The 221409-nt window shown below is 68.0% G+C and carries 228 protein-coding genes, 4 tRNA genes and 5 pseudogenes (1 of these 237 only partly in view); 93 read left to right on the forward strand and 144 right to left on the reverse strand.

The features are described 5' to 3' along the window. Nucleotides 1-305: 305 nt before the first annotated feature. Nucleotides 306-491 (reverse strand): tautomerase family protein, encoded by a 186-nt coding sequence (locus ACXC9Q_RS31275; protein WP_131497191.1) that lies wholly within the window; start codon nucleotides 489-491, stop codon nucleotides 306-308. A 145-nt stretch (nucleotides 492-636) separates the two neighbouring features. Between ACXC9Q_RS31275 and kduI the strand changes: the two genes are divergently transcribed. The 3 genes from kduI to ACXC9Q_RS31290 are packed head-to-tail and all read left to right on the forward strand — an operon-like array spanning nucleotide 637 to nucleotide 3006. Then, complete coding sequence (gene kduI / locus ACXC9Q_RS31280) at nucleotides 637-1473, forward strand: 5-dehydro-4-deoxy-D-glucuronate isomerase (protein WP_457060223.1); 837 nt, start codon at nucleotides 637-639, stop codon at nucleotides 1471-1473. Further along, on the forward strand, nucleotides 1470-2231 hold the full coding sequence (locus ACXC9Q_RS31285) for an SDR family oxidoreductase (protein WP_457060224.1): 762 nt from the start codon (nucleotides 1470-1472) through the stop codon (nucleotides 2229-2231). Before kduI ends, ACXC9Q_RS31285 begins: the two co-directional genes overlap by 4 nt. A gap of 10 nt (nucleotides 2232-2241) precedes the next feature. Beyond that, a complete protein-coding gene (locus ACXC9Q_RS31290; protein ID WP_457060225.1) occupies nucleotides 2242-3006 on the forward strand; it encodes an IclR family transcriptional regulator in 765 nt (254 codons plus the stop codon). On the opposite strand, the gene ACXC9Q_RS31295 is transcribed toward ACXC9Q_RS31290, so the two are convergent. The 6 genes from ACXC9Q_RS31295 to lepA all read right to left on the reverse strand — a co-directional run bounded on the left by ACXC9Q_RS31295 (nucleotide 2985) and on the right by lepA (nucleotide 9752). Then, nucleotides 2985-4154, reverse strand: a complete 1170-nt coding sequence (locus ACXC9Q_RS31295; RefSeq protein WP_457060226.1) for an MFS transporter — start codon at nucleotides 4152-4154, stop codon at nucleotides 2985-2987. The two genes, ACXC9Q_RS31290 and ACXC9Q_RS31295, sit on opposite strands and share 22 nt — an antisense overlap. A gap of 68 nt (nucleotides 4155-4222) precedes the next feature. Then, complete coding sequence (locus tag ACXC9Q_RS31300) at nucleotides 4223-4849, reverse strand: MOSC domain-containing protein (protein ID WP_457060227.1); 627 nt, start codon at nucleotides 4847-4849, stop codon at nucleotides 4223-4225. A 42-nt stretch (nucleotides 4850-4891) separates the two neighbouring features. Beyond that, nucleotides 4892-6226, reverse strand: a complete 1335-nt coding sequence (locus ACXC9Q_RS31305) for an MFS transporter (protein WP_457060228.1) — start codon at nucleotides 6224-6226, stop codon at nucleotides 4892-4894. A gap of 74 nt (nucleotides 6227-6300) precedes the next feature. Next, nucleotides 6301-6882: a TetR/AcrR family transcriptional regulator gene (locus ACXC9Q_RS31310; protein ID WP_329475273.1), complete on the reverse strand. Its 582-nt coding sequence runs from the start codon at nucleotides 6880-6882 to the stop codon at nucleotides 6301-6303. Nucleotides 6883-6953: 71 nt separating this feature from the next. Then, the gene (locus ACXC9Q_RS31315; protein ID WP_457060229.1) at nucleotides 6954-7865 is read right to left on the reverse strand and encodes an aminoglycoside phosphotransferase family protein; all 912 of its coding nucleotides are present in this window, start codon (nucleotides 7863-7865) and stop codon (nucleotides 6954-6956) included. Then, nucleotides 7866-9752, reverse strand: a complete 1887-nt coding sequence (gene lepA, locus ACXC9Q_RS31320) for a translation elongation factor 4 (RefSeq protein WP_457060230.1) — start codon at nucleotides 9750-9752, stop codon at nucleotides 7866-7868. A 117-nt stretch (nucleotides 9753-9869) separates the two neighbouring features. Here lepA and ACXC9Q_RS31325 point away from each other — a divergent pair, with 117 nt between their 5' ends. The 3 genes from ACXC9Q_RS31325 to ACXC9Q_RS31335 all read left to right on the forward strand — a co-directional run bounded on the left by ACXC9Q_RS31325 (nucleotide 9870) and on the right by ACXC9Q_RS31335 (nucleotide 12504). Further along, complete coding sequence (locus ACXC9Q_RS31325) at nucleotides 9870-10769, forward strand: hypothetical protein (RefSeq protein ID WP_457060231.1); 900 nt, start codon at nucleotides 9870-9872, stop codon at nucleotides 10767-10769. A gap of 104 nt (nucleotides 10770-10873) precedes the next feature. After that, nucleotides 10874-11344 (forward strand): SigE family RNA polymerase sigma factor, encoded by a 471-nt coding sequence (locus ACXC9Q_RS31330; protein WP_457060232.1) that lies wholly within the window; start codon nucleotides 10874-10876, stop codon nucleotides 11342-11344. Next, nucleotides 11341-12504: a hypothetical protein gene (locus ACXC9Q_RS31335; RefSeq protein WP_457060233.1), complete on the forward strand. Its 1164-nt coding sequence runs from the start codon at nucleotides 11341-11343 to the stop codon at nucleotides 12502-12504. The genes ACXC9Q_RS31330 and ACXC9Q_RS31335 overlap by 4 nt, the downstream gene beginning before the upstream one ends. Before the next feature lie 333 nt (nucleotides 12505-12837). On the opposite strand, the gene ACXC9Q_RS31340 is transcribed toward ACXC9Q_RS31335, so the two are convergent. Then, nucleotides 12838-13257: a hypothetical protein gene (locus tag ACXC9Q_RS31340; RefSeq protein ID WP_457060234.1), complete on the reverse strand. Its 420-nt coding sequence runs from the start codon at nucleotides 13255-13257 to the stop codon at nucleotides 12838-12840. 176 nt (nucleotides 13258-13433) lie between these two features. On the opposite strand from ACXC9Q_RS31340, the gene ACXC9Q_RS31345 reads away from it, so the two are divergent. Beyond that, nucleotides 13434-13976 carry an SRPBCC family protein gene (locus ACXC9Q_RS31345; protein WP_457060235.1) on the forward strand — a complete coding sequence of 181 codons (543 nt, stop codon included), beginning with the start codon at nucleotides 13434-13436 and terminating at the stop codon, nucleotides 13974-13976. 178 nt (nucleotides 13977-14154) lie between these two features. Next, nucleotides 14155-14415: a 30S ribosomal protein S20 gene (gene rpsT / locus ACXC9Q_RS31350; RefSeq protein ID WP_328522369.1), complete on the forward strand. Its 261-nt coding sequence runs from the start codon at nucleotides 14155-14157 to the stop codon at nucleotides 14413-14415. Nucleotides 14416-14520: 105 nt separating this feature from the next. Here rpsT and holA read toward each other — a convergent pair whose 3' ends face one another. Next, nucleotides 14521-15519 carry a DNA polymerase III subunit delta gene (holA, locus tag ACXC9Q_RS31355; RefSeq protein ID WP_457060236.1) on the reverse strand — a complete coding sequence of 333 codons (999 nt, stop codon included), beginning with the start codon at nucleotides 15517-15519 and terminating at the stop codon, nucleotides 14521-14523. Nucleotides 15520-15653: 134 nt separating this feature from the next. Here holA and ACXC9Q_RS31360 point away from each other — a divergent pair. Next, nucleotides 15654-15893 (forward strand): annotated as a pseudogene (locus ACXC9Q_RS31360) (isochorismatase family protein); the annotation flags it as partial. 2 nt (nucleotides 15894-15895) lie between these two features. Here the strand turns inward: ACXC9Q_RS31360 and ACXC9Q_RS31365 are convergent. The 3 genes from ACXC9Q_RS31365 to ACXC9Q_RS31375 form a co-directional block, all read right to left on the reverse strand. Then, complete coding sequence (locus ACXC9Q_RS31365) at nucleotides 15896-18697, reverse strand: ComEC/Rec2 family competence protein (protein WP_457060237.1); 2802 nt, start codon at nucleotides 18695-18697, stop codon at nucleotides 15896-15898. Then, the gene (locus ACXC9Q_RS31370) at nucleotides 18684-19589 is read right to left on the reverse strand and encodes a helix-hairpin-helix domain-containing protein (RefSeq protein ID WP_457060238.1); all 906 of its coding nucleotides are present in this window, start codon (nucleotides 19587-19589) and stop codon (nucleotides 18684-18686) included. The genes ACXC9Q_RS31365 and ACXC9Q_RS31370 overlap by 14 nt, the downstream gene beginning before the upstream one ends. A 166-nt stretch (nucleotides 19590-19755) precedes the next feature. Continuing rightward, nucleotides 19756-20598, reverse strand: coding sequence for a DegV family protein (locus ACXC9Q_RS31375; protein ID WP_457060239.1), 843 nt, complete (start codon nucleotides 20596-20598; stop codon nucleotides 19756-19758). Between the two features lie 53 nt (nucleotides 20599-20651). Between ACXC9Q_RS31375 and ACXC9Q_RS31380 the strand changes: the two genes are divergently transcribed. Further along, a complete protein-coding gene (locus ACXC9Q_RS31380; protein WP_457060240.1) occupies nucleotides 20652-21173 on the forward strand; it encodes a pyridoxamine 5'-phosphate oxidase family protein in 522 nt (173 codons plus the stop codon). A gap of 723 nt (nucleotides 21174-21896) precedes the next feature. On the opposite strand, the gene ACXC9Q_RS31385 is transcribed toward ACXC9Q_RS31380, so the two are convergent. The 11 genes from ACXC9Q_RS31385 to ACXC9Q_RS31435 all read right to left on the reverse strand — a co-directional run bounded on the left by ACXC9Q_RS31385 (nucleotide 21897) and on the right by ACXC9Q_RS31435 (nucleotide 35448). After that, nucleotides 21897-24461, reverse strand: a complete 2565-nt coding sequence (locus ACXC9Q_RS31385) for an ATP-binding protein (protein WP_457060241.1) — start codon at nucleotides 24459-24461, stop codon at nucleotides 21897-21899. Between the two features lie 171 nt (nucleotides 24462-24632). After that, a complete protein-coding gene (locus ACXC9Q_RS31390) occupies nucleotides 24633-24839 on the reverse strand; it encodes a hypothetical protein (RefSeq protein WP_457060242.1) in 207 nt (68 codons plus the stop codon). Nucleotides 24840-24939: 100 nt separating this feature from the next. Then, nucleotides 24940-25359, reverse strand: coding sequence for a secondary thiamine-phosphate synthase enzyme YjbQ (locus ACXC9Q_RS31395; RefSeq protein ID WP_457060243.1), 420 nt, complete (start codon nucleotides 25357-25359; stop codon nucleotides 24940-24942). A gap of 48 nt (nucleotides 25360-25407) precedes the next feature. Continuing rightward, a complete protein-coding gene (locus ACXC9Q_RS31400) occupies nucleotides 25408-26187 on the reverse strand; it encodes a class I SAM-dependent methyltransferase (protein WP_457060244.1) in 780 nt (259 codons plus the stop codon). Between the two features lie 28 nt (nucleotides 26188-26215). Beyond that, nucleotides 26216-28696: a leucine--tRNA ligase gene (gene leuS, locus ACXC9Q_RS31405; protein ID WP_457060245.1), complete on the reverse strand. Its 2481-nt coding sequence runs from the start codon at nucleotides 28694-28696 to the stop codon at nucleotides 26216-26218. A gap of 386 nt (nucleotides 28697-29082) precedes the next feature. Continuing rightward, the gene (locus ACXC9Q_RS31410; RefSeq protein ID WP_457060247.1) at nucleotides 29083-29973 is read right to left on the reverse strand and encodes an LLM class flavin-dependent oxidoreductase; all 891 of its coding nucleotides are present in this window, start codon (nucleotides 29971-29973) and stop codon (nucleotides 29083-29085) included. Between the two features lie 44 nt (nucleotides 29974-30017). Further along, nucleotides 30018-30908, reverse strand: coding sequence for a helix-turn-helix domain-containing protein (locus ACXC9Q_RS31415; RefSeq protein ID WP_457060248.1), 891 nt, complete (start codon nucleotides 30906-30908; stop codon nucleotides 30018-30020). Beyond that, entirely contained in the window at nucleotides 30905-31672 is a 768-nt protein-coding gene (locus ACXC9Q_RS31420) for a phytanoyl-CoA dioxygenase family protein (RefSeq protein ID WP_457060249.1), read from the reverse strand. The genes ACXC9Q_RS31415 and ACXC9Q_RS31420 overlap by 4 nt, the downstream gene beginning before the upstream one ends. A gap of 133 nt (nucleotides 31673-31805) precedes the next feature. Then, entirely contained in the window at nucleotides 31806-33575 is a 1770-nt protein-coding gene (locus tag ACXC9Q_RS31425; RefSeq protein ID WP_457060250.1) for a GMC oxidoreductase, read from the reverse strand. Further along, nucleotides 33575-34255 (reverse strand): hypothetical protein, encoded by a 681-nt coding sequence (locus ACXC9Q_RS31430; protein WP_457060252.1) that lies wholly within the window; start codon nucleotides 34253-34255, stop codon nucleotides 33575-33577. The genes ACXC9Q_RS31425 and ACXC9Q_RS31430 overlap by 1 nt, the downstream gene beginning before the upstream one ends. A 191-nt stretch (nucleotides 34256-34446) precedes the next feature. Beyond that, nucleotides 34447-35448 carry an endonuclease/exonuclease/phosphatase family protein gene (locus ACXC9Q_RS31435; protein ID WP_457060254.1) on the reverse strand — a complete coding sequence of 334 codons (1002 nt, stop codon included), beginning with the start codon at nucleotides 35446-35448 and terminating at the stop codon, nucleotides 34447-34449. Between the two features lie 151 nt (nucleotides 35449-35599). Here ACXC9Q_RS31435 and ACXC9Q_RS31440 point away from each other — a divergent pair, with 151 nt between their 5' ends. Together ACXC9Q_RS31440 and ACXC9Q_RS31445 are read left to right on the forward strand one after the other, a co-directional pair. Next, nucleotides 35600-36214, forward strand: a complete 615-nt coding sequence (locus ACXC9Q_RS31440) for a hypothetical protein (RefSeq protein WP_457060256.1) — start codon at nucleotides 35600-35602, stop codon at nucleotides 36212-36214. A gap of 65 nt (nucleotides 36215-36279) precedes the next feature. Continuing rightward, nucleotides 36280-36828 carry a dihydrofolate reductase family protein gene (locus tag ACXC9Q_RS31445; RefSeq protein WP_457060258.1) on the forward strand — a complete coding sequence of 183 codons (549 nt, stop codon included), beginning with the start codon at nucleotides 36280-36282 and terminating at the stop codon, nucleotides 36826-36828. Here ACXC9Q_RS31445 and ACXC9Q_RS31450 read toward each other — a convergent pair. From ACXC9Q_RS31450 to ACXC9Q_RS31475, 6 genes are all read right to left on the reverse strand, one after another. Continuing rightward, complete coding sequence (locus ACXC9Q_RS31450; protein WP_457060260.1) at nucleotides 36825-37838, reverse strand: ABC transporter substrate-binding protein; 1014 nt, start codon at nucleotides 37836-37838, stop codon at nucleotides 36825-36827. The genes ACXC9Q_RS31445 and ACXC9Q_RS31450 overlap by 4 nt on opposite strands. A 100-nt stretch (nucleotides 37839-37938) precedes the next feature. Continuing rightward, nucleotides 37939-40230, reverse strand: coding sequence for a glycoside hydrolase family 95 protein (locus ACXC9Q_RS31455; RefSeq protein WP_457060262.1), 2292 nt, complete (start codon nucleotides 40228-40230; stop codon nucleotides 37939-37941). A gap of 5 nt (nucleotides 40231-40235) precedes the next feature. Further along, nucleotides 40236-41897, reverse strand: a complete 1662-nt coding sequence (locus tag ACXC9Q_RS31460; RefSeq protein WP_329475249.1) for a type 2 periplasmic-binding domain-containing protein — start codon at nucleotides 41895-41897, stop codon at nucleotides 40236-40238. Nucleotides 41898-41924: 27 nt separating this feature from the next. Then, on the reverse strand, nucleotides 41925-42869 hold the full coding sequence (locus tag ACXC9Q_RS31465; RefSeq protein ID WP_457060265.1) for a carbohydrate ABC transporter permease: 945 nt from the start codon (nucleotides 42867-42869) through the stop codon (nucleotides 41925-41927). Beyond that, nucleotides 42866-43867, reverse strand: coding sequence for an ABC transporter permease (locus ACXC9Q_RS31470; protein ID WP_457060266.1), 1002 nt, complete (start codon nucleotides 43865-43867; stop codon nucleotides 42866-42868). The genes ACXC9Q_RS31465 and ACXC9Q_RS31470 overlap by 4 nt, the downstream gene beginning before the upstream one ends. A gap of 484 nt (nucleotides 43868-44351) precedes the next feature. Further along, complete coding sequence (locus ACXC9Q_RS31475; RefSeq protein ID WP_457060268.1) at nucleotides 44352-44666, reverse strand: ArsR/SmtB family transcription factor; 315 nt, start codon at nucleotides 44664-44666, stop codon at nucleotides 44352-44354. Nucleotides 44667-44996: 330 nt separating this feature from the next. Between ACXC9Q_RS31475 and ACXC9Q_RS31480 the strand changes: the two genes are divergently transcribed. After that, complete coding sequence (locus tag ACXC9Q_RS31480; RefSeq protein WP_457060270.1) at nucleotides 44997-46253, forward strand: MFS transporter; 1257 nt, start codon at nucleotides 44997-44999, stop codon at nucleotides 46251-46253. Between the two features lie 13 nt (nucleotides 46254-46266). On the opposite strand, the gene ACXC9Q_RS31485 is transcribed toward ACXC9Q_RS31480, so the two are convergent. Then, the gene (locus ACXC9Q_RS31485) at nucleotides 46267-47247 is read right to left on the reverse strand and encodes a TerC/Alx family metal homeostasis membrane protein (protein WP_457060272.1); all 981 of its coding nucleotides are present in this window, start codon (nucleotides 47245-47247) and stop codon (nucleotides 46267-46269) included. Nucleotides 47248-47861: 614 nt separating this feature from the next. Between ACXC9Q_RS31485 and ACXC9Q_RS31490 the strand changes: the two genes are divergently transcribed. After that, nucleotides 47862-48464, forward strand: coding sequence for a cell wall protein (locus ACXC9Q_RS31490; RefSeq protein WP_457060274.1), 603 nt, complete (start codon nucleotides 47862-47864; stop codon nucleotides 48462-48464). Nucleotides 48465-48477: 13 nt separating this feature from the next. Further along, complete coding sequence (locus tag ACXC9Q_RS31495; RefSeq protein ID WP_457060276.1) at nucleotides 48478-49299, forward strand: MauE/DoxX family redox-associated membrane protein; 822 nt, start codon at nucleotides 48478-48480, stop codon at nucleotides 49297-49299. 220 nt (nucleotides 49300-49519) lie between these two features. On the opposite strand, the gene ACXC9Q_RS31500 is transcribed toward ACXC9Q_RS31495, so the two are convergent. From ACXC9Q_RS31500 to ACXC9Q_RS31510, 3 genes are all read right to left on the reverse strand, one after another. Further along, on the reverse strand, nucleotides 49520-50377 hold the full coding sequence (locus ACXC9Q_RS31500) for a haloalkane dehalogenase (RefSeq protein ID WP_457060278.1): 858 nt from the start codon (nucleotides 50375-50377) through the stop codon (nucleotides 49520-49522). 11 nt (nucleotides 50378-50388) lie between these two features. Further along, nucleotides 50389-50835, reverse strand: coding sequence for a MarR family winged helix-turn-helix transcriptional regulator (locus ACXC9Q_RS31505; RefSeq protein ID WP_457060280.1), 447 nt, complete (start codon nucleotides 50833-50835; stop codon nucleotides 50389-50391). Between the two features lie 69 nt (nucleotides 50836-50904). Beyond that, nucleotides 50905-51414 carry an NUDIX domain-containing protein gene (locus ACXC9Q_RS31510; protein ID WP_457060281.1) on the reverse strand — a complete coding sequence of 170 codons (510 nt, stop codon included), beginning with the start codon at nucleotides 51412-51414 and terminating at the stop codon, nucleotides 50905-50907. Nucleotides 51415-51451: 37 nt separating this feature from the next. Here ACXC9Q_RS31510 and ACXC9Q_RS31515 point away from each other — a divergent pair, with 37 nt between their 5' ends. After that, entirely contained in the window at nucleotides 51452-51847 is a 396-nt protein-coding gene (locus tag ACXC9Q_RS31515; protein ID WP_457060283.1) for a VOC family protein, read from the forward strand. Between the two features lie 10 nt (nucleotides 51848-51857). On the opposite strand, the gene ACXC9Q_RS31520 is transcribed toward ACXC9Q_RS31515, so the two are convergent. Then, complete coding sequence (locus tag ACXC9Q_RS31520; protein ID WP_457060285.1) at nucleotides 51858-52130, reverse strand: hypothetical protein; 273 nt, start codon at nucleotides 52128-52130, stop codon at nucleotides 51858-51860. A 132-nt stretch (nucleotides 52131-52262) separates the two neighbouring features. Between ACXC9Q_RS31520 and ACXC9Q_RS31525 the strand changes: the two genes are divergently transcribed. Then, nucleotides 52263-52712, forward strand: coding sequence for an iron chaperone (locus tag ACXC9Q_RS31525; protein ID WP_457060287.1), 450 nt, complete (start codon nucleotides 52263-52265; stop codon nucleotides 52710-52712). A 180-nt stretch (nucleotides 52713-52892) separates the two neighbouring features. Here the strand turns inward: ACXC9Q_RS31525 and ACXC9Q_RS31530 are convergent, their stop codons facing one another. The 8 genes from ACXC9Q_RS31530 to ACXC9Q_RS31565 form a co-directional block, all read right to left on the reverse strand. Further along, nucleotides 52893-53234 carry a GNAT family N-acetyltransferase gene (locus ACXC9Q_RS31530; RefSeq protein WP_457060288.1) on the reverse strand — a complete coding sequence of 114 codons (342 nt, stop codon included), beginning with the start codon at nucleotides 53232-53234 and terminating at the stop codon, nucleotides 52893-52895. A 66-nt stretch (nucleotides 53235-53300) separates the two neighbouring features. Then, a complete protein-coding gene (locus tag ACXC9Q_RS31535) occupies nucleotides 53301-53864 on the reverse strand; it encodes a DUF1269 domain-containing protein (protein WP_457060289.1) in 564 nt (187 codons plus the stop codon). 120 nt (nucleotides 53865-53984) lie between these two features. Next, nucleotides 53985-54533 carry an SRPBCC domain-containing protein gene (locus tag ACXC9Q_RS31540; protein WP_457060290.1) on the reverse strand — a complete coding sequence of 183 codons (549 nt, stop codon included), beginning with the start codon at nucleotides 54531-54533 and terminating at the stop codon, nucleotides 53985-53987. A 3-nt stretch (nucleotides 54534-54536) separates the two neighbouring features. Then, on the reverse strand, nucleotides 54537-54851 hold the full coding sequence (locus ACXC9Q_RS31545) for an ArsR/SmtB family transcription factor (RefSeq protein WP_329475232.1): 315 nt from the start codon (nucleotides 54849-54851) through the stop codon (nucleotides 54537-54539). A 178-nt stretch (nucleotides 54852-55029) separates the two neighbouring features. After that, nucleotides 55030-55764, reverse strand: a complete 735-nt coding sequence (locus ACXC9Q_RS31550) for a Type 1 glutamine amidotransferase-like domain-containing protein (RefSeq protein WP_457060291.1) — start codon at nucleotides 55762-55764, stop codon at nucleotides 55030-55032. A gap of 81 nt (nucleotides 55765-55845) precedes the next feature. Continuing rightward, nucleotides 55846-56193 (reverse strand): YciI family protein, encoded by a 348-nt coding sequence (locus tag ACXC9Q_RS31555; RefSeq protein WP_457060292.1) that lies wholly within the window; start codon nucleotides 56191-56193, stop codon nucleotides 55846-55848. A gap of 165 nt (nucleotides 56194-56358) precedes the next feature. Then, nucleotides 56359-56514: a hypothetical protein gene (locus tag ACXC9Q_RS31560; protein WP_457060294.1), complete on the reverse strand. Its 156-nt coding sequence runs from the start codon at nucleotides 56512-56514 to the stop codon at nucleotides 56359-56361. A gap of 127 nt (nucleotides 56515-56641) precedes the next feature. Further along, nucleotides 56642-57163, reverse strand: coding sequence for a nucleotidyltransferase domain-containing protein (locus tag ACXC9Q_RS31565; RefSeq protein ID WP_457060295.1), 522 nt, complete (start codon nucleotides 57161-57163; stop codon nucleotides 56642-56644). Nucleotides 57164-57393: 230 nt separating this feature from the next. Between ACXC9Q_RS31565 and ACXC9Q_RS31570 the strand changes: the two genes are divergently transcribed. Further along, nucleotides 57394-57723, forward strand: a complete 330-nt coding sequence (locus tag ACXC9Q_RS31570; RefSeq protein ID WP_457060297.1) for a hypothetical protein — start codon at nucleotides 57394-57396, stop codon at nucleotides 57721-57723. Nucleotides 57724-57753: 30 nt separating this feature from the next. Here the strand turns inward: ACXC9Q_RS31570 and ACXC9Q_RS31575 are convergent, their stop codons facing one another. Beyond that, nucleotides 57754-58233: a VOC family protein gene (locus tag ACXC9Q_RS31575; protein WP_457060298.1), complete on the reverse strand. Its 480-nt coding sequence runs from the start codon at nucleotides 58231-58233 to the stop codon at nucleotides 57754-57756. Nucleotides 58234-58695: 462 nt separating this feature from the next. Between ACXC9Q_RS31575 and ACXC9Q_RS31580 the strand changes: the two genes are divergently transcribed. Continuing rightward, nucleotides 58696-59610 carry a patatin-like phospholipase family protein gene (locus ACXC9Q_RS31580; protein ID WP_457060300.1) on the forward strand — a complete coding sequence of 305 codons (915 nt, stop codon included), beginning with the start codon at nucleotides 58696-58698 and terminating at the stop codon, nucleotides 59608-59610. Between the two features lie 32 nt (nucleotides 59611-59642). Here the strand turns inward: ACXC9Q_RS31580 and ACXC9Q_RS31585 are convergent, their stop codons facing one another. The 3 genes from ACXC9Q_RS31585 to ACXC9Q_RS31595 form a co-directional block, all read right to left on the reverse strand. Then, on the reverse strand, nucleotides 59643-60599 hold the full coding sequence (locus tag ACXC9Q_RS31585) for a cyclase family protein (protein ID WP_457060302.1): 957 nt from the start codon (nucleotides 60597-60599) through the stop codon (nucleotides 59643-59645). A 151-nt stretch (nucleotides 60600-60750) separates the two neighbouring features. Continuing rightward, nucleotides 60751-61422, reverse strand: a complete 672-nt coding sequence (locus ACXC9Q_RS31590; RefSeq protein WP_457060304.1) for a DUF998 domain-containing protein — start codon at nucleotides 61420-61422, stop codon at nucleotides 60751-60753. Nucleotides 61423-61574: 152 nt separating this feature from the next. After that, nucleotides 61575-61958: a VOC family protein gene (locus tag ACXC9Q_RS31595; RefSeq protein WP_457060306.1), complete on the reverse strand. Its 384-nt coding sequence runs from the start codon at nucleotides 61956-61958 to the stop codon at nucleotides 61575-61577. A gap of 273 nt (nucleotides 61959-62231) precedes the next feature. Here ACXC9Q_RS31595 and ACXC9Q_RS31600 point away from each other — a divergent pair, with 273 nt between their 5' ends. The 3 genes from ACXC9Q_RS31600 to ACXC9Q_RS31610 all read left to right on the forward strand — a co-directional run bounded on the left by ACXC9Q_RS31600 (nucleotide 62232) and on the right by ACXC9Q_RS31610 (nucleotide 64436). Next, nucleotides 62232-63206, forward strand: a complete 975-nt coding sequence (locus tag ACXC9Q_RS31600) for an NAD(P)-dependent alcohol dehydrogenase (protein ID WP_457060307.1) — start codon at nucleotides 62232-62234, stop codon at nucleotides 63204-63206. A 223-nt stretch (nucleotides 63207-63429) separates the two neighbouring features. Further along, nucleotides 63430-63918 (forward strand): GNAT family N-acetyltransferase, encoded by a 489-nt coding sequence (locus ACXC9Q_RS31605; protein ID WP_457060309.1) that lies wholly within the window; start codon nucleotides 63430-63432, stop codon nucleotides 63916-63918. A 113-nt stretch (nucleotides 63919-64031) separates the two neighbouring features. Beyond that, the gene (locus ACXC9Q_RS31610) at nucleotides 64032-64436 is read left to right on the forward strand and encodes an NUDIX domain-containing protein (protein ID WP_457060311.1); all 405 of its coding nucleotides are present in this window, start codon (nucleotides 64032-64034) and stop codon (nucleotides 64434-64436) included. 275 nt (nucleotides 64437-64711) lie between these two features. Here ACXC9Q_RS31610 and ACXC9Q_RS31615 read toward each other — a convergent pair whose 3' ends face one another. Together ACXC9Q_RS31615 and ACXC9Q_RS31620 are read right to left on the reverse strand one after the other, a co-directional pair. After that, on the reverse strand, nucleotides 64712-65830 hold the full coding sequence (locus ACXC9Q_RS31615) for a phosphotransferase enzyme family protein (RefSeq protein WP_457060313.1): 1119 nt from the start codon (nucleotides 65828-65830) through the stop codon (nucleotides 64712-64714). Nucleotides 65831-66144: 314 nt separating this feature from the next. Next, nucleotides 66145-66786, reverse strand: a complete 642-nt coding sequence (locus ACXC9Q_RS31620) for a hypothetical protein (protein WP_457060315.1) — start codon at nucleotides 66784-66786, stop codon at nucleotides 66145-66147. Between the two features lie 168 nt (nucleotides 66787-66954). On the opposite strand from ACXC9Q_RS31620, the gene ACXC9Q_RS31625 reads away from it, so the two are divergent. The 4 genes from ACXC9Q_RS31625 (at nucleotide 66955) to ACXC9Q_RS31640 (ending at nucleotide 69068) form a co-directional block, all read left to right on the forward strand. Further along, nucleotides 66955-67566, forward strand: a complete 612-nt coding sequence (locus ACXC9Q_RS31625; protein WP_457060317.1) for a nucleotidyltransferase domain-containing protein — start codon at nucleotides 66955-66957, stop codon at nucleotides 67564-67566. 286 nt (nucleotides 67567-67852) lie between these two features. Beyond that, complete coding sequence (locus ACXC9Q_RS31630) at nucleotides 67853-68113, forward strand: hypothetical protein (protein WP_457060318.1); 261 nt, start codon at nucleotides 67853-67855, stop codon at nucleotides 68111-68113. A gap of 94 nt (nucleotides 68114-68207) precedes the next feature. Next, nucleotides 68208-68423, forward strand: coding sequence for a hypothetical protein (locus tag ACXC9Q_RS31635; protein WP_457060319.1), 216 nt, complete (start codon nucleotides 68208-68210; stop codon nucleotides 68421-68423). Nucleotides 68424-68699: 276 nt separating this feature from the next. Continuing rightward, nucleotides 68700-69068: a hypothetical protein gene (locus ACXC9Q_RS31640; protein WP_457060320.1), complete on the forward strand. Its 369-nt coding sequence runs from the start codon at nucleotides 68700-68702 to the stop codon at nucleotides 69066-69068. Here the strand turns inward: ACXC9Q_RS31640 and ACXC9Q_RS31645 are convergent. Next, nucleotides 69063-69659, reverse strand: a complete 597-nt coding sequence (locus ACXC9Q_RS31645; RefSeq protein WP_360364286.1) for a hypothetical protein — start codon at nucleotides 69657-69659, stop codon at nucleotides 69063-69065. The two genes, ACXC9Q_RS31640 and ACXC9Q_RS31645, sit on opposite strands and share 6 nt — an antisense overlap. Nucleotides 69660-69890: 231 nt before the next feature. Further along, nucleotides 69891-70508, reverse strand: coding sequence for a hypothetical protein (locus ACXC9Q_RS31650; RefSeq protein WP_457060322.1), 618 nt, complete (start codon nucleotides 70506-70508; stop codon nucleotides 69891-69893). A 298-nt stretch (nucleotides 70509-70806) separates the two neighbouring features. Here ACXC9Q_RS31650 and ACXC9Q_RS31655 point away from each other — a divergent pair, with 298 nt between their 5' ends. Next, complete coding sequence (locus tag ACXC9Q_RS31655) at nucleotides 70807-71931, forward strand: squalene cyclase (RefSeq protein ID WP_457060323.1); 1125 nt, start codon at nucleotides 70807-70809, stop codon at nucleotides 71929-71931. Between the two features lie 266 nt (nucleotides 71932-72197). On the opposite strand, the gene ACXC9Q_RS31660 is transcribed toward ACXC9Q_RS31655, so the two are convergent. Continuing rightward, nucleotides 72198-72698: an SRPBCC domain-containing protein gene (locus ACXC9Q_RS31660; RefSeq protein WP_457060324.1), complete on the reverse strand. Its 501-nt coding sequence runs from the start codon at nucleotides 72696-72698 to the stop codon at nucleotides 72198-72200. Then, nucleotides 72688-73035 (reverse strand): ArsR/SmtB family transcription factor, encoded by a 348-nt coding sequence (locus ACXC9Q_RS31665; protein ID WP_457060325.1) that lies wholly within the window; start codon nucleotides 73033-73035, stop codon nucleotides 72688-72690. The genes ACXC9Q_RS31660 and ACXC9Q_RS31665 overlap by 11 nt, the downstream gene beginning before the upstream one ends. A 1270-nt stretch (nucleotides 73036-74305) precedes the next feature. On the opposite strand from ACXC9Q_RS31665, the gene ACXC9Q_RS31670 reads away from it, so the two are divergent. The 5 genes from ACXC9Q_RS31670 to ACXC9Q_RS31690 all read left to right on the forward strand — a co-directional run bounded on the left by ACXC9Q_RS31670 (nucleotide 74306) and on the right by ACXC9Q_RS31690 (nucleotide 78398). Next, nucleotides 74306-74785 (forward strand): potassium channel family protein, encoded by a 480-nt coding sequence (locus ACXC9Q_RS31670; protein WP_457060326.1) that lies wholly within the window; start codon nucleotides 74306-74308, stop codon nucleotides 74783-74785. Nucleotides 74786-75389: 604 nt separating this feature from the next. After that, entirely contained in the window at nucleotides 75390-76856 is a 1467-nt protein-coding gene (locus ACXC9Q_RS31675; RefSeq protein ID WP_457060327.1) for a DUF2252 domain-containing protein, read from the forward strand. 256 nt (nucleotides 76857-77112) lie between these two features. Continuing rightward, nucleotides 77113-77538 carry a hypothetical protein gene (locus ACXC9Q_RS31680; RefSeq protein WP_457060328.1) on the forward strand — a complete coding sequence of 142 codons (426 nt, stop codon included), beginning with the start codon at nucleotides 77113-77115 and terminating at the stop codon, nucleotides 77536-77538. 51 nt (nucleotides 77539-77589) lie between these two features. After that, complete coding sequence (locus tag ACXC9Q_RS31685) at nucleotides 77590-78150, forward strand: carbonic anhydrase family protein (protein WP_457060329.1); 561 nt, start codon at nucleotides 77590-77592, stop codon at nucleotides 78148-78150. Beyond that, nucleotides 78099-78398, forward strand: a complete 300-nt coding sequence (locus tag ACXC9Q_RS31690; RefSeq protein ID WP_457060484.1) for a carbonic anhydrase family protein — start codon at nucleotides 78099-78101, stop codon at nucleotides 78396-78398. The genes ACXC9Q_RS31685 and ACXC9Q_RS31690 overlap by 52 nt, the downstream gene beginning before the upstream one ends. Nucleotides 78399-78616: 218 nt before the next feature. Here ACXC9Q_RS31690 and ACXC9Q_RS31695 read toward each other — a convergent pair. The 6 genes from ACXC9Q_RS31695 to ACXC9Q_RS31720 form a co-directional block, all read right to left on the reverse strand. Further along, nucleotides 78617-78689 (reverse strand) — tRNA-Ala (locus tag ACXC9Q_RS31695). Nucleotides 78690-79063: 374 nt separating this feature from the next. Next, a complete protein-coding gene (locus tag ACXC9Q_RS31700) occupies nucleotides 79064-79708 on the reverse strand; it encodes a histidine phosphatase family protein (protein WP_457060330.1) in 645 nt (214 codons plus the stop codon). Further along, nucleotides 79705-80088 carry a ribosome silencing factor gene (gene rsfS, locus ACXC9Q_RS31705; protein WP_328522431.1) on the reverse strand — a complete coding sequence of 128 codons (384 nt, stop codon included), beginning with the start codon at nucleotides 80086-80088 and terminating at the stop codon, nucleotides 79705-79707. The genes ACXC9Q_RS31700 and rsfS overlap by 4 nt, the downstream gene beginning before the upstream one ends. 7 nt (nucleotides 80089-80095) lie before the next feature. Further along, a complete protein-coding gene (nadD, locus tag ACXC9Q_RS31710; RefSeq protein ID WP_405065322.1) occupies nucleotides 80096-80707 on the reverse strand; it encodes a nicotinate-nucleotide adenylyltransferase in 612 nt (203 codons plus the stop codon). Nucleotides 80708-80727: 20 nt separating this feature from the next. Further along, nucleotides 80728-80883 carry a hypothetical protein gene (locus tag ACXC9Q_RS31715; RefSeq protein WP_457060331.1) on the reverse strand — a complete coding sequence of 52 codons (156 nt, stop codon included), beginning with the start codon at nucleotides 80881-80883 and terminating at the stop codon, nucleotides 80728-80730. Nucleotides 80884-80972: 89 nt separating this feature from the next. Continuing rightward, nucleotides 80973-81101, reverse strand: a complete 129-nt coding sequence (locus tag ACXC9Q_RS31720) for a hypothetical protein (protein WP_457060332.1) — start codon at nucleotides 81099-81101, stop codon at nucleotides 80973-80975. Nucleotides 81102-81245: 144 nt separating this feature from the next. Between ACXC9Q_RS31720 and ACXC9Q_RS31725 the strand changes: the two genes are divergently transcribed. Beyond that, nucleotides 81246-81695 (forward strand): Lrp/AsnC family transcriptional regulator, encoded by a 450-nt coding sequence (locus ACXC9Q_RS31725; protein ID WP_457060333.1) that lies wholly within the window; start codon nucleotides 81246-81248, stop codon nucleotides 81693-81695. Here ACXC9Q_RS31725 and ACXC9Q_RS31730 read toward each other — a convergent pair. Continuing rightward, nucleotides 81628-82827 carry an MFS transporter gene (locus ACXC9Q_RS31730; protein ID WP_457060334.1) on the reverse strand — a complete coding sequence of 400 codons (1200 nt, stop codon included), beginning with the start codon at nucleotides 82825-82827 and terminating at the stop codon, nucleotides 81628-81630. The genes ACXC9Q_RS31725 and ACXC9Q_RS31730 overlap by 68 nt on opposite strands. A gap of 79 nt (nucleotides 82828-82906) precedes the next feature. Between ACXC9Q_RS31730 and ACXC9Q_RS31735 the strand changes: the two genes are divergently transcribed. Then, nucleotides 82907-83770 (forward strand): winged helix-turn-helix transcriptional regulator, encoded by an 864-nt coding sequence (locus ACXC9Q_RS31735; protein WP_457060335.1) that lies wholly within the window; start codon nucleotides 82907-82909, stop codon nucleotides 83768-83770. Here ACXC9Q_RS31735 and ACXC9Q_RS31740 read toward each other — a convergent pair. Beyond that, on the reverse strand, nucleotides 83757-84644 hold the full coding sequence (locus ACXC9Q_RS31740; RefSeq protein ID WP_457060336.1) for an alpha/beta fold hydrolase: 888 nt from the start codon (nucleotides 84642-84644) through the stop codon (nucleotides 83757-83759). The two genes, ACXC9Q_RS31735 and ACXC9Q_RS31740, sit on opposite strands and share 14 nt — an antisense overlap. 67 nt (nucleotides 84645-84711) lie before the next feature. Between ACXC9Q_RS31740 and ACXC9Q_RS31745 the strand changes: the two genes are divergently transcribed. Together ACXC9Q_RS31745 and ACXC9Q_RS31750 are read left to right on the forward strand one after the other, a co-directional pair. Continuing rightward, entirely contained in the window at nucleotides 84712-85284 is a 573-nt protein-coding gene (locus tag ACXC9Q_RS31745; protein WP_457060337.1) for a PadR family transcriptional regulator, read from the forward strand. Next, a complete protein-coding gene (locus ACXC9Q_RS31750; protein ID WP_457060338.1) occupies nucleotides 85281-85955 on the forward strand; it encodes a 4'-phosphopantetheinyl transferase family protein in 675 nt (224 codons plus the stop codon). The genes ACXC9Q_RS31745 and ACXC9Q_RS31750 overlap by 4 nt, the downstream gene beginning before the upstream one ends. Here ACXC9Q_RS31750 and ACXC9Q_RS31755 read toward each other — a convergent pair. From ACXC9Q_RS31755 to ACXC9Q_RS31805, 11 genes and pseudogenes are all read right to left on the reverse strand, one after another. Next, nucleotides 85940-87199, reverse strand: a pseudogene (locus tag ACXC9Q_RS31755) (glutamate-5-semialdehyde dehydrogenase); the annotation flags it as partial. The gene ACXC9Q_RS31750 and the pseudogene ACXC9Q_RS31755 overlap by 16 nt on opposite strands. Nucleotides 87200-87286: 87 nt before the next feature. Beyond that, nucleotides 87287-87472, reverse strand: coding sequence for a hypothetical protein (locus ACXC9Q_RS31760; RefSeq protein WP_457060340.1), 186 nt, complete (start codon nucleotides 87470-87472; stop codon nucleotides 87287-87289). Nucleotides 87473-87543: 71 nt separating this feature from the next. Beyond that, a complete protein-coding gene (proB, locus tag ACXC9Q_RS31765; protein ID WP_457060342.1) occupies nucleotides 87544-88656 on the reverse strand; it encodes a glutamate 5-kinase in 1113 nt (370 codons plus the stop codon). After that, nucleotides 88656-90227 (reverse strand): GTPase ObgE, encoded by a 1572-nt coding sequence (gene obgE, locus ACXC9Q_RS31770; RefSeq protein WP_457060343.1) that lies wholly within the window; start codon nucleotides 90225-90227, stop codon nucleotides 88656-88658. Before obgE ends, proB begins: the two co-directional genes overlap by 1 nt. A gap of 124 nt (nucleotides 90228-90351) precedes the next feature. Continuing rightward, nucleotides 90352-90612: a 50S ribosomal protein L27 gene (gene rpmA / locus ACXC9Q_RS31775; RefSeq protein ID WP_328522445.1), complete on the reverse strand. Its 261-nt coding sequence runs from the start codon at nucleotides 90610-90612 to the stop codon at nucleotides 90352-90354. A gap of 11 nt (nucleotides 90613-90623) precedes the next feature. Then, nucleotides 90624-90941 carry a 50S ribosomal protein L21 gene (gene rplU, locus ACXC9Q_RS31780; protein WP_457060485.1) on the reverse strand — a complete coding sequence of 106 codons (318 nt, stop codon included), beginning with the start codon at nucleotides 90939-90941 and terminating at the stop codon, nucleotides 90624-90626. Nucleotides 90942-91115: 174 nt separating this feature from the next. Further along, nucleotides 91116-94517 carry an Rne/Rng family ribonuclease gene (locus tag ACXC9Q_RS31785; RefSeq protein WP_457060344.1) on the reverse strand — a complete coding sequence of 1134 codons (3402 nt, stop codon included), beginning with the start codon at nucleotides 94515-94517 and terminating at the stop codon, nucleotides 91116-91118. A 148-nt stretch (nucleotides 94518-94665) separates the two neighbouring features. Continuing rightward, the gene (locus tag ACXC9Q_RS31790) at nucleotides 94666-95493 is read right to left on the reverse strand and encodes a TIGR03936 family radical SAM-associated protein (protein ID WP_457060345.1); all 828 of its coding nucleotides are present in this window, start codon (nucleotides 95491-95493) and stop codon (nucleotides 94666-94668) included. Between the two features lie 12 nt (nucleotides 95494-95505). After that, complete coding sequence (locus tag ACXC9Q_RS31795; protein ID WP_457060347.1) at nucleotides 95506-96000, reverse strand: anthrone oxygenase family protein; 495 nt, start codon at nucleotides 95998-96000, stop codon at nucleotides 95506-95508. Nucleotides 96001-96101: 101 nt separating this feature from the next. Beyond that, nucleotides 96102-96899: a hypothetical protein gene (locus ACXC9Q_RS31800; RefSeq protein WP_457060349.1), complete on the reverse strand. Its 798-nt coding sequence runs from the start codon at nucleotides 96897-96899 to the stop codon at nucleotides 96102-96104. 92 nt (nucleotides 96900-96991) lie between these two features. Further along, a complete protein-coding gene (locus tag ACXC9Q_RS31805) occupies nucleotides 96992-97945 on the reverse strand; it encodes a M64 family metallopeptidase (RefSeq protein WP_457060351.1) in 954 nt (317 codons plus the stop codon). 148 nt (nucleotides 97946-98093) lie between these two features. Here ACXC9Q_RS31805 and ACXC9Q_RS31810 point away from each other — a divergent pair, with 148 nt between their 5' ends. The 9 genes and pseudogenes from ACXC9Q_RS31810 to ACXC9Q_RS31850 all read left to right on the forward strand — a co-directional run bounded on the left by ACXC9Q_RS31810 (nucleotide 98094) and on the right by ACXC9Q_RS31850 (nucleotide 107306). Beyond that, nucleotides 98094-98891, forward strand: a complete 798-nt coding sequence (locus ACXC9Q_RS31810) for a lysophospholipid acyltransferase family protein (RefSeq protein WP_457060353.1) — start codon at nucleotides 98094-98096, stop codon at nucleotides 98889-98891. A 39-nt stretch (nucleotides 98892-98930) separates the two neighbouring features. After that, nucleotides 98931-99809 (forward strand): prephenate dehydratase, encoded by an 879-nt coding sequence (locus tag ACXC9Q_RS31815; RefSeq protein WP_405065309.1) that lies wholly within the window; start codon nucleotides 98931-98933, stop codon nucleotides 99807-99809. Between the two features lie 58 nt (nucleotides 99810-99867). After that, nucleotides 99868-100860 (forward strand): GNAT family N-acetyltransferase, encoded by a 993-nt coding sequence (locus tag ACXC9Q_RS31820; protein WP_457060355.1) that lies wholly within the window; start codon nucleotides 99868-99870, stop codon nucleotides 100858-100860. A 755-nt stretch (nucleotides 100861-101615) separates the two neighbouring features. Further along, nucleotides 101616-103937: a M43 family zinc metalloprotease gene (locus ACXC9Q_RS31825; protein WP_457060357.1), complete on the forward strand. Its 2322-nt coding sequence runs from the start codon at nucleotides 101616-101618 to the stop codon at nucleotides 103935-103937. Nucleotides 103938-104047: 110 nt separating this feature from the next. Beyond that, nucleotides 104048-104224, forward strand: a complete 177-nt coding sequence (locus tag ACXC9Q_RS31830) for a hypothetical protein (RefSeq protein ID WP_457060359.1) — start codon at nucleotides 104048-104050, stop codon at nucleotides 104222-104224. A 1-nt stretch (nucleotide 104225) separates the two neighbouring features. Further along, nucleotides 104226-105548, forward strand: coding sequence for a M20/M25/M40 family metallo-hydrolase (locus tag ACXC9Q_RS31835; RefSeq protein WP_457060360.1), 1323 nt, complete (start codon nucleotides 104226-104228; stop codon nucleotides 105546-105548). Between the two features lie 5 nt (nucleotides 105549-105553). Continuing rightward, nucleotides 105554-105616: pseudogene (locus ACXC9Q_RS31840) on the forward strand (hypothetical protein); the annotation flags it as partial. A 2-nt stretch (nucleotides 105617-105618) separates the two neighbouring features. Next, entirely contained in the window at nucleotides 105619-106881 is a 1263-nt protein-coding gene (locus ACXC9Q_RS31845; RefSeq protein ID WP_457060361.1) for an HAD-IA family hydrolase, read from the forward strand. A gap of 47 nt (nucleotides 106882-106928) precedes the next feature. Beyond that, the gene (locus ACXC9Q_RS31850) at nucleotides 106929-107306 is read left to right on the forward strand and encodes a hypothetical protein (protein ID WP_457060362.1); all 378 of its coding nucleotides are present in this window, start codon (nucleotides 106929-106931) and stop codon (nucleotides 107304-107306) included. 114 nt (nucleotides 107307-107420) lie between these two features. Here the strand turns inward: ACXC9Q_RS31850 and ACXC9Q_RS31855 are convergent, their stop codons facing one another. Both ACXC9Q_RS31855 and ACXC9Q_RS31860 read right to left on the reverse strand, forming a co-directional pair. Beyond that, nucleotides 107421-109352 carry a TIGR03960 family B12-binding radical SAM protein gene (locus ACXC9Q_RS31855; RefSeq protein WP_457060363.1) on the reverse strand — a complete coding sequence of 644 codons (1932 nt, stop codon included), beginning with the start codon at nucleotides 109350-109352 and terminating at the stop codon, nucleotides 107421-107423. A gap of 73 nt (nucleotides 109353-109425) precedes the next feature. Further along, nucleotides 109426-110169 (reverse strand): alpha/beta fold hydrolase, encoded by a 744-nt coding sequence (locus tag ACXC9Q_RS31860; RefSeq protein ID WP_457060364.1) that lies wholly within the window; start codon nucleotides 110167-110169, stop codon nucleotides 109426-109428. A gap of 83 nt (nucleotides 110170-110252) precedes the next feature. Here ACXC9Q_RS31860 and ACXC9Q_RS31865 point away from each other — a divergent pair, with 83 nt between their 5' ends. Further along, entirely contained in the window at nucleotides 110253-111191 is a 939-nt protein-coding gene (locus ACXC9Q_RS31865; RefSeq protein ID WP_457060366.1) for an LLM class F420-dependent oxidoreductase, read from the forward strand. Nucleotides 111192-111205: 14 nt separating this feature from the next. Here ACXC9Q_RS31865 and ACXC9Q_RS31870 read toward each other — a convergent pair whose 3' ends face one another. Further along, entirely contained in the window at nucleotides 111206-111616 is a 411-nt protein-coding gene (locus ACXC9Q_RS31870) for a DUF2000 domain-containing protein (protein WP_457060367.1), read from the reverse strand. A gap of 79 nt (nucleotides 111617-111695) precedes the next feature. On the opposite strand from ACXC9Q_RS31870, the gene ACXC9Q_RS31875 reads away from it, so the two are divergent. Further along, nucleotides 111696-112154, forward strand: coding sequence for an Lrp/AsnC family transcriptional regulator (locus tag ACXC9Q_RS31875; RefSeq protein WP_328522462.1), 459 nt, complete (start codon nucleotides 111696-111698; stop codon nucleotides 112152-112154). Nucleotides 112155-112188: 34 nt separating this feature from the next. On the opposite strand, the gene ACXC9Q_RS31880 is transcribed toward ACXC9Q_RS31875, so the two are convergent. The 9 genes from ACXC9Q_RS31880 to ACXC9Q_RS31920 form a co-directional block, all read right to left on the reverse strand. After that, a complete protein-coding gene (locus ACXC9Q_RS31880) occupies nucleotides 112189-112929 on the reverse strand; it encodes a hypothetical protein (protein ID WP_457060369.1) in 741 nt (246 codons plus the stop codon). A 169-nt stretch (nucleotides 112930-113098) separates the two neighbouring features. Then, entirely contained in the window at nucleotides 113099-114265 is a 1167-nt protein-coding gene (rodA, locus tag ACXC9Q_RS31885; protein ID WP_457060371.1) for a rod shape-determining protein RodA, read from the reverse strand. A 9-nt stretch (nucleotides 114266-114274) separates the two neighbouring features. Beyond that, on the reverse strand, nucleotides 114275-116329 hold the full coding sequence (gene mrdA, locus ACXC9Q_RS31890) for a penicillin-binding protein 2 (RefSeq protein WP_457060373.1): 2055 nt from the start codon (nucleotides 116327-116329) through the stop codon (nucleotides 114275-114277). Next, on the reverse strand, nucleotides 116326-116862 hold the full coding sequence (gene mreD / locus ACXC9Q_RS31895) for a rod shape-determining protein MreD (protein WP_457060374.1): 537 nt from the start codon (nucleotides 116860-116862) through the stop codon (nucleotides 116326-116328). Before mreD ends, mrdA begins: the two co-directional genes overlap by 4 nt. A 1-nt stretch (nucleotide 116863) precedes the next feature. Further along, on the reverse strand, nucleotides 116864-117811 hold the full coding sequence (gene mreC, locus ACXC9Q_RS31900) for a rod shape-determining protein MreC (protein ID WP_457060376.1): 948 nt from the start codon (nucleotides 117809-117811) through the stop codon (nucleotides 116864-116866). 10 nt (nucleotides 117812-117821) lie between these two features. Then, the gene (mreB, locus tag ACXC9Q_RS31905) at nucleotides 117822-118850 is read right to left on the reverse strand and encodes a rod shape-determining protein MreB (RefSeq protein ID WP_442914065.1); all 1029 of its coding nucleotides are present in this window, start codon (nucleotides 118848-118850) and stop codon (nucleotides 117822-117824) included. A 140-nt stretch (nucleotides 118851-118990) separates the two neighbouring features. Then, complete coding sequence (gene ndk / locus ACXC9Q_RS31910) at nucleotides 118991-119401, reverse strand: nucleoside-diphosphate kinase (RefSeq protein WP_457060378.1); 411 nt, start codon at nucleotides 119399-119401, stop codon at nucleotides 118991-118993. Between the two features lie 38 nt (nucleotides 119402-119439). Then, nucleotides 119440-119775, reverse strand: coding sequence for a DUF4233 domain-containing protein (locus ACXC9Q_RS31915; RefSeq protein ID WP_329475160.1), 336 nt, complete (start codon nucleotides 119773-119775; stop codon nucleotides 119440-119442). After that, on the reverse strand, nucleotides 119772-121133 hold the full coding sequence (locus tag ACXC9Q_RS31920; protein ID WP_457060380.1) for a bifunctional folylpolyglutamate synthase/dihydrofolate synthase: 1362 nt from the start codon (nucleotides 121131-121133) through the stop codon (nucleotides 119772-119774). Before ACXC9Q_RS31920 ends, ACXC9Q_RS31915 begins: the two co-directional genes overlap by 4 nt. A 74-nt stretch (nucleotides 121134-121207) precedes the next feature. Between ACXC9Q_RS31920 and valS the strand changes: the two genes are divergently transcribed. Beyond that, entirely contained in the window at nucleotides 121208-123763 is a 2556-nt protein-coding gene (valS, locus tag ACXC9Q_RS31925; RefSeq protein ID WP_457060381.1) for a valine--tRNA ligase, read from the forward strand. Nucleotides 123764-123971: 208 nt separating this feature from the next. Continuing rightward, nucleotides 123972-124862, forward strand: coding sequence for a hypothetical protein (locus ACXC9Q_RS31930; RefSeq protein ID WP_457060382.1), 891 nt, complete (start codon nucleotides 123972-123974; stop codon nucleotides 124860-124862). Nucleotide 124863: 1 nt separating this feature from the next. Here the strand turns inward: ACXC9Q_RS31930 and ACXC9Q_RS31935 are convergent, their stop codons facing one another. Both ACXC9Q_RS31935 and ACXC9Q_RS31940 read right to left on the reverse strand, forming a co-directional pair. Then, entirely contained in the window at nucleotides 124864-125790 is a 927-nt protein-coding gene (locus tag ACXC9Q_RS31935) for an AEC family transporter (RefSeq protein ID WP_457060383.1), read from the reverse strand. Nucleotides 125791-125875: 85 nt separating this feature from the next. Beyond that, the gene (locus tag ACXC9Q_RS31940) at nucleotides 125876-126403 is read right to left on the reverse strand and encodes a MarR family winged helix-turn-helix transcriptional regulator (RefSeq protein WP_457060384.1); all 528 of its coding nucleotides are present in this window, start codon (nucleotides 126401-126403) and stop codon (nucleotides 125876-125878) included. 72 nt (nucleotides 126404-126475) lie between these two features. Here ACXC9Q_RS31940 and ACXC9Q_RS31945 point away from each other — a divergent pair, with 72 nt between their 5' ends. Genes ACXC9Q_RS31945 through ACXC9Q_RS31955 form a run of 3 tightly spaced genes read left to right on the forward strand, consistent with a single transcriptional unit; the run spans nucleotide 126476 to nucleotide 127557 of the window. Continuing rightward, entirely contained in the window at nucleotides 126476-126904 is a 429-nt protein-coding gene (locus tag ACXC9Q_RS31945; protein ID WP_457060385.1) for a PPOX class F420-dependent oxidoreductase, read from the forward strand. A 53-nt stretch (nucleotides 126905-126957) separates the two neighbouring features. Next, nucleotides 126958-127359 carry a nitroreductase/quinone reductase family protein gene (locus ACXC9Q_RS31950; RefSeq protein WP_457060386.1) on the forward strand — a complete coding sequence of 134 codons (402 nt, stop codon included), beginning with the start codon at nucleotides 126958-126960 and terminating at the stop codon, nucleotides 127357-127359. A 15-nt stretch (nucleotides 127360-127374) separates the two neighbouring features. Further along, nucleotides 127375-127557, forward strand: coding sequence for a phosphodiester glycosidase family protein (locus ACXC9Q_RS31955; protein ID WP_457060387.1), 183 nt, complete (start codon nucleotides 127375-127377; stop codon nucleotides 127555-127557). 134 nt (nucleotides 127558-127691) lie between these two features. Here the strand turns inward: ACXC9Q_RS31955 and ACXC9Q_RS31960 are convergent, their stop codons facing one another. Then, nucleotides 127692-128198 carry a hypothetical protein gene (locus ACXC9Q_RS31960; RefSeq protein WP_457060388.1) on the reverse strand — a complete coding sequence of 169 codons (507 nt, stop codon included), beginning with the start codon at nucleotides 128196-128198 and terminating at the stop codon, nucleotides 127692-127694. Between the two features lie 90 nt (nucleotides 128199-128288). Here ACXC9Q_RS31960 and ACXC9Q_RS31965 point away from each other — a divergent pair, with 90 nt between their 5' ends. Both ACXC9Q_RS31965 and ACXC9Q_RS31970 read left to right on the forward strand, forming a co-directional pair. Next, the gene (locus tag ACXC9Q_RS31965) at nucleotides 128289-128792 is read left to right on the forward strand and encodes a sigma-70 family RNA polymerase sigma factor (protein WP_329475147.1); all 504 of its coding nucleotides are present in this window, start codon (nucleotides 128289-128291) and stop codon (nucleotides 128790-128792) included. Then, nucleotides 128789-129394: an anti-sigma factor family protein gene (locus tag ACXC9Q_RS31970; protein WP_457060389.1), complete on the forward strand. Its 606-nt coding sequence runs from the start codon at nucleotides 128789-128791 to the stop codon at nucleotides 129392-129394. Before ACXC9Q_RS31965 ends, ACXC9Q_RS31970 begins: the two co-directional genes overlap by 4 nt. Before the next feature lies 1 nt (nucleotide 129395). On the opposite strand, the gene ACXC9Q_RS31975 is transcribed toward ACXC9Q_RS31970, so the two are convergent. The 3 genes from ACXC9Q_RS31975 to ACXC9Q_RS31985 form a co-directional block, all read right to left on the reverse strand. Next, nucleotides 129396-130652, reverse strand: coding sequence for a hypothetical protein (locus ACXC9Q_RS31975; RefSeq protein ID WP_457060390.1), 1257 nt, complete (start codon nucleotides 130650-130652; stop codon nucleotides 129396-129398). 4 nt (nucleotides 130653-130656) lie between these two features. Continuing rightward, nucleotides 130657-132192: an alkaline phosphatase D family protein gene (locus ACXC9Q_RS31980; protein WP_457060391.1), complete on the reverse strand. Its 1536-nt coding sequence runs from the start codon at nucleotides 132190-132192 to the stop codon at nucleotides 130657-130659. A 220-nt stretch (nucleotides 132193-132412) separates the two neighbouring features. Continuing rightward, the gene (locus ACXC9Q_RS31985) at nucleotides 132413-133312 is read right to left on the reverse strand and encodes an AraC family transcriptional regulator (protein WP_457060392.1); all 900 of its coding nucleotides are present in this window, start codon (nucleotides 133310-133312) and stop codon (nucleotides 132413-132415) included. Nucleotides 133313-133432: 120 nt separating this feature from the next. Here ACXC9Q_RS31985 and ACXC9Q_RS31990 point away from each other — a divergent pair, with 120 nt between their 5' ends. Further along, nucleotides 133433-134284 carry an SDR family oxidoreductase gene (locus ACXC9Q_RS31990; RefSeq protein ID WP_457060393.1) on the forward strand — a complete coding sequence of 284 codons (852 nt, stop codon included), beginning with the start codon at nucleotides 133433-133435 and terminating at the stop codon, nucleotides 134282-134284. A 51-nt stretch (nucleotides 134285-134335) separates the two neighbouring features. Here ACXC9Q_RS31990 and ACXC9Q_RS31995 read toward each other — a convergent pair whose 3' ends face one another. The 8 genes from ACXC9Q_RS31995 to ACXC9Q_RS32030 all read right to left on the reverse strand — a co-directional run bounded on the left by ACXC9Q_RS31995 (nucleotide 134336) and on the right by ACXC9Q_RS32030 (nucleotide 141784). After that, on the reverse strand, nucleotides 134336-135535 hold the full coding sequence (locus tag ACXC9Q_RS31995; RefSeq protein WP_457060394.1) for an N-acetylglucosamine-6-phosphate deacetylase: 1200 nt from the start codon (nucleotides 135533-135535) through the stop codon (nucleotides 134336-134338). Further along, nucleotides 135536-136276 (reverse strand): 6-phosphogluconolactonase, encoded by a 741-nt coding sequence (locus ACXC9Q_RS32000; RefSeq protein WP_457060395.1) that lies wholly within the window; start codon nucleotides 136274-136276, stop codon nucleotides 135536-135538. After that, nucleotides 136276-137097 carry a fumarylacetoacetate hydrolase family protein gene (locus ACXC9Q_RS32005; RefSeq protein WP_457060396.1) on the reverse strand — a complete coding sequence of 274 codons (822 nt, stop codon included), beginning with the start codon at nucleotides 137095-137097 and terminating at the stop codon, nucleotides 136276-136278. The genes ACXC9Q_RS32000 and ACXC9Q_RS32005 overlap by 1 nt, the downstream gene beginning before the upstream one ends. 125 nt (nucleotides 137098-137222) lie before the next feature. Then, complete coding sequence (clpX, locus tag ACXC9Q_RS32010; RefSeq protein WP_329475127.1) at nucleotides 137223-138518, reverse strand: ATP-dependent Clp protease ATP-binding subunit ClpX; 1296 nt, start codon at nucleotides 138516-138518, stop codon at nucleotides 137223-137225. A gap of 225 nt (nucleotides 138519-138743) precedes the next feature. Further along, the gene (locus ACXC9Q_RS32015) at nucleotides 138744-139355 is read right to left on the reverse strand and encodes an ATP-dependent Clp protease proteolytic subunit (protein WP_457060397.1); all 612 of its coding nucleotides are present in this window, start codon (nucleotides 139353-139355) and stop codon (nucleotides 138744-138746) included. Nucleotides 139356-139386: 31 nt separating this feature from the next. Then, nucleotides 139387-140010: a ClpP family protease gene (locus ACXC9Q_RS32020; protein ID WP_131349683.1), complete on the reverse strand. Its 624-nt coding sequence runs from the start codon at nucleotides 140008-140010 to the stop codon at nucleotides 139387-139389. A gap of 235 nt (nucleotides 140011-140245) precedes the next feature. After that, nucleotides 140246-141634, reverse strand: a complete 1389-nt coding sequence (tig, locus tag ACXC9Q_RS32025) for a trigger factor (RefSeq protein ID WP_457060398.1) — start codon at nucleotides 141632-141634, stop codon at nucleotides 140246-140248. Nucleotides 141635-141711: 77 nt separating this feature from the next. Next, nucleotides 141712-141784 (reverse strand) — tRNA-Pro (locus ACXC9Q_RS32030). A gap of 107 nt (nucleotides 141785-141891) precedes the next feature. On the opposite strand from ACXC9Q_RS32030, the gene ACXC9Q_RS32035 reads away from it, so the two are divergent. Continuing rightward, nucleotides 141892-141962: transfer RNA gene (locus ACXC9Q_RS32035), tRNA-Gly, on the forward strand. A gap of 192 nt (nucleotides 141963-142154) precedes the next feature. On the opposite strand, the gene ACXC9Q_RS32040 is transcribed toward ACXC9Q_RS32035, so the two are convergent. The 5 genes from ACXC9Q_RS32040 to ACXC9Q_RS32060 all read right to left on the reverse strand — a co-directional run bounded on the left by ACXC9Q_RS32040 (nucleotide 142155) and on the right by ACXC9Q_RS32060 (nucleotide 146476). Beyond that, complete coding sequence (locus tag ACXC9Q_RS32040) at nucleotides 142155-142529, reverse strand: YciI family protein (RefSeq protein WP_457060399.1); 375 nt, start codon at nucleotides 142527-142529, stop codon at nucleotides 142155-142157. A gap of 142 nt (nucleotides 142530-142671) precedes the next feature. Next, entirely contained in the window at nucleotides 142672-143046 is a 375-nt protein-coding gene (locus ACXC9Q_RS32045) for a YciI family protein (RefSeq protein WP_457060400.1), read from the reverse strand. 471 nt (nucleotides 143047-143517) lie between these two features. Continuing rightward, nucleotides 143518-144117: a nucleotidyltransferase domain-containing protein gene (locus tag ACXC9Q_RS32050; RefSeq protein ID WP_457060401.1), complete on the reverse strand. Its 600-nt coding sequence runs from the start codon at nucleotides 144115-144117 to the stop codon at nucleotides 143518-143520. A 187-nt stretch (nucleotides 144118-144304) separates the two neighbouring features. Next, nucleotides 144305-144586 carry a hypothetical protein gene (locus ACXC9Q_RS32055; RefSeq protein ID WP_457060402.1) on the reverse strand — a complete coding sequence of 94 codons (282 nt, stop codon included), beginning with the start codon at nucleotides 144584-144586 and terminating at the stop codon, nucleotides 144305-144307. 12 nt (nucleotides 144587-144598) lie between these two features. Next, nucleotides 144599-146476 (reverse strand): hypothetical protein, encoded by a 1878-nt coding sequence (locus tag ACXC9Q_RS32060; protein WP_457060403.1) that lies wholly within the window; start codon nucleotides 146474-146476, stop codon nucleotides 144599-144601. A 325-nt stretch (nucleotides 146477-146801) separates the two neighbouring features. Here ACXC9Q_RS32060 and ACXC9Q_RS32065 point away from each other — a divergent pair, with 325 nt between their 5' ends. The 4 genes from ACXC9Q_RS32065 to ACXC9Q_RS32080 all read left to right on the forward strand — a co-directional run bounded on the left by ACXC9Q_RS32065 (nucleotide 146802) and on the right by ACXC9Q_RS32080 (nucleotide 152989). After that, complete coding sequence (locus tag ACXC9Q_RS32065; protein ID WP_457060404.1) at nucleotides 146802-147884, forward strand: MFS transporter; 1083 nt, start codon at nucleotides 146802-146804, stop codon at nucleotides 147882-147884. A gap of 157 nt (nucleotides 147885-148041) precedes the next feature. Next, nucleotides 148042-149706, forward strand: a complete 1665-nt coding sequence (locus ACXC9Q_RS32070) for an ABC transporter ATP-binding protein (protein WP_457060405.1) — start codon at nucleotides 148042-148044, stop codon at nucleotides 149704-149706. A gap of 115 nt (nucleotides 149707-149821) precedes the next feature. Further along, nucleotides 149822-151699: an ABC transporter ATP-binding protein gene (locus ACXC9Q_RS32075; RefSeq protein ID WP_457060406.1), complete on the forward strand. Its 1878-nt coding sequence runs from the start codon at nucleotides 149822-149824 to the stop codon at nucleotides 151697-151699. Between the two features lie 120 nt (nucleotides 151700-151819). Beyond that, the gene (locus tag ACXC9Q_RS32080; RefSeq protein WP_457060407.1) at nucleotides 151820-152989 is read left to right on the forward strand and encodes an AAA family ATPase; all 1170 of its coding nucleotides are present in this window, start codon (nucleotides 151820-151822) and stop codon (nucleotides 152987-152989) included. A 10-nt stretch (nucleotides 152990-152999) separates the two neighbouring features. On the opposite strand, the gene ACXC9Q_RS32085 is transcribed toward ACXC9Q_RS32080, so the two are convergent. From ACXC9Q_RS32085 to ACXC9Q_RS32120, 8 genes are all read right to left on the reverse strand, one after another. Continuing rightward, entirely contained in the window at nucleotides 153000-153848 is an 849-nt protein-coding gene (locus ACXC9Q_RS32085; RefSeq protein WP_457060408.1) for a hypothetical protein, read from the reverse strand. After that, nucleotides 153849-154577: a CDP-alcohol phosphatidyltransferase family protein gene (locus ACXC9Q_RS32090; protein WP_457060409.1), complete on the reverse strand. Its 729-nt coding sequence runs from the start codon at nucleotides 154575-154577 to the stop codon at nucleotides 153849-153851. A 181-nt stretch (nucleotides 154578-154758) separates the two neighbouring features. Beyond that, complete coding sequence (locus tag ACXC9Q_RS32095) at nucleotides 154759-155199, reverse strand: nitroreductase family deazaflavin-dependent oxidoreductase (RefSeq protein WP_457060410.1); 441 nt, start codon at nucleotides 155197-155199, stop codon at nucleotides 154759-154761. A 38-nt stretch (nucleotides 155200-155237) separates the two neighbouring features. Further along, nucleotides 155238-155606, reverse strand: coding sequence for an ArsR/SmtB family transcription factor (locus ACXC9Q_RS32100; RefSeq protein WP_457060411.1), 369 nt, complete (start codon nucleotides 155604-155606; stop codon nucleotides 155238-155240). Further along, complete coding sequence (locus ACXC9Q_RS32105) at nucleotides 155603-156037, reverse strand: SRPBCC domain-containing protein (protein WP_457060412.1); 435 nt, start codon at nucleotides 156035-156037, stop codon at nucleotides 155603-155605. The genes ACXC9Q_RS32100 and ACXC9Q_RS32105 overlap by 4 nt, the downstream gene beginning before the upstream one ends. Before the next feature lie 51 nt (nucleotides 156038-156088). After that, entirely contained in the window at nucleotides 156089-156568 is a 480-nt protein-coding gene (locus tag ACXC9Q_RS32110; RefSeq protein ID WP_457060413.1) for a hypothetical protein, read from the reverse strand. Between the two features lie 37 nt (nucleotides 156569-156605). Then, nucleotides 156606-157700, reverse strand: coding sequence for a PP2C family protein-serine/threonine phosphatase (locus ACXC9Q_RS32115; RefSeq protein WP_457060414.1), 1095 nt, complete (start codon nucleotides 157698-157700; stop codon nucleotides 156606-156608). A 63-nt stretch (nucleotides 157701-157763) separates the two neighbouring features. After that, the gene (locus ACXC9Q_RS32120; protein WP_405065242.1) at nucleotides 157764-158591 is read right to left on the reverse strand and encodes an Fpg/Nei family DNA glycosylase; all 828 of its coding nucleotides are present in this window, start codon (nucleotides 158589-158591) and stop codon (nucleotides 157764-157766) included. A gap of 10 nt (nucleotides 158592-158601) precedes the next feature. Between ACXC9Q_RS32120 and ACXC9Q_RS32125 the strand changes: the two genes are divergently transcribed. Beyond that, nucleotides 158602-158802, forward strand: coding sequence for a hypothetical protein (locus tag ACXC9Q_RS32125; RefSeq protein ID WP_329475102.1), 201 nt, complete (start codon nucleotides 158602-158604; stop codon nucleotides 158800-158802). Here the strand turns inward: ACXC9Q_RS32125 and ACXC9Q_RS32130 are convergent. From ACXC9Q_RS32130 to ACXC9Q_RS32140, 3 genes are all read right to left on the reverse strand, one after another. Continuing rightward, on the reverse strand, nucleotides 158766-159233 hold the full coding sequence (locus ACXC9Q_RS32130) for a ribose-5-phosphate isomerase (protein WP_457060415.1): 468 nt from the start codon (nucleotides 159231-159233) through the stop codon (nucleotides 158766-158768). The genes ACXC9Q_RS32125 and ACXC9Q_RS32130 overlap by 37 nt on opposite strands. A gap of 20 nt (nucleotides 159234-159253) precedes the next feature. Continuing rightward, nucleotides 159254-160054, reverse strand: coding sequence for a hypothetical protein (locus ACXC9Q_RS32135; protein WP_457060416.1), 801 nt, complete (start codon nucleotides 160052-160054; stop codon nucleotides 159254-159256). Between the two features lie 90 nt (nucleotides 160055-160144). Then, nucleotides 160145-160759 (reverse strand): mycothiol-dependent nitroreductase Rv2466c family protein, encoded by a 615-nt coding sequence (locus ACXC9Q_RS32140; protein WP_457060417.1) that lies wholly within the window; start codon nucleotides 160757-160759, stop codon nucleotides 160145-160147. 111 nt (nucleotides 160760-160870) lie between these two features. On the opposite strand from ACXC9Q_RS32140, the gene pepN reads away from it, so the two are divergent. After that, nucleotides 160871-163444: an aminopeptidase N gene (pepN, locus tag ACXC9Q_RS32145; RefSeq protein ID WP_457060418.1), complete on the forward strand. Its 2574-nt coding sequence runs from the start codon at nucleotides 160871-160873 to the stop codon at nucleotides 163442-163444. An 83-nt stretch (nucleotides 163445-163527) separates the two neighbouring features. Beyond that, on the forward strand, nucleotides 163528-164058 hold the full coding sequence (locus ACXC9Q_RS32150; protein WP_457060419.1) for a hypothetical protein: 531 nt from the start codon (nucleotides 163528-163530) through the stop codon (nucleotides 164056-164058). Here the strand turns inward: ACXC9Q_RS32150 and ACXC9Q_RS32155 are convergent. Continuing rightward, nucleotides 164055-165050, reverse strand: coding sequence for an aldo/keto reductase (locus tag ACXC9Q_RS32155; RefSeq protein ID WP_457060420.1), 996 nt, complete (start codon nucleotides 165048-165050; stop codon nucleotides 164055-164057). The two genes, ACXC9Q_RS32150 and ACXC9Q_RS32155, sit on opposite strands and share 4 nt — an antisense overlap. Nucleotides 165051-165303: 253 nt before the next feature. On the opposite strand from ACXC9Q_RS32155, the gene ACXC9Q_RS32160 reads away from it, so the two are divergent. Then, the gene (locus tag ACXC9Q_RS32160) at nucleotides 165304-165993 is read left to right on the forward strand and encodes a hypothetical protein (RefSeq protein ID WP_457060421.1); all 690 of its coding nucleotides are present in this window, start codon (nucleotides 165304-165306) and stop codon (nucleotides 165991-165993) included. On the opposite strand, the gene ACXC9Q_RS32165 is transcribed toward ACXC9Q_RS32160, so the two are convergent. The 7 genes from ACXC9Q_RS32165 to ACXC9Q_RS32195 all read right to left on the reverse strand — a co-directional run bounded on the left by ACXC9Q_RS32165 (nucleotide 165966) and on the right by ACXC9Q_RS32195 (nucleotide 171435). Continuing rightward, nucleotides 165966-166559: a GNAT family N-acetyltransferase gene (locus ACXC9Q_RS32165; RefSeq protein WP_457060422.1), complete on the reverse strand. Its 594-nt coding sequence runs from the start codon at nucleotides 166557-166559 to the stop codon at nucleotides 165966-165968. The two genes, ACXC9Q_RS32160 and ACXC9Q_RS32165, sit on opposite strands and share 28 nt — an antisense overlap. Then, nucleotides 166556-166954 carry a DUF5130 family protein gene (locus ACXC9Q_RS32170; RefSeq protein WP_457060423.1) on the reverse strand — a complete coding sequence of 133 codons (399 nt, stop codon included), beginning with the start codon at nucleotides 166952-166954 and terminating at the stop codon, nucleotides 166556-166558. Before ACXC9Q_RS32170 ends, ACXC9Q_RS32165 begins: the two co-directional genes overlap by 4 nt. Further along, on the reverse strand, nucleotides 166941-167222 hold the full coding sequence (gene ctaJ, locus ACXC9Q_RS32175) for an aa3-type cytochrome oxidase subunit CtaJ (protein WP_328522525.1): 282 nt from the start codon (nucleotides 167220-167222) through the stop codon (nucleotides 166941-166943). The genes ACXC9Q_RS32170 and ctaJ overlap by 14 nt, the downstream gene beginning before the upstream one ends. A gap of 245 nt (nucleotides 167223-167467) precedes the next feature. Continuing rightward, on the reverse strand, nucleotides 167468-167971 hold the full coding sequence (locus ACXC9Q_RS32180; RefSeq protein ID WP_457060424.1) for a hypothetical protein: 504 nt from the start codon (nucleotides 167969-167971) through the stop codon (nucleotides 167468-167470). An 80-nt stretch (nucleotides 167972-168051) separates the two neighbouring features. After that, entirely contained in the window at nucleotides 168052-168366 is a 315-nt protein-coding gene (locus tag ACXC9Q_RS32185; RefSeq protein ID WP_457060486.1) for a lytic polysaccharide monooxygenase, read from the reverse strand. Then, nucleotides 168264-170381: a 4-alpha-glucanotransferase gene (malQ, locus tag ACXC9Q_RS32190; protein ID WP_457060425.1), complete on the reverse strand. Its 2118-nt coding sequence runs from the start codon at nucleotides 170379-170381 to the stop codon at nucleotides 168264-168266. Before malQ ends, ACXC9Q_RS32185 begins: the two co-directional genes overlap by 103 nt. A 52-nt stretch (nucleotides 170382-170433) precedes the next feature. Next, nucleotides 170434-171435, reverse strand: coding sequence for a hypothetical protein (locus ACXC9Q_RS32195; protein WP_457060426.1), 1002 nt, complete (start codon nucleotides 171433-171435; stop codon nucleotides 170434-170436). A gap of 128 nt (nucleotides 171436-171563) precedes the next feature. Here ACXC9Q_RS32195 and ACXC9Q_RS32200 point away from each other — a divergent pair, with 128 nt between their 5' ends. Next, nucleotides 171564-172256 (forward strand): mechanosensitive ion channel family protein, encoded by a 693-nt coding sequence (locus tag ACXC9Q_RS32200; protein WP_457060427.1) that lies wholly within the window; start codon nucleotides 171564-171566, stop codon nucleotides 172254-172256. Here the strand turns inward: ACXC9Q_RS32200 and ACXC9Q_RS32205 are convergent. The 5 genes from ACXC9Q_RS32205 to ACXC9Q_RS32225 all read right to left on the reverse strand — a co-directional run bounded on the left by ACXC9Q_RS32205 (nucleotide 172204) and on the right by ACXC9Q_RS32225 (nucleotide 174758). Further along, complete coding sequence (locus tag ACXC9Q_RS32205) at nucleotides 172204-172941, reverse strand: GNAT family N-acetyltransferase (protein ID WP_457060428.1); 738 nt, start codon at nucleotides 172939-172941, stop codon at nucleotides 172204-172206. The two genes, ACXC9Q_RS32200 and ACXC9Q_RS32205, sit on opposite strands and share 53 nt — an antisense overlap. An 87-nt stretch (nucleotides 172942-173028) precedes the next feature. Next, the gene (locus ACXC9Q_RS32210) at nucleotides 173029-173457 is read right to left on the reverse strand and encodes an OsmC family protein (protein ID WP_328522531.1); all 429 of its coding nucleotides are present in this window, start codon (nucleotides 173455-173457) and stop codon (nucleotides 173029-173031) included. 27 nt (nucleotides 173458-173484) lie between these two features. Continuing rightward, nucleotides 173485-173904 (reverse strand): globin, encoded by a 420-nt coding sequence (locus ACXC9Q_RS32215; protein ID WP_457060429.1) that lies wholly within the window; start codon nucleotides 173902-173904, stop codon nucleotides 173485-173487. A 15-nt stretch (nucleotides 173905-173919) separates the two neighbouring features. Continuing rightward, on the reverse strand, nucleotides 173920-174333 hold the full coding sequence (locus ACXC9Q_RS32220) for an acyl-CoA thioesterase (RefSeq protein WP_457060430.1): 414 nt from the start codon (nucleotides 174331-174333) through the stop codon (nucleotides 173920-173922). Further along, complete coding sequence (locus tag ACXC9Q_RS32225) at nucleotides 174333-174758, reverse strand: acyl-CoA thioesterase (RefSeq protein ID WP_457060431.1); 426 nt, start codon at nucleotides 174756-174758, stop codon at nucleotides 174333-174335. The genes ACXC9Q_RS32220 and ACXC9Q_RS32225 overlap by 1 nt, the downstream gene beginning before the upstream one ends. Nucleotides 174759-174846: 88 nt before the next feature. On the opposite strand from ACXC9Q_RS32225, the gene fabG reads away from it, so the two are divergent. Continuing rightward, a complete protein-coding gene (gene fabG / locus ACXC9Q_RS32230) occupies nucleotides 174847-175602 on the forward strand; it encodes a 3-oxoacyl-ACP reductase FabG (RefSeq protein ID WP_329475082.1) in 756 nt (251 codons plus the stop codon). A 10-nt stretch (nucleotides 175603-175612) separates the two neighbouring features. Continuing rightward, complete coding sequence (locus ACXC9Q_RS32235) at nucleotides 175613-176068, forward strand: MaoC family dehydratase (protein WP_457060432.1); 456 nt, start codon at nucleotides 175613-175615, stop codon at nucleotides 176066-176068. Here the strand turns inward: ACXC9Q_RS32235 and ACXC9Q_RS32240 are convergent. From ACXC9Q_RS32240 to ACXC9Q_RS32250, 3 genes are all read right to left on the reverse strand, one after another. Continuing rightward, nucleotides 176065-176949, reverse strand: a complete 885-nt coding sequence (locus ACXC9Q_RS32240) for a GNAT family N-acetyltransferase (protein WP_457060433.1) — start codon at nucleotides 176947-176949, stop codon at nucleotides 176065-176067. The two genes, ACXC9Q_RS32235 and ACXC9Q_RS32240, sit on opposite strands and share 4 nt — an antisense overlap. A gap of 79 nt (nucleotides 176950-177028) precedes the next feature. Next, on the reverse strand, nucleotides 177029-177835 hold the full coding sequence (locus ACXC9Q_RS32245; protein WP_457060434.1) for a retropepsin-like aspartic protease: 807 nt from the start codon (nucleotides 177833-177835) through the stop codon (nucleotides 177029-177031). Nucleotides 177836-177838: 3 nt separating this feature from the next. After that, nucleotides 177839-178747 (reverse strand): GNAT family N-acetyltransferase, encoded by a 909-nt coding sequence (locus tag ACXC9Q_RS32250; protein WP_457060435.1) that lies wholly within the window; start codon nucleotides 178745-178747, stop codon nucleotides 177839-177841. 244 nt (nucleotides 178748-178991) lie between these two features. Here ACXC9Q_RS32250 and ACXC9Q_RS32255 point away from each other — a divergent pair, with 244 nt between their 5' ends. Further along, nucleotides 178992-179522: a hypothetical protein gene (locus ACXC9Q_RS32255; RefSeq protein ID WP_457060436.1), complete on the forward strand. Its 531-nt coding sequence runs from the start codon at nucleotides 178992-178994 to the stop codon at nucleotides 179520-179522. Here the strand turns inward: ACXC9Q_RS32255 and ACXC9Q_RS32260 are convergent. After that, nucleotides 179513-180484 (reverse strand): helix-turn-helix transcriptional regulator, encoded by a 972-nt coding sequence (locus ACXC9Q_RS32260; RefSeq protein ID WP_457060437.1) that lies wholly within the window; start codon nucleotides 180482-180484, stop codon nucleotides 179513-179515. The two genes, ACXC9Q_RS32255 and ACXC9Q_RS32260, sit on opposite strands and share 10 nt — an antisense overlap. Before the next feature lie 54 nt (nucleotides 180485-180538). Here ACXC9Q_RS32260 and ACXC9Q_RS32265 point away from each other — a divergent pair, with 54 nt between their 5' ends. After that, a complete protein-coding gene (locus tag ACXC9Q_RS32265; RefSeq protein ID WP_457060438.1) occupies nucleotides 180539-181114 on the forward strand; it encodes a TIGR03086 family metal-binding protein in 576 nt (191 codons plus the stop codon). On the opposite strand, the gene ACXC9Q_RS32270 is transcribed toward ACXC9Q_RS32265, so the two are convergent. Genes ACXC9Q_RS32270 through ACXC9Q_RS32280 form a run of 3 tightly spaced genes read right to left on the reverse strand, consistent with a single transcriptional unit; the run spans nucleotide 181111 to nucleotide 184242 of the window. Next, nucleotides 181111-181863, reverse strand: coding sequence for an SDR family oxidoreductase (locus ACXC9Q_RS32270; protein WP_457060439.1), 753 nt, complete (start codon nucleotides 181861-181863; stop codon nucleotides 181111-181113). The genes ACXC9Q_RS32265 and ACXC9Q_RS32270 overlap by 4 nt on opposite strands. Further along, entirely contained in the window at nucleotides 181863-183083 is a 1221-nt protein-coding gene (locus ACXC9Q_RS32275) for an acetyl-CoA C-acetyltransferase (RefSeq protein WP_457060440.1), read from the reverse strand. Before ACXC9Q_RS32275 ends, ACXC9Q_RS32270 begins: the two co-directional genes overlap by 1 nt. Nucleotides 183084-183096: 13 nt before the next feature. Beyond that, nucleotides 183097-184242, reverse strand: a complete 1146-nt coding sequence (locus ACXC9Q_RS32280) for an acyl-CoA dehydrogenase family protein (RefSeq protein WP_457060441.1) — start codon at nucleotides 184240-184242, stop codon at nucleotides 183097-183099. A gap of 97 nt (nucleotides 184243-184339) precedes the next feature. Here ACXC9Q_RS32280 and ACXC9Q_RS32285 point away from each other — a divergent pair, with 97 nt between their 5' ends. After that, on the forward strand, nucleotides 184340-184939 hold the full coding sequence (locus tag ACXC9Q_RS32285) for a TetR/AcrR family transcriptional regulator (RefSeq protein ID WP_457060442.1): 600 nt from the start codon (nucleotides 184340-184342) through the stop codon (nucleotides 184937-184939). A gap of 45 nt (nucleotides 184940-184984) precedes the next feature. Here the strand turns inward: ACXC9Q_RS32285 and ACXC9Q_RS32290 are convergent, their stop codons facing one another. Beyond that, on the reverse strand, nucleotides 184985-185560 hold the full coding sequence (locus ACXC9Q_RS32290; protein ID WP_457060443.1) for a YceI family protein: 576 nt from the start codon (nucleotides 185558-185560) through the stop codon (nucleotides 184985-184987). Nucleotides 185561-185702: 142 nt separating this feature from the next. On the opposite strand from ACXC9Q_RS32290, the gene ACXC9Q_RS32295 reads away from it, so the two are divergent. Next, a complete protein-coding gene (locus ACXC9Q_RS32295) occupies nucleotides 185703-186161 on the forward strand; it encodes a MarR family winged helix-turn-helix transcriptional regulator (protein WP_457060487.1) in 459 nt (152 codons plus the stop codon). An 11-nt stretch (nucleotides 186162-186172) separates the two neighbouring features. Here ACXC9Q_RS32295 and ACXC9Q_RS32300 read toward each other — a convergent pair whose 3' ends face one another. Next, on the reverse strand, nucleotides 186173-187540 hold the full coding sequence (locus ACXC9Q_RS32300; RefSeq protein ID WP_457060444.1) for an FAD-dependent oxidoreductase: 1368 nt from the start codon (nucleotides 187538-187540) through the stop codon (nucleotides 186173-186175). A 94-nt stretch (nucleotides 187541-187634) separates the two neighbouring features. On the opposite strand from ACXC9Q_RS32300, the gene ACXC9Q_RS32305 reads away from it, so the two are divergent. The 3 genes from ACXC9Q_RS32305 (at nucleotide 187635) to ACXC9Q_RS32315 (ending at nucleotide 189624) form a co-directional block, all read left to right on the forward strand. Beyond that, nucleotides 187635-188081: a MarR family winged helix-turn-helix transcriptional regulator gene (locus ACXC9Q_RS32305; RefSeq protein ID WP_457060445.1), complete on the forward strand. Its 447-nt coding sequence runs from the start codon at nucleotides 187635-187637 to the stop codon at nucleotides 188079-188081. 41 nt (nucleotides 188082-188122) lie between these two features. Beyond that, nucleotides 188123-188992 (forward strand): aminoglycoside phosphotransferase family protein, encoded by an 870-nt coding sequence (locus tag ACXC9Q_RS32310; RefSeq protein WP_457060446.1) that lies wholly within the window; start codon nucleotides 188123-188125, stop codon nucleotides 188990-188992. Between the two features lie 170 nt (nucleotides 188993-189162). After that, nucleotides 189163-189624: a DUF7144 family membrane protein gene (locus ACXC9Q_RS32315; protein WP_457060447.1), complete on the forward strand. Its 462-nt coding sequence runs from the start codon at nucleotides 189163-189165 to the stop codon at nucleotides 189622-189624. 356 nt (nucleotides 189625-189980) lie between these two features. Here the strand turns inward: ACXC9Q_RS32315 and ettA are convergent, their stop codons facing one another. Continuing rightward, the gene (ettA, locus tag ACXC9Q_RS32320) at nucleotides 189981-191663 is read right to left on the reverse strand and encodes an energy-dependent translational throttle protein EttA (protein ID WP_457060448.1); all 1683 of its coding nucleotides are present in this window, start codon (nucleotides 191661-191663) and stop codon (nucleotides 189981-189983) included. A 146-nt stretch (nucleotides 191664-191809) separates the two neighbouring features. On the opposite strand from ettA, the gene ACXC9Q_RS32325 reads away from it, so the two are divergent. Beyond that, nucleotides 191810-192328 (forward strand): single-stranded DNA-binding protein, encoded by a 519-nt coding sequence (locus tag ACXC9Q_RS32325; RefSeq protein ID WP_457060449.1) that lies wholly within the window; start codon nucleotides 191810-191812, stop codon nucleotides 192326-192328. A gap of 81 nt (nucleotides 192329-192409) precedes the next feature. Beyond that, nucleotides 192410-193027 (forward strand): SRPBCC family protein, encoded by a 618-nt coding sequence (locus ACXC9Q_RS32330; protein WP_457060450.1) that lies wholly within the window; start codon nucleotides 192410-192412, stop codon nucleotides 193025-193027. A gap of 68 nt (nucleotides 193028-193095) precedes the next feature. On the opposite strand, the gene ACXC9Q_RS32335 is transcribed toward ACXC9Q_RS32330, so the two are convergent. The 3 genes from ACXC9Q_RS32335 to ACXC9Q_RS32345 form a co-directional block, all read right to left on the reverse strand. Beyond that, complete coding sequence (locus ACXC9Q_RS32335; protein WP_457060451.1) at nucleotides 193096-194775, reverse strand: GTPase; 1680 nt, start codon at nucleotides 194773-194775, stop codon at nucleotides 193096-193098. Next, nucleotides 194772-198347, reverse strand: coding sequence for a dynamin family protein (locus ACXC9Q_RS32340; protein WP_457060452.1), 3576 nt, complete (start codon nucleotides 198345-198347; stop codon nucleotides 194772-194774). The genes ACXC9Q_RS32335 and ACXC9Q_RS32340 overlap by 4 nt, the downstream gene beginning before the upstream one ends. Before the next feature lie 89 nt (nucleotides 198348-198436). Then, on the reverse strand, nucleotides 198437-199924 hold the full coding sequence (locus ACXC9Q_RS32345; RefSeq protein ID WP_457060453.1) for a PrsW family glutamic-type intramembrane protease: 1488 nt from the start codon (nucleotides 199922-199924) through the stop codon (nucleotides 198437-198439). A 172-nt stretch (nucleotides 199925-200096) separates the two neighbouring features. On the opposite strand from ACXC9Q_RS32345, the gene ACXC9Q_RS32350 reads away from it, so the two are divergent. The 3 genes and pseudogenes from ACXC9Q_RS32350 (at nucleotide 200097) to ACXC9Q_RS32360 (ending at nucleotide 201718) form a co-directional block, all read left to right on the forward strand. Further along, nucleotides 200097-200173, forward strand: a tRNA-Arg gene (locus ACXC9Q_RS32350). A gap of 92 nt (nucleotides 200174-200265) precedes the next feature. Further along, nucleotides 200266-200580, forward strand: a pseudogene (locus ACXC9Q_RS32355) (tyrosine-type recombinase/integrase); the annotation flags it as partial. Nucleotides 200581-200635: 55 nt separating this feature from the next. Further along, nucleotides 200636-201718 carry a tyrosine-type recombinase/integrase gene (locus ACXC9Q_RS32360; protein ID WP_457060454.1) on the forward strand — a complete coding sequence of 361 codons (1083 nt, stop codon included), beginning with the start codon at nucleotides 200636-200638 and terminating at the stop codon, nucleotides 201716-201718. A gap of 186 nt (nucleotides 201719-201904) precedes the next feature. On the opposite strand, the gene ACXC9Q_RS32365 is transcribed toward ACXC9Q_RS32360, so the two are convergent. Together ACXC9Q_RS32365 and ACXC9Q_RS32370 are read right to left on the reverse strand one after the other, a co-directional pair. Then, entirely contained in the window at nucleotides 201905-204745 is a 2841-nt protein-coding gene (locus ACXC9Q_RS32365) for a M36 family metallopeptidase (RefSeq protein WP_457060455.1), read from the reverse strand. Nucleotides 204746-205232: 487 nt separating this feature from the next. Next, a complete protein-coding gene (locus tag ACXC9Q_RS32370; RefSeq protein WP_457060456.1) occupies nucleotides 205233-205502 on the reverse strand; it encodes a helix-turn-helix domain-containing protein in 270 nt (89 codons plus the stop codon). Between the two features lie 153 nt (nucleotides 205503-205655). Between ACXC9Q_RS32370 and ACXC9Q_RS32375 the strand changes: the two genes are divergently transcribed. From ACXC9Q_RS32375 to ACXC9Q_RS32395, 5 genes are all read left to right on the forward strand, one after another. Then, nucleotides 205656-206108 (forward strand): hypothetical protein, encoded by a 453-nt coding sequence (locus tag ACXC9Q_RS32375; protein ID WP_457060457.1) that lies wholly within the window; start codon nucleotides 205656-205658, stop codon nucleotides 206106-206108. Continuing rightward, nucleotides 206098-206490 (forward strand): DUF6262 family protein, encoded by a 393-nt coding sequence (locus ACXC9Q_RS32380; RefSeq protein ID WP_457060458.1) that lies wholly within the window; start codon nucleotides 206098-206100, stop codon nucleotides 206488-206490. The genes ACXC9Q_RS32375 and ACXC9Q_RS32380 overlap by 11 nt, the downstream gene beginning before the upstream one ends. 119 nt (nucleotides 206491-206609) lie before the next feature. Continuing rightward, on the forward strand, nucleotides 206610-207047 hold the full coding sequence (locus ACXC9Q_RS32385) for a VOC family protein (RefSeq protein WP_457060459.1): 438 nt from the start codon (nucleotides 206610-206612) through the stop codon (nucleotides 207045-207047). 324 nt (nucleotides 207048-207371) lie between these two features. After that, nucleotides 207372-207974, forward strand: coding sequence for a DUF3592 domain-containing protein (locus ACXC9Q_RS32390; RefSeq protein ID WP_457060460.1), 603 nt, complete (start codon nucleotides 207372-207374; stop codon nucleotides 207972-207974). A gap of 862 nt (nucleotides 207975-208836) precedes the next feature. Further along, nucleotides 208837-209391 carry a hypothetical protein gene (locus ACXC9Q_RS32395; RefSeq protein WP_457060461.1) on the forward strand — a complete coding sequence of 185 codons (555 nt, stop codon included), beginning with the start codon at nucleotides 208837-208839 and terminating at the stop codon, nucleotides 209389-209391. Between the two features lie 748 nt (nucleotides 209392-210139). On the opposite strand, the gene ACXC9Q_RS32400 is transcribed toward ACXC9Q_RS32395, so the two are convergent. Then, nucleotides 210140-210547, reverse strand: coding sequence for a hypothetical protein (locus tag ACXC9Q_RS32400; protein WP_457060462.1), 408 nt, complete (start codon nucleotides 210545-210547; stop codon nucleotides 210140-210142). A 404-nt stretch (nucleotides 210548-210951) separates the two neighbouring features. On the opposite strand from ACXC9Q_RS32400, the gene ACXC9Q_RS32405 reads away from it, so the two are divergent. Together ACXC9Q_RS32405 and ACXC9Q_RS32410 are read left to right on the forward strand one after the other, a co-directional pair. Further along, nucleotides 210952-211422, forward strand: coding sequence for a M48 family metalloprotease (locus ACXC9Q_RS32405; protein WP_457060463.1), 471 nt, complete (start codon nucleotides 210952-210954; stop codon nucleotides 211420-211422). After that, complete coding sequence (locus ACXC9Q_RS32410; RefSeq protein ID WP_457060464.1) at nucleotides 211419-211970, forward strand: restriction endonuclease; 552 nt, start codon at nucleotides 211419-211421, stop codon at nucleotides 211968-211970. The genes ACXC9Q_RS32405 and ACXC9Q_RS32410 overlap by 4 nt, the downstream gene beginning before the upstream one ends. Before the next feature lie 506 nt (nucleotides 211971-212476). On the opposite strand, the gene ACXC9Q_RS32415 is transcribed toward ACXC9Q_RS32410, so the two are convergent. Beyond that, nucleotides 212477-212656, reverse strand: a complete 180-nt coding sequence (locus ACXC9Q_RS32415) for a hypothetical protein (RefSeq protein WP_457060465.1) — start codon at nucleotides 212654-212656, stop codon at nucleotides 212477-212479. 705 nt (nucleotides 212657-213361) lie between these two features. Here ACXC9Q_RS32415 and ACXC9Q_RS32420 point away from each other — a divergent pair. After that, nucleotides 213362-214801 (forward strand): M28 family metallopeptidase, encoded by a 1440-nt coding sequence (locus ACXC9Q_RS32420; RefSeq protein ID WP_457060466.1) that lies wholly within the window; start codon nucleotides 213362-213364, stop codon nucleotides 214799-214801. 145 nt (nucleotides 214802-214946) lie between these two features. On the opposite strand, the gene ACXC9Q_RS32425 is transcribed toward ACXC9Q_RS32420, so the two are convergent. Next, the gene (locus ACXC9Q_RS32425) at nucleotides 214947-215396 is read right to left on the reverse strand and encodes a MarR family winged helix-turn-helix transcriptional regulator (protein WP_457060467.1); all 450 of its coding nucleotides are present in this window, start codon (nucleotides 215394-215396) and stop codon (nucleotides 214947-214949) included. Between the two features lie 68 nt (nucleotides 215397-215464). Between ACXC9Q_RS32425 and ACXC9Q_RS32430 the strand changes: the two genes are divergently transcribed. The 6 genes and pseudogenes from ACXC9Q_RS32430 to ACXC9Q_RS32455 all read left to right on the forward strand — a co-directional run. Further along, a complete protein-coding gene (locus ACXC9Q_RS32430; RefSeq protein WP_457060468.1) occupies nucleotides 215465-215902 on the forward strand; it encodes a MarR family winged helix-turn-helix transcriptional regulator in 438 nt (145 codons plus the stop codon). A 341-nt stretch (nucleotides 215903-216243) separates the two neighbouring features. Then, nucleotides 216244-217776: an FAD-binding oxidoreductase gene (locus ACXC9Q_RS32435; protein ID WP_457060469.1), complete on the forward strand. Its 1533-nt coding sequence runs from the start codon at nucleotides 216244-216246 to the stop codon at nucleotides 217774-217776. Between the two features lie 438 nt (nucleotides 217777-218214). Further along, the gene (locus ACXC9Q_RS32440) at nucleotides 218215-219114 is read left to right on the forward strand and encodes an ATP-binding cassette domain-containing protein (protein ID WP_457060470.1); all 900 of its coding nucleotides are present in this window, start codon (nucleotides 218215-218217) and stop codon (nucleotides 219112-219114) included. Beyond that, nucleotides 219111-219866, forward strand: a complete 756-nt coding sequence (locus ACXC9Q_RS32445) for a hypothetical protein (protein WP_457060471.1) — start codon at nucleotides 219111-219113, stop codon at nucleotides 219864-219866. Before ACXC9Q_RS32440 ends, ACXC9Q_RS32445 begins: the two co-directional genes overlap by 4 nt. A 335-nt stretch (nucleotides 219867-220201) precedes the next feature. Further along, entirely contained in the window at nucleotides 220202-221020 is an 819-nt protein-coding gene (locus ACXC9Q_RS32450; protein ID WP_457060472.1) for an LLM class flavin-dependent oxidoreductase, read from the forward strand. Between the two features lie 96 nt (nucleotides 221021-221116). After that, nucleotides 221117-221409: pseudogene (locus tag ACXC9Q_RS32455) on the forward strand (TolB family protein); its annotated part runs 67 nt beyond the window's last position; the annotation flags it as partial.

Genomic DNA, 221409 nt, shown 5'->3' on the forward strand with positions numbered 1-221409 from the left:
CCTCTCCAAGAAAGACACCATCCGCTGCCTCAAACGACTCATCGCCCGCGAGATCTACTACACCCTCCGCCAAACCCAACCCACCCCAAACCAGCAACCAGCCACCGCTTGACATCTATAGGAGCATCCAACCCCCGACATCCACCCGAGCTCAGGCGTGCGCGGAGCGTGCCGGCATCTACAGGCGGGTGTTGGTGAGTGCCGGAGGTCCGCCCGCCAGTCAGGGCCGGCGCGGCAACTGCCGTGCCGGGAAGCGGCGGCCCAACACCTTGGGGCGGAAGGGAAGGTGCCGGGCCGCGGCGGAACTAGGCGTCGGCGACGAGGGTGCCGCCGTTGGCTACGTCGGTCTTCTCGATCTCGGTGAAGACGATGCGGACGGACTCGCGCTTGGCGCCGAGGATGGCGATGGCGGAGTCGGTGACGGCGGCAACGAACTCGCGGCGCTGGTCGAGCGTCCGGCCGGAGAGCAGTTCGACGGTGATGTTCGGCATACGGGATCTCCTGGGGGTCGGGATGGAGGACAGGTTCCATCAGCCAGAACTGAGTGTCAAGACACGGAACCTGGAACATCCTCGCCATCCGTTCCGACGGCGCCAGATGTTTGACAGGAGGTTCTGTGGAATAGAACCTTGTTCCGTGAACGCCCAGCCGCCCCTGCAGGTCAGACATGCCACCCACCCCGCTCAGGTGCCCGGCTTCGACACCGCCGCACTGCGCTCGCACTACCTGGTCGACGACCTCTTCACGCCGGACACGATCACCGCGGTGCTCACCCACCACGACCGGATCGTGCTCGCCGGCGCCCGCCCCGCAAGCGGCCCACTGACGCTCGGCACCTGGCCCGAGCTGCGCAGCGAGTACTTCCTCGAACGCCGCGAAGCCGGCATCGTCAACGTCGGCGGCCCGGGCACGGTCACTGCCGACGGCACCAAGTACGAGCTGACCACCGGAGCCTGCCTGTACGTCGGCCGCGGCGTCCGTGAGGTGATCTTCGACGGACCGGACGCGGCGTACTACGTCTTCTCGGCACCGGCGCACACCGACTTCCCCACCACGCAGGTGAATCCCGGTGAGGGCAACCGCCTCGAGCTCGGCGACCAGCACACCGCGAACCGCCGTACGATCGACCAGTACATCCACGCGGACGGCGTACGCAGCTGCCAGATCGTCCTCGGCGTGACCACGCTGCACCCCGGCAGCACCTGGAACACCATGCCCGCCCACACGCACGACCGCCGGACCGAGTGCTACCTGTACTTCGGCCTCCCCGAGACCGAGCGGATCGTCCACCTGCTCGGCGAACCCGACGAGACCAGGCACCTGCTGATCGCCGACCGCCAGGCCGTGATCTCGCCGAGCTGGTCGATCCACGCCGGCTCCGGCACCTCGGCGTACAGCTTCGTCTGGGCGATGGCGGGCGAGAACCAGGCGTTCGGCGACATGGACGGCGTCGACGTACGGGACCTGCTGTGACGGCTGAGCCGTTCAGCCTGCGCGGGCGTACGGCGCTCGTCACCGGAGCCCGGCGGGGTATCGGAGCGGCGATCGCGGCCGGGTACGCCGCGGCCGGCGCCGAGCTGATCCTGATGGCGCGGGACGCCGCGCTCGAGGACACGCTCGAAGCCATCAGGCAGAACGGCGGCGGAGAAGCGGCCGTGGTGATCGCCGACTTCACCGATCCCGCCGCCGTCGAGAAAGCCGCGACCGACCTGGCAAAGACCCGGCGCGTCGACATCCTGGTCAACAACGCCGGCACGATCCGGCGCGCGCCGGCGGCCGAGACCACGACCGCGGACTGGCAGCAGGTGATCGACGTGAATCTGAACTCCACCTGGGCGGTCACCCGGCCGATCGGCGCCGCGATGGCCGAGCGCCGGACCGGGAAGATCGTCACGATCGCGTCGCTGCTGAGTTTCCAGGGCGGGGTCACCGTTCCGGCCTACACTGCCAGCAAGCATGCGGTCGCGGGACTGACCCGGGCGCTGGCCAACGAGTGGGGGCCGGCCGGGGTGCAGGTGAACGCGATCGCGCCCGGGTATATCAGTACCGACAACACCACCGACCTCCGCGCGGACCCCGTCCGCGAAGCGGCGATCCGGGACCGCATCCCGGCCGGCCGCTGGGGGCGGCCGGAGGACGTGGTCGGCGCCGCGGTCTTCCTTGCCTCGGCGGCGGCGGACTACGTCAACGGTCACGTGCTCGCGGTCGACGGTGGCTGGCTGGCCAGATAGGGATGGCAGGATGACGGACATGAACTCGCCCTCGGCGATCGACAAGACGCTGATGGTGCTGGACGCCGTACTGGAGCACTCGCGGTTCACCGACGTGGTCAACGCGACCGGCCTGGCCAAGTCGACGGTGCACCGGATCATGGCGTCCCTGGTGGAGCACGAGTTCGTCGCGCAGGCCGAGGACGGTTCGTACCATCCGGGGCCGAAGGCGCTCCGGCTAGCCGGTCACGCCCTCACCAACGTCGACCTCGCGACCGTCGCCCGCCCGGTCCTCGCCGACCTGGTCGCGCAGACTCGTTGCACGGTGCATGTCGGTTTGCTCAACGGTGACGAGGCGATCTATGTCGCGCGGCTCGACGGGCCGAAGCCGTACCGGATGCCGTCCCGGGTGGGCAAGGCGTTCTGGCTGCACTGCACCGGCATCGGCAAGGCACTCCTCGCGGAGAAGGACGATGACGCGCTCGACGCGCACATCACGCGGACCGGCCTAGCTGCCCGCACTCCGCTGACGCACACCACCGCCGCCGCTCTCAAGGCCGACCTCACGCAGGTCCGCGCCCGCGGCTACGCCCTCGACGACGAGGAGAACGAACCCGGCATCCGTTGCGTGGCCTCGGTCATCCACGATCACACCGGCACCGCGATCGCCGCGGTCAGCATCTCCACGCTGTCGCTCGAGCAGTCGATCGCTCAGGTCGCCCTGATGGCGCCGGCCGCGATCGAGGCCGCCCGCAAGATCTCCGCCGCACTTGGCTACCGCGAACCCACCAACTGACGCGCTGCGGCCCAGCGGACGACCGGGACGAACAGGACGCCGATCAGGGCGAACCAGGCGCCCAGGATGATCCAGCCCGGAACGCCGAGACCGAGCGGGAGCAGAGCCAGGACGGTCGGGGCGAGCATCGTGCTGATGGACATGCTGGTGTTCCAGACGCCCTGGTACTGACCCTGCGCGTGCTCGGCGGCGAGGTCGAAGCTGAGCAGGAACGAGCCGGACGACTGCAGGAGCTCGCCGATCACCTGGACCAGAGCGCCGAGGGCGAGCAGGCCGACCGCGATCGCGGCATTGCCCCAGGAGGCGCCGGCGAAGAGCACCATCGATGCCAGGAGCAACAATCCGGCCGTACGAGTGGCCCGCGCGGCCGCGGGCGGGTCGGAGATCCCGCGCGAGGACCGCACCTGGAAGAGCGCGACCACGACTGTGTTGATGATCAGCGTCAGCGCGACCGTCCAGCGCGGCGCGTCGGTGTGGTCGACCACCCAGAGTGGGATCGCGACGTCGAACACCGCGTAGTGGATCGACATCCCGGCGTTGAGTGCCGCCACTGCGAGGTATCCGCGGTCGCGCAGGGCGACCCAGACCGGTCCGTCGTCGCCGCGTGGCTGCGGCGCCACCCGTGGCACCGCCAGGATCACGAACGCCGCGACGGCACTGAGCGCTGCATCGAGCACGAACATCAGGCGGTACGCCGTACCCGTGTCGAAGTGCAGCGCGAAGGCACCGATTCCGGCGCCGGCCATGATGCCGATGTTGGTCACGGCACGCAGATAGGCCCGGGCCGCGACCCGGTCGGCTCCCTGCGTGACGGCAGCGATCAGCGCGGCGCGGACGGCGCCGGCTCCCCGGTCGATCACGGTGAGCACCACGGAGACGAGCAGGAACTGCCAGAAGGTGTGCACCAGCAGGTAGAGCAGCGATACCGCGCAGAGAATCAGGCTAAGTAGGACGAACAGCGTGCGAGGACCACGGCGATCGGCCAGATGCCCCAGCGGCACCGCCGACAACAGCCCGAACAACCCCGCAACGGTCAGCCCGAGTCCAACCTGAGCAATCGAGAGCCCGACGATCCGGTTGAAATACAACACGCTGACCGTCATCAACAGCCCACTGCCCACCCGGCTGAGCAACGTCGCCAACGCCATCGGCCGCAATGGCCCAGGTGCGGGCAACAGTCCTCTGGCGGCCGTCTGTTGCCCGTCTGCCGGCGCGCTCACGCGCGCGCGGCGGCGCGATGGGCGGTGGCTCGGAGTTCGTCCATCAGGTCGACGCCGGAGTCGAGCATACGTTGCATCTTCGCTGGGTCCTGGGCGCCGAACATCTCGCCGATCGTCACCTCGTGATCCGGTCGGCTCAGCACCTCGACCGGATCGCGGGCGCCGATAGTCCCCGTCCGGAGCACCTTCAGATAGGCACCCGGGCGACCGGCCTGATGAAAGCGTTTCACCCAGTGCGGCACCTGCATCCGGTGCTGGAACGTGATGCACGGGATCCGCGGCGCCCGGACCATCACCTCGACCTCGTCGCCGATCCGCCACACCTCACCGAGCAGCGCGCCGGTGATGTCGAGTCCCTCGGTGCGCAGGTTCTCCCCGAACAGGCCGGTCGGGATCTCCCGGCCCAGTTGCGCGGCCCACCAGTTCGCGTCCTCCTCGGCGTACGCGTAGATCGCGAGGTCGGGACCTCCGTGGTTCTTGGTGTCGCACACCCGGTCGCCGGCCAGCCCGAGTTCACCGACCGGCACGCGCCCCGGCTGCGGCCGCTTGTCGATGGCGGTGAGGCCGGTCTCCTTCGGACCCGGAATCAGCTTCTCCACCACATTGACCGTCAGCACCCGCATACCCCGCATCCTCCCTCCCGGTGTGGCACCGGTTCCACCGATTTACCGGCGCTGCGCCGGTAGAGCCGCGATGACGAGCAGGGTGGCGGCGGTGGTGGCCGCGCCGGCCAACGCTGCGGTGGTGTAGCCGGCCTCGTGCGGGAAGACGTCGGTGGTATACGCCGCGAGGATGAACCCACCGAGCGCGCTGCCGATCGAGAACCCGACGCTGCGCACGACCTGGTTGACGCTCATCGCACTCGCTGTCTCGGCCGCCGGGGTCGCGGCCAGGATGACGGACGGCATCGCGGCGGAGAACGCGCCGACGCCGACCCCGAGGATGCTGATCGCGATCACCGGCTCGGCCAGGCGGTCACGGGCGACCGCGAAGAGAACGAAGGCGATCAGTACGACGGTCGTGCTTGCCGCAAGCAACGTCCGCGCACCGAACCTGCTCTTCAAACCGGGCATCAGCCGCCCGGCGACGAACCCCAGCAGCGAGAACGGCACGAGCACGAGACCGGCCTCGAACGTGTTCAGTCCGAACCCGTACCCGGCCACGGCAGGCGTTTGGACGTAGCGCGTGATCAAGCTGAGCAGGAGATACATGCCGACACCGCCGGTGAGCATGACGAGGTTGGCGGCGGCAACGGCCGGGTGGCGCAGGAGCCGGATGTCGACGAGCGGCTTGTCGGTGCGGGCTTCGACGATCGTCCAGGCGGCGAGGACCAGCAATGAGAAGACAAGGATGAGCACGGCGAGGACGATGTGCTGTTGCCAGAGGCCGACCTGGCTGATCACGAGGAGCAGAGCGAGCAGACCGACGGTGAGCAGCAGCGCCCCGCGCAGGTCGACGCGGTTGGCGGGTCGCGCCGGCGCCTGCGGAATCACGGCGACGGCGGCGACCAGGGCAGCGGCAGTCGCGACCAGTCCCAGGCCGTACGCCGCGCGGACGCCCGCGAGATCCGTGAGCCACCCAGCCAGCGGATATCCGATCCCGATGCCGGCGGTGGAGGCGACGGACAGAAACGCGATCGTACTGACCGAGCGCCGCTCGTCGAGGTGGTCCCGGGCGATCGCCATCATCAGCGAGACCAACCCGAGCCCCGCACCCTGAGCAGCACGCCCGACCAGCAGCACGGCGAACGGCAGCGGGAGCACCGTCAGCAGGCTGCCCGCCACGACGATGCCCAGCGTCACCAGTACGACGCTCCGCCGCCGGGGTCCGGAGCCGAGCCGTCCCAGCACCGGCGTTGTCACCGCACCCGACAGCAACGCGATCGTCAGCGTCCACTGGGCGGCGGCCAGCGACACCTTGTAGTGCTGCGCGACCGCCGTGATCAACGGCGCACCAAGACTGCCCACCACAGCGACGAGCAGCCCCAGAGACACGATCACGCCAACGAGAGCCCGGTCCGAGCGGGGTCTGCCAGTGGTCGTGGACATGGGGTGATCGCGGGAGGGCCGGTCGTTCACCGGTTGGTCTCGCTGGTGATGTGGGTGAACAGGCCGGGCCGGATGCGGGTCCGCGCCTGCTCGGCCCAGGGCTCGTCGACCGCGGGCAGATCGAGGGCGGCGTTGGTGTTGAGGAGCATGCCGAACGCCAGGAAAGCCTTCACCGTAACCGGATCCAGGCCGGCGGTGTCGGCGACGGCCTGCCACAGGCGGCCGAAGCTGGCGCGGACCGCGTCGCGAACTTCACCGTCACCGGCTGCCGCGGCGGCGGTGCCCTGCAACTGGAGCAGCAAAGTGGTGCGGTCGGCGAGCATCTCGTTGTACTCGCGGCCCATCGCGGTCAGCGCGTCGATCCCGGTCGCACCACCGGCCGCGGCCAGCATCGCCAGCGTCATCCGCCCGAACGCGGCGTCCACACACTCCAGGAACAACTGCTTCTTCGTGCCGAACAAGCGGAACACATAGGCCTGGGTGATGCCCGCGCGACGGGCGATCGTTTCGGTCGAGGCGCCGTACAGACCGGCGCCGGCGAACTCGTCCTCGGCCAGGGCGAGGATCTGCTCGCGGCGCTCCTGCCCACTCATCCGTGTCGGCGACATGGCCCGAAGTTAGTAGGTAGTAACTACTTACTTCAAGCGACTGTCTGCTACGTCACGTGGCGCGGGCGCGCTCAGTCCTGGATGGCCTTGACGATCGCGATGTTGCGGGTGAGCCAGTCCTGCGGGAGGGATTCGTCGCCGCCGGCGTCCTCGAGCGTCCACAGCACGTTGAGCATCTGGCGGACGATCACCCAGTCGCGGGCCCGGTCCTCGTCCAGACCGGCCGCGTCGATCGCGGTGTAGAACCGCTGCCGGACCGCGAACCGAAGGTCGCCGGAGGCAACGACCTCGTCCCACCGGTTCCAGATCAGCGGCGCGACCTCGAAGTGCGGGTCGCCGGAGAGCGGCTTGGGGTCGATCACCAGCCAGGGTTCACGCTCGGCGGCCAGCATGTTCTCGTAGTGCAGGTCGGTGTGGATCAGCAGACCGTCGGTGGCCGGGTCCGCGACGAAGTCCTCGGCCAGCGAGATCGCCTGCTCGACGTACCGATGCGGGACCGGCGCCGACGCGGGCAACTGCCGGAGGCGTTCCAGCCACCGCGTCAGTTCACCCGACAACGTCCGGTACTGCGGCCCTGCCGGGACATGCAGCCGCTTGTAGGTGCCGCCAACGATCTCGCACGCGTCGAGAGCGTCGACCGTGGTGAGGTCGCGCGGCTCCAACCGCTCGAGAAGCAAGGCGAACCGACGCGGGTCCGCCCGCAGCAACAGCACCGCGCCGTTCCCACCCCAGGCCCGGAGCGCGAGATGCTCGGTCTCCGCCTCCCAGTGCGGGAACTGCACCTTGAGTACGGCGCTCTGCCCGTCGGCCGTCGTCACCGGCACGACCAGCGCGCAGTTGCCGTAGAACGCCGTACCGTCGCCCCGGAGATCCCACTCGTCGAGCAGTTCCCGGGTCAGCTTCGGCAACCGGTCGAGCCAAGCGGCCCAGTCCGGGCCGCGTGAGCCGACGACCAGCAGGCCTTCCGGAATGTCGACGGGCACCTACTTCTTGGCCTTCTCCCCGGTGTCCGTGGTCCGGAGCGCGGCGATGAAGGCCTCCTGCGGGACCTCGACGCGGCCGACCATCTTCATCCGCTTCTTGCCTTCCTTCTGCTTCTCCAGCAGCTTGCGCTTCCGCGTGATGTCACCGCCGTAGCACTTGGCCAGCACGTCCTTGCGCATGGCGCGGATCGATTCGCGGGCGATGATCCGGGACCCGATCGCGGCCTGGATCGGCACCTCGAACTGCTGCCTGGGGATCAGTTCCTTGAGCTTGCCGGCCAGCGCGACGCCGTACGAGTACGCGTTGTCGCGGTGCACGATCGCCGAGAACGCGTCCACCGTCTCGCCCTGCAACAGGATGTCGACCTTGACCAGCGCGGCGGCCTGCTCGCCGGTCGGCTCGTAGTCCAGCGACGCGTAGCCCTTGGTCTTGGACTTCAGTTGGTCGAAGAAGTCGAAGACGATCTCGGCCAGCGGCAGCGTGTAGCGGAGCTCGACCCGGTCCTCGGACAGGTAGTCCATCCCCTGCAGGTTGCCCCGCTTGGTCTGGCACAGCTCCATGATGACGCCGATGTAGTCCTTCGGGCTGAGGATCGTCGCCTTCACCACCGGCTCGTAGATGTCGGCGATCTTGCCTTCCGGGAACTCGCTCGGGTTGGTGACGACGAACTCCCGGCCGTCCTCCATCTCGACCCGGTAGACGACGTTCGGCGCGGTCGAGATCAGGTCCAGGTCGAACTCGCGCTCGAGCCGCTCCCGGACGATCTCCATGTGCAGCAGCCCGAGGAACCCGCAGCGGAACCCGAACCCGAGCGCGCCCGAGGTCTCCGGCTCGTACTGCAGGGCCGCGTCGTTCAGCTGCAGCCGCTCCAGTGCGTCGCGCAGCGTCGGGTAGTCGTCACCGTCGATCGGGAACAGGCCGGAGTACACCATCGGCTGGGGGTGCTTGTAGCCGCCGAGCGCCTCGGTCGCACCGTGGACGGCCGCCGTGACGGTGTCACCGACCCGGGACTGGCGGACGTCCTTCACGCCGGTGATCAGGTAGCCGACCTCGCCGACGCCGATACTCGGGGACTTCATCGGCTCGGGCGAGATGACGCCGACCTCGAGCATCTCGTGGACCGCGCCGGTCGACATCATCTTGATCCGGTCGCGGTGGGTCAGCTCGCCGTCGACCACCCGGACGTAGGTCACCACACCGCGGTAGGTGTCGTAGACGGAGTCGAAGATCAGCGCCCGCGGCGGTGCGTCCTTGACGCCCCTCGGCGGGTCGACCTGGGCGACGATCTCGCTCAGCAGCTCCTCGACGCCCTCGCCGGTCTTGGCCGACACCCGCAGTACGTCGGAGGGGTCGCAGCCGATGATGTGAGCCAGCTCGGCGGCGTACTTCTCCGGCTGCGCGCTGGGCAGGTCGATCTTGTTCAGCACCGGGATGATGTGCAGGTCGGCGTTCAGCGCGAGGTAGAGGTTCGCCAGCGTCTGCGCCTCGATGCCCTGCGCCGCGTCGACCAGCAGCACCGCGCCCTCACACGCCTCGAGCGACCGCGACACCTCGTAGGTGAAGTCGACGTGCCCGGGGGTGTCGATCATGTTCAGGATGTACGTAGTACCGTCCGGGGCGAGCAGGCCGCCCGGGGAGTCCGGGCCGGGCGCGAACGGGAGCCGGACCGCCTGCGACTTGATCGTGATGCCGCGTTCCCGCTCGATGTCCATCCGGTCCAGGTACTGCGCCCGCATCTGACGGCCGTCGACGACCCCGGTGATCTGCAGCATCCGGTCGGCCAGCGTCGATTTGCCGTGGTCGATATGGGCGATGATGCAGAAGTTCCGGATCCGCGACGGGTCGGTGCGACCCGGCTGCGGCACGGTCGTAGGGCCTACGGGCACGGAGGGGATCCAGTTCGTCTCGGGTATTGCAGGTCAACTGGTCAATCATCCCATGCGGGACCAGCGGATTTGAAAATGCCGAGCAGCTGAGGCGCTCCGGCCCTACCGTTTGGGGGCATGGCGCACGCTGCTGGGGTCCGGTTGCCCTTCGAGGAGATGCCCGCCGCAGTGCGGGCCTGGGTGGAGCGTGCGCTCGGGTCCGTGGTGGTCTCCGCCGCGACCCAGCAGGGCGGCTTCTCCCCCGGCGTCGCCGCCCGCCTTGTGACCGCCTCCGGCCGCCGCGCCTTCGTCAAGGCCGTCGGTACGTCGCTCAACCCGAAGACCCCGTCGTTGTTCCGCCAGGAGATCACCGCCGTCCAGGCCATCGGCCCGTTGCCGAGTGCCCCCGCGCTGTACGACGTGTACGACGACGGCGACTGGGTCGGCCCGCTCTTCGAGGACATCGGGGGCCGGCTGCCCGCTCACCCGTGGGATCAGCGTGATGCCGACCGGGTCCTGGATGCGGTTGCCGAGTTGACGGGCGTGCTGGACCCGTCGCCGTGGCCGGATGCCCCAGTGGCCGCCGTACGGAGTCATGAGTTCCTGAGCCGGTGGGACAACGTGATCGCTGACGGTCTCGACGTGCCGGAGTGGGCGCGTGGGCGGGAGGAGGAGCTGGCCGAGCTTGCCCGCGTCGGCGTACGGGCTCTGGCGGAGGGGAAGGCGCTGGCGCATTGGGATCTGCGGGCGGACAACATCATCCTCACCGAGGACCGCGTGGTGTTCATTGACTGGGCACATCCGGCCCTCGCGCCACACTGGGCCGACACCGTCATCCTGCAGGCAGACATGCGTGAATCGGTCAGTCTGCCCGCGCTGCCGGACGATGTCGCCATCACTGGGTTTCTGGCGGCCATCGCGGCCGGACTGTGGTGGGGAGCGTTCCAGCCGCCCCCGCCTGGGTTGCCGACGATCCGTGCCTGGCAGCGTCGGCACGCACTCATCCACCTCGACTGGGTCCGCGAGCGGCTGGCTTAACGCAGCGTTTCGGGGAGCTATGCGTCTTTAGGGGTGTGACGAATCCAATGGTGAGCATCAGAGATCCGCTCCGATCTCTGGCGCATGACGGGGCGCGAGACGCGGTGTCGGAACTCTACCGCCGGCACTGGGTCGGGCTGGTCCGCCTGGCCGTGCTGGTGGTGGACGACCGGCAGGCAGCGGAGGACGCCGTACAGGAGACCTTTGCCGACCTGTACCGGCATTGGCCGCTGCGGGACAACGACAAGGCGTTGGGGTGGCTGCGCACGACGCTGGTGAACCGCTGCCGCTCTGTACTGCGGCGTCGCCGGACGGCACGCCTGTACACGCCACCGCACGAGGAACCGAACGCATCAGCCGAGAGCAGCGCCATGCTCGGGGAAGACCGGCTGCAGGTAAGGCAGGCGCTCCAAGCCCTGCCCAGGCGCATGCGGGAGGTCTTGGTCCTGCGCTACTACCTCGACCTCCCCTTCGCCGAGATCGCAGAGACGCTCGGAATCAGCCAATCGACCGCCCGCTCCACCTCCTCGCGCGGAATCGCGATCCTCACCGAGAAGCTCAAGGAGTTCCGATGAACGACACCGAAACCCGCCTCCGCGACTACCTGCACGCCAAGGCCGGCACTGTGCCGGCCTCGACCCAAGGCCCCGGCCTGGAGCTGGACACGACCGGCACCTCCACCCGCCGTGGTTGGGTCCCGATAGCCCTCGCGGCAGCCGGCATCGCCGCCGTCCTGACCCTGGCCGTACCTTTCCTGCACGGCCTGGCCAAGCCGGACCAGCCGTCCGTAGCCGCCCACCCAACCCCGGGCCCGCTCCCGACCGGGGCACCCCGGATCCCGTACACGATCACCGACCCGAACAGCAACCCGGACAACCCGCTCGACACCTGGTGGTCCGTCCTCCACGACGGCGGCAAGACCGTCAAGAACCCGGGTCTGAAGGGCAACGTCGTCGCGCGGACCGATGGCGGCTGGCTCGCCGACACCGGCTACCCAGATCCGGACAAGTCTCAGATCGTCGTTGTCTCGCCGGGCGGCCAGGTCCGGCCGATCGGACCGCTCGGGGCCGACGGCCCACGGGTCTCACCCGACGGCCGGCAGATCGCCGTCGCCGACTCGAAGTACGGCAGGACGGACAATCGAGTGGTCGTCGTCGACATCAGGACCGGCAAGGAGGTGACGAGCCTGACCGTCAAGACTCCCAACCTCGAGCTCCTCGGCTGGAACAAGGACGGCATCTGGATGCACGAGCACGCTCCGAACGCTGTGCCGGTGAAGGTATGGCAGCCCGGATCGAAGGACCTCCGGACAGTCGGGACATTCAACGACCAGATCGAGGTGACGCGCACCAGCGGCACAGTCCTGAAGACGAGCTACAAGAGCGACGGGACGTCCTGCGTCACAGCCGCCACGCTGGGAGACAAGGGGCTCGATGTGAAGCGCGAGTACTGCTTCAAAGCCCCGGTGGCCGCGCCGTACTTGTCGCTGTCACCGGACGGAGCGACGATGACCATCAGCAACATCGGGGTCGCCGTCGACATCGCTACCGGGAAGGTCACCAAGCTGCGGCTGCCGGCCACATCGAAGTGGTGGGATCGCGCGTTTTTCGAGGACCCGGCCAACGTCATCGTGCCCGGCCTGGACACGCTCTCCCGGTGCGCCGTCGCGACCGGCGAGTGCAAGCAGGTCGCGGTCGCCAAGCCCGGCGGGACGATCCAGCTGGTACGGCCCTGATCCACGAACGTCGGCTCAGCACGCTGGTTGCGTGCTGAGCCGATGTTGCGTCAGGTGTCGACCCGCACGATGGTGGAGCCGGAGCCGTCGGCACCGTCGAGAAGTGGAGCTGGCCCAGGTAGCGGGTGGCCGTGGTGAGGCCAGTCCAGTTAGCGGTCACGCTGGTCTGGCCCGCTACCTGCACTGGCTGGCTTGCCGGTGTGGCGGTCAGGTTGCCCGCTTCTTCTGCAGCTCCCAGTGGGTGAGTTTTACGGTCTGTTCTTGGCTCCGGCGTACAGGTCGAGATACACATCCACTCGACCACCTGCGGGTCGTGGCAGGTTCACCTCTTCCTCAGCCGAGCCACCTGTGCTGCTGCCGAGCAGAGTGGTCGTTCCGGCCTGGTAGACGAAGACGTCCAGGTCGGTACCCGCCGGATAGTCCCGTCGAACGTGGAGAACCTGGCGTACGTCGTACCCGCCGGGACATCGCGGTGAACTTCGCGACGTGGTCGTTGGCCTGCGGCGCGGTCGTCGGGAACGACACACCATCCGGGTTCTTCAACGTGAACGCGCCGACCGTCGCAGCCTTCAGCCCCAGCGCTGTGGTGTTCAGCGTCCCGGAGTACCCGGCTGTGATCGGCACCTGCAGCGACCCCGCAGTCCCCGTCCCGTTGACCTGCGCGGGCGCCTTCACCGTGAGTTTGGCGAGGCCCTCGATCTTCGGGACGTAGATCTCGGGCAGCATGCCGACGTTCGTGACGGTCCGGGTCACGGTCTGCTTGCCGGCCAGGTCGCCGATCGCGATCGTCGGGCAGTTCAGGTCGCTCGGGTCGATCGATCCGCCCGCGCACAGCTCGTGATCTGCGTCACGCGAGCCCGAGTATGCCGGTCGGTGTCGACGGTGTCACGCTCGGTACGCACGCGTCAGCCGACAGCAAGGGAAACCCCATGGCCGACCTGACTGAGTCCGTTCCGGTCGAGGCATCACCTGCGGTGCTCTACGCCCTGGTCAGCGACCTGCCGCGGATGGGCGAATGGAGCCCCGAATGCACCCGAGTCACCTGGTCCTCCGCTACACCGGCACCGTCGACCGGTGCGCCGGGAGCTGACGCCGGGGCGTCCCGTACGCCCGGAGCCGACGTCGGGTCGTCCGCGGCGCCGTGGCCCACCGTGGGTGCACGTTTCATCGGGCACAACCGGGCCGGCGCGATCCGCTGGTTCACGTTCGGCCGGGTGGTCGACGCCGACCCCGGCCGCCGGTTCGCCTTCTCGATCCACTTCGGCCCGATCCCGATCTCCCTCTGGGCCTACGACTTCACCCCGACCGCCGCCGGCTGCGAGGTCACCGAATCCTGGACCGACCACCGCCCGGCCGCCCTCCGCCTCCTCTTCCGTCCCGTCTTCGGCAATCGCACCCCCCGCAACGCCCACGGCATCCACACCACCCTCACCCGCCTGAAATCCACCGCCGAAGCCGCCGCGACCGCCTGAGCCGCGCCTGAGCGCCGCCTGAGCCCCGCGAGAGCTCGCGAGAGCTCGCGAGAGTGAGTTTGGAGGTGGCGGGGGCTTGTTGGTAATCTGGCTCTTCGCGCACCCACGGGTGGTGTACAGCCGTGCGCGCGACACTTTCCTGTAATGACCGCAAACTCCTGATCGAGGCTCTGCTCACGTGGCGAACATCAAGTCCCAGATCAAGCGCAACCGCCAGAACGAGGCTGCGCGGCTTCGCAACAAGTCGGTGAAGTCGACCCTGAAGACGGCTGTTCGCCGCTTCCACGAGGCCGTCGACGCCGGCGAGGCCGACAAGGCGCAGGACACCGCTCGCAAGGCCGGCCGCTTGCTCGACAAGGCCGTCAGCAAGGGCGTCATCCACGCGAACCAGGCCGCCAACCGCAAGTCGGCCATCTTCAAGAAGGCTGCTTCTCTCTGAAGCAGCCCGCCAACGATCGGCCCGTCCCCGCGACCGGCCGATCGTTTTTGCGTACCTGAACACAACCCCACGCGGCCACGCAGGCGGCCCGGTCCCGCCTAGGTGTCAGCGGCGGCCGTGGGCTCGGCTTACGGTGAGGACCATCCGCTCGAGGGCGTAGCCGGCATCGCCCGAGGCGCCCTTTACGTCAGCGTCGGCCTGGGCCACCGCCTTGATCGCGGTCGCCAAACCTCCCGGGGTCCAGCCGCGGGACTGTTGCTTGAGTTGCTTGAGCTTCCACGGCGGTACGCCGACCTCCCGCGCCAGATCCGCCTCCCGCAAACCGCCCGGCGCACTCGCGAACTTCGCCAGCCCGCGCAACCCGCCCGCCATCGCACTCGTCACCAGTACCGGCGCGACTCCGCAGTCCAGCGCCCACCGCAACTGCTCCAGCGCCGGCTCGGTCCGCCCCGCGATCGCCGCATCCGCGACCGCGAAACTCGTCACCTCCGCACGACCACCGAAGTACTGCCCGATCAGCTCAGCGGTGACTGCCTGTCCACCTGCGTCCGACACCAACTGCGAACACGCCCCGGCCAACGCCCGCAGATCGTGCCCGACTGCGTCAACCAGCGCCGTCGCCGCCCGCTCGTCCAAAGTCCCGCCGTGCAACCGGATTTCACCCGCCACGAACTGCGGCAACTCCCACGCCTTCGGCGCAGTCGCCACGACCTCGTTGACCGATGCCTTCCGCAACTTGTCGAGGACGGCCTTGCCCTTCTGCCCGCCCGAGTGCACCAGCACGACGAGTACGTCGTCCGACGTGGCGCCGGCGTACTCGATCAGATGCGGCACCATCTCGCTCGGCAGATTCTCCAGCGCGCGCAGCACCATGACCCGCTCGGTGGCGAACAGCGACGGCCCGGTGAGCTCCGCGAACACCCCGACATCCAGCGTGGACGCGTCGACGTCGGTCACCTCGATCTCGGCATCGCCGTTCGACGCCGAGCCTTTGGAGACTGCCGCGATCGCGGAACGCACCGCGCGATCCGCCAGGAATGCCTCGGCACCGGTCACCAGCAACACATCGCCCAGCTTCGGCGCAGAACCCCTACGAGCAGCCACCCCGTCAGCATCCCATGCCCCACCGACAACCCCCGCTCAGGGGAAACTCTGTGGAGGCGTCGTCCCTCGACCAGTGAGGATGGCGGCATGAGTCGCGCCGAGCGGGACAGCCTGCAGTCGCCGGCGGCGTCCGCTCGGTTGCCATCTGCGGCGTCATGTCCGAGATGTGCGTCCACGCGACCGCCCGCACCGCGCTCGCCCACGGCTGCCGCGTCGTCCTGCCGTACGACGCGCACGGCACCTACAACATCCCGGCTGTCCCGGGCGTGAGTGAGCAGATCCCCGACCACGTAGTCTCCCGAGTCGCCGCCTGGTTCCTCGGCGACCAACCCGAGAACACCATCCCCACCACCGCCGTCACCTTCACCCCCTAGGTCTACGGGTCGTGGCCGGTGGTGGTGAGGGCCAGGTGGTTGTCGGGATTGCTGACCGTCAGGGTTCCGGTGGTGTTGGTGGTGGCGGTTCGGGTGGATTGGTGGGACAGGAGGGTCAGGGTCCGGGGCGCGGGGTGGCCGTAGTCGTTGTTGCGGCCGGCGGAGATGAGGGCCAGGCGTGCGTTGGTTGCCGCGATGAAGGTGGGGTCTTGCTGGGCCGAGCCGTGGTGCGGGACTTTGAGGACGTCGGCATGCAGGTCCTCGCCGGTGGCGAGGATGGCTCGTTGGGATTCGGGTTCCAGGTCGCCGGTGAGGAGGATTCGGAGGCCGGACAGCTCGACCATCATGGCGATGCTGGCGTTGTTCTCCGGGGAACCTTCGTCGGTCGACGTCGCGGAGGACGTGCCGGGCGGAGGCAGCGCCGGGACGCGAGCGGGCCAGAGGGTCGTCCAGCTGAGCTGACCGACGACGCGTTTCTCGTGGTACGTCACCGTGCGCAGGCTGATGCCGTGATGCGACGCGAGGTCGACGACACGCTCGTACTCCGCGCGCGGCGAGAAGTACGGCGTCACCTCGATCTCGTCGACGCGCCGATCCTTCAGTACTCCGGCCAGCCCGCCGACGTGATCCGCGTGGAAGTGACTCAGCACGAGAACCGGGATGTGCTCGACCCCGAGATCACGCAGGCACCGATCCATTGCGGCCGGATCCGGGCCTGTGTCGACGACAACCGCCGTACGCGCGCCTGCTCGCAATACCAAGCCATCGCCCTGACCGACGTCGCACATCACGAAGAGCCAGTCGTCCGGCGGCCAACCCAGTGAACCGACTGGACGCAGTACAACGACTGCGAGGACGACCACCGCGAGGACCATGGCGATCGGGCGGGCCAGGATGCGGTGCAGTCCGAGTACGAGCGCGAAGCAGAGCAGGGTCAGTACGGCGACGCCGATCGCAGTGGCTGGCCAGGCGTTCGCGGCGCCGGGGAAACCGGCGCCTTCGCGGGCAACGAGGATGATCCAGCGGGCCGGCCAACCCGCTGCCCAGCCAACGAGTCGAGCTGCCTCCGTGCTCACGAGCGCGACGCCGGCCGCGGCGAACCCGAGGATGGTCGCCGGTCCGACGGCGGGACCGGCCAGCAGATTGGCGGCGACCGCGACCATCGACACCTGACCCGACAGCCACGCGACGACCGGCGTACACGCGATTTGCGCGGCGAGCGGGCATGAGATCGCCTCGGCCAACCACCTCGGCAACCACTTGGCCAACGCGTCGCGCCAGCCAGGACCGAGCAGCACGATCCCCGCGGTCGCGAGCACCGACAGCGCGAACCCTGCGGATCGCGCGAGCGACGTGTCGAGAAGAAGCAGGACGATGACTGCGACCGACAGACTGCGTACGGCGCGCCGCCGTGCTCCACCGCTCGTCATCGCGGCCAACGCGATCAGCCCCATCGCGGCCGCCCGGAGCACGCTGGGCTGCGGTCTGGCGAGGATCACGAACACGACGACCGTCATCACACCGATCACGGTCAGTCCGCGAGCACGTACTCCGATCAGTCGCGAGCACGGGAGAATGAACGCCAGCAGCAAGGTCAGATTGGTGCCCGACACCGCCGACAGGTGCGTGAGTCCGGTCGTCTGGAAGTCCTCGGTCAGGTCGGCGGGCAGGCCGGACACGTCGCCCATCACGAGCGCCGGCACGAGTCCTCGTACGTCGTCCGGTTGGCCGGCGACGGCTTCACGGAGGCCGGCGCGGACCTTCTCTGCCGCGCGTAACCACCAGGGCGGCTCGTCGACGATCCGCGGTGGTGAACGGACCGAGAGCATGGCAGCGACATCCGAGCCGGCCTCGACCGCCTCAAGGCGACCATTGGCGTCGACATGTTGGCCATACCTGACCTGCTGCCACTGCGTCGTACCGATCACGAACACCGGCGTACGCACCCGGGTCACCCTCCCCCGCGCCCGCACCTCGACGATCGTTGCCTTCAGCACCACATACGGCGGCCGCCGGCCACCCGGACTCTGCCGAACCGACGGATCCCCCTCCACCTTCAGCCGCACCCCTACGGTCGCGTTGTCAGCCGCCAACCCCTGCACCGGGCCAGCCCGAAGACTCGCCACCTGCAACCCGGCCGCAACCCCCATCCCCGCAACAACAACCAGCACCCCCACAACCGCCCACCCAACCCGTGTCCCCGTCGCCCCGCTAACCCGCGCTGGTCTGCCAGCCCGCGCATGCCAGAGCCGAACCAGGTGGGGCCGCGATGGTCGGCGCGAGGTGACGCGGTTGGTGGGAGCCGACCTGTGGAGGATCAGTCCGAGTGCGCAGCCGACAGTCAGCGCGACGGCGGCCGTGATCAGGCCGGCAAGCGGGGGGTGTCCGACGAGCAGAACCGCGGCGAACCAGCCCGCGCCAGTCGGCACCAACAACCGCGCGTCAAGCGGCTCACCACCCTGCGCCGAAGTAGACGGCTCACCGCTGTCCTGCGGCGCAGGCGGCACACCGCTGTCCTGCGGCGCAGGCGGCACACCGGGCTGCGGCGAGGCAGGCGACTCACTGGCTTGCTCGGTGGCGGCGCGCTCAGCGTCGAGTGGATCGGCGGGATGGTCGTCGGCGGCGAGCCCGCCGGGGAGGGGGTCGGCGGCGAGCCCGTCCGCAAAGGAGCCGGCGGCGTGCTCGTCGGCGAGCGGGTCGACGGCGTGCCCGTCGGCGACGGGGTCGGAGGGGCGCCCGTTGGCGAGAGGGTCGGCGGTGGATGGCTTGGCGTGGGCGGTTGGTGGGGGGTCAGATGCGGACATGGGGTTTTAGGGAGTCGAATTTCTTGGGGCCTACGCCGGGGACCTCTTGGAGTTGGTCGATGGTGGTGAAGGGGCCGTTCTGGGTGCGGTAGTCGAGGATTCGCTGGGCTAGGACGGGGCCTACGCCAGGGAGGGCATCCAGTTGGTCGAGGGTTGCGGTGTTGAGGTTGACGGGCGAGTTGGGTGGTGCGGTGGGGGCGGATGAGGTGGTCGCGCCTGGTGCGGTGGTAGGTGGGGGCGGAGCGGGTTGGCCGACGATGATTTGCTCGCCGTCGGTGACTTGGCGGGCGAGGTTGAGCGTTGTGAGGTCGACGCCGGGGAGTGGGCCGCCGGCGAGAGTCAGTACGTCGGCGACGCGGGAGCCGGTCGGAGCATGGACCAGGCCGGGGCGGCGCACTTTGCCGGCGACGTCTACGACCACCACGCCTGCCGACTGGCCGGGGATGCCGGGTGAGCCTTGGGAAGGCTGAGCAGCACCTGTCGAAGGTTGGCCGGTTGGCTGGCCGGAGCCGGGTGTTGGTTGCGCTGCGCCGGGCGAGGGGACGCTGATTGAGGCGCCTGGTTGAGTGACGGGTGAGCCTGTGGTCGCGGTGGATGGGCGGGTGTCGGGGAGGGTCTCCGGGCGGGCGCGGAAGACGGACCAGGCGGCCCAGGACAGCCCGATGGCCAGAACGGCGGCCAGGACCATGACGTGCCGTGCGGACAGGGTCCAGCGGGCGTCTCGTAGTCGCTCGGGTCGGACTGATTCGGGGATCCATCCACCTCGCACCTCCTCATCACGCTCCTCCAGGTGTTCGTCGGGTGCGTGCTCCGGTGGGCGGGCGCCGAGACGTGCCAGCGCACGCTCGCGCGCGCCCGGGGCGGGCGCTGGAGCACGACGGAAGACCTTCACGCCAGAGAAAGTACGAGTCCGCGAACCTGCTGGAACGACGATTTCGAAGGTGTGGATAACGCACAGAGGTCGTGCGGGAGGTGTAACTGGCGGCGCCGGGTGCGAGCCGGGGCGCGAGGAGGTGGGCCGGCCGCGGTGGGGCCGGCCGCGGTGGGATGTTGGGGTATTAGCGGGGGGCTATTACTACGGCTAGGAGGCCGGGGCCTACGTGGGCTCCTATGACGGCGCCTACTTCTCGGAGGACTATTTCTTCGGCTTGGGGGAGGCGGTCGGCCAGTCCGTCGGCGAGAGTTTGGGCTTTTTCGAGGTTGGCCAGGTGGTGGACGGCTACCTGGACGGGGGTGTCGCCGGCGCGTTGGACGGCTATGTCGGCGAGGCGGGCGATGGCTCGAGTGGAGGTGCGGACCTTCTCGAGGGGGACGATGCGGCCGCCGCTGATGGTGAGCAGGGGCTTGACGGCGAGCGCTGTGCCCAGCAACGCCTGGGCGGCGCCGATCCGGCCGCCACGGCGCAGGTACTCCAAGGTGTCGACGTAGAAGTAGGCCGAGATCGACTTCATCCGGGCGCGGGCCGCGGCCTCGACGCCGGCCTGGTCCTTCCCTGCGGCGGCTGCGGCGCCCGCTGCGAGCACCGGGAACCCGAGGCCCATTCCGAGCGAGCGGGAGTCGACCACGCGGACCGGGATCGGCGACTCCTTGGCACCGATCATCGCGGCCTCGAACGTCCCGGACATGTCGCCGGACAGGTGGATCGACACCACCGCCTCCGCCCCGTCCTTCGCGCACCTCGCGTATGCCTCGGCGAACGTGTGCGGCGCCGGGCGGCTGGTCGACACGGGCGTGAAGGTCTTGAGCGCCTCCGCGACCGCGTCGGCCGAGGTGGCGCCGTCGTCGTACGACGTCCCGCCGATGACGACCTGGAGTGGTACGACGGTCAGCGGGTGGCGAAGCACCTCGTGCGTGGACAAGCCAGCCGTGGAGTCGGTGACGACGTGCACGCGGGCTGACATGCAGCGAGGTTACCGGACAGTTTAGGTCGGTGCGCGGTGCCAGACTGCGGAAGATGAAGGAGACAGCGGCCGAAGTCAGCGCGTTGCAGGAGCTTCTGGATCAGGCGTACGAGCGTTCGACAGAGCATCTGCGCAATATCATCACGGACCCGCGCCGGCTGGACGCCGACGACCTGGTGCGGGTTCTGACCGGCATGTGCACGCTCAATCTGGCCACGGTCACCGCGCGGGGCGAGCCGCGGATCAGTGCGGTCGACGGGCACCTCCTGCATGCGCGGTGGGTGTTCACGACGTCGGGCTCGGCGGCGAAAGCGCGGCACCTCAAGGCGAGACCGGCGGCCAGCCTCTCGTACGTCGACGGCGAGCGGATCGGCGTGTTCAGTCACGGCGACGTGGAGTTCCTGACACCGGAGCACCCGGACTTCGCGGAGATCGAGGCACATCTCACCAACCACTACGGCAGCTCCCCGTCGAGCTGGGGTGACGACATCGTCTACTGCCGCCTCCAACCGAGCTGGATGGTCGGCTACGCCTTCGACAAGGCGGCAGTTCTGCGCGACGCGGAGAAGAACTAGAACCGGCGAGGTGAAGGCCAACCCCGCCAGGGCCTTCACCTCGCTCTCGCAGTGCTGACTCCCCCTCGGCGTCAGCCCACTGTCGTCCCCACGTACGTCAGCGGACCGCCCCCCGCCCGTCAGCGTGCGACTTCCTCATGGCGCCGGAGTGCTGGCTCCCCCTTCTTGCCAGCTCGGCCGGCGTGGCTGTCTCAGGTTCCCGGCGAGCTACTCCCCGTACCGCTCCTGTGTGGACCGGCCTGACCGCGAGCTCGTCGAGGTCCCGGGAGGCCCCAGCGTCCGACCCGCCGGCGGGTGACCAAACCCGCCGGTTTTCCCGTGTCAGCCGGGCTCTGGCACTCGTCCCCTGTGTCGTGTGCCTGGCCCGTTGCTGGGACCTCGCCCCGGGTGTGGTGCCCTGACGGCGCACGGCACCCGGTTCAGGCAGGACAGATACGCACTCGGCAGCACCCCGGAGCTCTCGACAGCCGATCGGCGCCCCCACCGCCCGGCCGCCGGATGCCCTCCGCGTCGCCTTCCCCAAGCTTGACGGGAGTCCGGCGCTGCACCATGGCCTCTTCATGGTTCACCGCCCTTTCCCTGCCCGTACTGCCCGGCGTCGGTCTCCGCTTCGTGGAACCTGTCCTACGGCTGTAATTCTTGGTCCGGCAGCCATGTCAGGACGAGGCAGAAGAACCGGCAGTTACCCGGCAGCTTCAGCGGATGCGCGTCATGAAAGAGCAGTCAGGACGAAAGCGCGGCGAGTACGTCGTTCGCCAGCCGCTGGACCGCGGCCGCGGGATCAGGCTCCGGCCACCCATCGGCGACGGACGCACTGTCGCCGGACTCCTGCAGGACCGCCCACGCGGTCGGCAGCATCGGCGGGTCCATCGACCGCTGCCACGCCAGTAGCTGGCCGCACAACGAGTCACCCGCGTCCGCATGCCCGAGCGCGTGCAGGACGGCGACAGCCTCAGGCAGTACTTCGAGCAGGTAGACGACCCGGCCTTCGACCAGCAGCCGGTTCACCGCGTCCCGGATGCACACCCGGGCCTGCTCCACCTCACCGGCGTCACGGGCGAGACGTGACCGATAGAGCATCACCAGGTAGTCGAAGTACCCGCGGTGTCCGCGGATGTCGGCGTCCGCTTCGTCGAGCAGCGTCCGCGCCTCGTCGTACCGGCCGGCCTGGTATTCGACCATGGCCAGACAGCCGGCCACCTTGGTGCGCTCCGGATCGTCTGAGGCCTGACTGTCCCGGGCAAGCAAGGCGAAGCGCCGTGCCTCGGCCAGGTTGCCCAGCTCGAGCTCTACGCGGCTGAGCGCTATGTACGCGATCTCGTCCGGATAGACGCCCGGGTTGACCAGTGCGGCCTCCCAAGACAGCAAAAGCTCCTTGGCCTCTGTCAAACGGCCCCAACGCAGTAGAGCGAGCCCACAGGTGGCCTGCACCGTCGCAGCCCGCTGCACATCGCCATGCTTACGAGCGTCCTCCACCAGCGCCGGGATCTCGGCCAGGATCTGGGCGTCCAGCAGATGCGAGCCGGACGACACCCAACCGCTCCGCGCGAGCAGCCCCATCTCGGTCTCGCCAGGGATCAGACCGCGTGCCTCGCCGTAGTTCCGGCGAGCGCCTCGGATGTCACCGGTGAGGCTGGACAGCCGCCCGGCGATCGCGCGCAGTCTTCCGCTGACTTCCTTGTCCGCCACGTTGTCGGCGCACAGAGTCGCCCAGCGGATCCCGCTTTCTGCCACGCTCGCCTGGTACTGCCACGCGATCCGGAAGCCCAGCACGATCCGCGCGGCCACATCCCACTGCCCGAGCTCGGCCGCCCGCTCCAGCGCCACCTCGAACACAGCGGAGTTGGCATGCGCCGCCCGATACCGCCGGTCCCGGTCCGGCGACGACCAGGCGCCCTCCAGCCCGGACACGTACGTCGAACACCACGCGACCGCCCGGTCCCGGAAGTCGATCAGGTCATCGCCTTGCGACGACAGACCGGCGTACGCGTGCTCCCGGATCGTCTCCAGCAGCTTGTGGCGAGCGCCGTACAGCTGCTCGAACTCGTTCACCGGCTGCAGCAGCGACTTCTCCACCAGCTCGGCCAGCAGCATCGGTACGTCGGCGGCGTCGATCGGATCGCCCGTGCACACCCCGGCGACGGCGTCGAGCGTGAACGGCGAACCGAGCACCGACGCCCGATACAGCAGCTGCCGCGCCGCATCGGACAGCGCGTCGACACTCCACGCGATCGTGTCGGCCAGCGTCCGCTGGTGCGGCGCACCGAACCGCCGCGGCCCGGACAGCAAGCGGAACCTGTCGTCCAGCGCGATCAGTATCGTCTCCACCGACAGCGACCCGGCCCGCGCGGCCGCCAGCTCGAGCGCCAGCGGCAGTCCGTCCAGCCGCTGGCACAGGCGAGCCACCGTGGACGCGTTCTCCGGGGTCAGGACGAACCCGGGCCGCACCCGCGCCACCCGCCGGCAGAACATCTCCACCGCCGGACTGGCCACGATCTCGTCGAAGTCCTTGTCGTTCCCCGGTACGCCGAGCACCTGCACCCGGCGGACCACTTCGTCCGGCAGGCCGAGCGGGATGCGTGACGTGACCAGTACGCCGATGCCCGGGAAGCTGCGGACCATCCGGTTCGCGACCGTCGCGACCCCGTCGAGCACATGCTCGGCGTTGTCCTCCACGATCACCAGGTCCCCCGGCCTGCGCCCGGACAGTACGTCGTCGAGGTCCGACGTACCCGGCGCGGTGCCGAAGGCGTCCAGGATGGCCGACGGTACGGCGGCATCGCGCTGGACCGTCGTGAGGTCGACGACGACCACCGTCGTGTCGACGCCCGAGAACCGGTCGGCCGCGGCCAACGCGAGCTCGGTCTTGCCGACACCGCCCGGACCGACGAGCGTGACGAGACGGTTCTGGCGCAGCAGCGTCTCCAGCTCTAGGAGCTCCTGCTCACGGCCGACGAGACCATCAGGGATCGGCCTGGTGCCGCGCCAGCGCAAACCCGTCGGCGCGGGATCGGCGACCGAGACGACCGGTCGCGCGACACCGTGCCCGGCCGCGGCGAGGAAGCGATCGGTATCAGCGCTCTGCAGTCCGAGCGCGGACGCGAGCAGCCGGACCGAGTCCTTCCGGGGACGTGCCACCCGGCCGGCCTCGATCTCGCGGATGGACCGCACGCTCAACCCGGCGCGGTCGGCCAGCTCCTCCTGGGACAGACCCGTCTGGACCCTCAGGTCGAGCAGGAGATCGGCGAAGCTCCGCCGACCGCCAGCCCGGCCACCCGCGTCCGACACAGCCCGTCACCCCTCTTGAGGCCTCACGTTCCTGTCACAACATAGCGTGACAGCGGCCCGCGCGCGGGGCGGAACCGAGGCGCGGGATGCGGCCTGGATCACACCAATTCGTTGATGAGGGCAACAAGTTGATTCAGCATCAAATAACTGAGGGCGCGGAAGAAAGTGTTTTCAAGCAGTCGCCTGAACCGAGACGGATTCATTTTCACCGGTGTAGAGAGAAAGCACCCCGGTCCAGTCGTCGATCCGGGCGCGGGTGTCCGCGCGACCGGAATCGGCATTCAGCACGCTGCCGTCACAAATGCCGCGGGTGGCGCGGATCAGGAGTTCGGTGCCGAGTCCCGCCCACTGGGCCCGAAGGGTGTCAAGCGCTGCCATACAGGCAATTCAAGCGGAGTCGTGTTTCGCAAACGTAACGCGATCCGCAACATCACGATAAGTCACCGAGGTCCGCACGAATGAGTTACCCGGTAGTCCGTTAACCGGGGAGCCAGGAAAGGCGGACCTGCCGGCGCGGATTGTCCACATTGATGTCGACCAGGCAGATCGACTGCCAGGTGCCGAGCATCATCCGCCCGTCGAGCACCGGAACCGACGCGTACGGCGGGATCAGCGCGGGCAGCACGTGGTCACGCCCGTGCCCCGGCGTACCGTGCCGGTGCCGCCAGCCGAAGTCGCGCGGCAGCAACTGCTCGAGCACCGCGAGCAGGTCGGTGTCGCTGCCGTCCCCGGTCTCGAGGATCGCGATCCCGGCCGTCGCGTGCGGGACGAACAGGTGCAGCAGTCCGTCGCCCTGGGCCTGATGGGCCTCGGAGGCAACGAACTGCTCGCACATGCTCGTCAGGTCGAAGACGACCTCGGTACCGCCGGTGGTGACATCGATGAGCTCAGAGCGCATCTGAGCAGCGTAGTCCGTGGGTGGTACTCCAGCTGTCGACGAGATGCCTCACAGCCGCCGGACGCGCAGCACCCCGGTAGACATCGGGAGGGTGAAGTCGCCGCGGGCGGTCTCCGGTCTACTCGCGAGGAAGGCACGAATCCGGCTCAGCGTGGCCTCTTGTTCCTGTTCTGGCATGACCAGCACCCCCGCGCGCGTCGCGATGGTCGCAACGAGAGAGTCGGCGGTGCGGAGCTGCCCGTGCGGGAACTCGGCCTGCTCCGGCGAGCCGAATCGGGCGGCCGCACCGGTCTTCGGAAGGTGCGCGCCGGCCGTCTCGGCGCGCCAACTGGCGGGCGTGTCGCGCGGGCCGACGGCCGCGCTCCCGCTGACCCGCGCGAGCCCGGCGACCCACTCGACCCGGTCGTCCATGACGTTCCACAGGCCGGCCAGGATGCCGCTGGGTGCGAGGACCCTGGCGATCTCGGGTCCCGCGACGGCCATGTCGAACCAATGCATGGCGTTGCCGGCCAGCACGGCATCGACGGACGCGTCCGGCAGCGGTATCGCCTCAGCGCTACCCGGCAAGGCACGGACAGCCGGCAGCGAGCGGTGCAGCTCGGTCAGCATCGCTGGGTCGGGCTCGACTGCAACGACTTCGGCGCCCAACGCGACCAGCGTGGCAGTCAGCTTGCCGGTTCCAGCGCCGAGGTCGAGCACGCGCGGGCCGGGTGCGGGCTCGAGCGCCCAGCGCACCGCGGCCTGAGCGTAGTCCGGACGGTGCTCGGCGTACGCGACCGCCGCTGCGCCGAACGATGACGCGTGAAGCAGCCGTTCATTCTGGTTCACGCGTCACCGTATCGGTAAAGCTCGAGTTCTAGGCCGGGACGATGTTGACCAGCTTCGGCGCGCGGACGATGACCTTGCGGGTGCCGCGGCCGTCCAGGGCCTTCTGGACCGCGTCGGACGCCAGCGCCAGCTGCTCCAGGTCGGCGTCGGAGATGTCCGGCGAGACCTCCAGCCGGTCCTTCACCTTGCCGGCGATCTGGACCACGCAGGTGACCGTGTCCTGGACCAGCAGGGCCGGGTCGACCTTCGGCCAGCCGGCCTTGGCGACCGTCGGCTCGTGGCCCAGCTCCTCCCACATCTCCTCGGCCGTGTACGGCGCGACCAGGCTCAGCAGGACGGCCACTGTCTCGACCGCCTCGCGGACCGCCGGGTCGGCCGCGCCCGGGCCGGCGTCGATCGCCTTCCGGGTCGCGTTCACCAGCTCCATGATCCGGGCCACCATCACATTGAACCGCATCGAGTCGATCAGCTCGGCCGCGTCCGCGACCGTCCGGTGGGTGATCTTGCGCAGCGCGACGTCACCGGTCGACGGATCCGAGCCCACCGGCGCCTCGACCGATCCCGCCAGCCGCCAGGCCCGCTGCAGGAACTTCAGCGAGCCGCCCGGCGACATGTCGGCCCAGTCGATGTCGTCCGACGGCGGACCGGCGAACACCATGGTCAGCCGGACCGCGTCCACGCCGTACTCGTCGATCTGGTCGCCCAGGTTCACACCGTTGCCCAGCGACTTACTCATCGCCTTGCCCTGGTTGATCACCTGGCCCTGGTTCAGCAGCCGGGTGAACGGCTCGACCACGGTCAGCAGGCCCATGTCGTGCAGCGCCTTGACGAAGAACCGCGCGTACAGGAGATGCAGTACGGCGTGTTCCTTGCCGCCGACGTACTGGTACACCGACATCCAGCGCTCGGCCGCGGCCGGGTCGAACGGGCCCTCGACGAACTCCGGCGACAGATAGCGCAGGAAGTACCAGGACGAGTCGACGAAGGTGTCCATCGTGTCCGTGTCGCGCTCGGCCTTGCCACCGCACTTCGGGCAGTCGACCTCGACCCACTCGCGGTCGGCCGCCAGGGGCGAGACACCCTTCGGCTGCAGGTCCGCGCCGCGCAGGTCGGGCAGCTCCATCGGCAGCTGGTCGTCCGGGACCGGCACCTCGCCACAGGACGGGCAGTGGATGATCGGGATCGGGCAGCCCCAGTACCGCTGCCGGCTCAGCAGCCAGTCGCGCAGCCGGTAATTGATCGTCCGCTCGCCCAGCCCCTTGCCCTCCAGCCAGTCGATGATCCGCGACTTGGCGTCGGCGACGTCCAGCCCGTCCAGGCTGATCTCGGCGTTGGCGCTGTTGATGGCCGGGCCTTCCCCCGTGTAGGCCTTACCGTCGAAGTCCGCCGAAGGCTCGACGGTCCGCACGATCGGCAGCCCGAACTTCTCCGCGAACTCCCAGTCCCGGGTGTCCTGGCCGGGGACCGCCATGATCGCGCCGGTGCCGTAGTCGGCCAGCACGTAGTCGGCCGCCCAGATCGGGATCCGCTGCCCGGTCACCGGGTTGATCGCGTACGAGCCCAGGAAGACGCCGGTCTTGTCCCGCTCGGTGCTCAGCCGCTCGATCTCGGTGGTCGCCTTCACGGCGGCCAGGTACTCGTCGAAGGCGGCCTGCTGATCCGGCGTGACCAGTTCAGCGGCCAGCTTGGCGTCCGGCGCGACCACCATGAAGGTGGCGCCGAACAGCGTGTCCGGACGGGTGGTGAAGACCTTGATCGGCTCGTCGCGGCCCTCGACCTTGAAGTTCGCGAACGCGCCCTCGGACCGGCCGATCCAGTTGCGCTGCATCAGCAGGATCTCTTCCGGCCACTGCAGCAGCTCCATGTCGTCCAGCAGCCGCTGGGCGTACTCCGTGGTCTTGAAGTACCACTGGGTCAGCTCGCGCTTGGTGACCTCGTGCCCGCACCGCTCGCACCGGCCCTGGATGACCTGCTCGTTGGCCAGCACGGTCTGGTCGTGCGGGCACCAGTTCACGTACGACGCCTTGCGGTAAGCCAGCCCGCGCTCGTAGAACCGCAGGAACAGCCACTGCGTCCATCGGTAGTACTCCGGGTCGGACGTGTGCAGCCGGCGGGACCAGTCGAAGCTGATCGCGTACCGGCGGATCGACTCGGCCTGGGTCTCGATGTTGGCGTAGGTGAACGTGGCCGGGTGCTCGTTGCGCTTGATCGCCGCGTTCTCGGCGGGCAGCCCGAAGGAGTCCCAGCCGATCGGGTTCAGGACGTCGTACCCCTGCTGGAACCAGTAGCGCGACAGCACGTCGTGCAGCGCGAACACCTCGGCGTGGCCCATGTGCAGGTCGCCGGAGGGGTAGGAGAACATCGTGAGCGCGTAGCGCCGCTCGGCCGTGCCGTCGTCACGCGCCTTGAACGGGTCCAGCTTCTCCCAGACCGGGCGCCACTTGGCCTGCATGGCGTTGAAGTCGTATCCACCCCGGTCGATCGGGGTGTCATCCACCTGCTCGCTCACGGTACTACTCCCGCATTCGTGTGTTGTTGAGCCTAAATGTGCCAGAAGGCGTCCCAGGACATGAAAAAGCCCCTCGCGCAGGAGGGGCTGCCGCACTGACCGGCGCATCGACGCCTCGATGCCAGTACGGCTAACTAAGGAGCAGGCTCACTCGCATAGCACCACAATAGCGCATCGGACCGCCCCGGCCTTGAGCACCGGTCAACCATCGCAGCGGCCGTTCAGTGGTTGATGGGTGCTCAAGGTGAGGACACGCTCGCCGTACGGCGACGTCCGCACGCAGAGCGCCGCACTGGGCATCGACTCGTGGATCGCGGTCCGCACAGACCGCCGACCCGCACCCGACTCCACGACTCGACGACCACCAACCGCCCATCGGGCTCGAATCAGGACTCGTGGAGCAGCGTGCGGACGGCGGCCAGGCGATCGACTTGGGTCCGCCAGTCCGTGCCACCGAGTCCTAGTACGGCGTGAGTGGCCCCGGCGTCGGCGTACTGCCCCAAGCGGTCCGCGGCCTGCTCGACGCTGCCGCCGAGTGGCAACGACAGAGCGCGATCGAACGCCATGCCGTATCCGGCGGCGATCCCGCTCGCCAGTTCTCTCACCTGACTGGTCGCGGCACCGACGGCTGCCACTCCACCAATGGCGATGGTCGGCAGCGGGCGCCCAAGGTCGTCGGCAAGCCGGACCAGGTGCTCCCGCCCCGCTGCCACGTCCTCGACGGGCACGAGCGAAGGGAACCAGCCATCGCCGAGCCGCGCCGCTCTCCTCCGGGCGACGGCCGAATCGTTGCCCACCCAGAATCGCGGCCGCGCGACGGCCGGCGCCAACTGCAGCAGCGGTCCGTCGTCGAGCTCGATCGCCTCGCCGGCCAGCAAGGCCGGGAGGGCTTCGAGCGCTCGATCGGTTCGTCGGCCGCGGTCGGCGTACGGCACCTCCGCCGCCTGCCACTGGGCCTCGCCACCGCCTGATCCGAGACCGAGGATCAGCCGTTCGCCTGAGACGTACTGCAGCGACGCGATCTGCTTGGCCGCCCAGGCGAGCGGCCGGATCGCGGGGACGAAGACACTGGCACCGATCGCGATCCGGTCGGTGACGGCCGCCGCGGTCGCGAGCCCGACGGTCATTTCCAGGGTGGCGGCGCCGATCGCCAGATGGTCCCCCATCCAGACGCTGTCGAGGCCCGCTTGCTCGGCGTACCGAGCGGCCTCTCGAAGGTCGACCTTTTCGCTCTGCTGGACGGGCACGGACGGGAGGATGACGCCGATCTCGATCATGGCCGCAATCCTGGAACATCAACCATAGTTGAGGTCAAACATGATCAGATGAACTCGGTGCCGCCGGTACGACGGTGCTCCCCCGGGGTGCGGCCGTAGTGGCGCCGGAAGGCGGTGGAGAACGGGCGTACGTCGGAGTACCCGCAGGCTCGGGCCACCTCGGTCACGGTCATCGTCGGGTCCAGGAGCAGTTGCGCGGCCAGTTCGAGGCGGAGGCGGCGCAGGGTGGACATGATCGATGCGCCGGTCTGCTGGTGGAACAGCCGTTCGGCATGGCGCTCCGACAGGTGCGCGGCGGCGGCGACATCCCGCACGGTGATCGGGCGGGACAGGTTGTCGCGAAGGTGACGCTGCATCGCCTCGACCACCAGCGGACCGCGATCGCGTCTGACGGGTTCGACGGCGAGGTCCTCGTCCAGTGCGAAGGCACGGGCCGTCTCCACGACGAGAGTGCCGCCCAAGGCTGCGAGAGTGGTGCTGTAGCCAGACACGGGCGCTGCCGCCTCGGCCGCCAGTGCTGTGATCAATGCGGGCAGCGAGCCGGTGCGCTCGGACAGGACTGGTCCGTCGGCCCGGGTGAGGCCCGACCACCAACCAGGTTCGTCGGTCCCCGGGCGGAACGTGAAGCCCCAGAAGGCGATGCCGAGCGGGGCACTCCGGCTGGACTCGATCTCGTGGACGTCGCCGGGGCGCGCGATGAACACCGAGCCCGGCTGGACGTCGTACCGCACGTCGCCGGAGTTGAAGCGCCCCTCGCCGGAGTACGCGAGGCAGACCTCGTGGAACGAGTGGCTGTGCCAGTAGTTGCGCCAGTACTCCGGCCGGTAGTGGCCCCAGCTGAGGAAGTCCGCGCGGAACCCGTCGACCTCGCAGGACTCCAGCAGTCCGGCGAGGTCGACGAAGCGGTCCGCAGCAGCGACGTCCGCGAGGGTCAAACAGCGCTCCTACCGGTCGGGTCGACTCCTCGCAGCATCATGCCCTGCCCGAGCGACCAGTCGTGCGTCTTCACCATCGGCGGGTCCGCCGGGTCGCGGTACTGGATCAGCCAGGTCGTCCGGGCCTCGTCGCTCACGTTCACCCCGGACCCGTGCACGGTCAGATAGGTGAAGAAGAGTACGTCGCCCGCCTCGGCCGGCTGCGGTGTCGCGGTGTCGAACGGTACGTCAGTCAGGTGGTACGAGCCCTCCGGGTCGTGCTCCCGCGGACCGTCCTTGTGGCTGCCCGGGATCACCCGGACGCAGCCCTTCTCGACCGGCGCGTCGTCGAAGTGGAAGATCGCCGCACCGACCCGGTGGTACGTGTGCGGGAAGAACGGGTGGTCCTGGTGCAGCGGGAACGGCGAACCGCTCTCCGGCGGCTTCACGAACAGCTTGGTGTGGTGCAGCTGCACGTTGTCCACACCCATCACCGCGGCGGCCACGTCGGTGAAGCGCGGGTCCACCAGCAGCTTGGCGAACTCGGCGTCGTAGAACTGCGCGTCGTGCAGATGCTGCAGCCGGGTCGCGCCGTCGGCCAGCCCCATCGCCGACTTCCAGGTGGGGTCGTCGTGGCGGTTCAGCTGCGCCAGCAGGTCGTGGCTGCGCTGCCGGTAGTACGCCGCTTCTTCCTTGCTGAGCAGGCCTTTCACCAGCACGAAACCCTCGTCGGCGTACTGCCGGGCCAGGGACGACAGCTCGGGCTTGTCAGAGGTGATCGTCATCTCGAAGTTCCTCCTGATCGGGTACTTCGAGCGTAGGAAGATCGGCGCCCGGACGGCAGGACCGCGCCGGACGCCGAGGTTCGTCAAACGGACAGTGTTTGATCCTTTCCCCACCCCACCGCCCCGGTCAGGGTTACAGCCCGAGCTGCCCCAGCCGCACGCTGATCCGTGGGTCGGTGGACACCACCGGTGCACTCAAGTGCACCCATGGATCGCCGTCGAAGTACGTCGCGAAGATGTTCTCGGCCGTCCGCGTCGCCAGCGCCTGGGAGGTCAGCGTCGGGTTCGGACCGCCGAGACCGTTGGACAACGCGGAGTTGTCGGCGATGAACAGCCCCTTCACCGCCCGCGTCTCGCCGCGCGGGTCGACGACGGAGTTGCGCTCCGACGAGCCCATCCGCATCGACGACTGGACGTGCAGGATCAGCGGCGCCCAGTCGATCCGGTAGACCTTCTTCGCGCCGGCGCCCCGGAGCAACTCGGCCGCCTTCCGCGCCATGAACTCGCGGTTCCGCAGCGTCCGCGCGGACCGTTGGCGCTGCTTGAAGGTGACCTTCGGTATCGGCCCGTTCTCGTCCGCCGGCAGCGCCGACAGGGTGACCCGGTTCTGCGCCTCGACGTCGTCGTCGGTGATCACCAGCACGCTCAGCAGCCGGTCCAGCCCGTGCGACAGGACCTCCTTCAGCTCCGGCCCCATCACGCGCCCGGCCGGCCCGTCCCACGGCCCGGTCCGGCCGCGACCGTTCTTGTACTGTCCACGGATCCCGCTGTCGGACAGTGTCCCTGCGAAGGCGGCCAGCGCCGGTGGCAGGCCGACGTTCTCCAGACCGCCGTACGGCGGGTAGTCCAGCCGGGCGCTCGAGCCGACACCCTTCGGGTTGCCGGTGTAGTCGTCGAAGACCCCGAACACCCAGTCGAAGAAGTGGTCGGTGTACCCACGCCCGACCCACCCGTTCGGATTCGGCAGCCCGCTGTTCAGCCACAGCCGCGGGTTCTCCGTACAGCCACCCGACATCACCACGACCCGGGCGTCTTCACGGTGCTCCACACCCGCCGAGCGCCAGGTGACACCGGTGGCGGTCAGCACACCGTGCCGCTTCTCGGCATGCACCTGGGTGACGAACGCGTCCGCGATCAGCTCGACCGGCTTGCCGCCGCGCGACCACACGTCCGCGGTCAGTGCCATCGGCACGTAACTGTTGTCCGTCGAGCGCTTGGCGAATTGGTTGCGTGGGGCACCATTCGGCCGCATGCAGCCTTGGAAGCAGTACCCGCAGAACGTGCACCCGGTCGCCTTCGGGTAGACGAGCAGGTCCTTGTCAGCTGTCTTCCCCGCCGTCCCACCCGGCTGCAGGATCGCGTTCTCCTGCGGCCGGTACGCCGGCCGGTGCGTGGTCTTCGTGGTCTGCACCGGCAACCCGAGCGTCTCGGCGCCGCGGAAGAAGGTCTGCTCCTTGTGACCCATCGCCGCGGTCATCACCGGCATGGTCGCCTCGACCCATTCGAAGTACGGCACCATTTCCCGATAAGAGAAGGGGAAGCGGTGATCGACGTCGTACGCGGACTTGTCGGCGCCGTCGTACCCCTCGAAGACGCCCGGGTACGCGCGCGGGTAGTTGCCGTAGAAGTGCTGTGTGGTGCCGCCGACGCCGGACAGCTGCCAGACGAACGAGTTCTGCGGCCACTCGCGGTACCAGGCCGGCTTGGACCGGTCGGACGGCCCCCAGCGCAGGTAGCCGGTGAGCGGGTTGTTCGCGTCGTCCTCGAACGTCGTCCAATTGTCCCGCGGATGCGCATTCCGCGGCCCGGCCTCGAGCAGCAGTACGTCGAGACCCTGCGCGGCGAGCTCCTTCGCCACCACCGGCCCGCCGCCGCCCGCTCCGATCACGATGACGTCGCGCATCAGTCGTGCACCTCCTGGCGCCCCTGGTAGTAGCCGATGAAGTCGTCCCAGCCCTCGACCGGGCCGTGCGGTTGGTAGCCGGTGTGGTTCCAGCCGACCGGCCGCTTCCGCAGCGTGCGGCTCACCTTGTCGTAGACGGCCGATTCGCCGTACGCCCCGAAGGTGGCGAACTCGATCAGCGCGCCACCGACGAACTTCAGCAGCCCGGACACCGAGGCCTTCAACGGCTCCGGGAACTGCACGTCGAGCAATGCGACCAGATCCGCGTCGGTCCGCTCGATCAATTCGAACGCCTGCGCCTTCTCGGCGTACGAGAGCCGCGCGAACGGCGACAGGTGCGGCCCGTTCACCGCGAGCGGATTGACCTGGGTGGCCATCAGGTTCAGCAGGCCGGCGATCGGGAACGACAGCGGCAGCGCCTCGTCACTCTCCAGGTACGCCGCCAGCGCCTGGTCGAGCGTGTGCAGCTTCACCGGGAGTACGTCGAGACCCGGCAACGCGATCCCCGGGTCCGCGAGACCGGTCACCAGGGCGGCCGCGACGGGCTGCGCGATCTCGTCCGGGAACGGGACGAAGTTGTCCAGCGAGTTGATGATGAAGTCGGTCGCGCCGGCCTCGATCGCGCCCGGTGTCGGGCTCGGGGTGCCCTGGGTCCGCGAGTACGGATCCGGGCCGGGCATCGCGAACACGGTCAGCCCGTTGAGCGTGTCCCGCGCCAGCTCGGCTGTGGGACCACTTCGCTTACTGGTCCCACAACGAGGCCACCCGCGGCCGGGTTACTCCTCGGTCGACTTCTCTTCCCCCGGTACGGCGATCGGCCGCAGCCAGGCCCAGAGCACGAACGAGGCGGCGAACACGAGCCAGGATCGGGTCAGATCCGTAGCTCGGCGACGACCGGTCGATGGTCACTGCCGGTGGGCTTCATCACCCACGCCTTGGTCGGGGTGACGCCGCGCACCATGATGTGGTCGATCCGCGCCATCGGGAACTTGGCCGGCCAGGTGAACCCGAACCCTTGCCCGGCGGCCCCTTGAGCCGAGCGCAGTCCGGCGGTCAACGGGGCCAGGCTGCGGTCGTTCGCCGTACCGTTGAAGTCGCCCATCACGATCACGCCGGCCAGCTTCTCGTCGGCGATCTGCCGGCCCAGCGCCTTGATGGTGTCGTTGCGCTGGTTCGAGGTGAAGCCGCTGGTGCCGACCCGCACCGACGCGAGGTGGGCGACGTACACCGCGACCTTGCCCTCCGGCGTGCTGACCTCGGCCCGCAGCGCGCGGGTCCACTTGAAGCCGACGTCGACGGACTCACTCTGCGCCACCGGGTACTTCGACCACAGGGCGACCGTGTCCCGGGAGACCTCGTACGGATACTTCTTGGCGAACTCGGCCTTGTAGACCTTCATGTCCGCCGTGGTGATCTCCTCCAGCGCCATCACGTCCGCGTCGGCGGCGATCAGGTCCTGGGCGGTCGTCTTCGGGTCCGGGTTGGCCGCGTCGACGTTGTGGGACAGGACCCGCAGGTCGTACGCGCCGCCGGCACCCTTGCCGGGGATCAGCAGATCGCCGAACATCAGCCCCCACACCACCACGGGGACCAGCAGCGCGACTCCCGCGATGGCGGAACGTCGCACCACCGCGGCCACCGCGAGGATCGGTACGGCGACGCCGACCCAGGGCAGGAAGGTGTCGAGCAGGCTGCCCAGGTTGCCGACGGAGTTCGGGACGTAGCGGTGGAAGAGCAACGGGAGCGCGGTCAGGATCGCGAGGACGGCGATCAGCCAGCCGCGACGCCACATACTGCCCTTCCGACGGCGTCGGGAGGCGCCGCGCCGAGGCGACGGCGTGCGAGTGGCGACTGCGGTCTGGCGGTCCGGCATGCAGCGATTGTTGCGGACACTTGGCCCGGACCAAAGTCCATGCCGGGTCGAACGGGCCGATTTCATCCGTCCGAAGGACCGATCGGACCGTAATGATGAGGATTCCGTGAGAGAGCTGGTGCCTTCGTGGGACAGCGCCGACAATGCCGGTATGCCGCCTGTGCAGACCGCTGAGCCGTTCGTCGTGAAGCGACATGGGCTCGGCACCACGAAGACCCTGCTGTACCTCGGCACGCTGGTGTTCGGCCTGATGGTGCTGCTCACGCTGGGCATCGTTGTGATCCAGGCCATCCGCGGCGCATCGGTCCGCGCGCCGCTCGAGGCGGTCTGGCTGTCCTGGGGCGGCATGCCGCTGATCTTCGCGGTCGGACTGCCGATCCTGCTGCTGGTCGGCGCGGTCACCGCCCTCGAGGAGCGCCGGGAGGCCGACGACGAGGACGTCCTGCTGACGGTCGACGACACCGGGATCTACCTCGGCGGGGAGCAGCCGCAGGCCATCCCGTGGTCCGAGGTGCACGGTATCTGCCGGGTCGAGCGGCACTTCGACAACGGCGACGGCGGCGAGTCCTGGCATCCGTATCTGATCGTTCTCCGGTACGACGACGACGCGTTGCCCCGCAGCTCGAAGGCGTGGGGCCCGTGCCGTCCCTGGCCGGGCACCTTCGAGATCCTCGGCCGCCCGCTCCACTTCGACGAGCTGGCCGCGGCCGTCAGCCGGTGCGCTCCGGCCGTCACGGTCACCGACCGCGGTCGCGTCCTCGACTGATCCCGCTGCCAAGAAGGTCTTCGCCGACCGCGGACTGCTCCCGGTCACCACGGAAGGACAGTGAGATGGCCAACCTGATCTATTCGGCTATCACGTCCCTCGATGGGTACGTCGAGGATGCCGACGGAGGGTTCGAGTGGGCGGCACCGGACGAGGAGGTGCACTCGTTCGTCAACGAGCTGGAGCGTCCGATCGCGACGTACCTGTACGGCCGGCGGATGTACGACACGATGGTCTACTGGGAGACCGCCACCGACCACTCGGGAGCGTCGCGGGAGTACGCCGAGATCTGGCGATCGGCGGAGAAGGTCGTGTACTCACGAACACTGCAGGCTGTGACGAGTGCCAGGACGCGCATCTGGCGCACCTTCGAACCCGATGCGATCCAGCGCCTCAAGGAATCCTCCGCGGCCGACCTCAGCATCGGCGGCGCCGACCTCGCCGGCCAGGCCCTGAACGGCGGCCTCGTCGACGAGTGCCACCTGTTCATCGCTCCGATCATGGTCGGCGGCGGCAAACATGCCCTGCCGAACGACCTCCGGCTGCGCCTGGAACTTCTCGACGAACGCCGCTTCACCAGCGGCTTCGTCCACCTCCACTACCGCATCCTCTAACCCTTCGGGCCCAGCAACCTCTCCAGGTCGGTCAGGACGTCCGTCGCGCCGAGCGGGCCGAGGCCGAGGAACCAGACCTCGTCGTCGACACGCGCCACCTGGCCGTTCTTGACCGCCGGCAAGGCTTTCCAGAGGTTGCCGTTGACAACGGTGTTCTCGGCGGTGGTGTCCGGCTTGCCGTAGCTGGAGTAGAAGATCCAGTCGCCGACGGCCTGCCCGATGTTCTCCTGCGACACCTCGACGGCGAGATCCTGCACGTCCTGGATCTTAGGCCGCGGCAGCCCGATGTCCTTCAGGATCACGCCGATGAACGACAGGTTGCCGTACAGCCAGATCTCGCCCGGCCGGAACCGCACCAGCGAGATCGTCGGCGATCCCTGCACCTTGGACTTCACGTCGTCGGCGCGCTTCTGGTAGTCGTTCAGGATCCCGGTGGCCTTGTCCTCCTCGCCGACCGAGTCCGCGACCAGCAGGAAGTTCTCCTTCCACGGGAACCCGGGCCGGATGCTGAAGACCGTCGGCGCGATCGCGCTGAGCTTGTCGTACAGATCGTTCGCCCGCAGCTTGCTGCCCAGGATCAGGTCCGGCTTCAACGCGGCGATCGCCTCGAGGTTCAGCTCACTGATCCCGCCGACGGTCTTGATCCCCTGCGCCTTGTCGGCCAGGTACGACGGAACGCCGGCCTGACCGGCGGTCGTCGCCATCCCGACCGGCGTGATGCCGAGCGCGAGTACGTCGTCGAGCTCGCCGCTGTCCAGGACGACGACGCGCTCGGGCTTCTTCTCCAGCTTGGTCCCGCCCAGCGCGTGCGTCACCGTCCGCGGGAACTGCCCCGGCTGCGCGTCCGACCCGAGCTTGGCGGTCTCCTCGTCGGCAGTCTTGAACAACCGCCCGCCAGTCGCCACGTCCTTGTCACCGACCCCCGTGTCGGCACTCCCGGTGTCCTTGCCACCACACCCAGCCAGCACCAGCAGCGCGGCCACCACGCCAATTCCGATCAGCTTCTTCACAGCCGTTGACCTTACAACAACTTTGGTTAGGCATCCCTAACCAGGCGCACCTTGTGCACGGCTCAACCATCAGAGCGCCGCGAAAATGGTCGAGCCGTGCTCAAAGTGGGGTTGAGGGGATGAGGGGGCGTTGGTCGCCGGGGGCCAGGGTGACGGTGCGGATGTCGTCGGGGGTGAGGGCGATGCGGTGAGTGCCGGCGTGGGTCGCGTGGACCGTCGCCGCCGTCAGTACGCCGTCCTGCCAGGTCACGTCGAAAGTCAGGCCGCCGCGGGCACGCAGACCGTGGAACGAGCCGTCCGGCCAGCCGGCCGGCAAGGCCGGCAGCACGCGGATGACGTCGGTGTGGCTCTGCAACAGCAGTTCCGGAATGCAGCCGGTCATGCCGAAGTTCGCGTCGATCTGGAAGATGTCGCCGTCGCGGTGCAACAGGTTGTCGGAGACCAGTCGGCTCAGATAGTCCTGGATGACCGCCGACGCCTTCTCGGGCTCGAACAGCCGCGCCCAGAGCGCCACCAGCCAGGCCGCCGTCCAGCCGCCGTTCGTCGCGCCCGCGGTCCGCAGCTCGAGCGAGGCACGCGCGGCCGCTGCCCAGTCCGGCGTACGCGTGGGATCGATCTCGGCGCCCGGGTAGAGACCGTAGAGATGCGATTGGTGCCGGTGCTGCGGCTCGGACGGCTGCCAGTCCGTCGGCCATTCGAGCAGCCGGCCGTCGGGCGTCGTACCGATCTTCGGCAACCGCTCCCGGGCGGCGGCCGTCCGGGCGGCGAGGTCGGAGGACAGACCCAGGACGCCTTCCGCTTCGGCCAGGTTGGCGAACAGCTCGCGGATCAGCCAGATGTCGTACGTCGAGGTCAGGTCGACCGATGCCTTCTCACCGGTCGGCAGGATGAAGTGGTGCTCGGGCGCGGTCGACGGGATGAACTGCAGCGTGCCGTCAGCGTCTTCGACGAGCATCGACAGCACGAACTCCGCGGCGCCCGTGATCAGCGGGTACGCACGGTCCCGCAGGAAATCCACGTCCAGGCCGAAGCGGTAGTGCTCCATCAGATGTGCGGTGAGCCAGACACCACAGGTCGCACACATCGACCAGACGGGATCGTCGCCACCTTCACCCACCGGCCAGGTCGCGCGCCAGATGTCCGCGTTGTGATGCGACACCCAGCCGGGAGCGTCGTACAGGATCCGCGCGGTCTCCGCACCCGACTCCGCCAAACCCTCGAGGAGATCGGTGAGCGGGTCGAAGCACTCCCCCAGCCCGGTCAGGTCGGCGGGCCAGTAGTTCATCTGGGTGTTGATGTTGTTCGTCCAGTCGCTGGCCCACATCGGCCGGCGGTCCTGGTTCCAGAGGCCTTGCAGGTTGGCGGCCTGGGTCCCCGGCCGCGAGGACGCCATCAGCAGATAGCGACCGAAGTGGAACGTCAGGGCGACCAGGTCCGGATCGTTGCCGCCGGCAGCGACCGCCTTGATCCGCTCGTCGGTCGGCAGCTCCACCGCGTCGCCCAGGTGCAGCTCGGCGCGTTCGTAGAGCCCGAGGTGATCTTCGAGGTGGCGGTCCCGAAGTTTGTCCAGGGCAACCGCGTCCAGCAGAGCGGTTGCCTCGCGCAACGCCACGAGCGGATCGCGACCGGGCGGCACCGACCATCCCTCGAACGTGCTGGCCGCCGACACCAGAACGGTCAGACCGTCGGCGCCACGGACGGCGACGCCCGCTTCCGTCACTGACACACTGCCGCCGTCGTTCACCGCGCGGAGCGCGACACCGAACCCGATGCCGCGCCCTTCCTCGTATCGGATCGGGTCCGGACTCTGCCGGTACTCGATGGTGAGATCCGACGGCGCGTGCCCGACAACACCATAGGTGCCGTCAGCCACGTCCACACGGACCGGATGCGCCCCGGCCAACCGCAGGTCGAGGTCGATCGCACCCGGCTGATCCGCGGTGATCGTCCACACCATCACCTGGTCCGGCGCGGACACGTAGGTCTCGCGCCGGAACCGTACGCCGTCGAGGGTGTACTCGACGGCGACGATTCCGGTGCGGAGATCCAGACTCCTGCGGTACTCCTGTGGTTCCCCGGCCGAGCTGATCAAGAGGTCGGCGAGCGGCTGGTACGACTCGACCAGCGGACCCTGCAGGGCTCGGGTCCGCTCGGTCGCCGCCGCCCGATCACCCTCGGCCAGCAACAGCCGCCGTACGTCGGCCAGCACGGCCGGACCGTCCGTCACCTCGAGCTCGCGAGGACCGTCGCCCGACCAGACATCGTCGAGGTTGAGGGCGATCCGTTCCTCGCCGACCCGGCCGAACACCTTGGCACCGAGGTGACCGTTGCCCACCGGCAACGCCTCGAACCAGTCCGGCGCAGGCTTACGGAACCACAGTTCGTGCGACATCAGGCTTATTTGCTCCCGGACTTGTACTTGTCGTAGGCCTGCTGGTTGATCTCCAGGTACCGCGGCATGCCGGTGCTGTCGAGACCCTTCACGAAGGCGTCCCAGTCGGTGTCGATGTTCTTCGAGCCGGTGATGAAGGCCAACTGGTTCTGGTTCACGTAGCTGTTCAGGTTGGTCTGCAGCGTGGCCAGCTCACCACTGAGGCTCGGGTCCGGCCACACGAAGGACTGCGGGAACCACTGCGACTTGTCCTCGTGACCCTCGTACTGCTTGGTCGCCTCGAACAGCCGGCGCTCGAGACCCGCACCGGTGTAGATGTCCTTCGGCACGACCTGCGCGTTCCGGTAGGCCAGCGTGTTGTTGTACTGCGCCAGCGCGCCCCAGTTGATGTTCTTCGGCGCGTTCTGGACCGGGTTGTACATCGGCTTGGTGCTCGCGTCGAGTGCGATCTCACCGGCCTTGGGCTTGTTCCAGCCGACACCCTCCGGACCCATGGTGGCGGTCATCTGGCCCTCGTCGGTGAAGATGTAGTCCAGCATCTTGATCGCCGCGACCTGGGCCTCCTTGCTGGCCTTGTTGGTCAGCATGAACGTGTAGCCGGTGGAGGTCGGGTGGTTGTACCCGGTGTAGCTCTTACCCTCCGGACCGGTCAGCGGCGGCACCGAGTCGTATTGCTTGTCCCGGCCGTCCTTCGAGTCCAGCTGGACGAAGATGCCCGGCCAGAGCACCGGCACGGAGCCGAGCACGACCGCCTTCGGGTTGTTGCCCTGGGCCTGCAGCGCCTGCGCGTTCTGGGTGAACGCGGCCTGGTCGATCAGGCCTTCCTTGTAGAGGGAGGCGATGTACTTCAGGCCTTCCTTCCACTGCGGCGAGGTCACCGGGGTGACCACCTTGTCGCCGTTCAGCGTGAGCAGCGAGCGGACACCGTTGTTCGCGCCGACCGGGTCGTACGCGAACGCGTTCATCAGGTAGGCGATCAGGCTGCTGTCCTGCGGGTCGGTCGTCATCGGGATCTCGTCGGCCTTGCCGTTGCCGTTCGGGTCCTTGGTCTTGAACGCCTCGAGCACCTTGCGCAGGTCCTCGGTCGTCTTCGGCACCTGCAGGCCGAGCTTCTTCAGCCAGGCGCTGTTGATCCACAGCTTGTCCGGGTAGGTGCAGTGGTAGCAGTCGGCCCACTCGGGGAGCGCGTAGATGTGACCGTCCGGTGCGGTCGCCATCTCCTTGTACTCCTTGTTGGAGTCCAGCACCTTCTGGATGTTCGGCGCGTTCTCCTTGATCAGGTCTTCCAGCGGTACGGCGACGCCCTGCTGGCCGAGCTTCAGCACCTCGGCCTGGGTGAAGGCGTCGATCCACGGGATCAGGAAGAACAGGTCCGGGTAGTCGCCACTGGCCAGCGCGATCTGCCGCTTCTCCTTGGCCGGCCCGCCGTCGTACGTCGTGGTCTGCCAGCGGAACTGGATCTTGAACTTGTCGCTGATGATCTTGGTCACCGCGTTGGTGTCCAGGTTGGTGTTCTGGTCGGCCGGGGTGAAGGTGTCGATGATCACCTTGCCGTCGGACGAGGTCTCGTTCGCCGCCCCCTTGGCCGACTTGTCCGAACTGCACGCCGCCAGGGCGAGCGCACCGGCCGCGGCCAGCGCAACGACCTTGCTCACGGATGAGCGCATTGCTGTGTTCCTCTCTGAAGTGGGCTTTCAGCCCTTGACCGCGCCGACCATCACGCCCTTGGTGAAGTGGCGGGCGACGAACGGGTAGATGATCAGTACGGGCAGACTCGAGATGACGATGAGCGCGTACTTGAGGACGTTGGCCAGCTGTTGCTGGTCGAGCTGCTGGGCCAGGTTCTGGGTGGTCGAGCCACCCGCAACGGTGTTCAGGATCAGCACGTTGCGCAGCACGATCTGCAACGGATAGAGGCTGGGGTCCTTGAGGTAGACGAGTGCGTCGAAGTAGCTGTTCCACTGGAAGATCACGTACATCAGCGCGATCACCGCGATCACCGGCTTGGACAGCGGCAGCACGATCGACCAGAGGAAGCGCAGGTCGCTGGCCCCGTCGATGGTGGCCGCCTCGTACAGCTCGTCCGGGATGGTCGAGCGGAAGAACGTCCGCGCGATGATCACCTGCCAGACCCCGATCGCGCTCGGGATCACCATCGCCCACCGGGTGTTCAGCATGCCCAGGTCCTGCACCACCAGGTACGTCGGAATCAGGCCGCCCGAGAACAGCATGGTGAAGATCAGCACGCTCATGATCACGTTGCGGCCGAAGAAGGTCCGGCGGGACAACGGGTAGGCGATCGCGATCGTCAGCGTGACGCTGATCAGCGTGCCGCCGATCGCGTAGATGAACGAGTTCAGGTAGCCCTGCATGATCTGCGGGTCGCCGAAGGCCACCTTGTACGCCTTCAGGCTCGGCTCGATCGGCCAGAGCAGCACTCGGCCGCCACTCACCGCCGACGCGCTGCTGAACGAGTTGGCGATGATGTAGATCAGCGGGATGGTGACGACGAGCAGCGCGATCCAGAGCATGATCTTGACGCCGATCAGGAAGATCCGGTCGGTCGTCGTCTCCTCGATCGTGGTGCGCTCCGACCGCTTGTCCGCCGTACGCCGGAAGCCCTGCAACGTAACGCTCATGACCACAGTCCGTTCCCTGTGATGCGCTTGGCCGCGAAGTTCACGCCAAGCAGGAGGAAGAGGTTGATCACCGAGTTGAACAGCCCGATCGCCGTCGCCATGCTGAAGTCGGCGTTCAGCAGGCCGGTCTTGTAGACGTAGGTCGCGATGATCTCCGACTGGGCCAGGTTCAGCGGGTTCTGCAGCAGGAAGGCCTTCTCGAACCCGATCGACATGATGTTTCCGACGCCGAGCACCAGGATGATCACCGCGGTCGGCATGATCCCGGGCAGGTCGACGTGCCGGATCCGCTGCAGCCGGCTGGCCCCGTCGATCCGGGCCGACTCGTGCAGCGCCGGGTCGATGCCGGACAACGCGGCCAGGTAGATCACCGCCGAGTACCCGGTGGTCTGCCACACGTCCGACCAGACGTAGATGTGGCGGAAGTAGTTCGGGTTGCCGAGGAAGTCGACCGCGGGTACGCCGAACAGGCCGATCGCGTCGTTGACGAACCCCAACCGCGGCGACAGCACCAGGATCGTCATCGAGACGACCACCACGGTAGAGATGAAGTACGGCGCGTAGGTGACCAGCTGGGTGACCTTCTTGAACCGGCCGTTGCGGATCTCGTTCAGCGCGATGGCCAGCACGATCGGGATCGGGAAGCTGGCCAGCACGGTATAGGCGGCCAAGAAGAACGTGTTCTTCACCAGGGTCCAGAACACCGGGTTCTGGAAGAACAGTTCGAAGTTGCGGAACCCGACCCAGTCACTGCCCCACGGGCCCTTGATGGGGCTGTAGTCCTTGAACGCGATCACCGCGTTGGTGATCGGGATGTACTTGAAGATGACGAAGTACGCGAGCGGTACGACGATCAGCAGGTAGAGCTGCCAGTGCCGGCGCAGGCTGCGGCCGGCCGCGGTCCGGCGGCTGGTCCTGGGGATGTTCCGGGCGGTTTTCACCGCCTCCCGGGGTGCCGGTGCCGGCGGCGCCGGTTTGACCTCGAAGGTTGCGCTCACTCCGCATCCTTTCCCTCACGCGCTGGAGTGGAACCGATATCCGATAGGATCTCGGGTTTCGCTACCCCGGAGGATGGCACAGAACCCCCGGCAGCGGAAGACTCTCCGGCCCCGTCGATACTGGACGGTGACCGATCGGCTCAGATCCCTTCAGTACAAGGGATTTCCCGCTTTGCCCTGGGCAACCAAGCTTCGGAAAACGCCGAATGATCCGATGGCACGCCACCGGATCCAGGCACATACCGACTCTGCCCGGGGTCGCTCTGAGCCACCGACACCGGACCGAACCAGAATTTATTTCCTCTGTGAACTATATTGCAGTCAACCCGGCGGAACCAGTCCATGTCAAGACCTGACATGCCCGAGCCGGCTGTCGATGGTAGCCGGACAGCAACCCGGCGCCCGATGCACCCGGGCGATCACGAACCCGCACCACATCAAGACCGAACAGGGCAGCGACGCTCGACGTAGCTGACAGGCTGGCTCATCGTCCTTCTCCAGGGGCATGGCGCAGTGACGGCGCCTTCTCGTGACGGGCGGCCACGTCGATGGCCCAGTGCGCCAGCGCGTGGAGTGCGTCGGGATTGAGTTCGTGCCAGCGATGCCGGCCGACCAGGGTGGTCCGCACGACCTCGGCGGTCTGCAGGATCTTCAGGTGCTGCGAGACGGCGGGCCGGCTGATCGGGAACAGTTCGGCCAGTTGCCCGGTCGTCGCCGGCCCCTGCGCCAGCCGCGCCACGATCCGCCGCCGCGACCCATCGGCCACCGCGGTCAGTACGGCGCCCACCACGATCGTCATGCCGTCCTCGTCAGACCCGTAAGCCAGACCTTACGCGTAAGAATCTACTTACGCAATCAGGCGAAAACCTGACCCGACCATCACGGGGGAACGGCCGGGCCAGGCACTATCGATGGTACTCCTGATCACCAGCAGTGGTCGGGTAATTCGGAGGCGGACGCGCCGGGTCTTCGCCTACGCTGAGCGCCATGCAAACCCGCTCCTGAAAGCGCACCTCCGCAGCTCGACCGCAGCATCGCCGGTGAGTCGCCGTCGTGCGTAACGTCAAGCGTTTGACCCACCCCGGGTCGCGCTTCGCCAGGCCACGCACGCTTTCGGGAGCAACCCACGATGTCTCTGCCTGCCTACCGGTCCGCCGACCCGGCGCGGACCTATTTCGCCTACAACGGCGCCTGGGCGTTTCTCTCCGCGCTGACCTTCACGCTCAGCATGGTGTACTACGTCCGCGACGCCGGTCTGGACCCACTCCAGATGGTCCTGGTCGGGACCACCCTCGAGCTCGCCTGCTTCCTGTTCGAGATCCCGACCGGCCTCGTCGCCGACCTGTACAGCCGCCGGCTGTCCGTCATCATCGGCGTCGCGCTGATCGGCGCCGGCTTCCTGCTGCAGGGACTGGTGCCGGCGTTCCTCGCGATCCTCGCCGCCCAGGTGCTCTGGGGCCTCGGCTACACCTTCACCTCCGGCGCCGACCAGGCCTGGATCACCGACGAGATCGGGACCGAACGCGCCGCGACGGTGTTCGTCCGCAGCCAGCAGATCAGCCTGGCCGCGAAGATCGCCGGCACCGTCGCGGCCGGAGCGCTCGGCCTGATCAACCTGCCGCTCCCGATGACGCTGTCCGGCGCCGGGATGATCCTGCTCGCCCTGACCCTGGCTGTCTTCATGCGGGAGCAGAACTTCCACCGGACCCCGCCCGAGGAACGCGAGACCTTCCGGCAGATGGCCGAGACCTTCAAGCACGGACTCGCGGTCGCCCGGCGGCGTCCCGTCGTACGGACGCTAGTGGTGATCAGCCTGATCTCCGGACTGTCCAGCGAGGCGTTCGACCGGCTGTGGTCGGTCAAGATCCTGAATTTCGACTTCCCGACCGTGTTCGGCACGTCGGATCCGGCGTTCTGGTTCACAGTCCTGGCCCTGATCGGCACGCTGCTGTCCCTGGTCAGCTCGGTCGCGCTGAACCGGCTGTCGCCTGACCGCATGAGCGCCACGCATCCGAACGGCGTACTCGCGCTGCTCTCCGGCTTGCAGGTGGTCGGAGTGATCGCGTTCGCGCTGCTCGGTCACCTCTGGCTGGCCCTGGGTGCGATGTGGCTCAACACGATCGCCGGCACCCTCGCCTACCCGATCGAGTCCGCCTGGCTCAACCGGCACGTCGACTCCCGGTCCCGCGCGACCGTGATCTCGATGGTGTCCCAGGCGAACGCCATCGGCCAGGTCGTCGGCGGTCCGCCGCTGGGTGCTCTGGCCGGCCGTACGTCGCTCCGCACCGCACTGCTGGCGTCGGGTCTGATCCTCACGCCGATCCCGCTGCTCTACCTCCGGCTCCGCCCTGCCCGCGCCGATCAAAAGCAGCCGGATCCGGTGTGAGGCGGACCGCCGGTCAGTCGTCGATGCGGACCTCGACCTGGCGGCGGTCGTACGACGATTTGATCAGGCTGGCGATCGTGGTGACGAAGAGGGTGCCGACGATGAAGCCGAGCGACGTCAGGATGCCGATGTGCGGCAGGTGGATCGCGCCGACGTCGTCGATGTGCGAGCCGTGCAGCGCCTCGATGATCAGCTTCACGCCGATGAACGCGAGGATCACCGACAGGCCGACGTTCAGGTAGATGATCCGCTCCAGCAGGCCGCCGATCAGGAAGTACAGCTGGCGCAGACCCATCAGCGCGAAGGCGTTCGCGGTCAGCACGATGTAGGCGTCCTGGGTGAGCCCGAAGATCGCCGGGATCGAGTCGAGCGCGAAGATCACGTTCGCCATCCCGATCGCCGCGATCACGATCACCAGCGGCGTCACCAGCCGACGGCCGTCGATCCGGGTGGTCAGCTTGGGGCCGTCGTAATCGTGCGACAGCGGCAGGATCCGGCGCAGCCCGCGCAGGCCGGCGTTCTCCTGGAAGTCGGCCTCGTCGTTCTCGCCCTCGAACGCCAGCCGGACCGCGGTGTAGACCAGGAACGCGCCGAAGATGTAGAAGACCCAACTGGCCGCCGAGATCGCCGCCGCGCCGGCCAGGATGAAGATCGCCCGCAGGATCATCGACACCACGATGCCGATGTAGAGCACCTTGTCCTTCGCCAGGCTCGGTACGGCGAATCGCGCCATGATGATCACGAACACGAACAGGTTGTCGACACTCAGGCTGTACTCGGTGATGTACCCGGCGACGAACTCACCGCCGCTCTGCCCCGGACTGAACACGAACAGCCCGACGGCGAACAGCCCGGCCAGGCCGACGTAGAACAGCACCCAGCGGGTCGCGTCCTTGATCGTCACCGCGCGGTTGCGCCGGGCGATCACGACCAGGTCGAAGGCGACGATCGCGAGCAGCCCGATGATCGTGAGAATCCACACGGCAGGGGACATGGCTGAAACCACGATAAACCTCCGGACGACGGCGTACAGCTCGGTCCGGAGGTCTCTTCCACCCGGAATCTCCGGGCCGGCAGCACCGGTTCGGCCGCCCAGGCCTCCCGTGATGACGACACTGCCGTAGTCGGGCCGGCGGTAGCCGTGGCCCGAGAGGAATACTCCCCTCCACAAACGCACCGAGTGTATCCGGATCCGATGACTCCCACCGTGCACCAGATCACAATCGGCGTGCTCCTAGATCGTATACCGCATACAGACCCCGCGCCAGATGAACTGCTGGTGAAAAAGTTTCCGGATTGACTGAGGGCTGGGAGACGCGTGCTTCGCCATCACTCACCCCGACACCTGCGGGGTCACCGGGATGTCCCGGCGTACCTGCGGCTTCCGGCACTCCACGACCAACCTGTGCAACGGTTCACGGGTGGTCACGTCGATCGCGGACTGTGGTCCGCAGACCGACCTGTTCTGAGGCGAACGCGCCTGCTGCGGCGGGACGTGCGCCTCCAACCGGATCCTCGACCTGACGCCGGCCGCGTTCTCCGCGATCGCGAGCCTCAGCGCGGGTCTGATCCCCGGTGCGATCGACGTCGGCTGAGAGGAGAGCTGAGATGACTTCCACGATGGACCGCCGCTCCCTGCTCACCCGCGCCGCATTCGGTGCCACGGGCCTGGTCGCCGCGACGGCGATGGGCTCACTCGCCCCGGAGACCGCGTTCGCCGCGGCCTCGCAGTTCCCCGAACCCGGACAACCGGACCCGAACTTCGCCGAAGGCCTGATCACCGGCCGGAACTCCGATCTCCTGCAGGTCAAGGGATCCGACGGCCGGCTGCACCGGATCCAGCTGACCGGCGTGACCAGCGTCTGGAAGCTCCGGCCGACCACGATCGATCAGGCCCGGATCGGCGACGGCCTGTACGCGCGCGGCGTACTGATGCCGGACGGCACCCTGGCCGCCGAGTCGGTCTGGATCAACATCGTCAACCTCACCGTGAGCATCACCTCGATCGGGCGCTCGGCACTGCAACTCGACCACCACGGCGAGAAGGTCGTCGGGTACGTGCAGCCCGGGTTCACCGCGGCCGCCTACAACGGAACTCCCGCGGTGTCGGACCTGTCGATGCTCGAGGTCGGCCGGCACGCCCAGGTGATCGGCGCCTGGCGACCGGGGACCAACGCGATCGACATCGCGACGATCTACACGTCGAACTGAGCGGGAGGCCGCGATGTTCGCACAGCAGGTGGCGGCCGCCCAGCCGCTGCTGATCGGATTACTCCTGCTCTGGTCGTCGTACGGCAAGTTCACCGGTGCGGAGCAGGCACGTCGTACGGCGTTGCCGCGCTTGGCCGGCGAGTCACGCGCGGTCCCGGCGTACCGCTTGGTCGGTGTCGCCGAGGCCGTGATCGGTACGGCGCTGTTGGTGCCGCCGGCGTGGATCGTCGAGGCGGTCGCGGCGGTTGCGCTGGCTGTCGGCTTCACCGGGTACCTGGTCTACGCCAAGATCGTCGTCCCCGAGGCGTCCTGCGGCTGCATCGGCACGTCGGCCAAACCGGTTGGCCGGCGGGCGATCGCTCGCGCTTTGTTGCTACTAGCAACGGCCTTGGTCGCGACTACTGCCAGTGCCGGGTGGTGGTCGGCCGGGCCCGCGACGGCCGTGCTGGTGCTGGAGGCTGCCGTGTTCGTCATGCTGTCCGCCGAGCTGGATCGGTATTGGCTACTGCCGTTGCGTCGGCTACGGGTGCGGGTCTCGCATCCACTAGCCGGTACGGCGACTGACGGCGTACCGCTGGCGGCCACGCAACGGCGGCTGCTGCTCAGCCCGGCGTATCGCGCGGTCGACGGGCTGCTGCGGTCCGATATCCGCGACTACTGGGACGACGAGGACTGGCGGTTCGTCAGCTACACCGCCAGGTACGACGGCCGCTCGGCGACCGCTGTGTTCGCCGTACCGCATCACGACCCCACGCCGGAATCCGTCCGGGTCGCCGTCGTCGACGAGACGTCAGGTCAGACCCTCTACCGTCCCTCGGTGCTCGCCACCGCCTAGAACGGCGATGCCCTCGCGGAGCGGCTGCTCCGCGAGGGCTTGGTGCTGCTCGAGTGTTGACACCGGGCGGTGTCGATGGTGTGATGCGGCCTATGGTTAGGAAGCTTTCCTAATGGTTAGTGGATTCCCTGCAGCTCCTCCCCCGAAATTCCACTAGCCCCGGCCGCCGGGTCGCCCTACCACCTGGGGGTGACCCGGTGCCGGCTTGCCGCGGGGTTGTTCAGCGCAAGGCGTGTCTGTCGGCCCAGGCGGAGATCTCGGTGCCGATCTCCTTGGGACGGTCCTCCGGCGCATGGTGACCGGCCTCGCCGCCATGGACGATCTCGAGCGCGGCGACGTTGGCGGCGCACCACTCGGCCAGCTTCGTGCCGATCAGCAACGTCGGTGAACCCTCGAAGGTGATCAGCAGCTTGGGTACGTCGGCGCTGCGGCCGAGCCAGTCGTCGTACCGGTTGATGCGCGTGACGAGTTCGGCCGGTTCGCCGCCGAGTGGGAGTTGACGGGCCCAGGCGAGGATCGGCCGGCGGGACTCGGGCGTCGGGTACGGCGCCAGGTAGGTCTGCAGATCCACGTCGCCGACCGGGGTGAGGACGCCGCCGGTGAACGCTTGGCGGACGAAGAGGTTCTGCTCGAGGACGAGATCCTCACCGGCTCCCGGCGTACGGATCAGCTGGGATCGCTCCCGGGCCTGCGGCGTCACGTCCTCCCAGGCCATCGGCTTGACGATGCTTTCCAGGAAGGCGATTCCCAGGACGCGTTCCGGATGCCGCGACGCCCAGTCGAAGGCGAGCGCGCCGCCCCAGTCGTGGCCGACCAGGATGACCCGATCGAGACCGAGCGCGTCGAACCACGCGTCCAGGTAGCGCGCGTGGTCGGCGAAGGTGTAGTCGAGCTCGGGCTTGCCGGAGCGGCCCATGCCGATGAGGTCGGGGGTGAGCAGTCGGCCGCTGCCGACGTACGGCAGAACGTTGCGCCAGATGTGGGACGAGGCGGGATTGCCGTGCAGGAAGACGATCGGCGTGCCGCTGCCGGTGTCGCCGTAGTGGATGGTGGAGTCGAGTACTTCGCTATCGGGCATGGTTGTCCCTTTCAGAGTTCGGTGTCGAGCAGCTCGGTGAGATCCGCGACGAAGCTCTTCGTGCGCGCGCCGCGGCGACCACCGAGCGGCGCCAGGAGCTTGTCGAGCAACGCGGCGACTTCCGCGATGGCGGGCTGGATGGTCTCGCGCCCCTTCGCGGTCAGCTCGAGGCGCATCGTGCGGGTGTCGGTGGTATCGCGGGTGCGCTGGATCAGGCCGTCGCCGTCGAGGCTGCGAGCCAGCTTGGAGACATACAGCGCCTCGAGCCCGGTGTGGTCGGCCAACTCTCGCTGACTCGGCACCTGCCCGGCCCGCTCCATCCCGTACAGGGACGCCAGCATCACGTACTGCGCGTGCGTCAACCCATCCGGCGCCAACGCCCGATCAACCGCCACCCGCCACTTCATGGACAACCGCCACACCAAATGCCCCGGCGTCGGCTCACTCGTCGTGCTCACATCAAATACTGTACATGGCTACTAAGTACATGGCTACTATCTGGCCGGCCGGCTCGGGGACGCGTGAGATCACGAGTCGCGGCCGAAGTCGGCGTACGCCGGGTGGCCGCTGGTCAGGGCTTGTTGGGCCAGGGCCAGGCGGCGGGTCATCGAGGGGCGGAGGTGCGGGGTGGCCTCGGTGAGGGTCAGGAACTGGGCGGTACGGACCTCGATGGGGTCGAGGGTGAGCTCGTCGCCGTCGAGGATGCCGCCGTCGAAGATGAACGCGAGGGCGTCGGTCCAGGGACCCAGGACGGGAACCCAGTCGACGACGAGGAGGGCGCCGATCTCGCGGTCGAGGCCGATCTCCTCCTTCACCTCGCGGCGACAGGCGTCGTACGGCGATTCGTCGTACTCGGCGATCCCGCCGGGGATGTCGAGGGTCGGCTTGTAGGTGGGTTCGAGGAAGAGGATGCGGCCTGCGGGGTCGCGGATCAGGGCGCCTCCGGCGACGGTCTTGTGCGGGAGGCGGGCCGCGATCCCGGGATTGAACTCCTTCTCGGGCTCACCTTCGGCGACGAGATCATCCTGTCGGTTCACGCGCCTAGTCTCGTACAACCACTGCGAGGAGGCTGGAATGCTACGAGGACGTTCGGCGAAGGGCCACTGGTTCGGCACGGTGATCGATGCGCCGGATCCGCAGGCGCTCGGGCTGTTCTACCACGAGGTGCTCGGCTGGAAGATCCACAAGAACGAGCCCGACGAGTTCACCCTGGTGGTGCCCGGCAACTCCGAGACCTATTTGGCCTTCCAGGCGCAGACATCCGCTCCCTGGGCCCGCCCGGTGTGGCCGGCGGCAGAGGGTCAGCAGCAGATGATGATGCACCTCGACATCGAGGTCGGCGACCTGGAGGCCGCCGTCGACCATGCGCTGGAGCTGGGCGCGACCCTCGCCGACTTCCAGCCCCAACAGGACGTCCGGGTCCTCCTCGACCCAGCCGGCCACCCCTTCTGCCTCTACGCCAACGGCTGAGCCAGTCGCTCTATACCTGACCGAGGTCGCGGGTCATCCAGATCGTGTCGCCGCGCTCGGGATCCGCGGTGACGCGATCGCTGCGGTAGAAGCCGAGCTTCTCCAGCACGCGGAACGCCGCCGCGTTCCAGTCCCGCACCGTCGCCCAGAGCCTTTCGCGTCGCATGTTCGCCGCCGCCTCGACGACGAGCCCGCGATACTCCTCCGCGTCCGCTGGGCGCCACCTGCGCAGCCGCAGCCGTTCGGTCTCCAGTTCCGCCGGGAACGCTCCGAAGCTCGACACCAGCTCAACCTAGCCCAGCCGGCCCTCACCAACTGACGCGCATCCAATCGATCAGTTTTCAAGAAGCGGGTGCAGTGGGCGGGTCGTAGCGTGAGGATTGTTCACACCGGAGCTCACAGATAGGACCCTCCAATGGCTGCCACGCGGAAGACCACGACGTCGAAGCAGAAGTCGTACGACGGCTTCACCGCCGAGGAGCGGGATGCGATGAAGGAGCGCGCCAAGGAACTCAAGGCCGCCCGCGGCAAGGCGGAGGACGAGACCGCCGTACTGGAGAAGATCGCCGAGATGAGCGACGCGGACCGCGCGATCGCCGAACGGGTCCACGCCATCGTCAAGGCCAACGCCCCCGAGCTCAGCCCGAAGCTCTGGTACGGCCAGCCCGCCTACGCCAAAGCCGGCAAGGTCGTCTGCTTCTTCCAGCCCGCCGACAAGTTCGGCACCCGCTACTCCACCTTCGGCTTCAACGACTCCGCCCACCTCGACGACGGCACCATGTGGCCCACCGCGTACGCCCTCACCGAGCTCACCCCCACCACCGAGAAGCAGCTCGCCACCCTGATCAAGAAGGCCGTCAGCTGAGCCAGTTGACCCGGTGCGCCTGGTAACCATGGGACGCTACGAAGCCGTTCTGCCAGCTTGGGTCAGCATGACTTATGGCCCGCCGCCCGAATCGAACGCGTACTCCGGACCGACACCGCCGTACCCTCAGCAGCAGCCCTGGACCGACCCGCATGGTCGCGGCTGGCCCGGTGGACCGACTCAGGTGGCGCCGGTCTTCGTCCAGACGCCGAACCACTGCTCTGCGTCGAACTCCTTGAAGCGCTCCACTTCAGCAAAGCCCAGGCGCTCGGCCAGCCGAACCGAGGGTTCGTTGGCGGACTGGGTACAGAGCACGACGGGCTCGCCGGGCAGAACCTCCGTCACCCACTCCAGCGCAGCGCCCACGGCCTCAGTCGCATAGCCGCGACCCCAAGCGCGTACGTCGTCAGACGCGAACAGGTCGATGAAGCCGGGGCGGTCGCGGGCCTCGGTCTCGCGCAGCAGCAACCGCGCTGTCCGGATTGGCGTCGGCGGCCACGGAACGTCTACCAGCTCGGTCACGCCGCAAACCTTAGACGCCGACCTCCCGCCGCAACCTCCTGAGACAGCTCGGTCTGGTACCCGGTGTCACTTGCCGCCGAATGTCTCCAAGAGCTCCTGACGCTCGGCGTCGGTGAGGTTCGTGTCGATGAGCTTGCTGTGCATGCCGTGGAATCGTTCGCCGACCCGGTCGAGATCGCCGTGCTCGGTGACCACGAAGAGGGCCGAGGTTCCTGGTGTCACCTCGGTGCGGATCTTCTGGAGCTGCTCCTTGGTGATGCCGCTGTCCTGGGTCATTTTGCTGATCGCGCCGATCGCGGCCCCGGCAACGCCACCGATCACGGGCACAAAGAACAGGGCACCGACGAGGACCCCCCAGAAAGCTCCCCACCCGGTCCCGCGCCACGTTTCTTCGTGCGATTGCTTGGTGGTCGGGTGCGAATCCTCTTTCGGCCACGAGACGACCGCGTGGTCGAGGATCTTCACCAGCCCGTCCCGCTCGGCGCCCTTGAGGACATCGGCGGCGTGCCCGGCTCCATCCGGCCCATCGAACTTCCACACCGTAAAGGCGGTCATGGTGCACTCCTTGCCTTGATCAACCTGGCGCCCCTCGACTCGGGCAACCCCAGTTCCTGCCTTGTTCTCGTCCAACCCGGCCGCTCACCCGCAGCCGAAGTGCGCACCCACGGCACCGCTCCCATGGTGTCCGCCAGAACCCACGGCAACGTCACCCCACCAGGATGAATCTGACAACCACCCGCCCTCGTCAGTTCAGCGGATGGTAGAGGCCAACTGTCGGTAGGTAGTGACGAGTTCGGACCAGCGGGACTCGGTCTCGGTGGACTCCTGGTGGGCGATGTAGGCGGCGAGATTCTCGGCGTGCATCTGCCAGCCGGCGCCGAAGTACTCGATCTTGTCGAGGGGCAGGCCGCGGATCTCGATGGTCAGGACGGTCTGTGGGCCGGCGGCGGTGAGTGTGGCTTCGACGGTTTGCTCGAAGGGTGGTGGGCCGTTGCCTCGTCGCGCGGACTCGTCCGACTCCCTGGTGGTGATCCGGAGTCGCCGCGGTGGTTCGCACGTGTCGACGCGCCCGATGCTGTTCAGGTCGGCGGACTCGAGGTACAGGGTGAAGGCCCCACCGAGGCGCAGGTCACCTTCGACCTTGCCGTACCACCGGGCCAGTCGCTCCGGGTCGGTGATCGACGACCACAGGTCGTCGATGTCGGTGTCGTACCGGTCCTCGACGCGTACGACGCCCGCACCGTCGGCCACTCCCAGGCGGCCCAGGACGCGACTACCGGGACCTGCATTGCTCGTCATCTGTTACTCCCTTCGCTTACCCCTGGCGATCTCGGTGTGGAGGGCGTCCAGCCGCTGCTCCCAGAGACTGCGATAACGCCCCAGCCATTCGTCGAGCTCGGCCAACGGCTCGGACCGCAAGCTGTAGACCCGCCGCTGCGCCTCCTGCCGGCTGTCCACCAGCCCGGCCTCCCGCAACACCCGCAGATGCCGCGAAACCCCGGGCCGCGCAATCGGCAGGAGCGCCGCCAACTCCCCCGCGGTAGCCGGCCCCGAAGCCAAGGCCTCCACCAAGGTCCGTCGCCCGTCATCAGCCAACGCCCGCAAAACAGCTTCCACCCCTTGAATGTAACCACTGGCGTACGTAACCGTCAAGGTACATAAGTTCGCGGTTGTGTCCTCTGACAGCTCCGGCTACTCGACGAACCTCCGGCTCAGGTCACGCAAGAGGCCGGTCCCCCGATGGGAGACCGGCCTCTGACTGTGCCAGCACCTTGGTGCCGCTCGTTCGGTCCCCTTAGGGCTGGAACAGTTTCCATTGCCCCTCGGAGACGACCTCGACGGCGCCGTCGACCACCTTGATGGCGGTCTGGTCGTCGATCGCGTACGTCGGCGCCGGAATCCGGGCCGCCCACTTCTCTGCGTTGGCCAAGGAAGCGTCGAGGTGGTGCTCGTGCTCCAGGTGTGGGATCACCGCGAAGTCGACGAGTCCCGCTCCCTGTCCCGTGACCAGGATTCTGTCGACGTCCCCCTGGGGCGTGGCGAAGACGACGTCCTCCGACTTCAGCGGTCCATCGCTCTCGCGGGGCGGTTCGGTGAAGGTCTCGACGAAGGTGGAGGCAGTAGCGATGCTCCCGGCGCTCACCCCCACGTAGACCGCCTCGGAGCGCAGCGTGGGCAGGAGATCGGTCAGACCGGAGCGCCGCATCCAGTTGGCGAGAAACAAGGGGTCGCCGCCCCATACCAGCAGGGCGTCGGCGTCCCGGACCGTTGGCACCCAGGCAGCCTCCTCGATGCTCGGCAGCACCGACAACTCGAGGAGCCCCAACGACTTCCAACCCAATCCAGCCAACGGCGATGGCGCCTTGCCGGAGATCGCCCGCCACGCCATGCCGGGCCCGCCGGGGAAAGGGTAGATGGCGGTGGGGATGAAGAGGGCGTTGGACTCGGCGATCGGTTTGCCCAGCAGGTCAACCAGTGCGTCGTGGATGCTGCTGTTCGTGATCCCGCCCGATGTGAGGAGAGCTCGCATGTTCCTACCTTCCTGAGTTGCCATCTCGTGATGCCTGAAGTTGGCGGGGCCGTGCGTACTGCGTCAACGCGTCTCCATGGATCAGATCTCCGGGTCGTACATCAACTCGCGAACATCCTGCGCACAGCGGCAGGCGACCGCGAACTTCGCGGCCCACTCCAGCGCCGCCTCCCGGGCCGGTACGTCGACGATCACAAGGCCGCCGATGAGCTCCTTGCTCTCCGGGTACGGGCCGTCGGTGACCACCCCGTCCGTGCCGACCACGGCGGGCTTCATGTTGCCGTAGTCCAGCCCGCCGGCGAAGATGAACACCCCGGCGTCCTTCGCCTCCTGGACCACCGCGTGAGCGGCCTTGCCCACCTCGGGGACGTCCTCCTCGCGGATGTGGTCCATCGAACCGTTCTCGAACGTGATCAGGTACCGCGCCATGTGGCCACTCCTTGTCCCGGCGGCCACCTCCGGCCGCCTCTCACCCCTGCAACGAACGACTCGCCCCGAATCCGACAGGCTGCCGGCAGAAACTTCTCAGGCCCCGTCGATCTCTCGGCCCACCGACCAGTGAACCCGTGGATCCCCGGCGGAGTCGAGCACGAGTCAACCGGCTGGCGCAACCGAGGACCACACGCCGAGCCACTGCTCAGCGCCGTACTTCTCGAACCGCTCCACCTCGGTGAACCCCAGCTTCGCCGCGAGGCGCATTGAACCGGGACGCTCTCCGTCGCACCGATCGAGCGTGACCATGCCGATCATCGCTCCTCCGAGATCGACCACGAAAAGGCCAGGGCGCCGCCTGGGCACCTCAGGCACCCCGCGCTCGAACTCATCACGCGCTGGAGCAACCCCGCTCATGCCGGTGAGCGCGCACCGGCCAGGCTCCCTAGCGGAAGTTCTCGGGCGGCTGGAGTCCGAAGCGTTCGCACAGCACAGCGACATCGTGTCGGTCGACCTCGCGCGGCTCGTATCCGGTGTGGTTCTGCAGGGCGAACTCGGGACTTTCGCAGTGAAGTGAGATACCTGCGATCTCACCCTCACCGGAAAGATCATCGCGGGTGAACATGAACGGCGCTTTGAGACTGCCATAGTGGAGTCGGCCGTCGCTCAGAGTCTCGTACAGGTGAAGATCTACGCGACGACTGTGGCCGTCATGCAAGACGAAGTTCCAGGGACGGTCGCCGGGCCAGGGGTAGATCCGATCGACTCCTTGATCGGCGAAGGCTGCGACGAGACCTTCGAAGTCATCCGCGTCTACCCAGACGTCGAGATCCAGATGTTCCCGAGTCTGTTTCCCCACCAGGGCGTCGACAGCCCAACCCCCGCCGACGCATGCTGCGACGCCGTACCCTTGCAAGGCAGTAATCAACGTGCGCACCGTTTCCGGCGACATAGCGTATTCGGTCACGCCCCAGAGTCTCAGGCGAGGCAACTCCAGTACCGCCGTCGCGCCCATCTGGTCGTGCCGCTTTCGGGAATAACCGCTTGCCTGGTCGCTGGTGCTCTCCCACACTTCGGTCGCGTGGATGATGCCGAACTTGAGGCTTCGCCAAGGACTTCTTCGACGCGCTCATCAGCATCGGCGCGTACCACTACTTCGGTACCGACGACCTCTATCTCGGCTACTACTCACGCTTCGTGAAACGCGGCGGCCAGATCGGCATCGTTCAGCCCGGCCTCGCCGACGAGCACGAGACGCTTCCCCCACCACACCTTGAGCCCTACTGGAAATGGGACTTCTGCGCCTGGCACAGCCCCGCCTGGTGGCGGCGGCACTGGGAGAAGACCGGCCTGGTCACCGTCGAGGTCGCTGATCGACTGCCCGACGGGTGGCGAGACTGGTTGCAGTGGAATGACGCATGCGACCGCGACAATCGTACGCCGGGAAGGGAAGAAGCTCAGATGCTTCGCATCGACGGTGGCCGAACGCTCGGCCTCTCCCGAGTCGTTGCCCGCCGCAACATCTAGCCCTGCATGCTGCCTGAGGACTGCACGGGGTCAGCCCGGGAGGTCCTCCGGGCGCTTCGCGGCGAGCTCGCCGTGCAGCAGTCCGGTGGACTGGCCGACCTCGATGAGGTATCCGTCCGGGTCCCGTATGTAGCAGCGGATCTCTGCTCCGCGGTCGATCGGTGGCGTGACGAACTCTGCGCCCTTGGCCTTCCACTCCTCGTAGCGGGCCTGGATATCAGCGACCCGCAGGTGGAGGAAGATCGAGGTCGTGTCGCCGGGCTGGTAGTCGACCACCGAGATCCCCGGCTTGTCGGGGGTGGGCGGGCCGCCGGGGTTCATGATGATCCACGAGTTGGCCAGCTTGACCATGCACGGATTCTCCTCCAGAACGACGGTCCCGCCGAGGACACGCGAGTAGAAGTCCCGGGACCGCGCGACCTTGCGGACGGTGATGAACAACGTCATCACGATGCCCTCGTCAGGCGCGGGGAGATTGGCGAAGTCGATCCGGTCCACGGGGTCCGTCATGATTCCTCCCTTCCGGCGCCGGTGACTTGCCGAACGCCGGTCCTGATCACAACCCTCTCCTAGATGATCGCTGAGGCGGACGGGTTTCGGTATCTCACCGTCCTTCCCAGGTTCTAGCCGACGTGCTGCCTAGGCCGCGTCACGCAAGCGGTGTAGCGTTCGACAGAGACGTGGCAACCGGCTTGATGTCGATTGCCCGCCGCGCCGCGGGTGTCCGACCATCCCCGGTGATCGTGCTCCAACGTCAGGAGGTGAGACCCATGTACGCGGTATCCGTAATGGGTGCGCCCCTGCGCGGCACGATCGCGCGACTGCGGTAGTCGCAGTTGGGAGCGCCCGCCAGGCAATCGGCGAAAGGCGACTCCCATGAACACAACACCTTCTTCGACTCCGCGCAGCACGACGACCACGTCCGATGGCATCGCGGTCACGCGGACGACGCCACAGCACGGGAATTGGCCCATGCCCGACGCCACAGGGCAGGCGGGCAACTCGAACAAGCGAGCCTTGGTTCTCGCCGGCGGCGGAGCGGCAGGCAATGCGTGGGAGCTCGGTCTCATCGCCGGCCTGTCCGACGCCGGGGTCGATGTCACCGAGGCCGATCTCATCATCGGTACGTCGGCAGGATCGACCGTGGCTGCCCAGATCACCAGCGGGACACGGCCGGCCGAACTCTATGCCGCCATCCTCGCCGAGGTACCTCAGCCACACGCCGGATCGGACCGGGGACGAGCTCCGAATCCCTCGGCGCTGAACTATCTGGAGTGGTCGAACGGAATCATCGGTTCTGCTGAGGACGCGTCCGACATGCGCCGCAGGATGGGCGCCGCGGCGCTCGAAATGGACGCTTCCGACGGCTCCAGCCAGACGCGCTGGCGCGACATCGTCGCGGCTCGGCTTCCCAGCCGGCACTGGCCGCAACAGCCTTTGCTGATCACGGCTGTCGATGCGCATACCGGGGAACCGGTCGTGTTCGACCGGTACAGCGGAATCGATCTCGTCGACGCTGTCGCCGCCAGCACCAGCAACGGCTTCGGTGCAGTCCCTCCCTACCGCATCGGCGAGAACCGATACATCAACGGCGGCTATCGACGCAGTGAGAACGCCGACCTGGCGGCCGGATACGGGCGGGTGCTGGTGCTGTCACCATTCGGCGGCAGGTCGCGGATGCCGCTGGACTGGGGCATGGATCTCGCAACCCAGGTCGACGAGCTGCGCGCAGGGGGCAGCAGGGTCGAGACCGTCTTTCCGGATGGCAGCGCGGGTGACGTATTCGACGCCAAGGCAACGGATCCGTCAACGCGCCCACAAGCCGCACGAGGAGGCCACGCCCAAGGCCAAGCCCTCGCCGAGCGGCTCGCCGAAACCTGGCGGTGACCCCGGAACCAGCTCGGGCGCGAGTCCCGGGGTCAGAAGGTGGCGATCGGGTTGACTGGGCTGCCGGACGTACCGGCGAGGCGGACCGGCGCGACTGTGAGGTGGAAGTCCCACTGGCCGAGCTCCGCAGCTGTTGTCGCGCACGCCTCCAGGTCGCAGTTGTCCAGCAGCCACAGACCCATCGCGACGAGGCTCACCGCGTGAACCGGCATCAAGACGTCGTCGTACCCCGACGGCTGAACGTCCTGAGGAGTGTCAGCGCCGATCAGCGCGACCTCCCGTTCCTGCAGCCACGGCAGGCAGGACGCGTGCCAGCCGGCCTGCGTGAAACCGCCGGCCACACCGGCCTCGTGCCGAGCGCGGCCATAGCCGGTCCGCAGGAGTACCGCATCGCCGGATCGCACCCGCACGCCCTGGCGACGCTCGGCCTCGTCGAGATCCTCGGGAAACACACCGTCACCCGGTTCCAGCCACGGCACGTCGCGGACCCTCGCAATGTCCAGCAGGACACCCCGCGTGATGATCCCGTTCGCCGCCGCCGTGACGGCCGCCCACGCTGATCCCGTTGCGGCGTCGACCAACGAGTGCGACCGCCCGTTGTACATCTCGCCGTCCCAGAAGAGGTGGCACGGCGAGTCGACGTGGGTGATCGTGTTGCCGTGGAAGAAGATGCCGAGCCGCTCGTTCGAAAAGCCCCAGCGCCGGTCGTTGTGGAATGCGGCCACCGGCATGTTCTCGGCACCCGGCATGTCGGCGGCGCACGGGCACGTCGTCGTCGACCGCTCCATTTCTTCCGGTACGGCGACCTCCCATCCGCACGACACGCTCCTGCCGTGGCGCACGGCCCGCGCCGCCGCCAGCCGGACGCCGTCGGTGATGTGGTTCAGAGTGCCGAGCTCGTCGTCGTCGCCCCACCGTCCCCAGTTCGACAGCGTGTCGAAGTACCCGAGCACGTCGTCCTGCGTGGGCATCGGTCGCCCTGCCGTCATCCCAGCATCGACTCCTCCGGTCACGCGGTGAGGCACCGCAGACAGGGCATCCCGCCCTCCCCTTTGACATGCCAAGGCCCGCTGAACGGGCATGACACTACATCGGTAGGCCAGCAGCGGACCGGGCCGAGATCGCGCTTGTTCGGGGGGATCAGGTTGCGGGCTCGGCTGTCTGGGACCGGGAGAGTCGGATCAGGCGGGCGCCGAGAACTGCGATCCAGAGGAACAGCACCGTCACGAACACCCGCTGCAGCAGTCCGTTCCACGAACCGGCGACACCGGTGATGAACAGAACCAGCAACACGAGACCCAGTACCGCGGTGACGAGGGAGTAGGTACGCAGGTCGCGCCACGACTGGTCGCCGCGGAAGGCACGGGCGAACACCAGTGCTGCGGCCACAAGGGCGAGGAACACCACGAGGCTGACCAGGTCATGGGTGACGTGATGCCAAGACGCTTCGCCGGCGTCGACGCGGTCGGCGCACGCCTGTAGCTCGCTGCTGCAGTCGTTGCGGGCCAGGCCGGCGACGATGATGCCGACGCCGGCGACTGCAACGAGGATCGAGCCGACCGTCGCGGGCCTGCCGTTCAACGCACCTGCAAGTCCGGCCCCCAACGCGACGATCCCGACGCCGAGCAGCAGAAAACCCGTGACCATGATCCATGCGTTCTGGGCGTCCAAAGCCGCTAGCGCGCTGATGTCCTCCCGCCGGAGGCTGTATTCGTCCTGCACTACAGCGCCAACAATCCACGCGATGGTGAAAGCGATCGGGCCCATCACGGCAAGCCGCCCCAACAGCAGACGGGTACCCACACTCCTCATGCACCGAACGCTACGCGCCTCGCATCCCCACGGCGCCCTATTGTCCGTGGCAGGTCCGGTTAACCGAGGCCGACAATCCAGGGCGGGCGCGGATGGGGCGGAATGATGCGGATCATCCAGGCCGGCCGGAGGGGTATGCGGCGGCCCGGGGATCAGCCGCCGCTGCCGTACGGACGGGTGATGATCTCCAGCCAGTGCCCGTCAGGACCCTGCCAGTAGAGGCCGCGGCCACCGTCCGCGTGATTGATCTCTTGCGGTTGTCGCTTGAAGGGGTCGGCCCACCACTGGCGGCCGTCGTCCCGCAAGCGACCGAGGATGAGGTCGAACTCCTCTTCACTGACAAGGAAGGCGTAGTGCTGGCCGTGGATCTCGCCCTCGGTGTCCATGAAGTCCAGGCTCGCCGCGTTGTCCAACTTCAGCTCGGCGAACGGGCCGTACGCTCTCGCCTCCGGCAGACCGAGTACCCCGCCGACATCGCGAGCAGCAGCCCATCGGTCCTTCACGTGCACGATCGTGTGGTTCAGCTCGACGCTCATCGGGCTCTCCTGGGGTGCCGGTCCTCAGCTGGCGCGTGCTCACCACTGTGCACCCCGAACCAGTTCTCGTGAAGACCCCCACGTTCCACGCCTCGGCAGGAGCCATGGCCCTGCCACATCGAGCGAAACTTCCCAGGACGTGTCGGGGCGACAATGGTCTGCGGAGAACGGTAGGTGATCCGGGGCTCCGTCACTCGCCGGAATCCGAGATCCGCGTTCGACAGGTCCGTGTCGGTCGAGCGTCCGGGCTTGCTACGTTGCCGCCATGACCAGGTGGGCCGCGGGGCCGGCGTGAAGGCGGTCGTCTACGACCGGTATGGGTCTCCCGATGTGTTGCGGGTCGAGGACGTCCCGGTACCCTCGCCCGCCGCCGGCCAGGTGCGGGTGAAGATCGCCGCGACCTCGGTCAACCTCAGCGACTGGGAGTGCCTGCGCGGCTCGCCCGCGTACGCGCGGATCGGCGGGCTGCGTGTCCCGGCTCGTCGTACGCTCGGATCGGACATCGCCGGCCTGGTCGACGACGTCGGCGAAGGAGCGACCCGGTTCCGACCCGGAGACGAGGTGTACGGCGACAACCTCAGGCTGATGGGTGGCTTCGCGGAGTACGCGCTCGCGCCGGAGTCCGCGCTCGCCCACAAGCCGGCCCAGCTCACGTTCGCTGAGGCGTCGACGATCCCGCAGGCGGGCGCTATCGCCCTGCAGGGCACGGATAGAGCCGCGCCGGGTCGCCGGGTGCTGATCAACGGCGCCGGCGGAGGGTCGGGATCGTTCGCGATCCAGCTCGCCAAGCGTCTCGGTGCCCACGTCACCGCGGTCGACAACGCCGCCAAGCTGGACTTCATGCGGGCAGTCGGCGCGGACGACGTGATCGACTACCACCGCGACGACTTCACCCGGGCCACCCCGCCGTACGACCTGATCCTCGACCTGGTCGCGCACCGCTCGGTGTTCGCCTACCGGCGTGCGCTGGCACCCGGCGGCATCTATCGGTGCGTGGGCGGGTCGGTGCCGACGCTGCTGCGCGTGCTCACCGCCGGCTGGCTGGTTGGGCGGCTCTCCAGTCGGGCAATCGGTATCCTCGCCGTCAAGGAGGGGCCGGCCCATTTCGAGCCACTGGCCGCCCTCTGCGCCACCGGGGACATAAGGATCCACATCCACCGCACCTTCGCACTCGAAGAGGTTCCCGCAGCGCTTGCTCACGTCGGCGAGGGACGCGCCCTCGGCAAAGTGGTTGTCAACCTCTCCTGACGCAATGCGAACGCGTCCGTACCCCGGCGCCTGCCCGCACGCCCGCTCACCGGCATGCTCGCGATCACCGTCAGCGGCAGATCAGGACGTTTGCGGGAACCATGTTGTCGGTGGTCGGTGAAATAGTCGGGCCGTCGAGGTGGTGGTTGCGTGGCGGTCGTCGGCCTCGCGCACCCACGGTCGACGCAAATGACCGAGGCTTATCGCGAAGGAGTGACTGGATATGACCGGGGTCCACGACGTGACACCCGCGGTGCGTCTCAGGAGTGTCGAAGACCGGGACCTCGACGTGTTCTTTGAGCACCAGGCGGATCCGCAGGCGGTCGAGATGGCGGCGTTTCCGGCTCGCGACAAGGATCAGTTCGCGGCGCACTGGGCGAAACTCCGCGCCGACGACACCTTGGTTGTGCGCGCCATCGTTGCCGATGGCATCGTGGCGGGAAACATCGGCTGCTGGCCAGAGGATGGGCAGCGTCTGCTCGGCTACTGGGTCGGACGCGAATTTTGGGGCCGCGGCGTCGCGACGCAGGCGCTCGCCCGGTTGGTGGACGAGGTGTCGATCCGGCCGCTCTACGCCCATGTCGCGGTGCAGAACGTCGGCTCGGTCCGCGTTCTGGAGAAGTGTGGCTTTCGGCGCGATCGCGTACAGGAGGCGAAGGCGCCAGCATCCGACGACGGCATCGAGGAGTTAATCTTCGTGCTGAACGCGTAGATCTACGCAGTACGGCGCCCGGCGAGCCTCGGTCGACGCCAACGCGCTGTCACCGGCATGACCGCGCTTCCCTCTCGGCGGCATGAGAGTGCGTTCGCGGCTAGTGTGCCGCCATGGTCGCCCAGATTCCGATCGCAGTCGCTGCACTTGTGCGCGATGGTCTCGTGCTCATGGTGCATCGCCATCCACTGCGTCGGTGGTATCCCGACTGCTGGGACCTCGTCGGCGGACATGTCGACTCAGGCGAGTCGCCTCACCAGGCCGTCAGTCGGGAATGCCTCGAAGAACTCGGTGTCCACATCCACGACCCCCTACCCATCCCGATGACGATCAGTGACCCCACCCTCGACATGCTCGCGTTCCTCGTCACGCGCTGGGAAGGCGAACCTGTCAACGCCGCGCCCGAGGAGCACGACGATCTTCGCTGGTTCCGGCCCCCCGATCTCGCCGACTTGAAGCTTGCCCACCCGGCGAGCCTGTCGAGCATCGTTAGCGCCGTCGAGGGCACAACCAACTAGCCCCCGCGAGCCGTCCTCACATCGGCCTGACCGCGCGCTGATAGCGGCATGAGCGGACACGCTATGCCGCCCGAGCTGACAGCGGCATGACCGAGTGGCCACAGTGGCTCGCCGGGACGGTCTCGTCACATCGGTCGTACGACCCGGTTGGCCAGGGCAACGATCCCGAGGGACGGCATAGGAGCTCGCCACGACCGCTCTGGTCCGCCATCGACCGAGCTCGCGGCAGTGTTGCCCCTACCTGCCTGTGACGCAGAGCGCGAGCAGCGCGCGACTCAGCCTCGCAACGACGCGATCGCCCGGGCAGCTAGTCGTTCGGCGTGCTCGGGGCGCGCGAGCCAGCCGATCCACCCCTCGTCCATCGTCGGGGTGGACCCGCTGCGCGCCGACTGCCGGTAGTCGAGGCACGCCAGCCACAGCGGTCGCATGGCCAGTACGCCGGGCAGCCGCTCGAACTCCTCGCCGGTGAGCTGGATGTGCTCGCGATACCCGCGCGCGACCGCGTCGATGCCCTCCCCGTCGCCCTCCCCCGCGGTCGTCAGCAGCCAGGCGAGGGCGGGCAGGCGGGGTCCGCGCCCGGACCCTGCCCAGCCGACGATGGCGAGGTTGCCCGGCCTGCCGACGGCCGCCCATGCGTGGTAGTTCCCGTGGGTGAACGCCTCGGGCAGGCCCTCCGCGTCGTCGGCGTGCTCGACCTTGTCGCGCAGCCACTCGAACATCTCGCGACCCTCGGGAGCGACGGCGTCCTCGACGCTCACCAGGAAGCTCATCGCCGCCGCGAGATCCTGCTTCGGTCGTCCCGCGAAGAAGGCGCCGTCGTGCTCCTCCGCCCCTCCGTCCCGCGCGACCGCACCACCGGCCGCAGGCAGTTTGTGCAGGCGGCCGAGCAGGCTCGCCAGTTCGTGGAGCACCGCCGGCGACTGGACCGGGCGTCCGCCCTCGACGTACTCGGTCACGATCACGCCGCTCCCCTCGAGCACCGACACGGGATCGTCATGCGCGGGCCGCTCGGCGGGGAAGTCGTGTAAAGCCAGGTACCGCAGGATCTCCGCATCGCCCTGGACGCGGCCGACCGTGTCCGCTGCCGACGAGAAGACTCGAGCGATCCAGGGCGCGCCGTCCGCTCGCTTGACGACCAGCGTCCAGGGGTAGTGGCCGACCCAGGAGCCGCTTGGTCGCGTCGCGGGGTCGTCGTCGATGGGCGCGATCGAGGTGATGCTCATGCCGTATCGCGTCTCGAGGTGCGCTCTCAGTTCCGCGAACTCGACGGGGCGAGTCCGAGCAAACGGCGACGTGCGGCCCTTCTCCAGTGCGGCGCGGGCCTCGGTGTACCGCAATCCGGTCGCTTGTGCCCGCTGACGTACTGCGCGCTTGAAACTGCCCTCTTTGGTCATGACAAGCCTCCTCGATGTGCCCCATTCCCCCAGCGAAGCGGCACTCGAAACAGGCCTGGATGGCAGCAGCCTTGAGGGCAGAATCCCCTTCGCCTTCTCGAGGGCCCGGCTGGGGCAGGTCCTCAGGAGGCTGGGCGTCGGCCACGCCGTGCACCGATCGTGCCGGGGCTGGGCGGCCGTGTCAACGGCAACGGAGGCGCAACGGCGACCGACTGCACCCCAGCACGCGGCGCCTGGCTCCCGTCGCAAGCACGGGCTGCCCCAGGCCCAGGCAGGAGCCGTTGGGGTCAGCGTGGGTCCGCGCCGCGTGCTGTTTACGGCGTGATGGTGATGTCCAGCGGCGTCGACACCAGGTTGCCGCTGTCGGTCTGTAGCGCGATGACCAGCCGCCATTGTCCTGGCGGGACGGCGTACCCCAGGTCGGGAACCATCGAGGCTGTTCCGATCAAGACCGGCACAGGGCGACTCTGGTGAGGTTCGATCGCAAAGCCCACGCGGGGCGCGTTGCGCGGGCCGACGTACAGACCGGCGATGTTGCCGGAACTGTTGGTCACCGCTGAGGTCAGGGCACCGTTGGTGAGGAGCACTTGCTCGTGCGCGGTTCGATTGGCTACCAGCACGTCCTCGTGCGTGGACCGGCCGGTCCGGACCGACAACGGTGACAGGGGTTCGACGTCGAGGCCGGCGGATTCGGCAGGTGCTCCGCGTAGCTGGGGTAGATCCTCGCTCAGCCACAGCTGTCTGGCCGGAAACTTCATTACCCCGACCTCTAGATCCAGGAGGCTCCCGTACTTGGCGTTCAGCGTGGCCGCGATGTCGGTTGCCCAGGCGGCCAACTGGATGCGGATCGGCGGATCACGCCGCTCGCTGTCGGGGTTGGGCCAGACCACGAGCGCACCCGGTGACTCCTCACGTAACCGGCGCAGATCCACACGCAAACTCTGCCAACCAGTCATAGCCTGACGGTATCGGAACCGCGCGCTCGCCGGGCCGCAGGCGGAGAACGATCAAGCCCCCGGAGGATCCGAAACTCGCCATGTTGGTCCGCGCTGTCAGCGGCGCACGGATCGCGGCATGAGAGTGCGTTCCCTTCGACAGCACGGCTCTCGCCTATTGTGCACCGCGTGCTGAACCACAACGAGTTAGTTCGCCTGTACGGGCCATGGCGAGCCCGGACTCCGCAAGACGTTGCGGAGCTGTTCAAGGGGTACGGCGGCCGCTGGTGGATCGCCGGCGGCTGGGCCATCGAGGCGTTCACCAACGTTCCGCGTCCGCATGACGATGTAGACCCCAGCATCCCGCGTTCCGACGTCGCAGCGTTGCACCAGCACCTGTCTGGGCGGCTCGACGTCTGGCAGGCAGACGACGGCTCCCTCCGCCCCATGGTCACTCAGGCAGACCCGCTGTCGGACACCTGCGAAAACCTCTGGTTGCGGTCGAGCGGCGCAGACCCTTGGGAGTACGACGTCATCCTCATGGGCGCCACGTCGACGACCTGGGCGTACAAGCGCGATGCCCGCATCAGCCTGCCGCTAGAGGAGATCCTTTGGGCACGTGAAGGCATCCCCTACCTCCGTCCCGAAGTTCAACTACTTCACAAGGCTCCGGGACTCAGGCAGAAGGATCAGGCTGACTTCGATGCCTGCGTGCGCCTCCTGGAACCCAAACGCCAGGCTTGGCTCCGGACCGCTCTAAGCGTCGCTCACCCGGGCCACCCGTGGCTCTCTCATCTCTAGGCAGCCGCGAATGCCATTAGATGATTGAGCACACAGCGGCAGAAGAGGATGAGTCTTCCGACGTGCTGCATGTTGAGGATGGGTGCCGCTTGTGGAAGCAGCACGGCGACCAGATTGCGTCCCCTTCCGCGGTCGTGTTCCTGCTGCCAACAGCAGCAGTGCCCCGTCCGAGCCGGCGCACGCAGATCCTTGGAGGAGAAGTGTTGTCGATTGCGGCTGACCCGCGCTGCGATGCGCGATCCCGGAGCTGACAGCCCGTCTGGCATCCGAGAAGTACCGTTGGCCGGTGTTCTCGCCTCAAGGCCCGTCTCTGCGTGAACTGGCGATCCAGGCGCTGTCCTCGGTCGAGCGCGGCTACGACCTGCTCGCTCCGAAGTTCGACCACACGCCTTTTCGCACCCCTGAGAGCATCCTTGACGCGGCCGCCGACGCGCTGCGTCCGCTCGGGCCGTTCGGCCGGGGAATGGACGTGTGCTGCGGCACCGGTGCGGGCATGCGGGTCCTGCAACCGCTGTGCCAAGGGTGCACTCCGGGTCGTCATCGTTGATCATGTCGCCAGGATCGACGAGCACGTCAGTGCAGCGCTGATCGTCTACCTCGGCGTCCCAGGCAGACTCGACCAATCACCAGAGGCCCGCTTGGTGGAAGCCGCAGGAGACTCTGCTCCCGATTTGATGCCGCGGATCACCGCCATCCTCGACCAATGCTACGAGGAGGAGAAGTCGTCCTTCTGGCAAGCAGGGACGGTGGCCGAGATGGGTCGTGCCGTCGATGAGTGGCTCAGAGCGAACCACGCCGAACTGTCCGATGACGCGATCTGCGCCGTTGCCAACAGGTTTACTTTCGACAACAAGTGAAGGCACTCATGTCGGCAATTGAGCGCACCGTCAGCGGCAGATGCGTGCGTCGTCCGGGTCCTAGGATCACGGGCATGACGGTTGACTGGCTTCGCGCGTTCCCTCGGGACTTAGCGCCCGTGGTCACCGAAGCAGCCCAGAAGCTACCACCCGCGGAGTTCGAACAGTCCGGCCGGATCACCGCGAGCAACTCGCGCGCGTGGCCGACTCTTGTGGCATCGGGCCAACCGATCCTGGCTGCTCGACTCCGCTGAACCGTTCGTCGCTCCGTTCGTTGTGCAGCTGCTCGGCGAGTACGTCCTGGAGATCGTCGTTGACATAGCCGAACGGATCGAACGCGACCGCGTCAACGGCTCGTGCCTCCTGGAGGCGCTCTCCCAATTCGCACATGAAAACCCCGCCTTCGTGACGCTCACCGAAGCACGCGCACGAAGCTATTGGGCCGAGTACTACCGCCGTGAGTTCGTCTGGTCACGGGGACTATCCGGCGCTGATTGCCATCTCTCGCATCAGCGCGTAGAGCAACTCATGGACCGAGCGCCGATCGGCATGACCGCGCGGATCGCGGCAGATCCGGTTGCCGCAGCGCACGCCATCTGCGGCACGTCCGAGCGACATGGTCCCTTCGTCGGGCGACGGTCATGAATGGTTGCCCAGTCGTCGCCGCACCACACGCCGCCGCAGGGTGGGCGAAGCCACCACCTCGTAACCAGCCTCGAGGAAGACCTGCACCAGCCCGACCGACGCCTCGTCCCAGATCACGGTCTTGCCCGGCGGCGGCTCGATCGGGTACCCCTCCAGGACGCGGGCGCCGACCTGCTCGCCGTACTCAACGGTGGCGGCGGCGAGCTCGTAGGTCAGCCCCGACTGACGCCGGCCCTTGCGCACGACGAAGCACGTGACTGACCAGACGCCCTCAAGCTCGGGGTCCATCCGCATCCACGCCTGCTTCCGGCTCCACAGCCTCGGGTAGTTCTCCCGCGGCTCGACCGCGACCCAGCCGGCCGCCTCGCCGTCGACGTACCCGATCAGCCCCGACGTCGGTCCGGTGGTGGTACCGCAGGCGGTCTGCTCCAGCAGCGCGGCATCCCTCTGCTCCTGGGTCGTGTCCCGCCAGATCCAGCCGGGCACCTTCAGCGCTTGGCAACGGCACTTGTGGGCTCCGCCCGTGGCGAAGACCGCCTCGACGTCCTCTGTCGATGCTTGATTGGCCGGGAGCCACATGAAATCGGGCATGCAGCCATCATGCTCTTCGCTGGGCATGCCATCGTCGAAGACCGCGGTCGACCACTGGCACGCGAATGAACGGGCGGAGGGTCTGGGAGAGACGATCGTCGTACCAGCAGGTCCACGCCTTCACTATCTGCGGCAAAACAGTGCGTTGCTGGTTCTGCCCAGGGCTTGGCTCAAAGTCGGGGTGGGTGGCGAGCATCCCGGTGAGCCGCTGGTAGGCGCTCCGTGTGCTGCCTACGGCGTAATGGTGAGCTCCAGCGGCGCCAGCTGCATGCTGCCGCTGTCGGTCTGTAGCTCGATGACCAGCCACCATTGTCCCGGCGGGACGGCGTACCCCAGGTCGGGAACCATCGAGGCTGTCCCGATCAAGACGGGCACGGGGCGGCTCTGGTGGGGTTCGATCCAGAACTCCACCCGCCTCGCGTTGTGCGGGCCGACGTACCGACCGACGACGTTGCCGGAGCTGTCGGTTACCGCCGATTGCAGGTCGCCGGCAGTGGCTAGCACCTGCGTGTGCGCGGCACGATTCGTAGCGAGCACGTCCTGGTGAGTGAACCGGCCGGTCCGGACCGTCAACGGAGACAGGGGTTCCACGTCGAGCCCGGCGGGTTCAGCGGGCGCTCCGTGTAGCTGGCGAGCGTGGTCGGTCACCCACAGCTGTCTCGCCGGAAAGGTCATCGCCCCGACACGCAAATCGACGAGGCTCCCGTACTTCGCGTTCAGCATGGCCGCGATGTCGGTTGCCCACGCGGCCAGCTCGATGTAGAACGGGGGCTCACGCCGCTCGCGATCGGGGACAGGAAATACGCTGAGTGCACCCGGTGACTCCTCGGTCAACCGGCGCAGATCCACGCGCAGACTCTCCCAACCGGCCATAGCCCGACGGTATCGGAACCGACCGCAGGCAGAGGACGATCGAGCCCTTCAGGAACTTCCTGAATTCGGCACGTGAGTGAGCTCGGATCGCGGCAGGAGCGGACGTCTATGAATCAGCCTGACGGTCCGCTAGCTTTCGGAGGGTGGACGTCCCGAGGGCCCCAGTGAGCGACTCGTCGAGTAACGCATGCGCCACCGCGCCATGGACGCGTTGGTTGCCCTCAGCGAAGGCGACTCGGGCGTTCGTCGCGTCGGCGTAGGTGAGGGTTCAGGGATGGAGCCGACGGAGAATCAGGGCCCTTACCAGCCACGAACGCCGCCGATGGCCGAGGACGATCCGGTTGTGCAGTGGCTGCTGCAGGGCGATCCGGCGATCCGCTGGCAGGTGCTGCGCGACCTCGTCAACGCCTCGGAAACCGAGGTGGCGACCGAGCGAGCGCGGGTGGAGCACGAGGGCTGGGGTGCTCGGCTGCTGGCGCTGCGGGCTCCTGATGGCCTGTGGGCGAACGGGGCCTGCTTTCCGGATACCGCGGCGTTCGCAGCGGCCACTGCGCGGGCTCTAGCTGCCGGTGAACCACCGCCGCCTTTCCCGTCGCCCGACGCGGAACCGGCCGAGGCACCGACCGACGAGTCGAGTGCCGAGCCGAGCCAGCCGTGGACCGCGACGTACCCAGTCCTGCTCGACCTGTGCCACCTGGGCATACCCCCGGACAGTCCGGTGATGCAAGAGACCGCACACCTGGTGGACCGCAACTGCCGCTGGGAGTACGACGGGCTGCCGTTCTTCGCCGGCGAGGTGGACTGCTGCATCAACGCCGGCACGATCCTGATCGGTGCCTACCTGGGCGTCGACGTCGACCCGGTAGTGCAGCGGCTCGTGACCGACCAGATGCCGGATGGTGGCTGGAACTGCTGGGCCCAGACGCGCCCAGCGCCGGCATCTTTCGCAAGCACCCTGGACGTGATCGACGCTCTGCTGAGGTGGGAGCGCCATACCGGCGGATCTGAGGAAGTCCGCCGGGCTCGCCGGAACGGCGAGGAGTACTTGCTCCGGCGCAGCCTGTTCCGGTCGTTACGCACGGGCGAGGTGGTCAACCCGCAGTGGGCATCGTTCTCCTACCCCCCACGCTGGCACTACGACCTGCTCAAGGCCACGGAGTACTTCGCCCGGCGTGGGGGCACTCCGGATCCGCGGCTGGCCGAAGCGATCGAACGCGTTCGCGCAAAGCGCCGACCCGACGGGCGTTGGCTGCTCGAGAACAACCACTCCGGCGCGGTCCACTTCCGGTTCGAGGAACCCGACGGCACGCCTAGCCGGTGGAACACCTTGAGGGCGCTGCGGGTGCTGCGCTGGTACGACGCGTCCGCCCGCTCCGGCAGCGCGAGCCAGGCGTCGTGACGACAGGTGGCGACAGCACGTCGACGGTGGCAGTTGAGCCGTTCCGTTGGAGGAACCATCACCGGGAACACGACTTGCCACCGGGCAAGGCGCACGACCGAGGGTCCCACTAGGCCCGTCCGGCTCCCGGGTACCGCACCGGAGCCCCAAGCGGGACTGCGGCGGACCCTCGCATGCGACGCATGCTCATCGGCATGAGCGCGTCTTCCTGTCTGCGGCATGACAGTGCGTTTCGCCTCAGGCTGCGGCCTGGCTTCGAACCTCGGCTACTCAGCGACCGTTGCCTTCAGGTCGAGTAGTGACCTGAGGATGTCTTCCATCTGGTCGAGGCTGTCTTGCTGGCCGTCGAACCTGGTCATGTGGTCACGGCCAGCCTTGTCGCGGAAGGCCAGCCTCCACGTGAGCGTCGTCACCCCGTCAATTTCGTGCAGCTGCATGGTCTCGACCGCCTCCGCATCCGGCCAGCCGTCGAACAGCCACGTCTCCACGGTCCGGATCGGCGGCTCGACCTCCAGGTAGGTTCCGCGGAACGAGCATTCGGTTCCGTCCTCCGTCACGAAGGAGGAGTGGTAGTTCCCTCCGACGCGCAGGTCGATCGAGCACTCCTCCATCTGGTCCGGGGGTGTCGCGCCCCATTTGCTCACATGCTCGGGCTTCGTCAACACGTCGAAGACGAGAGCGATTGGAGCGTCGAACTCGCGAGTGATGACAATCTCGAGTTCATTCGGGAACTCGATGACTGCCGAGCCATGCCGATCAGGTATCACTTCCGTCTCCTTGCCGTTGTAGCTCTTGGAGGTAGTCGTCCATCCGATCCAGTCGGTCGTTCATTGCCCGCTCATACTTGGCCACCCAGTCGTGGAAGGGTCGAAGATGCTCCGGTGCCAGGCGGTACAGCCGGCGCCGACCCTCCGCCCGGCACCTGACGAGTCCCACCTCATTGAGCACCCGTAGATGCTTCGAGACCTGGGGCTGCGACATCGAGAGGTCGTTCACGATCGCCCCGACCGCCTTCTCGCCCGTGATCAGCACGTCCAGGATTTCGCGACGGTGGACGTCGGCAACTGCGTTGAAGACATCCGACGTTGTCGATGCGCGGGCCATCGATCCAATCTATTCCGATATGGACATGTGTCAAGACGTACGGATGCGAGACGCCAGGAGTCGCCAACCGCTCATCGGCATGTGCGTGCGTTGGCCGGCGTCCCAGGTTGTCGCCAGGCTTCTAGCCTGTCGCACATCAGTTGGCGGACCCGTGTCGCGGATCTGTTGGCGGATCACATGTGGAGTGATCGTCTGGTCGAAGACGTCGCGAACCAGTGGCACGCTGCCGTCACAGGCAGGCTCAGTGACAACACGAGGGTCAAGTACCTGCGATATCTCGACAGGCAGTTGATTCCCAAGTGGGGCGACTGGCCCATGATCGGCATCTTCAACAGCCACTTCGACATCGAGACGTGGGTGACCTACCTTCACGGCGACTACGAGGAGTCCTCAGTTGCCTCATACTTCGGCTGCTTCTCGACGATCATGAACGCTGCGGTCAAAGCCAAGGTGATCCCCGCCAATCCATGCTCGGGAATCCGGGTGACCGGTGGCGATTGGGAGTCGGAGAACTACGTCGCGACCCCACTGCAGGTCCTTCGAGCGAGCATGCGACCAAAGAGATCGACGGCAGACTCTTCAAGAGCGGAGCCGATGTCACCGAGCAAACTGATCTGCAGCCGCTCGGCGATGGGCGTCGCTCGCGGCGGACGAAGCCGAACGCTCGTACGAAGTCATCGGCCAGTGAACGTCGGGTTCAGCTTCCTCCGAGCATCGCGGCGATCTACCAACTGTTCCTGGCGACCCAGCCCGCGGGGCAGTCGTTCGTGTTCACGTCGCTTCAGGGCAAGCCCTGGTACCGGTCGAACTTCCGGCAGCGGTTCTGGCGTCCGGCGTGGGATGGCGTTCACGCTGACAAGCCATTCTCGACGAGGCACGTGTCAGCCATCTTGTCCGGCTTCCGGTTCCACGAGGGGCGACACACTCACGCTACGTGGCTGACTGAGGGTGGCATCTCGGAGGTTGCTCGCCGTGCTCGGCTCAGGTCACCCGCTGTGAACCCCGTCAGATGATCCGCGACGCATGTCCGCCGACTGATGTGCGACAGGTCTAGAAGTCTGCGGTCTACGTGGCGGGAAGGCCCCGACGCCCGGATCGGCCGATGAGCGGACGGGCAGTGGAGGGTGCGGACCCGTCGTTCGGTACGTGCCGCGGGCGTGGTGGTCATGTCGCCGAGAACCACATCGAACTTGACCGGGTTTCCACCGAGGCGATACCGGCTAGCGGTGGGACGATCGTGCTTATTGCGTACCAGGAAGGATCGGACGTCATGGTTCGCTTGTTGGTGATGCGCCGGTTCGACGCGTACTGGCGCGCCCCGCTGTCTGTGCGCAAGGCGATGGCGGTGATCATCGTCGCAACGCTGGTGAGTGTGGTGGTCGGCGGCGTGCTGATCACCCTCGTCGATCGGGAGGAGTTCCCGGAACTGGGTATGGGGATGTGGTGGGCGTTGCAGACGGTGACCACGGTCGGGTACGGCGACGTGACCCCCGAGAACACCGCTGGGCGGTTCGTGGGGGCGCTGTTCCTGCTGGAGGCGATCTCGTTCGTGACGATCGTGACCGCCGTGATCACCTCCAGCTTCGTGGAGCGGGCACGCCAGCAGCAGATCGCCAACTCCGAGACCGCGGAGGCGGCGGGTACCGAGCAGCTGACTGCCCAGCTCGCGGAGATCACCGCGAAGCTGGAGCAGATCCAGCAAACCCTCGCCCCCGGAGGATCGGCCGAAGCACCCACCACGCTCAGTTGAACGTCCGGGCCTTCGAAGGGCCACGGCTGCCCTTCGCTGCGACCCGCAACGATCGGGAGGGAATCCGTCAGTGCCCGGCCAGCAGGTTCTTCAGGACGGCAACGATGACCGCGCACACGAGCACGAAGAGCGAGGGCTCTGAGAAGGGACGCGCCAGCGCCCCGAGCTACGCCGAACCCGATCAGGGAGATCAAGGCTGCGAGGAGGAACTCGGCACCCTCGAATTCCACGGAGTCGGGCAGGAGGAGCACACCAACGGAAACGATCACTCCGACGCCGGCCGCACCGGCCAGCTGGGCACCAGCCCAGTTAGACATCGGAAGAGCGGACCGTGCCGGCCCCCACCATCGCCGCGCTGCCTCTACGGGGTTGCGCACCAGGAATCAACCTGATTGACTGATTTTAACTGAATCTTAACTGGTTCGTAATTGATTCTTAGTGCGTTGCTCCGGTGATGCCCCCTCCGCCATGGGTTGCCCTTGATCGGCAACCAGGAGCGCACGAGAAGCAGCGCCAGGTGAGGCGCCTTGGCCATGTCGGGTGTGGCCGTGCACGGGGAGTGCCATCGTCGCCAGGCGGCGGACCGACCCAGGAGGTGGGCCGGATGGCACTACAGAAGATCGCGCATCCGAGCGTGGATGATCGCAAGGCCGAGGGCTTGGAGGCCCGGGACCGGGCGTCGCTGTCAAGTCACACCAAGTGGCGGCCGGCTGGGGACCGTCCTGATCCGGTCGGCTTGCTGGTGGAGCAGGACACCACCCGCGAGCCGGACCTGGTGCCGGTGCGCCATGGCCGGATGATGGTCTCGCCGTTCACCTTCTACCGGGGGGCGGCCAAGATCATGGCCGCGGATCTGAAGGACACTCCGGTGGCCGGTCTCAAAACCCAGTTGTGCGGCGATGCCCACCTGTCGAATTTCGGCCTGTTCGCCTCGCCCGAACGGCGGCTGCTGTTCGACCTGAACGACTTCGATGAGACGCTGCCGGGTCCGTTCGAGTGGGACGTGAAGCGGATGGCGGCCAGCTTCGAGATCGCCGGGCGTAATAACGGGTTCTCCGAGGCGGACACGCACGAAGCCGTGCTGGCGTCGGTGACGGCCTACCGGGAGGCGATGGCCACCTTCGCGCAGATGGGCACGATGGACATCTGGTACGCCCACCTGGACGAAGACGAGCTGATGGCCGCGATCCGCGGCGCGGTGGCCGAGACGAAGAAGGAGGTGAAGGGGGCCAAGAAGAAGGAGAAGAAGAAGGAAGACAAGCAGCTCAAGACGGCGGAGAAGCGGGCGCAGAAGACCGCCGCGAAGGCGCACACGCGGGACAGCCTGCAGGCGCTGTCCAAGCTCGCCGAGTTGGTCGACGGGCAGTACCGGATCGTCAGCCAGCCGCCGATCGTGGTCCCGGCGCGTGACCTCGCCGCCACCTACGGGCTGTCCCAGGAGCAGGTCGTGCCGGCGATCCACGATCAGTTCCGCGCGTACCGGGCCACGCTGCAGGACGACCGGCGTCACCTGCTGGAGCGCTTCGAGGTGGTGGACGTGGCCCGCAAGGTCGTCGGCGTCGGCAGCGTCGGCACCCGGGCGTTCATCGTCTTGCTCGAGGGCCGTGACGCACAGGACCCCTTGTTCTTGCAGGTCAAGGAGGCGACAGCCTCGGTGATGGAGGCCTACCTGCCCAAGAGCCGCTACAAGCAGCACGGCGAGCGCGTTGTGCAGGGGCAGCGGATGATGCAGGCCGCCAGCGACATCTACCTCGGCTGGACCGTTGGCCTGGACGTGAAGCGCAACTTCTACTGGCGCCAGCTGCGCGACATGAAGGGTTCGGTCGATGCCGAGGCGCTGGCACCGGTGGGGCTCACGTTCTACGCGCGCACCTGCGGGTGGACGCTGGCGCGGGGCCACGCCCGAGCCGGCGACGCGGTCGCCATCGCCGAATACCTGGGCGACAGCGACGCGTTCGACACCTCGATCACCGACTTCTCGGCGCGCTACGCCGACCAGAACGAGCAGGACTACGAGGCGTTCGTCAACGCGGTCAAGACCGGACGCATCGAAGCGGTCGAGGGCGTCTGACCATCCGGTAGGTCTTGCTGCGCTCCACCGCCGCGAGGAGGTGGTCCGCGACGAGTGAGGACCGGCGGGAGGTGACCGATGTCTGGCACGGAAGTGAGCCGCCCTGAGGCGACGGCGTCGACGAGGCAGGCCGGTCAGCCAGGCGCTCGGCCAGATGACGGTCTCCCGCTCACCTCCTACCGCGGCGCAGGCGATGAGTCCCGCCGGTCTGGCACGTAATGAACTCACACAATGAGTCATCGAGGAAGGCAACAACATGACGGCCAATGAGAAGTTCAGCCAACTCACCGACAAGGTGAACGAATCGCAAGCCAAGGTAAAAGCGGCCACAACCAAAGACCGGGCACAATTGCAGGCCCAGGTGGAACAGGCGCAGAGCAGCGCCGAGCAAGAAGCCAATAAGATCAAGGCGGATTCAGCGAAGGACAAGGACGAGGCTGCCGCCGGCTGGCAGTCTATGAAGGGCAAATGGCAGTCACACGTTGCCGATCTTCATAGCAAAGCGGCGGACAAGAAGGCCGAAATGGACATGCGCAAGGCCGAACGCAAAGCCGAGGATGCCGAGGATTACGCTGACAACGCCATCAGCTTCGCGATCGCCGCCGTACAGGAAGCCGAGTACGCCGTATTGGACGCCGCCCTGGCACGCTACGACGCCGACACCCCCGCGACCACCAGTTAACACCCCGCTCGCCCGGGGCCGGACACACGCGTATGAGAGGGATGAGGCACGGTGGAACGACGACTGCGTGGCACCGTCATCGCGGTGGCTCTTATTTTGGGGTTGGCCTCGGCGGGGAGTGTGAGCCAGGCGTCCGGCCCTGCGGCCGCGCCGGCCGCCCCATCGGGAGGTTTCACTTACAACGGCGATACGGGTCCCGGCTTCTGGGCCGACCTCGACCCGGCGAACGCGGCGTGCCGCGTCGGGATCAGCCAGTCGCCGATCAACATCACCCATGTGAAGATCGATAAGCACCTCCGGCCGCTGAAGCTTGCTTTGGAAGCCACGCCGATCTCCCTGATCAACAACGGGCACGCCATCGAGGAGGAGATCGAGTCCCCGAACACCCTGACGTTGAACGGCGACGTGTACACCTCGGCTCAGTTCCACTTCCACACGCTCTCGGAGCACACCATCGGTGGCCAGCGCGGCGTCATGGAACTCCACGCCGTGTTCAAGGACCCTGCCGGAAGACCGCCGTCGTCGGCACGCTGTTCAGGATCGGGCACAGGAACGCATTCCTGCAGAAGCTCATGTCTGCCGGTCTCCCGAAGCACTCCGGGGACACGGTGACCTCTAAGGTCGAGATCAACCTTGCCGATGGACTCACGGACACCTCCGAGTACTACACGTACTCGGGATCCCTCACCACGCCCCCGTGCACCGAGGCGGTCACCTGGTTCGTGCTCAAGGGCCAGGCCCAGCTGTCCGCTGCACAGTTCCAGGCCTTCGAGGACATCCTCGGTAACGACTTCCGACCCCTCCAAAGCGTCAACGGCCGCGTGGTGCATGCCACCGCCGATCGCGGCAAGGGCCACTAGGGCAACCCACGTCGGGACAGCGGCCCGAACCGTCCCCGATCTCGTGACGGCCGCGAAGCCACCACCGGCACGAGTTGCGACCGGTGATGACGAGAGGGCCGCGACGATGGACCAGATCTTCGATGAGACGGACGACCGCAGGTAGGAACTGGAGTCTTAGCCTCCCGGATCAAACAGAAGAGGCCCTCTCCCGATCGGGAAAGGGCCTCTGACCTGCGTGGAGCTTAGGGGATTCGAACCCCTGACCTCTTCCATGCCATGGAAGCGCGCTACCAACTGCGCCAAAGCCCCGCGGTGTCTTGCGACTCCGGAAGTTTAGCGGATGAGTGGCATCGAAGAAAAATCGGGTGGGTACGCCGGTGGCAGCCGCCGAGGGCACCTGGTAGACGGCCAGACTTGTCTGCAGTCACCTCCGTCCACGCTGCCCATCCCGCCCCAACGCGCACTCCCATCCCAGGCACTACAGCCCACCTCCAACCACAGCAAAGCCGGACAGCGATCCGCGGCAGCCGCCGAAGAACGCCGAGAGCACAGCCATCGCCAAGCGGTGTCGTTGCGCACCCGGCCACGCTCGATCCCGCGCGGGCCACAGCACACCGGACTAGGCTCCACGGCAACCGCCGGAGGCGGTCGACAAGACAGCGGTGTCCTGAGGGGTTGTCCGCTCAGCGTTGGGGGTCGTCGCTCATTACTGGTTCGGGGAGGGAGCCGGCGTTCCATTCTTCGATTCGCCAGCCGCGGCGGCCGGGGAGCAGGGAGACCCAGTTGCAGTTGGCGAGGCCGCCGAAGGCGGGCCAGTGGGCTTGCGGGATGCCGAGGAAGAGGCAGATGCCGACGCGGGCGGCGAGGCCGTGGGTGGCGATGACGATGGTGTCTTCCGCGGTGCCCTCGGCGGCGACCCGGCCCAGGGCGTCGCAGAAGCGTTGGGCGACCTCTTCGACGGTTTCGCCGGCGGTGCCGCGGCGTTGGGGTTCGCCGGAGCGGATGCGGGCGGCCGCTTCGGGGTTGATGGCGGCGAGTTCGGCCATGGTCAGGCCGGCCCAGTCGTCGACGTCGATCTCGCGGAGGGCTTCGTCGTACTCGATCTTCAGACCGGTCAGCAGAGCCAGTTCGCCGGCGGTGGCGGCGGCGCGCTGGAGGTCGCTGGCGAACAGCCGGGTCGGCGCGAGTGACGCCAACCGCAAGGCCGCTTCACGGGCCTGCGTCAGGCCGACGTCATCGAGAGGAATGTCGGCTTGGCCCTGGATCTTGTCCTGCAGGTTCCACTCGGTCCGGCCGTGCCGCCAGACGATCAGCCGTCCCGCCGTCATTCTGAGGCAGCCCCCGGCACCGGCGACGGCAGCGGGATCACCGGGCAGTCGCGCCAGAGGCGCTCGAGGGAGTAGAAGCTGCGCTCCTCGTCGTGCTGGACGTGGATGACGATCTCCAGGTAGTCGAGCAGCACCCAGCGGCCTTCCCGGGCGCCTTCGCGGCGGACCGGCTTGGCATCGAAGTCGACGCGGAGTTTCTCCTCGACGGCGTCGACGATCGCGCGGACCTGGCGGTCGTTGGAGGCGGACGCGACCAGGAACGCGTCGGTGATGGCGAGTTGCTCGGAGACGTCGAAGGCGAGGACGTTCTCCGCCTTCTTGTCGTGGGCCGCCTCGGCGGCCGCGGTGAGCAGCTCGATGGCGCGTTCGCTGGCTGGCATGTGGTTCCTAACGGTTGGTGTAGAGCTCACGCTTGGCGATGTACTGGACGATGCCGTCCGGGACGAGGTACCAGGTCGGGTTCCCCTTGGCGACCCGCGCGCGGCACTCGGTCGACGAGATCGCCAGCGCCGGCACTTCGAGCAGGGTGATCCGATCCATCGGCAGCTGGTCCAGCGGCAGCTCGAGGCCCTCGGTCCCGGGCCTGGTGCAGCCGACGAACTGGGCCAGTTTGAACATCTCGTCCACGTCGCGCCAGGTGAGAATCTGGGCGAGCGCGTCGGCGCCGGTGATGAAGAACAGTTCGGCGTCCGGATACAGCTCGGACAGGTCGCGCAGCGTGTCGATCGTGTACGTCGGACCCGGCCGGTCGATGTCGACCCGGCTGACCGAGAACCGTGGGTTGGACGCGGTCGCGATCACGGTCATCAGGTACCGGTCCTCGGCCGCGGACACTACCCGGTCGGATTTCTGCCACGGCTGGCCGGTGGGGACGAAGATCACCTCGTCCAGATCGAAGTACGCCTGCACCTCGCTGGCCGCGACCAGGTGGCCATGATGGATCGGGTCGAACGTGCCACCCATCACGCCCAGGCGCCGGACCCGCTCGACAGAAGCCATGTCAGCCAGTATTCAGCCGCTCAGCTGTGCGGCCGGCCCTTGCCCATGATGACGGTGACGAGCAGCAACAGGACGAGCACGGTCAGGGCGAACCCGCCGTACCACCACGGCGAGATGTGCGAAGCCTCAACGGCTTCTTCGAGAGCCGCCACCTGCGGCACGAGGAGCGAGAGCATGAGGCAGAGCCTATCTCGTGACTACCTATAGAACAGCGACCGGTGGCCCCAGGAATGACACTGGAGGCACACCGGCCGCATCGTTGAGGTCAGCTGTGGCGGATGTGACGGGTCAGCAGCCGGCGCCAGACGGACGGCGCGGCGTGGGCGCGCCGGGACTGCGCGGCGACGCGGTGCAGCTCGTCGATGTGGGCACGGGCAACATCGGGGGTGATCATGATTCCTTCACTGGGTTGGTACGTCGAGGTCGGGGCGGGCTGTCCCCGACACTGGAAATTATACGGTTTGCCTTACGCTCTCACAAACGAATTAAAGGTCCACAAGATTCCCAGCCTTCGAATCTGTGGCAAACGGGAGGATTCATGGACGCGATCGATCGGCAGCTGATCGAGGCACTCCGGCTGAACGGACGCTCGAGCTGGGCTGAGCTCGGCCGGGTGGTCGGGCTGTCCGGGCCGAGCGTCCAGGAACGGGTGAGACGGCTGGAGGAGCGCGGTGTACTGCTCGGCTACCGCGCGGTGGTCGCGCCGGCGCAGGTCGGGCTCGGCACCAGCGCGCTGATCGGGCTGTTCCAGCGCGACGATGTGGAGACCGACGACATCGTCGAGCAGGTGCGAGAGATCGACGCGGTGGAGGATTGCTGGTTTGTCGCCGGCGACCAGGAGCTCGTGGTGAAGGTCCGCGTCGCCGACGTCACCCAGCTCGAGGCGGTGGTCGGCTCGCTGCGCCGAGTGAATGGCGTGGTCAGGACGCGGACGACTGTCGTGCTGTCGACTCGCTGGGAAGGCCGGCCCGCTCCCCTGCCGGACTGATCACGAGTACGGCGCCTGCCGCGAGGGCGAGCGCGGCTGCCACGGGGAAGAGCAACCCCGGGGTGTGCTCATACGCGGCGCCACCCAGGGCGGGAGCGAGGAACATCCCGCTGATCGACGCGGCGGCGTACAGGCTGGAGTAGCGCCCGACCATCCCGGCTGGGGCAGCGTCGGCGACATGCGCGGTGGCTGTCGGCTTGTAGAGCATCTCCCCCGCCGTGATGACGACGATCGCCAACGTCGCCCCGACGAGCGCCGGCCAGATCCCGAGGACGGCCAGCCCCACGCCCACGAGCGCGAATCCGACTGCGATCACCCGGGTCGAGCGGTGACCTCGCAAGCGGACGGCCAGCGGCGCCTCACAGCACACGATGACCACGGAGCTCAGCCCGATCAGTACGCCGTACGCGACCGCTGGCGAACTGGCGTCCCGCAAGAGCAACGGCATGGTCGCGAACACCTGGCGGTACACGGTGTCGACGACCACGATCGTTGCCAGCAACACCAACACGGTCCGGTCCCGGAGCAGCACACGCCAGAGGCCGGCCCCCGCGGGTGACGACGTACGGCGAACGCCCGGCACCCACCGCCAGATGACGGCCGCGAGGACCAGGCTGGAGACCGCGTCCACCACGAAGACGAGCGAGAAGTCGTACGCCGCGAGCAGTCCACCGAGCGGCGGCCCGATGGTGGAGCCGGCGTTGCTCGCAGTTCGCGACAGCGCGATTCCCTCCCGCCGGCGCTCGGACGGGAGGGCGGTGGCGACCAGGGCGCTCAGGTTCGGGCGGCTCGCACCACCACACAGTCCAGCGAGTGCAGCGACCACACCAATCCACCCTGCTGGGACGAGCGGCAGAGTCAGGCAGGTCACCGCCCAGGCCAATTGGCTCGCGATGGCGGCCGTACGCAGGCCGAAGCGGTCACCGAACCATCCACCGCCCAGATTGCCGCCCAGCAAACCCACGCCGTACGCCGCTGCTGCGAAGCCGGCCTGTTGCGCCGACATCCCGCGATCCTCGACCAGGTACAGCGTGAGGTAGATCCACGCCAGCGCACCGGCCGAGCTGACCATCTGGCCGACCATCACCGCCTTGAGCCACCCGGGTAGTTCGGCGATGCGGCGCCAGTACATGTCAGCCCCCAGGTAGAGTGAGTTCCTATTAGGAACTTACAAGCCCGGTTAGCGGGGTGGCAACCGGAATGGGGTCGATGTGCGGCGGAGCAGCTTCTCACCCGAGCCGGACTGCGCGATAGCGCAATCCCTCGGTGTCATCGGCGACGGCTGGGAACTGCTGATCGTCCGCGACCTGGCCCGCGGTCTTGACCGGTTCGATCAGCTCGCCGACTCGTTGCACATCTCCCGCAAGGTCCTGACCGAGCGACTGGCCGGCCTGGTCGACACCGGGATCGTCGAGCGATCGGCGTACCAGAACCGCCCGACCCGCTACGCCTACCGCCTCACCCCGCGCGGCCGGGCGCTGCTGCCGGTCCTCGTCGCGCTCCAGGACTGGGGCGACCGCTGGCTGCTCGGCGACGGCTCACTCACCGGCACGAACGACGCCGACGAGCCACCCGCCCACCGGATCCACGAGCTCGTCGGACGCCGCGTCCCCCAGATCAGCCTGCCTTCGACCGCGGGTCCGGCGCTGGACGTGATCGACCCGGATTCCCGCGCGACCGTCCTGTTCGGGTACCCGGCGACCAGCCGGCCGACCCCGCTGCCGGACGGCTGGAACGAGATCGCCGGCGCCAGCGGCTGCACCCTGGAGAACCGCCTCTTCGCCGCCCGGTACGACGAATTCGCTGCCAACGGAGTCGCAGTCCGCGGGGTCAGCACCCAACGCACGGACGAGCAGCAGGCGTTCGCGAACGCCGAGGAGATCCCACACCCGCTGCTGTCCGACCTCGAACTGGAGTTGACCGCCGCGCTGCGGCTGCCCACCTTCCGCGCCGGTGGGTACGAGCGACTCAAGCGCGTCGTACTCGTGATCGGCGACGACCGCGTCGTCAAAGCCGTGCGGTATCCGGTCACGGACATCGCGGACGCGGTCGACTGGGCACTCAAGACTGCCTGAAGAACGCCTTGACCTCGGAGGCCACCCGCTCGACCGCCTTGGCACTGCCGCTCGGATTGATTCCACCCGGGTCGCTGGACGAGCCGTGGTCGAGGCCGTCCAACTCGATCCGCCGGCAGTGCGGCAGCACCTTCTCCAGGGTGTCCCGCCATGGCTTCAACGCCGGCAGCCCCTTGCTCCCACCCATCAACAGCACATCCGCGGACACCGAGCGGAAATCCTCGAAGGTCCCGGCGAGTTCGGCGATCAGCGTGCCCTCGTAGTGGATGGTCGGCGCGAGCTTGCGCATCGTGATGGCATCCGCGCCGGCCTGCCGCTCATCCTTCACCAGCATCTTCTCGGTGATCCGCGTCATCAGCGGCCGCGGGATCACCTTCAGGAACGCCGGCGCCAACTGCAGTCCGTACATGCTGGTCACCATCGCGCCGGCAAGGTTGCCCTCGGCAACCTCACGGTCGAACCGGGCCAGCCACTCCCGGTGCGGCGTCGGATTGTCGACAATCGCAGGCTCATACACTGCGATCTTCTGCAGGCTCGGCAGCGTGCGAGCCGCTTCCAGTACCACCGCGCCACCCGCGCTCACGCCAAACGCCAGCTCGGCGCCCGCTGCAGTCAGCACGGCTTCGAGGTCTTCCACCTCGGTCCGCACGGTGTGATCCGGCCGATGCGGACCGGACAGACCGCGGCCGCGCCGATCCGGGAGATAGACGGTGAAGTCGCCGGCCAGCGCCTCGGCGAGCAACGTGTGGCTGCGCGCCGACTCCATGCTGCCGTGCAGTACGACGACCGCCGGCCCCTGCCCCGTCTTCCAGTAGCCGATCTCGGTGCCGTCGCGGGACTCCACCGCACCCTGGCTCAGTTCTGCTGTTCTCATGAGATCGATAGTCACACATCGTCTAGTTGCATTGCAACTAGTATCTCGGAACCCGTATGCTGGCGCTATGACCATGCGACGCTCACCACTCGCCCTCGCGATCCTCGGACTGCTCGAGAACGGGCCGATGCATCCCTATGGGATCCAGCGGCTGATCAAGCAGTGGGGCAAGGACCAGGTGGTCAACGTCGGCCAGCGGACCAGCCTGTACCGGATGATCGTGCGCCTCGAGGAGGAGGGCATGATCACCGCCGGCGCGACCGAGCGGGACGAACGCTACCCGGAGCGCACCGTCTACCACCTGACCGAGGACGGGCGGGCGATCTGCCGGGAGTGGCTGGCGGAGATCCTCACCACCCCGCGCAACGAGTTCCCCGAGTTCCCGGCGGGGCTGTCGTTCGTGATGCTGGTGACGCCGGAGACGGCCGGTGAACTGCTCGCCGAGCGCCGCGACCACCTGTCCGAGCGGATCGCCGTGCTCGACGCCGAGCTGGTCCTGGAGGGCGAGCCCATCCCCCGGTTCGCCCTGCTCGAGACCGAGTACCAGCGGGCGATCGCCGTGGCCGAGGCGGAGTGGATCGATCGGATTGTCGACGATCTGACCACCGGAACGTTGACCTGGAAGCCCGGACCGGTGTGACCGTCGAGGTGTGGTGGGCCCGGCTCGATCAGGCCCGCGATGAGTTCGCCGTTGATCTCGACGCGGACGAGCAGCGGCGGCTGGCGACGTACCGGCGGGACGAGGACAAGGCGCGGTTCCTGCTCGGCTGCACGATGGTGCGACGGTTGCTGGCGGCACGGTTTTCGTTGCCTGCGGCAAAGGTACGGCTCGATCGGAATTGCCCGGACTGCGGGAAGCCGCACGGCAAGGTCCGCGTGGACGGCGTCGAGCTGTCAGTGACGCATTCCGGCGAGCTCGTCGGCGTCGCGATCGGCGATCACCCGGTCGGGCTCGACGTGGAGAAGGTCGACCCCGGCATCGACATCGACGCGGTCGGTCGCCTATGCCTGGCTCCCGAGGAAGTGCAGGGGCTGGCGCAGTACGACGGGATCGCACGAGCGAAGGCGTTCACGCAGGTGTGGACGCGGAAAGAGGCAGTGGTCAAGACAACCGGGGTCGGGGTCCGGGCGGACCTACGGACGGTTGTCGTCAGTCCACCGGACCAGCCGGCAGAGGTGTGGGAGTGGGCGCGGCACACTGGGCAGCTGACCGACCTCGAGGTCGGCGCCGACTACGCCGCGGCGCTCGCGGTACTTCGCGCCGAGCCGCTCGTCGTCCGGGTGAACGACGCGACTCAGGTCCTGATCTGACCTTCGCCGGTGACGACGTACTTGGTCGACGTCATCTCCGGGAGGCCCATCGGACCGCGGGCGTGGAGCTTCTGGGTCGAGATGCCGATCTCGGCGCCGAAGCCGAACTCGCCGCCGTCGGTGAAACGCGTGCTGGCGTTGACCACGACCGCGGCCGAGTCCACCGCCTGTACGAACCGGCGCGCAGCGGCCTGCGAGCGGGTGATGATCGCGTCTGTGTGACCCGAGCTGTAGCGGCGGATGTGCTGCACCGCAGCCTCCAGCGAGTCGACCACGGCCGCGGACAGGTCCAGCGAGTTGTACTCCAGGCCGAAGTCGTCCTCCGTCGCGGCGACCACATCCTTGCCAGCGGCAACTACCGTCGGGTCGCCGTGCACGGTCACGCCGGCCGCGGTCAGCGCCGGCAACGCGGTGGCCAGGAACTCGTCGGCCACCGACGCGTGCACCAGGAGGGATTCGGCCGCGTTGCAGACACTCGGCCGCTGGGTCTTGGAGTTCAGCAAGATCTCCAGCGCGAGCCCCAGATCCGCGTCGGAATCCACGTAGACATGGCAATTGCCGACGCCGGTCTCGATCACCGGCACGGTCGACTCGGTGACCACGGTCTGGATCAGCCCGGCACCACCGCGCGGAATCAGTACGTCGACCAGCCCGCGCGCCTGCATGAGCTCCTTCACCGCGGCCCGATCCGTCGGCACGCCCTGAATCACATCGGCCGGCAAACCAGCTTCGGTCGCAGCGTCCCGCAGTACGGCGACGATCGCCTCGTTGGACGCGGCGGCGGAGGATGAACCGCGGAGCAGGACCGCGTTGCCGGACTTCAGGCAGATGCCGGCCGCGTCGGCGGTCACGTTCGGGCGGGCCTCGTAGATGATCCCGATCACGCCGAACGGGACGCGGACCTGGCGGAGCTCCAGACCGTTCGGCAGGGTGTAGCCGCGGACGACCTCACCGACCGGGTCGGTCAGCCCGGCCAGCTGCTCGAGTCCGGCGGCCATTCCGTCAACCCTGGCAGGGTTCAGCGCCAGGCGGTCCACCGTGGACTCCGGCGTACCGGCTTCCCGGGCCGCCGCGACGTCCTTCGCGTTCGCCGCGACGATCGTGTCGGTGTTCGCTCGCAGGGCTGCCGCCATCGCGTGCAGCGCCGCGTCCTTGGTCGCCCGCGAAGCGTCCGCCAACGCGTACGACGCCTCCCGCGCCCGCCGGGCCAGCTCGATGATCTCGCTCACGCCCTCATCGTAGAGCGCGCCCCAGCCTGCCCGCCCCGCCGTCTCAACCGCGTCACGTCTTGCGACGGTCGCCCCGAGGGTGGCGGGCCTGGGACGGCTGCTTCAGTGGTGCAAGAACTTCAGTAGGTCGTAGGTGACGAACACCGGCCAGACCAGGGCCTGGAGGATGCCGACGATGACTTCCCAGAAGCTGTCGGCTTGTTGGATGTAGTACACGAGGGCACCGATCAGGCCGAGCCCGTACACCGCGTCCCCGCCGCCGGCGCCCCGGCTGCCCTTTCCGCTCATACCACCGAGCTTTGGGAACATCTGCCCGGTCGGCAAGGGTTCACCGTCACAAACACCCAGGACCTCTGGAGCTACAGGAGCACCAGGTCGTCTCGATGAACGACCTCGCGTTCGTAGGCGGCGCCCAGTTCGCGGGCCAGATCCCGGGTGGAGCGGCCGAGGAGGTCGGGGAGTTCGGTGGCGTCGTAGTTGACCAGGCCGCGAGCGATGACGGCGCCGGACGGGGAGACCAGGTCGACCGGGTCGCCGGCGGAGAAGGTGCCTTCGACGGCGGAGATTCCGGCCGGGAGGAGCGACGTACGGCGTTCTGTCACGGCTCGGACCGCGCCTTCGTCCAGGCGCAGTACGCCCTGACCGGAGGTGGCGTGGGCCAGCCAGAGCAGGCGGGTCTTGCGGCGGCGGCCGGTCGGGTGGAACAGGGTGCCGACGGGCTCGCCCCGCAAGGCCTCGCCGACGCGAGCGGCCGACGTCAGGACGACCGGAATGCCTGCCTCGGTGGCGATCGCGGCCGCCTCGACCTTCGTCTGCATGCCGCCGGTGCCGACTCCGGACGACCCGTTCCGGCCGATCCGCAGCGGCGCGAGATCCGCGGGACCGCGGACCTCGGCGACCATCGACGTACCGGGCTTGCGCGGATCCCCGTCGTACAGCCCGTCGACATCCGACAGCAGCAACAACAGATCGGCGTGGACGAGGTGACTCGTGAGTGCCGCCAGCCGGTCGTTGTCGCCGAAGCGGATCTCGGTGGTGGCGACCGTGTCGTTCTCGTTGACGATCGGTACGACGCCCAGCTCGAGCAACCGGGCGAACGTCCGATAGGCGTTGCGGTAATGGCTCCGCCGGGTCACGTCATCGACCGTCAGCAGCACCTGACCAACGCGCAGCCCATGCTCCGCGAAGGCATCGCTGTAACGGGCCATCAGCAGGCCCTGGCCGACGGATGCCGCCGCCTGTTGTGTCGCCAGGTCGCGCGGTCGCGACCGAAGACCCATCGGAGCCATGCCGGCGGCGATTGCGCCGGATGAGACGAGGACAACCTCGGTGCCCTCTACCCGCCGCGCCGCGACGGCGTCGACGAGCAACTGGAGCCGCACAAGGTCGATCCTGCCGCGCTGGGTCAGCGACGACGAGCCGACCTTCACGACGATCCGCGTGGCCTGCACAGCCTCCGCGCGAGGTTTCATCAGGCGTCCTGATCTATGTCCCGGGCTTCGAGCTCGCGTGCTTCCTTGCGCGCCAGCTTCGCCGCCTTCTCCGCTGCTCGCTTCGCCTCGGCCGGGGACAGGTCGACCTCGTCCTCGACCCAGCCCTGGCCGTACTCGGACCGATCCCCCGACGCCCGGTGGGCGTGGTACTCGGTGTCTTTCGTCCGCCGCCGCTGCACCGCGGGACGGGGCTCCTCCAGCCGGTGGTCCTCACCGCGCCGGGCCAGGATCTCGGCCCCGGCCTGGACCTCGGGCGCGAAGTCGAACACGATCGCGTTCGGTCCGTCGCCGATGACGACCGCGTCACCCTCCATCGCACCGAGCTCGAGCAACTCCTTCTCCACGCCGAGCCGGTTCAGCCGGTCGGCCAGGTAGCCGGTCGCCTCCGCGTTCGCGAAGTCGGTCTGCCGGACCCAGCGCTCGGGCTTCTCGCCCTGCACCAGCCAGCCGCCGTCCTCCGGCAGCTTCTTCACCTTGAACTCGGGTCCGCCCTGCACCTGCGGCCGGATCACGATCCGCGTGGTGTCGGGCTTCTCCTCCTCGGTACGACGCCGTACGACGATCTCCGCCATCGCGAACTTCAAGGCCTCCAGGCCTTCGTGCGAAGCGGTCGAGATCGGGAACACCCGGAGCCCGCGCTGCTCCAGCTCGGCCTGCACCATCTCGGCGATGTCCCGCGCGTCGGGTACGTCGATCTTGTTCAGGGCAACGAGTCGCGGCCGGTCCTCGAGCCCGCCGTGGGCCTGCAACTCGGCCTCGATCGTGTCCAGGTCGCTGAGCGGGTCGCGGCCCGGCTCGTACGTCGCGCAGTCGATGACGTGCACCAGCGCCGCACACCGCTCCACGTGCCGCAGGAAGTCGTACCCGAGCCCGCGTCCCTCGCTCGCCCCTTCGATCAGGCCGGGTACGTCGGCCACCGTGAAGGTGACGTCACCCGCGACCACGACGCCGAGGTTCGGGATCAGGGTGGTGAACGGGTAGTCGGCGATCTTCGGCCGGGCCCGGCTGATCGACGCGACCAGCGAGGACTTGCCGGCACTCGGGAACCCGACCAGGCCGATGTCGGCGACCACCTTGAGCTCGAGGACGAGCGTGCGCTCCTCGCCGTCCTCACCGAGCAGGGCGAAACCGGGGGCCTTCCGGGCGCTGCTGGCCAGGGCCGCGTTACCGAGGCCGCCCTTGCCGCCTTGCGCCGCGACGAACTCCGCGCCGGGTCCGACGAGGTCCGCGAGTACGACGCCGTCCGCCGTACCGATGACCGTGCCGTCGGGGACGCCGAGTACGACGTCGCCGCCGTTGCTGCCGGCCTGGTGATCACCCTTGCCTTGGGCACCGTTCGTGGCGGCGCGGTGGCTGGAGCGGTGGTAGTCGACGAGCGTGGTGACGTCGGGGTCGACGCGCAGGATCACGCTGCCGCCGTCGCCGCCGTTCCCGCCGTCCGGGCCGCCGAGGGGCTTGAACTTCTCCCGGTGCACCGAGGCGCAGCCGTTTCCGCCGCGGCCCGCGGTGACGTGCACCGTGACCCGGTCGACAAAGCTGGGAATCGCCATCGGTGTTCTCTACTTCCTGTTGGGTGCCGCTCAAAAGCGCTCTGCCTAACACAGCAGAAGGGCGGGTCCGCGGTATTCCGCGACCCGCCCTTCTCAGAGCTTTGACTACGTCCGGGTGGCGGTGTTACTCCGCCGGGGCCGGGACGATGTTGACGACGCGACGACCGCGCCGGGTGCCGAACTCCACCCGGCCCTCGGCGAGCGCGAACAGCGTGTCGTCGCCGCCACGGCCGACCAGGTCGCCCGGGTGGAAGTGCGTGCCGCGCTGACGGACGATGATCTCGCCGGCGTTCACCAGCTGGCCGCCGTACCGCTTGACGCCGAGCCGCTGCGCGTTGGAGTCGCGCCCGTTACGGGTGGACGCGGCGCCCTTCTTGTGTGCCATTTCTGATCAGCTCACTTCTTCTTCGCGTCGATCGCGGTGACCTTGACCTGGGTGTAGTGCTGACGGTGACCCTGGCGCTTGCGGTAACCGGTCTTGTTCTTGTACTTGAGGATGTGGATCTTGGGACCCTTGGTACGGCCCAGGACCTCGGCCGACACGGCCACCTTGGACAGCGCCGCGGCGTCGGCCGTCACGGTGTCGCCATCGACGACCAGGACCGCCGGCAAGGACACGGTGTCGCCCACCGCGTCCGTCAGGCTGTCGATCTCGATGACATCGCCGACGGCGACCTTCTGCTGGGTGCCGCCACTGCGCACGATCGCGTACACCGTGGATCTCACTCTCTGCTGGTTCGGAAGTTCTTACGGGGGCCTGCACAGACCTGCTCGCGGCCCACACAAACATGGCACGCGGAACGCGCGCCGAAGCTCAAGTTTACGGGTCCCCTCACAGGCGGGTCAAACCGGGTCATCCGCCTGCGTGGGGACTCATGTCACATCTGTTCAGCTGCTGGTCGTTACGAGTTCCGGAGCGTCGGCTCCGGGGCTGCCTGCATCACCCTCGCCAGCGGACTCGCCACCGGCTGCCTGGGCGCCTTTGCCCCGGCCGCGGCTGCTGCGCCGCCGCCGCGTGCTGCCCGACTTGGCGGACCCGTTCTGGGTCGCCTCGACCGGCTCCGCCGCGTCGGTGGGGATGGTCGTGGCCGTGTCGGCGGGCGCCGGGAAGCCGGTTGCCTCCGGGCTGACCTGCTCGTCGGCGCTGGCGGACACCGGGTAGCCGGTGGGCTCCGGCGTACCTGCTCCGGCTTCTGCCACTGCACCCTCGCCGGTCTCGGTCGCCTCTTCGTCCTTCTTGGCGGAGGCGGCGGCGATCTGGGCGAGGCGGTGGGCGGCGTCGCCGTTGTGCTGCGACGGCTCCTCGGTGTGCTCGTCCTCGGCGCGGCCCTTGCCACGGCCGCGGCGGCGGGACGACTTGCGGGGCTCCTCGGCCTGCGCGGCGGGCTTGTTGTTGTCCTGGCCGTTGCGGTTGTCGCGGCGGCGGGACTCCTTCGGCTCGTCGTGCAGGATCAGGCCGCGGCCACCACAGTGGTCGCAGTTCTCGCTGAACGCCTCGAGCAGACCGGTGCCGATCCGCTTCCGGGTCATCTGGACCAGGCCGAGCGAGGTGACCTCGGCCACCTGGTGCTTGGTCCGGTCGCGGCCCAGGCACTCGACCAGCCGGCGCAGCACCAGGTCGCGGTTCGACTCCAGCACCATGTCGATGAAGTCGATCACGATGATGCCGCCGATGTCGCGGAGGCGGAGCTGCCGGACGATCTCCTCGGCCGCTTCCAGGTTGTTCTTGGTGACGGTCTCCTCGAGGTTGCCGCCGGAGCCGGTGAACTTGCCGGTGTTCACGTCGACGACCGTCATCGCCTCGGTCCGGTCGATGATCAGCGAACCACCCGACGGCAGCCAGACCTTGCGGTCCAGCGCCTTCTTGATCTGCTCGTCGATCCGGTAGTTCGAGAAGACGTCCCCGTCGCCCGACCACTTCTCGACCCGGTCGGCCAGGTGCGGCGCGACGTCCGAGACGTACTCGCGCACCTGGTCGTACGCGTCGTCACCGGAGATCACCAGCTTGGTGAAGTCCTCGGTGAACAGGTCGCGGACCACCCGGATCAGCAGATCCGGCTCGCCGTGCAGCAACTGCGGGGCCTGGCCGCTCTTCGACTTCTTGTCGATGTCGTTCCAGTACTTCTGCAGCCGGCTGACGTCGGCGGTCAGCTCTTCCTCCGACGCGCCCTCGGCCGCGGTCCGGACGATCACGCCCGCCTCGTCGGGGACGATGTCCTTGAGGATGCCCTTCAGGCGGCTCCGCTCGGTGTCGGGCAGCTTGCGGCTGATGCCGCCGTTGCCGCCGCGCGGCACGTAGACGACGTACCGGCCGGGCAGGCTGATCTGGTTGGTCAGCCTGGCGCCCTTGTGGCCGATCGGGTCCTTGGTCACCTGGACCAGCACGGCCTGGCCGGACTTCAGCACCTGTTCGATCTTGCGCGGCCCGTTGGCCCCGCCGAGCGTGGCCCAGTCGACCTCACCGGCGTACAGAACCGCGTTGCGGCCCTTGCCGATATCGATGAACGCGGCCTCCATGCTGGGGAGCACGTTCTGCACCCGGCCGAGGTACACGTTGCCGATCAGCGAGACCTGCTCCTCCTGGGCGACGTAGTGCTCGACCAGGACGTTGTCCTCGGAGACGGCGATCTGGGTCAGGTCGCCACGAGCGCGGATCACCATGGTCCGCTCGACCGACTCGCGCCGGGCCAGGAACTCGGCCTCGGTGACGATCGGCGCCCGGCGGCGTCCGGCGGCGCGACCCTCGCGGCGGCGCTGCTTCTTCGCCTCCAGGCGGGTCGAGCCCTCGACCGCGGTGATCTCGTTGACGGTGTTCTTGCTGCGCGGCTCGCGGACCCGTACGACGGTCTCGTCGGGGTCGTCCGCGGCTCCAGCGCCCTCTTCGCCCTTGCGGCGACGACGACGCCGACGGCGCCGGGACGAGCTACCGCTGGCGTCGCCGTCCTCGTCGGAGTCGGCAGAGCCGTCGTGCTCGTCATCCGAGCCGGCCTCGGCCTCGGGCTCGTCCTGGTCGTCCTCGTCGGACTGCTCGTCGGCGGTGTCCTCGGCGTCGGTGTCACCGGACTTGCGACGGCGACGGCCGCCACGGCGCCGGCGGCGGCGACGCGTGCCCTCGCCACCGTCCTCGCCGTCCTCGGACTGCGCGTCGGCGTGCTCGTCGGTCTGTCCGGCCTCGGCCGTCTCGTCCTCGTCGGTGACCTCGACCGGCCGCTGACCTGATCCGGTTGCCGCGCTACCCGCGCGGGAACGCCGGCTCGGCTCGGCGGAAGGCTGGTCACCCTCGCGGGGCTCGTCACCCAGTGCTTCGGCGTCGCGGGCCTCGGTGTCGCGGGCCTCGGTGTCGCGGCCACGACGGCTGCGGCGACGGCGAGTCGTCGTCGGCTGCTCGTCGGGGCTCGGCTCAGCACCGGTGGTCTCGACAGCCTCCGGCGTTGCCTCGACCGCGCTGGTCGCGGCGGCCTGCGCGGGTGCCTGAGCCGGCACGTCGACCGGCGCCTGGAACAGCACCGGAGCAGCGGCCGGCGCCCGGCGGCGCGTACGGCGGGTGGTCGGCTCGTCGGCCTGGTTGGTGTCCTGGCCGGCGGTCGTATCCGCGGACGTGTTGCTCGACGCGTTATCCGCGGATGCGTTGGTCGACGCCTCGTCGGCGGAGGCGGAGGCGCTGGACACGGCGCCGGGCTGACCGTCGCCTGTGCCGGTCTGAGCGGATGCTGCGGCGTCGGCGGACCGTCCACGGGAGCGAGTGCGCCGGGAGGAGCGGGACTCGGTCGGCCCGGACGCGGCGGGGGCTTCCGCGTCGGCGACGGGGCCGTCGGTGACGGCGCTGTCCTCGGTGCGGAGGTCGGCCTGAGCGGCCTTGGTCGCAGTGCGCTTGCGGGTGGTCTTCGGCGCGATCGCCGGGGCGTTCTCGACGACCGGGCCGCCGTCGGCCAGGGTGGTCTCCGGCGCGTCGGTCTCGATCAGCTCCGGGAACGCATCCTGCGCGGCCGCCTTCTTGGCCGGACGCTTGGTGGCGGTCTTCTTGGCAGCCGTCTTCGCCGCGGCCTTCTTGGCCGTGGTCTTCTTCGCGGCAGCCTTCTTGGCGACCGTCTTCTTGGCCGTGGCGGGCACCGGATCGGCGACCTCGCCGTCGGACTGGGTGGGGACCTCCGCGGCGGCGGTCTTCTTGACGGTGCGCTTCGCGGTGGTCTTCTTCGCAGCGGCCTTCTTCGCGGTCTTGCGAGCTCCTGGCTGCTGCTGGGCGGTGGCAGCCGTGTCGGCTGCTTCGGTAGTCGGCTCGTTGTCGAGCATGTAGTGCGGGTCTCCTCAAGCCCTCCGGCGCATCCTGCGACCCCTGTCACGGGTCCGGCGCGGCCACAGAGCGGTCACGGTTCGCCGTCCGGCACAGTTTTCTTGGTGCCGGCGCGGCGGAAGCCTGCTGGATCCGCTCCGCCCGTGCTCAGGGCTCGGAGGGAGCGGCGGCGTCGCCCTCCGCTGTGTGCGTCTGGTGGTCTTCCGCCTGGCCGGTCGCGGTCGCCTGGGTGGCGTCGCGGTCACGAGCGAGCGGGTCGTCCACCGTGCCGGAGGCCGCGATGAGCGGGCCCTGGGCGAGCCTGGTCAAAAGAGCCGGGCCCGTCACCGGGAGCGTCGCTACGTCGAGCACGCCGGCGAGAACGTCGTCGGGTCTCACGGCCGGGGTTCCGTGCCGTAACACCACTTGCAGTATCGCACACGTCGCAACCGACCCCGGTTCGTGCGCGACGGTGAGTCGCAGAACGGCGTCCCGACAGTCGAACGAGCGAAGCCCGCGTTTGGTCATGCGCTCGACCAGAATTTCCTCCCGGGCCAGGAACGCCGCCACCGCCTCGGCAGCCGCCTCCGGATCCACACCGGGCAACGCGATCAGCCACTCGCTCGCCTCCAGCCGGTCGGCCAGCGACCCGGGGCCGGCGACAACCACCTCGAGGACGTCGAGACCGGGTGGCAGCGCCTCGTCCAAGGCGGCCCGGACCTGCTCGGCGTCCCGCTCCTGTGTGAGCGAGATCTCCAGATACTCCGCTTCGGACGCGGCCCCGGTCGGCGCGGCACCGGCGTACGAGATCTTCGGGTGCGGGCTGAAGCCGTGCGAGAACGCCACCGGCAGCTCCGCCCGGCGGACGGCGCGCTCGAACGCCCGCTGGAAATCGCGGTGTGAGGTGAATCGCAGCCGTCCGCGCTTGGCGAACCGGACCCGCAGTTTCTGGACCGCGGGGAGCTGCTGCGACGGTGGAGCTTGAACAGGTGGCACCCGGGCATTGTCTCAGGCGGCGGATGTGCCGGTGAGGTAGAGGGCCCAGCCGAGGAGACCGAAGGAGACGGTGGCGAGGATGGTGCGGATCAGGTTGAACGCGCGCCACTTGGACTCGTCGAAGGCGGCCCGAGCGGCGGCCACGTCGATAGTGTTCGGGTCACCGGCCGCCTTGAGCGTGTCGTTGAGCGGGACGTTGACCGCGATCGTCAGGATCATCGTGATCAGGTAGAGGACGAAGGCGACCGCGATCCACGGCAGCGCCTTCTCCTTCAGGCTGAGCAGGCCGGCCAGCAGCGTGAACAGCAACGCGCCGACGAACCCGAGCCCGAGGAACAGTGGATTGACGATGGCCCGGTCGACCGCCTGGAACGCGCCGACGAAGGTCTTGTCGTCGGTCTTCGCCAACCCGGGCATGAAGGCGTTCGCGTAGCTCGCGTACACCCCGGCCACCAGCCCGGTCGTCATCGTGGCCACCAGCAGCGACGCCACCCGCAGTCCGTTCATCTCGCTCCTTCCAGTACGGCGGGACCTCCCCGCACCGGAAACCTAAGGGACCGAAACGAGCACGGACATGTCAGCGAAACTCACGCCCATGTCCGCGCAACTCACAACCTCGTGCACTGACCGGACCGCGGTCCGGATACCTGGTTCTGCGCCTGCAAATTGTCCGGCGCAGGAGTGTTGCCAGAGCAACTCAGTGGTCCGGTCACCGCGTTCCCGGCCAGTACGGCGGCCTCCGTCGTACCGGACCTGGTCACGGACACCGGGCCCTGCACCGTGGTCCCGACGACCACGACGCTCCGGGTCACGCCGTCGATGCTGACCGGTCCCCCGATCGTGCTCCGCAACAGCTGGAGGTCGGCCGCTTGATCCGCCCGGACCGGGCCGACGACACGAGAGTCGGTCGCGACCACCGACGCGCCGGCGCCGATCAGGACCGGGCCGTTGACCGTGGCACCGGCCAGGCAGGTGACCCCGGATCGCGCGTATAGCGCTTCGTTCCGGACGCCCGTCACGGTCGTCGTGCACTTAGGGGCCGGACGCAACAACGTGACCGCGAACCGGCGCGGTGTCCCGATGTTGCCGGAGGCATCGATTGCCCGGTACTCGACCTGGTGCCGGCCATATCCGGGCGGTACGTCGTCCCACGGCACCACCCGTGGTACGCCGAGCTTGCCGTAGACGAGCTGGTCGATCTCGGTCCCCTCGGCGGTGAACCGGAACGGCGCGGACGCGTCGGTCGGCCAGCCGTAGTAGTTGTACCAACCGTCCCCGTCCACCCGGAACTCCGGCACGACGTACCCCGGGCTGTCGTCTGTCGCGGCCAGGCCCATGGTGAACGCGTCGTTGTAGATGTACTCCGGGCCGGTCGCCTTCTGCACAGTCAGGAGCGGTTTGGACATCGTCGACTGCACCACCGGCTCGACCCCGTCAACCTGCCACGTCAGGGTCTCGGCACCCACCTGAGCCGTGAGCGTGTGGCGGCCGGTCAGCTTCAACGGCTCCAGGTCGAGGTCCCGATCATTGCCGGCGGTGGCCAGCTCGGCTCCATCCAGCCGCCATGCGATCCCAGGGAGACCTGGTCGAAGTAGTACCCAAGTGCCTTCATCATCGAGTGCGCGCTGGGTCGCCACACCCCGGAGCCGGCGTACATGCCGCCCTCGTAGCGACCGATCCTGCCGCCGGACTCGGACGGCTCGCCGAGCCACCGGAACCACTTCTGCTGCTGGTCCCGCATCTGCTGCTCGGTCAGCAAAGTGTGATGGATCGAGGCAGGTTCAGACCCTTCGTACGGCGCTCCCCGCTCACCACGGGCGTAGTAGTCGTACTCGTCCTGCAGGCCGCCGAGCGAGTGGCCGAGCTCGTGCGGCGTGATCAGAGCGGACAGCGCGTTGCCGCCGGACGCCGTGGCATACGTCCCGCCGGCGCCGCCGTACGTGTTGCTGTTGCCGATAGCAAGGATCTGCCGGTTGGCGGACGTGGTGCCGGGGACGAGATCGGCGTACTGCGTCGCCGCGGCCGAGCTGACCGTGAGCAGTCGCTGGACGCTGGCCGGGTTGCAACCGCCCCAGAAGCCCATCTGCAAGGCGGTGTCGACCTTGGGCGAGGTGAGGCCGGGATCGCAGTCGACGCCGCTCTCCGGGGAGGCGATCTCGACGGCGTACACGTTGACGTAGTTGCGGTACGACTTGAACGGCTCGATGCTCCAGAGGATGTTCAGGTGCTTGCCGACCTGCTCGCGGAACTTCGGCAGCTCGGCCGCGGTGTACCCGTCGCCCATCACGACCAGGTTGAACCTGGACGCCGCCGGGCCGGTCACCTGGATCGGGACCAGGGTCGCCGCCGGGGCGTCCGCCGTACCGGATTCTTGCGCGGCTGCCGGCGTACCGGCGCCGGCGAACACCGCCGCCAGCAGCCCGAGCATCGCTGTCAAAGCCTTCGTCCGCACAAGTCCTCCCCAGCCGGACGACGCTGCCGTCAGCAGCTTACGAAGGTCGGCCGCCGGGTGTGAGGAGTTCCCGCGTGGCGACTTGCGAGCCAACCGGGCTGTCGTGCGGCATCATGAGGGTCGGGGAACTTGTGAGGAAAGGACATCGATGACGGAACCGGCGCAGCCGCCGCGGGCCGAACCGAACCCAGGGGTCGTGGATGCCGGAGACGGGGACGGCAAGGGCATCTACTGGGTGCTGAAGAACGTGCTGGTCGGGCCGCCGGTCAGGCGCATCTTCCGGCCGATCGTGGTCGGCGCCGAGAACATCCCGGAGACCGGTCCGGCGATCATCGCCAGCAACCACCTCTCGTACTCCGACTGGATCTTCATGCCGCTGGTGCTGCGGCGCCGGGTCACGTTCGTGGCGAAGTCCGACTACTTCACCGGCGCCGGGATCAAGGGCCGCTTCCAGCGCGGGTTCTTCAAGGGCACCGGCCAGGTGCCGATCGACCGGTCCGGCGGATCCGCGTCCGAGGGCGCGATGCGGGCCGGGATGAAGGTGCTGGAGCGCGGCGAGCTGTTCGGCATCTACCCCGAGGGCACCCGGTCGCACGACGGCCGCCTCTACAAGGGACGTACGGGCGTCGCCCGGCTCGCGCTCGAAGCCAAGGTGCCGGTGATCCCGTGCGGCGTGATCGGCACCGACGTGGTCGCTCCGCCCGGCAAAGTGGTCGCCTCCTTCGCTTCCCCGACGATCAAGTTCGGCGCTCCGCTGGACTTCTCCCGCTATGAGGGAATGGAGAGCGACCGGCTGATCCTGCGGGCCGTCACCGACGAGATCATGTACAAGATCATGGAGTTGTCCGGCCAGGAGTACATCGACATGTACGCCACCAAGGCCAAGTCGCTGGACGGCCGCGCGACCACCGGCGCACCGAAGAAGGTCCGCAAGACGGACACCTGATCCGTCTGCTGAGATGTCCGGGGTCTAGGCTGGTAGACCGTGGACGGACCGATCGCATACCAGGGTGAGCCAGGCGCCAACTCGGCGATGGCGTGCACCGAGATGTTCCCCGACCGCGAGCAGCTGCCGTGTACGACGTTCGAGGACGCGCTCGAGGCGGTCAGCAGCGGTCGCGCCGGGCTCGCGATGATCCCGGTGGACAACTCGATCGCCGGCCGGGTGGCGGACATCCACCACCTGCTGCCGGAGTCCGGGCTGCACATCGTCGGCGAGCACTTCCTGCCGATCCACTTCCAGCTCTTGGCGGTCCCGGGTACGTCGCTCGACCAGATCCGGACCGTCCGCAGCCACGTGCACGCGCTCGGCCAGTGCCGCAAGATCATCCGCGAACACGGCTGGTCCACGGTGGTCGCCGACGACACCGCCGGCGCCGCCCGCGAGGTCGCCGAACTGGCCGACCCGACCGTCGCATCGCTGTCGCCCCGTGCTGCCGCGGAGCTGTACGGCCTCGAGACGCTGGCCTCCGACGTGGAGGACGAACACCACAACACGACGCGATTCCTGGTGCTGTCCCGGGAGCCCGAGATTCCGCCGGTCGGCTCCGGCCCGATCATCACCAGCTTCGTCTACCGCGTCCGCAACGTGTCGGCCGCGCTGTACAAGGCGCTCGGCGGGTTCGCCACGAACGGCGTCAACATGACCAAGCTGGAGTCTTATCAGCTCGGCGGTATGTTCTTCGCGACGCAGTTCTACGCCGACATCGAAGGGCACCCGGAAGAGCCGAACGTGGCTCTCGCACTCGAGGAACTCGCGTTCTTCTCGGTCGAGGTCCGGATCCTCGGCGTCTACCCGTCCCATCCCTTCCGCGCCCAGATCGCCGAACCCGCCGCCAACCGCGCTCTCCGCCCCCACCACTAATCCTGCTGGGTTCCGTCCCACGCGCGCCGCAGCTGAGAGTGCGGCATAGGGTGCGCGGGTGCAGATTGTCAGCGTGGATGGGCGTGATCCTGAGGTTTTCCGGCGGTTCTTCGAGGTGCGGGACGCCGTACGGCGGGAGGAGCTCGAGTTTCCGGTGGGGCTCGGGCTCCAGGAGGCCCGGGTGCTCTTCACCGGTGATCACTCGGCCGAGCGGTCGGACGGGCTGGGGCTGGTCGACGGTGACACCTGGGCCGGGATCGCATGGCTCGACTGGTGGTTGCTCGACAACACCGACACCGTCGACGTGGAGCTCGCGGTGGTTCCGGCGTACCGGCGGCGTGGTGTCGCGACCCGGCTGCTGGACGCGGTGATCGAACGAGTCCGGGCCGACGGGCGGCGGGTGCTGTCCGGGATGAACTCTGCGGGTGATCCGGTGACGGGTGAGAGTGCTGGTACGGCGTTTGCCGCGGCGCGGGGGTTTGTCCGGAAGCACGCGGAGCTGCAGCAGGTGCTCGGGCTTCCGCTGCCTTCCGAGCAGTTGACGGCGTTGGACCGGCCGGTGCCGGGGTACGAGCTGGTGCAGTGGCGTGAGCACATGCCTGACGAGTGGCTGGAGCAGTTTGCCGTCCTGCTGACGGGGATGACGGAAGATGTGCCGACCGGCGACCGTGCGGTCGAGGCGACCCGGTGGACCCCTACGCTCATCCGCGAGGCCGAGGCCCGGCGCGTTGCCCAAGGCCGCTTCACCTACACGACGGCTGCCGTCCACACCGCGTCCGGCGCGCTGGCGGCGTACACCCAGATGGGCGGTACGCCGGAGACGCCGGACCGGCTGAGCCAGTACGACACCTACGTCCACCCAACTCACCGCGGCCGCCGCCTGGGTATCGCGGTCAAGGTCCCGAACCTCCGCGCCCTCCAGGCCGGTCTGGACCACACCGCCGTCCTCCACACCTTCAACGCCCCCGAAAACACCCCGATGATCGCCGTCAACGAAAAGCTCGGCTTCCGCCCCGCCGCCCAACGCACAACCTGGGAACGCACGCTCTGACTCCCGGGGGTTGGGACACCTGCTGGGGTGTTGATCGGCGCGATTGCCGCGACCCCGGACAGGTACCGGGGACCTCGGACACCGCACGGCCTGTCCGAGGCCCCCAGATGGTGTCCCAGGCCGCGCGGATCGCCACCGGTCCCACCCGCCACCGGTCCCACGCGCCGCTGCGATGAACCCGTCCAGCCGCTGCACCTGCCCCGCCCGTGTGCGGTCCGGCTGCGGACGGGGGCTGCCGAGGGTGCGGCCGGGGGCTGGGCGTGCCAGCGCGACAGGAGGTGTCCGCACCGGCCCTGGCCTGGCCGGCCGGAGCCAGGCGTGAATGCCTCCTCCGACCAGCACCCCTGGACCGACACCACCTGTCGAGCTGGCACACCCAGCCGACCTCGCCCACACATCCAGCAGAAGAGCCGGAATAACCTGTCGCAGCCCACCGCTGCCTGTCTCAACCTCCACGACAGCCCGTCCGTGCGGCCACCGTGTAGGTCGTTGTGGTCCTCTTGAGGATTCAAGCAAATCGTCAACGCTCACAGGGGTTTCGACGGATTTCACTGTCTGCGGTGCGAAGGGGTTGTGCGCGGGCGGTGAGGAGAGCAATGTTGACAGTGAGCAGTGACTTGGGGGCCGACTGCTCGGTGGGGGAAGGCGGGACGTACCGCCTTCGATCGAAAGGGCGGGCTGGGGGAAGAACCTCTTCGGTCCGGGACCGTGTGCGGTTCCGACCTGCTCGTGCGCCCCCGCTGGAAGGGGGAGAGATGCCGAGGAAGGCCAACGGGCGAGCGGACAAGCACCGCGATGACGACTACCGGATGCCGGGTGAGGTGCCGGCCGCCGAGCAGGTCGCCAACGGACAGCCCGCGGCGAACGGCATGCCGATGTCCGGAATGACCGGAGCACCGGCCTCGGGCGCCGCCGACATGAGCGGCGGCCAGCCCAGTGGAGCAGGAATGTCGGGCGGCGGCCAACCGGCCGGCGACGGCATGAGTGGCGGCGGCAAGGCCGGTGGTGCCGGCATGAGTGGCGGCGGCCAGGCCGGTGGTGCCGGTATGAGCGGCGCGGACGGGCGCACCGAGTACCCGACCCGGCGGCAGTGCGGTGTGATGGACGTGCACCGGCGGCTGCTGTCGACGTCACCGGAGTACGCCGCGGCCCGGTCGGCCATCGAGACCGCGACGATCGCCTACGTCTCCGGACCGGACCGTTTCAGCGGGATCGCCCGCATCCCGTGTGTCGTGCACGTGGTCTGGAACACCGCGGCCCAGAACATCTCGCAAGCCCAGATCGACAGCCAGATCGACGTCCTGAACCGCGACTACCGGGCCACCAACCCCGACACGAGCATCGTGCCGCCGGTCTTCAGCGGCCTGATCGCGGACACCCGGGTCGAGTTCTTCCTGGCGACCGAGGACCCGAACGGGAACCCGACCACCGGTGTCACCCGGACCCAGACCAGTACGGCCAGCTTCGGCACCGACGACAAGGTGAAGTCGTCGGCGACCGGCGGTATCGACCCGTGGCCGGCCGACCGGTACCTGAACCTCTGGGTGTGCCAGCTCGGCGGCGGCCTGCTCGGGTACGCCCAGTTCCCGGGCGGTCCGGCGAACACCGACGGCGTGGTCATCCTGCACAGCGGGTTCGGCACCAACGGTACGGCGGCGGCGCCGTTCGACCTGGGCCGGACCGCGACCCACGAGGTCGGCCACTACCTGAATCTGCTCCACCAATGGGGCGACGACGGTACGGGCTGCAGCGGCAGCGACGAGTGCGCCGACACCCCGAACCAGGCCGGCCCGAACTTCGGCGTACCGACGTTCCCGCACGTGACCTGCAGCAACGGGCCGAACGGCGACCTGTTCTACGACTACATGGACTACACCGACGACCGCGGCATGGTGATGTTCACCAACGACCAGGTGGCCCGGATGCAGGCCTGCCTGGACACCGTGCGCAAGAGTCTGCCGATCTTCGGCAGTGGCTCCAGTACGCCGGAACCGGCCGGCTCGGTGGTTGCGTGGGGCCCGAACCGGCTCGACGCGTTCGTCCTCGGCACCGACCTGGCGATGTATCACAAGTGGTGGAACGGATCGGCCTGGGGACCGTCCGTCGCCGGTTACGAGTACATGGGTGGTATCTGTATGAGTGCTCCTGAAGTCGCGTCCTGGGCGCCGAACCGGCTGGACGCCTTCGTCCTCGGCACCGATCACGCGCTGTACCACAAGTGGTGGGACGGCTCGAACTGGGGACCGAGCGTCACCGGGTACGAGTACCTCGGCGGCGTCTGCATGAGCCCGCCGCGGCTGGCCACCTGGGGCCCGAACCGGCTGGACGCCTTCGTCCTCGGCACCGACCGCGCGCTGTACCACAAGTGGTGGGACGGCTCGAACTGGGGACCGAGCGTCACCGGCTACGAGTACATGGGCGGCATCTGCATGAGCCCGCCCGAAGTCGTTGCCTGGGGCAAAGACAGGCTGGACGTCTTCGTGCTCGGCACCGACAACGCGGTCTACCACAAGTGGTGGGACGGGGCGAACTGGGGACCGTCGGTCACCGGCTACGAGTACCTCGGTGGCGTCTGCGCTTCGCCACCGCGGGTCGTCGCCTGGGGCCAGAACCGGCTCGACATGTTCGTCATCGGCACCGATTCCGCGCTGTACCACAAGTGGTGGGACGGCTCGGCCTGGTCGGGCTGGGAGTACATGGGCGGCGTGTGTACGACGGCGCCGACGATCGTCTCGTGGGGCTCGGACCGGCTGGATGTGTTCCTGCTCGGCACCGACTCCGCGCTGTACCACAAGTGGTGGGACGGCTCGAACTGGGGACCGTCGGTCACCGGCTACGAATACATGGGCGGTGTCTGCACCGACGAGCCACGCGTGGTCTCGTGGGACCAGAACCGGCTGGACGTCTTCGTCACCGGCACCGACAAGCAGCTCTGGCACAAGTGGTGGGACGGCTCGAACTGGGGACCGTCGGTCACCGGGTACGAACCGCTCGGCGGCGTCATCAGCGACTTCAGGGTGACCATCCCCGAGTCGATGCCGGCGACGACACCCGGCGGACAGGCGGTGGGAGTCTGAGCACCGAACCGGTCGGGCGGTGGACGCACTCGTTCGAGGAGGACCACGACGGGATCAGCGTCTATCGCCGCGACGACTTCGCCTTCCCGCCGGCCCGCGGCCGGCGGGGAGTGGAGTTAGGCCCCGACGGCACGCTGATCGAGTACGCGATCGGCCGTGGCGACGCCCCCGAAGCCCGCCCGGCCGGCCGCTGGGACGCCGGCGGCCGGCTGGACCGAGGCTCCGGGGGCACCGGCCAAATCGTCAAGTCCGAGCCCGACCGCCTAGAGATCAACTGGCAGAACTGACATGACTACAGCACCTGTGCGATATCTCGTCGTACCGACTGCCGATGTTGCCGATGGGGCGCAGTCGGCGCGGTTCGGCGACAAGACCATCCTCTGGGTCCCGGCCGACCAACATCTCGGCCGGGCCTCCCGGACCGCACCCGGCCTGCTGCTCGTCACGCAGGTGGGCCGGAGCTTCCAGGACGACTACCCCGATGTCACGCCGCTGCTCGACCGCGGCCGGCACCTGGTGATCTCGTCTGCCGACAAACCCCGCCGCCGGTCGAACCACTGCTGGCGGGTCGAACACCTCCGCGCCGGTACGACGATTGTCGACAATCCGATCGTCTCCGCGGCCCGGGCCGACCCGGCCGTCGCGTCGCTCGTCGGTGAGCTGTCGCCCGCGTCGTACCAGTCGGACCTGACCTGGCTGGCGAGTCTGCCGACCCGGCACTCGCTGAGTACGACGTTCACCCAGGCGATGGACTTCGCGGCGGACCGAATGGTTGCCCTCGGCTACACCGTGAGCCGGATGCCGATCACCGTGGGCGCGGGCCATTCGGCGAACCTGATCGGCGATCGGGCCGGGGTCGGTTCCACCCGTGGACTCGTGATCGTCACAGCCCACCTGGACTCGATCAACATCGCCGGCGGTCCGGCCGCGGCGGCCCCCGGCGCGGACGACAACGGGAGCGGCTCGGCCGGGGTGCTCGAGCTCGGCCGGCTGTTGTCGACGCGGTCGTGGCAGCACGACGTACGACTGATCCTCTTCGGTGGTGAGGAGGAGGGACTGTTCGGCAGCAAGCAGTACGTCGCCGCGCTGCCGCCGGCCGAGCGATCCCGCGTCCGGGCCGTGCTGAACATGGACATGATCGCGACCAGGAACACCGCGATGCCGGCCGTGTTGCTCGAAGGTGCGCCGGTGTCGTCGAGTCAGATGACGGCCCTGGCGACGGCGGCCGCGACGTACACCGGGCTGAAGGTGGAGACGTCGCTCAACCCGTTCGCCAGCGATCATGTGCCGTTCATCAACGCCGGGGTCCCGGCCGTGCTGACGATCGAAGGCGCGGACAGCGCGAACGGCCACATCCACTCGGCGAACGACACGCTGAACTTCATCGACTGGTCGCTGGCCGCCGAGATCCTCCGGATGAACATCGCCGCATTGGCCGGCTGGCTCGAACTGGCGGCCGCGGTTCGGCCCAGACCAGCCGGCTCAGTGGTCTCCTGGGGCCCGGACCGGCTCGACGTCTTCGCGGTCGGCATGGACTCGGCCCTGTACCACAAGGCCTTCGACGGCACCTGGCACGACTACGAGTCCCTAGGAGGTGTTGTCCTAAGCTGACATGTGTGTGGAGTCCGAATGCGCGTGACCTTGGTGGCCTTCCGACCCGGTACGGCGTACTGACACGTGAGTGGACGCTGTTCCGCTCGGAATCGCTCGACGACATGGAGGATCGGAGCGCTTTCGATGCCGTGGGCGCCGGCTGGTTCTGGATCTGCGCTCCGATGGGGAGATCAGGCAACCACATCTGCTCGACGGCTCCACGTCGTACCAGCGCATTCCGTGGATCGATCCGGTCGCCGATGCGGCCCGCGACGCGTCCGCCGAGGCGGCCATCGCGGACATCTACCGCGGCAGCCTCACGCGCAACAAGGAGCACATCGCACGGGCCTTCCGGGCCGTTGCGGACGCACCGGCAGACCGGCCGGTCGTAGTGCATTGCCGCGCGGGCAAGGACCGCACCGGCCTGATGATCGCCATCCTGCTCAACTTGGTCGGTGTGCCGCGGGCCGTCATCGCCGAGGACTACGCGCTCAGTGAAGCCCGGCTCGGCCTGCAGTACGGCCCGGAGATCTCCCGCTCCCGGCCGGAGACCATCCTCGCCTCGCTCGACCACCTCGATCGCGAGTACGGCGGCGTCCGCGGGTATCTGACCTGGTGCGGGCTGACCCAGACCGAGATCCACCGGCTCGCGACCCGCCTGGTGCCGGTCGACGTTCGGGCTGTGGTGTTCGACTTCGACGGGCTGCTGATGGACACCGAGACGACGATGGTGGAGAGCTGGCGGGCCGAGTGGGCGCATCACGGGCTCGAGCTGGAGCTCGAGGAGTTCTGGCCGGGACACGGCGGTGACATCACCGAGGATCGGTACGCCGTCCTGGCGGCCGCGGTCGGCTCCGGCTTCGATCGCGCCGCGAGCCACGCCCGCCGCACCGCCCACCGGAACGCGATGCACCAGGACCTCGACTTCCGGCCCGGGATCCGCGAGTGGGTGATGACGGCGCGGGACCTGGGTCTGAAGGTCGCGATCGCGAGCAGCTCACCGCGTCCGTGGGTGCAGGGTCATCTGGAGCGTATGGACGCGGTCGAGCTCTTCGACCTGCTCGTCACCGGGGACGAGGTCGAGACCCACAAACCCGATCCGGCGATCTATCAGCTCGCCTTGCGTCGTCTCGGCGTACCGGGTGACGAGGCGATCGCGGTCGAGGACACCGCGCACGGCGTCGCGGCGGCGCAGGCGGCCGGGATGGTGGCGGTCGCGATCCCCAATCCGTTCGTGGATGCGGGCGCCGTCGCGGCGGCTGACCTGGTTCTGAGCAGCGCTGACGAGGTCTTGCTCAGCGAGCTGCTTCTTTCAGTGGGACCGAAAGGGTCGACCACGGTAACCGAGTGACCTATTCTGCTGACCCTCTGTAAATTTCCAACCGGAGGGACATGCGGATGCGGAAGCTTGTTGGGGCTGTGGCGGCCACGGCGGCGGTTGCGGCCGGGATGGTGACGGGGACGCCGGCCCAGGCGTCGACCGCGGGGACGCAGGCCTGTGACCTGGTGACGGCGCAGTCCGTCGGGTACAGCGCGCTGATGCTGTACGTCGGCGTCGGGCTGGAGGGCTGTTCGAACAGCGTCACCGAGGTCCGGGTCGAGCTGCAGAAGGGCCCGAGCGCCACCGGCCCGTTCACCACGGTCGCCGAGACGAACGCGTACTCGGGTGGCGGCGCCTGGTTCGACGAAGGCACCGGCTGCGGCTACTACGTCGGCGTAGCCCACTGGCAAGACCAGACCGAGACGACGCCAACTCCGGCGTACCACTGCAACTGACCCCGAGGAGAACGTTTCAGGGGTCAACCCCTTACCTGGTGGGTTCGGCCGCCAAAATCCGAGGAGCCAACCCACCGCCTCAGGGGTTGACCCCTGAAACGTCGCGGCAACGGGTCAGACCACGGACAGGGGCAGGAGCTTCTTACCGGTGGGGCCGATCTGGATCTCGGTGCCCATCTGCGGGCAGACGCCGCAGTCGAAGCACGGGGTCCAGCGGCAGTCCTCGACCTCGATCGCGCCGTCCTCCTCGAGCGAGTCCTGCCAGTCCTCCCACAGCCAGTCGCGGTCCAGGCCCGAGTCCAGGTGGTCCCACGGCAGGACTTCGGCGTACTCGCGCTCTCGCGTGGTGTACCAGGACAGGTCGACCGGCTCGTCGGCCAGCGCCTTCTCGGCGGACTCGACCCAGCGCTCGTAGGAGAAGTGCTCGCTCCAGCCGTCGAACCGGCCGCCGTCGCGCCAGACCGCCTCGATGATCCGGCCGACTCGGCGGTCGCCGCGGGACAGCAGGCCCTCGATGATGCCGGGCTTGCCGTCGTGGTACCGGAAGCCGATCGCCTTCGCGTACCTCCGGTCCGACCGGATCGCCGCGCCCAGCTTGGCCAGCCGGGCGTCGGTCTCCTCGACGCCGAGCTGCGAGGCCCACTGGAACGGCGTGTGCGGCTTCGGTACGAACCCACCGATCGACACGGTGCAGCGGATGTCGTTGCGGCCGGAGACCTCCCGGCCGGTGGCGATCACCCGCTTGGCCAGGTCGGCGATCGCCAGTACGTCCTCGTCGGTCTCGGTCGGCAGGCCACACATGAAGTACAGCTTCACCTGCCGCCAGCCGTGGCTGTACGCCGCCGCGACCGTGCGGATCAGGTCCTCCTCGCTGACCATCTTGTTGATCACCTTGCGCATCCGGTCCGACCCGCCCTCGGGCGCGAAGGTCAGGCCGCTGCGCCGGCCGTTGCGGGAGAACTCGTTGGCCAGCGTGATGTTGAACGCGTCGACCCTTGTCGAAGGCAACGACAAGGAGACGTTACTGCCCTCGTAGCGGTCCCCCAGGCCCTTGGCCACTTCGGCGATCTCGCTGTGGTCGGCCGAGGACAGGCTGAGCAGGCCGACCTCCTCGAACCCGGACTGCTTCAGCCCGTTCTCGACCATGTCGCCGATCGTCGTGATGCTGCGCTCGCGCACCGGCCGGGTGATCATGCCGGCCTGGCAGAACCGGCAGCCGCGGGTGCAGCCGCGGAAGATCTCCACCGAGTACCGCTCGTGCACGGTCTCGGCCAGCGGGACCAGCGGCTTCTTCGGGTACGGCCACGCGTCGAGATCCATCACCGTGTGCTTGGCCGTCCGCCACGGCACGCCGGTCCGGTTCGGCGCGACCCGCTTGATCCGGCCGTCGGTCAGATACTCGACCGTGAAGAACTTCGGGATGTAGACGCCACCGGACGCGGCCAGCCGCATCAGCACCTCGTCGCGTCCGCCCGGACTGCCCTCGTCCTTCCACTCCCGGATCACGTCCGAGATGGCCAGCACGATCTCCTCGCCGTCACCGAGCACGGCGGCGTCGATGAAGTCGGCGATCGGCTCGGGGTTGAACGCGGCGTGTCCGCCCGCCAGCACGATCGGGTCCTCGTCGGTCCGGTCGACGGCGTACAGCGGGATCCCGGCCAGGTCGAGCGCGGTCAGCATGTTCGTGTAGCCGAGCTCGGTCGAGAACGACAGTCCGAAGACGTCGAACGCCCGGACCGGCCGGTGGCTGTCCAGCGTGAACTGCGGGATCTTGTGGTCCCGCATCACCTTCTCCATGTCCGGCCAGACGGAGTACGTCCGCTCGGCCAGGATGTGGTCGCGCTCGTTGAGCACCTCGTAGAGGATCTGGACGCCCTGGTTCGGTAGGCCGACCTCGTACGCGTCCGGGTACATCAGCGCCCAGCGCACGCTGACCGCGTCCCAGTCCTTGCTGACCGAGTTCAGCTCACCTCCGACGTACTGGATCGGCTTCTGCACACTAGGCAGCAACGCCTCCAGGCGCGGGAACAGCGATTCGACAGTCATCGGGCACTTCCGGTCGAGGAGCAGAGCGCCTACCAGACTAACGCCGCCCCTCCCGTACGCCGGAATCGCGCGCTCAGCCGAGGTGCGTGAGCAGCAGCGGGTTGATGACGACCGGGTGGGAGTAGGTGACGAGGTGGGCGGCGTTCTCGATGATCTCGAGGTGGGCCCCGGGGATCTGCGTGGCGAGGGGTACGACGGTCTCCGGCGGGATGGACGTGTCGGAGTCGGTCGTGATGAGGAGGACCGGAGCCGTGATGTCGGCCAGGCCCGGCAGGAGGTTGGTCGACCCCAGTGCCTCGCAGCAGGCGGCGTACCCTTCGTCGGGAGTGTCGAGCAGCATCTGGCGCGCGGGGGCGAGGTCGCCGAACTCGGGCAGGAACCACCGCCCCAGCGTCGCGTCGGTGATCGACTCCGTCCCCTCGGCCCGGACCTGCGCCGCACGATCGGTCCACATCTGCGCGTCCGCGGCCGGGTTCGCCGGCGGGCACAACAGCACGAACCGGTGGAACCGCTCGGGCGCGTTCTGCGCGAGCCACAGCCCCACCGCGCCGCCCAGCGAGATCCCGACGTACGACGCCTGCTCGACCTCGAGGCTGTCGAGCAACTCGATCACGTCGCCACCGAGATCGTCGATCGTGTACGGCCCGGCCGGCACCTCGGACTTGCCGTGCCCGCGGTGGTCGAACGCCACCACCCGGAAACGCTGTGACAGGACGTCGAGCTGCGGCGCCCACATCGCGTTCGTCGCCCCGAGTGACGATCCCAGCAGGACCACGGGTACGTCGGCGGGGCCTGTCGCCTCGTAGTTGAGTCGCATACCCCCACCTTACGGAGGATGGACCGATTCCTTTCCGCGTGCGGACCGGTCGATACACGCAAACCGTTCACGGAAAGGCTGTCATGACCAGCTTCAGTGTGTTCCTGCCCTCCGGATTCGCCGGCGAGCTCGCCGGCCTCGACCCCGCCGACGCGTTCCGCCGCATCACCGCGGTGGCCCAGGCCGCCGACGAGCTCGGGTTCCACGCCGTCTACGTCCCCGACCACCTGCATCCGATCCCGCCTTCGCAGGCACCGCTGTTCGAGGCCTGGACGATGATCACCGCGCTTGCGGCAGTGACCGACCGGATCCGGCTCGGCCCGTTGGTGACCTCGAACAGCTACCGCAACCCCGCGCTGCAGGCGAAGATCGCATCCACGATCGATATCGTCAGCAACGGACGGGTGATCTTCGGGATCGGCGCCGGCTGGTACGAGCCGGACTACCTCGGCTACGGGTACGAGTTCGGCTCGGCCGGCGACCGGTTGCGCCGATTGGACGAGGCGGTGCAGTTGATCCGCCGGTTCTGGACCGAGGAGTCGGTCGACTTCGAGGGCAGGTACTACCGCGCCTCCGGCGGACTCAATCAGCCGAAGGGGATCCAGCAACCGCATATCCCGGTCCTGGTCGCGGGCGCCGGCGAGCAGAAGACCCTACGGACCGTGGCACGCTGGGCCGACGCGTCGAACATCATCGACTCCCCGAAGGTCCTGCGGCATAAGTACGACGTACTGCGCAAACACTGCGCCGACGTCGGACGCCCGTACGACGACATCCGCCGTACCGCGACGACGTCGTACATCCTGGGCGCCTCGGACGCGGAGGCCCGGGCGAGAGTTCCGGCCGGAGCCGAGTTCGCGTTCCCCGGCGATCTCGCCTCGTACGGCCTCATCGGCACCGAGTCGACGATCCGGGAACGGATCGCCGCCTACGAGGACGCCGGTGTCCACGAACTCGTCGTGGGCTTCGAGCACGGCTTGGACGTCGACGAACTGCGGCGCTTCGCCGACCTCTTCCTCTGACTCGGCCGAGGCCGCTAGCGATAGAGAGGCAGCGCGCCCGTGAGGGAGTCGACGACCGGGCGCGCTCCGTACAGGGCGACGCCGAGGTACTCGATGTCTTCGGGTTTGGTGCCGCTGAGAGTGGTGGACATCTGGTCGTAGGTGCGGGCGTGCTGGGCGATCTGGTGCATGTCGTGCACGGTGACGCCGTCGCGCGCGGCTGCCTGGGTGCGGAGGTCGTGGAGTTGCTCGGCGGAGGCCCGCAGTACGGGGATCGGGTGGGCGCACATCCCGGCGTGCGGTTCGCCGGAGGCGTCCGCGGTGTGCGAGCCGACCACGTCGTCGTGGTGGTGGCCGAGGCCGACCCCGAGCAGGGCGGCGGTGTTGAGGGCGACGCCGACCGGCGCCTCGGCCGCGATCACCACGACCATCTTGTTCGTCAGCACGGCGGCAAAGCTAGCCTGCCGCACGGGCATCCGCTCGTGGATCCGAACATCGTTCGGCAGATCTGGGAAACTTCCCCACATGGACGAACTTGATACGGCGCTGCTGCGGATGCTGCAGAACGACGCCCGCCGGACCAACCGCGACATGGCGGCCGAGCTCGGGATCGCGCCGTCGACCTGTCTGGAGCGGATCCGAGGCCTGCGCGACCGCGGCGTGATCAGCGGGTACCACGCGGAGGTTGATCTGACCGCGATCGACCGATCCACCCAGGCGATCATCTCGATCAAGCTCCGCCCGCAGGCGATGGCCGTCGCCGTCGCGTTCCAGGACTACGTCAACGAGCTGCCCGAGACGCTGGCGATGTTCATGGTGTCCGGTGCGTCCGACTTCCTCGCCCATGTCGCGGTCAAGGACACCCAGGCACTGCGCGATCTCGTCCTCGCGCTGGCCAAACGCCAGGAGATCGCCGACATCCGCAGCTCGGTGGTCTTCGAACATCACCGCCGTACGACGATCATGCCGCTGCCCGACCGGTGACAGCTTGTCCGGGTGAGAGACGGCGTGGTGGCGGTCAGGCGGCCTTGAGGACCTGTTGGGCCTTGGTGACGGCGGCTTCGGTGGCGGCGTCCAGTTCACCTTGGCCGGCCAGGACGCCGACCGAGACGACGACGTCGTTGACGCCGGTGGTGGCGGCCGTGTACTCGAGACCCCGCTTCGGGCCGCTGGTGCCGGTCAGGCGGAACGCGAACGGGCCGGTGCCGAACTGGGGCGCGCTGATCTTCTCGACCTTCATCGACGTACTGCCCTCGCCCTCGGTCTTGAGCGTGACCTTCGAGCAGGAGTCCACGGCATCCTCGTAGGTCCCCTGAAGGTCGGCGACCGTGTCCGCGGTGCCCATCGAGTCCAGTCCGAAGTCGATGTACGGGCCTTCCTGGCTGCCGGAGAACGACCGGGTCACGCTGGCCTTCGACCCTGGGGCCTTGGTGGCGTTCAGGTATTTGATCAGGGTCTTGCAGCGGCTGCTCGGCGACGAGAACGGTTTCGTGTTGTCGTCCGGCTCGTCCTTCTCCTGCGTGAATCCGGCCGGGAGATCGCTCAGCACGAGCAAGGCCTTGGTGAGCTCGGCAGCCGTCCGGGTGACCGACTCGCCGGGCGTACCGCTCGGTGCCGACTGGGTCACGCTCGGTGCCGGTGTCGTCCCGGCCGGAGTCGAGGCAGCCGATCCGCTCTTCTTGTCAGCTCCACCGCAGGCGGTGAGGGACAGGGCGAGGGCGGCAGCCAGAGCGAGCGGGAACGACACAAACCTGGTCATGGGGCCTCTCGGACTGGACTGAGGAGCGCAGGGAGCGAAGCGACTGGAGCGACGAGGGAAGGCCGGGAACCAAGGCCCCATGACCGCGCCGGCGCCGAAGGCCCGGCCATCAGCAGAGTCGGGCAGGCAGCAGGGTATCTGACGTGTCAGGTCTGTCTGGGGAGGCTGGTCAGAAGCGGTGTGAGCGGAGGTGGATGTTCTGCAACAGGCCGACGGCCAGCAGGCAGGCGAACATCGACGAACCGCCGTACGAGACGAATGGCAGCGGCAGGCCGGTGACCGGCATGATCCCGAGCGTCATCCCGATGTTCTCGAACGCCTGGAACGCGAACCAGCAGACGATCCCGGTCGCCACCAGCCGGCCGAACGCGTCCCGCGCGTTGATCGCGATCCGCAGCCCGCGGAACAGGATCACCGCGAACAGCACGATGATCGCGCCGGCGCCGATCAGCCCGAGCTCCTCCCCTGCCACCGTGAAGACGAAGTCCGTGTGCTGCTCGGGGACGAACGCGTTCTGCGTCTGGCTGCCGTGGAACAGCCCCTGGCCGAAGACCCCGCCGTTGCCGATCGCGATCCGGGCCTGGTTCACGTTGTACCCGATCCCCTGCGGGTCCGAGGACGGGTTCGCGAACGCGATGAACCGGGACAGCTGGTACTGCTTCAGCACCTGCAGCTTGATCGCGATCGCCGCGACCACCACACCCGCGGTGAGCAGGCCGAGCATCCATCGCTTCGGTACGCCGGACACCGCGACGATCCCGAACACGATCGAGCCGAGCACCATCACCGTGCCGAGGTCGGGCTGCAGCATCACCAGCACCACCGGTACGGCCGCGACCGCGATCGCCTGCGCGACGTCGATCGTCCGAGCGGTCTCGTTGCGGTCGGTCTCGCCCTTCTCCGCGATCAGCAGCGCCATCCCGACGATCACCGCCAGCTTGGCGAACTCGCTCGGCTGGATCGACATCCACGGCAACTGGATCCACGACCGCGATCCGTTGATCACCGCACCCACCCCGGGCACCAGGACCAGGATCAGCCCGACGACTGAGGCGGCGTACAGGACCGGGGCGAGGATGCGGACGCGGCGGTGGTCGGTGATCGCGGCACCGATCGCGAGCATCAGGCCGATGGCGAAGTTCATCGCGTGCCGGACCAGGAAGGCGTACTGGTTCCCGTCGGTGAGCGACGTGCGGGCATGCGTCGCGGACCAGATCAGCATCGCGCCGATGAACGACAGCGCGACAACGCCGAACACCAGGACCCAGTCCACCTGCCACACGGTCGACCGGCGGTCCATCCGCGGCCGGGTCCGGATCGGGTTCAGCAGCGCCATCTCAGGCCCTCACTGCTTCGGCTTGGTCTGGCCGGCGGGCGGCACCGGCTTGATGTTGTACAGGGTCTCGTAGATCTTGCGGACCGCGTCACCGCCGGCGCCCGAACCGGTGCCGGCCTGGCTGATCATCATCACCACGGCATAGCGATCCGTGTACGACGCCAGCCACGAGGTGGTCTGCTTGCCGTAGACCTCCGCCGTCCCGGTCTTGGCCCGGACCGGCACCTGGTCGACCGGGAAGCCGATGAACTTCCACGCCGCCGTACCGGTCTTGACCGTCTCCTGCAGCGCGCGGTCGATATAGCTCAGCGTGCTCTTGGGGACCGGCAGCTTCGTCTTCACCGTCGGCTTGATCTCGTGCGACTTGCCGTTCGCGCCGATCCAGGACTGGACCACGCGCGGCTCGTACACGGTGCCGCCGTTCGAGAGGGCCGCGTAGACCGTCGCGAGCTGGAGCGGGGTGACCGTCGTGTCGCCCTGGCCGATGGCGAAGTTCACCGCATCACCGGCGCGGTACTTGTAGCCGTCGACACAGAACTCGCGGGAGAACTGCTTCAGGAACGCCGATGTCCCGGCCGGCGGTTTGCTCGCCAGCTTGCAGTAGTAGTCCTTCTGCGCGTCGTAGTAGGTCTTCTTCCACTTCCGGTCCGCGATCCGGCCGCTCACCTCGCCGGGCAGGTCGATCCCGGTCGGCGTGCCGAGGCCGAACTTCTGCGCCATCTCGACCAGCGGGTCGTGCGTGCTGATGTCGCTGGAGTTGCCGCCCTCCTTGAGCCAGAGCGCGTAGGCGATCCGGTAGAAGAACGTGTCGCACGACAGCGCGAGCGCCTGGTCGAACCCGATCATCCCGTACGACGCGGATTCGTAGTTCTTGAAGCGGCGGTTGCCGACCTCGAAGTACGGCGAGCAGTCGAGCCGGGTCTTCGGGCCGAACCCGGCACCCATCGCGGCCGAGGTGGTGATCGGCTTGAACGTCGACCCCGGGGCGAGCTGGGCCTGCAGTGCGCGGGAGACCAGCGGCGTGCCCGACTTGGATGAGTACAGCGCGTCCAGTTCGCGCTGGCTGATGCCGCCGACCCAGACGCCCGGGTCGTAGCTCGGGTAGCTCGCCATCGAGACGATCCGTCCGGTCTTGGTGTCCATCACGACCGCGGCACCGGAGTCGGCGACGTACTTCTTCTTGGTGATCGGGTCGTACTGCTTCCGCGCGGTCATGATCGCGTTCTTCAACTGGGTCTCGACGGACGCCTGGATCCGCGCGTCGATCGTGGTCACCAAGGTCGCGCCCGGCACCGGAGCGGTCTGCTTCTGGATGCCGGTGGTGTACCCGACCGCGTCGACGATGACGTCCTTCACGCCCGGCGTCCCGCGGAGCAACTGGTCGTACGTGCGCTCGACACCGGCCCGGCCGACGAGGTCCGAGCGGTGCGGGACCGAGTCCTGACCGGCCTTGTCCAGGCCCTCGAGCTCTTCGGTCGTGATCGGCGACAGATAGCCGAGGATGTGGGCCGCGTTCACGTGGTACGGCGCCGGGTACGCGCGCAGCGTCTGCGATTCGGCAGCGATCCCGGGGAAGTCCTCGCGGCGTTCCATCACCTCGATCGCGATCTGCTCGCTGACGTCCTTCGCCACCGGGATCGGCTGGTACGGCGTCCCGTTCCAGCAGGCGGGTGGTTTCGAGGCGCCGGGCTCGCCGCAGAGCATCGTGCGCGCCTTGAGGTCCTTCGGCTTCTGCCCGAGCACCTTCGCCAGGCGCGTCAGTACGACGTTCTGCTGGCTGTCGCGGAGTTTTGCGAGCACCGAGCGGTCGACGGTAATGACCAGCGACACCCGGTTGCCGACCAGCGTCCGGCCCTGCGAGTCCACGATCGTGCCGCGCGGCGCGGGCACCAGCACCTGGCGGGTGTGGTTCTGCGTCGCCGCCTGGCTGTAGTCCGCGTTGGACATCACCTGCATGTACCAGAGCCGCCCGAACAGCGTGCACAGCAAGGAGAAAACCAGCACCCCGATCACGAACAACCGCAGCCGTGCTTTGAGCGGAGCTTCAAACCCGTCCCAACTCATGGCACCACTCGTCTGCTGCGTTCGCGCGCTGGAACCACGCGACCCAGGACCCACATGACGAGCGGGATCACCACGATCGCGCCGACTACGTCGTACCCGGCGGCGATGCCGAGGCGGACGCCGAACTCGCCCCAGACGACGGACGGGTCGTGCAGCAGCGAACCCGTGGCCGAGTACAGGAACAGGGAGACCGCGGTGCCGAGTACGACGGTCAGCGCGACGGCGAGCGGCCCTACCGGACCGGTGGAGGTCTCACGACGGATCAGGCCCGCGACGTACCCCGCGATCGCGAGGGACAACGCCCAGCGCCCCGCCGTGTGATCGGCCGGTGGTACGACGTCCAGCAGCAGACCCCCGGCGAAGCCGGCGATCGCTCCCCACTCCGGCCCACGTGACAGCGCCAGCGCGATCACCACGATCAGCGTGAGGTCGCAGATCACTCCGGCGACCGCGATGTTGGACAGCACCGAGGTCTGCACGGTCACGGCCAGCATCAGGAACAGGGCGGCCAACCCGATACGTACTGCGATCACGTCAGTTCCCCTTTCCTGCCGGAGGTTTCAGTTGGGTGCGCGGTGTCCGGGCCGGTGGTCCGGTCACCACGCCGACCGTGTCGATCCGGGTCGGATCGACGTACGGCTTGATCGTCGCGGTGGACCCGAGTGAGCCCTCGTTCGGCGTGACGGAGGTGACGACACCGATCGGGACCCCCGGCACGTACGGCGCGTTGCCGCTGGAGCCCCAGGTGACGATCCGGTCGCCGACCTTGGGCCGCGCCTTCAGGTCGACCAGCTTGTAGTCGAGGGTGCCCGCCACCTCGCCCCGGCCGGAGACGAAGCCGAGCGCCATCGTCGCGTTCAGCCGGCCGCCCACGGTCGAGTTGCGGTCGCCGATCAGCAGCACGGTCGCGGTCCCCTGGGTGGTCCGCACCACCCGGCCGACCAGACCGGTCCCGTTCAGCACGGTCATGTCGACGTGCACGCCGTCCGCCGTACCGGCGTCGATCGTGACCGTGTGGTTGAAGCTCTGGGCGCTGCCGATCCCGATCACCCGGGCCGGCGTCATCGCGTACGCCGGCGCGAGCTTGAGCAGTTGGTCCAGCTCCGTGGCCCGGTTGCGGGCGTAGTCGGAGGTGTTCAGCTCCTGCGTGAGGCTCTCGTTGTCCTTCTTCAGTTTTTCGTTCTCTGCTTTCAACCTATCCATTTCCGCGAACCTGTCGCGGAGGTTGTCCACAGGCTGCCGGGCCGAGCTGGCGGTCGATTCGAGCGGGCCGAAGACCCCGGCCGCGGCCTCGCGCAGCGGCTCCACCGGCGAACCGGCCGAGCGCCGGGCGTCCAGCACGATCAACGTGAGACAGGCCAGCACGACCAGGACCAGCACGGTCCGGCGGCGCCGGATCCCGCGCGGCGTGCCGGCCGAGCGGAGGGGGGCACCGGCCGAGCGGAATGCGCTCCGGGCCGGTGTACCGAGGTCTTTGAGCATCGGTGGAACCTCAGCGCCGGTTGTCAGTTACCAGAATGCGGTTCAGGGTCTCGATGTTGTCGACGCACTTGCCGGCCCCCAGAACGACGGCGTCCAGCGGGTTCTCGGCGACGTGGATCGGGATGCCGGTCTCGTGCCGCAGCCGCTCGTCCATACCCTTCAGGAGCGCGCCGCCGCCGGTCAGCACGATGCCGCGGTCGACGATGTCGCCGGCCAGCTCCGGCGGGGTCTTGTCCAGGGTGGCCTTGACCGCGTCGACGATCGCGGTGATCGGCTCCTCGATCGCCTGCCGGATGTTCGACGACGAGACCTTCACGGTCCGCGGCAGGCCGGACACCATGTCCCGGCCGCGGATCTCGCTGTCCGGCCCGTCGGTGGTCGGGAACGCCGACCCGATCGTCATCTTGATCTGCTCGGAGGTCGCCTCGCCGAGCATCAGCGAGTACTCCTTCTTGCAGTAGTTCACGACTGCCTTGTCGATGGCGTCGCCGGCCACCCGGATCGACTGACTGGTGACGATGCCGCCGAACGAGATGACCGCGACCTCCGTCGTACCGCCGCCGATGTCGACCACCATGTTGCCGGTGGCGTCGCGGACCTCGAGGTTGGAGCCGAGCGCGGCGGCCATCGGCTCCTCGATGATGTAGACCTTGCGGGCCCCGGCCATGTATCCGGCGTCGCGGACCGCGCGCTGTTCGACCGCGGTGATCCCGGACGGCACGCAGACCACGATCCGCGGCTTGGCGAAGTACCGGCGCCGGTGCACCCGCTGGATGAAGTAGCGCAGCATCTGCTCGGCGGCGTCGAAGTCGGCGATCACGCCGTCCTTCAGCGGGCGGATCGCGGTGATGTTGCCGGGCGTCCGGCCGATCATCTTCTTCGCCTCGTGCCCGAACGCGACCGCCTCGCGCGGCTCGTCGGTCCGGGTGGCCACCACCGAGGGCTCGTTCAGTACGACGCCCCGACCGCGGACGTAGACGAGTGTGTTCGCCGTCCCGAGATCGACCGCCATGTCGCGGCCGAGCATGCTGTTCGCCACCGCGGCACCTCCCACTCGGTCCCCGATCAGGCTAAGCGCCGCCCGCGCCCAGCCCATGGACCGACACGACCCGTCCGCCCAGGCACGTATCGTATCCGTTTCTTCACCAGCAGTCCCCAGCGGGCCGCGGACCCCTTAGATCATGGGAGGTCGGGAAACCAGATCTTGATCTCTCGGGCGGCCGATTCCTCGGAGTCGGAGCCGTGCACGAGGTTCTCGCGGTTGGACAGCGAGAGGTCGCCGCGGATGGTGCCGGGGGCGGCCTTGCGGCCGTCGGTGGCGCCGTTCAGCGCGCGAACCACCTCGATCGCCTCGTCTCCTTCGAGGACCAGAGCGACCAGCGGGCCGCTGATGACGAAGTCGCGCAGCGGCGGGTAGAACGCCTTCTCGACGTGCTCGGCGTAGTGCTGGTCGGCCAGCTCAGCGTCGATCGTGCGCTGGTCCATCGCGACGATCCGGAGCCCCTTGGCCTCGAACCGGCCCAGCACCTCGCCCACCAGGCCACGGCGGACCGTGTCGGGCTTCAGCAGGACCAGGGTGCGCTGCGACATCTGTCAACTCTTTCTCGAAGTAGGTCGGGGCGCCGAGCCTAACCGCTCTGTGCTTCCTGTGCCTTCTTGGCTTCCTCGATGCGGCGGCCGAGGACGATGGCGGCCACCCAGAAGCCCGCAAAGGCGAGCCCGAGCACGAACATCACCGGTACGACGAAGCCGAGGCCGACCGCGCCGACCTGGACCACCGACCCGAGGATGTAGCCCAGCTGGAAGCGCAGCAGACCGGCGGCGATGATCGCCAGTACGGCGAGCCCGATGCAGACCGGCACCGCCACTCCGGGCCGGACGTCGGCGACCGAGATCATCACCGGTGTGACCAGGGCGAGCAGCAACGCCTCGAAACCGAGCACGATCGAGGCGAGCGACCTCATTGCTCGGCCTGCTTCGGCTTGCGGACCAGCAGGGTGCGCGCTTCGCCGGCGGTGATGACGGATCCGGTGATCAGTACGCCGCCGGTCCCCATGGCGATCGCGTTCTCCTCGGCCAGCCGGATCGCGTCGTCGATCGCGTCGATCAGATGCGGCCGGACCAGCACCCGGTCCTCACCGAAGATCTCCATCGCCAGCTCTCCCAGCTCCTCGGCCGGCATCGAGCGTTCGACGAAGCTGTTCCGGGTGCACACGACCGTCTCCATGATCGGCTCGAACGCCTCCAGAACGCCGTACACGTCCTTGTCCTTCATGCAGCCGAGGACGCCGATCAGCGGCTGGAACGCGAACGCCTCGGAGACCGTGGCCGCGGTCGCCTCGGCGCCGTGCGGGTTGTGCGCGGCGTCGACGATGATCGTCGGGCTGGTCCGGACGACCTCCATCCGGCCCGGGCTGGTGACCTGGGCGAAGCCGGCCTGGAGCAGTTCGGTGGTGACGCGGCCTTCAGCCTGCGGGCCGGCGCCCAGCAAGGCTTCGACGGCAGCGACCGCGGTAGCGGCATTGTGCGCCTGGTACTCACCGTGCAGGGGGACGTAGATCTCGTCGTACTCTCCGCCCAGGCCTTTGATGTCGATCAGCTGGCCGCCGACCGCGACCGAGCGGCCGGTGACCCCGAACTCGATCCCTTCGCGGGCGACCTGCGAACCGACCTCGGCGGCTTTGGCCAGCAGCACCTCGAAGACGTCCAGGCTCTGCTGCGACATCACCGTCGTACCGCCGGGCTTGATGATGCCGGCCTTGTCCCGGGCGATGGTGACCGGATCCGCGCCGAGGATGTGCGCGTGGTCGACCGCGACCGGGGTGATCACCGAGACGGTCCCGTCGGCGACGTTGGTGGAGTCCCAGGTGCCGCCGAGGCCGACCTCGATGACGGCCACGTCGACCGGGGCGTCCGCGAAGACGGCGAACGCCATCGCGGTCATCACCTCGAAGAACGACAGCGGATGCTCCTGCTCGGCGTCGACCACGTCCAGGTACGGCGCGATCTCGGCGTACGCGTCGACGAAGAGTTGCTCGCTGATCGGTTCGCCGTCCAGGGTGATCCGCTCCCGGACCGACTGCAGGTGCGGGCTGGTGAACCGGCCGGTGCGCAGGCCCGCCTCGCGGAGCAGGGTGTCGATCATCCGCGCGGTCGAGGTCTTGCCGTTGGTCCCGGTCAGATGCACCACGGGGTAGGCCTTCTGCGGGTCGCCGAGCAGCTCGACCAGCCGTTGGATCCGGTCCAGCGTGGGCTCGATCTTGTGCTCCGGCCATCTTTGCTGGAGCCGTGCCGACACGTCGGCGTAGGAAAGGTCGCTCATCAGAACACCGAGTCTAGTGAGCGCTGTGGATAACCGGTCGGAAGCACCCCTTGACAACCACTACGATTGTGCGCATGAGCCTGACGTCCCGCGTTCCAGACAAGCCCAGCCTCGAAGGTCTCGAGGAGAAGTGGGCTGCCGTATGGAAGGAGCAGCAGACCTACGCCTTCGACCGCACCGCCGAGCGCGCCGATGTGTACTCCATCGATACGCCCCCGCCGACGGTCTCCGGGTCGCTGCACGTCGGCCACATCTTCAGCTACACCCACACCGATCTGGTCGCCCGCTTCCAGCGGATGCGCGGCAAGAAGGTCTTCTACCCGATCGGCTGGGACGACAACGGCCTGCCCACCGAGCGCCGGGTCCAGAACTACTACGGCGTCCGGTGCGACCCCTCGCTGCCATACGACCCCGACTTCACCCCGCCGGCGAAGCCGGACCCGAAGCGGCAGCTGCCGATCTCCCGGCAGAACTTCGTCGACCTGTGCGGCGAGCTGACCCACATCGACGAGCAGGCCTTCGAGGCGATGTGGCGGCAGGTCGGCCTGAGCGTCGACTGGTCGTACCTCTACACCACGATCTCCGAGGACTCCCGGCGTACGTCGCAGCGGGCCTTCCTGCGCAACTTCGCCCGCGGCGAGGCGTATCTGGCCGAGGCGCCGACGATGTGGGACGTCACGTTCCAGACCGCGGTCGCCCAGGCCGAGCTCGAGGCCAGGGAGTACGCCGGTGCTTACCACCGGATCGCGTTCCACGGCGCCGAGGGGCCGATCTACATCGAGACGACTCGGCCCGAGCTGATCCCGGCCTGTGTCGCGCTGATCGCGCACCCGGACGACGACCGCTACAAGCACCTGTTCGGCACGACGGTCCGGACGCCGCTCTTCGGCGTCGAGGTCCCGGTCCTGGCCCACGAGGCCGCCGAGATGGACAAGGGCGCCGGCATCGCGATGTGCTGCACGTTCGGTGACCTCACCGACGTCCAGTGGTGGCGCGAGCTCCAGCTCCCGGTCCGCACGGTCATCGGCCGTGACGGCCGGCTGCTGCGCGAGACCCCGCCGTGGCTGGAGGGCTCCGAGCTGTACGCCGAACTCGCGGGAAAGACCGTGTTCAGCGCGCGCGAGCTGATCGTCGCCAAGCTGCGCGAGAGCGGTGACCTGGACGGCGAGCCGACGCCGACCAAGCGGATGACGAACTTCTACGAGAACGGCGACAAGCCGCTCGAGATCGTCTCGACCCGCCAGTGGTACATCACCAACGGCGGCCGGGACCCCCATCTCAAGCAGGAGTTCATCGACCGGGGCAACGAGCTGGCCTGGGTCCCGGAGCACATGCGGCACCGCTACCTGAACTGGGTCGAGGGGCTGAACGGCGACTGGCTGGTCTCCCGGCAGCGCTTCTTCGGCGTCCCGTTCCCGGTCTGGTATCCGCTGGATCAGGACGGCGAGCCGGACTACGACCACCCGCTGCTGCCGAGCGAGGCCGAGCTGCCGATCGACCCGACCTCGCAGGCCCCGCGCGGGTACGACGAGGCCCTGCGCGGCAAGCCGGGTGGCTTCGAGGCCGACCCCGATGTGATGGACACCTGGGCGACCTCGTCGCTCACCCCGCACATCGTCTGCGGCTGGGAGCGGGACAACGACCTGTTCGCCCGCACCTTCCCGATGGACCTGAACACGCACGCCCACGAGATCATCCGCACCTGGCTGTTCTCCCGGATCGTCCGCGCCCACTTCGAGAACGGCTCGCTGCCGTGGGCACGCTCGATGATCTCCGGCTTCGTCGTCGACCCGGACCGCAAGAAGATGTCCAAGTCGAAGGGCAACGCGATCGTCCCGTCGGAGATCCTGGAGAAGTTCGGCTCGGACGCGGTCCGCTGGCGGGCCGCGATGGCCCGGCCGGGGCTGGACTCGCCGTTCGACGAGTCGCAGATGAAGGTCGGACGCCGGCTGGCGATCAAGGTCCTGAACGCGTCGAAGTTCGTCCTCGGGTTCGGGGCGACGCCGGTGGACCCCAACATTGTCGACACAGCCGCCGTCACCGAGCCGGTGGACCTGGCGATGCTGCAGCGCCTGCGGTCGGTGGTCGCCGACGCGACGGCCGCCTTCGAGCGCTACGACTACACCGGCGCGCTCGAGGTGAGCGAGCGGTTCTTCTGGACCTTCTGCGACGACTACGTCGAGCTGGTGAAGGAGCGCGCGTACGGCGGTCAGGGTGAGGCGGCCGCGGCGTCGGCGAAGGCGGCACTGGCCGTTGCGTTGTCGGTTCAGTTGCGGCTGCTCGCGCCGTACCTGCCGTTCGCGACCGAAGAGGTGTGGTCGTGGTGGCAGGAAGGCTCGATCCACGTGGCTTCGTGGCCGACGCCGGACGCCGACCTCGCGGTCGCCGATCAGGAGCCCGAGGTCCTGGATGCGGTCTCCGAGGTGCTCGCGGGGATCCGCGGCGCCAAGTCGGAGGCGCAGGTCTCGATGAAGACCGAGGTCAGCAAGGTCGAGGTCACCGGGCCTGCCGCCCGGCTGACGCTGGCCGAGCGGGCCGAGCCCGACCTGCGGGCGGCCGGCCGGATCACCGGCGAGATCATCTGGCACCCGGACGGCACCGACGCGATCAAGGTCGTCGCCGCCCTCTGAGCGCCCCCGTTTTCACCCGGTGCCCGCCCCCCTCCGGGGAGGCGGGCATCGGCCGTTCGGCGCCACGAGAGATGCTGGACTAGACCCCTGCTCCCGAGGAGCCAGGGCCGAAGACCGCGAACCGAACGACTACGCTACGGAGCGGATTGTCTCGATGTGGAACCATCGGGTCCGAACCGCGCGACCGCACGTCCGAGGAGCCAGCCCCATGAGCGACCCCAACACCCCGGCCCGCCCAACCCCTGAGGCTCCAGCCACCCCCGCCCCCGAACCCGCGGACAAGACCACAACGGACGCGAAGCCCGCGGACGACACGACCGCAACTCCGGCGGATGACACCACCGCGACAGCCGCGGAGACCACGACGGAGCTGGCGCCGGTGGGCGCGTCCGGAAAGGCCGCGGACGAGGCGGCACCAGCCGAGCCTGCCGCCGGGAACGCAGCATCAAGGGCGGCCTCGGCGACCACCGGCACCTCGACTGCGACCGCGACCGCGACCGCGAAGAAGAAGTGGTGGCAGCGGACTCCAGCAACCGACGCTTCGGATTCCGGGGTGAAGAAGAAGTGGTGGCAGCGGATTCGGCTGCGCGGGCCTTGGCTGACGGTCGGTGTCGCGCTGGTGGCGATCACCGTGCTGGCCTTGCTGGGGTACGTGTGGGGCCTGGGGCCGCTCAACCGGCTGAACACGGCGCGTGGGATCATCCCGCCGGCGAAGCTCGCGGGGCTGGACCGGATCACCGACCAGGAGATCCGCGACCAGTTGCAGCTGGATCAGACCCGGCAGGCGTTGAGCCGGATCAACGACGGGAAGCAGGCGACGGTCGAGGCGTACGGGACCATCGACGGCAACCGGATGTTCGTGGTGATCGCGCTCCGCGGCAAGGTCGACATCAACAAGACCGTCGCGGATTCCGGCGCGACCCCGGACAAGGTCAAGAAGGTCGGCGACTCCACCTGCGTCGAATCCACCGGCAACCTCCCCACCCAGTGCTACCGCGGCTCGAACACCCTGACTGTCATCGCCCAGTCCGCCAACGATGGCGTCGCCGTGGATCAGGTCGCCCCAGTAGCCGAGGAAGCCTTCGGCGCGATGAAGTGAGTCAGCCCAGCACTCCTGCGATGGCGATCATGATGGGGATGGACAGCAGCGTGCTCAACAGGACCACACTCCGTGCGAGCGTGCGGCTGCTGCGGTAGTGAACGGCGTACACATAGACGTTCTGCGCAGTCGGTAACGCGGCAAGCAAGGTCGGCGCCAGCAGGGCCGCGCCGTGGAGGTCGAGCACCCAGCGCCCAACGGCGTACGCCGCAAGCGGCTGCACCATGGTCTTCAGAAGCACGGCCAGTACGACGTCCCGCTGCAGCGTGATCGAGTCCTTGGTGCCGGCGCTCAAGCTGAGCCCGTAGGCCACCAGAGCGACGGGCACGGCCGCCGCGGCGATGAGGTCGATCGGGCGCATCACAAGGGTCGGGAGGTGCACGCCCAGCGCGGCGCAGAGCAGCCCGAGCAGCGAAGCAACAGTCAGCGGATTGCGGAACGGACGGGCCACCACAGTCCGCAACGACACCCGCCGGCCGGTCCCCTGCCGATCACCATCGAGTACGGCGAACGCGATCGGCGCCATCACCAGCAACTGGAACAACAGGATCGGCGCGACCACCGCGCCCACCCCGAGCACGTACGCCGCCACCGGTACGCCGAGGTTGCCCGCGTTCACGTACGACGACGCGAGTACGCCGATCGTCGCCTCGGCTCTCGTCCGGCGCCAGATCAGCGCGGCCACCAGCAGGAAGATCACCTGGACCACGAACAGACTGGCCACGTTGGTCACGAGGACGACCGAGAAGATCGAATGCAGGTCCGCCCTGGCGACGGTCGTGAACAGCAGCGCCGGCGTCGCCACGAAGAACGCCAGCCGGGACAGCACCAGCTCGTCCTGAGCCCGCAGTACGCCGGTCAGCCCGACGACGTACCCGAGCACGGCCACCGAGACCAGCGCAACGAAGGCACCGACGACGGCGGACACTTCAGGCGCTCAACGGCTTCGGCACGGCTGGATCGTATAGGAACGGTTCACCCCGAACCCGGGGCCGGTTTCACCGGTTGGACGCTCAGCACGGACCGTGCGTGGACCGGCACGTGGCGATGATGCCGGCCATGGTCGCGCGGAAGTGTTCACGGTCGGGAGCCCCGAGTGGCTCGAGCAGCTGGTTCAGTGCGTCGCTGACGTCGGCATGGAAGGCCGTCGCCGCACGGTGGCCGGCGTCGGTGAGCGTCACCTGAACGGCCCGCCGGTCGCCTGGAACCCGCGAACGCTCGGCCAGCCCACGCTTCTCGGCCCTGTCCATCAAGCCGGTCAGCGCCGCCTTCTCGACGCCGAAGCACTGCGCGAGCTCGGCCATTCCCTTCGGACCAGCGAGCAGGACGCAGAGCAACCTGGCCTGGACCGGCGTCAGGTCGTGCCGTTCGGAGAGGCTCGCGTAGATGCCCTGCACCACGCCCGTGAGCTGCAGCAGCCCCGCGGCGGCATCCATCCGGTCCGCATCCAGGTCGACCGCGTGCAGCAGCGGCGCAGCCGGGCGCGGGTTCCCCGCGGCGCGAGCCCGCATCCGACCGGCGGGCGTCTCCGTCTCACTCACATCCACTAAGGTACATGGCATGTACAGTTAACATTGCGTACAGTACGTGGCGTTAACTATCGAGGAGAAGCGATGTCTTTCAGCGACGAGGAGCTCGCCTACCTGCGATCCCAACGGCTGGCCCGGATCGCGACCGTCTCCAGCGACGGCCAGCCGGACGCCGTACCGGTCGGGTTCGAGTACGACGGGACGCACCTGTTCATCGGCGGCATGGACCCCGTCAGGACCCGGAAGTTCCGCAATGTCCGGGACGGGAACACCAAGGTCGCGGTCATCCTGGACGACCTGGCGTCGGTCACCCCGTGGGTCCCGCGCTACCTGCGCATCTACGGCGACGCCGAACTCGTCGAACGCGAAGGCCGCTTCGGCCCCGGCGCCTACCTGCGCATCACGCCGACCGTGTCGTGGAGCTTCAACCTCGAAGGCAAGCCGTTCACGCACGACAACCGCGTCACCACCACCCGCACCGTCCACGCGGCCCAGGCGGTGAACGGCCGATGAGCTTCGACACCCAACCAGGTACGCGCGGCGCCCGCCAGCCGAAGGGGCGCATCATGAGCTGGATGAACCGCCTGATGGCCCGGCGCGCCCGTCGCCGCGGGGCCAAGTTCCTGGGCTTCAACGCGATGGCGCTGATCACAGTCGGCCGCAAGAGCGGTCGCGAGCGGACGACGCCGGTCGGCTGGTTCCCCGGGACCGACGGGAGCTGGCTGGTGGTGGCCTCCGCGGCCGGCGCACCAGGCAACCCTGACTGGTACTACAACCTCGCCGCCCACCCCGACCAGGTCCGGATCGACGTCGATGGCAAGACCGTGGACGTACGCGCGGAACAGTTGCACGGACCGGAGCGCGCGGAAGCGTGGGAGCAGATCACGACCGCCGCACCAAGGTTCGCGCAGTACCAGGTGAAGACCGACCGCGAGCTACCGGTCATCCGCCTGTCGCCGAGGCACTGAACCGTAACCTGTCAGATGCTGCCCAGTCAGAGGCTGGAGTGGAAAGATTCCACCACCGGACCGGACGATGGTCGGCATGACGGCGGCGGCTCCACCGCGATGGCGCTGCAGGACGGCACGGTGGTCAACCACCCGAGCGGCACCGGTGGCGCCGAACGCGCCGTCGGCGACGCGATCGTCTTCGTCCCCGGCCGGTAACACCAGCACGTTGAAGGGGTGCGACTACGGCTCGCTGTGGACGACCGTCCTCTTCGTGACGGCCGGGTGCGGTGCTGGGCGGGCAAAGGTCCCGCCACCACCGCCCCGGCCAGCATCCCCGCGCTGTCTCTCCGTTAGTAGCCGTAGCCTCCGCCCGTGGATGAGGGCGCCTGTGTCGGCGCTGTGGCCGTGGTAATCGCGGCGTGCCAGGTGAAGGCGGTCCCGGCGAACGCGTCCTGGACGTTGTTTCCCTTGCCTTGTCCGGCCGCGGTGTCCAGCTTGAACGTGTACAGCGGCTTGCCCTGGAAGGTGAGCTGGTCGTTCCCGGTGTCGGACCGCTTGACCACTCCGAGTCCGGGCATCGCCTTCGCCGCATCAGCGGATCCGGCTGCCGGCATCCAGAAGCTCAAGCAGCCCGCCGTACATTTGATCGTGCCGCCGGCCTCCTGGTCGGCGAAGTAGAGCGTCTTGCCCGCCGAGTCGACCAGGGTCTGGCCGACACCGTCCACCTGCTTCACGGAGACGGCTCCGCTCGCGGCGGCCGGCGCGCTCCCCGCCGACTGGTTCGCGCCGCCACCACCGCACGCGGTCAGCGTCGCGAGTCCGACTATTGCTCCAAGCAACAATTTTCCAGATTTCATCCGAGGTCACTCCTCTCCCGGACAAGTACGCGATCCAGGGCCGCGAGGTTCAGTTGAACCCTTGACCGCTTTTCCGCGTATCTGTCGGGTGTGGATGACGACACGGTGATCCGCGCGCTGTACGACAGGTACCGGCGTCCGTTGTTCGGCTACGTCCTGCGTTCGGTGGGCGGGGATCGCCAGTACGCCGAGGACATCGTGCAGGAGACGATGACGCGGGCGTGGAAGCACTCGGCCGACCTGGATCCTGAGCGGGCCGGCCGCTGGCTGTTCACGGTCGCGCGCAACCTGGTCATCTCCGGGCAGCGCAAACGCGTCGCCCGGGTCACCGAGGTACCGATCGAGGACCGCGAGTTCCCGGCGCTCGGTGACGACATCGACCGCGTGCTGCAGGTCTGGCAAGTCGTCGAGGTCCTGCACGGCCTCAGCCACGACCACCGGCAGGTGATCATCGAACTGTTCTACCGGCGGCGCACCGTCGCCGAGGCGGCCGTCGTCCTCGGGGTTCCGCCCGGGACGGTGAAGTCGAGGAGCTACTACGCGCTGCACGCGTTGCGCGCTGCTCTGGAGGAGCGAGGAGTGACCGGCCCATGACGTGCCCGGAGACCATCACGATGGGTGCCTACGTCCTAGGTGCACTCGATGCGGCGGAACGCCGTACCACCGAGCAGCACCTCGAGACGTGCGCCGCTTGTCGCGGGGCCCTCCTCCAGTTCGCCCAGTTGCCCGGACTGCTGCACGTCGTACCTGTCGAGGACATCGAGTCGCACGAGCCGGAGCCGCCACCACTGCAACTGCGGAAGCGGCCGGTCCGTCGCAGGTGGCTGCTGGCGGCCGCAGCCGCCGTGATCGTCGGCGGTGCGCTCGGGTGGCAGGCGATCGACCACCCGGACTCGACGACCTGGACGGCGACGAACGGCGCCGGCGGCATCGACACCACGGCCGAGCTGACCAGTCATGGCTGGGGCACCGATATCGAACTCCGGATGACCGACCTCAAGCCCGGTGAACACTGCATGCTGATCGTGCACGGCCGCGACGGGACCATCGAGACGGCCGGCTGGTGGGCGGCCCCGACCAACTACCGGGCTGATGTGCCGGCCAGTACATCGATCCCGCTGCACGACATCGACCGGCTCGAGGTGGTCACGGCCGGGGACGCCGTGCTGAGCACGGTGTCCCCGGCGACGCGGTGATTCACCAACTGTTGTTGGAGATTCCAGTGCCCAGGATGACCTGGTCGTAGGTGTTGCCGTCGTTGTCGTCGGTGTACGCGACAGCCACTTCGGCGTACGGCGAGACCGCAACCGCCATCTGCTCCTGGCGGCCAGCCGTGACCGAGCTGAGCTGCTGGGACGACAGCCGTCCGGTGTCCGTACCGTCTGTACCGAAACCGCGGACCCAGACGTCGAGGTCGGCGGCCTGGATGGTCCAGCCGACGACCGACTGAGACTGGTCATCGATACCGACCGACGGCGCCTTGCCGCCGGCCGCCACTTCGACATCGGCGTACCGAGCGGCACCGGTGGAGTCGAAGGAGCGTGTCCACACCCCCGCCGTACCGGTGTGGTCCGACTCCCACGCGACCGCGAAGTCGCCGTTGAAGTTGGCCGCCACGGCAGCGTGCGTCTGTTGGCCACCGCCGTTGAAGTTCGCGATCCGGCGCGACAGGGTGGCCGCACCGTTGGTCCGGCCCAGCCGGATCAGCCCGATGTTGTACGCCGCATTGGCGTCACCGTCCTCGTCCCACACCACGACCGCGTCACCGGACGCCGACACGGCCACGTCCGGGTTGTGATGCTGTCCGGTCGTCTGCGATGCGGTGACTTCCCAAGCCCGGGTCGTCGGCCCGGCGTACCCGGCCGCCTTGACCATGGCCTGCGCACCGGTCTGGATGTCCTCCCACACCACGGTGAACGCGACCGCAGCAGTGCTCGGCGCACCATCCGGGTCGACAGCGACGCGGGGGTTGATCTGCTGACCATCGGTGCTGCTGTTGGCGTTGCCGGATGCAGTCACCGTGCCGGCGGTGTTCACGACGCGGTACGGGATGTTGTAGAAGCCGTTGCCGTCCGGGTCGTCCTGCCACACCACGACCGCGTTGCCTTTGTCATCCAGTCCGACGTCGGGGTGCAGGTGACGCCAGTTGGTCACACCACTACTGCCTCCGGCCGACAGCTTGACCTCGTACAGCGACGTCCCGTTGTGGAACACGCGAAGGAAGATCTCGCTGTGCACGTTGTCGGTCGCGTTGTCGGTGTCGCGGTCGTCCTCCCACGCCACCGCCACATAACCATTGCGGTTGGTCGCAACCGACGGAGCGTCCTGGTCGCCGGTGGCCACACTGTTGGCGGTCGCCCAGGTCGGTGTGGCGATGTGGGCGTCCGCCGTGGTGGCAGTGAACGTGAGCGTGGTTGCAGCCAGCGCAGTGATGGCCAGTGTCTTCTTCACCATCGCCTCACACCGCCTGCAGGCCGGGCTGGCCCTCTTGGATGACGAACGACTTCAGCGTCGACGCCGCGGCGCCGTGCTCCGATACCTTCGCCACCGCACGGAAGTCGGCGTTCAGCTGCGTCGGGCTGACCGTCGCACGGATGTAGCCACGCCGGTTGCTGTAGAACTTCAGCCACGGGTTCGTCCCCACGTCGGGGATCGCGGTGGTCGTGTCGCCGTCGCCGCTGGACGTCACCGAGCTCGTCACCAACTCGCTGCCGATGATTGCCGAGTTCGCGTTGTTGTAGTCGGCCTTCAGGTCGTTGCCCCAGGCACGGTGTACGTCGCCCGTGAGTACGACGGGGTTGCGAACGGCGCGGTCCACCCAGCCCTGCTGGATCCGGGCCCGGGACGCGCGGTAGCCGTCCCAGGAGTCCATGCTCGCGCCGGTCGAGTTGAACCGCCGCGCGAAGAACACCTGCTGGCCGATGATGTCCCACGTGCCGAGGTGCTGCCCCAGACCGTCCAGCAGCCAGGTCTCCTGCGGATTGCCGGGCAGACTGCGCGACGCCAGATCCGCGTCGGAGCAGATCTTCCACCCATCACCACAGGCCTGATCGTTGCGGTACTGCCGGGTGTCGAGCATGTGGAACGTCGCGAGACTCCCCCACCGCAGCCGCCGGTAGAGCTGGATGCTGTTGCCGCTGTTCACCTGTGCGGGCCGCAGCGGCATGTTCTCGTAGTACGCCTGGTACGCCGCTGATCGACGGGCAGTCCATTGCGCGGCGGTCAGCGCTGGCGTGTTGTTCTCGCGGATCGTGCCGGCGTAGTTGTTCTCCACCTCATGGTCGTCCGGTACGACGATCCACGGCGCGGCCGCGTGCGCGGCCTGAAGATCCGGGTCGGTCTTGTACTGCGCGTACCGACGGCGGTAGTCCGCGAGCGCCACGACCTCGTTGCCCAGGTGCAACCGCGGGCGCCCGGTCGTGGGTCCGTACTCGTAGATGTAGTCACCCAGGTGCAGGATGACACCCGGATTCTCCTCGGCCATCCGCCGGTAGACGGTGAAGTAGCCCTCCTCGTAGTGGGAGCAGGACGTGAAGGCCATCACCAGGTCGCGGCCGTTCGTGCCGACCGCCGGGGTGGTGCGGGTGCGGCCGACCGGTGAGAGATGGCCCTGCGCGCGGAAGCGGTAGTAGTAGTCGGAGTCCGGGTTGAGGCCGCCCGCGACGACGTGCACCGAGTGGGCGGCGGCGTACTGCGCGGTGACCGAACCGAACGCGACGAGGGTGCTGAAGGTGTCGGTGGTCGACACCTGCCAGTCGACGACGACGTCGGTGGTCGCCATCCCGCCCTGGCCGTCGGCGTTCAGGGGCGACGGGGCCAGCCGGGTCCAGAGGACGACGCTGTTCGCGTCGGGTTCGCCGGAGGCGATCCCGAGCTGGAACGGGTACGGAACTGCCGCGGTCGCCGCGATCACGGCCGAGCGGACCGGGACGGCGCTGACGCCGGCCGCGGCAAGTCCGCCGAAGACAAGGGTCCTGCGACTGATTGGGCTCATGGGCCTCACCTTCACTGCTACTCAGGGCGGCAGGCACCCGGACCGTGGAAACTGTCGGTGACATTCCGGGAACCTTGAGTGTGCGTGGCGCTCGATGCCCATGGTGGCGCAACCTGTGTAACTTTCCTACGGTTGGCGCCGTTCTGCTCAGTTAAGGGCGAGGATGAGCAACGCAGCCGCGGCGAGCTGGTCGCCACGCTTCGGCCCGACGACCTGATGGTCAGGCGAGGGTGAGCTGCCGGCGGTAGGTCCCGGGCGGGATGCCGAAGTCTCGTTTGAAGGCCTTCGCGAAAGCGAACTCCGACGTGTACCCGATCTCCTTCGCGACCGTCGCGAGCGGCCGATCGTGATCTCGCAGCAGCCGGGCCGCCGTCGTCATCCGCCACCGCGACAGATAGGTCAGCGGCGGCTCGCCAACAGCCTCGGTGAATCGCCTGGCGAAGGCAGCCCGCGACAGACCGACTCTCGACGCGAGCTCAGCGACGGTCCACGCCGCGCCGGGCTCGGCGTGGATCAGCTCGAGGGACCGCGCCACGGCGGGATCGGTCAAGGCCCGGGACCAGTCGCTCTCGGTCGGGCAGTTGCGATCCTCGAACCAGGCTCGCAGGATCAGCACCAGCAGCGCATCGACAAGCGGCGGTACGACGGCCGCGGCGCCGGGGCGCTGGGCGTCGAGCTCCTCGCCGAGAATGCCGATCGCGGTGTGCAGCGTGCGATGCCGGCCCGGGTCCGCGGGGACGTGGACGACATCGGGCAGCCTGCTCAGCACCGGATGCGGCCGCTCACGATCGAGTCGGTAGGTGCCGCACAGCAGCAGCGAGCGCGCGCCGTCGCCTTGGACGGGCTTCTCGACCGCTGGATCGAAGTCGACCAACGGAGACCCGGGATGATCCGCCAGCGCGTGCTCGAGGCCGCGGGGCATCAGCACCACGTCGCCTGGACCCATGGCAACCGGCGTCCCGCCCGGTGGCAGCAGCCACGCCGTGCCCTGCAGGACCAGATGGAAGGTCGCGCCGAACGAGTGCGCGAAGCGCAGGCCCCACGGCCCGCGGACATCGGTCCGGCCGGACGTGGCCGGCCCGGTCCGGAGCGCGGAGACGACGTCGGCAAGAACATCCATGGGTGGAATCATACGCTACGCACTTGAGACGATTAGACATAGATCAGCGCTTCGCTGACATAGATCCGCTCGCGACCGCTGCCTAGGCTCGGTGACACAAACCAACGACAAGGAGTACGGATGAGCATCGTCGTCACCGCCGCCACCGGTCATCTGGGCCAGCTCGTCATCGACGAGTTGCTGGAACGCGTACCGGCCGACCAGGTCGTCGCGGTCGCCCGGAACGCGGCGAAGGCTGCGCCCCTCGCGGCTCGCGGCGTCGAGGTCCGGGTTGCCGACTACAACGACCCGGCCGCGCTGGCCAAGGCATTCGGCGCCGGCGACACGGTTCTGCTGATCTCCGGTCTCGAGGCCAGCCGGGTCGCCCAGCACCAGGCAGTGATCGACGCGGCCAAGGCGGCCGGCGTCGAGCGGATCGCCTACACCAGCGTGCTCGGCGGTCCGGAGGCCGACTTCGACCTGGCCGCCGACCACATCACCACCGAGCAGGCGATCCTCGACTCCGGCCTGCCGTTCACCTTCCTCCGCAACGGCTGGTACCACGAGGTCTACACCGAGCAGATCGCCGTACAGCTCGAGCACGGTGTGATCGGTAGCGCGGGTGACGGCAGGATCGGGTCGGCCAGCCGGCGCGACTACGCCGCCGCGGCCGCCGTCGTGCTGACTGGTGCGGGCCACGAGAAGACGGCGTACGAGCTGAACGGCGACACGGCGTGGACGCTGACCGAGTACGCCGCGGAGCTGTCGAAGCAGTCCGGCAAGGATGTTGCCTACAACAACGTTCCGGCCGAGACGCACGTCGGCGTCCTGACCGGCGCCGGGCTTCCCGAGCCGCTGGCCCGCATCTTCGTCGACGTCGACAACGCGATCGAACGCGGCCGTCTGGCCGGCCGCGGCTCGGACCTCACCCGCCTGATCGGCCGCCCGACCACACCCCTACCCGAGGCCATCGCCACCGCCCTGCAGAAGTAACGGCTTGTCCGGTACGACGTACGCGCGTACGTCGTACCGGCATCCCTCTGCTCAGCGGAACGACAGCGTCCGATCCCCCGGCTGCCAGTCGAAGGTGATCACGTCCGAGATCCGAGTCCCCGGCTGAATCTGCTCGGCAACTGGGATCATCCGCGTGGAGTTGATGATGCGCGCGGGGTTGATCGTCGCCATCGTGAGTGCGTCGGCCAACGAGAACGCTCCGGCCGCCCAGGCGACCCCGTCCGCGAGTGGCGCCGCCGCCCCCGCGAGGTACGGCGTACCCCGCACGAGTAGCCGTCCGTCGTCTGTGAGCTCCACATCTCCGCCGATGGTCGACGAATAGTTGCCCGGCGCCTGCCCGCCGACCGCCACCGAATCGGACACCAGGAACGACCGCTCGATGCCCTTCGCCCGGACCATCGCGACGAATGTATCCACCGGCAGATGGTGGCCATCAGCAATGAACCCGGCCTGCAGCCGATCCTCCGCCAACTGTGCCCACAGATAGTTGGGATGCCGCGGCAACTGAGCATGCGCACCGTTCCCAAGATGCGTAGACAAGCTCGCACCCGCATCGACCGCGGCACGCAACTGCGCCGCGTCAGCATGCGTATGCCCGATCGCCACCCGGGTGCCGGAGGCAACCACCGCCGCAATGAACTCTGCACTCCCGGCCCAATGCGGCGACACCGTGATCAACCCGACCAGCCCACCCGACACCTGCTGACACAGCTCGAACTCCGCCAGATCAGGCGCCCGAACCTCAGCCACATCGTGACACCCTCGCGGCCCCTCCTGATCCGAGATGTGCGGCCCCTCAAGATGCACAAACGGAATCGCCGCCGCGACCTCCGCAGACCGCCGCCGAGCCTCAGCGACAACGCTCACGGCCCGCCGCATCCGCTCCCCGCTCGCGGTAATCACCGTCGGCACGAACGTCGTAACCCCAACCCCCCGCAACGCCTCCCGCAACCCCACAACGGTCTCAACCGACACCCCATCCCCATTGAGGTCAAACCCCCCAAACCCATTGACCTGCAGATCAACAAGCCCCGCACTGATCCACCGCACGCCAGCCCGATGGGCGACCACCTCAGAGGGGCCGGGCTCGCGGTGGACGGTGGTGATACGGCCGTCACCGTGTTCGACGTGCAGGATGTCGCCCGACCACGGGTCGCGTCCCGTCAGCCTGCCTACAGCCACCGGACTCGCCCCCGGAATCGGCGCAGCACGGTGATCGCAGCCAGGCACTCACTCATCGCCGAACGCCTCCCGATCGACGAACAACCGAGCCTGCGAATGCGTACGGAGCACGCTCGCCGGTACGTCCGGATCCACGGGCCCACGCAGAGTTCGCCGTACGGCGTCCCGCTTCGCGACCCCGGACACCATGCAGAAGATCTCCCGCGCCGACAGCAGACAAGGCACGGTCAACGTCCAGGCATGCGTGGGTACGTCGTCGAGTCGCGCGAACAACCCTTCGTCCACCTGCTGCCGCCGACTCATCTGGTCCAGCGCGACGACCTGCACAATGTCGGTCGTACCGAAGTCTGCCGGCGGATCGTTGAACGCCAAATGCCCGTTCACTCCGATCCCCGCCAGCACCACATCGATCGGCTCGGCCGAGACCAAACCCGCATACCGAGCAGCCTCGGCCTCCGGATCGGCACCACCCTCCGGATCGAACACCGTCAACGACGCCGGCGTCGTGACGTGCCGACGCAACCACAGGCCAAACCGTTGCTCCGCATCAACCGGCAGGCCGACGTACTCGTCCATGTGAAACGCCTGGACCTTCGACCAATCGATGCCCTCAGCAACGGACAGTGCGGCAAGGGTCTGCGTCTGGCTCGGTGCGGCAGCCAGGACGAGCCGAGCCGCGCCTCGCTCCTCGATCGTCCGGCGCAGGGAGTCCGCCGCCGCAGCCGCAGCCGCGGCACCCAAGGCAACCGGGTCAGGAAAGACCTCGACAGCAAGCTGATCGACGATCATCAGACCAGCCTCGAGTGCTGCTCGCCCAGGCCGTCGGCCCAGACTCGGAGGACGTCGCCCGTGCGAAGGAAGCGCGGCGGCGTCTGCCCGGAGCCAACTCCGGCCGGCGTGCCGGTGCTGATCACGTCGCCCGGATAGAGCGTCATGAACTGGGAGATGTAGTGCACCAGATGCGCGACCGAGAAGATCATCTGCGCGGTCGAACTCTCCTGCACTGCATCCCCGTTCACCTCGAGCCCGAGCTTGATCGCCTGCGGATCAGGAACCTCATCGGCGGTCAGCACCCACGGACCGAGCGGGCAGAACGTCGCCGAGTTCTTCCCCTTGTCCCACTGACCGCCGCGCTCCAGCTGGAAATGCCGCTCCGACACGTCGTTGACCAAGACATAGCCCGCGACATGCTCCAGTGCAACCGCCTCGCTCTCGAGATAGGCCGCCGTACGCCCGATCACCACCCCGAGCTCGACCTCCCAGTCGGTCTTCTCGCTGCCCCGCGGAATGACGATGTCGTCGCGCGCACCGACCACCGTGTCCGGCGCCTTCAGGAACAGAATCGGCTCGGTCGGCGCCTCATGACCACCCTCGGCCGCGTGGTCGGCGTAGTTCAACCCGACACACACGATCTTCCCGGGACTGAGCGGCGCGGCCAGTCGCACGTCCTCGAACGCGGCAGCCGTCTCCACATCCGCGCCGGCGGCACGCTCGCGCCATCGGACGGGGTCGAATGCCTCGGCCTCCCCCGGCAGCGTCACCACTCGCCCATCGTCGGCCAGTACGGCGTCGCGGAGCCCGGCGTCGGTGTGAACACGCAGCAATCTCACTTGTTCCTCCAGGGAGCTTGTAGGCCCAATTCAAGTACGCGATACCCACCTCGCGGTGCGTCTACCACGAGAAGGAGGCCGGGAATCCGCGTACTGCGGATCCCGGCCTCCTTCTGTGGACTGCGTCAGGCGGTCTTCTCGCGCCGGTCGCGCTTGCGGTCGATCTGGTCGCGCGGGATCAGCGTGGGATTCACGTTCTCCAGCACGACCTTGCCGGTGACGACGACCTTGGCGACGTCCTCACGGCTCGGCACCTCGTACATCACGTTGAGGAGGACCTCTTCCATGATCGCCCGCAGGCCGCGGGCGCCGGTGCCGCGCAGCAGCGCCTGGTCCGCGATCGCCTCGACCGCGTCGTCGCTGAACTCCAGCTCGACGTTGTCGATCTCGAACAGCCGCCGGTACTGCTTGACCAGCGCGTTCTTCGGCTCGGACAGGATCTTGATCAGCGCGTCACGGTCCAGCGGGGACACCGTCGTGATGACCGGGAGCCGGCCGATGAACTCGGGGATCAGGCCGAACTTCAGCAGATCCTCCGGCATCACATCCGCGTACCCGCCGGCTTCCTTCGGCTTCTCCGGCTCGCGCGAGGCGTTGAAGCCGAGCGTCTTCTTGCCGACCCGCTGCTCGACCATGTGGTCCAGGCCGGCGAACGCGCCGCCGACGATGAACAGCACGTTGGTCGTGTCGATCTGGATGAACTCCTGGTGCGGGTGCTTCCGGCCACCCTGCGGCGGCACCGAAGCCGTCGTACCTTCCAGGATCTTCAGCAGAGCCTGCTGCACACCCTCGCCGGAGACATCGCGGGTGATCGACGGGTTCTCGCTCTTGCGGGCGATCTTGTCGACCTCGTCGATGTAGATGATCCCGGTCTCGGCCTTCTTGACGTCGTAGTCGGCCGCCTGGATCAGCTTGAGCAGGATGTTCTCGACGTCCTCACCGACGTACCCGGCCTCGGTCAGCGCGGTGGCGTCGGCGATGGCGAACGGGACGTTCAGCATCCGGGCCAGCGTCTGGGCGAGGTAGGTCTTGCCGCAGCCGGTCGGGCCGATCAGCAGGATGTTCGACTTGGCCAGCTCGACGGCCTCGTCCTTGGCATGCCGACCGGCGGTCGACCCGCCCTGACCGTCCCGGACCCGCTTGTAGTGGTTGTACACCGCCACCGCGAGAGCCTTCTTGGCCACGTCCTGTCCGACGACGTACGCGTTGAGGAAGTCGTAGATCTCCCGCGGCTTCGGCAGCTCGGTGAGTCCGACCTCGGAGCCCTCGTTCAGCTCCTCCTCGATGATCTCGTTGCAGAGATCGATGCATTCGTCGCAGATGTAGACGCCGGGACCGGCGATGAGCTTCTTGACCTGCTTCTGGCTCTTTCCGCAGAACGAGCACTTCAACAGGTCGCCGCCGTCACCTATGCGTGCCACCGGGACAGATCCCTTCTATGCGAAGTCGAACCAAGGGCCGAGGGGGCGTGGGCCGCTCGGGCCGGGGCGCCGAGGCTACCCCGATCCCGATTTCGACGGTACCCCGTCCGGGGGCGAAACGCCGCGCCCGCCGCCGGGTTGTGACTACGCCGGTGGCGAACGCGCCTCGCCCTTGACAGCCCCATCTCAGCCACACCGTCACCCCGCCGGAGCGGGGCAGCGACGTCAGACGCCGGCCGGGACCGGGGTCTTGAGCGTCTCCAGGACGTCGTCGATCAGGCCGTACTCGATGGCCTGGTCGGCAGTCAGGAACTTGTCCCGCTCGATGTCACGCGAGACCTCCTCCAGCGACTTGCCGCTGGCCTCGGAGATCATCTTCTCCAGCAGAGCGCGCAGGCGGAGGATCTCGTTCGCCTGGATCTCGATGTCGCTGGACTGCCCGTAGGTGCCCTCGGTGGCCGGCTGGTGAATGATGATCCGGCTGTTCGGCAGCGCCAGCCGCTTGCCCGGCGTACCGGCCGCGAGCAGCACCGCGGCGGCCGACGCGGCCTGACCGAGGCAGACCGTCTGGACGTCCGGCTTGATGTAGCGAACCGTGTCGTAGATCGCGGTCAGCGCGGTGAACGAGCCGCCCGGGGAGTTGATGTAGATGCTGATGTCGCGGTCGGAGTCCATCGACTGCAGGCACAGCAGCTGGGCCATCACCGCGTTCGCGATCTCGTCGGTGATCGGCGTACCGAGGAAGATGATCCGGTCCTCGAACAGCTTGGTGTAGGGGTCGATCCGGCGCATGCCGTACGACGTGCGCTCCTCCCACTGCGGGATGAAGTAGTTCATAGGTGCGTCCTTTGACTGACGGAGTGGGAGATCAGGAGTTCGGGCTGCCGGAGGTGAGCTGCGCGGCGCTGGCGACCACGTGGTCGATGAAGCCGTAGTCCTTGGCCGCGTCGGCGGTGAACCAGCGGTCGCGGTCCGCGTCGTTCTCGACCTGCTCGAGCGGCTGGCCGGTGTGCTCGGCGATCAGCTTGAACAGCTGCGCCTTGATGTGCAGCGACTGCTCGGCCTGGATCTTGATGTCCGACGCCGTGCCGCCCATGCCGCCGGAGGGCTGGTGCATCATGATCCGCGCGTGCGGCAGCGCGAACCGCTTGTCCTTCGCGCCGGCGCAGAGCAGGAACTGGCCCATCGAGGCGGCCAGGCCCATCCCGACGGTGGCCACGTCGTTGGAGATCCACTGCATCGTGTCGTAGATCGCCATGCCGGAGTCCACCGAGCCACCCGGCGAGTTGATGTACAGCCAGATGTCCTTGTTGGGGTCCTCGGCGTTGAGGAGCAGCATCTGCGCGCAGATCGCGTTCGCGTTGTCGTCGCGAACCTCGGACCCCAGGAAGATGATCCGGTTCTGCAGCAGGCGCTGGTAGATGTGGTCGTCGAGTCCGCCGGATCCGTTGCCGCCCGCGGCGGTGGGGCTGGCTGCAAATGTCTCGTTCACGAAGCCGACATTACTGGGCGGCGGCGACAGACCTAAGGCTGGGCCACAGGTGTTCGCTCACGGCGCACCCCACAGCGCATTTCATCTGCTCTGAGCGAATTCCGTGGCTGTGATTCGGACCGCCCGCCACACGCTTCCTGGTCAGGTACTTCGCATCCCCGCCACGAATCACGACCGGCCGGAAACGCGCGAGCGGCCCGGAACCACAGTGGTTCCGGGCCGCTCGTCGTACCACTCAAGCTTTGGCGGGCTCCTCGGCCGGCGTCTCCTCGGCGGCGGTCTCCGCCTCGGCGTCGGCGTAGCTGCCGTCCGGCTGCAGGGTCTTCAGCTCGACCTCGTTGCCGGAAGCGTCGGTGACCTTGGCGTTCTCGACCAGGTGGGCCAGCGCCTTGCCGCGGACGACCTCGGAGACCAGGCTCGGGACCAGGTTGTTCTCCACCGCGTGCTGGGCGAACTGGTCCGGGCTGACGCCGGAGCGCTGCGCGTGCCGGACGATGTGCTCGGTCAGCTCCTGGTCGTTGACGCTCAGCTCCTGCTGCTCGGCCACGAGGTCGAGCACGAACTGCGCCTTGATCGCGTCCTCGGAGCGCTTCTTCAGGTCCTCGTCGAACTCTTCCTGGGTCTGCTCCTCGCCCTCCAGGAACTGCTCGAACGTCATCCCGGAGTACCCGAGCTGCTGCTCCAGGTTCTCCTTGCGGGCGGCGAGCTCGTCGGTCAGCAGACCCTCCGGCACCGGTACGTCGACCAGCGTCAGGATCTTCTCGAGTACGGCGTCCCGCGCCTCGCCGGCCTGCTCGAGCCGCTTGCCGCGCTCCAGCCGGCTGGTGACGTCGGCCTTCAGCTCCTCGGCGGTGTCGAACTCCGACGCGGTCTGCGCGAACTCGTCGTCGAACTCCGGCAGCTCCTGCTCCTTGACCGCCGTCACGGTCACCTCGACGTCGACGTCCTCGCCCTTCAGCCCGCCGCCGACGAGCTGGGTGACGAAGGTCTTGCTCTCACCGGCGTTGAGCCCGGTGACGGCCTCGTCCAGGCCGTCCAGGAGCTGGCCGCTGCCGACCTGGTAGGACAGGCCGGTCGCCTGCCCCTCCTCGACCTTCTCGCCGTCCTTGCTGGCCGACAGGTCGAGGGTGATGAAGTCCTTGTCCTGCACCGCGCGCTCGACCGGGTTCAGCGAGCCGAACCGCTGCCGCAGCGCCTCGATCTGCTCGGTCACGTCGTCGTCGCTGACGGCGATGTCCTCGACCTCGGCCTCCAGGCCCTCCAGATCGGGCAGCGTGATCTCCGGGCGCACCTCGACCTCGGCGGAGAACTGCAGGCTCTCCTTGTCGTTGAACTCGGTCACGTCGACCTCGGGCCGGCCGATCGCCTTGACCTGGTTGTCACTGACCGCCTGCGAATAGAGCTTCGGGAGGGCGTCGTTGATCGCCTCCTCGAGCACCGGCCCGCGACCGACCCGCTGGTCGATCACCTGCGGCGGGACCTTGCCCTTGCGGAACCCCGGAACGGTGATCTGCGAGGCGATGCTCTGGTACGCCGCGTCGAGGCTGGGCTTGAGTTCCTCGAACGGCACCTCGACGATGAGCTTGACCTTGGTCGGGCTCACGGACTCGACGGTGCTCTTCACGGTGGCGGTTCTCCTTGAATCGATGACATTCACAGCACGGTGACAGCCCGCACTGCACCGGTGCTGCAGGGGGTTTGTCGGGGCGACAGGACTCGAACCTGCGGTCTCCTGCTCCCAAAGCAGGCGCGCTAGCCACTACGCTACGCCCCGCAGTGACCGGACGAGTCTAGTCGACCGGAACCAGTGCTCGCGCCACCACCCCGGTCACCTACCGTTTTGAGTCCAGCCCAGGGAATGTGGAATCATGTCCGAGCACCGCGGGTGTAGCTCAATGGTAGAGCCCCAGTCTTCCAAACTGGCTACGCGAGTTCGATTCTCGTCACCCGCTCGGCACCCGAAAGGCCCCCAGCCACAGAGATTCTGAGGCTGGGGGCCTTCGTCATGCCGAGATGGGTTTCCGGCGGCGTGCCCTCCACGTGCGTTGGTCTGTCGTTCAACTACCTCGTTCAGCCGGTCGGCGATCTCCCGCGCGCGCTCGTCCGTGGCGTGCCGCTCCCCTCGATCGGACGTCGTTGGGATGTCACCCCCGCCTGGCAACCTCGCGGAGCAGCGCGTCTGTTTCGGGGTCGGGCATGAGCTCCCGCACCTCTTGCGCGCAGCGACAAGCGGCGGCGATCTTGGCAGCCCATGCCAGCGCCTCCTCGCGTGTGGCCACGTTGACGACCGAGAACCCGCCAACGACCTCCTTGGTCTCCGGGTAAGGCCCGTCGGTGACCACCCCGTCCGTGGCTACGACGCTCGCCCGCTGCCTCTCGAGCCCACCGCCGTACACCCACACGCCGGCGTGCACGGCCTCCTCGACCACCTCGTGCGAGGCCTTGCCCACGTCGGGCCAATCCTCGGCGGGGATGTGGTCCATCGCGCCGTCATTGAACGAGATCAAGTACTCCGGCATCCCATGACTCCCTTGTCCCGGCGGCCTCTCAGACCGCCTCTTGCCTGTTCTACGAACGACCCATCCCGGATCCGACGCTATGCCAGAAGAAATTTGCGGTGACATGCCCTAACTGCTTGGACCAGCACACCGACCGCCCCGTTCAGGCGGTCTCGGGGGTCTGCACGTCGGTGGTTGCGTACTGGAAACGTCGTACCTCCTGCGGCCAACCGCAGGCCACCGCGATCTTTCCCGCCCACAGCCGCGCAGCCTCCTCGTCGGCCACGTCGACGACGGCGAATCCGCCGAGATGCTCCTTGGACTCGACGTACGGGCCGTCTGTGAATACCGGAGGGCCGCTCGACGCATCGACACTGAACACAGGGGCAGCGTCGTCCAGGCCGCCGGTGAAGATGAGGACCCCGGCCGCTGTCATCTCTGCCCTCAGCGCGCGGACAGCCTTGGAGGCATTGCGCAGATCCTCGTCCGTGAGATCCGGCAACCACTCTTCGTTGAATGCGATGAGGTACTCGGCCATGTCTCCTCCTCTGCGGGGTGACCCCTGCGGCCACCCTCCACCTTCTCCACGAACAGCAGCACCCCAATCCGACACCGAGTCCGGATCTCCCGGCATCGGTGACTGCCCAACTGGTGCCTCCGAGCCATCCATGTCAACGGGAGCGTGGCGCCCGATCCGTACGGCGACCACCCACCTCAACCGCGCTCCGCGGACGTTCGCCGGCGGGTTACTCCTCGCCGGAGAAGCGTTCCCAGGCTGATTGGCGGCTGATGCCGAGGGCTTCGCCGATTCTGGCCCACGTGACGGAGCGGGAGCGGAGACGGAGAACGCGATCCTGCACAGCTGTTTCGACCTGGCCTCGGGTCGCGGAGAGCCGCGCCATATCGGCGAGTAGTTCGTCGTCGCTCTTTCCGTCCAGGGGCGGGAATGACGGCATGGGCCGGCCGCTGAGCAGCTGTTCGCAGAGGCGACGCAGCTCAAGACCGTTGGTCAGCGAAGGTTTGGGAGCCAGGGGTGGTTGGGGTAGCGCGGGGCGATGCGGTCGTGGAGCCAGCGGCGGCGACCTGGGTCGAGTAGGTCCGCGACGTCGTCGAAGTCGGCGTGGTCCTTCGGGCGGCCGCCGCGTGACTTGAAGAGGAGCACGACCTCCGGTGCGAGGTACGGGATGCCGTCGGGCGACCTGAGCGTGATCTCGGCGAGTGGCTTCCGGATCGTGCCTCGGCCGCGGTGATAGACCCATTCGTCGGCGTCGGCGTCGGACGCGGCGAACAGGATCTGGATCGGGGACGGACGCGGGTCGTCGGGAAAGACCAGAGCATTCGGACCCGGCGTCAGTACCTCGCCGGGCGCCCAGGAACGGCGTACGCCCGTCTCAGGAAGCTCGACCATGGGTCGCGGGCCGGTGAACGTCTTGGCGATCTCGTCGAGATCACGGGCGAGCACCAGGACATCCACGTCGCCATGAGGTCGCCTCAGGCGATCGGCGAACAGGTCGAGCGCCCAGCCGCCGGCCACCCAGTACGGACACGGATAGGCGTGGAACAGAGTGCGAACTGCTGTCAGGGCCGGGGATCGATCGATCGGACTCAAGGGGACTCCTCGCAAGGGTTCGATGCGGTGAGCCCCGAGGAGGGTCAGAGCGGCTGGAAGAACCAGCGAGGCGGCACCACGCGGAAACGACGCATGTGGACCACCTCCCTTGTGCTCTGACGCAAACCGCAGCCTAACAAGACGGGGGAGCGTGTGAGGTGGAGACGCTGGTTGGGTTGTACTGCGATTAGGAGTCGCTTGGAGGGACGACGGCCAGGGTGGATCGTCTACTCGGCGGCACGTCATCATCGTCATCCGCATCTGCGAAGACGATGGTGAAGTGGCCGCGGTGGATGGCGTCTGATTCGACTTCGCTTTCGAAGGTGACCGCTATGACCTTGTCCATGCTGAGGGGAGCGTCCTCGGCGAGGGTGTTGGCGACGTGCTGGAAGAGAGCCGTGAGCGACTGGTCTTTGGCGGTGGTGGGGAGGCCGATCGAGAAGTGCTTGCAGTCCCAGCCTGTAGACATTCGCTCGTCCTCTCAGTTCACGCGGAGGAAGGCTATGCCGTCGATGGTGGCGGGGGCGGTGCTGGTGGAGACGATTTTGACGGCGCCGGTGCGGAGGGGCGTGACGGGGAGGTAGGTGACGACGCGAGACGTGGTGGTGGCGGCGAGGTTGACCGTGCCGATCTTGATGTTGGCGTGGTAGATGTCCACGCGGCCTTGGCCCGGGCCGTGGATGGCCACCAGGGCTATCCGGGCGGCGGCCTCGGTGGCCTTGGTGAGGTAGGCACCATTCGCGCCAAGGATCGTGGTGGTCCCCTGGAACGCCAGAGTGCTCGTCGAGCGGGTGACGGTGCCGGCTGAGGTGAGGGCCCGGTCGTCCTGCGGCGCTACGGAGCAGAGCTGTGCCGACCACGCGGACAGGTTGCCGAGGTAGTCGCGGGACCGGACCATGAAGCACTCGTCCCAGCCGAGCCGTGGAGCCCAGGAGATCGACGTGATCTTGGTGTTCTGCCACGTGGCCGGATAGATCCACTTGCCCAGGGCAACACCCGGTGCGGCGACCTTGTACACGACGTCGTACGACGCGATGTCCGTGTCGTCCTTGTACGCCCACCGCACGGTCGCCGGCGATCCCAGCTGTACCCGGTCCCCGATCCGCCAGGTCACGAGCGACGGCGCCGTACCGTCGACCTCACTGCAGTACGACGCGGTCCACGCACTCACGTTCGCCGCATAGTCGCGCGCCCGCACCTGCCAGCACGTATCCGTACCGATCGGAGCGTCCAGACTCGCACCGGTCGTCTTGAGCCCTTGCCAAGCGGCCGGCTGGATCCACGCGCCGTACGCCGCGGTCCGGTTGGGCCTCTGCTGATAGCGCAGGTCGTAGCTGTTGACGCCGGTCGCGGGCGAGTTCGGGTCCTGTGGGTCGGTGAAGGCCCACTCGAACGAGAGGCTCGTGTTGTCCCGGATCCGGGCGCCCGCGGACGCACTGGTCAGCACCGGAGCCACGGTGTCGGGATGCTGCTGCGGATCGGCGGTGAGCCAGCTCAGGCTGATCACTCGCGGCTTGCTGTCCGGATCGGCGTACACGATCTTCGTAGCGCCAGACCCGTCCGCACGGAAGCTGCCAGGCAAGCGGCTCGGGCCGTAGCGGCGCTGGCCGAGCGACTGGTAGTTGAGGTCGGTGACGAGCAGATCGGAGCCGGACGCCTGAACGGTGAAGCCGTTGCCGAGCTGAGCGTCCGCGGCCACCGTCAGATTCCGCGGAGCCTCTGGGCCTTTCACGTCGACCACCTGGTTGCAGCCGCTCAGCAGCGCCCAACGGCCGTTCACGCGATCCGGACCGACCAAGCACGCGCTGGCGACCAGGACTGTCTTCACAACACCTGTGGTCAGATCCTTGCCGTCCAGATGGCCGGGCTCGGTCACCTTCCACACCGTGCTGTCGGCCATCGCGAACGGCGGTGCGTAGTCGGCCAGCTTGGTCTTCGTCGCGACGTCGTACACCTCGGCGGTGGCCGCGCCAGTCGCGCGGTGGGATACCAGCTTGCCGCCCTTGCCCAGCACAACCTCATCCGCCGCGGGGAACGTCAGCCCGCCGACCTTCGCCGTACCACCCGAGAAGGTGAGCAGCGAGGCCCCCTCCACCTGCAGCGGTTTGGTGTCGTTGGTCCCAGCGGACGCGGTCCAGGTGGTGCCGTTGTTGCTCGTCTCGTAGACGGTGTGATCCTGCGGGTCCGACACGACCACCCGAGCCCCGGACATCCCCACGTCGGCCGCGGCGTGACCCGGGACCAGCGTGCCCTCCCCCAGGTGCACAGGCGGGTCGGCCGCCATCACTTGACTCGCCGCGAGCGGCACCAGTACGACGGCGCACGCAACCGCGGCCACCTTGACCCGAAGACCCAGCACAAGAACCCCCCATTACGCCCTTACGACACCGGCCGCACCCTAGCCAGTAACCACTGGTAACGGAAGCCGCCCCCGAAAACCACGTGACACGCCTGGCGCCCGAAGAGGACCCCGAAGGGCTGGCCACACCGGAAGGAACAGATACAGGCGGGGATCACGGCATCGGCGGCAGAGCTGCCCGAAGTGTGCTGCACGTGGCTGATCCCGAGTGGTGCGTCACTGCCCTTGACTGCGAAGCGTCCGGTGTTTCGCGGGCAGTGAACACGCTCCGCGGCGGGCGAACAGCCGTAGTCGAGTGACTCTGGTGAGTGACAGGTTGCTTGGCATGGCGTGGGTCGTGAGGGGTGAGTTCCGCAAGCTGTGGCTCGGGCAGCTGGTGTCAGCGTCCGGCAGCGCCATCACTACGGTCGCCCTGCCACTCGTAGCCGTCGTCACCTTGCAGGCATCGCCGGTGCAGATGGGCGCGTTGGCCGCGTTGACCATCGCACCGCATCTGGTCTTCGGACTGCTGGTCGGCGTCTGGGTGGACAGGTGGTCGCTGCGTCGCGTACTGATCTGGACGGACATCGGACGGCTGGTGTTGCTCAGCTCTGTCCCGGTGGCCGCGGCTCTCGACTCCTTGCGGATCGAGCAGCTGTACGTGGTCGCCGTACTGACCGGAGTGCTCACGTTGCTCTCCGACACGGCCTCCCAGACGCTCATCCCGTCGCTCGTGCCGCGGGAGGACCTTATGCGGGCGAACAGCGCGGCCCTGCTGAACCTCAACCTCGCCTCCACGGTCGGTCCGTCCATGGCCGGGTTTCTGGTGCAGGTGCTGAGTGCGCCGTTCGCGATCATCGTCGACGCGGCGTCGTACGTGGTGTCCGCGGTGGCGTCGTCCCTGATCCGTGAGCCGGCGCGAGCGCCGGTGCCTGAGCGGTCCGAGGTCCGGCTGTCGGCCGGGCTGCGGGTGATCTTCGGTGATCGGGTGCTGACGCCACTCGCGATCTCAGCCGCTGTCGCGGCCACGGCCGGGGCGATGCAGGGGCCGCTGATCGTGCTCGTCACTGCCACCTGGCACACCCTGGTCATCGGCGGCCAGGCCTTCGGCGCCGCCGCCTCCGGCCGCGATCGGCATCCGCCCGACCCTCCTGGTGGCCACCGCCGGCATGCTCCTCGGCGTCCTGATCGCCCTGCTCTCCCCGCTCCGCAGCTTCCACACCCTGCCGGCCGGTCCATCGAGCCGACGATCGATGGCGCGGGATTGATTGCGGAACGCAATGACTGCGACGCCGGTCGCCGCGTGGGCGTGGAGTTGGTCATTGCAACAAGTGGTAATTCATCGGCGGGGAATGGAATTCGGGGGACAAGCGCTTACCTAGTGAGCGATACTGGAAAGTGCGCCGTTTTCCGGTCGCGAGCCCCTTGAACCGAGCATGATGGGAAGTGCGCCCGTCCAGATGCCCTCAGAGCACCCTGCCCACGCGCCGTCGATCGCTGCCCCTACCACCCGAGCCCCCGAACGCAGCCGCAATCTGTGGCGGCTCCGTCCCTATCTCCGGCCACACCGTTGGCGCCTCGCGGTGATGTTCTCCACCGCCATGCTGGGCGTCGCGGTCAGCCTCACCGTTCCCCTTGTCACCCGGGCCATCATCGACGGTCCGGTCACCCGCCACGAGCTGAGCCTGCTGGTCCCGCTCGCCCTGCTGGCCCTCGGGCTGAGCATCGCCGAGGTCCTGCTGGTCTGGGCTCGCCGGTGGGCCCAGTCCCGTGCCGTCAGCGACCTCGAGGCGGCCCTCCGGCAAGACCTGTACATCCGGCTGCAGTCGCTGCCGATGGAGTTCCACACCCGCTGGCAGAGCGGTCAGTTGCTGTCCCGGGTCACCACCGACCTGTCCATCATCCGGCGCTTCATGGGCTTCGGCCTGCTGTTCCTGGTGATGAACATCCTCCAACTGGTGGTGGTGACGATCCTGCTGCTGCAGTTGTACTGGCCGCTCGGTGTGATCGTCCTGCTGGCCGCCGCGCCGATCATCCTGGTCTCGTTGAAGTTCGAGCGGAAGTACCTGCTGATCTCCCGCAAGGTCCAAGATCAGCAAGGCGACCTGGCCACCCGGATCGAGGAGTCGGCGCTCGGCTTCCGGGTGATCAAGGCCTTCGGCCGGCGGGCGCACGTCCAGGGTCAGTTCGACGACGAGGCGATCAATCTCTACGACACCTCGGTGGACAAGGTCCGGCTGTCATCCCGGTTCTGGAGCTTCCTCGGCGTGATCCCGAACCTGACGCTGGTGATCGTGCTGCTGCTCGGTGCGCTCGCAGTCGGCCGGGAGGCGATCACGCTCGGCACACTGGTCGCGTTCATCACCCTGATGCTGTCGCTGATCTGGCCGGTCACGTCACTCGGCGGGATCCTCGCGATGGCCCAGGAGGCGATGACGGCGGCCGACCGGATCAGCGAGATCCTCGACACCCACTCGGTCATCCAGTCCGGCTCCGAGGAACTGGTGAACTCCCGCGGCCACCTGCGCTTCGAGCACGTCGGCTTCCGGTTCTCACCCGACTCCCCGGAGATCCTGCACGACATCAACCTCGACCTCACCCCGGGTACGACGCTCGCCCTGGTCGGCGCGACCGGGTCCGGCAAGACCACCCTCACCGCTCTGGTCCCCCGCCTGTACGACGTGACCGCCGGGCGGATCACCATCGACGGGCACGACCTCCGGGACCTGAGCCTGACCTCGTTGCGGACCGCGGTCGCGTCCGCGTTCGACGACCCGACACTGTTCTCGATGAGTGTCCGGGAGAACCTGACCCTCGGTCGGCCGGACGCCAGCGAGGCCGACGTCCAGCAGGCCCTTCAGGTGGCCCAGGCCGAGTTCGCCAACGACCTGCCCTGGGGCCTGGAGACCCGGGTCGGTGAGCAGGGCATGTCACTGTCCGGTGGTCAACGGCAGCGGCTCGCACTCGCCCGGGCAGTACTCGCCAAGCCGGCCGTCCTCGTGCTCGACGACACGCTCTCCGCGCTCGACGTGCACACCGAGGCACTGGTCGAGGAGGCGCTGCGCAATGTGCTCGCCGACACCACCGGCATCGTCGTCGCGCACCGCGCGTCGACCGTGATGCTGGCCGACCAGGTGGCCCTGCTGCAGAACGGCACGGTCACCCACGTCGGTACCCATCAGGAGTTGCTCGCGAAAGTTCCGGCGTACCGGCAACTGCTCGCAGCCGAGGAAGAGGAGGTGCACGCATGACTGTGTCACGGCCACGCCTCCGACGCGGCGGGTCATGGGGCCTTGACTCCCGGTCTTCCCTCGTCGCTCCAGTCGCTTCGCTCCCTCCGCTCCTCAGTCCAGACCGGGAGGCCCCATGACCACGACCCAGCAAACACCTCCTGAAGAGGAGACGCGGGAGAACGAGCAGGAGACCCCGGAGCAGTCGTGGCGGGGAGTCTTCGAGGACGACCCCGACCGGGAGTTGTCGAGGGCAACGACCGTTCGGCTCAAGGAGGACTCCCGCAAGCTGCTCGGTGAGCTGCTCCGCCCGCACCAGAAGATGATCTGGCTGCTGGTGGTGATCGTCGTGGTCGAGAACGGCGCCCGCCTCGCGATCCCCTACCTGGTCCACCTCGGCATCGACAACGGCATTCCGCCGATCCTGGCCGGCGAGGGGTCGCGGCAACTGATCACGGTCGTGGCTGTCGTTCTGGCGATGGCCCTGCTGCAGGCGTGGGCACGGCAGCTGTTCCTGATGCGGTCCGGCAAGCTGGGCCAGACCATCCTGCTCGGTCTGCGCCGCCGGGTGTTCGACCACTTCCAGCGGCTCAGCCCGTCGTTCCACGACAAGTTCACGTCCGGCCGGGTGATCTCGCGGCTGACGTCCGACGTCGGTGTGATCGACGAGATGCTGGCGACCGGCTTCGACGGTCTGGTCACGGCTCTGCTGACCCTGATCGGTACGTCGATCCTGCTGCTCACGCTGGACGTCAAGCTCGGTCTGCTCGCGCTGCTGTCCTTCCCCGTGCTACTCGTGCTGACCGCATGGTTCCGGAAGCGGTCGGCCGTCGTGTACCGGCAGACCCGCGAGGCCGTCGTACTCGTGATCGTGCACTTCGTCGAGTCGATGACCGGGATCCGCGCGGTGCAGGCGTTCCGCCGCGAGCCGCGCAACGAGGAGATCTTCCACGGCGTCAACGACAAGTACCGGAAGGCGAACCTGGAGTCGTTCCAGCTGAACGCGATCTTCATGCCGTCGATCAAGGGCGTCGGCAACATCACCATCGTCGCGATCCTGGCGTACGGCGGTTACCAGGCCTACCACGGTCACGTCACGGTCGGCGTACTGACCGCGTTCCTGCTCTACCTGCGGCAGTTCTTCGAGCCGCTGCAGGACATCACGCAGTTCTACAACACCTTCCTGTCCGCGAGTGCGGCGCTGGAGAAGCTGTCCGGCGTCCTCAACGAGACGCCCGACGTACCGGAGCCGCTCGAGCCGGCCAAGCCGGGCCGCGCCCGGGGTCACCTGGAACTGCGGAACGTCGAGTTCCAGTACGTCGACGGCGTCAAGGTACTGCCCGGTCTCCAACTCGACGTCCCGGCCGGTCAGACCCTCGCCCTCGTCGGTACGACGGGAGCCGGCAAGACCACGATCGCCAAGCTGGTGGCGCGGTTCTACGACCCGACCGGCGGCCACGTGCTGCTCGACGGCGTGGACCTGCGGGACCTCACCGAGGACGACCTGCGCGAGCGGGTCGTGATGGTGACGCAGGAGAACTTCCTGTTCACCGGGTCGGTCGCCGACAACATCCGGTTCGGCAAGCCGGACGCGACGCTGGACGAGGTGGTCGAGGCGGCCAAGGTGATCGGCGCGCACGACTTCATCATGGCGCTGCCGAACGGGTACGAGACCGCGGTGGAGAAGCGCGGCAGCCGGTTGTCCGCGGGACAGCGGCAACTGGTCGCGTTCGCCCGGGCGTTCCTCGCGGATCCCGCCGTACTGATCCTGGACGAGGCGACGTCGAGCCTGGACATCCCCAGCGAGCGGCTGATCCAGCGCGCGCTGCGGACCATCCTGGCCGACCGTACGGCGATCGTCATCGCCCACCGGTTGTCCACGGTCGAGACGGCCGACCGGGTCATCGTCCTCGAATACGGCCGCATCATCGAGGACGGTGCCCCCGACAGCCTCGTCACCACCAACGGCCACTACGCCGGCCTGCACCAAGCCTGGGAAGACTCCCTGGCCTGACCTCGACGTGGTTTGCGGGCGCGTGGGGTTTGTTCTTCCCCACGCGCCCGCTCTGCGTCCCCGTCGCGTGCCAGTCTGATCTGGTCGGTTGTGTCCGACCAGGTCGGTAGCGTGGCCGTCATGCTGACCACGCTGGCGGTGGAGAACTACCGGTCGTTGCGACGGGTCGTGATGCCGCTGCGCGGGCTGAACGTGGTGACCGGAGCGAACGGGACCGGCAAATCCAGCCTGTATCGGGCGCTCCGGCTGCTCGCGGATGCCTCGCGGAACGGCGCGGTCGCCGCCCTGGCTCGCGAAGGCGGCCTGCAGTCGACGCTGTGGGCCGGCCCGGAACATGTCCGCAAAAACCGCCCGATCCAAGGCACCGTGCGGACTGGTCCGGTGACCCTGCGGATGGGGTTCGCGTCCGACGACTACGGCTACGCGGTGGACTTCGGGATGCCGGTGCCGACGCTCGGCGTGCGTGGTGAGCCCTCGGCGTTCAACCTCGACCCCGAGATCAAACGGGAGTCGCTCTGGGCCGGACCGTTCCTGCGACCTGCCGCTCTGTTGATGGAGCGAGGAGGCGGTGGGGCGCGCATCCGTGACGACGGCGGCCGGTGGCAGGACGGCGGGCATGTGCTGCAGCCGTTCGACAGCATGCTCAGCGAGTTCGCCGATCCGCAGCGCGCGCCCGAGTTGCTCGCTTTGCGCGAGCGGATGCGGGCGTGGCGGTTCTACGACCACCTACGCACCGACGCGGACGCTCCGGCTCGCCGAGCACAGATCGGCACCCGGACGCCCATCCTCGGCCCGGAGGGTGGCGATCTCGCCGCCGCACTCCAGACGATCTGGGAGATCGGCTCGAAGGGCGCCCTCGACGACGCGATCGAGCTCGCGTTCCCGGGCAGCAGGGTGGAGATCGTCAACGCCGGCGGCCGATTCGAGCTCGCGTTCCGGCAGCACGGTTTGCTCCGGCCGTTGTCGGGCGCCGAGTTGTCGGACGGGACGCTGCGATACCTGCTCTGGGTGGCGGCGCTGCTGACCCCACGACCGCCGGAGCTTCTGGTGCTCAACGAGCCCGAGACGAGCCTGCACCCGGATCTCCTGCCCGCGTTGGCCAACCTCGTCATCACCGCCGCCAAGGAGGCTCAAGTCATAGTCGTGACCCACTCCCGCCCGTTCGTCGCCTCCCTCGAAGCATTCGCCGATGACCTGCACACCATCGAGCTGATCAAAGACCACGGCGCCACGACGATCGCCGACCAGCGGCCCCTCGACGAACCACCCTGGAAGTGGGCTTCGCGTTAGACCGCGGGGGCTAGCTGGGTTGGGGGTCTTTGACTGATTCGAAGCGGACCAGGATCAGGGAGCCGACGGCTGAGAGGGCGAAGCCGGCCATTGCGCCGGGCCACCAGCCGGCGCGGACGGCGTCGTCGAGGACGAAGACGCCAACGACGGCGGGGGTGATGGTTTGGAGGGCGATCATCGGCGTGGTTGCCAGTGTCACCGAGCCGCGTTGCAGCGCCAGCGAGTACAAGAGGAAGGCCAGCGCGCCACTGATCGGCAGGGTGTACGTCGTGGGGCTGCTGAGCAATTCGCCGATCGAGCCGTCCTGCAGGAGCCGCGCCGAGATCGCGACGCCGGCGTACCCGAGTCCGGCGAGCATCCCCAGCAGAGCTGTAGAGACGCCGTGCTGGGAGCGGCTCGCGAGGGCGCCGAGGGTGGCGATGGTGATGAGGCCGATGATGAGGCCGACAGTCAGCCCGTGATGTTGGGCGCTGTCCCCCGCCGATCCCGCAGATACCGCCAGCAGCCCGAGGCCGACGCAGACTGCGATCACGGCAGACCATTCGAGCGCACTGAGCTGATCCGACATCAAGCGGGTGGCGAGCAGCGCGGTCACGACCAGGCTGGCCGCGATGCCGGCTTGGGCGAGGTAGAGCGGAAGGAGGCGCAGGGCAACGAAGTGCAGTCCGAAACCGGCCAGGTTCAGCACCAGGGCGCCGACGAACGCGGGCTGTCTGAGCAGCGCCGCCACGAACCCACCGAGTCGCCGCGGATCCAGTTCGGACTCGGTCGGGACCTTGCGCGAGCCGACCGCCTGCAGAATCGAGGCGACGCCGAACAGCACCGCGGCACCGAGCGCCGCGCCGAGACCTAGGACCACTCAGGCGACCTTGCGCCGAGGCACCCAGAACGTCAGGTACAAGCTGAGGACTCCGTAGTACAGGAGGTAGGCCAGCGAGACCGCGACCACGATCGCGTTCGGGTCGGGCATCTGCGCGAGCAGTACGGCGTACGACGCGAGCCAGATCGCGGTCGTGATCAGGTTCATCGTCCGGAACGCCTTGGTCCGCGAGGGGTAGACGTACTTCACCGGGATGAAGACCAGCACCGAGCAGACGACCAGGATCACGCCGGTGGTGAACGGGCTGAGGCCGAGGACCACGACGTAGAAGGCGACCACGTTCCAGTAGCTGGGGAAGCCCAGGAAGAAGTGGTCGTCGGTCTTCGCGTCGACCCGGCAGAACTGGTAGCTGGAGGCAAGCAACGGCAACGCCGCCAGCACCGCGCCCCAGCCGCCGTTGGGTAGGTAGTCCCCGGTCCAGAGCAGCACGATCGGGGCGAACGCGTAGGTCAGGTAGTCGACGATGTTGTCCAGCATCGCGCCGTCGAACCACGGGATGGTCTCCTTCACCCGCAGCCGGCGGGCGAGCATCCCGTCCGTCCCGTCGATCACCAGCGCCGCCAGGCCGAGCCAGAGTGCGCGGACGGCGTCCCCGTCGATGGCGGCGATGACGATCAGCAGCGCGAGCACCGTTCCGCTCGCGGTATAGGCATGCAGTGCCAGTCCGGCCAGACGCAACCGCGTCGACCCGACGAACGGTTCCTGCACCGCGTCGTGTGTGGTCAGGACGACTCCCAGAACTCCGTCGACGCAGCGCGCCGGGCCGGATCCATTCGACCCCGCCGTCGCCAGCGTCTCACAGGCCTGGGCCCGACCCCGCGACCGGTCGTCGTCCCACGCCGGATCTGTGCGCGGTCTTAACTCGGCCGCGCACCCATGGGTCGATCGTTTACTTGACCGGGTCCAGCAGGAACTGCGGGATCTTCCGGCTGGTCTTGGTCTGGTAGTCCGCGTACGGCGGGTAGGCGGCCACGGACCGCTGCCACCACTCGTCGTACTCCGCGCCCTCGATCTCCCGGGCGACGTACTCCTTGGTCACGTCACCGTCCTGAAGGGTGAGCTTCGGGTCGGCCTTCAGGTTGTAGTACCAGACCGGGCGCTTCGGCGCACCGCCGAGCGACGCGACCGCGGCGTACACACCGTGGTGCTCGACCCGCATCAGCGGGACCTTCCGGATCTTGCCGGACCTGGCACCACGCATGGTCAGCAGCACCACAGGGAGTCCGATGATGTCGGCGACGTCGGTGGTCCCGGCGTCCTCGATCTTGTCGACCATGGTGCGAACCCAGTCGGTCGGGCTCGGGGCGTACTCGTCAGCGTTCGAGGTCATATCACCAAGTGTAATGGTGACGCGTCAACATCAACAATTCATGGCGTGTCGGGAGTCGTCGCGATCTCCTGGATGATCTTGAGGCGGTGGTCCCAGGCGGCGGCGACGTCCGCCATCCAGGCCGCGGTCGCCGTCAGTGCTGTCGGCCGCAGCTCGAAGCGGACTTCGCGGCCCTCGCGGCGGCTGTCGACCAGGCCGGCTTCGCGCAGTACGGCGAGATGCTGCACGACGGCCTGTCTGGTGACCGGGAGCTCGCCCGCGAGCGACGTCGCGGTCCGCCCACCGCCGGCGGCCAGCAACTCGACCACGATCCGGCGGGTGGGATCGCCCAGCGCCTCGAGCACCCCGTCGACACGGACGACGGCGCTCCCGGCATCGGCAGATGAAGGCTCCCCGCCGGTTGTCACAGCGTCGGCGCCAACTCCGTCAGCGCCGCGAGCGCACCGTCCCACCCCTGCACGGACTCCTCGGCCCGCCTGACCTGCTCCTCCGGCGACACCTCCAGCCGCTCGAACCCGGACTCCACCACCCGCAACCGAGTCCCCTCGCCCTCGGGCGTCAGTGTGAACTCCACGAGGTTCGAGTTCCCCGGCGCGGGCTCCACGCCCGGCTCGACGGCGTACCGATAGGCGAACCGCCGCCCCGGCTCGACCTTCTCGACGAAGCCGAGATACTCCCCGTGCTCGTCCCACCGCATCACCAGCCGCCCACCCGGCCGCAGCTCGATCTCCGCCCCACCGAACGCGTACCACCGGGCGAGGCCCTCTGGCTGAGCCACCGCCGCCCACACGACCTCCGGCCGCGCCTCGACGTACACCTCACGCTCCACGCTCTCCATGCCCACCACCCTGTCAACTCCGGGATTGATGCGCAAGTCGCTGCTTGCACCTCAAGGAGCGCAGGACTGGAGCTGGGTGGCAGTGGCGATGGTGGCCTCGATCCAGCGGCGGCGGAGGAAATGGGCCTTGAGGAGCCGATGGACGCCGTCGAGGACGACCAGGCGGCCGCGGTAGGCGACCAGGTTGATCGGATGATCGAGATCGGCATCCATCACCCGCTGGTAGTGGGCGCGGAAGTTCATCGGGGTCTCGGCGACCTGGTTCGGGGTGACCTTGAAGCGTTCGCCGTCCAGCTGCCACAGCGGCAGGTCGAACATCCAGACCAGATCCGCGATCTCGACCGGTTCGACCTTCAGGTCGAGCGCCCACAGCTTCTGCAGTTGCCACCGGGCCGGCGGGAACACTTCGCGGATCGCGTCCGGCATCAGCGCGACCAGTTCCTCGAACGACACCTCCGGCGCCGCTCGATCCCCCTCCGCGGCCGCAGACACCGCCTGGTCGAGGGAGTCGCCCAACCGATCGATCGTCACGACCGAGCAGGCTACGCCATCGCGGGGACCAGCTCCGCTACCCGTGTGCCATGCGGTGGATGATGACGATCGCGGAGTCGTCGCCGGGGCCGCCGGCGGATGCGACGAGGTCGGCCGCAGCGCCCTGGAAGCCATGTGCCACAAGGCGTTCCGCGTGCCCGACGAGGCGGTCGGTGCCGCGTCCGATATCGCGGAGCGGGGTCTCGACCATGCCGTCGCTGTACAGGAAGAGCGCGTCGCCCAGCTTCAGCTGCCCGTGGTTCGCCGGGAACTCCGGCGCCTCCATCAACCCGAGCAACGGCCCGTCCGCGTCCCGCGTCTGCCACCGCCCCGACCACGCGTCGAACTGGATCGCCGGCGGATGTCCGGCCGTGCGTACGTCGAACTCCCCGGTCTGCATGTCGATCACGACATGGACGACCGTGGCGAAGTCGTCGTCCCAGTCCTGCCGGCGGATGTAACGGTTCGCCGACGGCAGGAACTCCTCGACCGGTACGACGCCGAGCAGTCCACCGAACGCACCGGACAACAACAGTGCCCGCGTCCCCGCGTCGATTCCCTTGCCCGAGACATCGACCAGCGCGACCTCGAGCAGATCACCGCGGGTCGTCGACACCACGAAGTCGCCGGAGAACGACGACCCACCGGCGGACTGGATCGCCACATCGAGCAGCCAGCCGGCCGGCAGGTCCGGCAACTCGCCCTGCGCGCTGAGGATGTCGCGCAACTCCATCAGCATCGACTCGCCACGGGTGCCCGGCACCCCGAGCCGGCTGCGCACCTTGGCGCTGGTGAGCATGATCCAGCCGACGATCGCGAGGACCAGCACGAAGCCGACCCGGGGCATCGTCGGTCCACGTGACAGCACGACGAACGCACCGAACGCCACCGTGATCACGGTGAGCGCCACCAACTCACGGAACCTCAGCAGCAGGCCGCCGACCACCAGCGGGATGATCAGCAAGGAGATCGGCGCGGAGGTCTGCCAGACGACACCGGAGACGGCAATCGCGATCGACGTCAGCGTCAGCACGACGAAGGCGACCCGATGCGACCGGCGGGCACGCCGCCCCAGCGACTCGACCCGGCGGCCGATTCGTCGTACCTCAGCGAGACCGCCGCTCCTCCTCATGGTGTGAAGAAGATAACGGCACTACCTGGTCCGCGCATCAATCCGTAACCCAACTGATGAATGTCAGCTCTTGCGAGTGAGACCGGTGCGCTGGCATTTGGGGCACCAGAACAAGTTGCGCCCGGCCAGGATCTCGGTCCGGATCACCGACTGGCAGACGTAGCACCGCTGTCCCTGCCGCCGGTACACGTAGACCTCGCCACCATGATCGTCGCGGCGCGGGTCACGGCCCATGGCCTCCGGGGTGTGGTCGTCCGTCACGGTGTCGATCCGGCCGGTCTCGACGCCGTACTTCATCAGCTGGAGCAGGTCGTCCCACATGCCCTGCCACTCACGTTTCTTGACCAGGTGCCCTGGCGTCATCGGGTGCAGCTTCGCCCGGAACAGCACTTCGGCCCGGTAGACGTTGCCGACGCCGCTCAGCACCTCCTGGTCCATCAGCAGCCGGCCGATCGGCAGCTTGCTGCGATGGATCCGCTTCCACGCCAGCTCGGGGTCCGCGTCGTCGCGCAGCGGGTCCGGACCGAGGCGGGCGATCAGACTCTCGCGTTCACCGTCGGTCAGCACCTCGACCACGGTCGCTCCGCGCAGATCAGCGTACGACGTGGCGTTCTGCAGGCGGAGGCGGACCTGGCCGACCGGTTCGGGCACCGGCGCCGGAAAGATGTCCATCTTGCCGATCAGGCCGAGGTGGATGTGCAGCCAGCCGGCGCCCTCGAAGTCGGCGAGGAAGTGCTTGCCGTGCGCCTCGGTCTGCCGCAGCACGTGTCCGTTCAGCAGGGCGGCGCCGTCGACGAACCGGCCCTGCGGACTGGTCGCCAGGACCGGACGGCCGCCGAACGCGTCCCAGACGTCGTTCGCCAGCCGGTGCAGGGTGTGACCTTCAGGCATGATTCCTCATATGGGGATAACTGGTGGAGCCAAGGGCCGGAGTGGTCCGCCCACTCCGGCGGTGGTCGGCATCGGCCGGTCGATGCGGGCCCGGGACGTCTCGCGCCCGCGCCAGCCGGTCAACCGCCGGCCGGTGCAACCGAAGAAGGACGCGGACACCGACAAGCCGGAGGGTCAGGAGACCGGCGGGAGCTCGCCGGTCGACTCGTAGGCCGACAGCATGTCGATCCGGCGGGTGTGCCGCTCCTCGCCGGAGTACTCGGTGGCCAGGAAGGTGTCGACGAACCCGGTCGCCTCCTCCGCGGAGTGCATCCGCGCCCCGACGCTGACCACGTTGGCATTGTTGTGCTCGCGGCCGAGCCGTGCGGTGTCGGTGCTCCAGGCCAGGATCGCCCGGACCCCCTCCACCTTGTTGGCGGCGATCTGCTCGCCGTTACCGGAGCCGCCGATCACGATGCCGAGGCTGCCCGGCTCCTGGATCACCGCCTCACCGGTCCGCAGACAGTACGGCGGGTAGTCGTCGACGGCGTCGTACACGGCCGGGCCGTGGTCCTCGACGTCGTGCCCGGCAGCTATGAGGTGCTGGACCAGGTGGTTCTTCAGTTCGAAGCCGGCATGGTCGGAGCCGATGTGCACTCGCATGGCCAGAAGTGTTGCATCTCCTACCGACGGTCCGGCACGCCGGGCACGGTCAGCGCCGCGGTCAGCCGCGTGACCTCCGCGTAGGCCTGCTCGTACTCCGTTCCCGCCGGATGCAGCGTGAACACGGCCACGATGCTCCGGTCGTCCGGCCCGACGGTCCCAGTGGTGTGCAGAGCCTCGCTGACGAGGTCCACCGACATGTCCGTCGGCTTGGCCCTGTCGGAGCGATAGCCACTCGAGCCTTGGAAACCGGACCAGCCCTGTTTGATGCTGAAGCCCGGTTCGAAGACCGATGCGATCCCGAAGTACTGGTCGAAGCCGTCTGTGCCGTGACGGGTCGGCCGGTGCAGCAGGTCCATCACGTACTCGCGCACCGGCGCCGGACCCTGGTCGAGGATGTATCGATAGATCTGGACCGTGTCGGCGGCCGTCATGGCGACGTACCCCCAGAAGCCCGGATGAGTGGCCGGTGGCCCGGCCGTGTGGGTCAGGCCGAGCCGGGCCACCATCCGGTCGACGATCGCCGCGCCGCCGAGGTGGTCCCAGTAATAGCTCGCGGCGTCGTCGTCGCTGCTGCGCAGCATCACCTCGAGCCGGGTCCGGTCCGCGGGCGGCACGGCGTACGCCGGACCGCGGTCCCAGAGGAAGTCGAGCACGATCAGCAGCTTCACCACGGATGCCGATCGGAACCGATGATCGGCATTCAACCGCTGCACGAACTGCCCGGTCCGGCGGTCGAAGACGGCGATGCCGGCCGTCACCCCCGGAGGTACGGCGACATCGTCCGCACCGAGTGCGGGCAGTTCATCACGCAGGGTCATCTGAAACCTACTCACCACTTGACGGATTCCTTGGCGAGCAACCTTCACCGGCCGGGACAGCGGAATTCAAGCCCTGAACCACGGACCGAATCAGTCGAAGATCGGTCCGCGATCCCGGGTGCGCTTGATCTCGAAGAAGCCCTCGGTGCCGGCGACCAGGCGGACGCCGTCCCAGAGCTTGCCGGCCGCCTCGCCCTTCGGTGCGGGCGTCACGACCGGACCGAAGAACGCCGTGCCCTCGACCGAAATGACCGGCGTGCCGACCTCCATACCGACCAGGTCCATGCCGGCGTGGTGCGACTTCTTCAGCGCGTCGTCGTACTTGTCGGACTCGGCGGCCTCGATCAGGGACGCCGGCAGACCGACCTCCTCGAGGGCCTCCTTGACCACGTCGCCCTTGCCGTCGCCGATGCCGCGGCCGGCGACATGGATCCGCTGACCGAGCGCGGTGTAGAGCGGCAGCAGCACCTCGTTGCCGTGCGCCTGCTCGGCCGCGATCAGCACCCGGACCGGACCCCACAGGTTGCGCAGGTTCTGCTTGTACTTCTCGTCCAGGTTGTCGCGCCCATCATTCAGGACGGCCAGGCTCATCACGTGCCAGGTCGTCTTCACATCCCTCACTTGCTCGACCTCGAGCATCCAGCGGGAAGTCATCCAGGCCCAGGGGCAGGCCGGGTCGAACCAGAAATCGGCAGAGGCAGTCATGTTCCCAATCATACAAAGTTGAAGAATCGTAGGTACCGGCTTGGTATCCAATACCCACTGTCGAGGGGAAACCCTCAGCCAAGCCGACTGCCAGGTGCATAGGATGCCGACATGCCTGGAACCAACCTGACGCGCGACGAGGCGCGTACCCGTGCCGGCGTGGTCAGCGACGTCAGCTACTCGATCGAGCTGGACCTGACCGCTGCCCCGAGCGGCGCGCCCACCTTTCCGTCCGTGACCACCGTCACGTTCGCGGCCGAGGCCGGCGCGAGCACCTTCGCCGACCTGATCGCGGACCGGATCCGCGAGGTGACGCTGAACGGCAGGGCGCTGGATCCGGACACGGTGTACGACGGCGCCCGCATCCAGCTGGACGGGCTGGCGGAGCGCAACGAGCTCCGGGTGGTCGCCGACTGCCTGTACTCGCGCACCGGCGAGGGACTGCACCGCTCGGTCGACCCGGCCGACAAGGAGACCTACCTCTACACGCAGTTCGAGGTGCCGGACGCCCGCCGGGTGTTCACCACCTTCGAGCAGCCGAACCTCAAGGCCCCTTTCACCTTCACCGTGTCCGCACCGGCCCGCTGGGTCGTCATCTCGAACGCACCGACTCCCGAGCCCACGCCGTACGCCGGTGAGGACGGTGAGGAGCTGGCCCGGTGGGAGTTCCCGCCGACCGAGCGGATCTCGACGTACATCACCGCTGTGGTGGCCGGGCCGTACCACGTGGTCACGGACACCTACGAAGGCGCGCACGGGTCCTACCCGCTGTCGCTGCTGTGCCGTCCGTCGCTGAAGGAGGCGCTGGACGTCGACGACCTGTTCGAGGTGACCAAGCAGGGCTTCGAGCTGTTCGAGAGCGCGTTCGGTACGCCGTACCCGTTCCACAAGTACGACCAGGCGTTCGTGCCCGAGTACAACATGGGCGCGATGGAGAACGCGGGCTGCGTGACGCTGCGGGACGAGTACCTGTTCCGCAGCCGCACCACCCACGCGGAGATGGAAGCTCGCGCCAACACGGTGCTGCACGAGCTGGCGCACATGTGGTTCGGCGACCTGGTCACGATGACCTGGTGGGACGACCTGTGGCTGAACGAGTCGTTCGCCGAGTGGGCCAGTCACTGGGCGCAGGCGGTCGCGACGACCAAGTACGCCGGTGCCTGGACGACGTTCTGCAACGCCCGGAAGAACTGGGCCTACCGGCAGGACCAGCTGCCCTCGACGCACCCGATCGCGGCCGACATGGTCGACTTCCACGCGGTCGAGGTGAACTTCGACGGCATCACCTACGCCAAGGGCGCCTCCACGCTCCGGCAGCTGGTCGCGTTCGTCGGTGAGGACACCTTCATCACGGCGTTGAAGGAGTACTTCGCCGACCACGCGTTCGGCAACACCGAGCTGACCGACCTGCTCAAGCCGCTGGAGAAAGCGTCCGGTCGCGACCTGGACGACTGGACCGAGCGCTGGCTGCGGACCGCCGGCGTCAACACGCTGCGGGCAGACTTCGCCGTCGACTCCTCCGGTGCCTTCACGTCGTTCGCGATCGAGCAGACCGCGACCGAGAAGTTCCCGGTGCTGCGGCCGCACCGGCTCGCCGTCGGGCTGTACCGCCGTACCGACGAGGGCCTGGTCCGGACCGAGCGGTTCGAGGTGGACATCGACGGGCCGCGCACCGAGCTGCCCGAGCTCATCGGCGCCTCCCAGCCGGACCTGGTGCTGCTGAACGACGACGACCTCACCTACGCCAAGATCCGGCTTGACGAGCGCTCCCGGGCGACCCTGGTCGAGTCGATCGACCAGCTGACCGAATCGTTGCCCAGGGCACTGGCCTGGGGCGCGGCCTGGGACATGACCCGGGACGCGGAGATGCCGGCCAGCCAGTACGTCGGCATCGTGCTGCGGGGGATCCGGGCCGAGACCGACCTGACCGGCGTACGGTCCTTGCTGGGGCAGGCGACCAGCGCGATCAACCTGTACTCCGCGCCCGCCAACCGGCCGGCCCTGCGGGCACAGTTCGAGGACGCGGTGGCGGGCCTGCTCGCCGACGCCGAGCCGGGCAGTGACCACCAGCTCGCGTTCGCCCGCGCGTACAGCTCGGCGGTGTTCTCCGCGGCCGGCGCCGACCGGCTCGTCGCCTGGCTGGACGACCGCGACCTGCCACCAGGTCTGGTCGTCGACACCGATCTGCGCTGGACGCTGATCGTGGCGCTCTCCCGGCTCGGCCGGATCGGCGCCGCCGAGATCGACGACGAGCTGACCCTGGACACCACGATCACCGGACAGGAGCGGGCCGCCCAAGCCCGCGCCGCCCGACCGACCGCCGAGGCCAAGGAAGAGGCCTGGCGGATCGCAGTGGAGTCCGAGGACACCCCGAACGAGACGCAGTTCCGGACCATCCTCGGCTTCCAGCAGCCCGGCCAGGAAGACCTGCTGCGGCCGTACGTCGGGAAGTACCTGAACGCGGCCAAGGACGTGTACACGCGCCTCGGCTCGTCGATGGGTGAGAACGTGCTGGTCTATCTGTCTCCGCGCAACCTCGCGGACCGGGCTGCACTGGACGCCCTGACCGAGTGGCTGGCCACGGAGTCCTCGTCGGTGGACGCACCGACCCTGCGTTATGTCACCGAGGCGCAGGCCGACCTCACCCGGGCGATCGCCGCCCAGGCGCAGGACACCGTCGCCTGACCTCGTCCTCAACCACTGCCGGTCTCAGCCACTGCTGAGACCGGCAGTGTCGCGTTGGGCCTCCGTACGGTAAGACTGGGTCGGTGCCTGCCTCTGATCCCGCCTTGGCCGGTGCGGCAGCTGTTGCGCTGACCGGACTGGCAGAGGCGTACCGACCCCGCCCTGTCACTCCGCTGATGCCATGGCGCGATCCGCACCGCCTGGTGAAGCCCTACATCATCACTGCCCGCGGACGGCACTGGGATGACCAGATGGTCGAGGTCGCGCGCGCCACCGCGACCCGGCAGCTCGAGTTCGACGACGCGATGGGTGCCGTCGGGCTGGCCGTCGTCGTACTGCATCTCGACGGCGACGGCATCTATCTGGTCGTGCAGAGCTGGGCGAAGGACTTCCAGTCCCGCCTCAGCATCTTCAGCGGGATGGACGTGGACGACCTGCGCCCGGCTCCGATCGGTGCGGCCCCCTGCGTGTGGGAACTCGAGGTGCTCAGCCACGAGCGGACGGCGTACGTCGGCCACATCCTCGGCGCGGACGTCGACGTCGACGCCTGGCTGGACGACGCCCTCGACACCCGGCCGCACCCCAAGTACGACGGCATCCCCTCCGGGACCTAGTCGTTGTGTCCGGCTGCGTCGAGCCGCTGCCGCTGATCCTCGCTCAACTCGAGCTCGGCCGCCGCCAGGCTCTCGTCGAGCTGGGCCACCGACGACGCACCGACCAGCGGGATGATCGGTAGCTCGCCGCCCATCAGCCACGCGAGGACTACCTGGTTCGCCGTGGCGTCCGTCTCCCGGACGACCTGGTCCAGCACGACCCGGCGGGCCCGGGTGCCGGCGTGATCGTAGAGATCCTCGAGGGGTTTGTCGGCGCGAACATAGCCACCACTGAGCAATGGCGTGTACGCGACCAGGGTCAGGCCAGGCTCCGCGCGCAGATAGCTCAGCAGCTGCCCGTCCACCACACCGATGCTCCCGTCGCGCGACCGGAGTCCGCCCTCGTCGGTCCGCGCCCGGAAGTAGGTGTGGTGATGCTGGAGCACCTCACACCCCGGCAAGCCGGCCGCAGCGGCCATCGTCCGGGCGCGTTCGATCTGCCAGGACCAGAAGTTGCTCAGGCCGACCATCCCGACCGTCCCTTCGGCCACCAGGGTGCCGAACGCCTCGACCTGTTCCTCCAGGGGTACGGCGGGATCCGGGACGTGGGCGTAGTACACGTCGATGCGGTCGCGGCCCAGTTGCTCCAGACTTCGGGCCACGGATTCCTTGATCACGCGGGGGGAAAGACCTTCGAGGTCCTCCGTGAGCTGGGTTGCCGGACGCGGCGGGCGTCCGCCGACCTTGGTCGCGATGGTGAGCTCGTCGCCGATCCCCCGGCTGCGGAGCCAGCGGCCGAGTAGCTGCTCGCTCTCCCCACCCTGGGTGCCGTTGATCCAGAAGGCGTAGTTGTTGGACGTGTCGATGAAGGTCCCGCCCGATTCGACGTACCGATCGAGGATCGCGTACGACGTCGACTCGTCGGTGACCGTGCCCATCAGCATCGCGCCGAGGGCGATCTGGCTCACCCGGCGGCGACGAATGGGGTCTGTTCCGATCGTCAGATAGCGCATGCAGTCAGCGAATCAACTAGAGCGCTGTCTAGGTCAAGGCCATCACCGCGGGCGTCGGACAGTGGTAGCGCGAATGCTGCCGGTGAGAGTCAAACGATTGCTGGTCTGCGCATGGTGATGGGGCGATTGCGGGCGGCGATTCCCTTGCAGGGAAGAGATTCTCACCACCTGAAAAGGACTCACTTACTCGTTCGTTCGGTTTAAGCTGCACGCGAACCATCCGCACAGGGAATCTTGGGGAGGGGCCCTTGCCGTGACTGTGGATCACCGAAGGCCGCCCGCCCGGGTCGCTCGGAGACAACAGAACTCTGCCGCCCGCCACGACGATGCCCCGCCGCGGCGCCCGCGGAAGGTTCAGCGCTCGCACAGCGCGGTCGGTGCGGCGATCGTGGCCGCCGCCGCGCTGGTGGCGGTTTTCGGGTTCATCCTGACCAACGGATCGTCGTCGGCGCCCACGGACGACGGCTTGCGGCTGGGCGACGTACCCGCGGATGGAGCGGCGGCCCCGGCCGCACCCGCGGCGGGTGACGACGCGAACACCACGAAGGCGGATCGCAAGCCGCCGGCCACGTCCACGGCGCCGAAGACGAGCGCACCGCCGGTGAACACCGGCGCGGAGTCGCCGGCGTTCAAGCGTGGCCAATGGATCGTGCAGATCGACAAGTACCCGACCGACGCCGGCATGGACGCGGACCAGGTCGCGAAGGCCCTCGCGGCCAGGCTGATCAAGGCGGGCATACCGGCCAAGGCGATGCTGGTCAACGGGCAGTACCCGGGGATCGCGAACAGCACCATGGAGCCCGTCACCAACACCTGGCTGGTTTACCTCGGTCCCGGCACCTCATCGGCCCAGATGCTCAACCTGTGCTCGGCGCCGAAGACACAGAGCGCCTACCAGAACTCGGCCTGCCCGACCTACGAGCCGGCGGCTGCTCCAGGCTGACCCATTGGGTCTGTCGCCAGCCGCGAGTGCAGGTGCGAGTCGTGCCGCTCGCCGGTCGGCTCGACGTAGTAGTCGCGCATGGTGCCCTCGAGCTGGAAGCCGGCCCGTACGGCGACGCGGCAGGAGCCCTCGTTGATCAGTGCGTGGTCCAGCGACAACCTGTGCAGTCTGAGACCATCCGGCGCGAAGGCCCAGCGGGCGGCCGCGTCGAGTGCGCGGGCTGCGAGCCTGCGACCGCGGGCGGCCGGGCTGACCCAGTACGCGACGACAGCCTGATCCGGGACTCGATTCACGTCGCGGACCGACACTGTGGCGAGGACGTAGTCGGTCGCGGCGTCGGCGACGGCGAAGACGGCGCTACCGCGAGCCCAGCCGTCGATGCGCGGCTCCAGCCACTTCCGTGCCCGCTGATCCGCGGGCGTGCGGATCACCGCCGTACCCGCGGTCCAGCGGAGGATGTCCGGATCCCGCAGCGCCTCGGCCACCGCAGCCTCGTCGGTGGCCACGAAGGGGCGCAGTACGACGTCGTCCAGCTCGATGCGGTGGGACTGCAGGATCTGGGTCACTGCTGGTGTGGCTCGTTGGCGTGCAGCAGCGGCGCCTGGTGCGCGTGCTCGCCCAGCTGCTGAACGCCGGTGACCAGACCGCCGGTGAGGTCACCGGTCGCGAACGAGGTCTGCATGGTCAACGCGGCCAGTCCGGCCGCGCTGTCCGAGAGCTGCCGCCGCGCCAGCGAGCCGGTGACGATCTCCAGCCGGCGTCCGGCCGGGTCGACGTACACCAGGACGCTGTGGTCGGGGTCGGCGAGCTCGTTCAGCAGCTCGATCGCGAACGGACGGGTCTCCTCGTCGGCACCACCGACGTACACCGAGAAGTGCAGGCCGGAGACCTCCTCGGCGTGCCGGACCGCGCGCTCGAGGTCGTAGAGCTGGTCCGGTGTGAATGCGTCACCAGCTGGCACTTGCGCCTCCGGTCGTGCGGGCGACGCCGGTGCCGGCGGTCGCGGTGGTCCCCGGCGCGCCGGGCAGCTCGGGCAGGTTGGCCGGGTCGGGCTTGGTCGCGACCGGACCGTTGATCCAGACCGGCGGAGCCCACCAGGACAGACCCGGACGATAACGCGGCCCGTGCGCGATCGACGGCGCGAACACCAGCAGCGCCACCACCGCGACGACCAGTACGGGGATACCGACGAACACCAGCACGGTGTGGCCGGACAACTCAGCAATCACACCGCGCAGCCTAGTACTTCGTGCCTGCGTCCACTCCAGTGCCTCACCCAGAGCGGACGCAGGCGCCGCGGCGCCTAGCAGCCGCCGCGGTTGCCTCTTCTTACCCGCGCGGAGCGCGGCTGTTGGTTAGCAGCCGCCGCGGTTGCCTCTCTCCTACCCGCGCGGAGCGCGTTCTTGTTCTTGTTAGCAGCCGCCGCAGTTGGTTCTCTTCCTACCCGCGCGGAGCGCGGCTGTTCTTGTTCTTGTCAGCAGCCGCCGCAGTTGTAGTAGGTGATGTCCCAGTGGTTGCCTTCGTTGGCGTAGATGTTGCCGGCGCCGGAGCGCCACTGGGGGTAGCCGTCGCCGCGGTCGGCGATGCGGGTGAAGTTGTTGTGCACGTAGTTGGTGACACAGGTCGTGATCGCGACGTCGACCTTGTAGCCGTTGCGGTGGCTGTAGGTGCCACTGGCGTGACCGACCTCCGTGCCGCCGGTGATCCGGATCGCGCACCCACTCGCCTGCTTCAGTGTGCGTACGCCGTACACGGTGGAGTCGTTGATGTTCGTGAAGGACGTGCAGGTGGGGTTGTTCCAGTCGGAGCAGTTGCCGCTGGACGACCAGGTGATGCCGGCGGCCGAGAAGATCGCGGTCGCCTGGGAGTGCGTCAGCTTGGTCAGGGCGGAGGCCTGGTCGACCATCACCACGCCGGGCAACAGGCCGGCGAGGACGGCGACGACGGGGATGAGGACACGTCGGAGGACGGATTTCATGGGAACACTCCTCGAAATAGGGGCGGTTATTTCAAGGAGTGCACTTCCCACGAAAGATATTTCCGAAACCTCCGGTTGAATCAGGAATTAACATCCGAACACTGATAGAAGGCCTTCCCCGTGTCATTGATCGTCCAGACGGCCAGGATCATGTGCCGCCCGCTCCGGCCGCTCGGCAGCGCGCCGGCGTGGGAGACGTCATTCGCCGGCCGGCGGACTGCCGGACCCCGCCTCCCTTTCAGGGGTCGGGCGCATACCCGCCCGGCGTTCGCCGCCGTTGCTCGACGCGGCGCTAGATGTTGAGCGCGCCGATCAACCGGCGCAGGCGGTGGTTGTTCGGCAGGTCCTCGATCAGCACCGGCTGGCCGTCCGGTCCGCCGAGCGGGATCCGCCAGTTCGGATACTCGTCCGTGGTGCCCGGCTGGTTCTGCGTACGACGCTCCCCCACGGCATCCGTCAGTGCCACGCCGACCAGCTTCGCCGGCGTGTGAGCGACGTACTGATGCAGGGACTCGACGATGCGCTCGACGTCGCCGTCGGTATTGCTGAGGAGGTGACGCTCCCGCAACGCGTTGAGCCAGGAGTCGCGCTCGGCCTCGTCCACCGCGAGTTCCTCGGCGACCGGCCGGGTGAGCAGGCCCAGCTGATTGCGCAGTTCGACGTGATCGCCTGCGAGGTAGCCGGCGGTCGGCGGCAGGTCGTGGGTGGTGACGGTGGCCAGGCAGAGTTCGCGCCAGCGCTCCGGCGCCAGCGGACGGCTCTGAGCATCGCGCTCGAACCACAGCACCGACGTGCCGAGGATGCCGCGCTCGGTCAGGTAGTCCCGCACCCATGGCTCGACCGTGCCCAGGTCCTCACCCACTACTGTCACCCCGGCCCGCGTGGCCTCGAGCACGAGGATGCCAACGAGCGCCTCGTGGTCGTAACGGACGTAGGTGCCTTCGGTCGGCCGCTCCGGCGACGTCACCCACCAGAGCCGGAACATGCCGAGGATGTGGTCGATCCGCAGCCCACCGCCGTGCCGCATGACTGCCTGGACCAGATCCCGCCAAGCGGCGTACCCGGTCTCGGCCAGCGCATTCGGCCTCCATGGCGGCTGCGACCAGTCCTGACCCTGCTGGTTGAACGCATCCGGCGGCGCACCGACGTGGATGCCGGGCGCCAGCACGCTCTGCAGGGCCCATGCGTCCGCACCGTCCGGGTGGACGCCGACCGCCAGGTCGTGGACGACGCCGAGTGACATGCCGGCCGCCTTCGCCCGGGCCTGGGTGCGGGCGAGTTGCTCGTCCAGCTGCCACTGCAGCCAGCAATGGAACTCCACCGCGTCCGGATTCTCGTTGCGGAAGGCAACAACCGCGGAAGACATCGGATCTCGCAGTTCCTCGGGCCACTTGCTCCACTCCGGCCCGTGGACGTCGGAGATCGCGGCCCAGGTGGCGAAGTCGATCAGCCCCTGGCTCTCCCGGTCGCAGTAGGCGCCGTACTCCGCGATCCGGCCGATCGACGGTCGCACTCCGAACAGCAACTGCAGTGCCTCGCGCTTGGCGGCCCAGACGGTGTCCCGGTCCAGTGCGGTCCAGTCCTCGCTCAGTGCGCGCGCCTGCAGGCTGAGGGCCCGGACCCGATCCCGCTCCGCCGGCGCGAGGTCGCCGTACTCGTCGATATCCTCGATGCGCAGGTAGATGGGGTTGCTGAAGCGCCGTGAGGCCGGGAGGTACGGCGAGGGCTCCATCCGGCCCGCGGTCTCCGCAGCGTGCATTGGGTTCACCAGGACGAACCCGGCGCCAAGGTCATGGGCTGACCACGCAGCCAGGTCAGCGAGGTCGTGCAGATCGCCGATGCCCCACGACCGGCGGGAGCGGACTGAGTACAGCTGCAGCACCCAGCCCCAGGTGCGGTGCAGCTTCTCAGGGTGCAGCTTGCGCGGCGTCACGATCAGCGTGCTGACCGAGATCTCCGGACTGCCGCCGATCCGCGCGCACAGCCGGTGGTAGCCGAGCGGCAGGTCACCCGGCAGCTGGAACGTCGCCTCACCGATCTGTACGCCGTCGACCCACTCCGGTTCGACCCAGTGCTCCTGCTGCGGAATGTCACGCCGCTGACCGCCGTCCTCCAGATCCACCCAGACCTCGGCGGTGGACCCGTGCGGCAGGTGTACGGCGAACCACGGCGTCCAGCCCTCGCGCATCACCACAGTGGCGGGCAACGTACGACGCCAGCGGTTCTGCTGGTGCTCCGCCAGCGCATCGGCGGCCTTGTCCGGTGTGGACGCGTCCACACCGAGCGCCGCGAGTACTGCGGACACCACCTCACTGGAGACGACCACATGCTCGCCCTGCCAGTTCCAGTACTCCGTCGCCACGCCATGGGCAACCGCTAGCTCGACAAGGGCCGGAGTAGGAGCAGTCACCTCAGCGAGTCTGCCGTATCAACGGCGCGAACGCCCAACGCCGCGCGCCGTATTACTCGTTCGAGCGGCGGCGACTGAGCATCAGTACGGCGAGCAGCAGTACGCCACTGGCGACGACCAGGCCGATGGCCACGCCGGCCATGTCGTCGGTCAGCTGATAGAGCGCCGTCGGCCAGATGACCAGCAGGATCGAGCACGCGACCACCGCGTACGCCGAATGGCGCCGGCGACCGTACGCGACCAGGAGGGCCGCGGGTCCCGCCGTACCCACGGCCAGGGCCATGATCTCGCCGCGCTCCTGGACCAGCCAGCAGATCGACGAGCTGAACATCGCGGCGCCGGCCAGCGACCACGCGGTCACCTGATCCCGGACCAGGCCGAGCATCGCGAGCAGGAACGCCACCAGGATGAATCCGGTCCCGGCGATGCCCGCGCTGTTGACCGCCGAGCCCGCGTCCGGAGAGAGGACGTCCGACGTGATTACCAGCACACCCACTCCGAGGATGCCGAAAGTTGCCACCAGCAACGAAGAGCCGGACAGCCACCACAGCCCGACCCCGGCCAGCGCGAGCGCGACCGCCACCCCGGCAACGCGCCCGGTCTCTCCTTCGATCGCGACATACGTGGCGAAACCGGCCACACAGCAGCCTAGGGACGCAAGCGCCGAGCTCACCTGCTCACGGCGCCGCAGCAGCGCGAGGACGGAGGCTGCCCCGAGCAGGATGACCGCGGCACTGGTGCCGGTGGAAACCCGCGCGGCACGCCCCATCTCGCCCCAGTTGGCGAGGGTGAGCAGCGCGACCGCGCCGAGGAGCAGCGCACCGCCGATGTAGCCGAGCACCTCGATCAGAGCGTTCGTATGGGTCGCCGTCGGTGGTGTCCGCGGCTTGGCCGGCGGCTCACTGGGCGTGGGCTGCGGCCGCGGCCGCCCGGGGTCCGACAGCGCCGCGTCGATCTCCGCGTCAGCGGCGTCGCGGAGCGAGTCGGCCTGGTACTGGCGCAGCACGCCCGCGCTCACGAGCCTGGACAGCTCGTCGTCCAGCCGGCTGGGCATGCGATCGTCTCCCTTGCCTTCCTTCACTAAGATCGGGCGGCGAGATGCCTTATTTGACCAGCTACCTTACGTCCGCAGTCAGTCACCCCCTGTTTTCACGGCCCGAGACCTTTCCGACCTTCTTCCGGATGGGTAACGACGGCAAGCTGGAGGTGACCGACCAGATCATCGTCGTCCCGGCCCGGATCGCCGGGCTGATCATCGGCTTCCTCGTGCTCCGCTGGGTCCTGCACAAGGTGATCCGCAAGTTCGCCCGCCGGACCGGGAACGGCGCCGTCGCCGGCGTGCTGTCGAAGTCCAAGATCGGCCAGGGGTTCGTCGAGAACACGCTGGCCAACGAGCGCCGGACCCAGCGGGCCGAGACGATCGCCTCGCTGCTCTGCAGCACCGTGACGATCGTGCTGTCCGCCGTCCTGGTGGTGATGGTGCTTGCCGAGCTCGGCTTCAACGTCGTGCCGGTGGTCGCGTCGGCGAGCATCATCGGCGTGGTGCTCGGTTTCGGCGCGCAGACGCTGGTGAAGGACTTCCTGGCCGGCGTGTTCATGATCTTCGAGGACCAGTACGGCGTCGGCGACCTGATCGACATGGAGAAGGCGACCGGGGTCGTGGTGGAGGTCGGCCTGCGGATCACCACGCTCCGGGGCGAGGACGGCACCACCTGGTACGTCCGCAACGGCGAGGTCGTCCGGGTCGGCAACCTCGCCACCCGCGACCCGGGCAGCAGCGCCTCCTCGGGCGTCGGCAGCGCCACCGAGAAGGACGAGGAGATCAAGGACGCCGAAAGTGCGGCGACCGGAACGCCGCACGAAACCCAAGCTTGAGATAGAGCCGCTCGGCGTCCGACCCCTCCACCACCTGCAACGTGAGCCGCGGCGCGCCCTCGCTACCTGCGGCTCGTGCCGCCTCAGCGGCATCCCACCTCGCTTGCGCGAGCAGCGCTGAGGCAAGCCCCCGCCCTCGGTACGTCGGCTTCGTCGCGACCGCGTAGACCCCGAAGACGGCGCCGGTCCGCAGCACCAGCGTCACCGAGGCCGGGTCCCCGTCGACCCGGAGCAGGTAGAGCGACTGATCCGGAGCCCGGTAGTTCCGGACCGCCAGCTCCAGGAACTTCTTCCGCCACCAGTCGTAGTCCGGCTCGTCCTCGTCGAGAAACGCCGCACTCTGCACCTCGGCAAACCCCGCCGCATCCTCGTCCGTCTCGATCGCTGCCACCCCGGCCGGCGACGCGTCCGCGGTCGGCTCCACGAGCGCTTCCATGTGCACAAGCACCTCGGCCGGCTGGAAGCCCGCCGCGGTCAGCCGCTCCACCCAGCCGTCACCGCTCCACGGCACCAGCCGGACCGTCGCCGTACCGGCCGGGATCTCGGCTGACGAGGAGAGCGGGATCCACGCCGAGAACTCGGCTGACTCCCCGACCACCTCGATCCCGGCGGCAGAGCGGCGTACCTCACCGCGATGGGCGGCCAAGAACGCGAGGTGGTTGTCGAGCAAGGCGGCGTCGGGCATGAGAGCAGTCTGACCGGCGCCACCGACAGGAACGACCGCGTCCGGCGGCCCACAGGGCTCGCCGGACGCGGTGTGAAGCGGTCAGGTTCAGGCGGTGAAGGTGACGTCCAGGGTGATCGGGACGGCGGCCAGCGCCTGGGAGACCGGGCAGTTCTTCTTCGCGCCCTCGGCGAACTCGGCGAACTCGTCGGCGGTGATCCCGGGGACCTTGCCGTTGACGGACAGTTTGATGCCGGTGATGCCCTCACCCGGCTGGAAGGTCACGTCGGCCTGGGTGTCGATCGCCTCCGGCGCGTTGCCGGCACCGGCGAGGGCGTGCGACAGCGCCATCGAGAAACAGGTCGAGTGCGCGGCGGCGATCAGCTCTTCCGGGCTGGTCTTTCCGTTCGCGTCGTTCGCCCGGGAGGCCCAGGTCACGTCGTAGGTGCCGACGCCGGACGACTCCAGGGCGACCTGGCCGGCGCCCTCCATCAGCGAGCCTTCCCAGTGGGCCTTGGCCGTACGCGTGGTTGCCATGCTCGTGTTGTCTCCTTCGCGAGAGATTCAGCGGCCGGACACGTCGATCGCGCCCGGGTACTGCGGTTCGTCGGTGTTCACCATGCTGTGCGCCGCCATCACCATGTACTTCCAGATCTGCTCGTCCTGATCCGGCGGCAGGGCGATCTCGTCCAGTGCGGCACGCATGTGGCCGAGCCAGCGGTCCCGGGCGCTCGGCGTGACGGCGAACGGGGCGTGCCGCATCCGCAGCCGGGGGTGTCCGCGCTGCTCGGAGTACGTTTTGGGGCCGCCCCAGTACTGCTCCAGGAACATCCGGAAGCGCACTTCGGCCGGACCGAGGTCCTCCTCCGGGTACAGCGCGCGCAGTTCCGGGTCGACGGCCACGCCGCGGTAGAAAGCCGCCACCAGTTTGTGGAACGTCTCGGCCCCACCGACGGCGTCGTAGAAGCTCAGTTGCTCACTCATGTCGGTCCCAGTGTCTCAAGTGCTCGCAACGTGCTTCAGGAGGGCTGCCCGTTCGGACTCCGACAGCGGCCGCTTGGCGTGGGTCTCGGCGTCCGTGGTGACGATGACCGACACCGCCTTGGCGTAGACGTCCTCGGTCTCCTCACTGCGGTCGACGATCCGCGAGCCGAGCGTGTACGACGTCGTACCGACCGAGTCGATCCACACGTCCACGTCGTACGGCGGATGCCTCAGCAGGATCGGGCGCAGGTAGTCCACGGTCTGGCTGACCAGGGCACACGGGTGCTCGGCGAACAGATCCCCCGTCTCCAGGACCTCGGACAGGAACGCGATCCGGGCCTCCTGCAGATAGTCGAAGTACCGGACGTTGTTGACGTGGTCGTACGAGTCGATGTCCGACCAGCGAACCAGGACCGGGTGCGTGTACATCAAGCGCCCACCAGTTTCGACAGGGCCTCGCGTTCGACCGGGCTGATCCGGCGGAGGCGGTTGGCGGCGAAGTCGAAGGGGACCAGCCTGGTCCGGGCCTCGACATAGGTACGACGCGCGGGGTCGGCGTCGAGGATCTCGTAGTCCACGGTGAACGAAGCGGCCCTGATCTCGCTGATCCACAGCTCGATCCGGACCGGCTCCGGCCGGAAGTACAGCGGCGTCCGGTACTGCACCTCGTGCCGGGCCACCAGCAGACCCGTCTCCAGGTCGTCCGCGCCGAGCTCCTTGGCGGTCCGGAACAGGAAGTCGACCCGCGCGTCCTGCAGATAGTCGACGAACCGGCCGTTGTTCACGTGGCCGAGGGCGTCCAGGTCACCCCACCGCAACGGGCAGTAATAGACATGGCGGTTGTGATGATCCACACGGCGATCATCGCATCCTGGGTACTCCCGGCGTGACTGAGCGTGGGTAATGTCGTCCCCGGCAGCAGCATTGACCGAAGGAGCGCGGATGAGCGAGCAGCGGGTGGCGATTGTGACCGGGGCGGCCCGGGGAATCGGTGCGGCCGTGGCACAGCGGCTCGCCCAGGACGGGAACGCGGTTGCCGTGCTGGACCTCGACGAGGGCGCCTGCGCCGGGACCGTGAAGGCGATCACCGAGGCCGGCGGCCAGGCCATCGCGGTCGGCTGCGACGTCAGCAAGTCCGACCAGGTCACCGCCGCGGTCGACCGGGTGGTCGCCGAGCTGGGCGCGCCGACGATCCTGGTGAACAACGCCGGCGTGCTGCGCGACAACCTGCTGTTCAAGATGTCCGAGGACGACTGGGACACGGTCATGTCCGTGCACCTGCGCGGCAGCTTCCTGATGTCGAAGGCCTGCCAGGCGCATATGGTCGAGGCGGGCTACGGCCGGATGGTCTTCCTGTCCTCGACCTCGGCGCTGGGCAACCGCGGCCAGGCGAACTACGCGTCCGCGAAGGCCGGGCTGCAGGGGCTGGCCAAGACGCTGGCGATCGAGCTGGGCAAGTTCGGCGTCACCGCGAACGCGATCGCCCCCGGCTTCATCGAGACCGACATGACCGCCGCCACCGCGGCCCGGGTCGGGGTCGACTTCGAGGAGTTCAAGAAGGCCACCGCCGCCACCATCCCGGTGAACCGGACCGGCAAGCCGGAGGACATCGCCGCGGCGGCGTCGTTCTTCTGCAGCGAAGAGGCCGGCTTCGTCTCCGGTCAGGTCCTGTACGTCGCCGGCGGACCCCGGAACTGAGGGCAGACGGATGACGCAGTCGTTCAACGGCATCGACGAGGTCGTGCACGCGGTCGGCACCCACCTGGGTGAGACCGAGTGGCTGGAGATCACCCAGGAGCAGGTGAACACGTTCGCGGACGCGACCGGTGACCACCAGTGGATCCACGTCGACGTCGAGCGCGCGTCGAAAGGCCCGTACGGCGGGACGATCGCGCACGGGTACCTCACGCTGAGCCTGATCGCGCGCTTCGGTGACGAGCTGTTCTCCATCGACGGCGTCACCGCCAAGCTCAACTACGGCGTCAACAAGGTCCGCTTCCCTGCTCCCGTCCCGGTCGGCACCCGGATCCGCGCCGGCGCCTCGATCGCCAACGCCGTCGAGACCCCGGCCGGCGTCCAGGTCTCGCTCAACTGGGTCATCGAGCTCGAGAACTCCACCAAACCCGCCTGCGTTGCGGAGACCGTCGTACTGCTCGTCCCTTAGAGGGGGCAGATCAGGACGGCGTGGGTGGTCACGCGGTCGTAGCCGAGCCACTCGTTGACGGCGATCATCGGCGCGTTGCCGTCGTAATTGGCGGTGTAGGCGCCTCGCACTCCTGCGTCGGCGGCGCGGTGCAGGGCGGCGGACTTGACCAGCTTGGCCAGACCGCGGCCGCGGTACGGCGGCATCGTCGCGGTCATCTTGGACCAGATCCGGGTCCGGTCGCCGTGGCCGAGCGTGAACGCGACCACCTGGTCCTGGTACAGCGCGGCCATGCTCAGGTCGAGCACCATGTCCGGCGACCGCCAGATCGCGGCGAGCCAGTCGTCGTACGGGCGTGAGGTGATGTTCGCGTCGCCCGGTTTGGTGCGCTGGGCAACTTGATCAGACTCGTACAGCTGCCGCGGATCGACGTCGGTGAGCGCGACCAGTTCCACGCCGGTCGGGATCCCGGGCACCTCCGGCGCCTTGCGCGGGTCGATGCCCGCGTAGTGCACCTGCCGGGTCTGCCGGTAGCCGCGCCGCGCCGCCCACTCCACCGCGGCGGGATCGGCGAACACCCGCGCGCTGGTCGCGCCGGCCGACCGCAGATCCTCGTGCGTTGCCTCCAGCAACTTCGCACCGATGCCCCGGCCCCGGTGGTCCGGCCGGACCAGCAACCGCAACTGTCCGTCCAGCGGCTCCGACCCGGCGATCAGCTCGGTCGTTGCCCACCCGACCACTTCACCGGCATCCACCGCGGCGAACGTTCCGTTGCCCGCGACGGCGGGCGAGGCCAGTCTGCGCGTCACCGCGCCCCGCGTGACCACCAGGTACGGCGCCAACGCGTCATGCAACGCGATCGCGCCTTCGACGTCCCCCGTTCCGGCCGCCCTGATCTCCATGCGAACTCCTTGCGAACTCCTTCAACGAGTCCTCCGGAACATAGCGCGCAGTCAGGTGCAGACCAATTACGGCTCTGTTTCAGAGCCGCGGCGAGAGGATCAGCCGGGCACCGGAGACGTCGAAGGACAGGCGGTAGCGCTCGAGGTAGTCCGCGCCCACCAGCCCGTCGTGGATGATGTCCTGGAACTGCACCCGCGGCGCCTGCTGCGCGGTCTCCGGTGCGGCGGCCAGGTGAACGCTGCCGCCGATCGAGACCCAGTGCCGGGTCCATCCATAGCCGGTCTCGTCCGTACCGGTCCGCGTCGTCACGTCCGGGCTGTCGAGATCGACCCCGCAGTCGGACACGTAGCGGGTGTCGAGGATGAGGCTGTCCGACCCGGTATCCACCTCGACGCAGATCTCGCGACCACTCGGCAACACCAGCTGGACGAAGGGATCCACCGACACCGAATCCCGCCGGATCTCGAGCGGAATCTCGTACCCGTCGACGGCGAAGTCCGCCCGAGGTCGGACGGTCAGGGTCGACGCAACCGGGTCGGTAGTCACCACGTGCTGCTCGAAGAACGCCGGACCGAGGATCCCCGCGAATCCGTTCGGGCCGTGGATGTCGCCAAGGTCCGCGACTCCCGCGACGTGCGCGTCGACGGTGTAGTCGCCGAACGCGAGGGTCGGCAGCCGGACCAACGGCGTCTCGACGGACTGACCGGACATCCGCCGGCCGGTGAACGTCTCAGCGCTCGGCTGCACGTCGGCACGCGCCGCGAGCGCCGACGACACGACGGTGATCCCGATCCCGGTGTCGACCAGGAACCTGTACTCGTCCCCGCCCACCGTCACCGGCACCCGGACCAGGTGCTGAACGCGATCGAACCCGACGGTCGTCATTACCTAGCCGGCCAGTGTCCGGAGCAGGCCCAGCTCGGTCTGGACGCGCTGGTAGCCGAGCCAGTTGTTGACGGCAAGCATCGGGCCGTTCTCGTCGTCGTTGGACGTGTACGCCGCGGTGATGCCGGCCGCGGCGGCCCGGCGGAGGGCGACCGACTTGACCAGCTTGGCCAGCCCCCGGCCCCGGTACGCCGGGATCGTGCCGGTCATCCCCGACCAGGCCCGGTCGGCGTCGGTCTCGACCACGGTGAAGCCCACCATCTCGTCCCCCACCATCGCGGCGACGCTCAGCGACTTGTCCAGCGCGGGCCCCTGCCAGATCTCCTCGAGCCACTGCTCGTAGTCGATCGAGTCGATCGGCGAGTCGCTCGGTTCGTCCAGCGAGGCGATCGAGTCGGCGGCGTACGCCTGTAGCGGGTCGACCTGGTCGAACGTCACGAGCTCGATGCCGGCCGGGGTCGCCGGCTGCTCGGGCAGCGACCGTACGTCGACGCCGGAGTAGTGCATCTGCCGCGTCCCGTCGTACCCGAGGTTGCGGGCGAACTCGAGACCGTCCGGGTGCACGAACGCCCGCACGCGGATCGCGCCGACCTCGGTCAGGTGCTGGTGCAGCCGGTCGGCGAGCGCGGTGCCGATGCCCTGCTTGCGCTGGTCGGGATGCACGTAGATGGACAGGTGACTCTGGCCCGGTTCGCTGGTCCAGACATTCAGGCCGGCCGATCCCCAGGCAACCAGTTCGCCGTCGGCCTCCGCGACCAGTGGAAGGAACCGCTCCCCCGGTGCCTGCACGGTGATCATGTGCCGAGTGGCCGCCGGCGACATCACCTTGTACGAGTAGACCGCCCGGCGCACTGCCGCGATCGCGTCGGCGTCATCGCCGACGGCCGACCGGATCACCACCCCTGTCGTCATGCCGGGACCCTAACCACGACGCCTGCCACACGCCATGCATTAAGAACAGCAACGTGATCGCAACGGCTGCGCGCGTCTTGTGATTCTGCTGTGCGGTCGACTGGCACTACAGTTACCCGGTGCTGTCGGACTGATCGCCCCGACCACCGGAAGTGCCATCGTGCTGGGACACGACGGGGTCACCGGTGGCGGGGCGTCCGCATTTCTCTTGACGCACTGCCGACGTCAGGAGTAAACAGCCAGTATGCAGGTTACCGATGGCGCCTCCGCCGCACGCGTTCTGGCCGATCTGATGGTGTCCGACGGACCTCGTCCCGAGTACGCCGAAGCCTTCCGGCCCTTCGCCCCACTGATCGGCAGCTGGGATCTCGACGTCGCCTGGTACGACGACGACGGCAACGTCACCCGGCAGACCAAGGGCGAGTGGCACTTCGCCTGGGCCCTCGACGGCCGCGCGGTCGCCGACATCTGGATCACCCCGAGCCGCGCCGCCCGCGGCACCGACGGCGACGGTGAGTGGGGCCTGTCGATCCGCATCCACGACCCCGAGCTGAACGCCTTCCGCTCCACCTGGCTGGGCCCGAAGGCCGCGTTCGTCATGCCTTTCATCGCGCAGGCCGACGGCGACTCCATCACCCTCACGTCCCAGACCGCCAACACCCGCTGGGCGTTCACCGGCATCACCGAGACCAGCTTCCACTGGCGCAACGAGGACCAGGCGGACGACGGCCGTGTCATCCTCCGTCAGAAGTTCGAGGCCAAGCGTCAGCTGTAGACCGCCACAGCGGCCTCGGCAAGCCGCAACATCCTGGACCGTAGGTCGACCGGCTCCAGCACCTCGACATCGCCCGCGAAGCCGAGCAGCACACCACACGCGGCCTCCTGGACCCGGAAGTGCAGGCGCAGATGCGGCCACTCGTCATCCGCCGGCACGTCCCGGGCGATAGACCCTTTGGCCAGCATCGGTGTGGCGATCCGCCGTACCAGCTCGACCCGCTCGGGTCGCACCCGGACCAGTACGTCGACCCCGACCGGCATGTTCTGCTCGAGTCCGGACCGCAGCCGGTCCCACTCCGCGCGGACGTCCAGTCCGTCAGGCCGTACGGCGGCCGCCTCGAGCACATCCACCTGCTCTACCCGCGAGACCCGATACATCCGCGCCGTCCCGCGATGCGCTGCGACGAGATACCACCGGCCGGCCTGCTCGACCAGCCCCCACGGATCGACGGTACGACGCTGCAGCCCCGCACTCGCCGACGCATAACGCAGTCGCACCCGGCGCTGCGCCACCACCGCCTGCCGCAGCACCGGCAGTGCACCGTGGTCCTCGGGCTCCGCGAACCACCGCCGCCGATCCACCACGATCGCACCCGACAACGCATCCGCATCGTCCTGCAGTGCCAGCGGCAATGTCGACGACAACTTGCCCATCGCGGACTGCAGCGCATCCCGCAGCCCCAGCTCCTCCGACAACGCGGCCCGCCCCGACCACGCGAACAACGCCTGCGCCTCGCGCGGCGTCAGCCCACTCACGTCGGCCCGATACCCCGGCAGCAGCACACAGCCCCCGTTGCGCCCACGCTCGCTGTAGACCGGTACGCCGGCCGCCGACAGCGCCTCCATGTCGCGCAGGACCGTCCGCGTCGACACCTCCAGCCGCTCGGCCAGCTCCCGCGCACTCAGCCGCGCATGCCGCTGCAGCAACAGGATGATCTGCAACAACCGGTCGGCTCGCACGGTCTCCACAATATGCGACAGAAGATGTCGCATATACCCCGCGAGGCTGTCTCCATGAACAACCTCATGAACGACCCCCGTCCGATGCTCGGGCTCGCGCTCGACCAGACCCAGGCGATGATCGACACCATCGGCGCCGACGAACTGGCCCTGCCGACCCCGTGCCCGGAGTACGACGTACGCACTCTGCTCGGCCACCTGATCACCGTGATCGGCCGGATCGACCTCGCCCTCACCGGCGGCAACCCGTTGGACCTCCCAACGGTCACGACCGGTGTGGACGACGTCCCGGCCGCCTGGAAGGAACGCCGTACGACGCTCGACGGCACGCTGGCGAACGACGCCGTACTGACGCAGATCTGCACATTGCCGTGGGGAACGCTGCCCGGAGCCGCCGCGATCGGCGCCTACACCGGCGAGCTCACCACCCATTCCTGGGATCTCGCCAAGGCCACCCACCGCACCGACCTGCTGGACGACTCACTCGCCGTCTACTGTCTGCCGCTGGTCCAACGGGCCATCCCGGCCGAGCCGCGTGGCGGACATGTCCCGTTCGGCTCCGTCGTACCGGTTGGCGACGATGCGTCGCCGTACGACCGGCTGGCCGCCTGGCAGGGACGTCAGCCCTAGACGATCCCGCCGTTCAGGGTGAGACCGCCGTCGATCGTGATGGTCTGGCCGGTGATCCACGACGCCTCGTCGGACAGCAGGAACCACACCAGTGAGGCGACGTCCTCCGGCCGGCCCAACCGCTGCAGCGGGTACGTCGAAGCGACCTTGTCCTCACGCCCTTCGTAGAGAGCTCCGGCGAACTTGGTCTTCACCACCGCGGGAGCCACCGCGTTGACCCGGATCTCCGGAGCCAGCTCGACCGCCAGCTCCGCCGTCACCCGGGACAGCATCGCCTTGGTCGCGCCGTACCAGCCGATGCCGGGTGACGGCGCCAGGCCGGCCACCGAAGAAAGGTTCACCACGGCGCCACCGTGCTCACGCATCCACGCGTCCCGGCACGCCTTCACCCATGCGATCGCGGCGAGCACGTTCGTGTCGACCATCTTGGTCGCGACCGTCAGGTCGACGTCGAGCAACTTGCCGTAGATCGGGTTGATGCCGGTGTTGTTCACCAGCAGATCCACCGACCCGTACGTCGCCACCGCCGCGGCCACCACCGCACCACGATGCGTCGGATCGGCGGCATTGCCGGCGACGCCCAGCGCGTGCTCGCGGCCACCGAGGGACTCGACCGCCTGGTCGAGGGTCTCCTGGGTCCGGCCCGTGATGACCACGCGCGCGCCATCCGCGACGAGGCGCTGTGCGATCGCCAGCCCGATCCCCCGGGACGCTCCGGTGACGATCGCCGTACGGTTCTCCAGGCCCATCAGCTCAGGCGCTCGAGGACGATCGCCATGCCCTGCCCGCCGCCGACGCACATCGTCTCGAGCCCGAACTGCTTGTCCTCGAACTGCAGCCCGTTCACCAGCGTGGTCATGATCCGCGCGCCGGTCGAACCGAACGGGTGCCCGAGCGCGATCGCGCCGCCGTGCACGTTCAGCTTGTCCTCGTCGATACCGAGCTCGCGCGCCGAACCGATCACCTGGACCGCGAAGGCCTCGTTGATCTCGACCAGGTCGATGTCGTTGATGCTCATGCCCGCCCGCGCCAGCGCCTGCTTCGACGCCTCGACCGGACCGAGGCCCATGATCTCCGGCGACAGGCCGCTCACTCCTGTCGACACGATTCGGGCCAGCGGGGTGAGGCCGAGCTCGCGCGCCTTGGTGTCGCTCATGATCACGACTGCCGCGGCACCGTCGTTCAGCGGGCAGCAGTTGCCGGCCGTCACCGTCCCGTCCGGGCGGAATACCGGCTTGAGACCGCTCACACCTTCGAGCGTCGTACCCGGCCGGGGGCCGTCGTCCTTGTTGATCACAGTCCCGTCCGGCAACGTCACCGGAACGATCTCGCGCTCGAAGAAGCCGTTGCCGATCGCCTTCTCGGCGAGGTTCTGCGAGCGGACGCCGAACACATCCTGCTCGGCCCGGCTGATGCCCCTGAGCGTGGCCACGTTCTCCGCGGTCTGACCCATCGCGATGTAGATGTCGGGGATCTGGCCGTCCGCGCGCGGGTCGTGCCAGGTGTCGTTCGTCTCGGCGTACTTCTCGGTCCGCTGCACAGCGTCGGTGAAGACCGGGTTGAACGACGTCGGGTCGCCGACCCCGGCGGAGCCGAAGTTCTTGTACCGCGACACGCACTCGACCCCGGCGCTGACGAAGATGTCACCCTCGCCGGACTTGATCGCGTGGAAGGCCATCCGCGCGGTCTGCGTCGACGACGCGCAGAACCGGTTGACCGTCGTGGCCGGCGTGTTGTCCCAGCCGAGCTGCACCGCGACCCGGCGAGCCATGTTGCCACCGTGCTCGTCGTGCGGCTCCGCGCACCCCAGCGCGAGATCCTCGATCTGGTCGCCGGTCAGTCCGGCCTTGCCGACCGCCGCCTCGATCATCTGTACGGCGAGGTCGTCCGGCCGGATCGTGGTCAGCGACCCCTTGAACGCGCGGCCGATCGGCGAGCGCGCCGTGGACACGATGACTGCTTCAGGCACGACAAGTTCCCTTCTACAGGCCGAGGTCGCGGCCGATGAGTTCCTTCATGATCTCGTTCGAGCCGGCCCAGATCTTCGTCACCCGGGCGTCCCGCCAGGCACGCGCCACCCGGTACTCGTTCATGTACCCGTAGCCGCCGTGCAACTGGACACACGCGTCCAGGATCTCGTTCTGCACCTGGGCGCTCCACCATTTGGCCTTCGCCGCGTCGACCGCGGTCAGCCGGTCCTCGTCATGCGCGACGATCGCGTTGTCGACGTACGCCTGGGTGACCTCGGCCTTGGTGACCAGCTCGGCGATCACGAACTTGTTGTACTGGAACGAGCCGACCGGCTGGCCGAACGCCTTGCGCTGCTTCACGTAGTCGATCGTCTCGGCCAGGATCTGGGTCGCCTGCGCGAGGTTCGACACCGCGGCGCCGACCCGCTCCTGCGCCAGCCGCTCCATCATGTGGATGAAGCCGCGGTCCACCTCGCCGAGCACGTTGTCAGCACTGACGAACACGTCCTCGAAGAACAGCTCCGACGTACCCGACTCGCTCTGGCCGACCTTGTCCAGCTTGCGGCCGCGGGTGAAGCCCTCCATGCCCACCTCGATCACGAACAGCGTGATGCCCTTCGCGCCCTTGGCGGGATCCGTGCGCGCGGCAACGATGACCAGGTCGGCCATGTCGCCGTTGGTGATGAAGGTCTTCGACCCGTTCAGCACCCAGCCGCCGTCGGTCTTCTTCGCACTCGTCTTCAGCGCGGCCAGGTCCGACCCGCCGGAAGGCTCGGTCATCCCGATCGCGGCGACGTACTCACCGGAGCAGAACTTGGGCAGCCAGCGCTGCTTCTGCTCCTCGGTGCCCAGATCCACCAGGTACGGCGCGGCACAGTCGAAGTGGATGCCGAAGCAGCTGGACAGCGACGCGGAGACCTTCGAGACCTCCTCGGCGAACACCGCGTTGAACCGGTAGTCGCCGACGCTCGAACCGCCGTACTCCTCCGGCACGTCGAGGCCGAGGAAGCCCTGCTTGCCGGCCTCCAGCCAGGCGGCCCGGTCGATCGTCTTCTCGTCGAGGAACTGCTCCATCCGCGGCACCAGCGAGCGGTCGCAGTACTCCTTCGCGATGGCCCGGAAAGCGTGGTGGTCCTCGTTGAAGATGACGCGCTCCATGCGGCCTCCCCGAGACGTGAGATCAGTGGCGCTGTGTTGCATTTATCGCTTCGCTAAGCGCTTGCTTAGCTTCACGCTTTCGGTGCATGGTGTCAACGTGTCCGCAGTCACCAGTCCCCTGGTTTGGGAGCACGTCCAGCCGGCCGCCGCCCGCCGGCTGCTCACCGGCGCCGTCGACGCGTTCGCGGAGCGCGGCTTCCAGGCCACCACCACCCGCGACATCGCGTCCCGCGCCGGGATGAGCCCGGCCGCGCTCTACGTGCACTACCCGTCCAAGGAGCGCCTGCTCTTCGAGATCAGCCTGTACGGCCACAACGCGGCTCTCGACGTACTGCGCTCTGCCGACAGCGGACCGACTCCCGCGGACCGGCTGCGATCCCTCGTCTCGGCGTTCACGGCCTGGCACGCCCAGCACCACACGGTCGCGCGAGTCGTGCAGTACGAGCTGGCCGCCCTCACCTCGGAGCATCTGGCCGAGGTGGCGACGATCCGTCGAGCCATCTCCACGCAGATCGAGCAGGTGCTGGCCGACGGCGTACGCGACGGCTCCTTCGCCGTCTGCGATCTGCCCGGCACGACTCTCGCCGTACTCTCACTCGCCATCGATGTGGCCCGGTGGTACACGCCGCACCGCGGCGACCCGGAGGCCTTGGGCAAGCTGTACGCCGACCTCGCCCACCGGATGGTGCAGGCATAGCAAAGACCCCGCACCACCCGGTGCGGGGTCTTTCGCGTACTGGCGTCAGGCCTGGAGTGCGGCCTGGACGTCGAGGTGGATGTCCACCTTGTCACCGATCAGCAGCTTGCCACCCTCGAGCGGCACGTTGAAGTCGATGCCCCAGTCCTTGCGGCTGATCGAGGTGGAGGCCTCGAAGCCGATGATGGTCTGGCCGTAGGCGTTCTGGTCGACACCGAGGAACTCGACCGCGAGCTCGATGCTCTTGGTCACGTTCTTGATGGTCAGCTCGCCGGCCAGGACGTAGTCGTCGCCCTCCGGCTTGAAGGCGGTGCTGACGAAGGTCATCTTCGGGCTGTTCTCGGCGTCGAAGAAGTCACCGGAGCGCAGGTGCCCGTCGCGCTGCTCGCTGCGCGTGTGGACGGAGGCCAGCTCGACGGCGACGTTCGCGGTCGACTCCTCGAGGGAGTCCTTGACGACGATCTCGCCGGCGTACTCCTGGAAGGTGCCGCGGACCTTGGTCATCAGGTGACGTACAGTGAAGCCGATCTCGCTGTGCGCGGTGTCGATCGCATAAGTACCGGCGACCAGGCCGGGGATGGTGCTGGTCGGGGTCGTGCCAGTAATGGCAGTCTCGCTCATGGGTTCCTCTCGGGAAAGTGTTCCTACTGGTCGGGGGCGACGCAGCCGGGGACTGAAAGTTCAATTTTCAACCTCTGACCACGACAGTAGGCATCAACGGTTTAAAAGTCAACTACATTCCCGGTACACTGTTCCCGTGACGATGACGACTCAGACCCGGTGGCTGGACGCCGACCAGCAGGTGGCGTGGCGTGCGTACCTGCTAGGAACCGCACGCCTGATGGCCAAGCTGGACGACGACCTGCGCCGGTTCGGCATCGGTATCAATGACTACGAGATCCTGGTCCGGCTCTCCGAGGCGCCCGACCGGCGGCTCCGGATGGCCGATCTGGCCGACCGGCTGCACCAGAGCCGCTCCCGGCTGACCCACACTGTCGGCCGCCTCGAGGCCGCCGACCTGGTCCGCCGTACGTCGTGCACGAGCGACAAGCGGGGCGTCTGGGCCGAGCTGACCGAGTCCGGACTCGAGTTGCTCGAGCAAGCGGCGCCGTACCACGTCGAAGGCGTTCGGGAGAACCTCGTCGACGTCGCCACCCCGGAGGACTTCGCCGCCGTGGGCCGCGTATTCGATTCGGTGTCCGAACACATCGGCCAGCGCTGACGGCCGGACGCTCACTGCCCTGACCCCGCCGGGGTGATCTCCAGCGTCAGCTCCTCCCGGTCGGCGCCGCGGTAGGCGATCATCGAGTCGCGCATCCGCCGTTTGACCGGTGGCAGGTGGTTGACCGTGCGCATCGCGGTTCGCATCCCGGCCAGCGCCAGCCGCCCGATCACGGGCTTGTGCACCGGGTCGTCGGACGTCATCTGGGCCCGCGACTTGAGCACCGCGTCGAAGCCGTACTCGATCATCTTCGCCTCGTACTCGTGCACGGCCGGGATCAGTTCCTGCCGCCCGTCGCGCACCTCGATCAGCGTCCGGCACAGGTTCACCGCGTCGCGCAGCGCGGTGTTCGCGCCGACGCCACGGCCCGGCGTCATGGTGTGAATCGCGTCCCCGAGCAGGGTCACAGTCGTCGACTCCCAGGGCTCGAGCGGGACCGACGTCCAGATGTTCACCGGGAAGCAGGTGCCGGGATCGGTCAGCTCGAACAGGCGGCGCAGGTTCGGGTGCCAGCCCGGCGTGACCTCGAGAGCGGTGTCGATCAGTTCCTGGCCGCGCAGCTCCATGATGTTCGCCGGCAGCTTGTCCTTGGTTGCCGACAGCCCCCAGTTGATGTAGTCGCGAGTGTTGTCGAACTGCAGTCCCGGCCACTGCCGAATCAGCTCCTTGGTGTTGCCGCCGATCCCACTCTTCACCCGACCGTCGCGGTCCCACTGGAACTCCATCACGTGCAGGATGCAGGCGAGCCCACGCGGTGCGCTGACGATCGAGATCCCCTCGAACACCTTGGGCGAGACGAGCTTCGCGCTCTCCTCGGTGATCGGGAGCTTCCCGGCGATCGCGATGATGCCGGTCTCCTCGGTCTCCGCCTGCGGCAGGTACTGACGCCGTACCCGGGAACCCGAGCCGTCGGCGGCGACCAGCAGATCGCCGGTGGCGTGCGTACCGTCGGCGAAGTACGCCGTGACCTGGTCGCCGTGCTGCTCGAAGCGGGTGAACTCCTTGCCGAACTCGACCACGTCGTCGAGACCGGTCAGCAATACCTGGCGCAGCGTCATCCGGCTGATCGACTTCTCACTCTCGACCGGGTCCGTCGACTCCGGAAGGTCCATCGAGAGAACCTCCTTGAGGTCCTCGGTGAGCATGTTGAAGTACTTCGGGTCGCGAGCCTTCGTCGCCACGAACGTGTCGTAAAGCTCCTTCGGCAGCAGCGCGTGCAGCGCCCGGCTGCCATCGGGGTCGATGCCGACCCGGTAGCCGTGCAGGCCGTCCGTCCGCAGCGCGTCCCGCTCGAACACGGTCACGCCGATCCCGGCCCGCTTCAGGCCGTGCGCCAACGCCAGTCCGCCGGTCCCGCCACCGATCACCAGTACCTTCATCGCCGTCCCCTTTTATCTCGGATCTTCAAGTATCTCGGTAATCCGAGTATCTTGGATACCCGAGAGAAATGCAAGCCCTATGCTGAGGTGGACCATGACCAGTTCCCGAGACGAGCTCACCGGCGAGATCCAGCAGCGGATGATCCGGTTCATCGCCGGCGTGATCCTCTACAACCACGCGGTCTCCGCGAAGGTGGGACTGGGCGCCAGCGACTCACAGTTCATGACGCTCCTGCAGACCTACGGCCCGCTCACGCCGCGCCAGCTCGCCGAGCACACCGGCCTCACCTCCGGCACGATCACCGGCGTGATCGACCGCCTGGAATCCCACGGCTTCGTCACCCGCGAACCCGACCCGGCCGACCGCCGCAAGGTCGTCGTCACGCCGTCGGTGCAGGCGATCCAGGACAAGCTGGTCCCCCTGTACACCGAGCAGGGCCAGAGCATGCAGGCCGTCCTGGCCACCCGGAGCGAGGCCGAACTGCGAACGATCTCGGCCTTCCTCGCCGACGCGATCAGCAACGCTGTAGCTCCAAGCTAAAGCCTTTGAGTCCGCCGCCCCATTTCGGGGAACCTTGCGGCGTGACGGATTCTCACCAGGACGGCCGGGCCGGTATCGACGCGGCGCTCGTACGGCGATTGATCGCGCAGCAATTCCCGCAGTGGGCCGACCTGCCGGTCACACCGGTCAAGATCGACGGCTGGGACAACCGAACGTACCGGCTGGGCACCGAGCTGACAGCACGGTTGCCGACGCACGAGAGCTACACGGCTGCCATCGGCAAGGAACACGAGTGGCTGCCGGTCCTCGCGCCGTACCTGCCGGTGGCGATCCCTGAGGCGGTGGCGAAGGGTTCGCCAGGTGAGGGGTATCCGTACCACTGGGCGATCCGCCGCTGGATCGACGGCGAGACGGCCACGGTGGAGAACATCGCCGACCTGGACGAATTCGCCCGGTCGATCGCCGAGTTCATCCTCGCCCTGCAGAGTGTCGACGCCACTGGCGGGCCGGTCGCCGGCGCGCACAGCTTCTACCGCGGCGGGCCACCGGAGTACTACCACGACGAGACCGTCGAGGCGCTCGCCGTACTGAAGGGGCGGATCGACGCCGACCCGGCCCGCGAGGTCTGGGACGCCGCACTCGCGACCTCGTGGGACCGGCCGCCGGTGTGGTTCCACGGCGATATTGCCTCCGGCAACCTCCTGGTCCGCGACGGCCGGCTCTCGGCGGTCATCGACTTCGGCACCTCCGGAGTCGGCGACCCGGCGTGCGACCTGGTGATCGCGTACACGTTCTTCGCCGGCGACGCCCGCGAGACCTTCCGCGCGGCGGTCGGCCAGGATCGCGACACGTGGGCCCGCGCCCGCGGCTGGGCCCTCTGGAAGGCCCTCATCACCACAGACCTTCCCGTCGTCGAACACGTCCTCGCCGACCACAAGCTCCACAGCTGACCTAGTGGCCGGCCGTCCGGACCCGCGGCAACCACCTGGCGACCTCCCGTGATCACGCTGCGTCCTCACCCCTGTGGGGTGAGGCGCTCCGCTCCGTGACGAGGTGAGATCAGTTGCGTACGCCGCTGCCGGACCGGTGGCGGCTTGTGCAGCGAGAAAGGGAGTAGCAGATGGCTGCAAAGGGAAGTGGGGCTTGGGCGGGCTGGGTCCTGTTCGCCGGCACGATACTTCTGGTCACCGGGCTGATCAACGTCTTCCAGGGGATCGTCGCGCTCGTCGACGACGAACGGCTAGCGCTGACGCCGAACAAGCTGGTCATCGTCGACGTGACCGGGTTGGGCTGGACGCTTCTGATCGCCGGCCTGCTGATGATCGGCGCCGGCGCCGGACTGCTGATGGCGCAGACCTGGGCCCGGATCACCTCGATCATCCTGGTCTCGCTGCACCTCATCATCCAGATTGCGTGGCTGGGCGCGTACCCCGTCTGGTCGTTGCTGATGATCGCGCTGGACATCGTCATCCTCTTCGCGCTCACCGCGCGCTGGAGCGACGCACGAGAGAGCCTCGGGATGGACGAGGTACCGACGAGTGCCCCGAAGGCAGCCGGGCACCGAGCCACCTCGGCAAACTGAGCGAGTAGGAACGCCGCCATCAACCTCGACCGGCAGCTCGGCCTCACCCGTCAGGCGTGAGGCCGGCTGCCGGAGTCGAGTCCAGGAGTCTCAGCTGGCGATCATCTCGCGCAGCACCGCCTCCTGCTCGTTCGACAGGTTGGACTGAATGAGTTCGGGTTTGAACTCGCCACCCTCCTCGAACGCGGGTGGTCAGAGGCAGCGTGCCCCGACCGTAGAGCCATTCACTCACCCCGGGTGCGTGAGAGTCGGCCGTGTGAGAGCGGGCTCGGTGAGTGTCAGCTGAGTGCGTCTCAGCAGGATGCGTGAGCCCACGCCGGCTGATGCCTGCGTGGGCTCCCGCTGCGTCTCCGGGGTCAGTCGCGGGTGAGCTTGCGGTAGGTGACCCGGTGCGGACGGGCCGCCTCCGGCCCCAGCCGCTCGACCTTGTTCGCCTCGTACGACGCGAAGTTGCCCTCGAACCAGAACCACTTGGCCGGGTCCTGCTCGGTGCCCTCCCAGGCCAGGATGTGCGTCGCCACGCGGTCCAGGAACCACCGGTCGTGGGACACGACCACCGCACAGCCGGGGAACTCCAGCAGCGCGTCCTCGAGCGACTGCAAGGTCTCCACGTCCAGGTCGTTGGTCGGCTCGTCGAGGAGCAGCAAGTTGCCGCCCATCTTCAGCGTCAGCGCCAGGTTCAGCCGGTTGCGCTCACCGCCGGACAGTACGCCGGTCGGCTTCTGCTGGTCCGGGCCCTTGAATCCGAACGAGGCGACGTACGCGCGGCTCGGCATCTCGAAGTTGGCGACCTTGATGTAATCGAGCTCGTCCGACACCTGCTGCCAGACGGTCTTCCTCGGGTCCAGGCCGCCGCGCGACTGGTCGACGTACGAGACCTTGACGGTGTCGCCGAGCTTGAGCGTGCCCGCGTCCGGCGTCTCCTCGCCGACGATCATCCGGAACAGCGTCGACTTGCCGACACCGTTCGGACCGACGACGCCGACGATGCCGGCCCGCGGCAGCGAGAAGCTCAGGCCGTCGATCAGCTTGCGGCCGCCGAAGCCCTTCTCCAGCTTGCTGACCTCGAGCACCGTGCTGCCCAGGCGCGGACCCGGCGGGATGTTGATCTCGTCGATGTCCAGCTTCTTGGCGCGCTCCGCCTCGGCCGCGAGCTCCTCGTACCGCTGCAGGCGCGCCTTGCTCTTGGATTGCCGGCCTTTCGCGTTCGACCGGACCCACTCGAGCTCGCGCTCCAGGATCTTCTGCCGCTTGGCGTCCTTGCGGCCTTCGACGACGAGCCGCTCCTGCTTCGTCTCCAGGTACTTCGAGTAGTTCCCCTCGTACCCGTAGGTCTTCCCGCGATCCATCTCCAGGATCCACTCGGCCACGTTGTCCAGGAAGTACCGGTCGTGGGTGATCGCCAGGACGGCGCCCGGGTACTTCTGCAGGTGCTGCTCGAGCCACATCACGGACTCCGCGTCCAGGTGGTTGGTGGGCTCGTCGAGCAGCAGCAGGTCGGGCTGCTGCAGCAGCAGCTTGCACAGCGCGACCCGGCGGCGCTCACCACCGGACAGCTTGTCGACGAGCGCGTCGGCCGGCGGGCACCGCAGCGCGTCCATCGCCTGCTCCAGCTGAGCGTCGACGTCCCAGGCGTTGCGGTGGTCGAGCTCGGTCTGCAGGTCACCCATCTCGGCCAGCAGCGCGTCGTAGTCCGCGTCCGGGTCGGCCAGCTCGGCGGTGACCTCGTTGAAGCGGTTCAGCTTCTGCTTGGTGTCGCCGACGCCTTCCTCGACGTTCTCCAGGACCGTCTTGCCCTCGGTCAGCGGCGGCTCCTGCAGCAGGATCCCGACCGTCGCGCCCTCGGCCAGCCGGGCCTCACCGTTGGAGGGCTGATCGAGCCCCGCCATGATCTTGAACAGCGAGGACTTACCGGTGCCGTTCGGCCCGACCACGCCGATCTTCGCGCCGGTCAGGAAGTTCAAGGTGACGTTGTCGAGAACGACCTTGTCGCCGTGCGCCTTCCGGACGTTGCGAAGCGTGTAGATGAATTCCGCCATACCCAGAGCCTATGTGCTCGGACCCACCTGTCCCAATCGGCCCTCTCGGTTGTCCACAGATCAGGAATCGATCCGGCGGAAGGCCTCTCCAGGCGTGCATCTTCTCCGGTGACAGCGGATTCGCGACCAAAGGAATGGCGACGATCATGAGCCTCAGCGAGACCTACGTGACGGTGCAGGGCTGGGTCGGCAGTGACCCGGACTTCAAGGAGATCGGTGGGCAGGTGCCGCACGCGACGTTCCGGATGGGTTCCACGCCACGACAGTTCGACCGCGCCCTCAATACGTACGTCTACAAACCGACGACCTGGTTCAGCGTCGAGTGCTGGCGCAACCTGGCCCAGAACGCCTTCGAATCGGTGCGTGTCGGGCAGCCCGTCATCGTCACCGGCCGGCTGCGCACGCACGAATGGACCGACGATGCCGGCGAGCCACGCAGCCGGGTCGTCCTCGAGGCGTTCTCCCTCGGTCACGATCTGAGCCGAGGCACGACCACGTTCACCAAGAGCTCACCTCGCTCCGGCTCGGCTCCCGGCGAGCTCGCGGCAGTCCCGTCCGCGGGGCCGGCCGAGGCACCCGCCTCGCCGTACCCGGCCGATGAGTACTCCGCGACCGCGCTGCCCCTCACCACAGACACCGAGGCACCGGAAGCGGCGGCGGCATGACTATCTCAGTATTGACTTATATAAGCCTCGCCCGGCATTCTAGGCCCCAGCCGACCAGCCCACGACGAGAGGGAACCACCCGTGATCGACATCCTCGAGCACATCAACGCCGTCCAGCGCGAGGTCAGCCGCACCGGGGAGACGGTGACCGTGCGGGTGCGCCGCTCGTACCAGGCCGAGCCGGAGGAGCTGTGGGACGCGCTCACGGATCCCGAGCGGATGCGCCGCTGGTTCTGGCCGGTCACCGGCGACTTCAAGGTCGGCGGCACCTTCCAGCTCCAGGACAACGCCGGCGGCGAGATCCTGGAGTGCGAGCCGCCCAAGCGCTTCAAAGTCACCTTCGGCGGTCCGACGAGTCTCCTCGAGCTGCGGTTGCTGCCAGGCTCGGGGGCTTCGACCGAGCTGGAGCTCGAGCACTCGATGGGCGAGCCACCGGCTCCCGGCGGTTCCGGCGCGCTCTGGGTCGGCCCCGGCTGGGACGGCGGCTTCCTCGCCCTCGCGCTGTACGTCTCCGGCGACCTCCCGGAGGGCACCAACCCGGTCGAGATGGCCGACTCCCCCGAGGTCGTCAGGTTCAACGAGCAGTCGGTCCGCGCCTGGATCGAAGCCGTCCGCTCCTCGGGGACTACCTCCGAGGCAGACCTCGCCGAAGCCGCCAAGATCTCCATGGCCCAGTTCTCCCCAGGCACCGAGGTCTGACCTACCCGCTTGGTCTCCCGAGCGCGCGCCCGGGCATCTCGCGGCACGCGCTTCGCATCGGGCGGCGGCTACTGACGAGCGGTGGCGAGGTTGTCGCGGCAGGTGGTGTAGGCGTCCAGCTCCTCGCGGGCGGGGGCTACAACGTGGCTTTCGGCAACTTTCTCGAGCTCCGTGCGCAGCGCCTTACCCACCAGGCGAGAGCGGCGGACGGCTCCACTGGCCGCGAAGAGGCGGCAGACGAAGGAGAGCGCGAGTCCGAGGACAGCACCGCCGACGAGCATGATCCAGGCGTACGGGATCCCGTTCCATTCCGGCAGCGGCGGGTCGTCCAAGCCTGCGATCCGGGCCACGAGCAGCGCGGCGAGCCACAGGCCGCCGCCAAGCATGATCAGGAAGAGCAGCCACTGGACGAAGCGAGCAGCGCCCCACCAGCCGGGGTTGTTGGTCGCACCGAGGTCGGTCCGCGCAACCGCCTGGTCGAGCTCGTCGCCGAGCGACTCCTCCCGGCGGCGGATCGCCGTCCGCACCGAGTCGGCCCACGGACGCGACAGCCCTTCCGCGGCCTTGGTGGTGATCGTGCGTACGGCGGTGTCCATCCGGGCCCGCTGCACAGGAGTTGCCGCAGGCAACGAAGAGCGGGCGATCGCGACCTCGTTCGACGCGGACTTGCGCAACGCCTTGCCCTGCTGGCGCGAGACCTGGTCGACGTGCAGCCGCCGCAACGGATCGGGCCGGAATCGTCCGAGCCACTTGGTGACCGGCCATCCCGTCGCCGCCCGGGCGCGCTGCAGGTACGAACGTCGTACGGCGTCGACCACGACCGGGAGACCGCTCGCGTCGGACAACGCTTCGACGAGCTCGGTGATGTCGCTCTGGGCGATCTCCGGGGTCTTGGCGTTACCGCACTGGCTCGCCATCCGGTCCGCGACCCGGTCGACGTCGGCGGAGAGGCGTTCGCGGGCGGAGCGTTTGTTGCTGACCCGCTTGACCAGCAGGGCCCGCACCTCGTCCAGCCCGTCACCGCTGACAGCGGAGGTCGCGACGACCGTCGGCGACTTGAGGCCGTCCGACTTGAGCAGCCGGTCGAGGTCGTTGAGACAGCTCTTCTGCTGGTCCGGTGTCAGTTTGTCGATGTGGTTCAGCGCGAACACCATGACCCCGGAATGCGAGGCGAACGGCTTGATGTACCGGTTGTGCAGCGCGGCATCGGCGTACTTCTGCGGATCCACCACCCACACGAGCAGGTCGACCAGCTCCACGAGCCGGTCGACGATCAGGCGATGCTCGACCTCGGTCGAGTCGTGGTCGGGGAGGTCCAGCAAGATCAGCCCGTCCAGATCCTCGGACTGCGCCTCCTCCAAGGAGCTGCGATGCTGCACCTGGTGCCGGCGCGGGATGCCCAGCCAGTTCAGCACTTCCCCGGCCGGCTCCTCGCCCCACACACACGCGAGCGGCATCGAGCTGGTCGGCCGGCGCGTGCCGATCGCGGCCAGGTCGAGCCCGGTCAACGCGTTGAACAGCGACGACTTGCCGGAGCCCGTCGCGCCTGCCAGCGCGACCAGCGTCAGCTCGCCGGACATCCGCAAGCGCTGCCCGGCCCGATCCACGATCTGTGTGGCCTCGGTGAGCACCACCGGATCCAACCGGCCCTGGCCGGCCTTCGCGGCCGCCTCGAGGGCGTCGATCTTCTTCAGGACATCAGTCGCACCCCGCACCGGGGTTTCGACCGTATCCACCGTTTCCGTCACGTGCAGTCCTCCACCGCGCGCGCGGCCTCCGTCAGTTGCCTGGCCGTCTCGGGGTCGACCGGATGCTGGTCAAGGACAGCCAGATAGCGGGCGAATTCGGCATCCATCAGGGCATGAACCTTACCGTCAAGGTCTTCACGCGCCTTGTCGACCAGGGTACGCACGGACGTGTCGCCGAAGACAGCCTCCAGCAACTTCTGCCCGACGACCGCACTTCCGGCGCCGGCGCTTGCCTCGGCCGCCTTCGGGATGCCCGTACCGCTGGCGAAGATCACCACCATCAGCGAGAGTCCCAGGCCGTTCACGCCGTACTCCAGGATGCGGGCGGTCGACCGCTTGTCGGCGCCTTCCTTGCGGACCAGGTCGAGCACATAGGCCTGCCACTCGCGGACCGTGCGGCCGGCCGCGGCCGGGAAGTCCTCGGACAGCGCGCCAAGCTCGGGGCCTCCGGTGGCGAGCAATTGGCGTCCGGCTGCACTCGCCTGCCAGGCCTTCTCGGCCCGTTCGGCAGCGTCCGCCGCCTGCTCGCGCAGCAGCGACTCCAGGCCGGACTCGATCGCGTCGCTGACGTCGCGGGTCTGCGCCGGCTGGTTGACGAGTGACTTCTTCACCTTGTCGCGCATCCGGCCGACGTTGGTCTGCAAGCCCTTCAGCAGTTCGCCCGTGCCGACGAACTCCTGCCACCGGGCGAGCACCTCGCCCCGCAACAGCGTTCCGTCCTGCGTGGCCTTTGCGATGTCCTTGACAGCCTGGTCGTACGCCGACTCGGCCGTCGACCGCAGTTCGATCGCGGTGTCGGCCTGAGCCCGGACCGCGGCCGCGAACGGCGGCGTCGTCTTCACCATCGCGCTGACCGCGCCCTGCAGGGTACGGCGGACAACGGCTGCCCGGGCCTCCGCGTCGGCGGCCAGGTCGATCAGCCAGTCCTTGATCGAGGCAACGGTCTCGGCCGGCAACATCCCGTTGCCGTCGACAACTGTCTCCTGGATCGAGAACAGCGGCGAGTCGCCGAGCCCGCGCTCGAGCAGCATCTGTGCGAGGTGCCCGGTGATGTCGTCGATCGTCTCCCCGGGAGCCCGGTCGAGGACGACGGCGATCGCGGTACTGCGGTCCGACGCACTCTGGAGGAAGTCCCACGGGACCGCGTCGGAGTACCGGGCGGCCGTGGTCACGAACAGCCAGAGGTCGGCCGCCGCGAGCAACTGGGTGGCGAGATCACGGTTCGCCTCGACGACCGAGTCGATGTCAGGCGCATCCAGGATCGCCAACCCTCGCGGAACGGTGTCAGCGGCAACCAACCGCAGCTGGCCCGCATCCTCAGTCCCACCCGGACTCTCGGAACTCGTCCGCGCCATCCCCGGCAGCACCCGGTCACCCACGAACCAGTCCGCATCGGCCGGGTGATGAATCAACACCGGCGATCGCGTAGTCGGCCGCAACACACCCGGCTCGCTGACAACCTTCCCAATGACAGTGTTGACCAGCGTCGACTTCCCCGCTCCGGTCGAGCCGCCAACCACCGCCAGCACCGGCGCTTCCAGCTGCACCAGCCGAGGCAGCAGGTAGTCATCCAGCTGATCCAACATCACCTTCTGCTGCTGCCGAGCCTCGTCAGCCCCCACCACATCCAACGGCAACTGACTACCAGCCAGCGCACCCCGCAACTTCATCAACGCCGTAATCAAAGCCATAGCAGCCTGCTCAGCCGCCAACCGCTCAGCCAACTCCTCCGCAGTCAGCTCCCGAACTTCCTCACCCTGACCACCGTCCGAAGCCTTGTCCGCGCCCTCTGCCGCCGCAGCGTCTTCCACCGCAGGTCCTCCAGCCTCCTCGGCGCTGTCGCCGGCCTTAGCCTGGCCACGCTCCGCAGCCTCGGCGCCGTCAGCCGCAGCTACCTCCGAGGCACCCTCGGCGTCCTCAGCTGCCGACGAGCTCTCTGCGTCCCCCGGAGACGCAGTCTCGCCAGCTTCAGCCCGCTGGGCAGGCGAATCCTCAGCCTGCTCGTCACCGGAGCCTTCACCCGCGTCCTCAGCCGCAGCGTCCCCAGCCCCGCCCGACTTCTCGGCCGCAGCAGCCTCGCCCGAGCCTTCAGTTGCGGCGCCCACACCCTCGCTCGAACCCTCCGCCACGGCGTCGGCAGCCTCGCTCGAGCCTTCGGCCCCGCGGGCGACAGCCTCGCGAGCAGCCTGACCGCCGGCAGCCGTGTCGGCAGCAGTCCCGGCGGACTCCTTCTGAGCTGCCGCACCATTCTCAGCGGCAGCGTCGGCCTCTGCCGCCGCCGCACGCTTCTTGTTCTTCTTTGGTGCGGACTTGGCACCCTCAGCCTGAGCGGTACCACCGGCCACGTCAGAGCCCTCAGCCTCAGCCGCGTCCACCTCGCCGGCATCCTCGGCTGCAGGGTTGGCATCCTCGGATGCAGGGTCGGCAGCCTCGTTGGAGGCCTCAGCTACAGCCTCGGCAGCGTCGCCGGCGCCGGAAACTCCATCGCCTGCCCCCGGCGTCTCCGCCGGGGTCCCAGTGGACTCCTCCGCGGCGTCCGCGTCGGCCTCGGCGGTCGGCGCGCTCTCGGAAGACTCCTCGGCGGGCTGTTCGCTCGCGGGCGCCTTCTCCGCGGCTGGGGTGTCTTCTGTGGACGGCTCCGAGGAGGTGCCGTCCGAGTCGGCGGCCGGGCCGTCTCCCGCAGGCTCGTTCGAGGACTGCTCGTCGGCGTCTTCCGCGGAGTGCCCGGGGGACGTCTCGGCTGCGTCGGTGGCGGGATTTTCGGGGGTTGCCTCGGTGGACTCGTCTGACTTCTCGGGTTTGGGGAGGCCGACGATGATGTTGCCGTATTCGAGGGGGAAGCCGTCCGGGGACTCGTCCGGCTCGTAGATGACGCCGACCCTGGGGCGTGCAGGTGCGGCGGGTGGGCCGTCGGTCGACCTGGCGGCAGGTGCGGCGGCTTCCTCGGCACGCGTCGCGTCGGCCGCATCCGACGCCGGCTCGTCAGCTGCCTTCGGCTGCTGCTCGTTGACCGCCTCAGACCCCGCGCTGTCGGCTGCCTCGGACACCTGGCCGTCAACTCCCTCGGCTGGCACCTTGCCGGCCGCTTCGGACGACAGGCCGTCGGCTGCCTCGGAGGAGTCGCCGCCAGCCGCCTCGGATGCCGTCTTATTGGCGGCCTCGGACGACTGGTCGTCGGCTGGCTCGGGTGCCGGGTCGTCGGTGGCTGGGGCCTGCGCGTCAGCGGCTGAAGTCGGCTCGTCGGTGGTTCGGGCGGGCGTCTCGTCGGAGGCGGGCTTCTCGGCTTCCGGCGTACTGGCCTTGGCGGCGGATTCAGACCGTGCCTCGGGCTGCTTCACGGCAGCGTCAGGGGTGGGGTCGGCCGCCGCCGGCTTGGCTGTCGAGTCCGGCGTGTTGGGGGGTTCGGGTGGGGTGGCGGACTTGCGGCGACGGCGGCGCCAGAAGCCTTTGCCTTTGGCATCGGACTGCGCGCTCGACTGGGCGATCAGGTTCGCCAGCTCCTGGGCAGGCTGATCCTGGTTCGGAACCCGCGGCTCCGAACCTTCACCAGCTGCTGACCTGATGTCAGCCACGGCGTCCGCCCACGAGCACAGAGTGCCCGGTCGGACAGCGCAGAAGCAAAGTCATCGTGTTCCCGTTTGGCGGCGTGGACGGGTGGCAGTCACTGCGATGGTGGATACGGACCGTATCCTCCCCGCGGTCCTTGCTGACCAGTGGGTCCCGGTGGGTAACCAGGTTGGCCCGCTGGGTAACCGGGTTGCCCCGAGGGATACCCCGGCTGAGCCGGAGGATACCCACCCTGCGGAGCCGGCTGCCCAGCACCGGGATACGGCCCACCCGGCACCGGCCTGCCAGGCAGAGGTCCACCCGGTCCCCCGGGCGGGCCCTGGAACTGCGGCGCCGCCTGGGCGAACGCCGGCATCGGCGGGAACGGCACGCTCGGGCGGCGTTCGCGCAGCTCGTCGAGCAGCTGCTTCTCGGTCTCCAGCGCGTCCGGGCCGATCACCTGCCGGACGATCTTGTCCCGCAGGTAGGCCAGCTCGGTCGCGTTCTGCTGGAACGCCTTCGCGGCCGCTTCGGCCTGCGGACCGTACCGTTTCGCATTCTGCCGGAGCGCCTTGCGCCCGCGCAGTGTCGCGATCAGCGGTACGTCCTGTGGAACCAGCCAGCCGAACCGCACATAGTCGTACAGCCGGGACGCGATCATCTGTCCCTCCCGGGACCGCATCACCAGGGCGAACACGACCATGCCGATGAAGATCGGCACCATCAGGAACAGGTAGACGGTGATGAAACCGCCACCCCCGGCCCAGCTGGCACCGCCGTTCCAGAGTCCATGGGCCAGCACCGCGGCCAGGTACCCGACGATCGGCGCGAGGAAACGGACCGCCGTACTTCGGCTCCGGATCGCGACGCCGATCCCGATCGCGGTGAACGATGTGAAGAGTGGATGGGCGAACGGCGAGATCAGCCCGCGGATCACGAACAGCACGAACGCGCCGCGCAGGCCCGCGTCGCTGCCGGACTCCTCGGACAGCGTGTTGAAGATGCGCCCGTAGTAGAGGATGTTCTCGGTGAAGGCGAACCCGACGCCGACCATCCCGGCGTACACGAGGCCGTCGATGATGCCGTCGAACTCCTTGCGCCGTACGAGCGCGAGCAGCAGGATCACGGATCCCTTGGCGAACTCCTCCACCGGCGGCGCGACGAACACAGCCGACCGGTCGCCGCCGACGCCGGTCTCGGCCAGCCGGTGCGACACCTCGGTGTTGATGAAGATCGCGACCAGGGTGGCGATGAAGGCGCCCCAGCACAGCGCGAACAGGATGTACTTGGTCGGCTCCGGCTCGTAACGGTCCAGCCACAGATACAGCGCGATCACCGGGATGACGGGGACGAACGCGAACACCAGCCCCCAGGTGAAGCCGCCCGCGCCGGTCGACTTGGCCACGATGCCGAAGATCACCAGGCCCGCGATCGCGAACACCACCGCGACCACGATGCCGATCAGGATGCCCTGGTTCCGCCGCTGACCCGGGATCGGGTGGGTGCCGCGCACGTTCGGCTGCGGGTAGGGACCGCCGGGCGAGTACGCCGACCCCGCCGCGGGTTGCGGCGAGCCGGCCGGGCCTGGTGAGGGGTAACTCATGCCCGAAGCCTAGTTGGGGAGCCCATCCCGCGGCAGAACCACCCACTCAGCGTTACCGGGATGGAACGACAACCCTGTATTTTTCGCCTCGTACGCCGCTCGTCGCCGCGACATACCCAGGAACCCAGAGGCGCGATCGCCCGCCCATCTGAGAGACTCTTCCGTGCCGTGTGCCCCCGTAGCTCAGCTGGATAGAGCGTCGGACTTCTAATCCGTTGGTCGCAGGTTCGAGTCCTGCCGGGGGCGCCACGCTGTGATCTGGCAATATGCCCTGAGAGTGATATACGAGCCGGGCTCTTGGGAATCCAGCTGGGAATCCCGGCGCTCTACACTCCGCTCTTATGGCGGTTCGAGCGGGGCAGCGAGGCCACATCGAGAACCACGGCACCAGCTTCAGAGCCGTCGTGTACGCCGGCCGAGATGCACTGACTGGCAAGAAGCGGTACCTCAAGAAAACATGCGAGACAGAGAAGCAAGCACAGGTCGAGCTGACCAAGCTCCTCCACCAGGTGGACGAACAACGGCAGCCCCGCAGCGGGATCACCGTCAGCCAGCTCATCGACAGGTGGTTCGAGGTCCAAGAACACGAGGAGAGCACACGTAAGACATACGTAGGCCTGGTCAAGAACTACATCGATCCGGTCTTCGGCTCGATGCAAGCCGCAAAGCTCGATGCCGAGCTACTCGAGACTTCTATGCCAGGCTGCGCACATGCCGGAAGCTCTGCGACGGCCAGAAGAGTCGAACAACGCACGAGTGCGAGCCGCTCTCGAACAGTTCCGTTCGAACCGACGCGATCCGGCAGAAGGAGATCGTCGGCAGATTCACGCGATCCTGCGAGGGTCACTCGACCGCGGCGTTCGCTGGACATACTTCGCTGTCAACGCTGCCGAGCTCGCCTCACCCCCACGAGCAAAGAAGAGCACGCCAGATCCACCATCCGCCGAGGAAGTCGCGGCAATCCTCAACGAAGCCTGGCGAGACCCGGACTGGGGCCTGCTGCTGTGGCTCGTCATGGTCACCGGCTGCCGGCGCGGTGAGCTATGCGCCGTGCGATGGTCGGACGTAGACCTAGACCGCAAGAAGATCGCTCTCGAACGCTCTGTGACCCGCAGCAACCAGAGCCCAACTGGCCTGAAGGAGAAGCGGCCGAAGGGCGACAAGGAACGCCGACTGACGCTCGACCCGTACACGATCGGCCTGCTACGAGCGCATCGACTCGCGACCGAAACTCAGTGCACGGAGCTCGGCACGAAGATGGCCCGCGATGCCTTCGTCTTCTCGTTAACACCCGACCATGCCGGACCCATCAGGCCAGACACTGTGACCCAGCGGTATCGGCGGCTCGCGATTCGTAACAAGCTGCGCAGCACCAGGTTCCACGCGCTAAGGCACTACTCGGCAACTGAGCTCCTAACCGGCGGAGTCGACCTCAAGACGGTCTCGGGTCGCCTTGGGCACCAGAGCGGCGCGACCACTCTTCGGTTCTGCGTGGCATGGCAAGAAGCCACCTACGGTGCCGCAGCTGACACCATCTCTAACCTCATCCCGCGACCAGAGATGACACCACGCTGGCCGCACGAGATCATCGCCCACGATCTCCGCAAAGCAATTGCCGATGGCACCTACCCCGTTGGGTCGTCTCTGCCGATGAACGAAGACATCCGGGTGAAGTACAAGGTTGCCACCGGCACAGTCAGCCGCGCAGTCCATCAGCTGCGTGACGAGGGGATTCTTCGCGTCGTTTCCGGCAAGAGACCCATGGTGATCGCTGTTCCTACACCAGCGACATAGCGGCTGTTGCCCACAGCACCCCGTACCGCTGGCGGGCGCTCCCAGCGGTGGAAGTCGCCAGCGTTCCGGGCCGTCGGGTCGCTCATCGGGCTCGTTGTCAGCCGAACTAGCTGCAGGTAATTCGCCCGCGCCGCCCGACCCGCGCTGCGGGGCCGGGAACTCGAGGTTCCCGGCCCGGAGCGGTGACTACTGCGTGCCGAAGACCTCCAGTTCCATCATGTCCATGAACTGGCAGCCGGCGAATGGGCCGTTCGGGCAGTTGTTGGTGATGTCCGGGACCTGCGGGCTGAGCATCCAGAACTTGACGAACTTCACGCCGGCGGTGTTGGCGGTCGGCGTGACCTCGTTGTACCGGCCGCGGTTGGCCGCGCCGAAGGTGCCCTCGGCCGCAGTGGCCCAGGTCGTACCATCAGCGGACGTCTCGATCCGGAAGCCGCCGGTGGACGCGCTGCCCGGATCGCCGCAGGTGGGCGACGGGTCGACCGCGAAGGTACTGATGTTCACCGTCGACGGCATCGCCACCACGATGAACTTCGGGATCGGTACGTTCGTCGGCGTGCCCTGGTCGTCGCCAGTGGTGCTGCCCCAGCCGGTGCCCTGGGACAGATCGATCGCGTACGGCGGCGTACAGGCCGGCGCGAAGTCCGGGCCGTTGAAGCTCGTGATCGAGCCTCCACCGGCAGCGGCCGCCCAGTCACGGCGTGGTGCGAAGTTGACCGTCGAGCCACCGGGCGCGACCGTCACGGACTGGTTCAGGACCTCGTACGAGCCACCGGCCACAACCAGCTTCGGATATGTTCCCGGCAGCACGCCGTCGATCGAGTACTTGCCCTGGGCATCGGTTACGTCGGCGTAGTCGCCGGAGTAGCCGGAGTCGTGTCCGGCGATGAACACCAGCAAGTTGGCTAGCGGCGCGCCGGTGAGCTTGTCCGTGACCGTGCCCTGGAGGGTGACCCCGGCACCGGTCGGTGGCACGTGGAAGTCCTCGGCCGGGGCCGTGTCGGCGGCGTCGACGACGCCGGCGAACCAGCCCATGCCGCGGGTCGCGAAGACCCGCCAGAGCGCGTCAGTGTCCTTGCCGCGGTTGACGACCTGGTCGGCCTGCAGGATCGCGTTGCGCATGTCCAGCAGCGACGGGTCGGGCGGAGACAGCTCCATCGCCCGCGTCACCAGCGACGTCGTCCTGGTGTGACCGAAACGCTCGCGGACATCCCACAGCACCTGCGCCCAGAACTCGCCGATGTCGTGCACTTCCGGTCCACGCAAGCCCAGGTTCGGGAAGTCCGCGAACGTGTAACCGCCCGGTGTGCCGTCGAGCGCGACACAGTTCGAGGCGGTCGACCCGACCCTGCAGTCCATCGCCTCCTTGCGGAACAGGCCACCGGCGACCGTGTACGTGCCCTCCCGGACCTCGCCGTCGGTCCGGCCGCTGTCCGGCTGGAAGCCGGTGGTGACCAGGTTGTCCATCGCGTAGAAGTCGCTCCAGCCCTCGCCCATGCCGCGGGCCTGGATGCTGTTCAGCGTGGAGTTGCCGGAGGCATCGACCACGAGCCGGTTGGACAGGCCGTGGGTGTACTCGTGGTAGAGAATGCTCGCGTCGTTCGCCGAACTGGTCGGCACGAACGGGTCACTGGGGTCGGCCGGGTCGTGGAACAGGTACATCTGCATGGTCGGCGGGGTGCCGTCCGGGGGAGTGTTCATGTTCGCGTTGTCGACGTGGCCGGCGTCGGGCAGGCCGCTCGCGGTGTTCGCGCCGTCGATCGCGTTCAGCAGCACCGGGTCACTGCCCTTGGCCTCGAAGTTCCCCGCTGCCGGGGTGAACCCGATCGGTGACCGCTGCAGGTAATCGTGGAAGTTGCTGGCCAGGTAGAACGCCTGGGTCACGTCCTGGTTCAGGTTCGTCCGCCAGGAGTTCGCCGTCGCCGGATCCCAGGTACAGACGAAGGCAGCCGAGCACTGCGGGTTGCTGGCGAACGGCACCAGCCGGTACTGCGCGGTGGTCTTCGTGCCGGGCACCTTGACGGTCTCACCGGTGTTGGCCAGGTCGTCGTCGTTGACGTCGGCGAACGCATAGACCGACGTACCGTCCTGGAGCGTCTGCGCGCCCTTCTGCAGGTAGCCGGCCTTGAAGAAGTTGACCTTCCGCTGGGTGCCGCCCTTGGCCGCGCCGGGGTAGTAGTCCGTCACCAGGCCGTCGCCATTAGCGTGGTCGACCAGCGGCCGGCGATACAGGACGCTGCCGGTCGACGCGTCGATCACGTGACTGTAGATCAGCGTGCCGCCGGCCTGGGTGTACGTCGCCCAGCCCGCGCGTAACCTGCTCGGTGTGTAGAACCAGACCCGCTTGGCATAGTCGCCGTTGCCCCACCGCTTGCCGTCGGCGACGATGCTCGAATCGGTCGCGGCCGCCTTGCCGCCGACGTCCTTGGCAGCCGCCGTACGGGCGCCGTCCGCGGACACCGAGGTGGCACTCGCGCGGGCGGCGAGCCCGGCCAGACCCGGCACCGGCGAACCCATGATGGCAACCAGCTCACCGCGCTTGGTGACGTGCCCGACGATGCCGTTGCCGAAGAGCGGGACGCCGTTCACCCACTGCTCCCAGGACAGGTGGTCGGACCCCTCGACGTCGCGATAGTCCCTGCGCAGGCGCAGCGTCCGCAGGTCGTTCTCGGACAGTCTGAAGATCTCCGGATGCGCCCGGATGTAGTCGAGCACGATCCGGGCCGGCGGCTTGCTGCTCGGTCCGGTGAGGAACCCATTCAGCTTGGCCACCTGCTTCGGCGTACCGGTGGCCGGGTCCACCGAGACGATGCCCTGCAGTCCCAGCGAGTCGCGGAACTTCTCCGTGGCAGCGCCTTCCTTGGCCATAGTCTTGGCGGCCTGTGCGTACGTCGTACGCGCGCTCGGCGTGCGTGCGTCGTAGAAGCCCTTCGCTTCTCGTTGGCTCGGTTCGGCCTGGACGGCTGGTGCGTCCGGATCAGCCTTGGCCGGCAAGCTGGCGGCATTGGCGCCTGAACCCATGGTCATGGCGAGAACGGTGGTCGTCACCGCGCCGATGGCCAGGAGCCCCCTCCCACTGTGTGTTGTTTTCATGGCAACGCTCCGTCGAGGATGTCGCGGGCCTAAAGACCCCTCGGGCGGACCATATGCCCGCACTCACCTCGCGATGAAGGGATCGCGACGCGGCGGCGAACGATCGGTGGGATCCCTTGCCGATCGGTTCCAGCGCTCGTTCAATTCAAGCGCCCGTTCAGTTCCAGGCGTCCACGGCGTTCGCCGGGTCGCGCGTGTTGCGATCAAGCGACCGATTCGGCGATCACCGCACCGGCCGACAGCCACGGCCCGGCAGGTCAGGCGATTCTGGCTGGCGCAAGAGCGAGGGCGTACGTCGACGACTCGGCTGTTCCGTAAACGACCGTTTACAGAACAGCAGGCAGCACCTAGCGCGCTCAACTGACGGGTACCGCCGCGGACCAGGGCGCGATCTTCCGTGTCTGAACCGATAGGCAATCGGTCAACGGCGACGGCGGTCGAAGCCCAGAACGCGCAGATCGTCCTCATCCACGCCGCGCAGCAGCTCGCGGAGGTCCACCTCGAGGACCCGGCAGAGCTTCATCATGTCCGCCATCGTCACTCGCCGGCGCCCATTTTCCAGGTCGCCCACCACGGGCGGCGACCAGCCGAGATCAGCCGCGAGGTCCGCCTGGCGCTCCTGCCTGCGCGCTCGAATGGCACGCACATTGGCCGCGATCACCGCATCGATCGGATCGGGCTTGGCGGGCACAGCGTCATGGTTCACAATCCTCTTCCCGTTGGCGACTCGCCAATCTCGCTGTGTTACAGCTAATAGCATGTACTGAAAGCTTGAAGATCTTCTAGGCATGGAAAATCCGCTCTCCTCTCGAGAGACGAAGTTGAAACGCGGAGTCGAGTGGGCATGAGTCCGGACGATGTCGCCTACGAGTACTACTCGAACGCCGAGTGGGAGGCGAGGTGGATCGAGGAGCATCGCCGCCACATGGTCTGCGCGGGATCCGGCAGCTGGCTCGTGTGTCGGACCCTGCAATTCGGTTCTGCACGTGGCAACGCAACCCTCGTTCGGGGTGCTCAAGACATTCCGCCCATAGTTGGCGGGCGTGCATACCTTCTCTGCTGCTGGCCTGCACGCCCCCTCTCCCCCTGCCTCACCTGCCCAGTGTTCATCACCACTCCCGACTTCCTGGCCGAGCACCTGGCGCAACTGCGCACCACCAAAGAACTGATCATCACAGCCCAGACCAAGGGCAACACCCGGCTGGCGGAGATGAACCAGCGCGTCGCCGCGAACCTCGAAAACATCATCGACACCATCCAGGCACCCGACGTCGCGGAGGCCGACGATGCGAGCTGACAACACCAGCTACCTGGCTGCAGCCACCCAGCAGCGCACCGAGCAAGCCCGAACTAGGGCCGAAGCCGCCCTCACGCAGCTCATCGCCACCCGACAGCCGATCACCGTCGCCGGCTTGGCCCGAGCCGCCGCCGTCTCCCGCTCCTGGCTCTACACCCAACCCGACCTACTCGAACAACTCCGGCAACGCTCCGCCGACCAGACGACCCACAGCACCACCATCACGCGCGCCTCCGACTCGTCCCTGCAACGCCGCCTCGAGCTCGCCCATCAGCGCATCACCCAGCAGACCGAGGAAATCCACAAACTCCGCGACCAGCTCGCTCGCGCCCACGGCGATCTCCGCATGGCCACCATGCCCGCACCCCACAGCAACGGCTGATACCCGGACGCAATCGCCACCGACACTGACAGAAGCCCACTGCTTGCGCCCTGGCCTGTTGCCCTCTCTGCGAGCCATGCTCAACCCTTGGCAGACAAGTTGGACGAGTGGAGGCTCACGTGGAAGACGAAACCGGATCCGACCACAAGGCGATCGAGACAACGGCCGACGCACTCTTCAGTCGGCTCGCACCTGTTCTCAATGTCACCGACCTCGCCGCAGAACGGGAGTTCTACGAACGCCTCGGCTTCCCGGTGATCTACGAGGGCCCTGAGTACCCCATGTTCATCGCGTTCGGCACCGACAGAATCCACTTCGGTATCCAAGAGGCATCCGCCCACAACGACCCTCCAAGCGTGCTCACCTGGCAAATCGCCGTCACCGACGTGGACGTCGCGATGGAGCGCTGCCGAGCCGCCGCAGTCGACTTCGAGCTCGAGCAGAACGATCCGGCACCAGGCTGGAGCTATCGGCGGTTGATTCTGCGAACCCCAAGCGGCTTTCGACTTGTACTGGAAGGGGAATCCGAGCCTCCGCCGACCGAAGACCGCACCTGAGCAGGGCGCCCGTCGAGGACACCGTCCACAACGCAGGACCTCCTGTCGCGCGGGCAGTGACGATCTTTGGGAGTCCACACAACACCGGCGATCATGCGCGGGTCGTTCGGGGTAGTGGCTCCCACCTCGTGTCAGGTTGATGCTGACCCGTCCCAGTCGGGCTGTCTGCGTGCGCTGGGCGGCAGACGCAGCCAGCGCGCCGGGACCTCTGCCCCGGTGACAACCCTGCGCGCTCCACTCGACAATTCGAATCTGAGCTAGCGATCCTGAGGCAAGCGGGCACCGCCGTCTTGGCAAGTTGTCCGGCCCAAGGATGTGAGCAGGATGAGGCCGCCGCGTTGGCCAGGCGTCGATGGCTTCATCCTCGTTGGGTTCATGCTCGTTGGCGCGGTGCTCCTCGGGCTCGGCGTCACAGAGATCGTGACCACCCGGCAGTTCCTGGCCACGGCCTCTGCCGCCGACGACGTGGTCGTCAGGGTCGACACCACCACCGACAAGGAGGGAGACAGCTACTACCACCCGGTCGTGCGGTTCATCACCGCCGGCGGGCGGGTCGTTCAATACACGGACTCCGTGGGCGACGGTAGCCCGCGGGCACACCGCGTTGGCGAGTCGGTCCGCGTGCTCTACGACCCGGCGAACCCCCAAGAGGCCCAGCTGGATACGTGGTCGAACCGGTGGCTCGGCCCCACGATAGAGATCGGCCTCGCCGTGGCGTTCCTGTCCATCAGCATCGTGTTCCTGGTGCCCATGCTGGTCTCTCGCAAGTCCCCTCGTGACAGAACACGCCAAAGCGGCAAGGCATCGGGCCGCGGACGTCGCCGGCCGCGCCCGGCCCCACCTCGATCAGGCGCAAAGCCCAAGCAGCCTTCGGACCAAGAGCCCCCAGAGGACCGGCCCCAGGACTCGAAGGCTCAAGACGAGTAGCCCACGCATCCAGTCACGTACAGCCCCGGACGCGTCTCCTCGCGTCGTCTGGAGTCATCGAGTACGCCGTCGGCCTCGTGGGCGCGGTGCAGCAACGAATACTGCGCCTGGTTGGAGGCGACCGGCAGTGCAGGGCATCCCGGGCACGCCGGCGGCCACAACGTCAATGCGCCTCCGATCGGTCAGACCGCTGGGTCGCCGCCACCGAGTTCGGGCCCGGGGGCGGAACGAAGGAGCCCGAGCGCGAGAGCTAGGCCCCCTGACCTGGGGTTCGAGCGGAGCGATCCGCCGGGATCGAACCGACGACCTTCTCATTACGAGGAGGAATGACATCGCCTCATCTGGCCTCTGCCAGCGACTTTGCCCTCGCCGTGTTCGCACCACGACCACATATCCCGCATTGGTTGACACCACTTCGCACCACGACCGGCACCACGAACGCAACCTGGCCGGCGGAGGCGGCAACCGATGTCCTACCACTACAACGGGCGCCGGCCAGCATATCCGCACGGGCCAGGACTGCGCCGCGATCTTCACCATTGCCCAAGAGCCAGGGAGTCAGGGTGCGCTGCTTCACCCGCCGACCGACTCACAGTTGTGCGGTCAGTTTCGCATCCGGCGTATCGGCCCTTGATCTGGCGGACGTTCGCGAAGAGGGACCGACTTCGACGCTGACCCGTTCGCCGTTGTCAATGAAGAACACCAGGCCACGGCTCACCCCTCCGCGCGCCAGGAAGAACTCCCCGACCTCGGCCGCAACGCCGGGTCGGCTGCGGGTCGACCGGTCACGTCGACCACGGTGCGGCGCTAGCAGCGCTGGGTGCGCTAGCGCCAACACTCGGAATAGGTCATCGTGCTAGTCATGTGGTTCAACATCATCGCCGTGGTGATCGCCGTGGCCGCGCTCGTCGTCTCCTGCCTGTCCTGGCTCGCCACCCACAAGCAGGCGAGGGCGGCCGAGCACGCCAACGCGATTGCCGCCGAGGCGAACCAGATCGTCCGTGATGTCCAGGCAGAGCAGAACCATCAGCAGGCCAAGCCTGAGGTGAAGTTGACGATCGGGGATCCTCCCCCGCAGGGCTGGATTCCTGTCGAGCTGTGGTGCCCGGTGTCCTTCGACTCGGCGACGATCACCGTGCCGCGCGAGTACCTCACCAGCCACCTGTTCGCCGGCCTCGGACCAGGCCCGGCCGACCCGCATCGCCAGGAGTTCAGCCCGACGTTCGATCTGCCGGCCACCGAAGCAGGTGCGACCGCCACGTGCGGCCTGTGGGTCTACAACGCCGACGAGATCTCCGAGCGCACCGTACGACTCCTGTGCGAGATCAGATCCAACGGCAAACCCTGGAACTACGCCATCGAGCACACCTTCCCCGACGCCACTGGCCCAACCATGTGGTCAGGGAGGCTCGGCTAGACGGTAGTGACCATGAGGGTTGTTGCGGACAGCGCCTAAGCCAATCGACCACGCCCATCTACTGGCTTGCAACAAAGTGCAGCCAGTAGATCGCTGGTTGATCCTGCGTACGATGCAACGAATGAACGATGCCCAAAGCAACTACTGCCCTCAGGGCACCAGACAGAGCGAGCGTCGCCGGCCCGGACCGATGCCATGGCGGCAAGGGGCACCGCCAGTTGGGCGGCCGCCGCTACAGTCGGCTATGCAGGGGCTGTACGACCCAACCCACTACCGCGACGGCCAGCGTCGATGGTGCCGCCTTCCAGCTTCGGGCTCCCGCCAGCTCCTACTGGCCGACGGTGGGAGCTGTCTGGGCTGACCGAGCTGGTGCTGGCGTTGCCATGGCTGTGGTGGTCAGTTAACTGCACTAACTGCTCGTCGGAGTTGGCTGGGCGGGCCTTCGTGATGATCTGCGACGTGAATACTGGGGAGCCTCGTTCGTATGAGGAGGTGATGGAGGGGCGTGTCACTCTTCCTCGGGTGGGTGCTGTGTCGGCTGGTGGCCTTTGCCGTGGCTGGTTATCTATGCAGCCGGTCGCGAGCTCGAGCCGGTGAGCCGGTATCTGCGAGATCTTGCGTAGGCGATGCCAGCCCCGCGACGCTACCCGCTCCTGCGAGCAGTGCCGCGGTCAGTGAAAGCCAAAGCCGGGACAACTGCACCGGATCCCGGAGAGTCACGACCGGCTCCTGTGTGTGCTCGGTGAAGCTAATCATCGTCGAGCTCGGACCGCTCCCGGCCGTCTCGGGTCAGATTGCTGCGGTCATCGGCGGCCGAGAGCCGGTCGTCTTTCGAATCCACCCGGTCCATACCGGCTGACATCCTTGCCTTGTGTCCAGGGCTGTAGTCGGCGTCACGAAGAAATGAGTCCAGGCTGGCAGCCCTGTCGCGCTCATCGGCGTCCGCGTCGCGGACGTCAGCCGCCTTGTCGCGCTCATCGGCGTCCGCAAGGATGGCTTGATTCTCCTGGTCACGGTCCGCCTGCGCGGACTCCCTGGCCTCGGCGGCTCTCTCGCGCGTGTCCAACGCCGCCTCTCTCGAGTCGGCGTCGTGCTCGCGCTCATCGGCTCTACCTGAATCATCAGGCGGCGCTGAAGGTGTGGGTAGCTCGTCCATCGGCTTCCCTCTCATCGGCAATGCGCGCTGCCTGCAGGCCACGAACTCGCCGCTCACGGTCACTGCCACTCACACACTGCCCTCTGAGACTACGCCTGCAGCGCTCTCGGCGCTGGGCGGCATTCCCGAATGCCTCACCCAACTCGCCCAGCCGACCACCAAGATCGTCAGCCGACCTCGGGCCGCCATGCCGTTAGTCGACCGTCTTGATTAGTTCAGTGAAGGAGCTGGCTGTCGATCCAGTTCATCGGCACCCCGAGCACCACCGTGTACGTCATTGCCATGATCGCGTGGGGTGCGTTAGCGGTCGGCTCGCTGCACCCGCGTGTCGAGGATGCGATGGCGTGGAAGGTGTGGCGCCTGCGCCCGCCGAATGCGCTGGAGTCACAGCAGGTCGGTCCGGCTTGGTTCGGAGCGCCGCGGCAGGCGTCGACCCGAACGAGTCCCGCGTATGGATCCACGAGGGACCGGAGGCGACCGCGCCGGCGACCGCCGGATCAACCGTGGCGGTGACCAGCTGGGCCGCACTGGTCTTGCCGCGCCGCAACCTCGAGGCTGTCCTGGCGCACGAACTGGCGCACCGTTTGGCACTCCCGCGGCCGGTGTCGCTGATCGTCCACGCGCTGTCGCTGCCAGCCCGCGCGATGGCCAAGGCGATCCGGGTCGGGTGGAGACAACCGATCCTCGGATTCGTGTTGAAGTTCTTCGTCGGTTTCCTCATGATCGGCGTCATCGGCGTGTGGGCGCTGTGGGGGTTCAGCTTCTACATCGTGTTAATGCTGTCGCCGCTGGTCGCGCCGTTCGTCGTACGGGCCGCCAACCGGGCGTCGGAGAAATGGACTGGCCCGACATCCGGGAAGATCTTGAGGGCATGACGCTCACCGAGTTCGACCCATTGCCGGTTCCGGACATCGACCTCGGCCAAGCTGCGGCGGCCCACCCAAGCGGGGGCGTCACGACAGAGCTGGCATGGTCACAGCTCGATGACGACCGATTCGAGCGTCTACTGTATGACCTCCTCCGCGGTTTGCCCAACTATCAAAACGTTCAATGGCTGATGAAGACCCGAGCGCCGGACCGTGGGCGCGATCTGTCGCTTGAACGCGTTACTCGAGACGCTGCGGGTCCAGTTCGGACCGAACGGGTCATCGTGCAGGCAAAGCATTGGCGGAGCAAGTCAATCTCTCCGCTTGAGATCCAGCAGTCCCTCGCGAGCCTCAGTATGTGGGAGCCACCGGCAATCAGGAATTTGATCATCATCACTAGTGGACGATTCACGACTGACGCAGTGTCAATCGCTGAGAAGCACAACAACGACGGCAAGACACCGCTCCTCGAACTCTGGCCCGACAGTCAACTCGAAGCCATGCTGGCTCGTCGGCCAGATCTGGTGGAGGCTCACCACCTCCGCAGGCAGGCATGAGATCGCTGGTTCTCGACGTAGGGGACCCGACCTCGGCCGCAGGGCATTAGCAAGCGTCGATCTTGCGCACAACGGCTGATGGGGTCGGAAGGGCGGCGGGAAGGATTTGATCCACTTCCTTTGGCTCCGATAGAGATGAGTTAAAAGTCGTCGAGTATCCGAAAGTTCCTGTGCGATGCCGCAACCTCCCGTTGGTATCCCAGAACTGAATCGTTGTGCCGACCCCACTCTCTCCTACGCCATCATGGTCACGATCTTCAATATGGCGTAGCTCGCCATAGGGGGACACATCAATCTCAGAGCAGGCAGGCAAGGAGCCTTGCCAGCTCTTGAGCCCGGGTGGTCTTACCGGCGCCGGGAAGCCCGACCATCAAGAACAGCGTGGCGACACTTCTCCGAGGGGCCGTTCCACGGCCTCGCAGAACGGATCACCTTCGTTCAAGACCCAGGTGGAACGATCCGAGTTGACCGTCAGGAGCTCTTCGAAGGCGTCGACTGCTCCGCGGTCACGTCGTGATCGGAGTCGAGCCTGCCAGCAGAACCGACGCCGGACGACGTGGCCGGGCCGGGATGCATCCGAGCCGGCTCGACGCTGGCCGCCAGAACGGGATCGCACCAGCGGTGACCCACAACTGCCAGGTCAGCTGGATGACCGTCGCCAGCACCAGCCAGACCTGGCGAGTCACTGCCGCGCCCGCACACACCGCGAGGGTGCCTGGCTCAAAGCCGTGGGAGCGGCTCAATCGTCGCCACCTGCGAGCAACAACCACTTGGACGCCCCCGCAGACGTCACCCCGGTAGACAGGTAGTCATGTCAGCGGATGACACCAGCCTGTTCTGAGGACACGAAGGGGCGCATTTCAGCGAGAACTCGACCATGGTCACGTAGGACATCAGAGCGTGTCGAGCGGCAGCAGACGTTCGAACCTTGCCGCTCGCCACCGCCTCCATAACCGGGTCGATGGTGCGGACGATGCGAGTCCTCATCTCTGGCTCGCTCTCAAGGGACTGCATAGGCGAATCCTGGTGGAGCGAGGCGGTCAGTTTCGAGAGCAGGTGCTGGGCTAGATAGCTGAAGCTCCGCTATCGTTGCTCGCGAAAGGCGAACTTCCGGAGCCTGGAGTTGGCCAGTGTGGCAAGTGGCGTGGCTTTCATAATCCCTGGGTCGCGGGTTCGAGTCCCGCCCGCCCTACATGAAGCACATGCCGGCCTGAGCCTGGGCTGGGGTCTATGGGTCCAGGGTCGCGAAGACGCCGTGGGGCCGCCCGTGGTGTGTCCCGCCGCGCCAGCCGCATGAGATCTCTGCCCTTGTCCTGACTCTGTCGTGGCCTACAGCAAAGTCGCCGTCACCCGCCGTGGACAATGAAGGCAAGGAGACGTACAAACGCACCATGGATACCGTGCCAAGCGCCGGTCCGAGCCGACGCACCCTCCTGTCCACCGCACTCGTTGCCGCATCCGCCGGGGCAGCGACACCGCTGATCGGCACGGCGCTGGCCTTGCCCGCCCACGCGGAAGTAAAACCACCGGCCCTACCTCCCCCGCCGACGGCGCAGCCGCCGGACGCGGAGCTCAAGTCACTGCTCGCGCAGGTCGACCCAGCCAGGCTCAAGGCGACCGTCCAGAAGCTGGTGTCGTTCGGGACGCGGCACACGCTGTCCTCGCAGGACGACCCCAACCGCGGCATCGGGGCCGCGCGGGACTGGCTGTTCGCCACAATGCAGGGGTACGCCGCCGCCTCGGCCGGTCGGCTCACCGTCGAGAAGCAGTCATTCGTCCAACCGGCCGGCCCCCGAATCCCGGTGCCGACCGTCATCACCAACGTCATCGCCACGCTGCAGGGCACCAGCGACCCGAACCGCACGTACGTCGTGACCGGGCACTATGACTCACGTGTCACCGACGTTCTGAACTCCAGCAGCGACGCCCCGGGAGCCGACGACGACGGATCAGGAGTCGCCGTCGTCCTGGAACTGGCCCGCATCCTGTCTGCTGCCCGCCAGCCGGAAGCAACGATCGTCTTGGCCGCTGTTGCCGGCGAGGAGCAGGGACTCTTCGGGTCGGCGTTCATGGCGGCACAGATGAAGGCCGCCGGCACCGACGTCCAGGGCATGATCAGCAACGACATCGTCGGCAGTAGCACCGCGGACGACGGCACCCGCTACAAGCACCTCGTGCGGCTTTTCGCTGAGGGCGTCCCGACCTCGGAGACGGCCTCGCAGGCCTCGATCCGCCAGTCCATCGGAGGCGAGAACGACGGGCAGTCGAGACAACTGGCCAGGTTCATCCGCGAGGTCTCCGACAACAGCGTCACGGGCATGAACGTCCGGACGATCTACCGGCGCGACAGGTACCTCCGGTCTAGCGACCACGTCTCGTTCCTGCAACAGGGCTACCCCGCCGTGCGGCTGACCGAGGAGGCCGAGAACTTCGCGCACGAACACCAAGACGTCCGCGTCGAGAACGGCGTGCAATTCGGCGACCTGATCCAGTTCTGCGATTTCGACTACATCGCGGGAGTGACACGGGTCAATCTGGCGACGTTCTGGTCCCTAGCCAACGCACCCGGCACGCCCAAGAACGTGCGCATCGACACCACCCAGCTCACCAACGACTCGACGTTGCGCTGGGTTGCCGACAGTTCTGCCGACCTTTCCGGCTACCACGTGGTGTGGCGGGAGAGCACAGCACCGGAGTGGGAGCGCGCGATCCCGATCGGCAACGCCACCGAAGTGACACTCGACATCTCCAAGGACAACGTGCAGTTCGGGGTACGCGCCGTCGACACAAACGGCCACCACAGCCCGGCCGGCTTCCCCGCGCCCGGCTAGCGACATCGGCCGCCGGCGCTCGCATAGCGGGTTGCCAAGACCGCACAACGCGATCTGGAAGTCGCGGACGCCGGGCGCCGGCGCGTCAATCAGCGCCGGCGACTGGAGGACGAATCGGTGACTTGGGCGTGAGGGGCGGGCTTTCTCACGCCCGCGCCTCGTCGAATGCGATCGCGGCGATCGTCGCCGGGTCGGTCTCGGCGATCTGTTGCAGAAGGGTGCGGGCGGTCTCGACCTGGGTCGCGTCGAAGAGGCTGAACACCCGACGGGTGGCCGTGCCGATCCGGTCACCGACCGACGCGTAGCGCTCAGCTCCCGCGGGCGTGAGGCGGAGTAGCTCGTTGCCGTCCTCGATGAGTCCAACGGTGGCGAGGCGCGCGAGCAGCGCGTCGACGCTCGCGTCGTCGTACCCACTGCTGGAGAGCAGCTCTCTGACGGTCGTTGTCGGGATAGCCCCTCGCAGGCCGAGGGCGTTGAGCGTGAACCACGCGCCGGGCTCGAGGTCCTCCTCGGTCAGGATCTGGGCCAGCGGACCGCGCAGGTTGCGCTCAGCAAGTGCTATCGCGGTGCCGAACGGGAGTGTCGGTGCGTCCACGGTCTTCCTTCCTAAGATAGACAGGTAGCTGTCTATCTACCGTAAGCGAAAGACAGGAGGCTGTCTATATGCCCGGGCATCCCCAACCACTCATCGGGCTGCTGTTGCGCCTGGCGAACCAGCGCTGGTCCACGGAGATGGATTCAGAGCTCGAGAAGCTCGGTGTCCGCGGCCTCACCGCCGCACACGCACGGGTGATCCCGTTCGTACCGCCTCAGGGCGTCAGCGTCCAGGCGCTCGCCGCCAAGGCCAACGTGCGCAAGCAGACCATGGCCCGCAGCGTCGAGCAGCTGATCGCCGCCGGCCTGGCCGAGCGCCGTCCGGACCCCAACGACCGGCGCGCATCGCTCGTCGTACTCACCGAAGCCGGGCTTGCGATCCGACCGATGTCCCGCAAAGCCGGAGGCAGTGTCGAGCGCACCTGGGCCGACCAGCTCGGCGAGGACCGACTGGAGGCTCTCCGGGCGGCGCTGATCGAATTGGTCGGGTACGACGCAGAGATCTAACTGGGTATGCCGCAAGGAAGGGCCTGCCCCAGCAGGCACCTCGCCACGCGACCTACCCAGTTCGCCGGCACCCTCGACTCGATGCCCAGGCTGACCGGGCCAGGTGCCCGAGGATTAGTACGACGCAACGCTGCGCGGGTCGAGAGCGTCGGCCGGAGACAGTCCAGCGCGGGTGCGAGTCAGAACAAGCTTCAGGACGGTTGGACGAGCGGATTAAGGTGATGGACCAGGAGACCGCTCGGGAGTGGCTCGACCGGTACGTCTACATCCGCCGCCCATGAACGGCACGGGCATCGACCGCTCGGCAACTCGGCGAAGGAGTCCGGCTGGGAGGGAGCCTCGTGATTGAGCAGGCCAAAGCGGTGATCGTCGGACCGGAGGATCCGCGCTATGCCGATCTCGTCGGTAGGGGTAGCCGGAGATTCGCGGGCAAGCCGGACTACGTGCGACTGGTGTGCTCCACCGAGCAGGTGGTGGATGCCGTGCAAGACGCGGTGGGCCAGGGCTTGCGGGTCGCGGCACGCAGTGGCGGGCATTGTCTGGAGAACTTCGTGGCCGACCCGGCGGTGCGGGTCGTCATCGACACCTCGTTGATGACAGCCGTCTCTTACGACTCACAGATGGGCGCGTTCGCGATCGAGCCGGGCGTGCGGCTGGGCGAGGTGTACCGGCGGCTGTTTCTGGGCTGGGGCGTGACGATCCCGGCGGGCGTCTCGCCGAACCTCGGTATGGGCGGGCACGTGCTGGGCGGCGGCTTCGGTTACCTGTGCCGCCAGCACGGACTGGCCGCAGATCATCTGTACGGCGTCGAGGTGGTCGTGGTGGACGAGACCGGCACCGCGAGAAGCGTGACGGCGACCCGCGAGCCGTCCGATCCCAACCGCGACTTGTGGTGGGCGCATACCGGTGGCGGGGGTGGCAACTTCGGCATCGTCACCCGATACTGGTTCAGGTCACCTGATGCCGCGAGCAACGATCCTGCCCGGCTGCTTCCGCAGGCGCCGACCTCGGTACTGACGTTCCAGGCTGAATGGAGTTGGCGCGACATCGACCGGGCCACGTTCGGGCGGCTGGTCCGCAACTACGGCGATTGGACCGAGCGCAACAGCGACGCGGCCTCGCGCTTCGCACAGCTGTACAGCACCCTCGTCCTGAACCGCCGCCAACAGGGCACGCTCGAGCTCACCGGCCTGGCAACGGCCGGGACAGACGCTGACCAACTGGTGAGGGAGCATCTGGACGCCGTCAACGACGGGGTCGGCGCACCGTGCACCTGGTCGACGAAGCGGAAGTCGTGGTTGGAGTTCGCGCTCAACCCGGCGCCCGGCCTGGCCGGGGTCGATCTGGAGAACGCGGTCTTCAAACTCAAGGACGCCCTGCTGCGCAAGGGCTTCTCCGACCAGCAGATCGAGACCGCCTACCACCACCTCACCCGCACGGATCACGACATCAACGTGAACCTCGGCATGACGACGTACGGCGGCAGAGTCAACACCGTGGCCACCGACGCGACGGCATCGGCGCACCGCGATGCGATCTTCACCACCGCGGTCACCGCCGGCTGGCAGGAGCCGCGGGACGAGGCGCCTACCATGCTGTGGGTACGCCGGTTCTATCGAGACCTGTTCGCCGACACCGGCGGCGTCCCCGTTCCAGGCGACGTCACCAGCGGAGCGTCCATCAACCATCCGGACAGAGACCTGGCCGATCCAGAGTGGAACACCTCCGACTGTGCCTGGTACACGATGTACTACCGCGGCAACTATCCCCGCCTCCAAGGCGTCAAGCTGCGCTGGGACCCCCGCGATGTGTTCCACCACGCCCTGTCCATCCGCCCGACCCCATCGACCACAGCCGAAGACATCCAGGGCTAGAGCGCAGACCCAGCGAGGGCTACTGATCAGCACACGCTCATCGGCAGACCTGTGCCATGTGTCGCACATCAGTTGGCGGAGATCTGTCGCGGTTCTGTTGTCGGATTACAGCAGGTTACGGTTGCAGTCCTGTGACGGCTGATGCTTGACAGTCGCGCGCCAGCTGATGATTGTCATCGGCATGACCGCGCGGAATGCGGCATGCGTGGAGCGCTGGACCGGTTCAGTCGCGCGTGCTCGGGGCCACCTCGCGCACCATCACGCAGTTGCCCTGGCCCTTGGGCCGGTCGTAGGTGAAGCCCTCGCGCTCGTACATCGTGCGGGTGCCGTTGTAGAGGAACGACGAGTTCTTCTTCCGGACCTCGCCGGTGTCGTGCGGGTAGCCCTCGACCAGGCCCAGGATCGCTCCTGAGACATCGACGAAGTTAGCCTTGGCTTGTGACGGACGGGCATCGCGTCGAGGTCGAGGGGCTCTCCAAGTCTTTCGGCGACGTCCGCGCGGTCGATGCGCTCTCCTTCACCGCTGAGCCGGGTGAGATCACCGCGTTCCTCGGGCCGAACGGCGCGGGCAAGACCACGACGCTGCGGATGCTGCTCGGGTTGGTCGAACCGACCGGCGGTACGGCGACCATCGGCGGTACAGCCTACGCAGATCTCGACCATCCGGCGGACGTCGTCGGGGCCGCACTCGAGGCCAGCAGCTTCCACCCGGGTCGCAGCGGCCGTGACCACTTGCGGGTCTACTGCGCCGTGAACGGCTATCGCGATATCCGCGCCGACGAGGTGCTGGCGTTGGTCGGCCTGACGGACGCAGCCCGCAGGCCGGTCCGTGGCTACTCGCTCGGCATGCGGCAGCGCCTCGGTCTGGCGACGACGCTTCTCGGCGACCCGGGCGTGCTGGTGCTCGACGAGCCGGCCAACGGGCTGGATCCGGCGGGCATCGCCTGGCTGCGAGGGTTCCTGAAGCGGCTCGCCGGCGAGGGTCGCACGATGCTGGTCTCCAGCCACGCCCTGTCGGAGGTACAGCAGATCGCCGACCGAGTGGTGATCATCGACCAGGGCCGCCTGGTCCGTGAGGGGAGGCTCGGCGAGCTCACCGCCGGTGGCCGGGTCTTCGTCGCGACTCCCGATGCGGAGCGCTTCGCCCATGTCCTGGAGGCGGCGGGGGCAGCCGTGAGCAGGGACTCCGGGTACACGTTGGAAGCGAGCCGCATGAGCGCGCGGGACGTCGGCCGTCTCGCGTTCGAGAACCGGGTAGAGCTGCACGCCCTCGAGACCCGGCAGGACGGCCTCGAGCAGATCTTCTTCTCGCTCACCGGCGTGGAGGAGCAGCCGTGACCGCGCTCGTCCGAGCCGAGCTCCGCAAGCTCACAACCACGAGGCTCTGGCTGTGGATGCTGGTCCTCGGCCTGGCCATGGTCGGCGGGACCACGAGCGCCGCGATCGGTTTCGCCGAGCCGGGTCCGCTCGGCCTCGACACCGCCGCCGGGCAACGCACCGTCTTCGCGCAGGCCACCGCGACGCTGGTCGTGGTCGGGATCCTCGGCATCATCGCGGTCACCGGCGAGTTCGCGCACCAGACGGCCACGCCGACGTTCCTGGCGACGCCTCGCCGGGGGCGGGTGGTCGTCGCGAAGCTCGTCACCTACGCCGTGGCGGGGCTCGGGTACGCCGCGGCCTGCACCGTCGTCCTCCTCGCGGTGGCCCTCCCGTGGTTCGCCGCCAAGCACGTCGACATCGTGCTCTCCGGCACCGACCTCGCCCGGACCCTCGGCGGGGTCGGCATCGAGGTGGCGCTGTACGCCGTGCTCGGGGTCGGCGTGGGCTGCCTGATGCGCAACCAGATCGCAGCGATCGTCGGGTTCGTCGTCTACATCTTCGTCGTGGGCCCGATCCTGAGCGGGGTCGAGGGTACCTCGGAGGTGGCGCAGTACCTGCCCTACCAGGCCGGCAACGCGCTGGGCCGGCTCACCTCCTCGGTCGCCGCGGCGATGCTTGGCCAGGCCGCTGGCGGGCTGGTGCTGCTTGCCTGGGCGCTCGCCTTCGCCATTCTCGGCACCCGCGTGGCCATCCGCCGCGACATCACATAGCCAAACAGGTATGCGTGGCCGCAGCAAAGAATGGGCGCGAACACGGCGATCAGCCGCGCTCGCTCTTCGGCAGGGTCGCGCCTTCGCTATCTGGGCATGAGCGGAAGTGGCCGGAAGGTCTGCCTAATCGATGATGAAGACGTTCTCAGCGGCGGTCGGCCTGCACGGGGACGGAAGGTGCCCGGTGATCTCGCGATCTGCGGACTGATCGCCGACCACGGCGGTTCATCTCCGATCGAAGCGACGTTTTTGGGCGGGGTTGTCGAATTCTGGGTGGCGGGTTCGTGGATAGAGCAACCGGACCGAACAAGGTCCCAGACTCAAGGAGAACCACGATGAACGACCAGACCAGCCGAGCAACCAGACCATTCCGATTCGGGGTCGTTGCACCGATCGGTTCTGACCTGCCGACGTGGCGAGACCGCGTACGCCGCATCGCCGACAGCGGGTACTCAACGTTGCTGATGCCCGACGTTCCTACGTGGCAACCAGCAATCGGCCCCACGCTGGCAACCGCGGCCGCGCTCGCTGACCTGCGGATCGGCTCGTGGGTCTATGCCGCCGCGCTGCGCGAACCATGGAGCACAGCATGGGAGGCCCACTCACTATCAGTACTCACGGAAGGCCGCTTCGAAATGGGCATTGGCGCCGGCCGACCCGGGATCGAAGTCGAGCTGGGGCTGCCTGTCGTCTCCCCAGCTGAGCGTCGTGCCAGGATGCGCGAGACCGTGGTCGCCCTGCGTACGTTCGACGGCCCCGATCTGCACACGCCGGTTGTCATGGCGGTGAGCGGACCGAAGTCTCAGGCGCTGGCGCTCGAAGTCGCAGACGCAGTCACGTTCGTACTCTCACCTGAAGATGATCGGGTCGAAACCACGAACCGGGTACGCGACTTTCCTGGAGGCCGGGACATCGAACTCGCCCAACACGTCGCCGCCGTCGGTGACGGCGTCGCTCCGTTCATGGCGCCGCCCAACCTCGACACCGCGGCGCTCCGCGCGGCCGACTCGCTCGTCATACTTCCGAGTGACCCCGCGGCAGCCGCCGAAGAAATCCAACGACGTCGCGAGGAGATCGGCTTCTCCTACTTCGTCATCGGCGCCGACTTTGCCGACGCACTCGCGCCGGTCGTGGCCAAGCTGGCCGGACAGTAGGCGGCGCACGCCTCGCAGCTCAACTAGGCGACAGCGATCGCATCGCCGCTCCCGAACCGGTCTCGTCCGCCTCAGCTAAGCCGGTGCGGACATCCGTTGGTTCTGCTACCCCTGTCGTCCACCCTGCTCCCCGGACATGCCGACGACGTCCTCCGTGCTCATGTCGCGGTCCGCGGGATCGCGGTCGACGGCAGCCACATCTACTGGACCAACAGCGGCGACGGGACCATCTGGCGAGCCAACCTCGACGGCACCAACGCCCAGTCCATCGTCCAGGGCGAGGGCCAGCAGAGCCTCTTTGCCGTGACGGTCGACGCCAACCACCTGTATTGGACCAACCGCAGCCAGAACACGGTCAAGCGGGCCAACCTGGATGGCACCAACCCCCA

The sequence above is a fragment of the Kribbella sp. CWNU-51 genome (assembly GCF_054073265.1).

What these genes read in the sequence shown, in the direction of transcription:
- ACXC9Q_RS31275 (WP_131497191.1), bottom strand. Translation starts at nt 491, where the DNA reads ATGCCGAACATCACCGTCGAACTGCTCTCCGGCCGGACGCTCGACCAG.
- ACXC9Q_RS31290 (WP_457060225.1), top strand. Translation starts at nt 2,242, where the DNA reads ATGACGGACATGAACTCGCCCTCGGCGATCGACAAGACGCTGATGGTG.
- ACXC9Q_RS31295 (WP_457060226.1), bottom strand. Translation starts at nt 4,154, where the DNA reads ATGGCGTTGGCGACGTTGCTCAGCCGGGTGGGCAGTGGGCTGTTGATG.
- ACXC9Q_RS31300 (WP_457060227.1), bottom strand. Translation starts at nt 4,849, where the DNA reads ATGCGGGTGCTGACGGTCAATGTGGTGGAGAAGCTGATTCCGGGTCCG.
- ACXC9Q_RS31310 (WP_329475273.1), bottom strand. Translation starts at nt 6,882, where the DNA reads ATGTCGCCGACACGGATGAGTGGGCAGGAGCGCCGCGAGCAGATCCTC.
- ACXC9Q_RS31325 (WP_457060231.1), top strand. Translation starts at nt 9,870, where the DNA reads ATGGCGCACGCTGCTGGGGTCCGGTTGCCCTTCGAGGAGATGCCCGCC.
- ACXC9Q_RS31335 (WP_457060233.1), top strand. Translation starts at nt 11,341, where the DNA reads ATGAACGACACCGAAACCCGCCTCCGCGACTACCTGCACGCCAAGGCC.
- ACXC9Q_RS31345 (WP_457060235.1), top strand. Translation starts at nt 13,434, where the DNA reads ATGGCCGACCTGACTGAGTCCGTTCCGGTCGAGGCATCACCTGCGGTG.
- ACXC9Q_RS31365 (WP_457060237.1), bottom strand. Translation starts at nt 18,697, where the DNA reads ATGTCCGCATCTGACCCCCCACCAACCGCCCACGCCAAGCCATCCACC.
- ACXC9Q_RS31375 (WP_457060239.1), bottom strand. Translation starts at nt 20,598, where the DNA reads ATGTCAGCCCGCGTGCACGTCGTCACCGACTCCACGGCTGGCTTGTCC.
- ACXC9Q_RS31380 (WP_457060240.1), top strand. Translation starts at nt 20,652, where the DNA reads ATGAAGGAGACAGCGGCCGAAGTCAGCGCGTTGCAGGAGCTTCTGGAT.
- ACXC9Q_RS31390 (WP_457060242.1), bottom strand. Translation starts at nt 24,839, where the DNA reads ATGGCAGCGCTTGACACCCTTCGGGCCCAGTGGGCGGGACTCGGCACC.
- ACXC9Q_RS31395 (WP_457060243.1), bottom strand. Translation starts at nt 25,359, where the DNA reads ATGCGCTCTGAGCTCATCGATGTCACCACCGGCGGTACCGAGGTCGTC.
- ACXC9Q_RS31410 (WP_457060247.1), bottom strand. Translation starts at nt 29,973, where the DNA reads ATGATCGAGATCGGCGTCATCCTCCCGTCCGTGCCCGTCCAGCAGAGC.
- ACXC9Q_RS31420 (WP_457060249.1), bottom strand. Translation starts at nt 31,672, where the DNA reads ATGACGATCACCTCTGACAAGCCCGAGCTGTCGTCCCTGGCCCGGCAG.
- ACXC9Q_RS31425 (WP_457060250.1), bottom strand. Translation starts at nt 33,575, where the DNA reads ATGCGCGACGTCATCGTGATCGGAGCGGGCGGCGGCGGGCCGGTGGTG.
- ACXC9Q_RS31430 (WP_457060252.1), bottom strand. Translation starts at nt 34,255, where the DNA reads ATGCCCGGCCCGGATCCGTACTCGCGGACCCAGGGCACCCCGAGCCCG.
- ACXC9Q_RS31435 (WP_457060254.1), bottom strand. Translation starts at nt 35,448, where the DNA reads ATGCCGGACCGCCAGACCGCAGTCGCCACTCGCACGCCGTCGCCTCGG.
- ACXC9Q_RS31440 (WP_457060256.1), top strand. Translation starts at nt 35,600, where the DNA reads ATGCCGCCTGTGCAGACCGCTGAGCCGTTCGTCGTGAAGCGACATGGG.
- ACXC9Q_RS31445 (WP_457060258.1), top strand. Translation starts at nt 36,280, where the DNA reads ATGGCCAACCTGATCTATTCGGCTATCACGTCCCTCGATGGGTACGTC.
- ACXC9Q_RS31455 (WP_457060262.1), bottom strand. Translation starts at nt 40,230, where the DNA reads ATGTCGCACGAACTGTGGTTCCGTAAGCCTGCGCCGGACTGGTTCGAG.
- ACXC9Q_RS31460 (WP_329475249.1), bottom strand. Translation starts at nt 41,897, where the DNA reads ATGCGCTCATCCGTGAGCAAGGTCGTTGCGCTGGCCGCGGCCGGTGCG.
- ACXC9Q_RS31465 (WP_457060265.1), bottom strand. Translation starts at nt 42,869, where the DNA reads ATGAGCGTTACGTTGCAGGGCTTCCGGCGTACGGCGGACAAGCGGTCG.
- ACXC9Q_RS31475 (WP_457060268.1), bottom strand. Translation starts at nt 44,666, where the DNA reads ATGACGATCGTGGTGGGCGCCGTACTGACCGCGGTGGCCGATGGGTCG.
- ACXC9Q_RS31480 (WP_457060270.1), top strand. Translation starts at nt 44,997, where the DNA reads ATGTCTCTGCCTGCCTACCGGTCCGCCGACCCGGCGCGGACCTATTTC.
- ACXC9Q_RS31485 (WP_457060272.1), bottom strand. Translation starts at nt 47,247, where the DNA reads ATGTCCCCTGCCGTGTGGATTCTCACGATCATCGGGCTGCTCGCGATC.
- ACXC9Q_RS31490 (WP_457060274.1), top strand. Translation starts at nt 47,862, where the DNA reads ATGACTTCCACGATGGACCGCCGCTCCCTGCTCACCCGCGCCGCATTC.
- ACXC9Q_RS31495 (WP_457060276.1), top strand. Translation starts at nt 48,478, where the DNA reads ATGTTCGCACAGCAGGTGGCGGCCGCCCAGCCGCTGCTGATCGGATTA.
- ACXC9Q_RS31500 (WP_457060278.1), bottom strand. Translation starts at nt 50,377, where the DNA reads ATGCCCGATAGCGAAGTACTCGACTCCACCATCCACTACGGCGACACC.
- ACXC9Q_RS31515 (WP_457060283.1), top strand. Translation starts at nt 51,452, where the DNA reads ATGCTACGAGGACGTTCGGCGAAGGGCCACTGGTTCGGCACGGTGATC.
- ACXC9Q_RS31525 (WP_457060287.1), top strand. Translation starts at nt 52,263, where the DNA reads ATGGCTGCCACGCGGAAGACCACGACGTCGAAGCAGAAGTCGTACGAC.
- ACXC9Q_RS31540 (WP_457060290.1), bottom strand. Translation starts at nt 54,533, where the DNA reads ATGACGAGCAATGCAGGTCCCGGTAGTCGCGTCCTGGGCCGCCTGGGA.
- ACXC9Q_RS31550 (WP_457060291.1), bottom strand. Translation starts at nt 55,764, where the DNA reads ATGCGAGCTCTCCTCACATCGGGCGGGATCACGAACAGCAGCATCCAC.
- ACXC9Q_RS31555 (WP_457060292.1), bottom strand. Translation starts at nt 56,193, where the DNA reads ATGGCGCGGTACCTGATCACGTTCGAGAACGGTTCGATGGACCACATC.
- ACXC9Q_RS31560 (WP_457060294.1), bottom strand. Translation starts at nt 56,514, where the DNA reads ATGATCGGCATGGTCACGCTCGATCGGTGCGACGGAGAGCGTCCCGGT.
- ACXC9Q_RS31575 (WP_457060298.1), bottom strand. Translation starts at nt 58,233, where the DNA reads ATGACGGACCCCGTGGACCGGATCGACTTCGCCAATCTCCCCGCGCCT.
- ACXC9Q_RS31580 (WP_457060300.1), top strand. Translation starts at nt 58,696, where the DNA reads ATGCCCGACGCCACAGGGCAGGCGGGCAACTCGAACAAGCGAGCCTTG.
- ACXC9Q_RS31585 (WP_457060302.1), bottom strand. Translation starts at nt 60,599, where the DNA reads ATGACGGCAGGGCGACCGATGCCCACGCAGGACGACGTGCTCGGGTAC.
- ACXC9Q_RS31590 (WP_457060304.1), bottom strand. Translation starts at nt 61,422, where the DNA reads ATGAGGAGTGTGGGTACCCGTCTGCTGTTGGGGCGGCTTGCCGTGATG.
- ACXC9Q_RS31595 (WP_457060306.1), bottom strand. Translation starts at nt 61,958, where the DNA reads ATGAGCGTCGAGCTGAACCACACGATCGTGCACGTGAAGGACCGATGG.
- ACXC9Q_RS31605 (WP_457060309.1), top strand. Translation starts at nt 63,430, where the DNA reads ATGACCGGGGTCCACGACGTGACACCCGCGGTGCGTCTCAGGAGTGTC.
- ACXC9Q_RS31610 (WP_457060311.1), top strand. Translation starts at nt 64,032, where the DNA reads ATGGTCGCCCAGATTCCGATCGCAGTCGCTGCACTTGTGCGCGATGGT.
- ACXC9Q_RS31615 (WP_457060313.1), bottom strand. Translation starts at nt 65,830, where the DNA reads ATGACCAAAGAGGGCAGTTTCAAGCGCGCAGTACGTCAGCGGGCACAA.
- ACXC9Q_RS31620 (WP_457060315.1), bottom strand. Translation starts at nt 66,786, where the DNA reads ATGACTGGTTGGCAGAGTTTGCGTGTGGATCTGCGCCGGTTACGTGAG.
- ACXC9Q_RS31645 (WP_360364286.1), bottom strand. Translation starts at nt 69,659, where the DNA reads ATGCCCGATTTCATGTGGCTCCCGGCCAATCAAGCATCGACAGAGGAC.
- ACXC9Q_RS31655 (WP_457060323.1), top strand. Translation starts at nt 70,807, where the DNA reads ATGGAGCCGACGGAGAATCAGGGCCCTTACCAGCCACGAACGCCGCCG.
- ACXC9Q_RS31665 (WP_457060325.1), bottom strand. Translation starts at nt 73,035, where the DNA reads ATGGCCCGCGCATCGACAACGTCGGATGTCTTCAACGCAGTTGCCGAC.
- ACXC9Q_RS31670 (WP_457060326.1), top strand. Translation starts at nt 74,306, where the DNA reads ATGGTTCGCTTGTTGGTGATGCGCCGGTTCGACGCGTACTGGCGCGCC.
- ACXC9Q_RS31675 (WP_457060327.1), top strand. Translation starts at nt 75,390, where the DNA reads ATGGCACTACAGAAGATCGCGCATCCGAGCGTGGATGATCGCAAGGCC.
- ACXC9Q_RS31680 (WP_457060328.1), top strand. Translation starts at nt 77,113, where the DNA reads ATGACGGCCAATGAGAAGTTCAGCCAACTCACCGACAAGGTGAACGAA.
- ACXC9Q_RS31700 (WP_457060330.1), bottom strand. Translation starts at nt 79,708, where the DNA reads ATGACGGCGGGACGGCTGATCGTCTGGCGGCACGGCCGGACCGAGTGG.
- rsfS (WP_328522431.1), bottom strand. Translation starts at nt 80,088, where the DNA reads ATGCCAGCCAGCGAACGCGCCATCGAGCTGCTCACCGCGGCCGCCGAG.
- nadD (WP_405065322.1), bottom strand. Translation starts at nt 80,707, where the DNA reads ATGGCTTCTGTCGAGCGGGTCCGGCGCCTGGGCGTGATGGGTGGCACG.
- ACXC9Q_RS31715 (WP_457060331.1), bottom strand. Translation starts at nt 80,883, where the DNA reads ATGCTCTCGCTCCTCGTGCCGCAGGTGGCGGCTCTCGAAGAAGCCGTT.
- ACXC9Q_RS31720 (WP_457060332.1), bottom strand. Translation starts at nt 81,101, where the DNA reads ATGATCACCCCCGATGTTGCCCGTGCCCACATCGACGAGCTGCACCGC.
- ACXC9Q_RS31725 (WP_457060333.1), top strand. Translation starts at nt 81,246, where the DNA reads ATGGACGCGATCGATCGGCAGCTGATCGAGGCACTCCGGCTGAACGGA.
- ACXC9Q_RS31730 (WP_457060334.1), bottom strand. Translation starts at nt 82,827, where the DNA reads ATGTACTGGCGCCGCATCGCCGAACTACCCGGGTGGCTCAAGGCGGTG.
- ACXC9Q_RS31740 (WP_457060336.1), bottom strand. Translation starts at nt 84,644, where the DNA reads ATGAGAACAGCAGAACTGAGCCAGGGTGCGGTGGAGTCCCGCGACGGC.
- ACXC9Q_RS31745 (WP_457060337.1), top strand. Translation starts at nt 84,712, where the DNA reads ATGACCATGCGACGCTCACCACTCGCCCTCGCGATCCTCGGACTGCTC.
- ACXC9Q_RS31760 (WP_457060340.1), bottom strand. Translation starts at nt 87,472, where the DNA reads ATGAGCGGAAAGGGCAGCCGGGGCGCCGGCGGCGGGGACGCGGTGTAC.
- proB (WP_457060342.1), bottom strand. Translation starts at nt 88,656, where the DNA reads ATGAAACCTCGCGCGGAGGCTGTGCAGGCCACGCGGATCGTCGTGAAG.
- obgE (WP_457060343.1), bottom strand. Translation starts at nt 90,227, where the DNA reads ATGGCGATTCCCAGCTTTGTCGACCGGGTCACGGTGCACGTCACCGCG.
- rpmA (WP_328522445.1), bottom strand. Translation starts at nt 90,612, where the DNA reads ATGGCACACAAGAAGGGCGCCGCGTCCACCCGTAACGGGCGCGACTCC.
- ACXC9Q_RS31785 (WP_457060344.1), bottom strand. Translation starts at nt 94,517, where the DNA reads ATGCTCGACAACGAGCCGACTACCGAAGCAGCCGACACGGCTGCCACC.
- ACXC9Q_RS31795 (WP_457060347.1), bottom strand. Translation starts at nt 96,000, where the DNA reads ATGAACGGACTGCGGGTGGCGTCGCTGCTGGTGGCCACGATGACGACC.
- ACXC9Q_RS31800 (WP_457060349.1), bottom strand. Translation starts at nt 96,899, where the DNA reads ATGTCCAAACCGCTCCTGACTGTGCAGAAGGCGACCGGCCCGGAGTAC.
- ACXC9Q_RS31810 (WP_457060353.1), top strand. Translation starts at nt 98,094, where the DNA reads ATGACGGAACCGGCGCAGCCGCCGCGGGCCGAACCGAACCCAGGGGTC.
- ACXC9Q_RS31825 (WP_457060357.1), top strand. Translation starts at nt 101,616, where the DNA reads ATGCCGAGGAAGGCCAACGGGCGAGCGGACAAGCACCGCGATGACGAC.
- ACXC9Q_RS31835 (WP_457060360.1), top strand. Translation starts at nt 104,226, where the DNA reads ATGACTACAGCACCTGTGCGATATCTCGTCGTACCGACTGCCGATGTT.
- ACXC9Q_RS31850 (WP_457060362.1), top strand. Translation starts at nt 106,929, where the DNA reads ATGCGGAAGCTTGTTGGGGCTGTGGCGGCCACGGCGGCGGTTGCGGCC.
- ACXC9Q_RS31855 (WP_457060363.1), bottom strand. Translation starts at nt 109,352, where the DNA reads ATGACTGTCGAATCGCTGTTCCCGCGCCTGGAGGCGTTGCTGCCTAGT.
- ACXC9Q_RS31860 (WP_457060364.1), bottom strand. Translation starts at nt 110,169, where the DNA reads ATGCGACTCAACTACGAGGCGACAGGCCCCGCCGACGTACCCGTGGTC.
- ACXC9Q_RS31865 (WP_457060366.1), top strand. Translation starts at nt 110,253, where the DNA reads ATGACCAGCTTCAGTGTGTTCCTGCCCTCCGGATTCGCCGGCGAGCTC.
- ACXC9Q_RS31875 (WP_328522462.1), top strand. Translation starts at nt 111,696, where the DNA reads ATGGACGAACTTGATACGGCGCTGCTGCGGATGCTGCAGAACGACGCC.
- ACXC9Q_RS31880 (WP_457060369.1), bottom strand. Translation starts at nt 112,929, where the DNA reads ATGACCAGGTTTGTGTCGTTCCCGCTCGCTCTGGCTGCCGCCCTCGCC.
- rodA (WP_457060371.1), bottom strand. Translation starts at nt 114,265, where the DNA reads ATGGCGCTGCTGAACCCGATCCGGACCCGGCCGCGGATGGACCGCCGG.
- mrdA (WP_457060373.1), bottom strand. Translation starts at nt 116,329, where the DNA reads ATGAGTTGGGACGGGTTTGAAGCTCCGCTCAAAGCACGGCTGCGGTTG.
- mreC (WP_457060376.1), bottom strand. Translation starts at nt 117,811, where the DNA reads ATGCTCAAAGACCTCGGTACACCGGCCCGGAGCGCATTCCGCTCGGCC.
- ndk (WP_457060378.1), bottom strand. Translation starts at nt 119,401, where the DNA reads ATGTCGCAGCGCACCCTGGTCCTGCTGAAGCCCGACACGGTCCGCCGT.
- ACXC9Q_RS31915 (WP_329475160.1), bottom strand. Translation starts at nt 119,775, where the DNA reads ATGAGGTCGCTCGCCTCGATCGTGCTCGGTTTCGAGGCGTTGCTGCTC.
- ACXC9Q_RS31920 (WP_457060380.1), bottom strand. Translation starts at nt 121,133, where the DNA reads ATGAGCGACCTTTCCTACGCCGACGTGTCGGCACGGCTCCAGCAAAGA.
- valS (WP_457060381.1), top strand. Translation starts at nt 121,208, where the DNA reads ATGAGCCTGACGTCCCGCGTTCCAGACAAGCCCAGCCTCGAAGGTCTC.
- ACXC9Q_RS31930 (WP_457060382.1), top strand. Translation starts at nt 123,972, where the DNA reads ATGAGCGACCCCAACACCCCGGCCCGCCCAACCCCTGAGGCTCCAGCC.
- ACXC9Q_RS31945 (WP_457060385.1), top strand. Translation starts at nt 126,476, where the DNA reads ATGTCTTTCAGCGACGAGGAGCTCGCCTACCTGCGATCCCAACGGCTG.
- ACXC9Q_RS31950 (WP_457060386.1), top strand. Translation starts at nt 126,958, where the DNA reads ATGAGCTGGATGAACCGCCTGATGGCCCGGCGCGCCCGTCGCCGCGGG.
- ACXC9Q_RS31955 (WP_457060387.1), top strand. Translation starts at nt 127,375, where the DNA reads ATGCTGCCCAGTCAGAGGCTGGAGTGGAAAGATTCCACCACCGGACCG.
- ACXC9Q_RS31960 (WP_457060388.1), bottom strand. Translation starts at nt 128,198, where the DNA reads ATGAAATCTGGAAAATTGTTGCTTGGAGCAATAGTCGGACTCGCGACG.
- ACXC9Q_RS31970 (WP_457060389.1), top strand. Translation starts at nt 128,789, where the DNA reads ATGACGTGCCCGGAGACCATCACGATGGGTGCCTACGTCCTAGGTGCA.
- ACXC9Q_RS31975 (WP_457060390.1), bottom strand. Translation starts at nt 130,652, where the DNA reads ATGGTGAAGAAGACACTGGCCATCACTGCGCTGGCTGCAACCACGCTC.
- ACXC9Q_RS31980 (WP_457060391.1), bottom strand. Translation starts at nt 132,192, where the DNA reads ATGAGCCCAATCAGTCGCAGGACCCTTGTCTTCGGCGGACTTGCCGCG.
- ACXC9Q_RS31985 (WP_457060392.1), bottom strand. Translation starts at nt 133,312, where the DNA reads ATGGATGTTCTTGCCGACGTCGTCTCCGCGCTCCGGACCGGGCCGGCC.
- ACXC9Q_RS31990 (WP_457060393.1), top strand. Translation starts at nt 133,433, where the DNA reads ATGAGCATCGTCGTCACCGCCGCCACCGGTCATCTGGGCCAGCTCGTC.
- ACXC9Q_RS32000 (WP_457060395.1), bottom strand. Translation starts at nt 136,276, where the DNA reads ATGATCGTCGATCAGCTTGCTGTCGAGGTCTTTCCTGACCCGGTTGCC.
- ACXC9Q_RS32015 (WP_457060397.1), bottom strand. Translation starts at nt 139,355, where the DNA reads ATGAACTACTTCATCCCGCAGTGGGAGGAGCGCACGTCGTACGGCATG.
- ACXC9Q_RS32040 (WP_457060399.1), bottom strand. Translation starts at nt 142,529, where the DNA reads ATGCCGGAGTACTTGATCTCGTTCAATGACGGCGCGATGGACCACATC.
- ACXC9Q_RS32045 (WP_457060400.1), bottom strand. Translation starts at nt 143,046, where the DNA reads ATGGCCGAGTACCTCATCGCATTCAACGAAGAGTGGTTGCCGGATCTC.
- ACXC9Q_RS32055 (WP_457060402.1), bottom strand. Translation starts at nt 144,586, where the DNA reads ATGTCTACAGGCTGGGACTGCAAGCACTTCTCGATCGGCCTCCCCACC.
- ACXC9Q_RS32065 (WP_457060404.1), top strand. Translation starts at nt 146,802, where the DNA reads ATGGCGTGGGTCGTGAGGGGTGAGTTCCGCAAGCTGTGGCTCGGGCAG.
- ACXC9Q_RS32070 (WP_457060405.1), top strand. Translation starts at nt 148,042, where the DNA reads ATGTTCTCCACCGCCATGCTGGGCGTCGCGGTCAGCCTCACCGTTCCC.
- ACXC9Q_RS32075 (WP_457060406.1), top strand. Translation starts at nt 149,822, where the DNA reads ATGACCACGACCCAGCAAACACCTCCTGAAGAGGAGACGCGGGAGAAC.
- ACXC9Q_RS32080 (WP_457060407.1), top strand. Translation starts at nt 151,820, where the DNA reads ATGCTGACCACGCTGGCGGTGGAGAACTACCGGTCGTTGCGACGGGTC.
- ACXC9Q_RS32095 (WP_457060410.1), bottom strand. Translation starts at nt 155,199, where the DNA reads ATGACCTCGAACGCTGACGAGTACGCCCCGAGCCCGACCGACTGGGTT.
- ACXC9Q_RS32105 (WP_457060412.1), bottom strand. Translation starts at nt 156,037, where the DNA reads ATGGAGAGCGTGGAGCGTGAGGTGTACGTCGAGGCGCGGCCGGAGGTC.
- ACXC9Q_RS32115 (WP_457060414.1), bottom strand. Translation starts at nt 157,700, where the DNA reads ATGAGGAGGAGCGGCGGTCTCGCTGAGGTACGACGAATCGGCCGCCGG.
- ACXC9Q_RS32120 (WP_405065242.1), bottom strand. Translation starts at nt 158,591, where the DNA reads ATGCCTGAAGGTCACACCCTGCACCGGCTGGCGAACGACGTCTGGGAC.
- ACXC9Q_RS32125 (WP_329475102.1), top strand. Translation starts at nt 158,602, where the DNA reads ATGGGGATAACTGGTGGAGCCAAGGGCCGGAGTGGTCCGCCCACTCCG.
- ACXC9Q_RS32130 (WP_457060415.1), bottom strand. Translation starts at nt 159,233, where the DNA reads ATGCGAGTGCACATCGGCTCCGACCATGCCGGCTTCGAACTGAAGAAC.
- ACXC9Q_RS32135 (WP_457060416.1), bottom strand. Translation starts at nt 160,054, where the DNA reads ATGACCCTGCGTGATGAACTGCCCGCACTCGGTGCGGACGATGTCGCC.
- ACXC9Q_RS32140 (WP_457060417.1), bottom strand. Translation starts at nt 160,759, where the DNA reads ATGACTGCCTCTGCCGATTTCTGGTTCGACCCGGCCTGCCCCTGGGCC.
- pepN (WP_457060418.1), top strand. Translation starts at nt 160,871, where the DNA reads ATGCCTGGAACCAACCTGACGCGCGACGAGGCGCGTACCCGTGCCGGC.
- ACXC9Q_RS32155 (WP_457060420.1), bottom strand. Translation starts at nt 165,050, where the DNA reads ATGCGCTATCTGACGATCGGAACAGACCCCATTCGTCGCCGCCGGGTG.
- ACXC9Q_RS32180 (WP_457060424.1), bottom strand. Translation starts at nt 167,971, where the DNA reads ATGAAATCCGTCCTCCGACGTGTCCTCATCCCCGTCGTCGCCGTCCTC.
- ACXC9Q_RS32195 (WP_457060426.1), bottom strand. Translation starts at nt 171,435, where the DNA reads ATGCCCAGCCGGCTGGACGACGAGCTGTCCAGGCTCGTGAGCGCGGGC.
- ACXC9Q_RS32200 (WP_457060427.1), top strand. Translation starts at nt 171,564, where the DNA reads ATGGGTAACGACGGCAAGCTGGAGGTGACCGACCAGATCATCGTCGTC.
- ACXC9Q_RS32205 (WP_457060428.1), bottom strand. Translation starts at nt 172,941, where the DNA reads ATGCCCGACGCCGCCTTGCTCGACAACCACCTCGCGTTCTTGGCCGCC.
- ACXC9Q_RS32210 (WP_328522531.1), bottom strand. Translation starts at nt 173,457, where the DNA reads ATGGCAACCACGCGTACGGCCAAGGCCCACTGGGAAGGCTCGCTGATG.
- ACXC9Q_RS32215 (WP_457060429.1), bottom strand. Translation starts at nt 173,904, where the DNA reads ATGAGTGAGCAACTGAGCTTCTACGACGCCGTCGGTGGGGCCGAGACG.
- ACXC9Q_RS32220 (WP_457060430.1), bottom strand. Translation starts at nt 174,333, where the DNA reads ATGTACACGCACCCGGTCCTGGTTCGCTGGTCGGACATCGACTCGTAC.
- fabG (WP_329475082.1), top strand. Translation starts at nt 174,847, where the DNA reads ATGAGCGAGCAGCGGGTGGCGATTGTGACCGGGGCGGCCCGGGGAATC.
- ACXC9Q_RS32235 (WP_457060432.1), top strand. Translation starts at nt 175,613, where the DNA reads ATGACGCAGTCGTTCAACGGCATCGACGAGGTCGTGCACGCGGTCGGC.
- ACXC9Q_RS32240 (WP_457060433.1), bottom strand. Translation starts at nt 176,949, where the DNA reads ATGGAGATCAGGGCGGCCGGAACGGGGGACGTCGAAGGCGCGATCGCG.
- ACXC9Q_RS32245 (WP_457060434.1), bottom strand. Translation starts at nt 177,835, where the DNA reads ATGACGACCGTCGGGTTCGATCGCGTTCAGCACCTGGTCCGGGTGCCG.
- ACXC9Q_RS32250 (WP_457060435.1), bottom strand. Translation starts at nt 178,747, where the DNA reads ATGACGACAGGGGTGGTGATCCGGTCGGCCGTCGGCGATGACGCCGAC.
- ACXC9Q_RS32255 (WP_457060436.1), top strand. Translation starts at nt 178,992, where the DNA reads ATGCAGGTTACCGATGGCGCCTCCGCCGCACGCGTTCTGGCCGATCTG.
- ACXC9Q_RS32265 (WP_457060438.1), top strand. Translation starts at nt 180,539, where the DNA reads ATGAACAACCTCATGAACGACCCCCGTCCGATGCTCGGGCTCGCGCTC.
- ACXC9Q_RS32270 (WP_457060439.1), bottom strand. Translation starts at nt 181,863, where the DNA reads ATGGGCCTGGAGAACCGTACGGCGATCGTCACCGGAGCGTCCCGGGGG.
- ACXC9Q_RS32280 (WP_457060441.1), bottom strand. Translation starts at nt 184,242, where the DNA reads ATGGAGCGCGTCATCTTCAACGAGGACCACCACGCTTTCCGGGCCATC.
- ACXC9Q_RS32290 (WP_457060443.1), bottom strand. Translation starts at nt 185,560, where the DNA reads ATGAGCGAGACTGCCATTACTGGCACGACCCCGACCAGCACCATCCCC.
- ACXC9Q_RS32295 (WP_457060487.1), top strand. Translation starts at nt 185,703, where the DNA reads ATGACGACTCAGACCCGGTGGCTGGACGCCGACCAGCAGGTGGCGTGG.
- ACXC9Q_RS32300 (WP_457060444.1), bottom strand. Translation starts at nt 187,540, where the DNA reads ATGAAGGTACTGGTGATCGGTGGCGGGACCGGCGGACTGGCGTTGGCG.
- ACXC9Q_RS32305 (WP_457060445.1), top strand. Translation starts at nt 187,635, where the DNA reads ATGACCAGTTCCCGAGACGAGCTCACCGGCGAGATCCAGCAGCGGATG.
- ACXC9Q_RS32315 (WP_457060447.1), top strand. Translation starts at nt 189,163, where the DNA reads ATGGCTGCAAAGGGAAGTGGGGCTTGGGCGGGCTGGGTCCTGTTCGCC.
- ettA (WP_457060448.1), bottom strand. Translation starts at nt 191,663, where the DNA reads ATGGCGGAATTCATCTACACGCTTCGCAACGTCCGGAAGGCGCACGGC.
- ACXC9Q_RS32325 (WP_457060449.1), top strand. Translation starts at nt 191,810, where the DNA reads ATGAGCCTCAGCGAGACCTACGTGACGGTGCAGGGCTGGGTCGGCAGT.
- ACXC9Q_RS32345 (WP_457060453.1), bottom strand. Translation starts at nt 199,924, where the DNA reads ATGAGTTACCCCTCACCAGGCCCGGCCGGCTCGCCGCAACCCGCGGCG.
- ACXC9Q_RS32360 (WP_457060454.1), top strand. Translation starts at nt 200,636, where the DNA reads ATGCCGGAAGCTCTGCGACGGCCAGAAGAGTCGAACAACGCACGAGTG.
- ACXC9Q_RS32365 (WP_457060455.1), bottom strand. Translation starts at nt 204,745, where the DNA reads ATGACCATGGGTTCAGGCGCCAATGCCGCCAGCTTGCCGGCCAAGGCT.
- ACXC9Q_RS32375 (WP_457060457.1), top strand. Translation starts at nt 205,656, where the DNA reads ATGAGTCCGGACGATGTCGCCTACGAGTACTACTCGAACGCCGAGTGG.
- ACXC9Q_RS32380 (WP_457060458.1), top strand. Translation starts at nt 206,098, where the DNA reads ATGCGAGCTGACAACACCAGCTACCTGGCTGCAGCCACCCAGCAGCGC.
- ACXC9Q_RS32390 (WP_457060460.1), top strand. Translation starts at nt 207,372, where the DNA reads ATGAGGCCGCCGCGTTGGCCAGGCGTCGATGGCTTCATCCTCGTTGGG.
- ACXC9Q_RS32395 (WP_457060461.1), top strand. Translation starts at nt 208,837, where the DNA reads ATGTGGTTCAACATCATCGCCGTGGTGATCGCCGTGGCCGCGCTCGTC.
- ACXC9Q_RS32400 (WP_457060462.1), bottom strand. Translation starts at nt 210,547, where the DNA reads ATGGACGAGCTACCCACACCTTCAGCGCCGCCTGATGATTCAGGTAGA.
- ACXC9Q_RS32410 (WP_457060464.1), top strand. Translation starts at nt 211,419, where the DNA reads ATGACGCTCACCGAGTTCGACCCATTGCCGGTTCCGGACATCGACCTC.
- ACXC9Q_RS32420 (WP_457060466.1), top strand. Translation starts at nt 213,362, where the DNA reads ATGGATACCGTGCCAAGCGCCGGTCCGAGCCGACGCACCCTCCTGTCC.
- ACXC9Q_RS32430 (WP_457060468.1), top strand. Translation starts at nt 215,465, where the DNA reads ATGCCCGGGCATCCCCAACCACTCATCGGGCTGCTGTTGCGCCTGGCG.
- ACXC9Q_RS32450 (WP_457060472.1), top strand. Translation starts at nt 220,202, where the DNA reads ATGAACGACCAGACCAGCCGAGCAACCAGACCATTCCGATTCGGGGTC.